Origin of the sequence: Delftia sp. RIT313 (assembly GCF_000632165.1) — a bacterium.
GTDB classification, from domain to species: Bacteria; Pseudomonadota; Gammaproteobacteria; order Burkholderiales; family Burkholderiaceae_C; genus Comamonas; species Comamonas acidovorans.
Window position 1 is genome coordinate 57162 of record NZ_JFYT01000001.1, and the last position, 230686, is coordinate 287847.

At 66.9% G+C, this 230686-nt stretch carries 193 protein-coding genes, 6 tRNA genes, 2 pseudogenes and 1 riboswitch (2 of these 202 only partly in view); of the genes and pseudogenes, 81 read left to right on the forward strand and 120 right to left on the reverse strand.

The genetic code is table 11. The features are described from left to right. The 14 genes from lpxB to rpsB all read right to left on the reverse strand — a co-directional run. Positions 1 to 68 carry the beginning of a lipid-A-disaccharide synthase gene (gene lpxB / locus BW39_RS00245; RefSeq protein ID WP_034396164.1) on the reverse strand. 1123 nt of this gene lie to the left of the window's left edge, so 68 of the gene's 1191 nt are visible here — the first part of the coding sequence; the start codon lies at positions 66 to 68; the stop codon falls past the left edge of the window. 21 nt (positions 69 to 89) lie between these two features. Continuing rightward, on the reverse strand, positions 90 to 887 hold the full coding sequence (gene lpxA / locus BW39_RS00250; protein WP_043819016.1) for an acyl-ACP--UDP-N-acetylglucosamine O-acyltransferase: 798 nt from the start codon (positions 885 to 887) through the stop codon (positions 90 to 92). A 7-nt stretch (positions 888 to 894) separates the two neighbouring features. Further along, positions 895 to 1335, reverse strand: coding sequence for a 3-hydroxyacyl-ACP dehydratase FabZ (fabZ, locus tag BW39_RS00255; RefSeq protein ID WP_012206736.1), 441 nt, complete (start codon positions 1333 to 1335; stop codon positions 895 to 897). After that, positions 1332 to 2339: a UDP-3-O-(3-hydroxymyristoyl)glucosamine N-acyltransferase gene (lpxD, locus tag BW39_RS00260; RefSeq protein WP_013801454.1), complete on the reverse strand. Its 1008-nt coding sequence runs from the start codon at positions 2337 to 2339 to the stop codon at positions 1332 to 1334. Before lpxD ends, fabZ begins: the two co-directional genes overlap by 4 nt. A gap of 23 nt (positions 2340 to 2362) precedes the next feature. Further along, positions 2363 to 2872 carry an OmpH family outer membrane protein gene (locus BW39_RS00265; protein WP_013801453.1) on the reverse strand — a complete coding sequence of 170 codons (510 nt, stop codon included), beginning with the start codon at positions 2870 to 2872 and terminating at the stop codon, positions 2363 to 2365. After that, positions 2872 to 5169: an outer membrane protein assembly factor BamA gene (bamA, locus tag BW39_RS00270; protein WP_013801452.1), complete on the reverse strand. Its 2298-nt coding sequence runs from the start codon at positions 5167 to 5169 to the stop codon at positions 2872 to 2874. Before bamA ends, BW39_RS00265 begins: the two co-directional genes overlap by 1 nt. A gap of 45 nt (positions 5170 to 5214) precedes the next feature. After that, positions 5215 to 6585, reverse strand: coding sequence for an RIP metalloprotease RseP (gene rseP, locus BW39_RS00275; protein ID WP_043819018.1), 1371 nt, complete (start codon positions 6583 to 6585; stop codon positions 5215 to 5217). An 82-nt stretch (positions 6586 to 6667) separates the two neighbouring features. Beyond that, positions 6668 to 7846, reverse strand: coding sequence for a 1-deoxy-D-xylulose-5-phosphate reductoisomerase (gene ispC / locus BW39_RS00280; protein WP_043819021.1), 1179 nt, complete (start codon positions 7844 to 7846; stop codon positions 6668 to 6670). Then, positions 7843 to 8697 (reverse strand): phosphatidate cytidylyltransferase, encoded by an 855-nt coding sequence (locus BW39_RS00285; protein ID WP_043819022.1) that lies wholly within the window; start codon positions 8695 to 8697, stop codon positions 7843 to 7845. The genes ispC and BW39_RS00285 overlap by 4 nt, the downstream gene beginning before the upstream one ends. A 13-nt stretch (positions 8698 to 8710) precedes the next feature. Further along, positions 8711 to 9457 carry a polyprenyl diphosphate synthase gene (uppS, locus tag BW39_RS00290; RefSeq protein ID WP_043819024.1) on the reverse strand — a complete coding sequence of 249 codons (747 nt, stop codon included), beginning with the start codon at positions 9455 to 9457 and terminating at the stop codon, positions 8711 to 8713. Positions 9458 to 9492: 35 nt separating this feature from the next. Then, positions 9493 to 10053, reverse strand: coding sequence for a ribosome recycling factor (gene frr, locus BW39_RS00295; protein ID WP_012206744.1), 561 nt, complete (start codon positions 10051 to 10053; stop codon positions 9493 to 9495). A gap of 43 nt (positions 10054 to 10096) precedes the next feature. Continuing rightward, the gene (pyrH, locus tag BW39_RS00300; protein WP_012206745.1) at positions 10097 to 10819 is read right to left on the reverse strand and encodes a UMP kinase; all 723 of its coding nucleotides are present in this window, start codon (positions 10817 to 10819) and stop codon (positions 10097 to 10099) included. A gap of 64 nt (positions 10820 to 10883) precedes the next feature. Further along, positions 10884 to 11780: a translation elongation factor Ts gene (gene tsf / locus BW39_RS00305; RefSeq protein WP_013801447.1), complete on the reverse strand. Its 897-nt coding sequence runs from the start codon at positions 11778 to 11780 to the stop codon at positions 10884 to 10886. 113 nt (positions 11781 to 11893) lie between these two features. Beyond that, a complete protein-coding gene (gene rpsB, locus BW39_RS00310) occupies positions 11894 to 12646 on the reverse strand; it encodes a 30S ribosomal protein S2 (protein ID WP_012206747.1) in 753 nt (250 codons plus the stop codon). A gap of 370 nt (positions 12647 to 13016) precedes the next feature. On the opposite strand from rpsB, the gene BW39_RS00315 reads away from it, so the two are divergent. Further along, the gene (locus BW39_RS00315) at positions 13017 to 14288 is read left to right on the forward strand and encodes an FAD-dependent oxidoreductase (RefSeq protein ID WP_043819026.1); all 1272 of its coding nucleotides are present in this window, start codon (positions 13017 to 13019) and stop codon (positions 14286 to 14288) included. Between the two features lie 45 nt (positions 14289 to 14333). After that, the gene (locus BW39_RS00320) at positions 14334 to 15911 is read left to right on the forward strand and encodes an NAD(P)H-hydrate dehydratase (protein WP_043819028.1); all 1578 of its coding nucleotides are present in this window, start codon (positions 14334 to 14336) and stop codon (positions 15909 to 15911) included. A 6-nt stretch (positions 15912 to 15917) separates the two neighbouring features. Here BW39_RS00320 and rnr read toward each other — a convergent pair whose 3' ends face one another. Continuing rightward, positions 15918 to 18497 carry a ribonuclease R gene (rnr, locus tag BW39_RS00325; RefSeq protein WP_043819030.1) on the reverse strand — a complete coding sequence of 860 codons (2580 nt, stop codon included), beginning with the start codon at positions 18495 to 18497 and terminating at the stop codon, positions 15918 to 15920. Positions 18498 to 18531: 34 nt separating this feature from the next. Between rnr and BW39_RS00330 the strand changes: the two genes are divergently transcribed. The 6 genes from BW39_RS00330 to BW39_RS00355 all read left to right on the forward strand — a co-directional run bounded on the left by BW39_RS00330 (position 18532) and on the right by BW39_RS00355 (position 19836). Then, positions 18532 to 18616: transfer RNA gene (locus BW39_RS00330), tRNA-Leu, on the forward strand. Positions 18617 to 18776: 160 nt separating this feature from the next. Further along, positions 18777 to 18861: transfer RNA gene (locus BW39_RS00335), tRNA-Leu, on the forward strand. Between the two features lie 160 nt (positions 18862 to 19021). Beyond that, positions 19022 to 19106, forward strand: a tRNA-Leu gene (locus BW39_RS00340). Positions 19107 to 19266: 160 nt separating this feature from the next. Continuing rightward, positions 19267 to 19351 (forward strand) — tRNA-Leu (locus BW39_RS00345). A gap of 160 nt (positions 19352 to 19511) precedes the next feature. Further along, positions 19512 to 19596: transfer RNA gene (locus tag BW39_RS00350), tRNA-Leu, on the forward strand. A gap of 155 nt (positions 19597 to 19751) precedes the next feature. After that, positions 19752 to 19836 (forward strand) — tRNA-Leu (locus BW39_RS00355). Between the two features lie 140 nt (positions 19837 to 19976). Here the strand turns inward: BW39_RS00355 and BW39_RS00360 are convergent. Together BW39_RS00360 and BW39_RS00365 are read right to left on the reverse strand one after the other, a co-directional pair. Further along, positions 19977 to 22604 carry a DUF349 domain-containing protein gene (locus BW39_RS00360; RefSeq protein WP_043819031.1) on the reverse strand — a complete coding sequence of 876 codons (2628 nt, stop codon included), beginning with the start codon at positions 22602 to 22604 and terminating at the stop codon, positions 19977 to 19979. A 154-nt stretch (positions 22605 to 22758) separates the two neighbouring features. After that, complete coding sequence (locus BW39_RS00365) at positions 22759 to 26577, reverse strand: DUF748 domain-containing protein (protein ID WP_043819033.1); 3819 nt, start codon at positions 26575 to 26577, stop codon at positions 22759 to 22761. A 768-nt stretch (positions 26578 to 27345) separates the two neighbouring features. On the opposite strand from BW39_RS00365, the gene BW39_RS00370 reads away from it, so the two are divergent. From BW39_RS00370 to nrdR, 3 genes are all read left to right on the forward strand, one after another. Further along, positions 27346 to 28257, forward strand: a complete 912-nt coding sequence (locus BW39_RS00370) for a lytic transglycosylase domain-containing protein (protein WP_012206753.1) — start codon at positions 27346 to 27348, stop codon at positions 28255 to 28257. Positions 28258 to 28394: 137 nt separating this feature from the next. Then, a riboswitch (ZMP/ZTP riboswitch) is annotated at positions 28395 to 28570 on the forward strand. 34 nt (positions 28571 to 28604) lie between these two features. Further along, entirely contained in the window at positions 28605 to 29852 is a 1248-nt protein-coding gene (glyA, locus tag BW39_RS00375) for a serine hydroxymethyltransferase (RefSeq protein WP_043819034.1), read from the forward strand. 22 nt (positions 29853 to 29874) lie between these two features. Further along, positions 29875 to 30330, forward strand: coding sequence for a transcriptional regulator NrdR (nrdR, locus tag BW39_RS00380; protein WP_012206755.1), 456 nt, complete (start codon positions 29875 to 29877; stop codon positions 30328 to 30330). 66 nt (positions 30331 to 30396) lie between these two features. Here nrdR and aroC read toward each other — a convergent pair whose 3' ends face one another. Further along, positions 30397 to 31494, reverse strand: a complete 1098-nt coding sequence (aroC, locus tag BW39_RS00385; RefSeq protein ID WP_043819036.1) for a chorismate synthase — start codon at positions 31492 to 31494, stop codon at positions 30397 to 30399. Between the two features lie 199 nt (positions 31495 to 31693). Here aroC and BW39_RS00390 point away from each other — a divergent pair, with 199 nt between their 5' ends. Beyond that, the gene (locus tag BW39_RS00390) at positions 31694 to 32191 is read left to right on the forward strand and encodes a helix-turn-helix domain-containing protein (protein WP_043819037.1); all 498 of its coding nucleotides are present in this window, start codon (positions 31694 to 31696) and stop codon (positions 32189 to 32191) included. A 154-nt stretch (positions 32192 to 32345) separates the two neighbouring features. Here the strand turns inward: BW39_RS00390 and BW39_RS00395 are convergent, their stop codons facing one another. Continuing rightward, entirely contained in the window at positions 32346 to 32798 is a 453-nt protein-coding gene (locus tag BW39_RS00395; protein WP_012206758.1) for a CBS domain-containing protein, read from the reverse strand. A 106-nt stretch (positions 32799 to 32904) separates the two neighbouring features. On the opposite strand from BW39_RS00395, the gene BW39_RS00400 reads away from it, so the two are divergent. Together BW39_RS00400 and BW39_RS00405 are read left to right on the forward strand one after the other, a co-directional pair. Then, entirely contained in the window at positions 32905 to 34203 is a 1299-nt protein-coding gene (locus tag BW39_RS00400; RefSeq protein ID WP_012206759.1) for an O-acetylhomoserine aminocarboxypropyltransferase, read from the forward strand. Positions 34204 to 34225: 22 nt separating this feature from the next. Beyond that, positions 34226 to 35035, forward strand: coding sequence for an alpha/beta fold hydrolase (locus tag BW39_RS00405; protein WP_034396198.1), 810 nt, complete (start codon positions 34226 to 34228; stop codon positions 35033 to 35035). Positions 35036 to 35071: 36 nt separating this feature from the next. Here BW39_RS00405 and BW39_RS00410 read toward each other — a convergent pair whose 3' ends face one another. Beyond that, positions 35072 to 36547, reverse strand: coding sequence for an acetamidase/formamidase family protein (locus BW39_RS00410; protein ID WP_013801436.1), 1476 nt, complete (start codon positions 36545 to 36547; stop codon positions 35072 to 35074). A gap of 160 nt (positions 36548 to 36707) precedes the next feature. Here BW39_RS00410 and BW39_RS00415 point away from each other — a divergent pair, with 160 nt between their 5' ends. Continuing rightward, a complete protein-coding gene (locus BW39_RS00415) occupies positions 36708 to 39140 on the forward strand; it encodes an acetamidase/formamidase family protein (protein ID WP_043819040.1) in 2433 nt (810 codons plus the stop codon). A 13-nt stretch (positions 39141 to 39153) separates the two neighbouring features. On the opposite strand, the gene BW39_RS00420 is transcribed toward BW39_RS00415, so the two are convergent. Further along, positions 39154 to 39981, reverse strand: coding sequence for an alpha/beta fold hydrolase (locus BW39_RS00420; RefSeq protein ID WP_043819281.1), 828 nt, complete (start codon positions 39979 to 39981; stop codon positions 39154 to 39156). Positions 39982 to 40199: 218 nt separating this feature from the next. Between BW39_RS00420 and BW39_RS00425 the strand changes: the two genes are divergently transcribed. Beyond that, positions 40200 to 40553 (forward strand): Mpo1-like protein, encoded by a 354-nt coding sequence (locus tag BW39_RS00425; RefSeq protein WP_043819042.1) that lies wholly within the window; start codon positions 40200 to 40202, stop codon positions 40551 to 40553. Positions 40554 to 40567: 14 nt separating this feature from the next. Here the strand turns inward: BW39_RS00425 and BW39_RS00430 are convergent, their stop codons facing one another. Beyond that, positions 40568 to 41914 (reverse strand): YihY family inner membrane protein, encoded by a 1347-nt coding sequence (locus BW39_RS00430; RefSeq protein WP_013801433.1) that lies wholly within the window; start codon positions 41912 to 41914, stop codon positions 40568 to 40570. A gap of 107 nt (positions 41915 to 42021) precedes the next feature. Between BW39_RS00430 and BW39_RS00435 the strand changes: the two genes are divergently transcribed. Both BW39_RS00435 and BW39_RS00440 read left to right on the forward strand, forming a co-directional pair. Beyond that, positions 42022 to 42420 carry a DUF2069 domain-containing protein gene (locus tag BW39_RS00435; protein WP_016451330.1) on the forward strand — a complete coding sequence of 133 codons (399 nt, stop codon included), beginning with the start codon at positions 42022 to 42024 and terminating at the stop codon, positions 42418 to 42420. 43 nt (positions 42421 to 42463) lie between these two features. Further along, positions 42464 to 43888, forward strand: a complete 1425-nt coding sequence (locus BW39_RS00440) for an FAD-binding oxidoreductase (RefSeq protein WP_043819044.1) — start codon at positions 42464 to 42466, stop codon at positions 43886 to 43888. A gap of 125 nt (positions 43889 to 44013) precedes the next feature. Here the strand turns inward: BW39_RS00440 and BW39_RS00445 are convergent, their stop codons facing one another. Next, complete coding sequence (locus BW39_RS00445; RefSeq protein ID WP_043819045.1) at positions 44014 to 44598, reverse strand: hypothetical protein; 585 nt, start codon at positions 44596 to 44598, stop codon at positions 44014 to 44016. Between the two features lie 175 nt (positions 44599 to 44773). Here BW39_RS00445 and BW39_RS00450 point away from each other — a divergent pair, with 175 nt between their 5' ends. The 3 genes from BW39_RS00450 (at position 44774) to BW39_RS00460 (ending at position 47298) form a co-directional block, all read left to right on the forward strand. Continuing rightward, a complete protein-coding gene (locus BW39_RS00450) occupies positions 44774 to 45598 on the forward strand; it encodes a thymidylate synthase (RefSeq protein WP_043819048.1) in 825 nt (274 codons plus the stop codon). A 21-nt stretch (positions 45599 to 45619) separates the two neighbouring features. Further along, positions 45620 to 46120: a dihydrofolate reductase gene (locus BW39_RS00455; protein WP_043819050.1), complete on the forward strand. Its 501-nt coding sequence runs from the start codon at positions 45620 to 45622 to the stop codon at positions 46118 to 46120. A 95-nt stretch (positions 46121 to 46215) separates the two neighbouring features. Next, entirely contained in the window at positions 46216 to 47298 is a 1083-nt protein-coding gene (locus BW39_RS00460; protein ID WP_013801428.1) for a metallophosphoesterase, read from the forward strand. A 6-nt stretch (positions 47299 to 47304) separates the two neighbouring features. Here BW39_RS00460 and BW39_RS00465 read toward each other — a convergent pair whose 3' ends face one another. From BW39_RS00465 to hxpB, 7 genes are all read right to left on the reverse strand, one after another. Further along, positions 47305 to 49794 carry a TonB-dependent siderophore receptor gene (locus tag BW39_RS00465; RefSeq protein WP_052155251.1) on the reverse strand — a complete coding sequence of 830 codons (2490 nt, stop codon included), beginning with the start codon at positions 49792 to 49794 and terminating at the stop codon, positions 47305 to 47307. Positions 49795 to 49927: 133 nt separating this feature from the next. Next, positions 49928 to 50935, reverse strand: coding sequence for a FecR domain-containing protein (locus tag BW39_RS00470; protein WP_043819052.1), 1008 nt, complete (start codon positions 50933 to 50935; stop codon positions 49928 to 49930). 10 nt (positions 50936 to 50945) lie between these two features. Beyond that, the gene (locus BW39_RS00475; RefSeq protein ID WP_043819287.1) at positions 50946 to 51449 is read right to left on the reverse strand and encodes a sigma-70 family RNA polymerase sigma factor; all 504 of its coding nucleotides are present in this window, start codon (positions 51447 to 51449) and stop codon (positions 50946 to 50948) included. A gap of 200 nt (positions 51450 to 51649) precedes the next feature. Continuing rightward, complete coding sequence (locus BW39_RS00480; protein WP_043819055.1) at positions 51650 to 54265, reverse strand: TonB-dependent siderophore receptor; 2616 nt, start codon at positions 54263 to 54265, stop codon at positions 51650 to 51652. A 272-nt stretch (positions 54266 to 54537) separates the two neighbouring features. Next, positions 54538 to 55572: a FecR family protein gene (locus BW39_RS00485; protein WP_043819057.1), complete on the reverse strand. Its 1035-nt coding sequence runs from the start codon at positions 55570 to 55572 to the stop codon at positions 54538 to 54540. Further along, positions 55569 to 56189, reverse strand: coding sequence for an RNA polymerase sigma factor (locus BW39_RS00490; protein WP_043819060.1), 621 nt, complete (start codon positions 56187 to 56189; stop codon positions 55569 to 55571). The genes BW39_RS00485 and BW39_RS00490 overlap by 4 nt, the downstream gene beginning before the upstream one ends. A 162-nt stretch (positions 56190 to 56351) precedes the next feature. Beyond that, positions 56352 to 57047, reverse strand: a complete 696-nt coding sequence (hxpB, locus tag BW39_RS00495) for a hexitol phosphatase HxpB (protein WP_225613948.1) — start codon at positions 57045 to 57047, stop codon at positions 56352 to 56354. A gap of 116 nt (positions 57048 to 57163) precedes the next feature. Between hxpB and BW39_RS00500 the strand changes: the two genes are divergently transcribed. Beyond that, the gene (locus BW39_RS00500) at positions 57164 to 57673 is read left to right on the forward strand and encodes a DUF1993 domain-containing protein (RefSeq protein ID WP_016447516.1); all 510 of its coding nucleotides are present in this window, start codon (positions 57164 to 57166) and stop codon (positions 57671 to 57673) included. A 28-nt stretch (positions 57674 to 57701) separates the two neighbouring features. On the opposite strand, the gene BW39_RS00505 is transcribed toward BW39_RS00500, so the two are convergent. The 3 genes from BW39_RS00505 to BW39_RS00515 all read right to left on the reverse strand — a co-directional run bounded on the left by BW39_RS00505 (position 57702) and on the right by BW39_RS00515 (position 63766). After that, on the reverse strand, positions 57702 to 58991 hold the full coding sequence (locus BW39_RS00505) for an MFS transporter (RefSeq protein ID WP_043819065.1): 1290 nt from the start codon (positions 58989 to 58991) through the stop codon (positions 57702 to 57704). Between the two features lie 126 nt (positions 58992 to 59117). Beyond that, a complete protein-coding gene (locus BW39_RS00510; protein WP_043819067.1) occupies positions 59118 to 62750 on the reverse strand; it encodes a hydantoinase B/oxoprolinase family protein in 3633 nt (1210 codons plus the stop codon). Positions 62751 to 62983: 233 nt separating this feature from the next. Then, positions 62984 to 63766, reverse strand: a complete 783-nt coding sequence (locus BW39_RS00515; protein WP_013801417.1) for a putative hydro-lyase — start codon at positions 63764 to 63766, stop codon at positions 62984 to 62986. A 127-nt stretch (positions 63767 to 63893) separates the two neighbouring features. Here BW39_RS00515 and BW39_RS00520 point away from each other — a divergent pair, with 127 nt between their 5' ends. After that, complete coding sequence (locus BW39_RS00520; protein WP_043819068.1) at positions 63894 to 64823, forward strand: LysR family transcriptional regulator; 930 nt, start codon at positions 63894 to 63896, stop codon at positions 64821 to 64823. On the opposite strand, the gene BW39_RS00525 is transcribed toward BW39_RS00520, so the two are convergent. Next, positions 64820 to 65776: a LysR family transcriptional regulator gene (locus BW39_RS00525; protein WP_043819070.1), complete on the reverse strand. Its 957-nt coding sequence runs from the start codon at positions 65774 to 65776 to the stop codon at positions 64820 to 64822. The genes BW39_RS00520 and BW39_RS00525 overlap by 4 nt on opposite strands. A gap of 115 nt (positions 65777 to 65891) precedes the next feature. Between BW39_RS00525 and BW39_RS00530 the strand changes: the two genes are divergently transcribed. The 4 genes from BW39_RS00530 to BW39_RS00545 are packed head-to-tail and all read left to right on the forward strand — an operon-like array spanning position 65892 to position 70035. Next, positions 65892 to 66857, forward strand: a complete 966-nt coding sequence (locus BW39_RS00530; protein ID WP_043819073.1) for a Bug family tripartite tricarboxylate transporter substrate binding protein — start codon at positions 65892 to 65894, stop codon at positions 66855 to 66857. 7 nt (positions 66858 to 66864) lie between these two features. Next, on the forward strand, positions 66865 to 67893 hold the full coding sequence (locus BW39_RS00535; protein ID WP_043819075.1) for a 4-hydroxythreonine-4-phosphate dehydrogenase PdxA: 1029 nt from the start codon (positions 66865 to 66867) through the stop codon (positions 67891 to 67893). Between the two features lie 28 nt (positions 67894 to 67921). Beyond that, a complete protein-coding gene (locus BW39_RS00540; protein ID WP_043819077.1) occupies positions 67922 to 69094 on the forward strand; it encodes an L-rhamnonate dehydratase in 1173 nt (390 codons plus the stop codon). 11 nt (positions 69095 to 69105) lie between these two features. Further along, positions 69106 to 70035, forward strand: coding sequence for a dihydrodipicolinate synthase family protein (locus BW39_RS00545; RefSeq protein WP_043819079.1), 930 nt, complete (start codon positions 69106 to 69108; stop codon positions 70033 to 70035). A 22-nt stretch (positions 70036 to 70057) separates the two neighbouring features. Here BW39_RS00545 and BW39_RS00550 read toward each other — a convergent pair whose 3' ends face one another. Continuing rightward, positions 70058 to 71356: a hypothetical protein gene (locus tag BW39_RS00550; RefSeq protein WP_043819081.1), complete on the reverse strand. Its 1299-nt coding sequence runs from the start codon at positions 71354 to 71356 to the stop codon at positions 70058 to 70060. Beyond that, positions 71353 to 72345 (reverse strand): Bug family tripartite tricarboxylate transporter substrate binding protein, encoded by a 993-nt coding sequence (locus BW39_RS00555; protein WP_043819083.1) that lies wholly within the window; start codon positions 72343 to 72345, stop codon positions 71353 to 71355. Before BW39_RS00555 ends, BW39_RS00550 begins: the two co-directional genes overlap by 4 nt. Before the next feature lie 151 nt (positions 72346 to 72496). Here BW39_RS00555 and BW39_RS00560 point away from each other — a divergent pair, with 151 nt between their 5' ends. Then, positions 72497 to 73408 carry a LysR family transcriptional regulator gene (locus tag BW39_RS00560; protein ID WP_043819085.1) on the forward strand — a complete coding sequence of 304 codons (912 nt, stop codon included), beginning with the start codon at positions 72497 to 72499 and terminating at the stop codon, positions 73406 to 73408. Between the two features lie 51 nt (positions 73409 to 73459). Further along, on the forward strand, positions 73460 to 74179 hold the full coding sequence (locus BW39_RS00565; protein WP_016451304.1) for a Crp/Fnr family transcriptional regulator: 720 nt from the start codon (positions 73460 to 73462) through the stop codon (positions 74177 to 74179). Between the two features lie 35 nt (positions 74180 to 74214). Here the strand turns inward: BW39_RS00565 and BW39_RS00570 are convergent, their stop codons facing one another. Together BW39_RS00570 and BW39_RS30775 are read right to left on the reverse strand one after the other, a co-directional pair. Further along, on the reverse strand, positions 74215 to 75486 hold the full coding sequence (locus tag BW39_RS00570) for an amidohydrolase family protein (RefSeq protein WP_012206794.1): 1272 nt from the start codon (positions 75484 to 75486) through the stop codon (positions 74215 to 74217). Positions 75487 to 75586: 100 nt separating this feature from the next. After that, positions 75587 to 76678 carry a fimbrial protein gene (locus tag BW39_RS30775; protein ID WP_152547174.1) on the reverse strand — a complete coding sequence of 364 codons (1092 nt, stop codon included), beginning with the start codon at positions 76676 to 76678 and terminating at the stop codon, positions 75587 to 75589. 97 nt (positions 76679 to 76775) lie between these two features. Between BW39_RS30775 and BW39_RS30780 the strand changes: the two genes are divergently transcribed. Both BW39_RS30780 and xth read left to right on the forward strand, forming a co-directional pair. Next, a complete protein-coding gene (locus BW39_RS30780; RefSeq protein ID WP_139093407.1) occupies positions 76776 to 76961 on the forward strand; it encodes a hypothetical protein in 186 nt (61 codons plus the stop codon). A gap of 12 nt (positions 76962 to 76973) precedes the next feature. Then, on the forward strand, positions 76974 to 77750 hold the full coding sequence (gene xth / locus BW39_RS00580) for an exodeoxyribonuclease III (protein WP_043819090.1): 777 nt from the start codon (positions 76974 to 76976) through the stop codon (positions 77748 to 77750). A gap of 27 nt (positions 77751 to 77777) precedes the next feature. On the opposite strand, the gene BW39_RS00585 is transcribed toward xth, so the two are convergent. Next, a complete protein-coding gene (locus BW39_RS00585) occupies positions 77778 to 80603 on the reverse strand; it encodes a site-2 protease family protein (RefSeq protein ID WP_235264130.1) in 2826 nt (941 codons plus the stop codon). 277 nt (positions 80604 to 80880) lie between these two features. On the opposite strand from BW39_RS00585, the pseudogene BW39_RS31805 reads away from it, so the two are divergent. Further along, positions 80881 to 80970 (forward strand): annotated as a pseudogene (locus tag BW39_RS31805) (exodeoxyribonuclease III); the annotation flags it as partial. A gap of 15 nt (positions 80971 to 80985) precedes the next feature. Here the strand turns inward: BW39_RS31805 and BW39_RS00590 are convergent. The 32 genes from BW39_RS00590 to surE all read right to left on the reverse strand — a co-directional run bounded on the left by BW39_RS00590 (position 80986) and on the right by surE (position 114906). Beyond that, positions 80986 to 81798, reverse strand: coding sequence for a hypothetical protein (locus BW39_RS00590; protein WP_224986152.1), 813 nt, complete (start codon positions 81796 to 81798; stop codon positions 80986 to 80988). A 143-nt stretch (positions 81799 to 81941) separates the two neighbouring features. Further along, positions 81942 to 83513: a nitrogen regulation protein NR(I) gene (gene ntrC, locus BW39_RS00595; RefSeq protein WP_043819096.1), complete on the reverse strand. Its 1572-nt coding sequence runs from the start codon at positions 83511 to 83513 to the stop codon at positions 81942 to 81944. Between the two features lie 45 nt (positions 83514 to 83558). Next, positions 83559 to 84635: a nitrogen regulation protein NR(II) gene (gene glnL / locus BW39_RS00600; RefSeq protein ID WP_012206799.1), complete on the reverse strand. Its 1077-nt coding sequence runs from the start codon at positions 84633 to 84635 to the stop codon at positions 83559 to 83561. Positions 84636 to 84665: 30 nt separating this feature from the next. Then, on the reverse strand, positions 84666 to 85169 hold the full coding sequence (locus tag BW39_RS00605) for a hypothetical protein (RefSeq protein WP_013801180.1): 504 nt from the start codon (positions 85167 to 85169) through the stop codon (positions 84666 to 84668). A gap of 180 nt (positions 85170 to 85349) precedes the next feature. Then, a complete protein-coding gene (glnA, locus tag BW39_RS00610; RefSeq protein WP_012206801.1) occupies positions 85350 to 86765 on the reverse strand; it encodes a type I glutamate--ammonia ligase in 1416 nt (471 codons plus the stop codon). 236 nt (positions 86766 to 87001) lie between these two features. Then, positions 87002 to 87820, reverse strand: coding sequence for a competence/damage-inducible protein A (locus BW39_RS00615; RefSeq protein ID WP_012206802.1), 819 nt, complete (start codon positions 87818 to 87820; stop codon positions 87002 to 87004). Beyond that, positions 87817 to 88716, reverse strand: coding sequence for an EI24 domain-containing protein (locus BW39_RS00620; RefSeq protein WP_043782572.1), 900 nt, complete (start codon positions 88714 to 88716; stop codon positions 87817 to 87819). Before BW39_RS00620 ends, BW39_RS00615 begins: the two co-directional genes overlap by 4 nt. Positions 88717 to 88731: 15 nt before the next feature. After that, positions 88732 to 89712, reverse strand: a complete 981-nt coding sequence (locus BW39_RS00625) for a sterol desaturase family protein (RefSeq protein ID WP_012206804.1) — start codon at positions 89710 to 89712, stop codon at positions 88732 to 88734. Between the two features lie 39 nt (positions 89713 to 89751). Continuing rightward, on the reverse strand, positions 89752 to 90570 hold the full coding sequence (locus tag BW39_RS00630) for a polysaccharide deacetylase family protein (protein WP_043819097.1): 819 nt from the start codon (positions 90568 to 90570) through the stop codon (positions 89752 to 89754). After that, positions 90570 to 91802: a YncE family protein gene (locus BW39_RS00635; RefSeq protein ID WP_012206806.1), complete on the reverse strand. Its 1233-nt coding sequence runs from the start codon at positions 91800 to 91802 to the stop codon at positions 90570 to 90572. Before BW39_RS00635 ends, BW39_RS00630 begins: the two co-directional genes overlap by 1 nt. Positions 91803 to 91986: 184 nt before the next feature. Next, positions 91987 to 92511 (reverse strand): phosphoribosyltransferase, encoded by a 525-nt coding sequence (locus tag BW39_RS00640; protein WP_012206807.1) that lies wholly within the window; start codon positions 92509 to 92511, stop codon positions 91987 to 91989. Between the two features lie 43 nt (positions 92512 to 92554). Then, on the reverse strand, positions 92555 to 93931 hold the full coding sequence (locus BW39_RS00645; protein WP_012206808.1) for an adenylosuccinate synthase: 1377 nt from the start codon (positions 93929 to 93931) through the stop codon (positions 92555 to 92557). A gap of 39 nt (positions 93932 to 93970) precedes the next feature. Continuing rightward, the gene (locus tag BW39_RS00650; protein ID WP_012206809.1) at positions 93971 to 95119 is read right to left on the reverse strand and encodes an ATP phosphoribosyltransferase regulatory subunit; all 1149 of its coding nucleotides are present in this window, start codon (positions 95117 to 95119) and stop codon (positions 93971 to 93973) included. 200 nt (positions 95120 to 95319) lie between these two features. After that, entirely contained in the window at positions 95320 to 96210 is an 891-nt protein-coding gene (hflC, locus tag BW39_RS00655; protein ID WP_012206810.1) for a protease modulator HflC, read from the reverse strand. Between the two features lie 12 nt (positions 96211 to 96222). Beyond that, positions 96223 to 97617 carry an FtsH protease activity modulator HflK gene (gene hflK, locus BW39_RS00660; protein WP_012206811.1) on the reverse strand — a complete coding sequence of 465 codons (1395 nt, stop codon included), beginning with the start codon at positions 97615 to 97617 and terminating at the stop codon, positions 96223 to 96225. A 71-nt stretch (positions 97618 to 97688) separates the two neighbouring features. After that, positions 97689 to 98903: a GTPase HflX gene (gene hflX, locus BW39_RS00665; RefSeq protein WP_012206812.1), complete on the reverse strand. Its 1215-nt coding sequence runs from the start codon at positions 98901 to 98903 to the stop codon at positions 97689 to 97691. A 67-nt stretch (positions 98904 to 98970) separates the two neighbouring features. After that, entirely contained in the window at positions 98971 to 99222 is a 252-nt protein-coding gene (hfq, locus tag BW39_RS00670) for an RNA chaperone Hfq (protein ID WP_012206813.1), read from the reverse strand. 102 nt (positions 99223 to 99324) lie between these two features. Beyond that, on the reverse strand, positions 99325 to 100671 hold the full coding sequence (der, locus tag BW39_RS00675) for a ribosome biogenesis GTPase Der (protein ID WP_012206814.1): 1347 nt from the start codon (positions 100669 to 100671) through the stop codon (positions 99325 to 99327). A gap of 15 nt (positions 100672 to 100686) precedes the next feature. Beyond that, positions 100687 to 101844, reverse strand: a complete 1158-nt coding sequence (gene bamB, locus BW39_RS00680) for an outer membrane protein assembly factor BamB (protein ID WP_043819101.1) — start codon at positions 101842 to 101844, stop codon at positions 100687 to 100689. A gap of 20 nt (positions 101845 to 101864) precedes the next feature. After that, positions 101865 to 102548 (reverse strand): YfgM family protein, encoded by a 684-nt coding sequence (locus tag BW39_RS00685; protein WP_012206816.1) that lies wholly within the window; start codon positions 102546 to 102548, stop codon positions 101865 to 101867. Between the two features lie 70 nt (positions 102549 to 102618). Then, on the reverse strand, positions 102619 to 103878 hold the full coding sequence (gene hisS / locus BW39_RS00690) for a histidine--tRNA ligase (RefSeq protein WP_235264136.1): 1260 nt from the start codon (positions 103876 to 103878) through the stop codon (positions 102619 to 102621). A gap of 185 nt (positions 103879 to 104063) precedes the next feature. After that, positions 104064 to 105347, reverse strand: coding sequence for a flavodoxin-dependent (E)-4-hydroxy-3-methylbut-2-enyl-diphosphate synthase (gene ispG, locus BW39_RS00695; protein WP_012206818.1), 1284 nt, complete (start codon positions 105345 to 105347; stop codon positions 104064 to 104066). A gap of 2 nt (positions 105348 to 105349) precedes the next feature. After that, positions 105350 to 106339 carry a RodZ domain-containing protein gene (locus tag BW39_RS00700; protein ID WP_043819106.1) on the reverse strand — a complete coding sequence of 330 codons (990 nt, stop codon included), beginning with the start codon at positions 106337 to 106339 and terminating at the stop codon, positions 105350 to 105352. Continuing rightward, a complete protein-coding gene (pilW, locus tag BW39_RS00705) occupies positions 106332 to 107192 on the reverse strand; it encodes a type IV pilus biogenesis/stability protein PilW (RefSeq protein ID WP_232245236.1) in 861 nt (286 codons plus the stop codon). Before pilW ends, BW39_RS00700 begins: the two co-directional genes overlap by 8 nt. A 49-nt stretch (positions 107193 to 107241) precedes the next feature. Then, the gene (rlmN, locus tag BW39_RS00710) at positions 107242 to 108366 is read right to left on the reverse strand and encodes a 23S rRNA (adenine(2503)-C(2))-methyltransferase RlmN (RefSeq protein ID WP_034396288.1); all 1125 of its coding nucleotides are present in this window, start codon (positions 108364 to 108366) and stop codon (positions 107242 to 107244) included. A gap of 92 nt (positions 108367 to 108458) precedes the next feature. Further along, a complete protein-coding gene (gene ndk / locus BW39_RS00715; RefSeq protein WP_012206822.1) occupies positions 108459 to 108884 on the reverse strand; it encodes a nucleoside-diphosphate kinase in 426 nt (141 codons plus the stop codon). Between the two features lie 169 nt (positions 108885 to 109053). Beyond that, positions 109054 to 110457 (reverse strand): pseudouridine synthase, encoded by a 1404-nt coding sequence (locus BW39_RS00720; RefSeq protein WP_043819108.1) that lies wholly within the window; start codon positions 110455 to 110457, stop codon positions 109054 to 109056. After that, the gene (gene scpB, locus BW39_RS00725) at positions 110454 to 111263 is read right to left on the reverse strand and encodes an SMC-Scp complex subunit ScpB (RefSeq protein WP_043819110.1); all 810 of its coding nucleotides are present in this window, start codon (positions 111261 to 111263) and stop codon (positions 110454 to 110456) included. Before scpB ends, BW39_RS00720 begins: the two co-directional genes overlap by 4 nt. Before the next feature lie 110 nt (positions 111264 to 111373). Further along, positions 111374 to 112444, reverse strand: a complete 1071-nt coding sequence (locus tag BW39_RS00730; protein WP_043819111.1) for an RluA family pseudouridine synthase — start codon at positions 112442 to 112444, stop codon at positions 111374 to 111376. Then, entirely contained in the window at positions 112444 to 113322 is an 879-nt protein-coding gene (locus tag BW39_RS00735) for a peptidoglycan DD-metalloendopeptidase family protein (protein ID WP_043819114.1), read from the reverse strand. The genes BW39_RS00730 and BW39_RS00735 overlap by 1 nt, the downstream gene beginning before the upstream one ends. Before the next feature lie 13 nt (positions 113323 to 113335). Next, positions 113336 to 114124 carry a protein-L-isoaspartate(D-aspartate) O-methyltransferase gene (locus tag BW39_RS00740; protein ID WP_013801166.1) on the reverse strand — a complete coding sequence of 263 codons (789 nt, stop codon included), beginning with the start codon at positions 114122 to 114124 and terminating at the stop codon, positions 113336 to 113338. Continuing rightward, positions 114121 to 114906, reverse strand: coding sequence for a 5'/3'-nucleotidase SurE (gene surE / locus BW39_RS00745; RefSeq protein WP_043782596.1), 786 nt, complete (start codon positions 114904 to 114906; stop codon positions 114121 to 114123). The genes BW39_RS00740 and surE overlap by 4 nt, the downstream gene beginning before the upstream one ends. Before the next feature lie 117 nt (positions 114907 to 115023). Here surE and BW39_RS00750 point away from each other — a divergent pair, with 117 nt between their 5' ends. The 5 genes from BW39_RS00750 to BW39_RS00770 all read left to right on the forward strand — a co-directional run bounded on the left by BW39_RS00750 (position 115024) and on the right by BW39_RS00770 (position 122391). Continuing rightward, the gene (locus BW39_RS00750) at positions 115024 to 116004 is read left to right on the forward strand and encodes an NADPH:quinone oxidoreductase family protein (protein WP_012206829.1); all 981 of its coding nucleotides are present in this window, start codon (positions 115024 to 115026) and stop codon (positions 116002 to 116004) included. Positions 116005 to 116062: 58 nt separating this feature from the next. Then, entirely contained in the window at positions 116063 to 117661 is a 1599-nt protein-coding gene (locus BW39_RS00755) for a GGDEF domain-containing protein (RefSeq protein ID WP_043819115.1), read from the forward strand. Positions 117662 to 117722: 61 nt separating this feature from the next. Beyond that, positions 117723 to 119357, forward strand: coding sequence for an alkaline phosphatase D family protein (locus BW39_RS00760; RefSeq protein WP_043819117.1), 1635 nt, complete (start codon positions 117723 to 117725; stop codon positions 119355 to 119357). A gap of 137 nt (positions 119358 to 119494) precedes the next feature. Then, positions 119495 to 120724, forward strand: coding sequence for a sodium/glutamate symporter (gene gltS / locus BW39_RS00765; RefSeq protein WP_043819118.1), 1230 nt, complete (start codon positions 119495 to 119497; stop codon positions 120722 to 120724). 23 nt (positions 120725 to 120747) lie between these two features. After that, positions 120748 to 122391 (forward strand): phospholipase D family protein, encoded by a 1644-nt coding sequence (locus tag BW39_RS00770; RefSeq protein WP_043819121.1) that lies wholly within the window; start codon positions 120748 to 120750, stop codon positions 122389 to 122391. Positions 122392 to 122407: 16 nt separating this feature from the next. Here the strand turns inward: BW39_RS00770 and BW39_RS00775 are convergent, their stop codons facing one another. Continuing rightward, entirely contained in the window at positions 122408 to 123730 is a 1323-nt protein-coding gene (locus BW39_RS00775) for an NAD(P)/FAD-dependent oxidoreductase (RefSeq protein ID WP_013801159.1), read from the reverse strand. Positions 123731 to 124126: 396 nt separating this feature from the next. Here BW39_RS00775 and BW39_RS00780 point away from each other — a divergent pair, with 396 nt between their 5' ends. From BW39_RS00780 to BW39_RS00790, 3 genes are read left to right on the forward strand one after another with little or no spacing between them, the layout of a single operon-like run. Beyond that, positions 124127 to 124402 (forward strand): ParD-like family protein, encoded by a 276-nt coding sequence (locus BW39_RS00780; protein ID WP_012206835.1) that lies wholly within the window; start codon positions 124127 to 124129, stop codon positions 124400 to 124402. Next, positions 124399 to 125205: a type I methionyl aminopeptidase gene (gene map / locus BW39_RS00785; protein WP_034396318.1), complete on the forward strand. Its 807-nt coding sequence runs from the start codon at positions 124399 to 124401 to the stop codon at positions 125203 to 125205. The genes BW39_RS00780 and map overlap by 4 nt, the downstream gene beginning before the upstream one ends. 2 nt (positions 125206 to 125207) lie before the next feature. Then, positions 125208 to 125543, forward strand: coding sequence for an SMR family transporter (locus BW39_RS00790; protein WP_012206837.1), 336 nt, complete (start codon positions 125208 to 125210; stop codon positions 125541 to 125543). A gap of 27 nt (positions 125544 to 125570) precedes the next feature. On the opposite strand, the gene BW39_RS00795 is transcribed toward BW39_RS00790, so the two are convergent. The 3 genes from BW39_RS00795 to BW39_RS00805 all read right to left on the reverse strand — a co-directional run bounded on the left by BW39_RS00795 (position 125571) and on the right by BW39_RS00805 (position 130499). Next, positions 125571 to 127217, reverse strand: coding sequence for an acyl-CoA synthetase (locus tag BW39_RS00795; protein WP_043819124.1), 1647 nt, complete (start codon positions 127215 to 127217; stop codon positions 125571 to 125573). 471 nt (positions 127218 to 127688) lie between these two features. Beyond that, on the reverse strand, positions 127689 to 129161 hold the full coding sequence (locus BW39_RS00800) for a hypothetical protein (protein ID WP_043819126.1): 1473 nt from the start codon (positions 129159 to 129161) through the stop codon (positions 127689 to 127691). 3 nt (positions 129162 to 129164) lie between these two features. Continuing rightward, positions 129165 to 130499 carry an SPFH domain-containing protein gene (locus BW39_RS00805; protein WP_013801155.1) on the reverse strand — a complete coding sequence of 445 codons (1335 nt, stop codon included), beginning with the start codon at positions 130497 to 130499 and terminating at the stop codon, positions 129165 to 129167. Between the two features lie 265 nt (positions 130500 to 130764). Between BW39_RS00805 and BW39_RS00810 the strand changes: the two genes are divergently transcribed. From BW39_RS00810 to BW39_RS00830, 5 genes are all read left to right on the forward strand, one after another. After that, on the forward strand, positions 130765 to 131490 hold the full coding sequence (locus tag BW39_RS00810; RefSeq protein ID WP_012206841.1) for a response regulator transcription factor: 726 nt from the start codon (positions 130765 to 130767) through the stop codon (positions 131488 to 131490). Further along, the gene (locus tag BW39_RS00815; RefSeq protein ID WP_043819129.1) at positions 131487 to 133703 is read left to right on the forward strand and encodes a sensor histidine kinase; all 2217 of its coding nucleotides are present in this window, start codon (positions 131487 to 131489) and stop codon (positions 133701 to 133703) included. Before BW39_RS00810 ends, BW39_RS00815 begins: the two co-directional genes overlap by 4 nt. A gap of 41 nt (positions 133704 to 133744) precedes the next feature. Next, positions 133745 to 135778, forward strand: a complete 2034-nt coding sequence (gene dnaG / locus BW39_RS00820; protein WP_043819131.1) for a DNA primase — start codon at positions 133745 to 133747, stop codon at positions 135776 to 135778. A 263-nt stretch (positions 135779 to 136041) separates the two neighbouring features. Further along, on the forward strand, positions 136042 to 138483 hold the full coding sequence (rpoD, locus tag BW39_RS00825; protein WP_013801152.1) for an RNA polymerase sigma factor RpoD: 2442 nt from the start codon (positions 136042 to 136044) through the stop codon (positions 138481 to 138483). A 151-nt stretch (positions 138484 to 138634) separates the two neighbouring features. Beyond that, positions 138635 to 139114, forward strand: coding sequence for a CYTH domain-containing protein (locus BW39_RS00830; RefSeq protein ID WP_043819133.1), 480 nt, complete (start codon positions 138635 to 138637; stop codon positions 139112 to 139114). Between the two features lie 48 nt (positions 139115 to 139162). Here BW39_RS00830 and BW39_RS00835 read toward each other — a convergent pair whose 3' ends face one another. Further along, positions 139163 to 139669, reverse strand: a complete 507-nt coding sequence (locus BW39_RS00835) for a GNAT family N-acetyltransferase (RefSeq protein WP_043819135.1) — start codon at positions 139667 to 139669, stop codon at positions 139163 to 139165. Positions 139670 to 139710: 41 nt separating this feature from the next. After that, positions 139711 to 141219 (reverse strand): MocR-like pyridoxine biosynthesis transcription factor PdxR, encoded by a 1509-nt coding sequence (pdxR, locus tag BW39_RS00840; RefSeq protein WP_043819137.1) that lies wholly within the window; start codon positions 141217 to 141219, stop codon positions 139711 to 139713. Between the two features lie 145 nt (positions 141220 to 141364). On the opposite strand from pdxR, the gene gabT reads away from it, so the two are divergent. The 3 genes from gabT (at position 141365) to BW39_RS00855 (ending at position 145268) form a co-directional block, all read left to right on the forward strand. After that, a complete protein-coding gene (gene gabT / locus BW39_RS00845) occupies positions 141365 to 142675 on the forward strand; it encodes a 4-aminobutyrate--2-oxoglutarate transaminase (protein WP_043819139.1) in 1311 nt (436 codons plus the stop codon). A 30-nt stretch (positions 142676 to 142705) separates the two neighbouring features. Then, on the forward strand, positions 142706 to 144163 hold the full coding sequence (locus BW39_RS00850) for an NAD-dependent succinate-semialdehyde dehydrogenase (RefSeq protein WP_043819141.1): 1458 nt from the start codon (positions 142706 to 142708) through the stop codon (positions 144161 to 144163). 127 nt (positions 144164 to 144290) lie between these two features. Continuing rightward, positions 144291 to 145268, forward strand: a complete 978-nt coding sequence (locus BW39_RS00855; protein ID WP_043819143.1) for a ketopantoate reductase family protein — start codon at positions 144291 to 144293, stop codon at positions 145266 to 145268. On the opposite strand, the gene BW39_RS00860 is transcribed toward BW39_RS00855, so the two are convergent. The 6 genes from BW39_RS00860 to BW39_RS00885 all read right to left on the reverse strand — a co-directional run bounded on the left by BW39_RS00860 (position 145256) and on the right by BW39_RS00885 (position 152320). Beyond that, positions 145256 to 147436 (reverse strand): TonB-dependent receptor domain-containing protein, encoded by a 2181-nt coding sequence (locus BW39_RS00860; RefSeq protein WP_043819145.1) that lies wholly within the window; start codon positions 147434 to 147436, stop codon positions 145256 to 145258. The two genes, BW39_RS00855 and BW39_RS00860, sit on opposite strands and share 13 nt — an antisense overlap. Before the next feature lie 229 nt (positions 147437 to 147665). Next, positions 147666 to 149051, reverse strand: a complete 1386-nt coding sequence (locus tag BW39_RS00865) for a sulfite reductase subunit alpha (RefSeq protein ID WP_043819149.1) — start codon at positions 149049 to 149051, stop codon at positions 147666 to 147668. Between the two features lie 45 nt (positions 149052 to 149096). Further along, positions 149097 to 150173 carry an FAD:protein FMN transferase gene (locus tag BW39_RS00870; RefSeq protein ID WP_043819152.1) on the reverse strand — a complete coding sequence of 359 codons (1077 nt, stop codon included), beginning with the start codon at positions 150171 to 150173 and terminating at the stop codon, positions 149097 to 149099. Between the two features lie 41 nt (positions 150174 to 150214). After that, a complete protein-coding gene (locus BW39_RS00875; RefSeq protein ID WP_013801142.1) occupies positions 150215 to 151033 on the reverse strand; it encodes a DUF4198 domain-containing protein in 819 nt (272 codons plus the stop codon). Between the two features lie 100 nt (positions 151034 to 151133). Further along, complete coding sequence (locus BW39_RS00880; protein WP_034396360.1) at positions 151134 to 151661, reverse strand: DUF2271 domain-containing protein; 528 nt, start codon at positions 151659 to 151661, stop codon at positions 151134 to 151136. Between the two features lie 20 nt (positions 151662 to 151681). Then, the gene (locus BW39_RS00885) at positions 151682 to 152320 is read right to left on the reverse strand and encodes a PepSY-associated TM helix domain-containing protein (RefSeq protein ID WP_013801140.1); all 639 of its coding nucleotides are present in this window, start codon (positions 152318 to 152320) and stop codon (positions 151682 to 151684) included. 239 nt (positions 152321 to 152559) lie between these two features. Between BW39_RS00885 and BW39_RS00890 the strand changes: the two genes are divergently transcribed. The 6 genes from BW39_RS00890 to BW39_RS00915 all read left to right on the forward strand — a co-directional run bounded on the left by BW39_RS00890 (position 152560) and on the right by BW39_RS00915 (position 158989). Further along, positions 152560 to 153060, forward strand: coding sequence for a sigma-70 family RNA polymerase sigma factor (locus BW39_RS00890; protein WP_230355034.1), 501 nt, complete (start codon positions 152560 to 152562; stop codon positions 153058 to 153060). Further along, positions 153057 to 154100, forward strand: coding sequence for a FecR domain-containing protein (locus BW39_RS00895; RefSeq protein ID WP_013801138.1), 1044 nt, complete (start codon positions 153057 to 153059; stop codon positions 154098 to 154100). The genes BW39_RS00890 and BW39_RS00895 overlap by 4 nt, the downstream gene beginning before the upstream one ends. Before the next feature lie 126 nt (positions 154101 to 154226). Continuing rightward, positions 154227 to 156755 (forward strand): TonB-dependent siderophore receptor, encoded by a 2529-nt coding sequence (locus BW39_RS00900; protein WP_081816108.1) that lies wholly within the window; start codon positions 154227 to 154229, stop codon positions 156753 to 156755. Positions 156756 to 156911: 156 nt separating this feature from the next. Further along, positions 156912 to 158000 (forward strand): Bug family tripartite tricarboxylate transporter substrate binding protein, encoded by a 1089-nt coding sequence (locus BW39_RS00905; RefSeq protein ID WP_043819155.1) that lies wholly within the window; start codon positions 156912 to 156914, stop codon positions 157998 to 158000. 220 nt (positions 158001 to 158220) lie between these two features. Then, on the forward strand, positions 158221 to 158526 hold the full coding sequence (locus BW39_RS00910; protein ID WP_012206858.1) for a winged helix-turn-helix transcriptional regulator: 306 nt from the start codon (positions 158221 to 158223) through the stop codon (positions 158524 to 158526). A 109-nt stretch (positions 158527 to 158635) separates the two neighbouring features. Further along, positions 158636 to 158989 (forward strand): FKBP-type peptidyl-prolyl cis-trans isomerase, encoded by a 354-nt coding sequence (locus BW39_RS00915; protein ID WP_012206859.1) that lies wholly within the window; start codon positions 158636 to 158638, stop codon positions 158987 to 158989. A 107-nt stretch (positions 158990 to 159096) separates the two neighbouring features. Here BW39_RS00915 and BW39_RS00920 read toward each other — a convergent pair whose 3' ends face one another. The 4 genes from BW39_RS00920 to ppsA all read right to left on the reverse strand — a co-directional run bounded on the left by BW39_RS00920 (position 159097) and on the right by ppsA (position 164679). Continuing rightward, entirely contained in the window at positions 159097 to 159621 is a 525-nt protein-coding gene (locus BW39_RS00920; protein WP_043819156.1) for a hypothetical protein, read from the reverse strand. A gap of 186 nt (positions 159622 to 159807) precedes the next feature. Further along, positions 159808 to 161898 (reverse strand): VC_2705 family sodium/solute symporter, encoded by a 2091-nt coding sequence (locus BW39_RS00925; protein ID WP_034396370.1) that lies wholly within the window; start codon positions 161896 to 161898, stop codon positions 159808 to 159810. Continuing rightward, on the reverse strand, positions 161891 to 162271 hold the full coding sequence (locus tag BW39_RS00930) for a DUF4212 domain-containing protein (protein WP_012206862.1): 381 nt from the start codon (positions 162269 to 162271) through the stop codon (positions 161891 to 161893). Before BW39_RS00930 ends, BW39_RS00925 begins: the two co-directional genes overlap by 8 nt. Positions 162272 to 162288: 17 nt before the next feature. After that, positions 162289 to 164679, reverse strand: coding sequence for a phosphoenolpyruvate synthase (gene ppsA / locus BW39_RS00935; protein ID WP_012206863.1), 2391 nt, complete (start codon positions 164677 to 164679; stop codon positions 162289 to 162291). A gap of 209 nt (positions 164680 to 164888) precedes the next feature. Here ppsA and ppsR point away from each other — a divergent pair, with 209 nt between their 5' ends. Next, complete coding sequence (gene ppsR / locus BW39_RS00940; protein ID WP_012206864.1) at positions 164889 to 165710, forward strand: posphoenolpyruvate synthetase regulatory kinase/phosphorylase PpsR; 822 nt, start codon at positions 164889 to 164891, stop codon at positions 165708 to 165710. A gap of 15 nt (positions 165711 to 165725) precedes the next feature. Here the strand turns inward: ppsR and BW39_RS00945 are convergent, their stop codons facing one another. Next, complete coding sequence (locus BW39_RS00945; protein WP_043819159.1) at positions 165726 to 166670, reverse strand: LysR family transcriptional regulator; 945 nt, start codon at positions 166668 to 166670, stop codon at positions 165726 to 165728. 144 nt (positions 166671 to 166814) lie between these two features. Here BW39_RS00945 and BW39_RS00950 point away from each other — a divergent pair, with 144 nt between their 5' ends. Continuing rightward, positions 166815 to 167099, forward strand: a complete 285-nt coding sequence (locus BW39_RS00950) for a DUF2798 domain-containing protein (protein ID WP_043819160.1) — start codon at positions 166815 to 166817, stop codon at positions 167097 to 167099. Positions 167100 to 167147: 48 nt separating this feature from the next. On the opposite strand, the gene BW39_RS00955 is transcribed toward BW39_RS00950, so the two are convergent. From BW39_RS00955 to ahpC, 5 genes are all read right to left on the reverse strand, one after another. Further along, complete coding sequence (locus tag BW39_RS00955; RefSeq protein WP_043819161.1) at positions 167148 to 168272, reverse strand: hemin-degrading factor; 1125 nt, start codon at positions 168270 to 168272, stop codon at positions 167148 to 167150. Then, positions 168269 to 168640: a hypothetical protein gene (locus tag BW39_RS00960; protein ID WP_043819292.1), complete on the reverse strand. Its 372-nt coding sequence runs from the start codon at positions 168638 to 168640 to the stop codon at positions 168269 to 168271. Before BW39_RS00960 ends, BW39_RS00955 begins: the two co-directional genes overlap by 4 nt. Before the next feature lie 66 nt (positions 168641 to 168706). After that, positions 168707 to 170986: a TonB-dependent hemoglobin/transferrin/lactoferrin family receptor gene (locus BW39_RS00965; protein WP_043819162.1), complete on the reverse strand. Its 2280-nt coding sequence runs from the start codon at positions 170984 to 170986 to the stop codon at positions 168707 to 168709. A 400-nt stretch (positions 170987 to 171386) separates the two neighbouring features. Continuing rightward, positions 171387 to 172943 carry an alkyl hydroperoxide reductase subunit F gene (gene ahpF, locus BW39_RS00970; RefSeq protein ID WP_012206870.1) on the reverse strand — a complete coding sequence of 519 codons (1557 nt, stop codon included), beginning with the start codon at positions 172941 to 172943 and terminating at the stop codon, positions 171387 to 171389. A 103-nt stretch (positions 172944 to 173046) separates the two neighbouring features. Next, positions 173047 to 173610, reverse strand: a complete 564-nt coding sequence (gene ahpC, locus BW39_RS00975; RefSeq protein WP_012206871.1) for an alkyl hydroperoxide reductase subunit C — start codon at positions 173608 to 173610, stop codon at positions 173047 to 173049. 368 nt (positions 173611 to 173978) lie between these two features. Here ahpC and bfr point away from each other — a divergent pair, with 368 nt between their 5' ends. Beyond that, positions 173979 to 174455 carry a bacterioferritin gene (bfr, locus tag BW39_RS00980; protein WP_012206872.1) on the forward strand — a complete coding sequence of 159 codons (477 nt, stop codon included), beginning with the start codon at positions 173979 to 173981 and terminating at the stop codon, positions 174453 to 174455. A 94-nt stretch (positions 174456 to 174549) separates the two neighbouring features. Here the strand turns inward: bfr and BW39_RS00985 are convergent, their stop codons facing one another. From BW39_RS00985 to BW39_RS00995, 3 genes are all read right to left on the reverse strand, one after another. Beyond that, the gene (locus BW39_RS00985; RefSeq protein WP_043819164.1) at positions 174550 to 175848 is read right to left on the reverse strand and encodes a sensor histidine kinase; all 1299 of its coding nucleotides are present in this window, start codon (positions 175846 to 175848) and stop codon (positions 174550 to 174552) included. Positions 175849 to 175946: 98 nt separating this feature from the next. Then, positions 175947 to 176666 (reverse strand): FadR/GntR family transcriptional regulator, encoded by a 720-nt coding sequence (locus BW39_RS00990; RefSeq protein ID WP_043795813.1) that lies wholly within the window; start codon positions 176664 to 176666, stop codon positions 175947 to 175949. 112 nt (positions 176667 to 176778) lie between these two features. Then, on the reverse strand, positions 176779 to 178113 hold the full coding sequence (locus tag BW39_RS00995) for an MFS transporter (RefSeq protein WP_043819165.1): 1335 nt from the start codon (positions 178111 to 178113) through the stop codon (positions 176779 to 176781). 203 nt (positions 178114 to 178316) lie between these two features. Here BW39_RS00995 and BW39_RS01000 point away from each other — a divergent pair, with 203 nt between their 5' ends. After that, complete coding sequence (locus BW39_RS01000; RefSeq protein WP_034396397.1) at positions 178317 to 178859, forward strand: ureidoglycolate lyase; 543 nt, start codon at positions 178317 to 178319, stop codon at positions 178857 to 178859. A 73-nt stretch (positions 178860 to 178932) separates the two neighbouring features. On the opposite strand, the gene BW39_RS01005 is transcribed toward BW39_RS01000, so the two are convergent. The 3 genes from BW39_RS01005 to BW39_RS01015 form a co-directional block, all read right to left on the reverse strand. Further along, positions 178933 to 179901 (reverse strand): alpha-E domain-containing protein, encoded by a 969-nt coding sequence (locus BW39_RS01005; RefSeq protein WP_012206877.1) that lies wholly within the window; start codon positions 179899 to 179901, stop codon positions 178933 to 178935. Continuing rightward, on the reverse strand, positions 179902 to 181371 hold the full coding sequence (locus tag BW39_RS01010) for a circularly permuted type 2 ATP-grasp protein (RefSeq protein WP_012206878.1): 1470 nt from the start codon (positions 181369 to 181371) through the stop codon (positions 179902 to 179904). Positions 181372 to 181514: 143 nt separating this feature from the next. After that, entirely contained in the window at positions 181515 to 184004 is a 2490-nt protein-coding gene (locus BW39_RS01015; RefSeq protein ID WP_043819167.1) for a DNA internalization-related competence protein ComEC/Rec2, read from the reverse strand. Positions 184005 to 184177: 173 nt separating this feature from the next. Between BW39_RS01015 and BW39_RS01020 the strand changes: the two genes are divergently transcribed. After that, positions 184178 to 184636, forward strand: coding sequence for a RidA family protein (locus BW39_RS01020; protein ID WP_012206880.1), 459 nt, complete (start codon positions 184178 to 184180; stop codon positions 184634 to 184636). A gap of 43 nt (positions 184637 to 184679) precedes the next feature. On the opposite strand, the gene BW39_RS01025 is transcribed toward BW39_RS01020, so the two are convergent. The 4 genes from BW39_RS01025 to BW39_RS01040 form a co-directional block, all read right to left on the reverse strand. Then, positions 184680 to 186449, reverse strand: a complete 1770-nt coding sequence (locus tag BW39_RS01025) for a methyl-accepting chemotaxis protein (protein WP_043819168.1) — start codon at positions 186447 to 186449, stop codon at positions 184680 to 184682. A gap of 127 nt (positions 186450 to 186576) precedes the next feature. Continuing rightward, positions 186577 to 188964, reverse strand: coding sequence for a DNA topoisomerase IV subunit A (parC, locus tag BW39_RS01030; protein ID WP_034396406.1), 2388 nt, complete (start codon positions 188962 to 188964; stop codon positions 186577 to 186579). A 39-nt stretch (positions 188965 to 189003) separates the two neighbouring features. Then, on the reverse strand, positions 189004 to 189876 hold the full coding sequence (locus BW39_RS01035) for a lytic transglycosylase domain-containing protein (RefSeq protein ID WP_043819169.1): 873 nt from the start codon (positions 189874 to 189876) through the stop codon (positions 189004 to 189006). A gap of 3 nt (positions 189877 to 189879) precedes the next feature. Next, complete coding sequence (locus tag BW39_RS01040) at positions 189880 to 191862, reverse strand: DNA topoisomerase IV subunit B (protein ID WP_012206884.1); 1983 nt, start codon at positions 191860 to 191862, stop codon at positions 189880 to 189882. Positions 191863 to 192022: 160 nt separating this feature from the next. Here BW39_RS01040 and BW39_RS01045 point away from each other — a divergent pair, with 160 nt between their 5' ends. The 5 genes from BW39_RS01045 (at position 192023) to bamC (ending at position 196179) form a co-directional block, all read left to right on the forward strand. Next, complete coding sequence (locus BW39_RS01045) at positions 192023 to 193249, forward strand: MFS transporter (protein ID WP_043819171.1); 1227 nt, start codon at positions 192023 to 192025, stop codon at positions 193247 to 193249. Positions 193250 to 193262: 13 nt separating this feature from the next. Next, the gene (locus BW39_RS31595; RefSeq protein ID WP_200871492.1) at positions 193263 to 193412 is read left to right on the forward strand and encodes a hypothetical protein; all 150 of its coding nucleotides are present in this window, start codon (positions 193263 to 193265) and stop codon (positions 193410 to 193412) included. Between the two features lie 71 nt (positions 193413 to 193483). After that, positions 193484 to 194053: a class I SAM-dependent methyltransferase gene (locus BW39_RS01050; protein ID WP_034396418.1), complete on the forward strand. Its 570-nt coding sequence runs from the start codon at positions 193484 to 193486 to the stop codon at positions 194051 to 194053. A 75-nt stretch (positions 194054 to 194128) separates the two neighbouring features. Further along, positions 194129 to 195025, forward strand: coding sequence for a 4-hydroxy-tetrahydrodipicolinate synthase (dapA, locus tag BW39_RS01055; protein WP_012206888.1), 897 nt, complete (start codon positions 194129 to 194131; stop codon positions 195023 to 195025). 41 nt (positions 195026 to 195066) lie between these two features. Further along, positions 195067 to 196179 carry an outer membrane protein assembly factor BamC gene (bamC, locus tag BW39_RS01060; protein WP_034396421.1) on the forward strand — a complete coding sequence of 371 codons (1113 nt, stop codon included), beginning with the start codon at positions 195067 to 195069 and terminating at the stop codon, positions 196177 to 196179. Positions 196180 to 196357: 178 nt separating this feature from the next. On the opposite strand, the gene BW39_RS29950 is transcribed toward bamC, so the two are convergent. The 3 genes from BW39_RS29950 to BW39_RS01075 form a co-directional block, all read right to left on the reverse strand. After that, positions 196358 to 196642 carry a hypothetical protein gene (locus BW39_RS29950; RefSeq protein ID WP_012206890.1) on the reverse strand — a complete coding sequence of 95 codons (285 nt, stop codon included), beginning with the start codon at positions 196640 to 196642 and terminating at the stop codon, positions 196358 to 196360. 387 nt (positions 196643 to 197029) lie between these two features. Continuing rightward, positions 197030 to 198160, reverse strand: a complete 1131-nt coding sequence (locus BW39_RS01070) for a cupin domain-containing protein (RefSeq protein ID WP_013801115.1) — start codon at positions 198158 to 198160, stop codon at positions 197030 to 197032. 103 nt (positions 198161 to 198263) lie between these two features. Further along, entirely contained in the window at positions 198264 to 199223 is a 960-nt protein-coding gene (locus BW39_RS01075) for a helix-turn-helix domain-containing protein (protein ID WP_043819174.1), read from the reverse strand. A 260-nt stretch (positions 199224 to 199483) separates the two neighbouring features. Here BW39_RS01075 and BW39_RS01080 point away from each other — a divergent pair, with 260 nt between their 5' ends. Together BW39_RS01080 and BW39_RS01085 are read left to right on the forward strand one after the other, a co-directional pair. Beyond that, the gene (locus tag BW39_RS01080) at positions 199484 to 200935 is read left to right on the forward strand and encodes an aldehyde dehydrogenase (RefSeq protein WP_043819175.1); all 1452 of its coding nucleotides are present in this window, start codon (positions 199484 to 199486) and stop codon (positions 200933 to 200935) included. Between the two features lie 152 nt (positions 200936 to 201087). Further along, complete coding sequence (locus BW39_RS01085; protein WP_012206894.1) at positions 201088 to 201609, forward strand: FKBP-type peptidyl-prolyl cis-trans isomerase; 522 nt, start codon at positions 201088 to 201090, stop codon at positions 201607 to 201609. Between the two features lie 67 nt (positions 201610 to 201676). On the opposite strand, the gene BW39_RS01090 is transcribed toward BW39_RS01085, so the two are convergent. Next, positions 201677 to 202249 carry a glycine zipper 2TM domain-containing protein gene (locus tag BW39_RS01090; RefSeq protein ID WP_043819177.1) on the reverse strand — a complete coding sequence of 191 codons (573 nt, stop codon included), beginning with the start codon at positions 202247 to 202249 and terminating at the stop codon, positions 201677 to 201679. A gap of 145 nt (positions 202250 to 202394) precedes the next feature. Further along, positions 202395 to 202775 (reverse strand): PepSY domain-containing protein, encoded by a 381-nt coding sequence (locus BW39_RS01095; protein WP_013801111.1) that lies wholly within the window; start codon positions 202773 to 202775, stop codon positions 202395 to 202397. Between the two features lie 256 nt (positions 202776 to 203031). On the opposite strand from BW39_RS01095, the gene BW39_RS01100 reads away from it, so the two are divergent. From BW39_RS01100 to BW39_RS01110, 3 genes are read left to right on the forward strand one after another with little or no spacing between them, the layout of a single operon-like run. After that, a complete protein-coding gene (locus tag BW39_RS01100; RefSeq protein ID WP_012206897.1) occupies positions 203032 to 203337 on the forward strand; it encodes a PepSY domain-containing protein in 306 nt (101 codons plus the stop codon). A gap of 6 nt (positions 203338 to 203343) precedes the next feature. Next, the gene (locus tag BW39_RS01105) at positions 203344 to 204015 is read left to right on the forward strand and encodes a response regulator transcription factor (RefSeq protein ID WP_012206898.1); all 672 of its coding nucleotides are present in this window, start codon (positions 203344 to 203346) and stop codon (positions 204013 to 204015) included. Next, entirely contained in the window at positions 204012 to 205460 is a 1449-nt protein-coding gene (locus BW39_RS01110) for a sensor histidine kinase (protein WP_043819178.1), read from the forward strand. Before BW39_RS01105 ends, BW39_RS01110 begins: the two co-directional genes overlap by 4 nt. Before the next feature lie 46 nt (positions 205461 to 205506). On the opposite strand, the gene BW39_RS01115 is transcribed toward BW39_RS01110, so the two are convergent. The 4 genes from BW39_RS01115 to coaBC form a co-directional block, all read right to left on the reverse strand. Then, the gene (locus BW39_RS01115) at positions 205507 to 206331 is read right to left on the reverse strand and encodes a hypothetical protein (protein WP_043819179.1); all 825 of its coding nucleotides are present in this window, start codon (positions 206329 to 206331) and stop codon (positions 205507 to 205509) included. A gap of 63 nt (positions 206332 to 206394) precedes the next feature. Beyond that, entirely contained in the window at positions 206395 to 206844 is a 450-nt protein-coding gene (dut, locus tag BW39_RS01120) for a dUTP diphosphatase (protein WP_034396440.1), read from the reverse strand. A 70-nt stretch (positions 206845 to 206914) separates the two neighbouring features. Continuing rightward, positions 206915 to 207433, reverse strand: a complete 519-nt coding sequence (locus BW39_RS01125; protein ID WP_043819180.1) for a hypothetical protein — start codon at positions 207431 to 207433, stop codon at positions 206915 to 206917. 17 nt (positions 207434 to 207450) lie between these two features. Next, positions 207451 to 208674 (reverse strand): bifunctional phosphopantothenoylcysteine decarboxylase/phosphopantothenate--cysteine ligase CoaBC, encoded by a 1224-nt coding sequence (coaBC, locus tag BW39_RS01130; protein WP_013801106.1) that lies wholly within the window; start codon positions 208672 to 208674, stop codon positions 207451 to 207453. A gap of 102 nt (positions 208675 to 208776) precedes the next feature. Between coaBC and BW39_RS01135 the strand changes: the two genes are divergently transcribed. The 6 genes and pseudogenes from BW39_RS01135 (at position 208777) to BW39_RS01160 (ending at position 214037) form a co-directional block, all read left to right on the forward strand. Next, a complete protein-coding gene (locus BW39_RS01135; protein ID WP_012206904.1) occupies positions 208777 to 210435 on the forward strand; it encodes a CTP synthase in 1659 nt (552 codons plus the stop codon). A 41-nt stretch (positions 210436 to 210476) separates the two neighbouring features. Further along, positions 210477 to 211276: pseudogene (gene kdsA / locus BW39_RS01140) on the forward strand (3-deoxy-8-phosphooctulonate synthase). 3 nt (positions 211277 to 211279) lie between these two features. Next, the gene (locus BW39_RS01145; protein ID WP_012206906.1) at positions 211280 to 211570 is read left to right on the forward strand and encodes a DUF1330 domain-containing protein; all 291 of its coding nucleotides are present in this window, start codon (positions 211280 to 211282) and stop codon (positions 211568 to 211570) included. Positions 211571 to 211804: 234 nt separating this feature from the next. After that, positions 211805 to 213091 (forward strand): phosphopyruvate hydratase, encoded by a 1287-nt coding sequence (gene eno / locus BW39_RS01150; RefSeq protein ID WP_013801103.1) that lies wholly within the window; start codon positions 211805 to 211807, stop codon positions 213089 to 213091. A 64-nt stretch (positions 213092 to 213155) separates the two neighbouring features. Then, the gene (ftsB, locus tag BW39_RS01155) at positions 213156 to 213434 is read left to right on the forward strand and encodes a cell division protein FtsB (protein WP_012206908.1); all 279 of its coding nucleotides are present in this window, start codon (positions 213156 to 213158) and stop codon (positions 213432 to 213434) included. A gap of 174 nt (positions 213435 to 213608) precedes the next feature. Beyond that, the gene (locus BW39_RS01160; RefSeq protein WP_043819181.1) at positions 213609 to 214037 is read left to right on the forward strand and encodes a hypothetical protein; all 429 of its coding nucleotides are present in this window, start codon (positions 213609 to 213611) and stop codon (positions 214035 to 214037) included. A 12-nt stretch (positions 214038 to 214049) separates the two neighbouring features. Here the strand turns inward: BW39_RS01160 and hslO are convergent, their stop codons facing one another. Then, on the reverse strand, positions 214050 to 215042 hold the full coding sequence (gene hslO / locus BW39_RS01165; protein WP_012206910.1) for an Hsp33 family molecular chaperone HslO: 993 nt from the start codon (positions 215040 to 215042) through the stop codon (positions 214050 to 214052). 35 nt (positions 215043 to 215077) lie between these two features. After that, positions 215078 to 215602, reverse strand: a complete 525-nt coding sequence (locus tag BW39_RS01170; RefSeq protein ID WP_012206911.1) for a gamma carbonic anhydrase family protein — start codon at positions 215600 to 215602, stop codon at positions 215078 to 215080. Positions 215603 to 215656: 54 nt separating this feature from the next. Here BW39_RS01170 and BW39_RS01175 point away from each other — a divergent pair, with 54 nt between their 5' ends. The 3 genes from BW39_RS01175 (at position 215657) to BW39_RS01185 (ending at position 219277) form a co-directional block, all read left to right on the forward strand. Further along, a complete protein-coding gene (locus BW39_RS01175) occupies positions 215657 to 216463 on the forward strand; it encodes a ferritin-like domain-containing protein (protein WP_013801101.1) in 807 nt (268 codons plus the stop codon). Positions 216464 to 216651: 188 nt separating this feature from the next. Continuing rightward, positions 216652 to 217929, forward strand: a complete 1278-nt coding sequence (locus BW39_RS01180; protein WP_013801100.1) for an EAL and HDOD domain-containing protein — start codon at positions 216652 to 216654, stop codon at positions 217927 to 217929. 58 nt (positions 217930 to 217987) lie between these two features. Further along, positions 217988 to 219277, forward strand: a complete 1290-nt coding sequence (locus BW39_RS01185; protein ID WP_012206914.1) for an EAL and HDOD domain-containing protein — start codon at positions 217988 to 217990, stop codon at positions 219275 to 219277. Positions 219278 to 219355: 78 nt separating this feature from the next. Here BW39_RS01185 and BW39_RS01190 read toward each other — a convergent pair whose 3' ends face one another. The 3 genes from BW39_RS01190 to BW39_RS01200 form a co-directional block, all read right to left on the reverse strand. Next, on the reverse strand, positions 219356 to 220354 hold the full coding sequence (locus tag BW39_RS01190; RefSeq protein WP_043819184.1) for a Bug family tripartite tricarboxylate transporter substrate binding protein: 999 nt from the start codon (positions 220352 to 220354) through the stop codon (positions 219356 to 219358). Positions 220355 to 220485: 131 nt separating this feature from the next. After that, on the reverse strand, positions 220486 to 221469 hold the full coding sequence (gene xerD / locus BW39_RS01195) for a site-specific tyrosine recombinase XerD (RefSeq protein WP_012206916.1): 984 nt from the start codon (positions 221467 to 221469) through the stop codon (positions 220486 to 220488). A gap of 76 nt (positions 221470 to 221545) precedes the next feature. Next, positions 221546 to 222508: a tripartite tricarboxylate transporter substrate binding protein BugE gene (locus BW39_RS01200; RefSeq protein WP_012206917.1), complete on the reverse strand. Its 963-nt coding sequence runs from the start codon at positions 222506 to 222508 to the stop codon at positions 221546 to 221548. Between the two features lie 327 nt (positions 222509 to 222835). Here BW39_RS01200 and BW39_RS01205 point away from each other — a divergent pair, with 327 nt between their 5' ends. After that, positions 222836 to 223744, forward strand: a complete 909-nt coding sequence (locus BW39_RS01205; RefSeq protein WP_043782648.1) for an AEC family transporter — start codon at positions 222836 to 222838, stop codon at positions 223742 to 223744. Positions 223745 to 223765: 21 nt separating this feature from the next. On the opposite strand, the gene BW39_RS01210 is transcribed toward BW39_RS01205, so the two are convergent. Beyond that, positions 223766 to 224659 carry a LysR family transcriptional regulator gene (locus BW39_RS01210; protein ID WP_012206919.1) on the reverse strand — a complete coding sequence of 298 codons (894 nt, stop codon included), beginning with the start codon at positions 224657 to 224659 and terminating at the stop codon, positions 223766 to 223768. A gap of 230 nt (positions 224660 to 224889) precedes the next feature. Between BW39_RS01210 and BW39_RS01215 the strand changes: the two genes are divergently transcribed. After that, positions 224890 to 226278 carry a sodium:solute symporter gene (locus BW39_RS01215; RefSeq protein WP_043819185.1) on the forward strand — a complete coding sequence of 463 codons (1389 nt, stop codon included), beginning with the start codon at positions 224890 to 224892 and terminating at the stop codon, positions 226276 to 226278. 24 nt (positions 226279 to 226302) lie between these two features. After that, positions 226303 to 227373, forward strand: coding sequence for an agmatinase (gene speB, locus BW39_RS01220; protein WP_043819186.1), 1071 nt, complete (start codon positions 226303 to 226305; stop codon positions 227371 to 227373). Here the strand turns inward: speB and BW39_RS01225 are convergent. Both BW39_RS01225 and BW39_RS01230 read right to left on the reverse strand, forming a co-directional pair. Next, a complete protein-coding gene (locus BW39_RS01225; protein WP_200871493.1) occupies positions 227370 to 228425 on the reverse strand; it encodes a helix-turn-helix transcriptional regulator in 1056 nt (351 codons plus the stop codon). The two genes, speB and BW39_RS01225, sit on opposite strands and share 4 nt — an antisense overlap. Positions 228426 to 228650: 225 nt before the next feature. Continuing rightward, positions 228651 to 230686, reverse strand: the 3' portion of a protein-coding gene (locus tag BW39_RS01230; protein WP_043819188.1) for a diguanylate cyclase. It continues 1012 nt past the right edge of the window; the window shows 2036 of its 3048 coding nt (coding positions 1013-3048); its start codon lies off the right edge, out of view; the stop codon is at positions 228651 to 228653.

The following is a 230686-nucleotide window of genomic DNA, read 5'->3' on the forward strand; positions in this document are numbered from 1 at the left end:
GAGGTTTCCCCGGCGACCATGGCAATCGATGGACTCAGGCGCGCCAATGGCGCCGCGTTCTCTGTCATGCCGTCCTTTCGCGCGCCGGATCAGCGCGCAATGCCCCGGGTCGAAGCGGCCAGAAAATCCAGCATCAGCGATACATCGGCAGCGGCCTCGGGCTGCTCGCCAGCCAGCGATCCAATGGCGTCGCGCGCGGCCTCCAGGGTCAGCCCCTGGCGATACAGCAGACGGTGCATCTGCTTGATGGCCTGGATACGCTGCGACCCGAATCCGCGCCGGCGCAGGCCTTCGATATTGAAGCCACGCACGGCCAGGGGATTGCCATCCACCATCATGAAAGGCGGCACATCCTGCGAGATATGGCTGGCAAAGCCCGCCATGGCATGGGCGCCCACCTTGGTGAACTGGTGCACGCCCGTCAGGCCGCCCAGGATCACATGGTCGCCCACATGCACGTGGCCGGCCAGGGTGGCGTTGTTGGCCAGGATGGTGTGGCTGCCCACGACGCAGTCGTGGGCCACATGCACATAGGCCATGATCCAGTTGTCATGGCCTATGACCGTGACACCCTGGTCCTGCACGGTGCCCGCATTGAAGGTGCAGAACTCGCGCACCGTGTTGCGGTCACCGATGACAAGCCGCGTGGGCTCGCCTGCGTACTTCTTGTCCTGGGGCTGAGCGCCCAGGGACGCGAACTGGAAAATCCGGTTGTCGCAACCAATGCGGGTATGGCCTTCGACAACGCAATGCGCGCCAATCGTGGTGCCGGCGCCGATTTCCACATGCGGCCCGATGACGGCATAGGGGCCGACCGACACCGATGAATCCAGCTGTGCAGCGGAATCTATCAGTGCCGTGGGATGGATGCGTTCAATGCCAGCCATGCGCCCGTCAGCCCACGTTGCGCATGGTGCACATCAGCTCGGCTTCGCAGGCCACTTCGTCCTCGACGCGGGCCACGCCCTTGAACTTCCAGATGCCGCCGCGAACGCGGTCGATGGTGATCTCCAGCACCAGCTGGTCGCCCGGCTCCACGGGGCGCTTGAAGCGCGCACCGTCGATGCCCACGAAATAGTAGATGTTGTTTTCGTCGGGAACCTGGCCCATGGCATCGAAGGCCAGCAGGCCGGCAGCCTGCGCCAGCGCCTCCAGGATGAGCACGCCCGGCATGACGGGACGGCCTGGGAAATGGCCCATGAAATAGGGCTCGTTGAACGTGACGTTCTTGATCGCCTTGATGCGTGTATTGCGCTCAAGCTCCGTGACCTTGTCCACCAGCAGGAAGGGGTAGCGGTGGGGCAGTTGCTTGAGAATTGCGTGAATATCCATCATTGCGTTCCGTTATGGCCTTGATCCGCCGATTGCTGCAGTTGCCGCTCCAGGGCCTTGATGCGATCGCGCATGGAGTGCAGCTGCTTCAGCGTCGCAGCATTTTTTTCCCATTTGGCGTTTTCATCCACGGGAAACATGCCCGTGTAAACACCTGATTGTGTCAGCGAACGGGTCACTACCGTCGCTGCCGAAATATGCACCCTGTCGGCCAGCTGCAGATGGCCCAGCACGATGGCGCCGCCTCCCACGGTGCAATGCGCGCCAATGCGCGCGCTGCCGGCCACCCCCACGCAACCGGCCATGGCCGTATGCTTGCCGACGTGCACGTTGTGACCGATCTGGATCAGGTTGTCGAGCTTGACCCCGTCCTCGATCACCGTGTCGTCCAGCGCTCCGCGGTCTATGCAAGTGTTGGCGCCGATTTCCACATCGTCGCCGATCCGCACGCCACCGAGCTGCTCGATCTTCACCCATGCTCCGTTCTCGGGCGCAAACCCGAAGCCGTCCGCTCCCAGCACCACGCCGGAATGCAGCAGACAGCGCGCGCCCACATGGCAGTTCTCGCCAATGGTGACGCGCGACTTGAGCACGGTGTGGGCACCGATGGTGGCACCCTCTTCAACCACGCAGAGCGGGCCGATCGTGGCAGAGGCATCAACGATGGCACTCTCGTGCACCACCGCGCTTGGATGGATACCGGCCGGCGCCACAGACCTGCAGTTCCGCTTCCACCACTGCGTGGCCCTGGCGAAGTAGGCATACGGGTCAGGGACCACGATGCAGGCACCCCGCTGCTGCGCCAGCTCACGCATGGCGGGCGCCACAATAACGCAGGCCGCCTCGGAGGCGGCCAGTTGCTGGCGGTAGCGGGGGTTGCTCAGAAAACTGAGATCCCCGGCCCCGGCGGAATCCAGCGGCGCGATGCGGGAGATGGGCATCTCCCTTTCGCCACCGACCAGTTCGCCACCGAGTGCATCGAGGATCTGACCCAACAATACGCTCACGGCATGCAGCCCTGGACGCTGGCTTACTTGCCGCCGCCGTTCAGCGCCTTGATCACTTTGTCAGTGATGTCGTACTTGGGGTTGATGTAGACGGCTTCCTGGAGGATGACGTCGTACTTCTCGGATTCGGCCACTTGCTTGACCACCTTGTTGGCGCGCTCCAGCACCTGGGCCAGTTCCTCGTTCTTGCGGGAGTTCAGGTCCTCCTGGAACTCACGGCGCTTGCGCTGGAACTCGCGGTCCTGGTCCACCAGCTGACGCTGACGGGAGACGCGCTGGCTTTCGGCCATGGTGGGCGCTTCACGCTCGAACTTCTCCGAAGCGCTCTTGAGCGTATTGCCCTGGTCGACCAGTTCCTTCTCACGCTTGGAGAATTCCTGCTCCAGCTTGGACTGCGCAGCCTTGGCCGTCGACGCTTCACGGAAGATGCGGTCCGTGTTCACAAAGCCGGCCTTGAACTCTTGAGCGTGCGCAGAAACAGCCATGGCGCCAAGCAGCACAGCCAGGGAAAAATGGCTAGATAGAGATTTCATTAGAAAGAGGTTCCGATTTGGAATTGCAGTCGCTGGATTTTATCCCCGGTCTGCTTGCGGATGGGTTGAGCAAAGGCGAGACGCAAGGGGCCCAGCGGGGAAATCCAGCTGATGCCCAGGCCCGTGGAAGCCCGCAGCTCCCCGAGATCGAAGTTCTCGTTGGCCCCGTAGACATTGCCCACATCGAGGAATGTAAAAAGACGCAAAGTCCTGTCATTGCCGGCACCGGGGAAGGGAATCATGAACTCTGCGTTCAAGGTCACCTTCTTGGAGCCGCCAAGCGCCAGGTTTTCCTTTGTGTCGCGCGGACCCAGCGAGCCCTGCTCGAAGCCACGCACCGAGCCCAGGCCACCCGAGAAGAAGTTCTTGAACAGCGGGAACGGACGGCCATTGAGGCCCTTGCCGTAGCCCAGTTCACCGTTCAGTGCCAGCGTGTACTTCTTGCTCAGAGGGATGTACTGCTGGATCTGGTAGTTGGCTCGCACATAGCGGGCCTCGCCACCCACCGACCACTCGGTGTTCAGGCGCTGGTAGAGACCCGAGTTGGGCGCCAGCGCGCTGTCACGGCTGTCGCGTGACCAGCCCAGGGTCAGCGGTATGCCCGTGTTGGAGTAGCCGTACTTGTCGGCATAGTCCTTGTACGCCTGGGGCAGGTAGGTGCCGGGCTTGATTTCGGAGCGCTCCACGCCGCCACCGAAATACACCGTGTCGATCTCGCTGAAGGGCACGCCAAAGCGCACGCTGCCGCCCGAGGTGACGATCTTGTAGGCCGCATCGTCGTAGTAGGGACGGTCGGTGCGGTAGTACAGATCGTAAGTGCGCGAAATGCCGGTGTCGGTGAAGTACGGATCCGTGGTGGACAGCACCATGGTGCGGCGGTACTTGCTGGTGTTCACGTCCACGCCCAGGTAGTTGCCCGAGCCGAACACGTTTTCCTGCTTGATGCCGAACGACAGCGAAACCTTTTCAGCGCTGGAAAAACCAGCGCCCAGCTGCAGCGAGCCGGTGGGCTTTTCAGCCACCGAGATGACCAGATCCACCTGGTCGGGCGAACCCGCCACTTCCTGGGTCTCGACATTGACCTCGGTGAAGAAGCCCAGACGGTCCACACGGTCGCGCGACAGGCGGATCTTGTCGCCGTCATACCAGGAAGCTTCGTACTGGCGGAATTCGCGGCGGATCACTTCGTCGCGCGTGCGGTTGTTGCCACTGAGATTGATGCGTCGCACATAGGCGCGGCGAGAAGGCTCGGCGTGCAGCACCAGGGCCACCCGGTTGGTTGCACGGTCGATGTCCGGCACGGCCTCGACGCGTGCAAAGGCAAAGCCGAAGTTGCCGAAGTGCTCGGTGAAGGCCTTGGTCGTCGCCGTGACCTGGTCGGCGTTGTAGGGCTCGCCGGGCTTGATCTTGACCAGGGACTTGAACTCGTCGTCGCGGTCGAGGTAGTTGCCCTCCAGCTTGACGCCGGAGACCACGAAACGCTCGCCTTCATGGATGTTCAGGGTCAGCGAGATGGTCTGCTTGTCGGGCGAGATGGCCACCTGTGTGGAGTCCACGCGGAACTCCAGGTAGCCACGCTGCAGGTAGTACGAGCGCAGCGTTTCCAGGTCGGCGTTGAGCTTGTTGCGCGCATAGCGGTCCGACTTGGTGTACCAGCTCATCCAGTTGCCGGTGTCCTGGTCGAACAGGTCCTTGAGCGTGGATTCGCTGAAGGCCTTGTTGCCGACGATGTGGATCTCGTTGATGCGGGCCGGATCGCCCTCGGTCACCGTGAAGGTCAGGTTGACGCGGTTGCGCTCGATGGGCGTGACCGTGGTGACGACTTCCGCGCCATAAAGGCTGCGGTTGATGTACTGGCGCTTGAGCTCCTGCTCGGCACGGTCGGCCAGGGCCTTGTCGAAGGGACGACCTTCTGCCAGGCCCACATCGCGCATGGCCTTTTGCAGGGTTTCCTTGTCGAACTCCTTGGTGCCGGCGAAGTTCACCTCAGCGATGGTCGGGCGTTCTTCGACGACGACAACGAGCACGTTGCCATTGGCTTCGAGGCGGATGTCCTTGAACAATCCCAGCGCGAACAGCGAGCGGATCGCAGCTGCGCCCTTGTCATCGTCATACTGGTCGCCCACGCGCAGCGGGATGGATGCGAAGACCGTACCCGGCTCCACGCGCTGCAGGCCTTCGATGCGGATGTCCTGTACCCGGAAGGGCTCCAGCGCCCAGGCTGCATTGGCAGCCAAAACCATGGCAGCCAGGGTCGATGCAGCGCGCACGCCCAGGCGATTGATACGTTTAGTCATGAATGGATTTGCCGCCGCTGCGGCTTGCCGAAAACGGCTGAAAAGTTAGCCCCAAAGCCGGTTGATATCGTTGAAAAAGGCGACGGACATCATCATCATCAAAACCGCCACGCCTGCACGCTGCAAGCGCCCGGCCCAGACTTCCGACACGCTTCGGCCAGTCACGCCCTCCCAAAGATAATACATCAGGTGCCCGCCATCGAGCACCGGCAGGGGGAGCAAGTTGAGAACCCCCAGGCTGATGCTTATCAGCGCCAGGAACGAGAGGTATTGAACCAGGCCCATGCTGGCCGAGCGCCCCGCATAGTCGGCAATGGTCAAGGGGCCGCTGATGTTCTTGAGCGATGCCTCGCCTATCACCATGCGGCCCATCATGCGCAGCGTCAGCGACGACAGCTCCCAGGTGCGCTGCACGCCAGCCCACAGGCCTTCCAGCGGACCGCGCTGCACCAGAGCCATCTCGGGAGCGCTGCCGATGTAGGCACTGATGCGGGCAATGCTCTCCTTGCCATCTTCCGAGCGGCCCAGATCAGGCAGCACGGGAATATGCAGTTGCCTGCCATCGCGCTCCACCAGCCAGACCTGCTGCTGGACCTGGCCCGATGCACCCATCTTGCGGATGAGATTGCGCAGTTGGGTGCCGTCATCCACCGGGGTGCTGCCCACGCGCAGCACCAGGTCGCCCTGGCGCAGGCCGGCCTTTTCGGCGGCACCACCGGCAATCACCTTGTCCAGCACGGGCTGCGTCCAGGGCCCCAGCAGGCCCAGGCGCTCGAAGAAGGCGGCATCGGGCTCGCCCTGCACCTGCCCGGCCAGCGCCAGCCGCAGTTCGGACGGTGCGGTGCGCCGGCCCTGGAGCACTTCCATGCGCACCGACTCGTCATCGAGCGCGGCGCGCGTCAGTGTCCAGCGCAGATCATTGATGGAGCGGACCTCTTCCCACTCCTGGTCGCCCAAGGCGATGCGCAGCACGCGATCGCCGCCCTGCACGCCCGCCATCTGCAGCACCGTGCCCGCCGGCGGCGTGGCCAATCGCGCCACGGGTTCCTGCATGCCCATCCAATTGACGATGGCCAGCAGCGCAATGGCCAGCACGAGATTGGCCACCGGGCCTGCCGCCACGATGGCCGCACGTGACCGCAGCGGCTGGGTGTTGAATGCCAGATGGCGCTGGTCGGCCGGGACTTCGCCCTCACGCTCGTCGAGCATGCGCACATAGCCGCCAAGCGGCAGTGCACCGATGACGAATTCCGTGTCCGAACCTTTGCGCTTCCAGCGCAGGATGGGGCGACCGAAGCCGACGGAAAACCGAAGCACCTTCACGCCGCAGGCCACAGCGACGCGGTAGTGGCCCCACTCGTGGACGGCAATCAGCACGCCCAGCGCGACCACGAATGCAACTACGGTCAGCAACAATTGATACTCCTTTGAATCCAATGCGCACCTGGATACCGCCGCAGGCCCACCGAGAAACCCGGTCTGGCCCGCGAAGCCGGCATTACAGCTGCCACTGCCGCGCCACGGTGTGCGCGATTTCGCGGGCCTGGGCGTCCAGGGCCAGCAGGTCGTCCAGGCTGCCCAGTGTAGGCGGCAGCAAGGTTTCGAGAGTGCGCAAATTCACAGCGTGGATACGGTCAAATGCCAGGCGTCGCTCCAGGAAGGCGGCAACGGCGACTTCGTTGGAAGCATTGAGAACCGCCGTAGTTCCCTCGCTGGCGAGCAGCGCCTGCCAGGAAAGGTGCAGGCCAGGAAAGCGCACGGCATCCGCCTCTTCAAAGGTCAGTGCCGACAGCTTTGCAAAATCCAGGGGCGCCGCGCCGCTGGCGATGCGTCGGGGCCAGGCCAGGCCGCAGGCGATGGGCACGCGCATGTCGGGCGTGCCCAGTTGTGCCAGCACCGAGGCATCCTTGAACTGAACCATGGAGTGCACGATCTGCTGCGGGTGGATGACGACCTTGATCTTGTCGGGAGCCATGTCGAACAGCCAGCGTGCCTCGATGACCTCCAGCGCCTTGTTCATCATGGTCGCCGAGTCCACGGAGATCTTGCGCCCCATGGAGAAGTTCGGGTGCGCGCAGGCCTGCTCCGGCGTGATCTCGGACAAGGTGGCCGGATCGCGCAGGCGAAAGGGCCCACCCGACGCCGTGAGCAGCAGACTGTCCACGCGATCGGGCCAGCTGGCTCGGTCTTCCGGCAGGCACTGGAAAATGGCCGAATGCTCGCTGTCTATGGGCAGCAGGGTCGCGCCGTGGCGCTTGACCGTGTCCATGAACAGTGCGCCGCCAACGACCAGAGCCTCCTTGTTGGCCAGCAGCAGGCGCTTGCCCGCGCGCGCGGCCGCCAGGCAAGGCGCAAGGCCCGCCGCACCGACGATGGCAGCCATGACGGCATCGACCTCGGGATGCGAGGCGATCTGCTCCAGCGCGTCTGGCGACTGCAGCACTTCGGTCGCCAATCCATTGCTGCGCAGCTGCTCAGCCAGCAGCTTCGCGTGTGGCGCGCTGGCCATGACGGCATAGGCGGGCTTGAATTCGGCGCACTGGCGCAGCATCAGGTCCACTTGCGTGGCCGCGCTGAGTGCAAAGACCTCGTAGTGCTCGCGGTGGCGCGCCACCACGTCCAGCGTATTGGTACCGATGGAGCCTGTGGAGCCCAGGACGGTGATTTTCTGCTTCATGAATGCGCGAAAGAGGAAAGCATCATGGCCAGCGGAAGGGTCGGCAGCAGGGCATCGACGCGGTCAAGCACGCCGCCATGGCCGGGCAGCAGACCACTGCTGTCCTTGACGCCCACGCTGCGCTTGACCAGGGATTCGACCAGGTCGCCGACCACGCTCATCGCGGCCATGAACACAACCGCCAGCAGCAGGAACCAGGCCCCGCGCGCCAACAGCAACGAATAGAAACTGGGCACGGCCACCGCGTAGTGGCGGTCCGCCCAGACCCAGGCCAAGGCCAGCACCAGCACGCCGGCCATGCCGCCCCACACGCCTTCCCAGCTCTTGCCGGGACTGATGGACGGCGCGAGCTTGGACTTGGTGAATTTCAAGCCCAGGGTCCGGCCTGCGAAATATGCAAAGACATCGGCCACCCAGACCAGCACCAGCACCGACAGCAGGAAGTTGATGCCCATCATGCGCGCCTGCACCACGGCCACCCAGGCCAGCCACAGGGCCAGCACTCCGCCAACCAGTCGCACAGGCCCCGCAATGCGCGGCCAGCCGGCCACGCCTGCGCGCAGCAGTGCCGCGCCGCCCAACACCCAGGCGGAGCCAGCGACCACCCAGACCACGGTCAGGGGACGCTCCAGCCAGCCCGCGGCCCAGGTTCCCACGCACATCGCCGTGCAGATGGCACCTATGCCGATGGCACCAGCGGAGCCAAAGCCGTTGAGACGGCCCCATTCCCAGGCACCCGCCGCCATGAGCACGAGCACCACCACGGCGAACGGAACGCCCGTCGGATAGAACAGCGCAGGCAGCAAGATGGCCAGCAGGATCAGGGCGGTGATGACTCGCTGCTTGAGCATGGCTCCCCCTTGTTCAGGTCGTCTGTTGATGGGACGACTTCGATTGTGATTGGTGTACTTGCGCGGAGGTCTGGCCGAAGCGCCGCTCGCGCGAAGTGAAAGCGGCAATGGCCTCGTCCAGGCAGGCCTCGTCGAAATCAGGCCACAGGCTGGCACTGAAGAAGAGCTCTGAATACGCGGCCTGCCACAACAGGAAGTTGCTGATGCGCATCTCCCCGCCAGTGCGGATCAGCAGGTCCGGGTCGGGCACATGGGACAGCGCGAGTGCACGGTCCAGGCTCTGCGCAGTGATGGGCTCGCCCTGCTCTGCCAGCCGGGCTGCGGCCTGGGCAATGTCCCAGCGCCCGCCGTAGTTGAAGCAGACATTGAGCACCAGGCGGTTGTTGTGTGCCGTGACCTGCTCGGCCTGAGCCAGGCCTGCGCACACTTTCTCGCTCAGGCCACTGCGGTCGCCGATGAAGTGCAGGCGCACGCCATCGCGGCTCAGCTGCTGCACTTCCTTGGCAAGGGCATTGGCCAGCAGGCCCATGAGACCGGAAACCTCCTCTTCGGGGCGGTTCCAGTTCTCGGAAGAAAAGGCGAAGACGGTCAGGACCTGCACGCCGCGCTGGACGCAGGCGCGGGCACAGCGGCGCAGCGATTCCACGCCCTGCTTGTGGCCGGCCAGTCGCGGCAGAAAGCGGCGATTGGCCCAGCGTCCATTGCCATCCATGATGACGGCAATATGGCGCGGCACCGCGCCGGAGTCTTGGTTTGTCAAAGGTACGGGCCCTGAGGCAAGCGAGGCAGAACGCCTCAGACCGCCATGATGTCTTGTTCCTTGGCAGCCACCAGCGCGTCGATCTCGGTGATGTGCTTGTCGGTCATCTTCTGGACATCGGCTTCGCAACGCTTTTGATCGTCTTCCGAGGCTTCCTTGTCCTTGACCAGCTTCTTGACGGCTTCGTTGGCGTCGCGGCGCAGGTTGCGCACGGCGATCTTGGAAGCTTCGCCTTCGTTGCGGGCCAGCTTGGTCATTTCCTTGCGGCGTTCCTCGCTCATGGGAGGCATGGGCACGCGGATCAGATCGCCCAGCGAGGCAGGGTTCAGGCCCAGATCGCTTTCGCGAATGGCCTTCTCCACCTTGGCGGACATGCTCTTTTCCCAGGGCTGCACGCTGATGGTGCGCGCATCGAGCAGGTTCACGTTGGCCACCTGGGACAGCGGCACCATGGAGCCGTAGTAATCCACATGGATGGAGTCCAGCAGCGAGGGGTTGGCACGGCCGGTACGCACACGCGCAAGATTGTTCTTGAGCGCTTCGATGGACTGGCCCATCTTGGACTCGGTGGTCTTCTTGATGTCTGCAATCGTCATGTTCTTGTTCCTTGAAGAGCTGTGAAACGCGGGATCAAAACGCTCAAGCGTACACCAGCGTGCCCTCATCCTCGCCCATGACCACGCGCTTGAGCGCGCCGGGCTTGATGATGGAGAACACCCGGATCGGCAGCTTCTGATCGCGGCACAGCGCAAAGGCAGTGGCGTCCATGATGCCCAGGTTGCGCGAAATGGCCTCGTCGAAAGCCAGCTTGTGATAGCGGGTCGCGTTGGGATTCTTCATCGGGTCGTCGGTGTAGACACCATCGACCTTGGTGGCCTTGAGCACCACTTCGGCACCGATCTCCGCGCCGCGCAGTGCCGCGGCCGTATCGGTCGTGAAGAACGGGTTGCCGGTGCCGGCGGCGAACACCACCACCTTGCCCTCTTCGAGATACTGCAGAGCCTTGGGGCGCACATAGGGCTCCACGACCTGCTCGATGGCAATGGCCGACATGACACGGGCGATGAGGCCCTGCTTGTCCATGGCATCGGCCAGGGCCAGGGCATTCATCACGGTGGCCAGCATGCCCATGTAGTCGGCGGTGGCGCGGTCCATTCCGACCGAACCACCAGCCACGCCACGGAAAATATTCCCTCCACCGATCACCACGGCCACCTGGACACCCACGCGGGTGACTTCGGCGATTTCGGAGACCATGCGCTCGATGGTGGCACGGTTGATGCCGAACGAGTCGTCGCCCATGAGCGCCTCACCGGACAGCTTGAGCAGGATGCGCTTGTGGGCCGGTGCGGCGTTGGACATGGTGTTTCTCCGAAAGGTGGATGGTGGTGGATGGTGAAGGGAACGGTTCAGGCGCTCAGACGAATCAGGCGCCGGCCTTGGCAGCGGCCACTTGGGCAGCCACTTCGGCAGCGAAGTCGTCAACCTTCTTTTCGATGCCTTCGCCGACCACGTACAGGGTGAAGCCCTTGACGTTGGTGTTGGCGGCCTTGAGCATCTGGGCCACGGTCTGCTTGCCGTCGGCAGCCTTCACGAAGACCTGGTCGGCCAGCGAAACTTCCTTCAGGTACTTCTGAACCGAGCCTTCGACCATCTTGGCGACGATCTCGGCAGGCTTGCCGGATTCGGCAGCCTTGGCGGCAGCAACGGTGCGTTCCTTTTCGATCAGCTCGGCAGGCACGTCAGCGCTGGTCACGGACACGGGCTTCATGGCGGCCACGTGCATGGCGACGTCCTTGGCAGCGGTTGCATCGCCTTCGAACTCGACGATCACGCCGATGCGCGAACCGTGCAGGTACGAAGCCAGGCTGGTGCCGTCGAAACGCTTGAAGCGGCGGAAGGACATGTTCTCGCCGATCTTGCCGATCAGGCCTTTGCGCACATCTTCCAGGGTGGGGCCGAAACCGTCCTGCTCATAAGCCAGGGCGCTCAGCGCGGCCACGTCAGCGGGGTTTTGCTCGGCGACCAGCTTGGCGGCGGCATTGGCCATCGCGATGAAGCTGTCGTTCTTGGACACGAAGTCGGTTTCGCTGTTGACTTCGATCATGGCACCCTTGTTGCCATCGATGAAGGCGGTGATCACGCCTTCAGCGGTCACGCGCGAGGCAGCCTTGCCAGCCTTGGTGCCCAGCTTGACGCGCAGCAGCTCTTCGGCCTTGACCAGATCGCCCTCGGCTTCGGTCAGGGCCTTCTTGCATTCCATCATGGGCGCGTCAGTCTTTGCGCGCAGTTCAGCCACCATGCTTGCGGTAATTGCAGCCATCGTATTTCTCCAATGTCAGTTCGATTCGTTACAGGATTTCGGCTAAAAAAACGGGGCTACCCTGAGCCCCGCTTCTTATTCAGCGACGAGGTCGCTCAGCCGGACAAGCTCAATCAGGCAGCGGATTCTTCCACTTCCACGAACTCGTCACCGCTCTCGCCGGATGCAGCCTTGACCACGTCGGTCAGTGCAGCAGCGCGGCCTTCCAGGATCGCGTCGGCGATGCCTTGGGCGTACAGTTGCACAGCCTTGGCAGAGTCGTCGTTACCGGGGATGACATAGTCGATGCCTTCGGGGTTGTGGTTGGAGTCAACCACGCCAACCAGGGGGATGCCCAGCTTCTTGGCTTCGGCCACGGCGATCTTGTGGAAGCCCACGTCGATCACGAAGATGGCGTCGGGCAGGCTGTTCATGTCCTGGATGCCGCCGATGTCCTTTTCCAGCTTTTCCAGTTCGCGAACGAACATCAGCTGTTCCTTCTTGCTCATGGCTTCCAGGCCGGCTTCTTGCTGGGCCTTCATTTCCTTCAGACGCTTGATGGACGTCTTGACGGTCTTGAAGTTGGTCAGCATGCCGCCCAGCCAACGCTGGTCAACGAAGGGCACGCCAGCGCGCTGGGCTTCAGCAGCCACCATCTCGCGGGCTTGGCGCTTGGTGCCGACCATCAGGATCGTGCCGCCGTTGGACGCCAGTTGCTTGACGAACTTCTGGGCGTCCTGGAACATCGGCAGCGACTTTTCCAGGTTGATGATGTGGATCTTGTTGCGGTGACCGAAGATGAAGGGGGCCATCTTGGGGTTCCAGAAACGGGTCTGGTGACCGAAGTGGACGCCTGCTTCCAGCATCTCGCGCATAGTGACGGACATATGAATACCTCAAAGGTTAGGTCTAAAATCCAGCCCGACAATTGCCCCCTGAAACACAGGGCGCAACACCTTGAAGGGACTGGTTTGCGATTGACTTTGCGCAGGATCCCCAAGCATGGGCAGGCGTTCTTGACGAACACCCCGCACCCAAAAGCTTTCGCCTGACCCCCGGCAATCGCGGAGAAAATCAGGGGGAACCCCTAGCAAAGCCGCAAGATTCTAGCACACGCCACCCCTCAACCGAGGCTTCGCTCTCAAAGCGCGCTCACCACCCCTCACGGCCGCGGCAGTTGCACAACATGCACACACTCCTGTAGTGATAGCTGCATCCGCTTGATAATCCGGGCACTTCAGCAGATTCCACCCAAAAATGAACATCGCGATTGTGGGCGCCGGCAGCATTGGCGTTGCGACAGCCCACGCACTGGCACAGGCCGGCCACGAGGTCACCGTCTACGAGCGTCACGGCACCGCAGCCGAAGAAGCCAGCTTCGGACATGCCGGCTGGCTGGGCCCCAGCCTGCTCCAGCCCTGGAGCGTCCCCGGCCTTTCAACCGCCGAACGCTCCCCCACCCTCCCTGGCCGGCAGGCCCTGCCGCGACTGGGCTCCGGAAACCTCGCAGCCCAGCTGCGCTGGCTATGGCAATGGCGCCAGGCCGGGCGGCAACTGCGCAAAGGCAACGTGCCCACAGCCGCCATGGCGGCGCTGGAGGCGCTCACGCAGCGCAGCCAGCAGTTCCAGCAATCGCTGTGGAGGCAATGGGAGTTTGACCCGGAATATGTCGCCGGAAGCCTGGTGCTGCTGGGCAGCGAGGCCGAGCACGAACAACTCAAGCCTGCGCTGGACGCACTGGCCGAGGCCGGCACACGCTGCGAGGCACTGGATGCCACCCAGACCCGGCTGCGCGAACCCGCGCTGGGCGAGGAAACCACGCTCGCAGGCGCCCTGTATTTCCCACAGGCAGGCGCAGCCAATGGCCGCCTTGCCACGCTGATGCAACGCCAGGCAGCGCAGTCGGCAGGAGCACGATTCGAGACGCAGCGCCTGGTGCAGAAATTGCAGCCCGGCGGCGCCGGGCGCACCGCACGCCTGCAATTGCTGGGCGAAGACACCCCCCGCTCGCACGACGCCATCGTCGTCTGCGCCGGCGCCGAGGCCTCAAACCTGCTCACGCCGCTGGGCCTGCGCCCACCGATGATCGCCCTGCACGGCTATGGCGTCAGCGCCCCTTTGCGCGAACAAGGTTATGCCCCCCGCCACGCCATCGTGGACTGGAGTGAGCAGATGACCCTGGTCCGCCTGGGCCAGCGCATGCGCATCGTGGCCGGCGCGGAGCTGGGCCGCCGCAGCCCCATGCATGAGTCCACGCTGCAGCGCATGTATCACCGCCTCAACATGGTTTTTCCTGGCAGCGCGGTACTGGCCTCGGGCGTACAGATCTGGCATGGCACGCGCATGTGCACGGCCGATGGGCTGCCGCTGGTGGGCGCCAGCGGACTGCCCGGCATCTGGCTCAACCTGGGACACGGCAGCTGCGGCGCCGCCATCGCGCAAGGGTGCGCAAGCATGCTGAGCGACCTGATGGACAACCGCGCCAGCTTCCTGGACAGCGCACTGCTCGACCCGCGCCGCTTCGGCTGATCGCCACCCGTCCGCCACCCGGCGGCGGACCGCTATGCTCGGTCCATGCTGCGCATTCCCACATCCTCCGCCTTGCCGCTGTTTGATACGGCAGCCACTCGCACCCTGGAACAGCAGGCGGCAGCCAGACTGCCCGCGCACAGCCTCATGCAACGCGCGGGCGCGGGCCTGGCACGCCTGGCACGCGCCATCGCTCCCCATGCACGCTGCATCTGGATAGCCTGTGGCCCCGGCAACAACGGCGGCGATGGTTTGCAGGCAGCCGCCTGGCTGCAACAAAGCCTGAATGCGGCGCCAGAAAAGGCCCGCAGTTGCCGCATTCTGGTCAGCTGCGTGCGCGAACGCGCCCACATGCCCACCGATGCACGCGCCGCCTGGGACGACGCCCACAAAGCCGGCGTGCAATGGACCGAGCACATGCCCGCCGACATGGGGCCACAGGACTTGTGCATTGACGCATTGCTGGGCATCGGCCTGCGCCAGCCAGACGCCGCAAGCCCACGCACCGGCACGAATGAGCGCCTGCTCACTCTGCTGCGAGACCTGCAGTCCAGCACCAGCCCGGTCCTTTGCGCGGACATAGCCTCCGGACTGGATGCCGACACCGGGCAGTACCTGCCTGGATTCGCACCCCCGAATGCCCCGGCCAGCGCACGGCACACGCTGGCGCTGCTGACGCTGCAGCCCGGACTGTTCACAGGAAGTGGCCGCGATGCCTGCGGCCAGATATGGTGGGATGACCTGGACACGGGACTGGCGAAAGGCGGGTCAATCCTCACTCCCCTGCCCTGTGCACAACTGTTTTCACCAGGCACCAGCGCCCCGCGCCCGCATGCCAGCCACAAGGGAAGCTTTGGCGACGTGGCCATCCTTGGCGGAGAGGGGCTGGGACAGCGCGGCCTTTCCATGACCGGTGCTGCCTGGCTGGCTGCCCTGGCCGCGCTGCATGGTGGCGCGGGGCGCGTGATGCTCGCTCTGCTCGATGCCTCGGCCGGGTCAGGCCAGGCCACCGCGCCCTGGCCCGAAATCATGCTGCGCAGCCCTGAAGCGCAGGACTGGCGCAGCACCACCGTGGCGTGCGGATGCGGGGGCGGCGTGGCGGTGCGCGCATGGCTGCCCCAGATATTGGAACAAGCCCCCAGGCTGGTGCTGGACGCAGACGCACTGAATGCCGTTGCCGAAGATGAATCGCTGGCCTCGCTCCTGAAAGAGCGCCGCCAGCGCGACCTGCACACGGTGCTGACGCCCCACCCGCTGGAGGCCGCCCGCCTGCTGAAGACGAACACCGCACAGGTCCAGGCACAGCGGCTGCACGCCGCCAGGCAGCTGGCGCAACGCTTCGACTGCGCCGCGCTGCTCAAAGGCTCCGGCACCGTGATCGCCGGGCCTCAGGGAGAGAGTGATGCACCGCCTTGCTGGATCAATCCCACGGGAAACGCCCGCCTGTCGACCGGAGGAACCGGCGATGTGCTCGCCGGGCTGATTGCTGCACTGTGGGCCCAGGGCCTGGAGCCCACGCAGGCAGCAGCCCTGGCGGCCTGGCGCCATGGATTTGCAGCAGACAATTGGCCTGCGCACATCCCGTTCAGCGCCAGCGCACTGGCCCAGCAGCTCGGAGCATAAAAACCCTCAGGACTTGCGCCGGGGCTTGGATGTGTTGCCCGTCACCTTGGACTTGACGGCACCCAAGGCCTTCTTGCCCAAGGCGCGCAGCGCCTGCACCGGCGACGGTGGAGGCAGCTGCGGCAGGCCGTGGGCAGCATCCGTGGCCGCAGGCTTGCGTGCCTCGGACTTGCGCACCTCGGACGCACGTCCTCTGCGGGGTCGCGCAGCGGAGCCAGCGGATGATGGTTCCGCAACCGCCTCGCCCATATCGCTCTGCCGCGCCGTTGTAGCCGGGCGCGGCTGGGCATTCGCATATTCAGCTTCCAGCGCGGCCAGGTTCACACCCTTGACCATGGCCTTTTTAGACGCCTTGCGCCCCTGCTTGCCGGCCGACGCCGCTGCATCAGACTCAGGCCTTGCACCGCCGGAGCCTCCCGAATTGCGCTGCGCCCGCTTTTCCTTGGCATCGCGGCGGCCCCATTTTTCGCCCTGATGGGTTTCCGTGCGCGCCGGCGCCCTGCCGGGCCGGCCCGAGGCCGGCTGCTCTTCGCCATCGCGCACCAGGCGGAAATCGATGCGCCGGCCATCCAGGTCCACGCGGCTGACCTGCACGCGCAGCCGCGTGCCGATGCCATAGCGAATGCCCGAGCGCTCGCCGCGCAGTTCCTGGCGCGCCTCGTCAAAGCGGAAATAGTCGCCGCCCAGCTCGGTGATGTGGACCAACCCCTCCACATACATGGCGTCGAGCGTGACGAAGATGCCGAAGGTGGTCACCGCAGAGACCATGCCGCCGAACTCCTCGCCCAGATGCTCGCGCATGTACTTGCACTTGAGCCAGGCTTCGACATCGCGACTGGCCTCGTCGGCCCGGCGCTCGTTGGCACTGCAGTGCAGGCCAGCGGCTTCCCAGGCCTGGACCTCGGCGGCGGGCGCGCGCTTGCGCGGCTTCTGGCCGGGTGGGCTGACGCGTGATGCCAGACGCTTGGCCAGCTTGGCCTCGGCTTCTCCGGGGGTGGGCAGCTCGGGCAGGCGATAGTGCGTGCCTTCGAGCTCGGCCTTGATCACGCGGTGCACCAGCAAATCGGGATAGCGGCGGATCGGGCTGGTGAAGTGCGTATAGGCGTCGAATGCCAGGCCGAAGTGGCCCGAATTCTCGGGCGTGTAGAAGGCCTGCATCATCGAGCGCAGCAGCATGGTGTGGATCTGCTGGGAGTCGGGACGGTCCTTGGTGGCGTTGGCAATGGCCTGGAACTCGGACGTGGCCGGGTTCTCGCTCAGCGCCACACCGACCCCCATGGCCTTCAGATAGTTGCGCAGAATGTCCTGCTTTTCCAGCGAGGGCTTGTCGTGCACGCGGAACAGGCCGACGCGACCGCTTTGCTCGATGAAGTCCGCACTGCAGACATTGGCGGCCAGCATGGCCTCCTCGATCAGCTTGTGCGCCTCGTTGCGCGTGCGCGGCACGATCTTCTCGATGCGGCCGTTCTCGTCACAGACGATCTGCGTCTCCGTGGTCTCGAAGTCCACGGCGCCGCGCGCCTCGCGCGACTTGAGCAGTGCCTGGTAGACGCCATGAAGATTGAGCAAGTCACCCACGCGCTCCGAGCGCCGGGCAGCCTCCGGGCCGCGCGTATTGGCCAGGATGGCCGCCACCTCGGTATAGGTGAAGCGCGCATGGCTGTGCATCACCGCCGGATAGAACTGATAGGCATGGATCTCGCCCTTGGCGGTGATCAGCATGTCGCAGACCATGCACAGGCGGTCCACATCGGGGTTGAGCGAGCACAGGCCATTGCTCAGCTTCTCGGGCAGCATGGGGATCACGCGGCGCGGGAAATAGACGCTGGTGGCACGGTCATAGGCATCGATGTCGATGGCGCTGCCCGTGGTCACGTAGTGGCTCACATCGGCAATCGCCACCAGCAGGCGCCAGCCCTTGCTGCGCCCGACCTTGGCGGGCTCGCAGTAGACGGCATCGTCGAAATCGCGTGCGTCCTCGCCATCGATGGTCACCAGGGGCACATCGGTCAGATCGATGCGCTTCTTGCAGTCGGCAGGCCGCACCCTGTCCGGCAGCGCCTTGGCCTGTGCCAGGCAGGCATCGGAAAACACATGCGGGACGCCGTACTTGCGCACCGCAATCTCGATCTCCATGCCGGGATCATCAACTTCACCGAGCACTTCGATGATGCGTCCCACGGGCTGGCCGAACAGCGCAGGCGCCTCGGTCAGTTCCACCACCACCACCTGGCCGATCTTGGCCGATCCTGTGGCATTGGCGGGGATCAGGATGTCCTGGCCGTAGCGCTTGTCCTCGGGCGCCACCAGCCACACACCGCTTTCCTGCAAGAAGCGGCCAATGATGTTGTGCGCAGGGCGCTCGATGATCTCGACCACACGGCCTTCAGGCCGGCCGCGGCGGTCCTGGCGCACGATGCGGACCTTCACGCGGTCCTTGTGCAGCACGGCACGCATTTCATTGGGGGGGAGGAAGATGTCGCCTTCGCCGTCATCGCGGATGACGAAGCCATGTCCGTCGCGGTGCCCCTGCACACTGCCCTCGATTTCGTCGTTCACATCGGCGCTTTTGGCGTGAGGGTTCATTTTCTTGGTATACAATCTAAATCTTTCCTGAGATGCCCAGGTGGCGGAATTGGTAGACGCACTAGTTTCAGGTACTAGCGGGTAACTCCGTGGAGGTTCGAGTCCTCTCCTGGGCACCAAGTTTAACGACAACCTGCAGAGGTTGCGGTGAACTAAGGAACTATCTTCAGCAGAAGGCAGTTCCCTGGCTTCATGACTTGGTAGATGACAGTCTCAAGAAAAAAATCGAAGATCGGGATACTTCTGCAAAAAAATGCAGTAGAATTTCAGCTTCAGTAAGCCCAGGTGGCGGAATTGGTAGACGCACTAGTTTCAGGTACTAGCGGGTAACTCCGTGGAGGTTCGAGTCCTCTCCTGGGCACCAAGTTTAACGACAACCTGCAGAGGTTGCGGTGAACTAAGGAACTATCTTCAGCAGAAGGCAGTTCCCTGGCTTCATGACTTGGTAGATGACAGTCTCAAGAAAAAAATCGAAGATCGGGATACTTCTGCAAAAAAATGCAGTAGAATTTCAGCTTCAGTAAGCCCAGGTGGCGGAATTGGTAGACGCACTAGTTTCAGGTACTAGCGGGTAACTCCGTGGAGGTTCGAGTCCTCTCCTGGGCACCAAGTTTAACGACAACCTGCAGAGGTTGCGGTGAACTAAGGAACTATCTTCAGCAGAAGGCAGTTCCCTGGCTTCATGACTTGGTAGATGACAGTCTCAAGAAAAAAATCGAAGATCGGGATACTTCTGCAAAAAAATGCAGTAGAATTTCAGCTTCAGTAAGCCCAGGTGGCGGAATTGGTAGACGCACTAGTTTCAGGTACTAGCGGGTAACTCCGTGGAGGTTCGAGTCCTCTCCTGGGCACCAAGTTTAACGACAACCTGCAGAGGTTGCGGTGAACTAAGGAACTATCTTCAGCAGAAGGCAGTTCCCTGGCTTCATGACTTGGTAGATGACAGTCTCAAGAAAAAAATCGAAGATCGGGATACTTCTGCAAAAAAATGCAGTAGAATTTCAGCTTCAGTAAGCCCAGGTGGCGGAATTGGTAGACGCACTAGTTTCAGGTACTAGCGGGTAACTCCGTGGAGGTTCGAGTCCTCTCCTGGGCACCAAACATGAAAAGGCCGTTGCACACGCAACGGCCTTTTTTCTTTGCCTCGCCAGCACCGTCGCAAGCCCCTCCCCCATCCCGCAGAAATTTCTCAAAAACTTGGGAAATCGGCTTCAGACGGAGATTTCGCGCTATATAATTTGCTCACTCTGAAATGCCCAGGTGGCGGAATTGGTAGACGCACTAGTTTCAGGTACTAGCGGGTAACTCCGTGGAGGTTCGAGTCCTCTCCTGGGCACCAAACATGAAAAGGCCGTTGCACATGCAACGGCCTTTTTTCTTGGGTGCTGCAGACGCATCGACGCCAGAAGGTCGCATCCATGGCGCAAAAAAAGGGAGCCAGCGGCTCCCTTCCTGGATGAGAGGATCACCTCCCACGCATCACTTGCGCAGCAGTTGCTTGAGCACGTTCTGCAGGCGGCGCGCGCTGGCATCATCCCGCGGCGATGCCAGCACCCGGGCGGCATCGTTGCCCCAGGTTTCCTGCGGAGCAGGATCGTTGCGGCGCGTCAGCAGCTGCAGCTGAAGGGCACGGCGGGCGCTCAGATGTTCCGCAGGCGTGGGAACGTCGGCGGCCATTTCAAGGCGCAGCAGGGCTTCGCCCGCGTCTCCCTTGGGGGCCTGGCCCAGGGCCTGCGACCAGGCGCTGCGCACTTGCGCAGACACACGGCCGCCAAGCTGCTGGGCGGCCGGCATCTGGGCAGCATCACGCGACTCCCACGCCGCCATCAACTGGGTCAGTGCTTCACCATGGGCCTGGGCCGCGAGCTTGCGCAGGGCGTCCTGGGCATGTTCCATGGCTTCACGCTGGGCGCGGAAGGCGGGGTCCGCCAGGCGCGGTCCGCGCTCTTCGCGCGGCTCGCGGCCGAAACGGCCACTGTCGCGGCTGTCTCGGCCATCCCGGCCGTCGCGGCCACGGCCACCATCGCGGCGGTCGCCAGGACGGGCAGCGCGTGCACCGCCCTCTTCCTTCTTCATGCCAGGACGATCGTCGCCGCGCACGGCAACCACGGGGCGCACCGGCACCGGCTTGGCTTCGGATTCTTCCGAACCCGCTGCAGCAGCGGCAGGCTCCTGTGCTGGCTGGGCCGCATTCACGGAAGCATCGGCACGGCCACGCAGCGCTTGCTCCAGAGCCTCCACCGCAGCGCGGATTTGCTGCACATCACCCGAGGTGTTGGCAGCTTCCACGGCCTGCGACGCTTCCAGCACGCGGCGATCATGGTCGCTGAGCGCCACGGCGGCGGCGCGGGGGCCCCGCTCGGTGCCCTTGCGGTTGAAGGCTTCGTCCAGTGGCTTGCGGAAGGCATCCCAGAGCTTTTGCTCGTGCTTTCGGTCCAGAGGCACGGCCTGCGCCTCGGCCTGCCAGCGCTGCTGCAGGGCCTTGACGGCGTCGATGCGCAGGTTGGGCGCAGCGCCCAGCGCCGTGGCTTCGTCGATCATGGCGTGGCGACGCTGCAGGCTGGCCTTTTGCGCGGCATGCAACGGAGCCTCGGCCAGGGCCATGGCCTGCTTGAACTGGGGTTGCAGTTCGGCAAACAGCTTCTCGCCGATGTGGCCGCTTTCACGCCAACGTTCAGCGAACTGGCGCAGTGCGCGCGCCGCGCCCTTGAGGTCTTCGCTGGCGGACTGCTGCGCTGCCCAGGCCTTGATCTCTTCGATCAGCGCCAGGCGCTGTGCCTTGGACTGGGTGGTTTCGGTGCGCAGCTTGTCGTGCCAGGACTCGACCACCTTGTGGGCCGTGTTGCAGGCTTCGTCAAACTTCTTCCACAGTGCGTGGTTGGCTGCGCTGCCCTGGTCGGCCAGCTTCCATTGCTCGCGCAGGCTGCGCAGCGATTCCTGGATCTTGCGGCCACCCAGCGCCTGGCCTTCAGGGCGGTTCAGCAGGGCTTCGGCCTTGGCAACCAGTTCCTCGCGCAGCTTGTCGGCGTTCTGGCGCGGCCAGCCTTCGGACTCGCCAGCGGCCAGAAGGGCCTCATGCACCTTGGTGACCAGTGCATCGTCCACCAGGCGGCCATGGGCCTTGATGGCGGCGCGCACGGCCTGCACGGCGGCGGAACCGGCCTTGCTTTCGCCTGCAGCCGTCTCGGCCTGGAGCTGCTCCAGCGCCTGGGTCAGTGCACTGCTGGCAGCAGCCACTTGCTCAGGCGATGTCTTCGCCTTGGGCTGGGCTGCGCTGCGGGCAGCGGGAGCGGGCTTGGACGGCTCGGCAGCCGCTGCCTCGGGAGGCAGGCCACGCGCCACGCGCAGCTCATCGGCCCACACGGGCACGGTGGGCAGCGGAGCGGCTTCGTCGGCGGCGGCAGCTTCGGTCAGCGCCAGTGCAGACTGGAAGGCATCCCAGACCAGGATCAGTTGTGCGCTGGCGGCTTCCAGCTGGGGCGGGAAACGTCCGTCCACGCTGGCCCAGTTGTCATCGCCAGTCAGTTCGCCGGCCTGCTCCTGCCAACGGGCCACGTCGGCGCGCAGGTTGTCGAGCACAGCCTGGGCATCGCGCCAGGGCTTGGTGGACAGGACCTCGATGCGCTGGGCCAGCAAAACGGCCACTTCGCGCTGGACCTGCACGCGGTGCTGCAGCTCCTCGATGGCCTTGACACGCTCGGCCAGCTGGGCCTTGTGCTGCGACAGAGGTTCACGCGACAGCGGGGCACCCGCCTTGGCGGCGTCGCGCTGCCAGGCGATGGCGTCGGCGGCATTGAAGGGCGATGCGACCAGCAGCGCCTGGGCCTTTTCAGCCCACTCCACTGCGATCTTTTCCTGGTCCTTGGTGCGGCGGATCTCGTCCAGGCGCTCACGCACGGCACGGGCCGCGCCCTTGTCGCGCGCGCTCAGTTCCTTGAGGACGTCCTGCAATTGCTCGACCGAAGGCTGGGTTGCCAGCCAGTCGCGGATGCGCGCGGCGCGATCACCCGAGGTTTCGGCGGAGAAGGCACCGCCCGTGAGCACATCCAAGGGGTGTTGTTCGGGATTCTTGGCAGAAGCAGGGCTCACTTCAGGTGCATCGGACATGGTGCTGCGGGGGGAAAGAGAAGACATGAATCAATCGTTGAATGTCTGGCTGCCGCGGGCCGCCAGACGCGGCCGGCCAGGCCGCATGCGGGCATGCTAGCCGGACCGGGAAAACCATATTCTCGCCGTTATTTGAAGCGGAGCCAAAACCGGGCTACTGCGTGGACAGGCTGAGCTGGGCGCGCGGACTCCATTCCTGGTCGTCGGAGTCCAGTTTTGGAGCCCCCAGAAACAGGCGCTCAAGCGGCAACTGCTGCTGGGCAAGGTAGTCGCGCACGGCCACGGCGCGGGCCAGCGCCAGTTCGCGCATGGCGTCGTCGGGCACGGCAATCTGCTCCAGCAGCAGACTTCGCATCTGGTCGGTGGGCAGGTCCTTGGCCATGCCGATGACATTGCGCGGCTTGGCAAAGTCGGCGCGACTGTACAGCGCCTTGGTCAAGGCCGGCACTTCGGAGGCGGGCAACTCGGTCACGGACTCTGCCGATTTGCCGTCGCGCAGCACCTGGCGGCGTTTCTGGGCGAGCAGCAGGCGATCGAGCTCCGCCTGCTTCCAGGCCTCTTTGTCCTGTGCCTCGCGCGCCTCGCCGATCACGGTGAGCTTGAGGGCCGGGCGATCCTTGAGGGAGGCAACCACCTTGTCCAGGCTCTCGCGGGCCTTGCCGTCGATCTGGGCACGCCCCGGCGCAAAGGCCACCACGCCCGATTCGCTGCCGCCCCCAAAAGCGCCCGACAGCAGCGAGAAAGGCGAGGTGATGGCCTTCATGATCAGGTTGCCAATGATCTTGAAGATGACCGGCGCCAGCCTGAATTGCGGGTCGTTGAGCGAGCCGCTGACCGGCAGGTCCAGGTCGATGACTCCGTTGCGGTCAGCCAACAGCGCCACCGCCAGGCGCACGGGCAGCGAGGCGGGCGCGCCTTCGACGGCTTCGCCGAAAGTGAGCTGATGCAGCACCAGCTTGTTGCGCGCCGTGAGCTGGCCATCGGGCTCGATCTTGTAGTTGACGTCCATGCTGAGCTTGCCGCGCTCGATCCCGTGGCCCGCGTACTTGATGGAGTACGGCGACAGAGGGGGCAGTTCCAGGTCGCGCATCTGGGCACGTATGTCCAGGGCCAGCGGCTTGGCCAGCGGATTGACCTGGCCGGTGATCTCCAGCGAAGCCGTGCCCTGGGCGCGGCCGCGCAGTTCCACATCCGCCAGTTGCGGCGCCTGCTGGCTGGCAGGCTGCTCGGATGAGAAGGCGCTCAGGCGGCCCGCCAGCTCGCTGAGGTCGGCCGAGTAGTTGGGCTGGATGAAGTAGTCGGAGAACTGGACCCTGCCGCCCGTCAGCACAATCGGCCCGATCTTGATGACGGGCGCAGGCCCGGAGGCAGCCTGCGGCGGCGCCGGTTCGGCGGAAGCCGCCGTGCCATCCGCAGCCGGCGCGGCGTTCTGCTCCAGGGACTGCTGGGACTTCGCCGATTTGACGATGTCCTGCAGGTTGATGCGCCCATTGCGCTGCACGATGACGCGCGCAAAGAAGTCGCTGAGCGCCGTCTCGCGCACGCTCAGGCGCAGGGGCTGGGCGGGCTGCATCTGCAGATCCAGGCCGCGCACGGCCAGCGTCTTCCAGGCCACGAGTTCATCGCGCAGGCCGAGTCCCAAGGCAACCGACTGGGCCTTGGCCCGGTCGGCCGTGGACTCGCTGAGCACGGCAGCCACGGCGCCTGCCGCCGTGCGTGGCGCGCCCTGCCCTGCGGCCTCGCCCGCCGCTTGCACGGGAGAGGCCAGCGCGGAGCGCATGCGCAGATCCACGAGCTCGACATCCCCCTGCACCGCCAGCTCGGGGCCGGCCGGTTGGCTGACAAAGCGCAGTTGTCCGAGGAAATTGCCGTCGGCACGCACCAACTCCACATTGAGCATGTCGGCAAAGTAGGGCTCCAGCGCATGCAGCGGCAGGCTGCGCGCCTGCAACTTGCCCTGAAGCGACAGCGGCGCCAGCCCCAGGTCCCCCCGCAGGCTCAGCGAGCCCGCCTGGACACGCCGGCCCGAGCCGACCTGGGCGGACAGCTCCAGCGGCGTGGGCGCGGATTTTGCGGCCAGCGGCTCGATGGCGCCCATGCGAAGGCGCAGTGAACCCAGGTCCAGCGACACGGTGCGCGCCGAATCCGCGTTGCGCACGGGCGCTTCGTCACGCAGCGCAATGGCGCCGCCATCGACCTCCACCGCCTGCAGCTTCAGGCCCCAGGGCCGGGACTTGTCCTTGCCGGCGTCCTGCGATGCGGACGCCGAGGAGGCGGGCGGCAGCCATTGCTCGTACATCCACCGGCCCTGGGCATCGCGCAACACGGCCAGCTGGGGCTTTTGCAGTGCCAGGCGGCCAACGGAGACCTGCTGGCTGGCCAGATTGACCTGCACCTGCTCCAGCTGCAGGTGCGCGATATCGACGGGCGCGGCCTTGTCCTTGAGGCTCAACTGCTCCACGCCAAGCCCGGCCACCTGAACCACCATGGCGGAGCCGTTCCAGCCCAGGCCGGCGTCGGTGCTCAACAGGCCCGTCAGCTCGGGTTTGAGATGGGCAGACAGGTACGGTGCTGCCAGTTGCAGCGGCAATTGCCGCGCGGAGATGGCCAGTTGGCCCTGCTTGTCGGTCAAGGCGCCGCGCAGCTGCAACTCGGCAGGTTTCGCCCCCTCCCCCGCCGATTCGGGCTGCACCTGCATGCTGGCAGCAAGCTGCAGCGGTTGCTCCAGGGGCCAGCGGATATCGCGCACCTGCAACGACAGCTCGCGCGCCTGCAGCGCAGCGCCCGACTTTCCAGCGTCGGGAGCGGCATCGCGCCAGTGCACCGTGGCATTGGCAACGGACAGCCTGTCCAGGCTGACCTTCCACGGCTGGGGCGCGTCGGGGGCAGGCTTTTCCGCTGCCGGCCTGGCATCCGGGGAGGAAGCACCCCCCATCGCCGTCCAATTGATGCGGCCTTGCGCATCGCGGGCCGCAAAAATCTCGGGAGCGCTCCACTGCACGGACTCCAGCTCCGCAACCGATTGCAGCGGCTGCACGTTCTTGAGCACGGCGGCCAGGCGCTCGAAGCGCAGCAGGGGGGCGCCGTCGCGGTCGTGCAGCTCGGCGCCGGACAGGCTGACCTCCCCGGTGATGCGGACCACGGCCTGCTCGGCCTGCTCAAAGGAGATGTGCAGGTTGGCATCCAGCACGCCGGAACGCGGCTTGACAGGCGCGGTGACGGGCACATAGCCCAAATATGGCGTCAGGTCCACGCCCTGCCAGTTCAGATCGACAGCGGTCTGGCGCTGCTCGGTGAAGGGCGTGCTCTGGGCGCTGGATTCAAACCGGCTGCCGTTGAGCGCAAAGGACAGGTGCGGGAGCACCTTGATCTCGCGCTTGGACTCCAGGTTGCTGATGAAGGGCAGGCGCATCTGCAACTGCTCGAGCATGTGCTGGCGCTGCTGGACCTCGTCCTGCAATTCCACGCGGCCGTCGCGCAGCGCAATGTTGTACAGCGCAAAGCCCACGGGCCTGGAGGGCGGCGTGTCGCCGGGTTCGGCCAGCCTGGCCAGCACATCGTCCACATCGAAATGCCCCAGGCTCTGCTGGGTCAGGCGCAGCACCGGCGCATCGACCTCGATGGCATCCAGCACCGGCGCCAGCCGAAACAGCGACTGGATACTGGCATTGACATAGATGCGGTCGATCTGAAGCTGGGGGGACGAAGATGAAGACGGCACGGACTCCGGCGCCGCGCCTTCCGCCTGGCTCCTGGCAATGCTCAGGTCCCGCAGGGTCAGCTCCAGCGACCAGGGCCGGAACTCCACTGCACCCACACGGACCTGACGGCCCAGCTTGGCCGATGCCTGCTTTTCCAGTTGACTCTTGGCCACAACGGGCACCAGCGCCCACAGCAGCAGCCACAGCAAAAGGAACGCCACAAGGGCGATGGCCAGCCTGCGCAGCCAGCGGTGCTTGAAGAGAGATTGCATGGGGCTCTGGTAACTAGTACAGCCCCATCCTGGGACACAGGACAGGGCAACGGCTGCATTGCACCAGAAATTGGAACGGCAGCAACGGCTGGGTCCGCACCACGGCACATTTCTTGACGTTGCGGCCCTCCTTGAACGACAAAGCCCGGAAGCCGTGAACCGGCTTCCGGGCTTTACGGCGGGCACAAGTCCCGACCGTTTTCCGCAGTCAAGGAGAGGATGGTCCTTGCTGCTTGGAAGCAAGAGATTGCTTCCAGGAAGGCCGCGGAAGAAGACTTGAACCACGGTGTCCGCACTATCGAACACCACTTTTACCTGTCTTCCACCTTGGCGAGACGACTGCAGGAGCAGTCGCCTCCAATATAGAAGGACGCAGGGTCGGCCTGCCAGTGCTTTTGCATTTCATTGCAATTTCATGACGCACTCTGAAAACGGCGGAAGCGGCGTACATCGGTAGCACGCCACCCGCTCTTCAAGACCTCAAAACTGTGTTTGCATCCATGGTTTGTTATTATTCATTGATCTAAAAAGTTGATTTCATAGTGTTGACCGTGTATTTGGTGAACTCCTAGAATCCGCCAGCGCTCGAATAGAGCGTTTTTTGTTTCTGCTGCCTCACGACTGAGCAGATCCCGCAGGCCTACAACGCAATGGCGCACCAAGCGCCAGCCTCCCGGATCCGCAGCACCCAATCCAGGGTGTCAGCCTCACCGGCCTTCGCTTCGGCGAAGGCCGTTTCGGGTTGGTGCCCCTAGAAAGGAAAAAGCTATGCCAGCGTCAGGAAAATTTTTCGCCGCCGCGCGAACGTTCGCCATCGATGTGGCCAACGGTTTTCTTGCCATCATCCACAACAGCTTCGCCCTGCTGGGCCTTGCTGTGGCCTTCATGGCCATCACCTTGTTCGCCCGTCCTGACCTGCGCGATGCCGGAGAGAGCCAGCTGCGCTCCTGGCTGACCGCTCGCCAGATGGCCGAGCTGGGTGTTCCCGTCGAACTCGCTGCCAGCGATCGGGCGACGGCGACCAACCCCAAGAACCTGCCCAAGGAGCAGGCAGCCGTGGCCTTCTGGCTCAGCAAGAAGTACCGCGTGGCGCCTGAGCCGATCGCGGCACTGGTCAGCGAGGCCTATGACCTGGGCAAGGTCAACCGCCTGGACCCGACGCTGATCCTGGCCATCATGGCCATCGAGTCCAGCTTCAACCCGTTTGCGCAAAGCGCTGTCGGCGCGCAGGGCCTGATGCAGGTGATGACCACGGTGCATACCGACAAGTATGAGAACTTCGGTGGCCAGAATGCTGCCTTCGACCCGGTCAGCAATCTGCGCGTGGGCGTGCGCGTGCTCAAGGAATGCATCGAGCGCGCCGGCTCCATCGAAGGAGGCCTGCGCTACTACGTGGGCGCGGCCAACCTGCCCACCGATGGTGGCTACGCCGCCAAGGTGCTGGCCGAGCACCAGCGCCTGCGCATGGCCGCCGGCCTGCGTGCCGTGCCTTTGATGACCGCCAAGGTCGATCAGCCCCGGCAGGCTGTACAGGTTGCCTCCACCAAGCCGGCCACCCCCGTGGCCGAGGCCTCGGGCCCGGCAGCAGCGGCTGCGCCTGCAGCCGTGCCGGTCAGCTCGAGCAACACCTCTGCCCGCTCCGAGCAGGTGGCCCTTCAGTCCCAGGAGCCGGCGCTGTAGCCTGGCTTCCCGGCATAGTGAATGCACAGCTGGCCAAGGCCAGCTTTTTTCATGCCCGATCCAACTGCAGGTGGCCCACGCAAACGCCTTCTGCAACGCCCCTGCCAGGTCTTCGGCGCCACCGGCTCAGCTACACTAGCGGGGTACGCAACTGGCGATAGGCGCAGCCGCTTCACGCACCGCTGCCGCTGACGTGGAAACCAGCAGAAGGCCCGAGAAGGACCACCTTCTGTGAACCACCGGGGAGCGTACCGCCCAGCCTCCATGCGCACGCGGGATCTGGAGTGTTCCGCCGTTCGCCTGGGCAGCCCTTGGCCTCAAGGGAATTTCAAGTTCACAGGACTGCCATGTTTCAACGCACCAATACCGTCGAGAAGGTCGACGCCGAAGTCTTTGCCGCCATCCAGGCCGAGAACCTGCGTCAACAAGAACATATCGAGCTGATCGCCAGCGAGAACTATTGCTCGCCTGCCGTCATGGAAGCCCAGGGCTCCCAGCTCACCAACAAGTACGCCGAAGGCTATCCGGGCAAGCGCTACTACGGCGGCTGCGAGAACGTCGATGTGGTCGAGCAGCTCGCCATCGACCGCGTCAAGAAGCTGTTCGGCGCCGAAGCCGCCAACGTGCAGCCCAACTCCGGCTCCCAGGCCAACCAGGCCGTGCTGATGGCCTTTGCCAAGCCCGGCGACACCATCATGGGCATGAGCCTGGCCGAAGGCGGTCACCTGACGCACGGCATGCCGCTGAACATGTCGGGCAAGTGGTTCAACGTGGTCTCCTACGGCCTGAATGCCGAAGAAGCCATCGACTACGACAAGATGGAAGCGCTGGCGCGCGAGCACAAGCCCCGCATCATCGTGGCCGGCGCATCGGCCTACGCCCTGGCCATCGATTTCGAGCGCTTCGCCAAGATCGCCCGGGAAGTCGGCGCCATCTTCTGGGTGGACATGGCCCACTATGCCGGTCTGATCGCCGCAGGCGTGTACCCCAACCCCGTGCCCCATGCCGACGTGGTCACCACCACCACGCACAAGAGCCTGCGCGGCCCGCGCGGCGGCGTGATCCTGATGAAGGCCGAGCACGAGAAGGCCATCAACAGCGCCATCTTCCCCGGCCTGCAAGGCGGCCCGCTGATGCATGTCATTGCCGGCAAGGCCGTGGCCTTCAAGGAAGCGCTGTCGCCCGAGTTCAAGACCTACCAGGAACAGGTCGTGAAGAACGCCAAGGTTGTCGCGGAAACGCTGACGGCACGCGGTCTGCGCATCGTCTCCGGCCGCACGGAAAGCCACGTCATGCTGGTGGACCTGCGCGCCAAGGGCATCACCGGCAAGGCGGCCGAAGCCGCGCTGGGTGCCGCCCACATGACGATCAACAAGAACTCCATCCCCAACGATCCCGAAAAGCCGATGGTGACCAGCGGCATCCGCGTGGGCACGCCCGCCATGACCACGCGCGGCTTCAAGGAAGAGGAAGCCCGCCTGACAGCCAACCTGCTGGCCGACGTGCTGGAGAACCCCAGCGACGAAGCCAACCTGGCCCGCGTGCGCGCCCAGGTGGCCGAGCTGACGGCCCGCTTCCCGGTCTACGGCGCCTGAGTTGCACGCATAGAGGCCTGCCATGAAGTGCCCGTTCTGCAGCCATCCGGACACCCAGGTCGTGGAGACCCGTGAGGCCGAGGATGGGGGCTTCATCCGCCGCCGCCGCCAGTGCGGCGGCTGCGACAAGCGCTTCACCACCTACGAGCGGCCCGAGGTCAGCTTTCCCGCCATCGTCAAGAAGGACGGGCGGCGCATCGAGTACGAGCGCGCCAAGCTGCTGGGCTCGTTCAAGATCGCGCTGCGCAAGCGCCCCGTGAGCACAGAGCAGATCGATGCCGCCATCGAGCGCATCGAGGAGCGACTGCGCAACCTGGGCGAGCGCGAAGTGCTCTCCAGCCGCCTGGGCGAGATGGTGATGCGCGAGCTCAAGCTGCTCGACAAGGTCGGCTACATCCGCTACGCCAGCGTCTACCGCAGCTTCGAGGATGTGGACGATTTCAAGAACGTCATGGATGAGGTGCGCAATCCCGGCTGATCAGGCCGGCAGGACGCAAGAAAGCCGCCCTTGGGCGGCTTTTTCTTTGGTGGCCTGGCAGTGCTTTCAGGGCGCGGCGGCAGGGATGGGAGCCAGGCCCGAATCCACGTCACCGCACTGTGCGCGGTGGCGCAGCGCATGGTCCATCACCACCAGGGCCAGCAGCGCTTCGGCGATGGGCGCTGCGCGGATGCCGACGCAGGGGTCGTGGCGCCCCTTGGTGATGACCTCGGTGCTCTGGCCCTGCACGTCGATGGATTCGCGCGGCGTGATGATGGAACTGGTGGGCTTGATGCCTATGCGCACGTCCAGGTCCTGACCCGTGCTGATGCCGCCGACGATGCCACCGGCGTTGTTGCTGCGAAAGCCTTCGGGACTCAGCGAGTCACCGTGCGTGGTGCCGCGCTGGACCACGCTGTCGAAACCGGCACCGATCTCCACGGCCTTGACCGCGTTCAGGCCCATCATGGCGTAGGCGACGTCGGCATCCAGGCGGTCATACAGCGGCTGGCCCAGGCCCACCGGCATGCCGCTGGCCTGCACGCGCAGCGCGGCGCCGCAGGAGTCGCCCGACTTGCGCAGCGCATCCATGTATTCCTCGTATTGGGACACATCGGCCACCGGCGCAAAGAAGGGGTTGTTGCGCACATGCTCCCAGCTCTCGAAGGGCAGCGACAGCTCGCCCACCTGGGTCATGCAGGCGCGGAACTCGGTGCCGAACTTTTCCTTGAGCCACTTCCTGGCCACGGCACCAGCGGCCACCGTGGGGGCCGTCAGCCGTGCCGAGGAACGGCCGCCGCCGCGCGGATCACGGATGCCGTATTTCTGGAAGTAGGCGTAGTCGGCATGGCCGGGACGAAAGCTCTGCGCAATGTTGGAGTAGTCCTTGCTGCGCTGGTCGGTATTGCGGATCAGCAGCGCGATCGGCGTGCCCGTGGTGCGGCCTTCGTAGACGCCCGAGAGGATTTCCACCGCATCGGGCTCGTTGCGCTGGGTCACGAACTTGCTGGTGCCGGGGCGGCGGCGATCCAGTTCTTGCTGGATATCCGCTTCGTTCAGCGCCATGCCGGGCGGACAGCCATCGATGACGCAGCCTATGGCCGGGCCATGCGATTCGCCGAAGTTGGTGACAGTGAATAGGGTGCCGAAGGTGTTGCCGCTCATAGGCCGACGATTATGCCCGGGTAGCCCGCAAGCGCCGTGCCTGCGGCGGCGGTGCATTGCGCAGGCAGCCATCGCCCGGTGATAACAAATATAGCTATCGAATTGCAAATATTCATAGTTAAAATTGCAATCCACCCTTTTTCAACCGCCTGCGGATCACCACACAGGCACCAGCCGCAAACTGCGGGAGGTTCGTGAAATGCAGGCCTCTTACGACTCAACGCAAAGCCAGGATCACAGCGACCATGCGGGCAGCACTCCGCCGGCATCGCCAGGCCTTCAGCACAAGGACGAGGAGCAGGACCTTCGCCCCTCGCTGCTGAATGTGCTGCTGACATCGTCCAGCCCTGGCGATTTCAGAACCCGCAACAGGCTTGCCCAGGCCAAGCAGTACATGCGGGCCCGGCTCGACGACCCCGAGCTCAAGCCCTTGCAGGTGGCCCAGGACATGGGCATGTCGCTGCGCAGCCTGGCGCGGCTGTTTGCCACCGAAGGCCTGACCCCGAGCCGCTGGCTCTGGAACGAACGGCTGGCCCAGGCGCACCTGCTGCTTCGGGCAGACAATGCGCGGCGCGTGACCGATGTGGCGCTGGCTTGCGGCTTCACCAGCTTCTCGCACTTCAGCCGCGTCTTCAGACAGGCCTATGACGTGCCGCCCAGCGCCTTGCTCAAGCCCAAACGCCGCCGCGTGCACTGACAGGTCCTGCGGCCCATCCATTCGCTGTTCACGCGACTGTCTGCTTTGCGCCCTGCGCGCAAAGACAAAGGCCTCCGCCGCATTTTGCGTTCGGAGGCCTTGCTGCCCAAGGTGAAAAAGTCGAATGGTCGAAAGGTCGATATCGCCCCGACGATCAGTCCGCGCCCTGGCGCTCGCCCTCGGGCCAGTCGCGGATGTAGGCCTTGAGCATGCGGTTCTCGAAGTTCTGGCTGTCCACCACGGCCTTGGCCACGTCGTACAGGCTGATCACGCCCATGAGCATGCGCTTGTCCATCACCGGCATGTAGCGTGCGTGGCGGTCCAGCATCATGCGGCGCACCTCGTCCATGTCGGTTTCCATGGTGCAGGTCATGGGAGCGTCGTCCATGGCCGAGCGCACCAGCGTCTCGCCCACCCCGCCGTGCTTGACGAAGCCCTGGATCACTTCGCGGAAGGTCAGCATGCCGACCACGTCGCCATGCTCCATGACCACGAGGGAGCCGATATCGCGCTCCGACATCACCTGCACCGCGCTGGCCAGGCTTTCGTCCGGCGACACCGTGTAGAGGGTGTTGCCCTTGACGCGCAGGATGTCACTTACTTTCATGCCGTATCTCCAAATTTGTCTGTGTCGCCGTGGTTGCGGCAAGCCCGTGTCTGACAGGAAATATAGCCCACAATGCCCGCTTGCCTTGACAACCATGGAGACAGGAATGCCCGGCTACTCGGACCCCGGCTTTGACACCCTGGCGCTGCACGCGGGCGCACAGCCCGACCCCGCCACCGGAGCGCGCGCGACGCCCATCCACCTCACGACCTCGTTCGTGTTCGAGTCCAGCGACCATGCGGCCTCGCTGTTCAACCTGGAGCGCCCAGGGCACGTCTACAGCCGCATCTCCAATCCCACGAACGCCGTGCTGGAGCAGCGCGTCTCGGCCCTGGAAGGCGGCGTGGGCGCCATCGCCGTGGCCAGCGGCCAGGCGGCGCTGCACCTGTCGGTGGCCACGCTCATGGGCGCGGGCAGCCATATCGTGGCCAGCACGGCGCTGTACGGCGGCTCGCAGAACCTGCTGCACTACACGCTGGCGCGCTTCGGCATAGAGACCACCTTCGTCAAGCCCGGCGACATCGACGGCTGGCGCGCCGCGGTGCGCCCCAACACCAAGCTGTTCTTCGGCGAGACGGTGGGCAACCCGGGCCTGGATGTGCTGGACATCCCCACCATCAGCGCCATCGCACATGAGGCCGGCGTGCCGCTGCTGGTGGACTCCACGCTGACCTCGCCCTGGCTGATGAAGCCGCTGGAGCACGGGGCGGACATCGTCTACCACTCGGCCACCAAGTTCCTGTCGGGCCACGGCACCGTGGTCGGCGGCATCGTGGTGGATGGCGGCAGCTTCGACTGGGAAAAGTCGGGGCGCTTCCCCGAGCTGACCGAGCCCTACGACGGCTTCCACAACATGGTGTTCAGCGAGGAAAGCAGCACCGGCGCCTTCCTGCTGCGCGCGCGGCGCGAAGGCCTGCGCGACTTCGGCGCCTGCATGAGCCCGCACACGGCCTGGCTGATCCTGCAGGGCATAGAGACGCTGCCGCTGCGAATGGAGCGCCACATCCGCAATACCGAGAAGGTGGTGCAATTCCTGGCCAGCCATCCGCTGGTGGGCCGCGTGGGCCACCCGCTGCTGGAGACCCATCCCTCGCACCAACTCGCCAAGAAGCTGCTGCCGCGCGGCGCGGGCTCGGTGTTCAGTTTCGACATCAAGGGCAACCGCAACCAGGGGCGCAAGTTCATCGAGACGCTCAAGGTCTTCAGCCACTTGGCCAACGTGGGCGACTGCCGCAGCCTGGTGATCCATCCGGCCAGCACCACGCATTTCCGCATGAGCGACGAAGCACTGGCCCAGGCCGGCATCGGCCAGGGCACGATACGCCTGTCCATCGGACTGGAGGATGCCGACGACCTGATCGATGACCTCAAGCGCGCCCTCAAGGCCGCTGAAAAGGCAGCGTGAGCCGACAAGGGAGACACCAACAATGAAGATCGATGTTCAGGGCCACGCCATCTACGCCTATACCGGCGGCAAGGCCTTCAACCCCGCCCAGCCCACGGCCATCCTCATCCACGGCGTGCTGTGCGACCACAGCGTCTGGGCCCTGCAAAGCCGCTACCTGGCCAACCACGGCTGGAACGTGCTGGCCATAGACCTGCCCGGCCACTGCCGCAGCGCGGGTGACGCGCCGGCCAGCGTGGAGGCAGCAGCGGATTTCATCGGCCAGCTCATGGATGCGGCAGGCATCGGGAAGGCCGCACTGGTAGGCCACAGCTGGGGCAGCCTGATCGCCATGGAAGCGGCCGCCCGGCTGGGCGCGCGCGTCAGCCACCTGGCGCTGGTGGGCACGGCCTATCCGATGAAGGTCTCGCCCGCCCTGCTGGACTCCGCGCTCAGCACGCCCGAGCAGGCCATCCGCATGGTCAATGTGTTCTCGCGCGCCACGCTGGCACCACCCAGCGGCGCAGGCAGCTGGGTATTCGGCGCCGGCATGGCGCTGGGCCGGCGCGTGCTGGCCAGCAATGACCGCACCAACCTGCTGCACACCGGCTTCAAGGCCTGCGACAGCTACGCGGGCGGCGAGGCGGCCATGGCGGCGCTGCAATGCCCGGTCCTGTTCGCCCTGGGCGAGCAGGACCAGATGACGCCGCCCAAGGCCGCCAAGGGCCTGATCGAGGCGGCCCGGGGCGCGCAGCGCCAGGTCAGCATCGTGCACCTGCCCAGCGGCCACAACCAGATGACCGAGGCGCCCGACCAGACGCTGTTCGCCATCCGGGATTTCCTGGCGCGCTGAGCCCAGCCGGGTCCTGCCCGCAGGGCCCGGACGCACTTACGCGCCGCGCGCGGGGAAGATGCTCTTTTTCACGAGCGCGTGCACGCCCCAGTTGCCATCCACCACCTGGGTGATGCCGAAGTCCACGGCAATCGACATCAGCGAGATGGCCTCGTCCTCTCCCAGCCCCTGGGTGGTCATGAGGAAGTGGCGCATCTTGTGATAGGCGTCGCGCAGCGCCAGGTCCACGGAAGACTTCTTGAAGATCTGGTTTTGCGCATCAGGCCCCAGCTCCGCCAGGTAGTTGGCGTAGCTGAAGCCGTGCAGCAGCCATTCGTCCTGGGTTTCGAGCAGCGGATAGGCCAGCTCGGCCAGCGGCGTTCCAGGCAGGTCCGCCTTCTTGTGCAGGACCAGCTGGAAGGTGCCGGTCAGCGAGCACTCGATGGCCGTGCCGCACAGCTCGGAGTCCCCCTGCGAGGCATGCGGATCGCCCACGGTGAAGTTGGCCCCTGGCACGGCCACGGGGAAATACATGGTCGCCCCCTTGCCGATGCGCCAGTTGTCGATGTTGCCGCCCGTGTGGTTGGGTGGAATGGAGCTGGCCATCTCCACCTCGGCCGGCGCCACGCCGATGGTGCCGAAGTGCGGGCGCACGGGAACGCGGATATTGCGCAGCACGTTTTCGTTCTTGCTGATCGTGCGGTGGTCCACGGGTACGCCCGGATAGTCGATGGTCGGGTGGACCACGCCGAAGGGGTCGGTCTGCGGCGTCCAGCGGTAGTTGTAGACGGCGCGGGCCCAGTTGCGCTCGCCGGTCGCATCCACCTCGTAGATGGTGACCACCTCGCGCTTTCGGGGCTCGGTGAGCGTGTCGCCATAGTGAAAGCCCCAGTTCGCCGCCGCATTGCTGCCGAAGGTCCGGCCCTTGAACTGAGGGTTGCCCGAGGGGCGTGGCACCACATCAATGATGCGCACTTCCAGCACATCGCCGGGCTGGGCGCCCTTGATGCGTACCGGCCCCGTGCAGATGTGCACGCCCTGGCCGCCACCTGCGCCGTTCTTGGCATCCATGGGACCGGCGCCCCGGCGATCGACGTTCTTGCGCTGGCTGTCCCAGTGGAACACGCTCTCGGCGCCAGGGTCGCCCCGGACCATGCGTTCGGCATCGTCATTGGCGTGGTGGGTGAGCGTCTCCATGGTCACGTAGTCACCCGATTCGACTTCGACCACCGGCTTGGCTGATCTGCTGAAGTAGCCCCAGAGCACGGTGCTGGCAGAGGCGGGAATGTAGTAGTGGCTGGCCATGCCCTGGCCGGCCCGGGCGCCAGGCGCGCCCTGGGCAAAGGCCCGGGACGGTGCCATCGCGCCGCTGATGGCGCCGGCCGAGACCGCGCCGCCACCGACCACCATGGCGTCGCGCAGGAAGGAACGGCGTGCAACCTGGAATTCCTCGCGGATCAGCTTCTCGTCGGCTGGCGAAGCACCGTGCTGGCAGCCTGGGCCGCAGATATGTTCTTGGTGGGGGATGGTCATCGAAAATACTCCTGCTGTTGTGGATCGGTGCCGGCAGCGCCAGTGTCCAGGCGAGCATGTCCAGGCAGGTTGTTCCTGCGCGCACAAAAACTTGTCGCGGCTGCCATCCGGTGCGCCGGGCTTGGACAGGCTGTGCGCGGCAGTTCATAGTTCGCCCCTGATGCACGACGATCCAAGACGCTTTTCCACCCACGCATTTCCCGATGCCTTGCGGCAGGCTGCGCTCAATGAGGCGCTGTCCAGGGCAGACATCCATGGCGAAGCGCCCACGCCACCGTCCACCCACCTGGCGCTGCGCAGCTCGCCACTGGGATCGGTATTCATCACGCTGGCCACCTCGCCCCTGACGCTGCGGGCCGTGGCCAAGCGGCTGCGCGGCCCGGGCCTGCTGCTGTGCGCCTTGCTGCAAGGCAGCGCCGATGCGGTGATCGAGGACGCCGCGTTCCCGCTCAAGGCCGGCTCGGCCTTGCTGCTGGAGTCAGACCGGGACTGGCAGCTGCAGTTGCCCGGCGACGGCCGCCTGCTGCTTGCGCGGCTGGAGTCCTCGAGCTTTCTGTTGCGCCTGCTGCGCTCGTGCCCGCCCGAGGCCCGGCACATCGGCGGGACAGGCGGCGTGGGGGCCATGTGCATGGCAATGGCGGCCTCACTGGCAGAGCAGATCGACACACTGGCACAGGACGATCTGCTGTCGGTGGAGGCCACGCTCACCGACATGCTGGTCACCTGCTTGACACCGCGCGCCGGCAATCCCGACCAGGAGCAGGCCGAGGCGACCGAGCCACCTAGCGCCGTACAGCTTGGCCATCTGCGCCGCATCTGCCGCGCCATCGAAACCCGGCTGGGCGATGCCGAACTGTCCATCGATGCCATCGCCGACGCCGAGGGGCTGTCCACGCGCTATCTGCAAAAGCTGTTCAAGGGAGCGGCCACCAGCTTCAGCACCTACCTGCGCGAACGCCGGCTGGAGCGCTGCCGCATGGACCTGAGCAACCGCTCGCTGCAGCATTTCTCCATCGCCGAGCTGTGCTTTCGCTGGGGCTTTGGCGATGCCGCCAACTTCAGCCGCGCCTTCACGGCCCGCTATGGTCTGTCCCCCAAGGCCTATCGCGCCAGTCCGGCGCGCGTGCAGGATGCGCCGCCCGGCCAACGCGGACGCCCCTCGCCCGCCGAGAGCGCTGCGCAGGCTGCAGAACCGGCCGCAGCGCGCCTGGCACACAGCCCGTTCCAGGCCCTGCTGCGCGACCATGCACGCTACGCCCAGGCGCTGGCCCTTGTGCCCAAGCGCTCGGCGCACGCAGACAATGGCGGTGCGTCGCCCCAGCACTACTACCTTCCGGTCTCCGACAAGACCGTGCACTGGGGCTACCTGAGCCGTTCACTCAAGCCCGTGCTTTCGGTGCGCTCGGGTGACGTGGTGACCATGGAGACGCTGACCCAGCATGCCTCGGACGACTGGGAACGCATGATCGAGGGCGATCCGGGCGCCGAAAGCGTGTTCCACTGGACCGCAGCCCAGAAGGCCGTGGACCGGCGCGGCGCGGGCCCGATGGACGCCTCGATCTACGGCCGCGGCGCGGGCGAGGGCTTCGGCGTGCACATCTGCACCGGCCCCGTCTATGTGCATGAGGCCGAACCCGGCGACCTGCTGGAGATACGCATCCTCGACGTGCAGCCACGCCCCAGCTGCAGCCCCGCTCACCACGGCCGTGTCTTCGGCAGCAACGCCGCCGCCTGGTGGGGCTTTCACTACCGCGACCAGATCACGGAGCCCCGCCAGCGCGAAGTGGTCACCATCTACGAAATCGACCACGCACTGCCCGAGGAGCCCACGGCCCGCGCTGTCTACAACTACCGCTGGACGCCGCAGACCGACCCGTTCGGCGTAGTCCATCCGACCATCGACTACCCGGGCGTGCCCGTGGACCCCGCCAGCATCACCCGGCGCTTTGGTGTGCTGGACAAGGCACGCGTGCCGCTGCGTCCGCATTTCGGCATGCTGGCCGTGGCACCGCGAGAGGCCGGCCTGATCGACTCCATACCGCCGAGCTACTTCGGCGGCAACCTGGACAATTGGCGCGCCGGCAAGGGCGCGACGCTCTTCCTGCCCGTCTCGGTGCCAGGCGCGCTGTTTTCGGTGGGAGACCCGCATGCCTCCCAGGGCGACTCGGAACTGTGCGGCACGGCCATCGAATGTTCGCTGACCGGCAGCTTCGAGCTGCGGGTGCACAAGCGCGCCGCGCTGGACAACCGCTTCCTTGCAGAGCTGGACCACCCTTTCCTGGAGACCGGCTCCGAATGGGTGATACAGGGCTTCAGCTTCACCGACCACCTGGCCGAACTGGGCAGCCAGGCGCAGTCCCAGGTCTATCGCAAGTCATCGCTGGAAGGCGCCATGCGTGACGCCTTCCACAAGGCAAGGCGCTATCTGATGCTGGCCCACGGGCTGGACGAGGACGAGGCCGTATCGCTGATCTCCGTGGCCGTGGACTTCGCCGTGACGCAGGTGGTCGACGGCAACTGGGGCGTGCACGCCGTGATCAAGAAGGCGCTGTTTCCGCCGGAACTCTCGGCGTCCACCCAGGCGGGCCAATGAAGCCCGCCCGGGATCAGACCCGTGCCAGGAAACGCGCGATGCGCTGGGCAATGCGCTCGGGCTGCTCGCGGTGGGGGACGTGGCCGCCACCGGCCACGATCTCCACTTCCACCGGGCCGCTGGCGCGGTCGCGGATGCGCTCGGGGTGGACCAGGGAGCCGAACTCGTCGAGCTCTCCATGGATGGCCAGCACCGGGCAGCGCACGCCCTCCAGCGCCTCGTCCAGCCGGTAGTCGGCAAAAGGCGGGGACAGCCAGGTATCGACCCAGGCAGACAGCACCCAGGCCGCCTTGTCGCCGTGGTATTTCTCCAGGCGCGCCAGCTGGCCGGGCCGGGCGAAATCCTGTTGGGCCGCGCGAATGCCCTGCAAGGTGCGATCTTCCACAAAGGCCTGGGCGGACTCCGTGATCACCGCCTTGCACTGCGCGCCATATCGGGCCGCCACCATGGCGGCCATGCCGCCGCCCACGCTGTGGCCCAGCACAATGAAATCCCCAAGGCCCAGCCCCTGGTGCACGGCCGGGAACACGGTCTCTGCCTCCCGGGCCACAAAGCCCGGCCCCAGCGTGCCCGGATAGGGATCGGACTGGCCAAAGCCCAGCCGGTCATAGGCCAGCACATCGCGGCGCGTGGCCTCGGCCAGTTGCTGCGGGAAATCGCGCCACAGCGCCACCGAACCCAGCGAGTCGTGCAGCAGCACGATGGGCGCGCGCGCCGGGCCTTGTTCGCCTTCGCCGGCCGCCGGCGCCTGCCAGCGCCTGACGTAGATGCTGCCCTGCGGCGTGGGAATGCGGATTTCGTTCAAGGATGCGGGGATGTCGGTCATGCACGAGGAAGGCATCGAAAAAAACTCCATGCCGGTCGGCGCCGGCCCGGCAGACATCATGCGCCTGCATGCCGCCAGAGGGCGACACCGTGGCGACGCGCGGGGCGGAATGCGGCAGCTTTTGTCTCTCTCGGGGCAGCTTTTGCGAACCCGGGCGCGCGGGTTCCTCCGATGGCGAAAGGCCAGGCAGCGGCGTATAAGTTGAAGCCACCCCATGCACGCGAAGGCCTGCCATGTCACACGCTTCCGCTCCCCTGCCCGGCGCCGCACAGGCTGCCGTGGACCCGCGCCAGTTCAAGAGCTTTGCCGAGTTCTATCCGTTCTACCTTCAGGAACACAGCAACCGTACCTGCCGGCGCCTGCACTTCGTCGGCTCCACGCTGGCGCTGCTGTGCCTGTTCGCGCTGTTCCTGACCGGCAGTTTCTGGTTCCTGCTCGGCGGCCTGCTGTTCGGCTACGGCTTTGCCTGGATAGGGCACTTCGGCTTCGAGAAAAACCGGCCCGCCAGCTTCAAGCGCCCGCTGTACAGCTTTCGCGGCGACTGGGTGATGTGGCGCGACATCCTCACCGGGCGCATTGCGCTCTAGCGCCGCGCCGGGCACTACGGCCGGGGCCGGCTCTCCAGCAGGCTGGCCAGCGTCATGCCCGCCAGGCCCGTGCGCTCCCACAGCGGCTGCACGGCCGCGGAAGGCGCCAGCAGCAGGCGTTCGACCAGGGGGGCCAAGGGCGTGTGTTGCGGGTCCACCAGCAGCATGTAGCGGGGCTCGGTGCCCTCGCTGCCCGCCGCAACGCCAGGCGCCTGCACCGTTCCCACCCAGTCGAGCACGGACAGCGCCTGCAGCACCGGATCGATCTGCTGCCAGTCCACATGCAGGCGTCGTGCCAGATCGCTGGCATACAGGCCCTTGGCGGGCGACTCGCGCTCCTGCTCCAGGTACTGCAGGATTTCCACGGCCATCTCGAACTGCCAGCCCTGCTGTCCGGGCATGCGCTGCACGCCGGCCATGACGATGGGCAGATACGCGGTGACCACGGCGCCCAGCAGCACGATGATCCAGGCCATGTAGATCCAGATCAGCAGGATCGGCAAGGTGGCAAAGGTGCCGTAGATGACCGAATAGGTAGGCACCGAGGCCAGGTACAGGCCCAGCGCCTTCTTGGCCAGCTCCATGCAGGTGGCCACGAACAGGCCGCCCACCCAGGCATGGCGCCAGCGCACCGCCGTATTGGGCACGTAGTGGTACAGGCCCGCCATGCCAGCGGCCAGCGCCAGGTACTCGATGGAATCGAAGATGAAGCGCAACCCCTCGGGCAGCGCATTGACCAGCCCGCGCGAGGCCGACATCACATAGGACGACAGCACCAGGCTCAGGCCCAGCACCAGCGGGCCCAGCGTGATCGCGGCCCAGTAGATCAGCACGCGCTGGCCCAGCGGCCGCAGCTGGCGCACGCGCCAGATGTTGTTGAGCGTGCGGTCTATGGTGAGGATCAGCGCGACCGCCGTGATCACCAGAATGGAAAAACCGGCCATGCCCAGCTGGCTGGCCTTGGAGGCGAACTGCGTCAGATAGCCCAGCACCTGGCGCGCAATGGTCTCGGGGATCAGGCTGTCGATCAGCCAGCGCTCCAGCACGATCTGCACGCGCGAGAAGATGGGAAACGCCGTGAACAGCGCCAGCGCCACCGTGAAGAACGGCACCAGGGCCAGCACCGTGGTGAAGGTCAGGCTGCTGGCGGTGACGCCCAGCCGGTCCTCTCGAAAGCGTTCGCGCAGCGTGTGCGCGGTATTGCGCCAGGGAAAGCAGCGCAGGCGCTCGCGCCAGGATGGAGGCACCACAGGCTCGGGCCGCTCCATCAGCGAAAGGCTGCGCTCCTGTTCGGGCGCGGGCAGTGCAACGGCACCGTCCTCCAGGCCACCGGCAGGCTCCTGCCCGGGGCCGCCGCTCATCGCCATATCTCCGCTGCAACGCGCGTGCCTGAAACGGGAACGCGCGTGACCATCCAAGCAATCACATGTTCAAAGGACAAGACCATGGCCGATATGATGCCACCCCGATGACTGATTCCATTTCTCGCCCCGGCGCCGATGTCGCCGCCACCCGCTGGCTGGCGGTCTCCAGCCTCATGGGCCTGATCGTGCTGAGCCTGGCCTGGGAACTGTGGCTGGCGCCCATGCGGCCCGGGGGCTCCTGGCTGGTGCTCAAGGCCCTGCCGCTGGCGATTCCGCTGATCGGCCTGCTCAAGCACCGCATGTATACCTACCGCTGGGTCAGCCTGCTGGTGTGGATCTATTTCACCGAGGGCGTCGTGCGCGCCTGGAGCGACCCGGCGCCCGGCCGCTGGCTGGCGCTGCTCGAAGTTTTCCTGTGCCTGATGCTGTTCACCGCCTGCGCCCTGCATGTGCGCTGGCGCCAGCGCAGCGCGCGCCGCGCGGCCCAGGCGGCCGGCGGCTGAGTCCCCGTTTTCATGCCTTCACGTCTTTGAAAGAAGTTGCAACATGACTGCACTGCTTGAACGCCTGCGCCAGATCGTCGGCGAAGCCCATGTCCTCACCGAGGGCGACCTCGTCGCCTATGAACAGGACTGGCGCCGCCGCGTGCGCGGCAAGTCCCTGGCCGTGGTGCGCCCGGCCAGCACGGCCGAGGTGGCTGCCGTGGTGCGCGAATGCGCGACCGCAGGCACCAGCATCATCCCGCAGGGCGGAAACACCGGCCTGTCGGTGGGCTCCACGCCGGACGACAGCGGCACGCAGGTCGTGCTCAGTCTCACGCGCATGAATGCCGTGCGCAACATCGACCGCGACAACCTGAGCTTCACCGTCGAGGCCGGCTGCATCCTGCAAAGCCTGCAGGAGCTTGCCGAGAAAGAGGGCCTGCTGTTCCCGCTGTCGCTGGCCGCCGAAGGCAGCTGCACCATTGGCGGCAACCTGGGAACGAACGCGGGCGGCACCCAGGTGGTGCGCTACGGCAACACGCGCGAGCTGTGCCTGGGCCTGGAAGTGGTCACCCCGCAGGGCGAGATCTGGGACGGCCTCAAGGGCCTGCGCAAGGACAACACCGGCTACGACCTGCGCGACCTGTTCATCGGCAGCGAAGGCACGCTGGGCATCATCACCGCCGCCACCATGAAGCTGTTCCCCCAGCCTGCGGCACAGCTCACGGCCTTCGCCGCCGTGCCCTCCATGGAAGCGGCCGTGCGCCTGCTGGGCATGGCGCACCAGTACCTGGGCGCGGGCCTGACGGGCTTCGAGGTCATGGGCCAGTTCGCGCTGTCCCTGGTGATCAAGCACATGCCCCAGCTGCGCGTGCCCTTTGCCGGGCTGATCGGCGCGCCGCCCTATTACGTGCTGGTCGAGAACTCGGACAGCGAGTCCGAGCAACATGCGCGCGAGCGTTTCGAGGCGCTGCTGGAGCTGGCCTTCGAGGACGGCTGCGTGCTCGACGCCGTGGTGGCCGAAAGCCTGTCGCAAGCCCATGAGCTGTGGCACATCCGCGAAAGCATTCCGCTGGCCCAGGCCGAGGAAGGCCTGAACATCAAGCACGACATCTCCATTGCGGCATCGCGCATTCCCGCCTTCGTCGAACACACCGATGCCGTGCTGCAGCGCGAGATCCCTGGCGTGCGCCTGGTCAACTTCGGCCACCTGGGCGACGGCAACCTGCACTACAACGTGCAGGCGCCCGAGGGCGGTGACGCCAAGGCCTTCCTCAACGAGCGAGAGCACCTGGTCAACCACCTCGTCTATGAAGCCGTGGCCGAATTCGGCGGCTCGTTCTCGGCCGAGCACGGCGTGGGTGCGCTCAAGGTGGACAAGCTGGAAAAGTACCAGTCGCCCGTGGCCCTTGGCATGATGCGCGCCATCAAGCAGGCATTGGATCCTCAAGGCCTGATGAATCCCGGCTGCATCCTGGCGCGCGCCTGATCCGGGCAGCGCCGGCTTTTCAGGAACGGGCAGGGCTGCAGCGCGGCGCTGCCCGTTCTTGCATTCAAACGCGGTCAGGTGCGGCCAAACTCGGCCAGGTGCGGCCCGGTCCGGCCAGGCGCAGATCAGGAAGCGGGCTTGTTGCTCTCGACCACGGCGAAGGACTTCTGCACCTGGCTGGGCCAGGCGATGTCGGCACCGGCCGCGTCGGAGAAGTCGGTCTGCTTGCCATCGGTCAGCAGCCACACGCGCAGTGCGTTGCGCGCGGGATCGATCACGATGGCTCCCATCTCCTCGCCGCCCTGGTGGGGGCGCAGGCCGACGATGCTCCAGACATCGCCTTCCTTGGTCAGCGGGCCCACGGTGCGCATATTGCTCAGCAGGGTCGGGTAGCTGGTGCCCAGCAGCGCCTTGAGCCGGTCGGCCAGCACGCCTTGCTCCAGGTAGTTGGTGCCGTCATAGGGGTACTTGCCCAGGTACTCGGCCAGGCTGTCCAAGCCGGGCTCGCCAGCCTTGGCCGTGGACGGCAGGCGCGTGCGCTCGGGAAAGTTCAGCGTCAATGCGGGCGCGGGCGCGGCCACATCGAGTGCCACGGACTGCACGGCCTTGGGAGTGGGAACGGTGGGAGAGCGCGGATCACAGGCTGTCAGCGCCAGCATGGCGGCACCCAGTGCGATTCCGGCCTGCCAGGGGGAGAGCATGGAAGACATGCGCAAGCTCCTTGTCAAAGCGGATGCGAAAAAACCATGGCGCCGGTATGAAAGCCCAGGCAAGACACCGGCGCCCGTCGGCAGCCATTTTCGCACCGGGGGTTGCAAACCTTGTTTCGAGGGGCATGGATACCGTCGGACAAGGCGCCGTATTCATCAAGGGATAATCCCCGCCATGAACATGACTGCCGCGCCCCGCCCTGCCCGCTCACAGTACGAAGATTTCATGCGCCATGTCTACGAACATGGCGTGTCCAAGACCGACCGTACCGGAACGGGTACGCGCAGCGTGTTCGGGCACCAGATGCGCTTCGATCTGTCCGAAGGCTTTCCGCTGGTCACCACCAAGAAGGTGCACCTCAAATCCATCATCCTGGAACTGCTGTGGTTCCTGCGCGGCGACAGCAACGTGCGCTGGCTGCAGGAGCGCGGCTGCACCATCTGGAACGAATGGGCACGCGAGGACGGCGACCTGGGCCCGGTCTACGGCGTGCAATGGCGCAGCTGGCCCACGCCGGACGGCGGCCACATCGACCAGATCGCCGAAGTGGTCAAGCAGCTCAAGAGCAACCCGGACAGCCGCCGCATCATCGTCAGCGCCTGGAACGTGGCCGACCTGCCGCAGATGGCGCTCATGCCCTGCCACGCCTTCTTCCAGTTCTATGTGGCCGACGGCAAGCTCAGTTGCCAGCTGTACCAGCGCAGCGCGGACATCTTTTTGGGTGTTCCCTTCAACATCGCCAGCTACGCATTGCTGACCCACATGCTGGCCCAGCAATGCGACCTGCAGGTGGGCGACTTCGTCTGGACCGGCGGCGACTGCCATATCTACAACAACCACTTCACCCAGGTCGAGACCCAGCTGGCGCGCCAGCCCTTCGCCTACCCGACGCTGCAGATCAAGCGCCGGCCCGACTCCATCTTCGGCTACGAGTACGAGGACTTCGAGGTCGTCGGCTACCAGCACCACGAGCCCATCAAGGCCCCCGTGGCCGTCTGAGGCTGCAGAAAGACCCGCCCGATGGCCATCCATCTCATCTACGCACGCGCCGCCAACGGCGTCATCGGCAAGGACAATGCCATGCCCTGGCACCTGCCCGAGGACCTGGCGCACTTCAAGCAATTGACCCAGGGCTCGGCCGTGGTCATGGGCCGCAAGACCTGGGACTCGCTGCCGGCCCGCTTCAGGCCGCTGCCCGGGCGCACCAACATCGTCGTCACGCGCCAGGCGGACTGGGCGCCCGAGCCGGCCGCCCCCGGCGTGCTGCATGCCACCAGCCTGGAGCAGGCGCTGGCTCTGGGCCGCCAGGCATCGGCCGACGTCTGGGTCATGGGCGGTGCCCAGATCTACGCCCAGGCCCTGCCGCTGGCCGACAGCATCGAGGTGACCGAGATAGAGCGCGACTACGAAGGCGATGCCTTCGCCCCCACGCTCGGCCCCGAGTGGCAGGAAGCGTCACGCAGCCGCCATGTGGCCGCCAACGGGCTGCCCTACAGCTTTGTGCGCCTGCGACGACGCTGACATACCCCTGTCGCACACGGGGCTGGCGGGCGCGGCGGGTCTGTGCAAATAATGTCGTTTTTCCACGCCTTCGCCGTCTTTCGCGCCTCTTCGCCATGAGCCTCGTCCAGCCCTTGCCCCCCGGTCCGCTCGACATCGTCGGCGACATCCATGGAGAGTCCGAGGCGCTGGACCAACTGCTGGGGCACCTGGGCTACGACGCGCTGGGCCGCCATCCCCAGGGTCGGCGCCTGGTCTTCGTCGGCGACTTCTGCGACCGGGGGCCCGACAGCCCGGGCGTGCTCGCCCGCGTCGTGCCCATGCTGGAGTCGGGCCATGCGCTGGCCGTGCTCGGCAACCATGAAATCAACCTGCTGCGCGAGGATGCCAAGGACGGCTCCGGCTGGTTCTTCGACAGCCGCGTGGCCTCCGATACGCCCAAGTACGCGCCGTTCGCGCGCATGCCGCTGTGCGATATCCCTGACACCCTGGCCCTGCTGGAACGCCTGCCCATCGCCATGGAGCGCGAGGACCTGCGCGTGGTCCATGCGGCCTGGCGCCCGCAGCAGATCGCCATGGCGCGCGAGCTGCCGCTGGGCAGCGCACGCAGCGCCTACGACCACTACGAGGCCCTGGCCGCCCAGCAGGCCCAGGTCAACAAGGTGGCCGAGCGCATGCGTGCCGAACGCCAGCAATGGCCGCATGACCTGGAAGACCGCAACTGGCTGCCGCCCTTCCTGCCCGCGCACAGCGAGAGCGAACTGGCCAAGGCCATGGTCAATCCGCTCAAGGTGCTGACCTCGGGCGTGGAGCGCGAATGCCGCAATCCCTTCTACGCGGGCGGCAAGTGGCGCTTCGTCGAGCGCGTGGCATGGTGGAACGAATATGAGGATGCCCAGGCCGTGGTCGTGGGCCACTACTGGCGGCGCCTGAACCGGGGCGGCCCGTCCTTCCATGGCGCCCAGGCCGAGAACCTGTTCGGCCAGACCGGTCCGCTGTCCTGGCACGGCCGGCGCGGCAATGTGTTCTGCGTGGACTACTCGGTCGGCGGCCGCTGGAACGCCCGCCTGGCGGGCGAGGACCCGCAGCAGCGCTTCAAGCTCGCCGCCATGCGCTGGCCCGAGCGCCGCCTGGTGTTCGACGACGGCGCCCAGGCGGACAGCGAGGAGTTTGGCGTTGCGGCGGCCGCTGCCGCATAACACGCGCTAGATCCGCGGCGCGTAGCGCAGCGTCAGCAACAGCGACCTGGGCGCACCGTAGTAGTTGTTGCCCGACACCGTGTTGTAAGAAGGCACGTAGTAGCGCTTGTCCAGCAGGTTGCTGACGTTGAGCGCCACGCTCAGCTCGGGCGAGACCTGGTAGGCCACGCGTGCATTCCACAGCGCAAAGCCTGCCAGGGGAAAGGCTCGGTCGGAGCTGAGGGTGTCGGTCTGCGCATTCACGCCCGTGCCCACCGTCCAGCGGCCCAGCTCGCCCGGCAGGCGGTAGCTGCCCCACAGGCGCAGCATGTGCCGGGGCGTCCAGGTGTTGAAGATCTGGCCCTGGTAGTCGGGGTCGGACAGGTAGCGCGTGGTGTTGTAGGTGTAGCCGGCCGCCAGTTCCAGGCCTGTGGCGACCTTGCCGGAGATCTCGGCCTCCAGGCCCTGGCTGCGCACCTTGCCCGAGGAGCGCGAGCAGTACCAGTCATCACATGCAAAGCCGCTGTCGTAGTCGTTGACGGCGCGGTTTTTGTGCTCGTAGCGGAACACGGCCAATGCCATGTTCAGGCGGCCGTCGGCCATCTCGCCCTTGATGCCGGCCTCGTAGTTGCGGCCCTGCACCGGCTTGATGAGGTCACCCTGCACGGTGCGCGCGGTCTGCGGCTCGAAGACGGTGGAGTAGCTGCTGTACAGCGACCAGTTGTCGTTGAGCGCATAGACGGCACCCGCGTAGGGGATGAAACGCCCCGTGGTCTTGCTGGTGGAAGAATCGCCCGATTGCGCGCGGTAGGCGAAGTCATACCAGCCCAGGCGCCCCCCGGCGATCAGCGTGAGCGCCTGCGTGGGCCTGACACGCCAGGTGCCGTACAGGCCCTTTTGCGTGATGTCGTAATTACTGCGCACATCCGCACCACGCGCGGCGATGCTTTCCATGTCCTGCCAGGGGCGGTTGTGGTCTATATCGAAGATGTTGCCGCCCGCGGTCCAGGCGCGCACGAAGCGGTCGCTGGTGGTGTAGCCAGCGTAGTTGGCGCCCAGCAGCACTTCCTGCTCCATGCCCAGCGCCTTGAAACGGCCCGACAGCGACATGTCCAGGCCACGCTGCTGATTGTTGAAGTCCACGCCGAAATCGCCGTAGCTCATGCCACTGCCATCGGGCTTGATGGGGCCCACGGCGCGCTGGTGCACGTTGGTGTTCTTCTCGTTCATGGCCATGCCCACCATCTTGAAGCGCCAGTCCGCATTGAAGCGGTGTTCCAGGTCGGCGAACAGCATGTTCTGGTCATTGCCTGCGCGGTTCCACATGGCGCCTGTGTAGGTGGAGCGCGGCAGGCCGATGTCGCTGCCGTCGGCAAAGCGCGGCAGGCCCACGATCATGGGGCGCGAGCGGCTGTGGCGCTGTCCCACGGCCAGGCCCACCGTGGTGCTGGCGCTGATGTCGTAGTCCAGCGCCGCGTAGATGTTGCGCGTGCGGTCGCGCGTGTATTCGGTGAACCCGTGGCTGTAGTCCCCGTCCAGCACCACGCGGCCGCGCAGCGTGCCTTCGGCATTGAGCGGCGTGCTGGCATCCATCTGCAGGCCGTAGTGGTCATCGGAGCCGAGCTTGCCCGTGAAGACCACGGAGCGCTCGCGGCCCGGGCGCTTGCGCACCAGGTTGATCGCGCCGCCGGGGCTGCCCGCACCCTGCAGCAGGCCGGCCGCGCCGCGCAGGATCTCCACGCGGTCATAGAACACCAGCGACTCCTGCTCCCAGTTGCCCAGGCTGTAGGTATTGCGCGTGAACGGCAGGCCGTCGTACTGCAGCGAGTCCACCGCAAAGCCGCGCGCATTGATGGCCAGGCCTGCGCCCACGCCCTGCACGGCCACCATGCCTGTGGCGTTGTGGATGGCGTCGGGCAGGTTGGTCATGCCCTGGTCATCCATGCGCTGGCGCGTGAGCACGCTGACCGATTGCGGAATGTCCTTGAGCGCCTGCGCGGTCTTGCCCAGCGTGACCGTGCCGCTGGTGTAGGAGTCCGAGCCTTCGGTGACGCCGTCACGGATGCGCGTGTCGGTCACCATGACGGCCGGCAGGCCCGCCTCTGCCCCAGCGGCGGCCTGGCCGCGCGATGTGCGCACCTCGGGCAAGGGGCGCAGCGCATAGCCGCCATTGGGCTGCGCATGGGCGGCCAGCCCCGAGCCGGCCAGCAGCGCATCCAGGGCCGCAGGCGCTGCATGGTTTCCACTCAGGCCCGCGCTGCGCCTGCCCGCGATGTCGGCCGCCGTGTACGACAGCATGACGCGGCTTTCCTGGGCGAAGCGGGCCAGCGCGCCTTCCAGCGGGCCTGCCGGTATGGCGTAGCTGCGCACTTCGGAGGTTGACTGGGCCTGGGCCTGCGCGGTTTGCGGCGCAAGGGCTGCGCTGACGGCGCACAGCGCCAGCGTGGTGCTGGCAGCCAGTGCCAGCGAATGGCGCCGGAAGGCCGGTGCCGCAGTGTGAGCAAGTCGTTGGACCATGAAATATCTCTTCCCTGAAAAGTGGCTTCTTCAGGACTTGCCACGCGAGAAAAGAAAACACCTCATGCCAACGGGTCCAGGCATCGATCAAATTGCAACAATTCGCAACAACAACCATCCAGCCTGTCTTGGCTCATGTCCGGTTCTGCCGGGCACGCACGGTCAGCCAGTAGCGGCCAAAGCCGGTGAGCTCGATGGGCTGGGTGCGCACCAGCATGTCGAGCACGCGGTCGGTATCGTCCAGCGGATACATGCCCGAGACGCGCAGCGAGGCGAGCGCGGGATCGCAGGCCAGGCGGCCCCTGCGGTGGCGCGCCAGCTCGGCAATGAAGTCGGTCAGCGGCATGTCCCGCGCGGCCAGCAGGCCTGTGCTCCAGGCGGCGGCCAGTTCGTCGGCGGGCTGGGGCGCGTCCACGGCAAGGCGGTCAAAACCGGCTTGCTCGCCCGCGGCCAGAATGCGCACGGCCTGCGGGGCGTCTGCCGGCCGCACCTCGACCGCGCCCTCAAAGACGGCCACATGGCTGGCGCCATCGCGCTGGCGCACCGCAAAGCGCGTGCCCAGCGCACGCAGCCGCCCTTGCGCGGTTTCAACCAGAAAGGGGCGGGCCTGCGGGTCGCTGGCCGTGGTGACCAGCACCTCGCCGCCCAGCAGCCGCAGCAGGCGCTGGCTGACGTCAAAGCGCACGTCGATGGCGCTGGCCGTGTTCAGGTGGATGCGCGTGCCATCGGCCAGGGTCAGTGCCTGGCGCTCGCCGGTGGCCGTGCGGTGGTCGGCCGACCATTCGCGCCAATCGCCGCCTTGTATCCACCAGGCGCTGCTGCCCGTGAACGCGGCCAGGGCCAGCAGCTTCATGGCCTGGCGCCGGCCGCGCGCACGGCTGTGGCGCGGCTGCAGCGCCCCATGCGCCAGCGGTGCGGGCAGATCGCGCAGGTGCAGGCCGCAGGCCTCGATGTGCCGCCAGGCGCGCTCATGGTCGGGATGATCGGCACGCCAGCGCCGCCACGAGGCCTGCGTGTCCTCGCCGGCCTCGCAGGCCTGCAGGGCCACCAGCCATTGCACGGCCTGCAGGCTCACGGCTTCTGAAACGGGCGGGCCTTCAAAAACGGGCAGGCCGGTGGATGCGTGGCGGAATTCGGTCATGGGCTGGCGCTCAGCCGCCGAAGAAGCAGCAGTGCGCGGCCTTGGCGATATGGCGCTGCACGGTGGCCAGCGACAGCTGCAACTCGGCCGCGATGTCGGCCTGCTTCATGCCGTCGAGCTGCGACAGCAGGAAGGCACGGCGCACGGGGGGTGCCAGCGTGTCCAGGCGGCGGTCCAGCTCGACCAGCGTCTCCAGCAGGATGGCGCGCGTTTCGGGGCCCGGCACCTGCGGCTCGGGCAAATGCGCCAGCGTGGCCAGGTACGCCTCTTCGATCTGCCTGCGCCGCATGAAATTGGCCACCACGCCCTGCGCCACCGTGGTCAGAAAGGCACGCGGCTCGCGTGCGGCAATGGGCTCGCTGCGCGTGAGCAGGCGCATGAAAGTGTCCTGCGCCAGATCGGCCGCCTCCGTGGAATTGCCCAATCGCCGCCGCAGCCAGCCCTGGAGCCAGCCATGGTGGACGCGGTACAGCGTATCGACCTCTTGGTGCAAAGCGGCGGGGGCGGCGGGCAAGACAGGCTCCTGGTGCGGCAGCACGTGCAGGCGTGCGCCACATGAATGAGAAAGATTCTCATTCTATAAGGATTAGGCCTTGATGCCCTCCCCTTCGCAAACCGGCGCGCTCCAGAACCAGAGACACCGAGGAAGAGCCGCCTCGCACCGAGGGTGTCGTCCCCCTTCAGGAGGAAGGCGCGCAGCGCCTCAGGGGGTCTTCAAAAGCTACCGCGCAGCGTCAGCATCACATTGCGTGGCTCGCCATACCAGTTGTTGCCGCCGCTGGTGCCCACTGTGCGGTAGTAGACCTTGTCGAACAGGTTGTTCAGGTTGAGCACGGCCTGCCAGTTGCGGTTGATGCGGTACTGCACGCTGGCATTCCACACGGCATAGCCACCCTGGCTGAACTTGAAGGGCACGGCCGCGCCATCGAACTTGCCCGAGTCAGGATTGAAGGCCTTGGCCGTGCCGCTGACGAAATGTGCGCTCTGGATATTGGCCCCGCCGCCAATCGTCCATTGCGACAGCTCGCCCGGCAGGCGGTAGGTGCTCCACAGCTTGAACAGATGCTTGGGCGTGACGGAGTGGTAGATGCCTTCGATGCCCGGCGTCTTGTTGTGGTTGCGGTTGAAGGTGTAGCCGGCAAACAGCTGCCAGCCGCGCGCCAGCTCGCCCGAGATCTCGCCTTCCACGCCCTGGCTCACCACCTTGCCCTTGCTCAGCCAGCAGCAGTTCAGGCCCGCGTCGCCGATGTCGGTGTTGGGGTAGGAGGGATCGGCCACGGCCTCGCCATTGCGCTCTATGCGGTACAGGGCCATGGAGGCCATCAGCCGGCCCTCGTTGAACTCGCCCTTGGCGCCCAGCTCGAAATTGCGGCCCTTGATGGGGTCCAGCGGCGTGCCTGGCAAGGGCCCACCCAGCTTGTCGGCCTGGGACTTGTGGATCTCGGCGACGCTGCCGTAGGCCGTCCAGCGGTCGTCGATGTCGTAGACCAGGCCGCCATAGGGCGTGAAGATACCGCTCTCGCTATTGGACGACACGATGCGGCTGGTGAGATTGCCGGCCCGGTCGAAGCGCAGCCAGGGTGTCTGCGTTGCATAGCTGGCGCGGCGTGCGCCGACGATGGCCGTCAGCCGGTCCGTCAGGCTCAGGTTGAGCCGGCCGTACAGGCCCTTCTGCGTGGCGCCATAGCCCGCGAAGCTGCGCGTCTTCCAGACGAAGCTGGGCAAGGGAATGGCGCCCGGGTCGAAGCCGAACACGTTGATGCCCCCCGGCATGTCCACCTCGGACAGAAAGGTGTCCTGCGTGTCACGGATCTTGGCCCAGTCCGCGCCCAGCAGCAGCCGGTGCCTGCGCCCCAGCAGGGAGAACGTTCCGCTGACGTTGGCATCCAGCGCCTTCTTGGTGGAATAGAAGTCGTTGGAGAAGCCGTTGAGCGTGGCTCCCAGGCCCGTCGTCGGATCGACCGCGCCGGTGACGTCGGCCAACCGGCTGTCGCTGTCCACCTTGACATAGTTGGCATGGGCGCGGACGCGCCAGTCGCCCTCCAGCTTCTGTTCCAGCTGGGCAAACAGCTCCTTGTTGGTCCTGTCGTAATGGCCCCAGCCCGCCATGAGTGCCGTATGGCGCGGCAGGTGCAGATCGTCGCCATTGGCCGCGCGCGGCAGGCCACCGCGCCAGGGCAGGCTGGCCGACTTGTCGTAGCTGCCGCCCAGGGTCAGCTTGGTCGCAGGCGTGAGATCGGCTTCCACAATGCCGTAGAGCAAGGTGTTGCGCGCATCGGCGTAGTCATAGAAGAACACGCGGTCGCTGTGCGCCAGCACGGCGCGGCCGCGCACCCGGCCATCGGCAGCCAGGGGGCCCGCCACATCAAGTTCGGCCCGGCGCTGGTTCCAGCTGCCCACCGAGGCCGAGGCCAGCACCTGGGGCTGGGCCGTGGGGCGCTTTCTCACCAGGTTGATGGAGCCGCCGGGCTCGCCATTGCCGCTGTACAGGCCGTCCGCGCCGCGGATCACCTGCACGCTGTCGTACATGGCCATGTTGGGATCGAAGGTGCCCTGGCTGAAGGCATCCACCGCCGCTCCGTCGATCTGGACATTGCTGATCTGGAAGCCCCGCGCATAGAAGCTGTTGGCCGTGCCGCCCAGGCCACCCGAGCCCGCGTAGTCCACCGTCACACCCGTGGTCTGCTGCATGACGTCGCCCACGGAGACCAGGCCCTGGTCCTCGATGCGCTGGCGCGTGACCACGGAGATGGACTGCGGCGTCTCGCGCACGCTCTGCCCCTTGCCCAGCGACACGCGCGAGGCCGCATAGGAGCCCGAACCCTCCGTGGTATCGCCAGCGTGCGCCTGGGCCGTGACCAGCACCGTGCCCAGCGCAGCATCGGCTGCCGGCGACGGCTCCCTGAGCGGTGCCTTCAGCGTGTAGGCGCCCGGTACGGCATCGATCACGGTCACGCCCGTGCCGGCCAGCAGCCGGTCCAGCGCCTGGCGCGGCGTGAAGCGGCCCTGCAAGGCCGGTGAAGTGCGGCCTGCAACGATCTGCGGATCGAACAGCACCTGGTGCTGGGCCTGCTGCGTGAACTGGCGCAGCGCGCCAGCCAGCGGCTGGGACGCGATGCTGAAGGCCAGCTCCCCTGCCTGACCCGCCTGCCCCGCCTGCACGGACGATGGCTGCTGCGCCTGCACCGCCGGCTGCGCCAGCGCAACCAGGGCTGCGGCCACCAGCGACGGCATCCTTGCCCGCCGCCATGGCCTGCCCCTGTGCTGAAACTCTCCTCCCCAAATGCCCGCGCCCATGGCGGCGCTGCCGTGTTCTTTTCCTGCTTGCATCCCTGCTCCTGCTGCACTGTGTCCATTGCCCGCTGTCGCGGTGTGCGCGGTGGGTGGCAGGCAAACAGTTGAGCGTTCCACCCGCCACGCGCGTGCGCGGCCGTCGCGGTTGTTGGCTGAGCTGTGCACTGGGCAGCGGCCTGGCTGGCAACCATGGAGGCGCGAGAAAGCCCGGCCTCCATGAAGGTAAAACCCGCTACCGCGCCAAAGTGGGAACGTGGCCGAACCGAGAAAGCGAGTTGTTTACATTAATTTACAAACAGACAAGGCACTCAATGCGCCGAGATTCGCCAGCCGCCCTGCGCTTCGGCCTGCACACGCACCGGCAACAAGTGCGGCAACGAGCGCAGAAACACCTCGGGCTTGCCGGTCAGCGCCACGCCGGACACGGACAGCGCGGCCAGCCGCGCATCGCCATCCACCCGTACGGGCTGGCCCAGGTAGCGCGACAGATCGGCGGCGACCTCGGCCAGCGTTGCCTGCTGGAACACCATCTGGCCGCTGCGCCAGTCGCCCACCGTGTCCGCGCCGGCCGCCAGCGGATGCTGCGTGCCGTCGCGGGCATCGACGGACATGCCGGCACCCGCGCCCAGCAGCAGGCGCCTGCCGTCCGCAGCATGGCGGTCGGGACGCAGTTCCACCTTGCCCTCCAGCACCTTCACCACCAGCGCGGGCGGCCCGGCGCGCACATTGAAGGCCGTGCCCACCACCCGGACCTGGCTGGCGCCGCTGTCCACGGTGAAGGGCCGCGAGCGGTCGGCGGCGACCTGGAAGAAGGCCTCGCCCTGGTCCAGCACCGTCTCGCGGCGGCGCGGGTAGTAGCGCACCTGCAGCCTGGAGGAAAAATTCAGCGTGACCCGCGTGCCATCGGGCAGTTCGGCCTCGCGCACCTCGCCGGGGCCGGTGGCTATCTCGATCACATGGCTTGCGTGGTTGTCCCAGGCATACCAGCCCCCGCCCACGGCCAGCGTCGTGACCAGAGCCACCGACAGCAACGCAGGCATCAGGCCGCGGCGTGTGCGCTGACGTGCCGGCGCGGGCAAGTGGGCCTGTGTCTGCGCACGCGGCCCGCTCGCCCTGGCTTGCGGCGCAGCAGCCGCGTCGCAGGCCAGCGCCGGCCTGGGCAACTGCTGCAGGTCCAGCACCGTGCGCCCCAGGCTCTCGAAGATGCTGCGGTGCTGCGGGTCGGCGGCCAGCCAGGCGTCGAGTTCGCGCTCGTCGGCGCCGGTCCAGTCGGCTTCACGGCGGCGGGCGAAGTAGTCGGCGGCGCGGGCGTGCAGTTGCAGGCGTTGCGGGGTCAGCGTCATTCCCGGCCCTCCCCGTCCGTCGCGGCCTGCGCCAGCAGGCTCTGCATCAGGCGCATGTCTTCGGCGCTGCCGTACTGCACGCGCAGTTCGCAATAGGCCATGGCCAGCGTCACATGGTTGTGCACCATGCGGCGCGAAATGCCCATGCGCTGCGCCACCTCGGTCTGCGTGAGACCGTCGATGCTGTGCAGAACGAAGGCCTCGCGGCGGCGCTCGGGCAGCTCGGCCATGGCCTGCTCCAGCCGGCCCAGGCGTTCGCGGTGGTGCGCCGCCTGCAGGGGGTCCGAGCCCTCGCCGGCCGGCAGTTGCTGCGCCAGTTCCATGTGTTCATCCAGCGAGACCGATTCGCGCCCCGGCGCGCCCGCCGAGCGGCGCCAGGCATCGTGCGAGACATGGCGGGCGATCACGCGCAGATAGGGTTCCTGCTCCTCGGGCGGCAGGGCCTTGCCCGAGGCCGCATAGCGCACGAAGACCTCCTGCACCGCATCCTCGGCATCCTCGTGGTTGCGCATCTGCCGGCCCAGCAGGCGGCGCAGAGGCTGGTGCCAGCGCGCATACACGCGGGCCAGCAGCGAGGGAGCGGCATCATCGTCCGCACCAGGCACGCGCGCGCTCACGGGCAGGCTCCCGGCACGGCGGTCTGGACGCGGGCAGGCACGCCAGCATGGGAAACGGACAGGACGAAGAAGGACGGCACGGGCGGCGATTGTACTGAGAATGGTTCTCATCAACACCTTTGCGGCCGGCACGCGCCATGCGATGCGGGTGCTGCGGATGCCTTACCGGCCCGCTGCCCCATGCAGCGCCACCAGCGTGGGCACCACCCAGTGCGGCGCAGGCTGCGCCCCGTCGAAGCACTGGTCCTCGGACGGCACGGCGATGACGGTCATGCCGGCCTGCCGCGCCGCATGTGTTCCCGTGACGGAGTCCTCGAACACCAGGCAGCGCCCGGCCGGCACGCCCAGGCGTTGCGCCGCGAAGTGGTAGATGTCGGGCGCGGGCTTGCCGCGCACCACCTGCTCGGCCGAGACGATGGCGTCGAACGCCGGCCGCAGGCCCAGCGCATCCAGGGTGTGGTGGCACAAAGACAAAGGAGAGTTCGAGGCCAGCGCCACGCGCCAGCCCAGGGCGCGGCAGGCGCTCAGTGTTTCGCGCACGCCGGGCAGGGCCTGTCCATGCGCGCTGACCAGGGCCGCCACGCGCGCGACCACGCGGCTCTCCAGCTCGCGCTGGCTGGGCCCCTGCCAGGGCCGGTGGGCGTACCAGTGCGCGGCAACCTGCGCCGTGGTCATGGGCGCCGTCACGCGGGACATCTCGGCCGTGATGTCGATGCCGACCTCGGCAAAGGACTCGCGTTCGGCACGCTTCCAGAAGGGCTCGGAGTCTATGAGCAGGCCGTCCATGTCGAAGATGGCGGCACCGAATCCGGCCTGGCCAAGACCTGCGAACGAGGGAGCGGCTTCAGGGATTTGCATGGCGCGCATGCTAGCGCAGGCGGCAAGTGAAAGCAGTTGCTGTTAGCCTGTGCCGGCTGGCGATGGATGCAGATGCATGCGATTGCCAGCCCTTCACAATCCTTAGCGAGCCCGCAATGACCAGCCCCCTGTACACCGCCTCCATTCCCGTCCTGCAGCAGATGCTGAAAGCCCTGTCCGACGTGCTCAAAAAGGCCGAGGAACACGCCGCGCAGAAGAACATCGATCCCGACGCCCTGCTGCAGGCCCGCCTGTTCCCCGACATGTTCCCGCTGGTGCGCCAGGTGCAGATTGCTGCGGACTTCGCCAAGGGCATCGCCTCGCGCCTGGCCGGCGCCGAGGTGCCTTCGTGGCCCGACACGCAGACCAGCTTTGCCGACCTGCAGGCGCTGATCACCAAGGCGCTGGACCATGTGGGCTCGTTCGCGCCCGAGCAGTTCGCGCAAAGCGAGTCCCGCGAGATCGTGCTGCGCCCCGGCACGCCCAAGGAAAAGAAGCTGACCGCCAGCGCCTACCTGCTGCACTATGGCCTGCCGCAGTTCTTCTTCCATGTGACCACCGCCTATGCCCTGCTGCGCCACAACGGCGTCGAGGTCGGCAAGCGCGACTACATGGGCAGCTACTGAGCGTGCCGTGGCCGGTCTGGCCAGCGCTTCACTGCGCGGCCAGATCCCGGCCCCGCGTCTCCGGCAGGCACATGGCGAACATCACCACCATCACGTAGCCGGCCGTGGCGCAGATGCCGATGGCCGTGCCCAGCGACAGGCCCAGCCGGTCGCTGAACACGCCCACCAGCGCGGGGAAGGTGGCCCCGATGCCGCGGCCGAAGTTGTAGCAAAAGCCCTGGCCGGAGCCGCGCAGTTCGTTGGGGAACAGCTCGGCCAGGAAGGCTCCGGCGCCGCTGAAGATGCCCGACATGAAAAAGCCCAGCGGAAAGCCCAGCACCAGCATCCAGGCATCGGTGATGGGCAGCAGCGTATAGGCATAGGCCAGGCTGCCGGCGCCGATGGCGAACAGCGTGAAGGCCAGGCGCCGGCCCAGCCGGTCGGAGGCGTAGGCACCGCACAGGTAGCCGGCAAAGGCGCCGAAGATGAACATGAACTGGTAGCCGCCCGAGCCCAGCACCGTCAGGTGGCGCTCGTTCTTCAGGAAGGTGGGCAGCCACACGGCAATGGCGTAGTAGCCGCCCTGCATGCCGGTGAACATCAGGCTGGCCAGCACCGTGGTCTTGAGCATGCCGCCCTTGAAGATGTCCAGGAAGTGCCCGCTGCGCTCGCCCCGGCCCACGGCGGCGCGGGTCTTCAGGTAGACCTCGGGGTCCTTGACGGAACGGCGGATGAACAGGATCAGCAGGGCCGGCAGCAGGCCCAGCAGGAACATGGCCCGCCATGACATCTCGGGCGGCAGAAACGAGAACAGCGCCATGGACACCAGCACGGCCGCTCCCCAGCCTATGGCCCAGCTGCTTTGCACCAGCCCCACCGCCTTGCCACGGAAAGCCGGCCGTATGGTCTCGGCGATCAGCACCGAGCCCACGGCCCATTCGCCGCCAAAGCCCAGCCCCTGCAGCGTGCGGGCCAGCAGCAACTGGCCCGGCGTCTGCGCCAGGCCGCAGGCGAAGGTGAAAAGGGCGAACACGAGGATGGTCCACTGCAGCACGCGCACACGCCCGTAGCGGTCCGCCAGGATGCCGGCCATCCAGCCGCCGATGGCCGAGGCCACCAGGGTCGAGGTGCCGATCAGGCCGACCTCGGTCTTGCTCATGCCCCACAGCGACAGCAGGATCGGCGTGACCAGGGGCAGCGTGTAGTAGTCGAAGGAATCGACCGCGTAGCCTCCGAACGAGGCCGTCAGTGCGCGTTTTTCCCGGGGTTCGAGCTGGCCCAGCCAGCTGCCCTGCGACTGTTCGCCAGCCAGGGGCTTGGCATTTTCAAGGCTTGTCATTTTTCAGTCTCCTTGCGCTTCGGTATGCAGAAGCGTCTTGCCTTCAATGGCATTGCATCGGTGATGAACCAGGCCTGGCCGGGCGGCCCTCATCTACCACCCGGACAGACCCCTGCAGGCGGTGTGTCAGGCCGCCGTTCCGTAGCCGCCGCCCCCCGGCGTGCAGACCTCGAACACATCGCCGGGCTGCATCTGCACGGCGCCGATGTGCTCCAGCGCCTCGACCTGGCCATCGGCGCGCAGCACACGGTTGATGCCCGGCTGCCCCGGCTGGCCGCCCGCCATGCCGAAGGCCGGGTTCAGGCGCCCGTTGGACAGGATGCTGGCCGTCATGGCTTCCAGGAAGCGCACGCGCCGCACACCGCCGCTGCCCCCATGCCAGCGCCCACTGCCGCCCGAGCCTTCGCGGATGGCATAGCTGTCCAGCATGACGGGGAAGCGGAACTCCAGCACCTCCGGATCTGTCAGGCGCGAATTGGTCATGTGCGTCTGGACGACGCTGGTGCCGTTGAACCCGCGCTCCACCCGGCCCTCGGCGTCCAGCACCGCGCCCGCGCCGCTGCCGCCGGCAATGGTTTCGTAGTACTGGTGGCGCGCATTGCCGAAGGTGAAGTTGTTCATGGTGGGCTGGCTGCCCGCCATCACGCCCAGCGCGCCGAACAGCGCATTGGTGATGCAGGTGGAGGTCTCCACATTGCCCGCCACCACCGAGGCCGGTGCATTGGGGTTGAGCATGCAGCCCTGGGGAATGATGACCTTCAAGGGCTTGAGGCAGCCCGCGTTGAGCGGGATGTCGTCGTCCACCAGCGTGCGGAACACGTACAGCACGGCCGCCATGCACACGGCGCGCGGCGCATTGAAGTTGTTGGTCTGCTGGGCGCTGGTGCCCGAGAAGTCGATGACCGCGCTGCGGCCCGCCGTATCCACGGTGACGGCCACGCGGATCTGCGCGCCGTTGTCCAGCGGCAGCGTGAACTGCCCGTTCCTGAGCCGCTTGATGACGCGGCGCACCGACTCCTCGGCGTTGTCCTGCACATGGCCCATATAGGGCTGCACCACGGGCAGACCGAACTGGGCCACCATCTTGCGCAGCTCCTGCACGCCTTTTTCATTGGCCGCGATCTGGGCCTTCAGGTCGGCCAGGTTCTGGTGCGGGTTGCGGCTCGGGTACTCGCCGCTTTGCAGCAGCTCGACCATCTCCTGGCCGCGCAGCACGCCGCGATCGACCAGCTTGAAGTTGTCGATCTGCACGCCCTCTTCCTCGATGCGCGTGGAAAACGGCGGCATGGAACCGGGCGTGATGCCGCCCACGTCGGCATGGTGGCCCCGGCTGCCCACGTAGAAGGTGGGAGAGGCCTCGTCGGCCACGTACACGGGCGTGATGACCGTGATGTCGGGCAGGTGGGTGCCGCCCTGGTAAGGGTCGTTGAGCACATAGACATCGCCCTGGGCCATGCGCCCGGCGTTCTTGCGGATCACCGTCTGGATGCTCTCGCCCATGGAGCCCAGGTGCACGGGCATGTGCGGCGCATTGGCGATGAGATGGCCCTCGGCATCGAACAGCGCGCAGCTGAAGTCCAGCCGTTCCTTGATGTTCACCGAGTAGGCCGTGTTCTGCAGCTGCAGACCCATCTGCTCGGCGATGTTCATGAACAGGTTGTTGAAGACCTCCAGCAGCACCGGGTCCACCGAGGTGCCGGCCGCGTACTCGATCTTGCGCGCGACCACGCGGTCCAGCACCAGATGGTCCAGCGCCGTGAGCCGCGCCAGCCAGCCAGGCTCGACCACCGTGGTGGCATTGCGCTCGGCGATGATGGCCGGGCCGGGGATGGCGTCGCCGGGCCGCAGGTCCTCGCGCACCACCAGGGCCGCGTCATGCCAGGCACCGTCGGAGTAGATGCGCACGGTTTCGCGGCGCGGATGCTCGCGCGGCGGATGCTCCTGCAGCACCGGCTCGCTGGGCGCATCGCCCGCAATCACGGCTTCGACGGAAACGGCTTCCACCACCAGGCCCTTGCCCGCCATCAGGAAGGCGAACCGCTGGCGATAGGCCGACTCGAAGGCCGCCTGAATGTCGTCCAGCCCGCCGAAGGGCACGGCCAGGGCGGAATCCGTGCCCTCATAGCGCACATGCACGTTGTAGCGTACCTGCACGGGACTGGCGCCGACCTGCTGGCGCTCAAGCTCGGCCTTGGCCGCGTCGCCCAGCGAATCCAGCGACTCCGCGATCAGCGGCAAGGCCGCAGCAGACAGCGCCACCTCCATCGCCTGCTCACGGATGACGGTCTGGTCCGCCAGGCCCATGCCGTAGGCGCTGAGCACGCCGGCCAGCGGATGCACGAACACACGGGTCATGCCCAGGGCATCAGCCACCAGGCAGGCATGCTGGCCGCCCGCGCCGCCAAAGCACTGCAGCGTGTAGCGCGTGACGTCATAGCCGCGCGCCACGCTGATCTTCTTGATGGCGTTGGCCATCTGCTGCACGGCGATGCGGATGAAGCCTTCGGCCACTTCCTCGGGCCTGCGCCCCGTCTGCACCGCCAGCTCATCGAAGCGCGCCCGGACGGCCTCGCCATCGAGCCGCTCGTTGGCGGCCGGGCCGAACACGCTGGGGAAGTAGCGGGGCTGGACCTTGCCCACCATCACGTTCGCATCGGTCACGGCCAGGGGCCCGCCACGGCGGTAGCTCACGGGGCCGGGGTTGGCACCCGCGCTCTCCGGGCCCACGCGAAAGCGCGAGCCGTCATAGGCCAGTACCGAGCCGCCACCGGCTGCCACCGTGTGGATGCTCATCATCGGCGCGCGCATGCGCACACCGGCCACCTGGGTCTCGAACTCGCGCTCGAAGGCGCCAGCGTAGTGGCTGACATCGGTGGAGGTGCCGCCCATGTCGAAGCCGATGACCTTGTCGTGCCCGGCCAGCCCCGCCGTGCGGGCCATGCCCACGATGCCGCCGGCCGGACCGCTCAGGATGGCATCCTTGCCCTGGAAGCTGCCCGCATCGGCCAGCCCGCCGGAGGACTGCATGAAAAACAGCCGCACGCCCGGCATCTCGCCAGCGACCTGCTGTACATAGCGGCGCAAGATGGGCGAGAGGTAGGCATCGACCACCGTGGTGTCGCCCCGGCTCACGAACTTCATCAGCGGGCTGGTCTCGTGCGAGGTGCTGATCTGCGTGAATCCCGCCTGCCGCGCAATGCTCGCCGCAATCTGCTCGTGCCGCATGTAGCGGTAGCCATGCATGAAGACGATGGCCACGCTGCGCAGGCCCCGGGCATGGGCCTGCAGCAGCGCGGTGTGCAGGTGCAGCACGTCCAGTTCCTGCTGCACTTCCCCACGGGCATCCACGCGCTCAAGCGCCTCCACCACCTCGCTGTACAGCAGCTCGGGTAGCTGGATATGCCGGTCGAACAGGCGCGGGCGGTTCTGGTAGGCAATGCGCAGCGCATCACGAAAGCCCCGCGTGGTCACCAGCAGCGTGGGCTCGCCCTTGCGCTCCAGCAGCGCATTGGTGGCCACCGTGGTGCCCATCTTCACGCACTCCACAAGGTCCGGCGTGACCGGCTCGCCGGGCTTGAGGCCCAGCAGGTGGCGGATGCCGGCCACGGCCGCATCACGGTACTGCTCGGGGTTTTCCGACAGCAGCTTGTGCGTGGCCAGGCTGCCATCGGGCCGCTTGCCCACGATGTCGGTGAATGTGCCGCCGCGGTCTATCCAGAATTGCCAGCGCTTGTATTGCGGAGTGGAGCGTTCTTGCATGGTGTCGGAACCCGTTTGTCTCGAAGTTGAAGTCAGGAAAACCGTGGTCTGGAGCACGGCCCTCCGCCGGTGCCCACCACTGGCGTCCAATCTAAAAGTGCCCCTGGACCGCGTCCATCGAGAAGTTTTCGCCCCCTCTGTTCACGAAAACTGAACAGGAGCGGCCCCTTGCCGGCCGGCAACGCAAAGAAAAAGGCCCGCCGAAGCGGGCCCCATGCCAGGCAGGCAGGCCGTCAGAACGCGGCCAGATGGCTGTTGCGCAACTCCGTCACCAGCATGTGGCCCGGCTCGTGCGTGATGGCGAATGGCAGGGCCGCCGAGCGTATGGCCTGCTGGGGCGTCACGCCGCAGGCCCAGAACACGGGGATCTCCCCGGGTTTGAGCGCCATGGGCTCGCCGAAGTCCGGCCGCTCGATATCGGCAATGCCGATCTGCGCGGGGTCGCCCAGGTGCACGGGCGCGCCATGCACGCTGGGAAAGCGCGAAGTCACCTGGATCGCACGGATGGCCTGGGCGGCCGTCATGGGCCGCATGCTGACCACCATCCGGCCACCGAACCGGCCGGCCTGGCCGTTGGCAATGTCAGTGATGAACATGGGAGCGCCCCGGCCCTCGTCGATATGGCGCACGGGCACGCCGGCATCGCGCAGCGCGTCCTCGAAGGAATAGGAGCAGCCGATGACGAAGCCCACCAGGTCGTCGCGCCACAGGCCCGTGAGGTCATTCACCTGCTCGGCCCTGTGACCATCGCGAAACACCCAGTACGAGGGCAGATCGGTCTTCAGATCGATATCGCCCAGTTCGGGCACGCGGCTGCTGCCGGGCTCGGTCACGCCGATCAGCGGGCAGGACTTGGGGTTCAGCCGGGCAAAGCGCAGGAACTCCTCGCTGCACTCGCGCGGCAGTATCGCCAGGTTGCCCTGGGTGTAGCCGGGGCACTGCCCGGCCGTCTGCCCGCGAAAGCGTCCGGCGCGCACCTCCTGGCGGAACTCGGTCGGATGGGTCCAATGCGTCATGGGGGAGCCTCTATTGAATGGAGATGCCCCCCAATGTAAAAAGCAGCAGGCCACCGGTCCACTCAGGAATTGTGCGCAGCCTCCCCCAGGAAAACTGAACAGCCACTGCAGCCCGCGCAGCCTCCCCATGAACATCCGCTTTCTGGAAACCTTTGTGCTGCTGGCACGCATCGGCAGCGTGCGCCGCGTGGCCGAACTGGTGCATGCCAGCCCCGGCGCCGTCTCCATGCGCATCCGCGGGCTGGAGTCGGACCTGGGCGTGACCCTGTTCCACTGGGACCGCAAGACGCTGCAGATCACCGATGCCGGCGCCCGCTTGCTGCGGCATGCGGAAGCCGTCATCGAAGCCACACGCACCCTGGAGCGTGCCGCCAGGTCCGACGACGCCATCGGCTGCCGCCTGCGGGTCGGTGTGCTGGAGACGGCGGTACACACCTTCCTGCCCGAATTCGTCAAGGCGATGGGCACCAGCCTGCCGCACATCGAGCTGGACCTGACCGTCGATCTGAGCACCCACCTGTCGGAGCAGATGATGCGGCGCGACCTGGACCTGATCGTGCGCACCGGCAGCGGCGTGGACCCCCAGTTCGCCGTGGTCGAGAACCTGCTGGAAGTGCCTGTGCACTGGATTGCCAGGCGGGGCCTGGTACCCAGGAAGGATGGACTGCACAAGGCGCTGGGCAAGCAATTGCTGACCCAGATGCGCGGCACCGGCCCCTACGAGCAGGCCGTGGCCATGGCACAGCAGCTGGCCGTGCAAAGCGGCATGGTCTCCAGCGACCTGCGCATCTCGGGATCGCCCTCGCTGGCGGCCCTGGTCTCGCTGGTGCGCGAGGGCCTGGGCGTGGCCATCATGCACGGCATGCTGGTGGCGCCGCAGCTCGAAAGCGGGGAGCTGGTGGAGCTGGAGCTGCCCACGCCGCCCTCCTTTCGCATCACCACCTGGTACCCCAAGAGCCCGCCGCCCGGCGTCACCGACACCGCACAAGTGCTGCGCCGCGTCTGCAAGAGCTACTGCAAGCGGGTCAGCCCGCATCTGGCGCGGTACATCGGCTAGGGCGCGGATGCCGGCGGCGGCTCCTGCCCGTGCAACAGCGCCAGAAAGCTGTCGGCCGCCTGGCTCAGCGGCCGGTCACGGCGCACCAGGCTGCCGTAGGCCTGCAGGTTGCGGCGCATGCGATAGGGCAGGATGCGGACCATGCCGTGCGCGGCGCTGTCCCGGGCCACGGCCTGCGGAATCACGGCGATCAGGTCGGAGTTGCGCACCAGGTTCATGGTGGTGAGGATGGAGCCCGTCTCGATCAGGCCGCGCGGCAGCGGCAGGCCGTGGGCCTGGAATTCCTGGTCGATCAGTGCGCGCATGGGACTGCCGGGCGGCTGCAGCACCCAGCCATGGGCCTGCAGCTGCGCAAAGCCCACGCTGCGGGCACGCGCCAGCGGATGGCCGCAGCCCACGATGATGGACAGGGCCTCGTCATCAATCGTGCGGAACAGATGGGCGGGATCGGCCTTCCCGGTCTGCCGGCCCACCACCACCTCCAGCACGCCGTCCTGCAACTGCGCCAGCAGCCGGTCGCTGGTGTCCACGGCCACCTCGATGGACAGCAGCGGCCACTGGCGCTTGAGCGCCAGCAGCGCCTGTGTCAGCCGCCCCGGTGAGGCCGCCATGATGCTGCCCACGGCCAGCCGCCCCGCACAGCCCTCGCGCAGTTCCTGCAGCTCGCGGTTCAGCGCCTCCATGCCGCCGCGCAGGTGGCGGAAGTAGCCCGTCACGCGCTCGCCCGCCGCGTTCAGCTGCAGGCCGCGCCCCACGCGGTCGAACAGGGGCAGGCCCAGCGCGCTTTCCAGCTCATGCAGCATCTTGGTGGCGGCCGGCTGGCTCAGTCCCAGCTCGGCTGCGGCGCCGCGCAGCGTGCCCCTCTGGTCGATGGCCAGCATCAGCGCCACCTGCCGCATGCGCAGGCGGTTGAGCAGTTGCGGCGTGCTGTCCCTGCGGTCGATGGAGCCCATAGGAATATCCCGTGAATTGATTACCCAAGGTTATTGATTCATCAGCAACTTTCAGTTTACGGCAATCAATCATCTGCCTAGCATGGGTCCACAACAAAAGCACCGGAGACAAGACATGCAACGCCGCCCCCTGCTGCTGGCCGCAGCTGCCCTGCTGCCCGCCATCGCCCTGGCCCAAACCCCGCCCGACTGGCCCACGCGGCCCGTGCGCATGCTTGTGGGCTCGGCCCCGGGCGGCGGCACCGACGCCATGGCCCGCGCCGTGGCCGACCGGCTGGCGCCGCTGCTGCGCCAGCCGGTGATCGTGGAAAACCGCCCCGGCGTCTCCAACACCCTGGCCGTGGACATGACGGCCAAGTCCACGGACGGGCACACCATGGTGATGGGCGTCGTCACGGCCCATGCCATTGCCCCGCACCTGCTCAAGCTGGGCTACGACAGCAACCGCGACCTGGTGCCGGTGGCCTATGTGGGCGCAGTGCCCAATGTGCTGGTGGTGGGCAACAACCTGCCCGCCAACTCGGTGCAGGAACTGGTCGCCCTGGCCCGCAAGGAGCCCGGCAGGATCAACTTCGCCAGCAGCGGCACGGGCAGCACCCAGCACATCGCGGCCGAGATGTTCAAGGATGCCGCCGGCATAGAGATCACCCACGTGCCCTACAAGGGCAGCGCCGCCGCCCTGGTGGATCTGGTCAGCGGCCAGGTGCAGATGAGCTTCGACACCATGCCTTCGGTGATCGGCCAGATCAAGGCCGGCAAGCTGCGCGCCCTGGGCGTGACATCGGCCCGGCGCAACGCCCAGCTGCCCCAGGTGCCCACGCTGGCCGAGGCCGGCCTGCCCGGCGTGGAGATAGGCGCCTGGTACGGCATCTACATGCCAGCGGCCACACCCCGCGCCGTGCAGGCCCGGGTGCACGACGAGGTCAACAAGGTGCTGGCCATGCCCGAGACGCGCACGCGCCTGGAGGCCGTGGGCGCCGAGCTGCAGCCCATGGGCCAGGCGGAGTTCATCGCCTTGCACAACGCCGAGTACCAGCGCTTTGGCGAAATCATCCGCAAGAACCACATCAAGATCGACTGAGCCGCACATGCCCGCATCCGAACTTCCCGTCGTCGCCCTGACCCTGGGCGATCCCGCCGGCATAGGCGCCGAACTGATCGCACGCCTGCTGGCGCGGCCCGAGGCCATGCAAAAGGCCAACATCGTGCTGGCCGGCGACCCCTGGCTGTGGCAGCAGGGCCAGCGCATCGCGGGCCTGCAGGTGGCCACCGCGCCCATCGCCAGCATGGCCCATGCACGGGGCCGCACCGATACCGCCCTGCCCGCCTTCCTGGCCCTGGACACGGTGGCCCCCGATGCCGTGCACCAGGGCCGTGCCGAAGCCGCAGGCGGGCGCTCGGTGCTGCAGGTGCTGGACCGGTGCATGGACGCGGCCCAGGCCGGCCAGATCGACGCCATCTGCTTTGCGCCGCTCAACAAGCAGGCCATGAAGCTGGGCGGCCTGCGCCATGAAGACGAGCTGCACCACTTTGCCGAGCACCTGGGCGTCACCGGCTATTTCTGCGAATTCAATACGCTGGGCGATCTGTGGACCTCGCGCATTTCGTCGCATGTGCCGCTCAGGGACGTGGCCGGCTATCTGAGCCAGGAGCGCATCGCGCAGGCGGCCGAGCTGATCTACCGCGCGCTGCTGGCCAGCGGCATGGCGGCCCCCAAGGTGGCGGTGGCGGGCTTCAACCCGCACAACGGCGATGGCGGCACCTGCGGGCGCGAGGAGATCGACATCATCGCGCCGGCCGTGCGCGCGCTGCAGGCCCGCGACTGGCCCACGCCCGATCCGTTCCACGGCCCCTTCCCGGCCGACACCATCTTCCTGAAGGCCCAGGCGGGCGAGTACCAGGCCATCGTGACCATGTACCACGACCAGGGCCAGATCGCCATCAAGCTGCTGGGCTTCTCGCGCGGCGTGACCGTGCAGGGCGGCCTGCCGATTCCCATCACCACGCCGGCCCACGGCACGGCCTATGACATCGCGGGCCAGGGCCGGGCCAGCGTGGAGGCCACCTGGCAGGCCTTTCTGATCGCCTGCCGCATGGGCGCCGCGCGCCTGTCCTGACTGACTTCACTCCCTCGCCATCACCATCATGAAAATCAAATCCGTCCGCGCCCGCGTCTACGAATGGCAAGGCAAGACCGTGCCGCCCCAGGGCAACTTCTGCTCCAACGCCATGGACCTGCTCTATGCGCCGCAGGAGACCATGTCCACCTTCCGCTTCCATTCCTGGACGGTGGTGGAGATCGAGACCGACGACGGCATCGTCGGCCTGGGCAACGTGGCGCTGGCGCCGCGCATCGCCAAGGCCATCATCGACGAGTACCTGGCGCCCCTGGTCATCGGCCACGACCCGTGGGACTACGAATACCTGTGGCAGCGCATGTACCGCGCCACGCACGCCTGGGGCCGCAAGGGCGTGACCATGGCAGCCATCTCGGCCGTGGACCTGGCCATCTGGGACATCCTGGGCAAGAGCGTGAACAAGCCTGTGTTCAAGCTGCTGGGCGGGCGCACCAAGGAAAGGATTCCCTGCTACTACAGCAAGCTCTACCGCACCGACCTCAAGGTCATGCAGGAAGAGGCGCAAATATTCCTGGACCAGGGCTTCAAGGCCTTCAAGATGCGCTTCGGCTACGGCCCGGCCCATCTGCAGGAAGGCGTGCGCGAGAACCTGCGCTCGGTCGAGGCCGTGCGCGAGGTCATAGGCTACGACTGCGACCTGATGCTGGAGTGCTACATGGGCTGGAACCTGGAGTACGCCAGGCGCATGCTGCCCAAGCTGGAGAAGTTCGAGCCGCGCTGGCTGGAGGAGCCCGTGATCGCCGACGACATCGACGGCTACGCCGAACTCAACCGGCTCACCAGCATTCCGATCTCAGGCGGCGAGCACGAGTTCAGCCTCTACGGCTTCAAGCAGCTGCTGGACAAAAAGGCCGTCAGCGTCGTGCAGTACGACACCAACCGCGTGGGCGGCATCACGGCCGCGCACAAGATCAATGCGCTGTGCGAGGCGTTCAGCGTGCCCGTGATCCCGCATGCGGGCCAGATGCACAACTACCACCTGACCATGAGCACGCTGGCCTCGCCCATGGCCGAGTACTTCCCCATCTTTGACGTGGAAGTGGGCAACGAGCTGTTCTGGTACATCTTCGACGGCGAACCCGTGGCCGAGAACGGCTTCCTGCAGCTCAAGGACGATGTGCCGGGCCTGGGCCTCACGCTCAAGACCGAGTACCTGGACCAGTTCCGCATCGTCGAATGAGGGAGCACGCCATGCCCGGAATTTCTCGGCCGCGCTACAGCGGCATCTTCCCCGTGGTACCCACCACCTTTCACGAGGACGGCACGCTGGACCTAACCAGCCAGAGGCGCTGCCTGGATTTCATGATCGACTCGGGCGTGGATGGCCTGTGCATCCTGGCCAACTTCTCCGAGCAGTTCCTGCTGGCCGATGACGAGCGCGAGGTCCTCACGCGCACGGCGCTGGAGCATGTGGCGGGCCGCGTGCCCGTGATCGTCACCACCACGCACACCTCGTCGCGCGTGTGCGCCGAGCGAAGCCGCCGCGCGCAGGACATGGGCGCGGCCATGGTGATGGTCATGCCGCCCTACCACGGTGCCACCTTCCGCTTCGGCGAGCCCCAGGTCCAGGGCTTCTTCCAGGCCGTGTCCGATGCCATCGCCATTCCCATCATGGTCCAGGACGCGCCGGCCGCAGGCACGCCGCTGTCCCCCTCCTTCCTCGCGCGCATGGCCCGCGAGATCGAGCAGGTCTGCTACTTCAAGATGGAAACCGCAGGCGCCGCCGGCAAGCTGCGCGAGCTCATCGCCCTGGGCGGCGACGCCATCGAAGGCCCCTGGGATGGCGAGGAAGCCATCACACTGCTGGCCGACCTGGAGGCCGGCGCCACGGGCTCCATGACGGGCGGCGGCTTTGCCGACGGCATACGCCCCATCATCGAAGCCCACAGAAACGGCGACCCCGACACCGCATTCGCCCTCTACCAGCGCTGGCTGCCCCTGATCAACCACGAAAACCGCCAGGCCGGCTTCCTGGCCGCCAAGGCGCTGATGAAGGCCGGCGGCGTGATCGCCTGCGACGCGCCGCGCGCGCCCTGGCCGCCCATGCACCCCGAGGTGCGCCGCCAGTTGCTGGACATTGCGCGGCGGCTGGATCCGCTGGTGCTGCGCTGGGGGCGCTAAGGTTCCAAGGCCCCACAAATAGCTATCTCGGGGTCTCCACGATCCCCGACACATCGAGCACATACATCTGCCGCTGGTGCTCGTGCACGGAGTCGATGCAGACCTGGCGCCCGTCACGGCTCCAGCGCGGGTGCAGGTCGCAGCGGTTTTCCTTGCTGAGATCGGGCGAGGCGTAGAAGCTGCCCAGGTCGTGGCGCTCGCCCGTGTGCATGTCGTACAGGAACAGGAAGCGCTCGTGCGTGCGGTCGTCGGGGTAGGTATCGCTGAGCAGCCAGCGCGTGTCCACGGGCGAGAAGCTCATGTGGCCGTTCTCCACCAGCACGCCTGCGCCCACCACCTGCACGTCACCACCCTCCACATCGTCATAGAGGTGATAGTGGATCTCCCCGGCATGCGGGCCCCACACAATGATGTGGCTGTCGTCCTGCCATAGCGGATGCGAGATCTGGTATTCGGACTTTTCGTAGTCGAACGTGCCCACGGCCATCGGGTCGAAGTCGTCGGCCAGCTGGGGCAGCGGATGGTCCGAGCATTCGAGCAGGCGCATGTCGGAGCCGTCGGGCGCCATGGTGATCAGGCGGTGCAGAAAGCAGGTTTCGTCCTTGACGCGTTCGGTCCAGCGGTGCAGGAACAGGATGCGCGATGACGAGGGGTTGACCTCGATATGGCTGACCCAGTGGATGGCCTTGTCCATCGATGCGCGGTGATGAAAGGCCTTGAGCCGCGCATAGCTGGCCAGCAGCCTTGCCTCGCCCGTCGCGATCTCCATGCGCCAGATGCCGTCGTCCTCGGGCGCCAGGGGCAAGGCGAAGGGACCACCCTCTTCGCTATAGCCAATGGTTTCGTGCGTGACGTACAGACGACGGTAGTCCACGCACAGCGCCCAGGCGCTGCTGGGTGCCACCACATAGACAGGCATGGGCAGGGTGCGCCGCTCGCCGCTGTCCACATCGATGACCACGGAGCCGAACCCCGGATAGCGCCCCCCGGAATCTGCCGTCCTGTCGTTGTGGATCAGCTGGCGGCCCGCCAGCCCGTCCAGCCACTGCAGCTGGCTGCCCATCTGCCAGTTCCAGGCGCCTGTCTCGCCCACGGCGTGGAAGCGGTCGCCATTTTCGGTATCGAAGTAGCCGATGGACGCCCGCGCCTGGGGCGTGAGGTACTGGTCCATCCACGGCGTTTGCTGCGCCAGCACCAGGCGATTGCTGCGGTCCCAGCTGGACTTGTTGTAGTAGCCGAAGAAGTGGTGCTGGCGGCCATCGCCCAGGCGGCGGCAGGGGACGAAGGATGCGGGGGTGTTCGAAGTCATGGAGCGTTTCATTGGGCGGAGATGTGGCCTTCGGCGATCACGCGGTCCCAACGCTGCTTTTCGCGGGCAACGAAGGATTGCGCCTCAGGCAGGCTGTTGGCGACGGCGCTCATGCCCTGCTCTTGCAGGCCCTTGCGGAACTCGGGCGTGGCCACGACCTTTCGGATGTCGTCATTGAGCTTTTTGACGATGGCCTCGGGCACCTTGGAGGAGACGGCCACCGTGGTCCAGGAGGTGGCCACATAGTCCTTGAGCCCGGACTCGGCCGCCGTGGGCACGTCCGGCAGGGCCGCCAGGCGCTGGCTGCCCGTGACGGCCAACGCCTTGAGCTTGCCGCCGCGTATGTGCGACAGCACCGTGGGCGGGTTCTCGAACATGAGCTGGATCTGGCCGCCCAGCAGGTCGTTGAGCGCGGCCGAGCTGCCGCGATAAGGCACGTGCACGATGGGCGCGCCCGCCTGCAGCTTGTACAGCTCGCCCATCATGTGCACGGACGAGCCCACGCCGGCCGAGCCGAAGTTGACCGTGCCAGGCGCCTTTTTGGCCAGCGCCGTCAGCTCGGCCAGGTTGCTGGCGGCAAGGCTGGGCGTGGCCACCACCACATGCGGCATCTCGGCCAGCACGGTCACCACGCGCAGATCCCTTGCGGGGTCATAGGCCAGCTTGCCGTACACGCCATAGGCGGCATGCAGGCCGATGGAGCCCACCATCAGCGTGTAGCCGTCGGCCGGCTGATCGGCCACATATCGGCCTCCCAGATGACCGCCTGCGCCGGGCTTGTTTTCCACCACCACCGGCTGGCCCCAGAGCCGGCTCAGGCGGTCGGCCAGCATGCGTGCCTGCACGTCGGAGCTGCCGCCTGCAGTGAACGGCACGATGATGCGCATCTGCCGGCCGGGCTGGGGAAAGCCGTCCTGTGCCTGGGCGGCTGCCGGCACCATGCCCGCCACGGCGGCGGCGATTAATGCAGCGGCCGTGCGGCGTGCTGTTGTCTTGTTCATGGAATCCTTTCGACGGCGCTGCCGCGCCTGGGCAATCGATGCAATGGAGGCAGTGTAGAAAGCCTGTCATCTTTGGAAAAATGCATTTTCTCGAGGCCTCTATACAAAAAAGATATACATTGCCAGCCAACTCGAGCAGGACCGAATCGCCATGTCCAGACCCCTGAGCTCCCGAGAGATCGAGGCCTTCCGTGCCGTCATGCAGACCGGCACCACCACGGCCGCCGCGCGGCTGCTGCACACCACGCAGCCTTCGGTCAGCCGGCTGCTGGCCCAGATGCAGGCGGCCGCAGGGCTCAAGCTGTTCGACATGCACAAGGGCCGGCTGCGCCCCACGGCCGAGGCCGTGGAACTGTTCGCCACCGTGCAGCAGCATTTCCTGGGGCGCGAGCGCATAGAGCGCGACCTGGCCGCACTGCGCCAGTCCGGCGCCGGCACGCTGCGCATAGGCTGCACGCCGGCCCTGGGCCTGAGCGTGATCCCGGCCGTGGTGCGCAGCTTCGCGCAGCGCTACCCGGGCACCCACATCAGCCTGCAGACCCTGGGCTCCACGCCCTTGCGCGAGGGCCTGCTGCATGGCCACTTCGACCTGGTGGTCAGCACCATGGCGCTGAGCACGCCCGAGCTGGATGCCACCGTGCTGCACCGCAGCCGCGCCGTCTGCGTCATGCACCCAGACCATGCGCTGGCCACGCGCACGCGGCTGCATGTGCGCGATCTGCAGGGCCAGTTGCTGCTGACCCTCAACGCCGATGACGATATCTGCCTGCAACTGCGCCGCACCATGCAGGAACACGGAATAGAAGCCGGCTCCACCATGGAGACCACCTACTCCTCCACCATCTGCAGCCTGGCTGCACAGGGGCTGGGGCTGGGCGTGGTCAACCCCTACGTGGCCTCGGTGTTCGCGCGCGACCTGCGTGTGCTGCCACTGCTTCCAGCCTGCGCGGTGGAGGTGGTGCTGGCCCTGCCGCCCCAATACGCGCCCACCGAAAGGGCTGACTGCTTCGTGCAGTTGCTGCGCGAGCAATTGCACGCCTATCCGCAGGCCCGCACGCCCTAAAATTGCGGCCGATTGGAGACAAGCGGTTTGCAAACGAGTACCCACGAGCCCATGCTCACCCCCGCCGAGCGCGAGGCCATCAATTCCGGCCAGTGGTTCTGCAGCCTTTCGCCCTCGCTGCGCCATGACATCCTGCGCCAGACCACGGTCCGGCGGCTCAAGGACGGGGCACTGATCTATGCACGCGGCGATGTGCCGCACAGGTGGTATGCCTGTGCGCAGGGCGCCGTGCGCATGAGCTCGACCAGCCTGTCGGGTCGGCAGACCACGCTGGCCTATGTGGAGCCGGGCGCCTGGTTCGGTGCCATGTCCACCTTTCTTGACGAGCCCCGCACGCGCGATGCCTATGCCCACGGCGACACCACGCTGCTGTGCGTGGACAAGGAGAGCTTTCACGCCATCCTGGCAACGCATGTGGAGTTCTACGACGCCCTGCTGCGCCTGCAGGCCCACCGCATACGCCAGACCTACGGGCTGGTGGAAGACCTCAACACCCTGCCCCTGCGCGCACGCCTGGCCAAGCAGTTGCTGCACCTGTCGCGCAGCTACGGCACACAGGTGCTGGACGACCCGCGCGAGCTGCGCATAGGCCTGCAACTGGTGCAGGAGGAACTGGCCCAGTTGCTGGGCGCCTCGCGCCAGCGCGTGAACCAGGAGCTCAAGCGCATGGAGCGCGACGCCTGCATTCGCGTGGAAGCCCAGGGCCTGGTGGTGAGGGACTTGGTGGCCCTGCAGACCATCGTGCGCGAGGCCAGCCTGGCCGGCGCCTGAGGCCGGCGCCAGCGCGCCGGCGGTTCAGCGCTGGTTCAGCGACGCCAGTCGATTCTTGCCGGGCGGCCCGGCAGATGCAGCGCAGCCGTTGCAGCAGGCGCCTCGGCCAGCAACCGGCCCTTGCGGAACACCTTCAGGCGCGTGGCGCGCAACCGTATCGCCTCGGCCGCATCGCGCGCCTGCAGCAGCACGAAGCTGGCATCGCAGCCGGCCTCGATGCCATAGCCGTCCAGGTGCATCACACGCGCCGCGCGCGTGGTCACGGCGTCGAAGCAGTCGCGCATGCCGTCCTGGCTGGTCATCTGCGCCACATGCAGGCCCATGTGGGCGACCTCCAGCATGTCGCCCGAGCCCATGCCGTACCACGGGTCCATCACGCAGTCATGGCCGAAGGCCACGTTGACGCCTGCGGCCAGCAGCTCGGGCACGCGCGTCATGCCGCGGCGCTTGGGATAGCTGTCCTGGCGGCCCTGCAGCGTAATGTTGATCAGCGGATTGGCAATCACGGCCACGCCGCTTTCGGCGATCAGCGGCAGCAGCTTGCTCACGTAGTAGTTGTCCATGCTGTGCATGGAGGTGCAGTGCGAGCCCGTGACGCGGCCCTGCAGGCCCAGGCGCTGCGCCTCGAAGGCCAGGGTTTCGATGTGGCGCGACAGCGGGTCGTCGGACTCGTCGCAGTGCATGTCCACCAGCAGGCCGCGCTCGGCCGCCAGCTCACACAGCAGCCTGACGCTGTCGGCACCCTCGGCCATGGTGCGCTCGAAGTGGGGAATGCCGCCCACCACGTCCACGCCCTTGTCCAGCGCCCGCCGCAGGTTGGCGACGCCGCCGGGCGAGCGCAGCACGCCGTCCTGCGGAAACGCCACCAGCTGCAGGTCGATATAGGGAGCCACCTGGCGCTTGACCTCCAGCAACGCATCGACGGCCAACAGGCGGGCATCGCTGGTATCCACATGGCTGCGGATGGCCTGCAGCCCCTTGGCCGCCGCCCAATCGCAATACTCCAGCGCGCGAGAGATCAGCGCCTCGGCCGTGAGCAGCGGCTTGAGCTCGCCCCACAGCGCAATGCCCTCCAGCAGCGTGCCGCTGCGGTTGACGCGCGGCAGGCCGTGGCTCAGCGTGGCATCCATGTGGAAATGCGGATCGACGAAGGGCGGCGACACCAGCTGGTGCTGTGCATCGACCACCTGGTGGGCAGGCGCTGAAAGGCCCGCTGCGACCTCGACGATGCGCCCGCCCTGCACGGCGATGGACATGTCCTGGCGGCCGTCGGGCAGCGTGGCGTGAATGACGAGTAGATCAAGCATCTGCGTATTCTGCGGGCATGGCCGCGCAACCGCAGACTTGCCTGACCACGCTGAATGGCCTGCCAGCGGTCAGACCGAAAGCGCAAGGGATCAGGGGGAACTACTGGTAGCTGATGGTGAAGGTCGCCGCCGCATTGGCACTGCCTATGGTCACGTTCTCTCCGGTCTTGACATAGCGCGCCGTCAGCGGGATATCCAACCGCGCCTGCCCGTAGGCAACAGCCCCTGCAAACCATTGATTCCTGTTGCCGGCGGCATTGGAGTCCGGGCCAAAGCCCAGTATCTGGTCATCCTTGCGGATCTGCACACCCACACCTTTTGCCACCGAGGTTTTGGACAGGGTCAGAGCATTGCCGATATTTCCAGGATTTGCCACATCCGTCAGCGTGACATAGGCGTTGGTCAACGAACCTGGGATGCCGCCCTTGCACAACAACGAGATGAGGAAGGAGCGGGGAGCACCGGTTGAGCCGATTGAGGTGAGTTTTTGAGTGACAGTCTGGGCCATGCGCACGGGCTCCGGCGCCTGTGGGGTACAGGTGGGCACCTTGGGCCGGAGGACGACGGGCGAGGAAAAGTTGTATTGAGCGAGAAGCTGGCCAAATGCATCATTCGCGCGTTCGTACAGGAAATCGCTGTCCAGCACGCCACCTGCAGTGATATCGCCATCTGCGGTCTTGATCAACTCAACTGTGACATCGATAAGTATATATGCAAAAGATCCGGAGTGATTGGAATACCCCAAACCACTTACAGGCGCAGCACCATATCTAGTCGAAACCCTCATGCCAATACCCTCGACTGTCGTCGGGTATATATTATTGACTGGTGTAGATTTACCTACAAGATAGCCCGTGACCGATGGATCACAATTCATCAATCTAGCGCCAAGCCCATTACTTATTACCGCTACAGCGGTTTTTGAGTAAATCACCGTGTTCTTGGCCACATTGGGATTGAATTCTGGAGGATTGAAATTACTGAACACATACTTGTAATAGCCTGACCCATCAGTTGTATTTTCAATTGCGCATGCGGACCATGCGGAGGTGGCCATCATTGCAAAAATAAATATCATGACAGCCTTGTTTATTCTGCAAAAAGCACCTATGAATATATGCATTTTGAATACCTCCGGATAATGAAAAAATCCAAGGCCGCATTTCCTTGGCAAATTTTCAATCGTAGACACCTTTCATCCGAGATGAAATCAGATCAATCTGATTCAAGGTCTGCCCGGTGCCATGAAGGTCGTGGCGAGGCAGGCCCCATCACGTCAACGGCCCCGCATGCCGATACGCTGGCCGAAGCCAGGGCTGACAGCCGCGCTGCCGAATCGCCTGAAAAACACCCAAGCGCAATCGCGCATCAAAATAGGGGCTGACTGCTGCGGCAAGGGCATGATTTTTCGGGTGAACAGGCTGGCAACCACCACAAGAGCAACCATCGAAAAATCACGCAACCATTTGATTTAATTGGATTTATTTATGCAAATCGCCACCTGGAACGTCAACTCCCTGTCCGTGCGCCTGCCGCAGGTGCTGGCCTGGCTGCAGGCCAACCCTGTCGATGCGCTGGCTCTGCAGGAACTCAAGCTCACCGACGACAAGTTTCCGCTGCAGGCGCTGCAGGAGGCCGGCTACCACGCGGTCAGCCATGGACAGAAGACCTACAACGGCGTGGCCTGGCTGACGCGCACGCCGGTGCGCGACGTGGTGCGCAATATTCCGGGCCTGGATGACGAGCAGGCCCGCATCATTGCCGCCACCCTCGATGCCGAAGGCGGCCCTGTGCGCCTGATCAACGGCTACTTCGTCAATGGGCAGGCGCCGGGCACCGACAAGTTCGCCTACAAGATGCGCTGGCTGCAGGCGCTGCAGGACTGGGTGAAAAGCGAAATGGCGGCCCACCCGCGCCTGGTGCTGGTGGGCGACTTCAACGTGGCGCCCGAGGACCGCGACTCCTACGATCCCATCGGCCTGAAGGACACGATCCACCACACGGTGGAAGAGCGCACGCATTTCCAGGCGCTGCTGCAACTGGGCCTGACCGATGCCTTCCGCATGTTCGACCAGCCCGAGAAAAGCTATTCGTGGTGGGACTACCGGATGCTGGGTTTCCAGAAGAACCGGGGCCTGCGCATCGACCACATCCTGGTCAGCGAGGCATTGCGCCCCAGCGTCAGCGCCTGCAGCGTGGATCGCGCGCCGCGCAAGAACCCGCAGCCCAGCGACCATGCGCCGGTCGTCGTGACATTGGCCTGAACCCGGCCGCGCTGTGACAGCGGTCGATCAACCGCTGCACAAGCCTGCGGCCTGCACCGACTCGTAACGGCGCAGGCGTTCCATGTCGCGCCAGTCGATGTGGATGTCAGCGCGCGGGCTCAGGCTGCGGCACAGGCCGGCGCGGCGCGCCGCAGGCAGTTGCTGCAATACGGTCAGCGCCTGACTGTGCAGTTGGGGATCATCGAGCCATTGCGCAACGGCGAGCGTATCGCGGGCGGCCTCAATCTTGCCTTGCGCATGGCCCGCCGGATGCTGCCCTGCCAGGGCCTGGCGAACTGCTAGCGGCTGCCCGGTCGCCATGGCTGCCCACAGCCAGGCACTCTGGCTGTCACGGCTGGCGTAATGGTCGGCTTGCAGCCGCCCGGCCCGCTGCAGGCTGTTGCGGGCCAGCTTCACACCCTCCTCAGCCTGGCCGTGACTGGCCAGGAACCGCGCGTACAGCGCTTCGGCCTGCATAAGCATCCCGCGCTGGAAGTCCTGGTACTCCGGCAAACCCATGGCAATCCTCCGTACGTTCTGTGCGGCCTGCAGCGCGACCACGTTGGCATACAACTGGGCTTGCGCCGCCTCAGGGTGACCGCTGACGTCCAGCAGGCGGGCCAATTTCACGCGCGCATGCAAGAGCATGGCGTCATCCAGCGTGTCGGCCTCGGCACGGTGGCTTTCCACCGCTTGTGCCATCAGTCCAAGCCGTTGGGCCATGGACACGCCCGGCATGGGGAATTGCGCGAGGTGCGCCTGCGCGCTGGCCAGTACCAGGCGGACAGGGCCTTGCGCCCCCTGCAGCTCAGCCACCAGTTGCTGGTGCCACTGCGCGGCCTTCTCGGGCTCATCGGCCGTGTCGGCCATGCCTTTCAACGCCTGCGCGCGCAGCAAGTCATGCAGCCCGCGTGGTCGCGCGAGCGCCCAGGCCGACTGGTAAAGCTCCCGGGCACGCTCGGAGGCTGCCGGGTAGTCCTCGATGGAGAGCATCTCATCGGCCGCATCGAGCCGGGCCTGAACCTGTTGCTCCTGCTGCGTCGGGTCCGTCGCAAGCCGCTGCAGGGCCTGGACCAGGCGATCCTCGATGTCCGCCATATGCGTTTCGGGCGAATACCCGCGGCTTGGCTCAAGCTCCACATTCCACAGCGCAGCCATGGCCTGCCGCCCTTGCGGCGCCGTCTTGTAAATGCCAACCAACGCCGCCACCGGGAGCGCAAGGCAGGCCAGGTAGATGAGCAGGCCCGCTGCGGCCTCGCCCCACCCGGGCGCCCGCGCCTGCTGGCTCGGCAGCAATGCACCTACGGCGGCGGCGCGCCGCATGAAGGGCCAGCGCGCGAAGGCCGGCTGCTGCAGCACGCCGAACAGGCGGCGCACGGCCTCGGCTTCACTAGCAGGATCACGGCTAGCCGTTGGCGCCTGACCGCCTGAGCTCCCTGCGGCAGGGGACGTGCGCGCGGCGAGGTGGATGGCCCTCTCCAGTCGCATCACCCTCCATTGCCACGGCAGGCCCAGCAACAGCACGCCCGCGATGACGGACAGCAAGGGGTCGCGGCTGAACCAGGCCAGCCCTCCCAACGCGGCCATGCCCGCCAGCGCGAACACCAACCGCAGCACGGGCAGGCGCGCGAACAGCAGAGTCTCCACCACGCGCCCGCCATCCAGCGGCGTGATGGGCAGCAGGTTGAAGGCATTGATCAGCAGGGTCAACAGCAGCAACTGCATGGCCCATGCGGGCGACAGCGGGGCCAGGCCCCAGCCGACGGCGGCCATCACACCTACGGCCAGCACCAGCCCTGGCATGGGGCCGGCCAGGAAGACGCCCACCTTCTCCAGCGGCGTGGCATCCGGCTTCTCGCCGGTGGCCATCCCGCCCAGGCCGGGAATGAAGAAGACCGATTGCCGCTGGTAGCCCGCCCAGCGCATGGCCAGCCAGTGCCCGCCTTCATGCACGGCGACCACCAGCAGCAGCATCCATGCCATATCCCAAGAAAACAGCACGGCGCCCACCGCCAGGAACAGTCCCGCAGTGACCCAGAAGCTGCGATGGCGGTTGTGCGCGGAACCCAGGGCGCGCATCAGCGCCTTCTGATACGTAAAGCGCAGCGCCTCGGACTGTTGGCGGGCGACGGCGTCACTGGCATGGGCATCTGCTAGCGCATCGGACACCGCTGCGGGTGTGGCCTTGTTTTCCCTTCTTGCGTGCTGCAGCGCACCCCAGGCCATGCGCAGCGACTGCCGCCACGTCAGCCTCCAGCAATCCTGCCCTGCCGGCAGTGCCCGCCCCTGCGCCTGCAGAGTCTCGGCCTGACTTTGGGCCAGTGAACCAAGGCGTTGCACAACCTCATCCAGGTCATGGACCACCGGCGCGGGGTCTTCGGACAGGCGTCGTTCATAGGCTGCCCAGGCCTGCTCCGTGCCGGGCCGGGCATCGTCAACATAGGTCCAGCCCGGCGTCGCGGCCGGCGTCAACGCAAGCCGACCATTGAAGCCGACCCAGCTGCGGCCATCGGCAAAGAAGCTCAGCCAGGTCACGCTGCCCACGGTACGCCCATGCGCTGCGCTCTCCGCCTGCTCGGGCTGGGCCAGGGCCCAGGCCCGCCCGCCTGCATGAACATACAGATCGAGCTCCAGCGGCAGATCAGGCTCCATGACCTGCGGATGCCGTCCTTTCAGGCTGGCGCACCAGCTAAAGCCCAGGGCCTGCAACTGCGGTCGCATGGCATCGAGCACCGTGCGCGACTCGGGGGTCAGAGCCTGTCGATCCACCAGCGTCACAGGCGCCGTACGCAGGCGCAGGCGCATATAGCTCAATGCCGTGAGCACCAGCGAAAGCGCATACAGCAGGGGCAAAGCGGCCAAGAGTGCCAGCAAGGGCAGTGCCTGTGAGAGCCAGGTCATGAATTGGTATGCGTTTTATGGAATCGACAGATCTGGTGACATCCCGGGCAATGCGACCTGCAACCGGGAATCCCCCTCAATCATCGAATCGTAGCCGGGCTTGCGCGAAGACACCAAAGCCTTTGGCTAGGCAATGGGCATGGAGTGGCGTTGCAATGGACATCATCCGGTGGCTGTCACCGAGGCCGTGCGACCCAGTCCCAGTCCCAGTCCCAGTCCCAGTCCCAGTCCCAGCGTCACCGCCTGCAGCGTGGACCGTGCGCCGCGCAAGAACCCGCAGCCCAGCGACCATGCGCCCGTGGTTGTGACCTTGGGCTGAATTCCAGCCAGCCGGCTACAGCATGTACCGGCGCAGCCAGTGGATGGCCTCGATATGGCCGCGCAGCATCAGGGACTGGCGGTGAAGAATCTCGCTGAGCGCCCTGGGCAGACGTACCTGCTCGGCGGCCTCATAGGCGCTCAGCCATTGCTGCTGGCAGGACTCGGCCTGGTCCAGCACGTAGTCCGCGCCCTCTTCCCTGCCCAGCAGCCCGTCCCAGAAGGCGTTGCGACGCAGTGCGGCACGGCTGTCGCGCACGGGCAGGACCACGCCGCCGCTGGAGCCGATGGCGCGTTCCAGGTCCTCGACCAGGATCTGGCTGGCATTGAAGTGCCGCGCCAGCACCTGCCCGATCAGCCCCTGGGGCATGGGATTCATGCATTCACCCAGGCGTGCATGGGCCTGGCGGCCCAGGGCCAGCACGGCATTGAGCAGGGCCGTGCTCTGCAATTCCAGCGTGGTGGCCACTGGCTGTGTGGGCGTGCGCTGGCGCGCCTGCAGCCATGAGGCCTCGACGGCCTCGCGCACCTGGCTCCAGCGCAGCAGGCTGCTGCCCCGAACCTGCTCCCAGCGCTCTTCAAGCTCGAATTCGACATCGTCGAAATCCTGCTGCGCGTGCTCGGGTTCAAGTGACGCTTTCCAGCCCAGTGCGTAGGCGGGACGGTATTGGTCGTAACCACGCCCCGCAACGAAGTAAGGCTCCAGGAAGTAGCGGTCATGCCAGTACGCATCGACCGGCTCGCCAAGCGTGCGCGGTGTCGATGGGTACATCAGGCCCGGACGAGCGGGCTTGGCTTTTTGCCAGAGGTTGGAGAGGACTGTGGGCACGATAGGTCGGGACGTAGGCCGTTCCAGCGAAGAGGACTCCATTGTCCCAAGCCCGGGCGGCCCGGCCCGTCAGCACCCCGGGCGCCGGCCTGTAGGAGCCGGACCCTTGCCGAGGCAAGGGCCCGGCCGCCCGCCGGCTTGCCTTACTCGAAGGCGTCCTCGTCCATGCCCAGCTCCTGCAGCTTGCGGGTGATGGTGTTGCGGCCGATGCCCAGGCGCTGGGCGGCCTCGACCCGGCGGCCGTGGGTGACGGCCAGGGCCGAGCGGATCAGTTGCGCCTCGAAGCGGCGGGACAGCTGGTCCCAGACTTCACCATGCCCCTGGGCGTGGGTGTGCTCCAGCAGCTGGCGCGCCTGTTGCCCCAGCAGATGGACCCAGTCCAGGTCGGAAGCGGCCAGGGCGGTGTCATGCGGCGGGGCCAGCGCGGACACGGGCACGGCCAGTCGGCCAAGGCCCTCGTCCGCCAGCGGTGCCGGCGCATGCGGCAGCGTGGCCGGTGCAGGCACGCCGCCGTTGCCACCGCCCGCGGGCGGGGCGGCTTCGCCCAGCACCTCGGGGGGCAGATCCTTGACCGAGATGACCTGGGCAGGGGCCATGACGGTCAGCCAGTGGCAGATGTTCTCCAGCTGTCGCACGTTGCCGGGAAAGGCGAAGGTCTGCAGCCGCTGCATGGCATCGACCCCCATGCGCTTGGGCTCCACGCCCAGTTGCCGCGCGCTTTGCTGCAGGAAGTGGCGAGCCAGCATGGGCACGTCTTCATTGCGCTCGCGCAGCGCGGGCAGGCGCAGGCGGATGACGTTGAGGCGGTGGAACAGATCCTCGCGGAAGCCGCCGTTGCGCACGCGCTGCTCCAGGTCCTGGTGGGTGGCGGCGATGACGCGCACATGGGCCTTGACGGCCTGGTGGCCGCCCACGCGGTAGAAGTGCCCGTCCGACAGCACACGCAGCAGGCGCGTCTGCAGGTCGAAGGGCATGTCGCCGATTTCATCGAGAAAGAGCGTGCCGCCCTCGGCCTGCTCGAAGCGTCCGCGCCGTTGCGTCTGGGCGCCCGTGAAGGCGCCGCGCTCGTGGCCGAACAGTTCGGACTCCAGCAGGTCCTTGGGGATGGCGGCGGTGTTGATGGCCACGAAGGGGCCACCCGCCACGGGCGAGTGCTTGTGCAGCGCGCGCGCCACCAGCTCCTTGCCCGAGCCCGACTCGCCCGTGATCAGCACCGTGACCTGGCTCTGGCTGAGCCGGCCGATGGCGCGGAACACGTCCTGCATGGCAGGCGCCTGGCCCAGCATCTCGGCCTGCAGCGGGGCCTGGGCCTCGGCCACATCCTCGCGCAGGCTTTCCTCGACGGCGCGTCGGATGAGTTCCACGGCCTTGGGCAGGTCAAAGGGTTTGGGCAGGTATTCGAAGGCTCCGCGCTGGAAGGCCGAGACGGCACTGTCCAGGTCGGAGTACGCGGTCATGATGATGACGGGCAGGCCCGGCTGCTGGGCGCGGATCTGCTCTAGCAGCTCCAGCCCCGAGCCGCCGGGCATGCGGATGTCGCTCACCAGCACCTGGGGTGGCTGGCGCGCCGGGTCGCCGGCATCGACATCGGACAGTGCCGTGAGCACATCGCGCGCCTGGATGAAGCTGCGCGTTGCCCAGCCTTCCCGGCCCAGTGCCTTTTCCAGCACGAAGCGGATGGAAGGGTCATCATCCACGATCCAGATCGGTTTCATTGGTGGTGCATCCTTCCCTTGTTGCAGTGTTGACTTCCGTGGGCCTCAAGGCAGGGGAATGAGGATGCGGAAATCCGTGCGGCCCGGCTGGCTTTCACATTCGATCAGCCCCTGGTGGCGCTGCACGAAGGTCTGCGCCAGCGTCAGCCCCAGTCCCGAACCGCCATCCCTTCCCGATACCAGCGGATAGAAGATCCGCTCCTTGATGGCATCGGGAACGCCTGGCCCGTTGTCGATCACATGCAATTCCAATGCCAACCGATAGCGCTGGCGACCAAAAGTTACCTGCCGGGCCACGCGCGTTCGCAAAATGATCTCGGCATCACCGGCGGCGATGCGCTCCTGCAGCGCCTGCGCCGCGTTCTGGACGATGTTGAGCACAGCCTGGATCAGCTGGGCGCTGTCGCCCCGGAACTCCGGGATGGAGATGTCGTAGTCGCGCGTGATGGTCAGCCCGGCAGGATGCTCGACCAGCACCAGTGAGCGCACGCGTTCGCAGACTTCGTGAATGTTGACGTCGCCCACCTCATGCGGATGGCGATGCGGCGCCAGCAGCCGATCCACCAGCGCCTGCAGCCGGTCGGCCTCATGGATGATGACTTCGGTGTACTCGCGCAGCTCGGGTGCGTCCAGATCCATCTGCAGCAGCTGGGCTGCGCCACGGATGCCGCCCAGCGGGTTCTTGATCTCGTGGGCCAGGTTGCGGATCAGCTCCTTGTGCGCCTGGGCCTGCTCGCGCAGCCGCTCCTCGCGGTCCTGGCGGGCCTGCTGCTCCAGCGGCCAGAACTCGACCAGCACATGGCCGGGCCGCTCGGCCAGCGAGACCGTGACGTGCACGGGCAGCGCATCGCCGCCCACGCGGTGCAAGCTGGCCTCGAAGCGCAGGGCCGCGAAGTCGTTGTCCTGGGCGCCACGCAAGGCCTTGTCCAGCAAGGCAGGCTCGGTGAAGCAGGCCGCCAGCTCGCTGCCTTCGAGCATGCGGCGCGACAGGCCCAGTGCGTTTTCAAGGGCTGCGTTGGCGAAAAGCACGGCACCCTGCTCGTCGAGCACGGTCATCAGCGTGCACAGCAGGTCAAGCGCCTGATAGGAGGCCGGGGGCGCCGGCCGGTCGTCCTGGATCATGGCCGGGCTCCGGTGGGCCGCGCGGGCCCGTCAGTTCTTGGGAAGTCGATCCAGCTCACGGCGGATGCCGGCGACATCGCCTTCCTGCCGCGAGATGCTGCTCTTGAGCTGCTCGACACGTTCCAGATAGCCCTGGGGATTGCGCAACTCCAATGCGGTGCGCTGGGGATTGCCATCGTTGTACTCCTGACGCAGCTGTGTCAGCTTCTCCTGGGCGCGGGCCAGCTCGCTTTCCAGAATGGTCCGCGCGTCGGAGTCGCGGGCCTTCTGGGCGCTGCTGTTGACCTTGGCCGGAGCGGGCGATCCTGCGGCCGGAGCGGCGGAGGTGCGCGGTGCCTGGCTTCCGCCCGAGGCCGCCGGCTTGCTGCCGCCATGGATCACCGTCACATGCCCGCCATCCACCGGCTTGCAGTCCTTGGCCTTGGCCTGGCTGACGTTGTTGGTGTACTCGTTGCCGCAGCGGTAGATCACGTCCTGGGACCAGGCTCCCACCGACAGCAGGGGCAGCAGCAGTGACACAAACAGTTTCTTCATTCCATTCCCTCGGGTAGCCAGATCGGAAGGGCCCGGCTTATCCGGGCAAGTATCGCTCCATCTTCCGGGCTGGACGTCATTTCTTGAGCGGGCCAACCTCTTTTGGTTCCGCGCCCAGCATACCCAGGTCCTGGCCGAAAGCAAAAAAGGCGGCTTGCGCCGCCTTTTTGCCGACTCGCCTTACAGCGAGAAGTACATGTCGTACTCGACCGGATGCACGGCCTGACGGTAACGGGTCACTTCGCCCATCTTCAGCTCGATGTAGGCATCGAGCATGCTGTCCGAGAACACGCCGCCCTTGGTCAGGAACGAGCGGTCCGCGTCCAGCGCTTCCAGGGCCTGGTCCAGGCTGTGGCAGACCGTGGGCACCAGCTTGTCCTCTTCCGGGGGCAGGTGGTACAGATCCTTGGTCGCGGCTTCGCCGGGATGGATCTTGTTTTCCACGCCGTCCAGACCTGCCATCAGCAGGGCCGAGAAGCCCAGGTAGGGGTTCATCAGCGGATCGGGGAAGCGTGCCTCGACGCGGCGGCCCTTGGGGTTGGCCACGTAGGGGATGCGGATCGATGCCGAACGGTTCTTGGCCGAGTAGGCCAGCTTGACCGGAGCCTCGAAGCCGGGCACCAGGCGCTTGTAGCTGTTGGTGCCGGGGTTGGTGATGGCGTTCAGGGCACGGGCGTGCTTGATGATGCCGCCGATGTAGTACAGCGCGAAGTCGGACAGGCCGGCGTAGCCGTCACCTGCGAACAGGTTCTTGCCATCCTTCCAGACGGACTGGTGCACGTGCATGCCCGAGCCGTTGTCGCCCGGATAGGGCTTGGGCATGAAGGTGGCGGTCTTGCCGTAGGTGTTGGCCACGTTCCAGATCACGTACTTCATGACCTGTGTCCAGTCGGCGCGCTCCACCAGGGTGCTGAAGCGGGTGCCGATCTCGTTCTGGCCGGCGCCTGCCACTTCGTGGTGGAACACTTCGACCGGAATGCCCAGCTGTTCGAGCAGCAGCACCATTTCGGCGCGCAGATCCTGGGTGCTGTCCACGGGGGGCACGGGGAAGTAGCCGCCCTTGTTGCGCGGACGGTGGCCGCGGTTGCCGGATTCGAACTTGGCGCCCGAATTCCAGGGTGCTTCGTACTCTTCGATTTCGTAGAAGGTGCTGCCGGGTTCGGTGTTCCAGCGCACGCCGTCGAAGATGAAGAATTCGGGTTCGGGTCCGAAGTAGGCGGTGTCGCCCAGGCCCGATGCCTTCAGATAGGCTTCGGCGCGCTTGGCCACGGAGCGGGGATCGCGGTCGTAGGCCTTGCCATCACCGGGTTCGATCACATCGCACTGCAGGAACAGCGTGGTCTCTTCAAAGAAGGGGTCGATGTTCGCGGTAGCGGGATCGGGCATCAGCTGCATGTCAGATGCTTCAATGCCCTTCCAGCCTGCCACCGACGAGCCGTCGAAGGCGTGGCCCGAGGTGAACTTGTCTTCGTCGAAGTGCGACACCGGCACCGTGACGTGCTGCTCCTTGCCACGGGTGTCCGTAAAACGAAGGTCCACGAATTTGACCTCGTTCTCCTTCACCATGTTCAACACGTCTGCAACGGTCTTTGCCATCAGATCTCTCCTGCCAATCTGGCTGATCAAAAAAGATAAATACTCTTAAGCAGTTTGCGTGCCAGGCTGCATCCATTGAGTGCATGCCTGCAGACTGGCACCTGCTTGGCGCGCCAGCCCCGTGATTCTGCCGCCTTGGGAAGGGCTTGTGGATGACATTGGGGCCTCTGTCGGCATTCGATCCACCGCCCGGCATCTTCACCAAATCGGTGCAGATTCAGGGGCCGGCCCGTAAATCAGATATTGCGCACCAATTCAGGGCCAAGACTTGCACCAAATGAGTGCAAACCTTCCAGCAGCGTGGGCCAGGCCTTGGTGACGGCACCAGCTTCGCCCTTGACACCAAGTTCTATGTGCCGGCCGTGCTTGGAATCATCCACGCTGGGCAGGCTGAACACCTTGACGCCCGGGTGGTCGCGCTCTATGGCCACCATCAGCGGCGTCAGCGTGGCCTCCATGCCGCCGTAGACGATGACCGAATGCTCCCGCTGCACCGTGCTGTGGAAATGCTTGGCGTAGCGCTGCTCCAGCACCCACTCGACCATGGGCCAGGCCATGACAGGGAAACCGGGCACGAAGTGCACGGTGCCCGCTGCGCCCGAGCAGGAAAAGCCCGGGATCTTGTTGTAGACGTTGGGGATGATGCGCGCGCCTTCGGGGAAGTTGCCCATCTGCAGCCGGTGCAGGTTGTCGGCGCGCTGGGGTTCGTAGGGCTTGCCTTCTTCGGTGGCCACATCGCGCATGCGCTCGCGGATCAGGGCCACGGCTTCCGGGTGCAGTGCCAGCGGCACGCCCAGGGCCTCGGCCGCGCATTGGCGCGTGTGGTCGTCGGGGGTGGCGCCTATGCCGCCAAAGCTGAAGACCACGGCCTGCGATGCGAAGGCGCGGCGCAGGGCGTCGGTGATGCGCGCCCTGTCATCGCCCACGTACTCGGCATGGGCCAGGGACAGGCCACGCGCGCCCAGCAGCTCGATCAGCTTGGGAAGGTGCTTGTCGGCACGCTTGCCCGACAGGATTTCGTCTCCGATGATGAGTGCGCCTACTTGAAGGGTCATGAGGTCTTTTCTTGCGGGGTGGAGGGGGGAGAGGCCGCGCCGGCTCCGAGCGGCGCGTCGGGAGCGTAGGGCACGATGGGCGTGTCGGGCAGCGCCGGTTCCTCCTCGCGCATGCGCTGCAGCGCGGCCAGGCAGAAGTGGGCAAACCACAGCGAGGAGAAAGCGAAGATCAGCGCATAGATCCAGATGGCCACCGGAATCAGTATCCAGAAGGCCGCGATGAAGACCACGCCGGAGGCCCAGACAATGGCCGGCGCCGCGCCCAGATAGCCGCAGACCACGCCCATGAGCATCAGCGCCAGGCGGTGGCGCAGGAACAGGCTGCGGCGCTCGGGCTTGCTGGCGTGGGCAGAGAGCGCGTCAAAGGCCATGACGCGATAGGTCAGCCAGCCCCAGATCAGCGGCGGGATCACCACCACCAGGGGCGGCACGAACCACAGCGGCACCGAAACCAGCAGCGCGATCAAGGCAATCAGCGAAGAGCCTGCGGACCACACCAGGCTGCCGACAAGGGTGGCGCCCTGCCTGCGCTCCAGCGCGGGAAAACGCCGCTGGGCCACCAGCTCGACCAGGGCCGGCGTCATGAACAGCGCCACCAGCAGCAGCGAGACCACGACCAGCACCGGCGTGACCGAGAGCACGACCAGCACCGGCGCCACCAGCTCGGGCAGCGATTGCACGCCCATCCAGGACCAGACGGTGTGCAGCCAGCCCACGCCCTGCAGGACCCCTTCCGTCCAGACGACGGCATCGGCCCAGAAGAAATAGCCCAGCAGCCAGGCCGTGATGGCCATGAACAGCAAGGGAAACAGCGACCATGCAATCACCCGCTTATGCAGGCAATACGCCGTCGCACGCCAGAAGGAATCGAGTAGCAAGCCCATGCCGGCAAGCATACCCCGAGCCCAGCCTCAAGCGCGACCCATCAACCTTAGGAACCCACGCCATTGCTGGGCCCAAAAGCCCTGGCCGTAGTCGCGCAGCTGGCCCTGGGCATTGGGCTGGACCTGGTCGCGCACGCCGGTGGGATCGAAGCGCAGCTCGAAGTTGGCGGTGCCGAACAGCATGTCCCACCAGGGCAGCAGCACGCCGAAGTTGTTGCCATGCGCCTTCTTGTTGCGCACTGGCGCCATGGGCTCGTGGCCTATGCCGATGGCGTGGTGGCGGCGGTGAAAGCGCGGGCTGATCCACAGCCGCTCGCCGATGGTGCCGAACCAGACGCGCAGGTTGGCATGCTGGAAGCTCTCGCTGAGCTGGGTGAAGGCCACGATGGCCACGAACTGGCCTGGAGCCACGCCGATGAGCTGGGCCACGAGCACGATGATGGTGTCGCGGATCACATCATCGAGCAGGTGGTTGCGGTTGTCGCTCCACACCGTCATCTGGCGCTGCGAGTGGTGCAGCGCATGCAGCTTCCACCACCAGCCGATGCTGTGCTGGCCGCGGTGTATCCAGTAGTCCAGGAAGTCGAAGGCCAGCAGATAAATGATCAGGCTGACCCAGGCCAGGTCGGTGACGCCGGGCCACACGCCGTCGAGGTGAAAGCTCGGCAGGCCCCAGACATGCAGGCGGCCCATGAGCTCGTCCCACAGCGGATCCAGCGTGAAGAACAGGGCCAGCCGGAACAGGCCCAGCCGGTGCACCACGGTATAGATGATGTCCACATGGATGGCGCGCCGGTCGGTAACGGGCTCGACGGGCCGCCAGTACTGCAGCGGCGCGATCACCGCCACCATGATGAAGATCTGCAGCAGGCCCACCAGCAGCCAGCCCGTGGCGCCATAGGCGTCCTCCAGCAGGCTGGCCTGCCCCAGGCCGAACAGCAGGGGCTGGACAACGCCCTCGAACAGGCGCTGCTGCGCATTACCGAACCACTGAATCCACCAGTCCACACCACGCTCCCATCGCCCGCCGCGCTGCGCGCGCGGACACTATGCGAATTTTGCTACCCAATCCCGATAGTCGGGATGCTCCCGCAGCGTGCGGAAGCAGAACCCCTGCTTGAGCAGGCCCGTGATCAAAGGTTCCAGCACGGCCGGTGCCCAGGGGTCCTTGCGTGACCAGATGCCCAGATGGGCCAGCAGGATGTCTCCGCTGCGGATGTTCTTGAGCGCCTGGGCCAGCAGCTGCGCATTCGGGTAGCGGTCGCTGGGCAGCTCATCGCCCAGAAAACCCGCGCTGGCCCAGCCCACATGCATGTAGCCCCCCTGCCGCGCGGCATCCAGCAGCGCGGGCGAGGTCTTGCCGCCGGGCGCACGGAACAGCGGCAGGGGCTTGCGCCCGGTGATCTGCTGCAGCCGCTGTGCGGATCGGCGGATCTCGTCGCAATAGCCTGCCGCATCGACCGTGAAGTTCTCGTTGGCGCGAGGCCCTGCCGAGGGGCGCACGCGAAAACCCGTGACCGGCCCGTTCTTCGAGGCGCGCAGATCACCGCGCCAGTACATGTGGTCGTAGGTGTGCGAGGCGAATTCATGGCCTTCGGCAGCGCGTGCGCGCCACCAGGGCGCCCAGGTCTCGCCCAGGCTGCCATCGCCTTGCTGGGTGGGCTCGTTGGCCGCAAAAAACGTCACTGGCACCGCATGGCGCTTGAGCACATCGGCCACCAGGTCGGCAATGCCCATGTGGCCCGTGTCGAAGGTCAGATACACGGTCTTGGCACAGCCTGTGCCCTGCCCCGCCGCCAAGGCGGGGCGCAGCAGGCCGAAAGCCGCCGCACCGGCCAGCGATTGCGCAAAGAGACGGCGGTCCATCAGCGTTGCGCGTGGGCCAGCGTCCACACGCCGTGCGGCGACTTGCCGACCTTGACCTGCTGGACCACCTTCTTTTCCACGGTGTCGATCACCGACAGCTTGCGCGCCCAGCGCGAGCTGACCAGCAGGTAGCGGCCGTCGGCGGAGACGTCCATGCAGTCGGGACCGCCCGGTGCCGGGTAGTTGGCCACGACCTGGTTGGTCTGCATGTCGATCTTGCTGATGGTGTTGGCCACGCGGTTGCTCACATACAGGTGGCGGCCGTCGCCGGCCGCGCGCATGGCGTGGGCGCCAGCGGCTGTCTTGATGCGGGCCACGCTGCGCGGCTCGGGGCCGGTGATGTCGAAGACTTCCACGCCATCGCTGCCGGTCAGGCCGATGAACAGCTTGGTGCCGTCCGGGCTGCCATAGAGATCGGCCGGCATGGGGCCGGTGGGCACGCGGGCCTTGATGGTCTGGGTGGCGATGTCGATGGCCACCAGGGCATCGCTGTCCTGCATGGTGGAATAAATGGTCGTGCTCTTGGCATCGATCCAGAGATGGCTGGGCGTCTTGCCCGTGGGCACGCGCTTGACCAGCTGCGGGTTCTGGCCATCCCAGCGGTAGATGTCGATGTGGTTGAGGCGGTTGGCTGCCGTGACGAACCACTTCATGTCCGGGCTGAAGCGCAGGTGATAGGGGTCGATGATGTCGCGGATCACGCGCTGCACCTCGCCCGTGCGCGGATCGACCAGGGTCAGGGTGTCGCCCAGCGCATTGGCCACGACCAGCGATTTCTCGTCCGGCGTGAGGTACAGGTGATGCGGCTCCTTGCCCGTGGGAATGCGTGCCGTCTCCTGCCAGGTGACCGGGTCCACGATGCTGATGTTGGCATCAAGCGAGTTGAGCACAAAGATGGGCGTGGGGCCCTGGGTCTGCGGTGGCGGCGTGACACGCGCGACCGGGGCCGCGGGAGCTGCCGTAGCCGAGGGAACGGAAGGCGCGGCAGGAACGGCAGCCGCCTGGGCCGATGCGGCTTGCGCCTGCACGGCAGCAGACGTGGCCGAGGCCGCGCGGGCCGATTTGGATCCGGGCAGGGATGCCACGGCCAGCCAGGCCAGCGCACCGCCGCCCACAACCAAAGCCACAGCCGCGCTCAAGCGCCCGACGGAAAGACGTTTCACAAAGCACCACCTTCTGAGAATCTGCGCAGTGTAGCTGCGCCAATCAGCCCCTCGGACGCTCTGGGGCATCGGCTTTTGCTGCTGTGCAAAAAACCGACATTTGCGCGACGTTGACCCGAGATATCGCGGCAAGCGCGCCAATCCATGACTTGCATCAAGGCATGACAACGGCGCATGGAAATCCCCGCCACAACGAAAAAGGGAGCCGACAGGCTCCCTTCTCGCTGGCATGCACCCAAAGGCGCAGTGGCGATCAGATCTTCCACTTCTCCATGAGCTTTTCGGGACGCAGGGTGTCGTAGTGCTCGAAGGGCTGGTGGATCCAGGGGTTGGTCGGCAGGTAGTCCACCGAGTAGTCGGGCGTGAAAGCCGACAGGCCCTTGGTCCAGATCACGGCGCTGCGCAGCTCGGTGATCGGCGGGTAGTTGGTCTTGAGCATGGCGATCACGGCGTTCAGCGTGTGACCCGAATCGGCCAGGTCATCGACCAGCAGCACGCGGCCGGCGATCTCGCCCTTGGGCGTGGTGATGAAGCGCGCGATGTCCAGATGGCCCTGCACCGTGCCGGCTTCGGCGCGGTAGGAGCTGGTGGACATGATGGCCAGCGGCTTGTCGAAGATGCGGCTGAGCATGTCACCGGGACGCAGGCCGCCACGGGCCAGGCAGAGAATGGTGTCGAATTCCCAGCCGGACTGGTGCACTTTGATCGCGAGCTTTTCGATCAGTCCGTGGTATTCGTCGTAGCTCACATACAGGTGTTGACCGTCTTCCGTCAGCATGGAATGGCTCCTGGTTCAATCTTGGGGTTCAGCCGCCAGTGGTTCACTGGGCGGCGTAGGGGTTTTGCATCAGGATGGTGTGATCCCGGTCGGGGCTGGTCGAAACCATGGCGATGGGCACGCCCGTCACTTCCTCGATGCGCTCCAGATAGCGGCGGGCATTGGCCGGCAGCTTGTCGTAGTCGGTCACGCCCACGGTGGAATCGGTCCAGCCGGGGATGGACTCATAGATGGGCTTGCAGCGGGCGATCTCGTCGGCGCCCATGGGCAGCAGGTCGATCTTCTCGCCATCGAGCTCGTAGCCCACGCACAGCAGCAGTTCCTGCAGGCCGTCGAGCACGTCGAGCTTGGTGATGCACAGGCCCGACAGGCCGTTGACCTGGGCGCTGCGCTTGAGCAGCGCGGCGTCGAACCAGCCGCAGCGGCGCGAGCGGCCGGTGGTCACGCCCTTTTCGGCGCCCACGGTGCTCATGTGCCAGCCCGGCGTGCCTTCCTTTTCCCAATCCAGTTCGGTGGGGAAAGGACCGCCGCCCACGCGGGTGCAGTAGGCCTTGGTGATGCCCAGGATGTAGTGCAGCATGCCGGGGCCCACGCCCGAGCCTGCAGCCGCATTGCCTGCGACGCAGTTGGACGAGGTGACATAGGGATAGGTGCCGTGGTCCACGTCCAGCAGCGTGCCCTGCGCGCCTTCGAACAGCAGGTTGGCGCCTTCGGCGTGCGCGGCGTTCAGCTCGCGGGAGACATCGGCCATCATGGGCTTGAGCAGCTCGGCATGGCGCATGGCCTCTTCGTACACCGCGTCGAATTGCACTTCGCCATCCTTGATGTACGGCTTGAGCGCGTCACCGAAGGTGAAGTTCTTCGAACCCAGCACGTTGACCAGGATGTGGTTGTGCAGGGCCAGCAGTTCGCGCAGCTTGGTGGCGAAGCGCTCGGGGTACTTGAGGTCCTGCACGCGCAGTGCGCGGCGGGCAATCTTGTCTTCGTAAGCGGGGCCGATGCCACGGCCCGTGGTGCCGATCTTCTCGGTGCCGCCCTGCTCGCGCGCAGCTTCGCGCGCCACGTCCAGCGCCGAGTGGAAGGGCAGGATCAGCGGGCAGGCTTCGGACACGCGCAGACGGTCACGCACCTGCACGCCGGCCTTCTCCAGACCTTCGATTTCCTCGAACAGCTTGGCGGCAGAGAGCACCACGCCGTTGCCGATATAGCACTTCACGCCGGGGCGCATGATGCCGCTGGGGATCAGGTGCAGTGCGGTCTTCACGCCGTTGATGACCAGCGTGTGGCCAGCGTTGTGGCCACCCTGGAAGCGGACCACGCCCTGGGCGCTTTCGGTCAGCCAGTCCACCAGCTTGCCCTTGCCTTCGTCACCCCACTGGGTGCCGACCACGACCACGTTGCGACCTTTGGTAGCTTTCATATTCAAATCCGATGAAATCCGAAGAAATTGACAAATGCGTCAGATGGCTTGCACGGCCCACTGCCCGGCAACCTGCACGAGCTCGCGGTCGCAGTGGAATTCGTCCACTTCGCTTTCATGCCCTGGCAGCACGCAGACCACGGTCTCGCCCTGCCGGCGCAATGCAGCAATGGCAGCCGCAACCTGGGGATCGTCGCCCCAGGGCGCGCGGATGGCAGCCTTGAGCGGGCGCTCGGGCACGACGGCGACGAGCTGCTTGATGTCCAGGCTGAAGCCGGCGGCGGGCCGGTTGCGGCCAAAGACCGCACCCACCTCGTCATAGCGGCCGCCGCGCACCAGCGCATCGCTGGCACCCGGCACATAGATGGCGAAGCGCGTGCCGCTGTAGTAGGCATAGCCGCGCAGATCGGCCAGATCGAAGCTCACGCTCACGCCTTCGAGGCGCTGCGCCAGCCAGCGCAGCTGGTCCAGCAGAGGCTGCACGCCTGCGGTGCGGGCCAGCAGCTTCTCGGCGCGGTCCAGCACCTCGATGCCGCCGTACAGCTGCAGCAGGGCCATCAGGCCTTCGCGCGATGCGGCAGGGAAGTCACGCGTGAGGCGCTCGAGCTCGCTCGCATCCTTGGCGGCCAGCGCAGCGTGCACGCCGCGCAGCACCTGCATGTCCACCATCACGCCAGCCAGCAGGCTGCGCACGATGCGCACATCGGCCAGATCGACATTGATGTTGGTGACGCCTGCGCTGCGCAGGCAGTCCAGCGCCAGGTGCAGTGCCTCCAGGTCGGCTTCCATGCCCTGGTGGCCGTAGATCTCGGCACCGAACTGCAGCGGCTCGCGCGTGGCGCGGGGGCGGTCAGGGCGGGCATGGACGACGGGGCCGCAGTAGCACAGGCGCGTGAGGCCCTTGCGGTTGAGCAGATGGGCGTCGATGCGGGCCACCTGCTGCGTGGTGTCTGCACGCAGACCCATGGTGCGGCCTGTCAGCTGGTCGATGAGCTTGCAGGTCTGCAGGTCCAGCGCCTCCCCTGTGCCGGTGAGCAGGGATTCGAGGTACTCCAGCATGGGCGGCATGACCAGTTCATAGCCATAGCCACGCGCTGTATCGAGCAGGCCTCGACGCAATTCTTCGATGTGCCGGGCCTCGGAAGGCAAGACATCGGCGATGTGATCCGGCAGGACCCAAGCAGACATGGAAAAGGGGGAGGCTGTTAAAAACGTGATTCTACCGGCTGTTGCGGGCCAGCCCAAATTGGGGGTGACCCAAGGCCCACGGCGGGTGTTCGGTATTCCGAATCGATTCGGTGCACGGGCGACAGCGGCGGCGCAAGAAAAAACGGCGCCCCACCAGGGGCGCCGTGCAGGGACCGGGCGGCATTGCCGCTCAGGCGCGCTTATTTTCCAGAGCTTCCACCACTGCGGTAGGCCTTGAAGAAATCGGTCTGCGAAGGATCGAGCACGAGCACATCGCTCTTCTTGGCAAAGCTGGCCTTGTAGGCCTCCAGGCTGCGGTAGAACTGCGCAAACTGCGGGTCCTTGCCAAAGGCCTCGGCGTAGGTCCGGGCGGCCTCGGCATCGCCCTCGCCCTTGATCTTCTGGGCATCACGGTAGGCATTGGCGATGGTGATCTCGCGCTGGCGATCGGCCTCGGCGCGGATCTTCTCGCCTTCGGCGGCGCCGGTGGAGCGCAGCTCGTTGGCCACGCGCTTGCGCTCGGCTTCCATGCGGCGGTAGACCGATTCCGTGATCGTCTCGGCATAGTCCACGCGCGTGATGCGCACATCGACCACGTCCACGCCCCAGGGCTTGGCGCCGCGCACGGTCTCCAGCACTTCGCGCTTGACGTCGTTCATCAGCGCATCGCGCTTGCTGGACAGCAGTTCGCGCACGGTGCGGCGGTTGATTTCCTCCTGGAAGGCATTGCGCACCACGCGGTTGAGCTGCATGGCGCCAGCCGACTCGTCCAGGCCCACATTGCGGATGTACTCCGACGGATCGGAGATGCGCCAGCGCACGTACCAGTCGATGACCACGCGCTGCTTTTCGGCAGTGAGCATGGGCTCGGTGTCGGTGCTGTCCAGCGTGAGCAGGCGCTTGTCGATGTAGCGCACGTTCTGGAACGGCGGCGGCATCTTGATGTTCAGGCCCGGCTCGGTGATCACTTCCTTGATCTGACCCAGGGCATAGACCACGCCGAACTGGCGCTGATCGACAACGAACAGCATGGAGCTGAGCAGCGCGAGCGCCAGAAGAATGCTGGTGATGAAAAATCCAACTCGGTTCACTTGGGCTGCTCCTCAGCGTGCTTCGCGGTCACGGCTGCGACTGCTGTCGCGGCTGCGCGCATCGTTCGAAAGGCCGGGAATGGCGGCAGGCGCAGGCGCCTGGGTGCTGGGGGCCGCCGAGCTGTCGGCTGCCGGCACATTACCGCTCACGCCTTGCATGATCTTGTCCAGCGGCAGGTACAGCAGGTTGGAGCCCTGGCGCGATTCCACCAGCACCTTGGTCACGTTGCCGTAGATCTGCTGCATGGTTTCCAGGTACATGCGGTCGCGCGTGACCTGGGGAGCCTTCTGGTACTCGGTGAACACCGAGCTGAAGCGCTGCGCATCACCCTGGGCCTGGGCCACGATGCGGGCCTTGTAGCCGTTGGACTCTTCCAGCAGGCGCGCTGCCGAGCCGGCTGCGCGCGGCACCACGTCGTTGGCGTAGGCCTGCGCTTCGTTCTTGGCACGCTCACGCTCCTGGCCGGCACGCAGCACGTCGTCGAAGGCGGCCTGGACCTGCTCGGGCGGACGCACGCCGCCTTGCTGCAGGTTGATGCCCACGACTTCCACGCCCACCTTGTAGCGGTCCAGGATGGTCTGCATCAGGTCGCGCACGCGCGGGGCGATCTGGTCGCGCTCCTCGGCCAGCGCCGTGTCCATCTTCATCTTGCCGACGACTTCGCGCACGGCAGTCTCTGCGGCCTGGACCACGGCCTCGGACGGGTTCTTGCTCTCGAAGAGCCAGGCGCGCGCGTCGCTCAGGCGGTACTGAACGGCGAACTTGATCTCGACGATGTTCTCGTCCTCGGTGAGCATGGCCGACTCGCGCAGGCCCGTGCTCTTGATGATGGTGTCGCGCCCCACGTCGGCCGAGCGGATCTGCGTCACGAAGACCAGTTCATGGCGCTGGATCGGGTACGGCAGCCGCCAGTTGATGCCGGCGCCCACCGTGCTCTTGTACTTGCCGAACTGGGTGATGACGGCCTGCTGGCCTTCCTGGACGATGAAGATGCCCGTGCCCATCCAGATGATGAAGGCAATGCCGGCGATCAGGCCCACGCCCATGCCGGCGCTGCGCATGTCCGGCGGCTGGCTGCCGCCGCCATTGCGGATGGGCGGCTGGCCACGGCCGCCGCCCGGCTTGCCGCCGAACAGGCCCGAGAGCTTGCGGTTGAGGTCGCGCCACAGCTCATCCAGATCAGGCGGCTGGCCTCCGCCCGACGAGGGGCGGTTGTCACGGCTGTCGCGGTTGTCGCGTGCAGGTTCCGCAGGCGGGGGCGGCGGCGCCGGACGGTCGGCATCGGGGCGCGAAGCATCGTCGTTCTTGTCGTCGCCACGTCCCCATCGCGGATCATTCAGGTTGAACATCCCGCGAAGGCGCTGCGGCAGCATCGCCCAGCGATGGGCGCGTTGTGAAAGATTCATGCGAGAAGTCTCGGTTTCTTCGGTAAAGACAGGGACCCAATCGGCATTTTGCCCAATCAGGGCGCTAGCCCCTAGTATTCGGCGTCCTGCCCAGGGGGCATCGCGCCATCCACCTCCTCCTGATCCCGCTCATCACCACCGTGCGCTTCGGCGTGTTCCGCCTCCGCGCGCAGCGCATGCTCGGCCAGCAACTGCCGCAGCTGCGGCAGCCCCTCGCCGGAGCGGGCGCTGACGAACACCCGTGAAACAGGCAGCCCGTCAAGCTCGTACTGGTCCTGCAACTGCGCTGGAAGCCGCTCCGGATCGACGGCGTCCAATTTGTTGAAAACCAGTACCAGAGGCACCTCCTGGGCACCGATTTCCTTCAGAACTTTCTGGACTTGTTGGATTTGCTCTGGGAAATTCGGATTGGAGGCGTCGACCACATGCAGCAGAAGATCGGCATCGATCGCCTCCTGCAACGTGGCCTGGAATGCATCGACCAGGCCGTGCGGCAGGTCGCGGATGAACCCCACGGTATCCGACAGGGACACCGATTGCTGGGCTTCATTCAGGTACAGCTGGCGCGTGGTCGTATCCAGCGTGGCGAACAGCTGGTCGGCCGCATAGGCGCGCGCCTTGACCAGCGCATTGAACAGCGTGGACTTGCCGGCGTTGGTGTAGCCAACCAGAGAGATATTGAAGATGCCATGGCGCTCGCGCCGCCGACGCTGCGTGGCGCGCTGCTTCTTGACCTTCTGCAGCCGCTCCTTGGTGCGCTTGATCGACTCGTCGATCATGCGGCGGTCCAGCTCGATCTGCTTCTCGCCAGGGCCGCCACGGCCGCCGATACCGCCCATCTGCCGCTCCAGGTGGGTCCAGCGCCGCACGAGGCGCGTGGCCACGTATTGCAGGCGCGCCAGCTCCACCTGCAGCTTGCCCTCATGGCTGCGCGCGCGCTGGGCGAAGATCTCCAGGATCAACAGGGTGCGGTCGTTGACCGGCATCTGCAGATGGCGTTCCAGATTGCGCTGCTGGGCCGGGCTCAGGGCCTGGTCGAACAGCACTTCCTGGGCACCGTGCATCTGGGCGAGCATGCGGATTTCGTCGGCCTTGCCACTGCCCACGAACAGCGCCGCATCGGGCACCTTGCGCTTGCAGGTCAGGCGTGCAACGGGACGCAGGCCGGCCGTGCCGGCCAGCAGGCCCAGCTCTTCCAACTCGCCATCGAAATGGGGAAAGCCGAAATCCACGCCCACCAGCAGCACTGGCGTTGGCGTGGACCGGTCAAAAGATTCAGAACTCAAGAAAAACCTCTCCCGAAGGGTGAGGAAGCTCCCCGGCGGTGCGGGGAGGCATCAGGGCGCAGCGAGCTCAAGCGCTGGCGTCGCTGCCGGCAGCTTCGGCCGTGGAGAAGTTCACGGCGCGGCCGGGAACAATGGTGGAAATGGCGTGCTTGTAAACCATCTGCGTGACGGTGTTGCGAAGCAGAACCACGTACTGGTCGAAGGATTCGATCTGGCCTTGCAGCTTGATGCCGTTGACGAGGTAGATGGACACCGGAACATGTTCGCGGCGAAGCGCGTTCAGGAACGGGTCTTGGAGGAGTTGGCCTTTGTTGCTCACGATATTCTCCGTGTTCGAAGAGTGTTGTTGTAAACCGACACCTTACCACAGTGTTTTGGGGCCCTTGTTCGCACAAGGGTTTTCCCGAAATCCCGTGGCTTGTTACTTGTCCTTGTCGGCAAAAGGATTATGAGAGGTTTTCAACTCGATCCGCAACGGCGTGCCGACCAAATTGAATTCCTTGCGGAATCGCCCTTCGAGGAAGCGCTTGTAGGCCTCCGTCACATGCTCGAGCGAATTGCCGTGTATGACAATGACCGGAGGGTTCATGCCACCCTGGTGCGCATAGCGCATCTTGGGGCGGTAGATGCCCGTCTTCTTGGGCGTCTGGAACTGTACGGCCTCCATCAGCAGGCGCGTGAGCACCGGCGTGGGCATCTTGCAGGTGGCAGCCTTGTGCGCCTGGATGATGGAGTTCCACAGCGGACCCAGACCCTGGCGCTTTTCCGCCGAGATGAAATGCATGGGAGCGAACTTGAGGAAGGACAGGCGCGTCTCGATCGAGCGCTCCAGCATCTGGCGCTGGTAGTCGTCCACCGCATCCCATTTGTTCACGGCCAGCACCACGGCACGGCCGCTTTCCAGCACGTAGCCGGCAATGTGCGCATCCTGGTCGGTCACGCCCTGCGTGGCATCGATGAGCAGCAGCACGACGTTGGCGCTTTCGATGGCCTGCAGCGTCTTGACCACGGAGAACTTCTCGATGGCCTCGAACACCCGGCCCTTGCGGCGCAGGCCTGCCGTGTCGATCAGCTCGAACTTCTGGCCGGCGCGCTCGAAAGGCACCGAGATGGCGTCGCGCGTGGTGCCCGGCATGTCGAAGGCGACCAGCCGCTCCTCACCCAGCCAGGTGTTGATCAGCGTGGATTTGCCGACATTGGGGCGCCCTGCCACGGTGAGGCGGATGGGCTTTTGGGCCACATCGTCGAACGGGTCGTCTTCCTCGGGCTCGGGCAGGTTGAGCTGGCCCAGGGCCAGGTCGAGCAGGTCGCGCACGCCCTGCCCGTGTGCTGCGGAAACCGGCAGCACATCGCCCAGGCCCAGTTCGTAGAACTCGGTCAGCTGCACGCCTTCCTTCATGCCCTCGGCCTTGTTGGCCACGAGCACGCAGGGCTTGCCCAGCCGGCGCAGGTACTTGGCGATGTCGTGGTCCTGGGCGGACATGCCCAGGCGCGCATCGACAACGAAGACCACGACGTCAGCCTCGGCAACAGCCTGCTGCGTCTGGCGCGCCATCTCCTTGAAGATGCCGCTGGATGCATCTGGCTCAAAACCGCCGGTATCGATCACGATGTACTCGTGCTTACCCTGGCGGCCCTGTCCATAGTGGCGGTCACGCGTGAGGCCCGCGAAATCCGCGACGATTGCATCCCTCGACTTGGTCAGCCGATTGAACAGCGTCGATTTGCCCACATTGGGTCGCCCTACCAGGGCAATAACTGGCTTCATTCCCGAAAATACCTATCAATCCGGCCTGAAGCCGTACACAGTTCCGCTGCGGCTTACCACCACCAGCGTATTGGCAGCCGATACCGGGGGCGAGGCCACGCCGGAGTCGTCCGTCTTCAATCGTGCCAGCGCCTGTCCGTCCGTCTTGGACAGCAGGTGCACCACACCATAGTCATCACCAAACACCACCGAGCGGCCCAGCATCAACGGCGCCGTCAGGCGGCGGTGCTGCAGCTGGTCGATGGACCACACGCGCGAGCCGTCGCCGCGGCGCCAGGCCTGGACGGTGCCATTGCTCTCGGCGCCGAACACGGCATCGCCATCGCCGTCGATGCCATCGGCACCCTTGGACGGCTGGGTCCAGCGCACCGATGCGTTTTGCGTATCCACACAGCCCACGGCAGCCTGGAAGGCACGCGCGCAGACGCTGTCACCGACACGGCTGACGCGGCCCACGAGGTCCACCAGGCGCTCCACGTCATTGGTGCCGCGCGGGCTGGCCAGCGGGGCCTCCCAGCGCACGGCGCCGGTGTCGGGATCGATACCCACCATGCGGCCCGACAGGCCGGCCACCAGCGTGTTGCCCACGGCGATCAGCACGCCGGGCTGGCGCAGCACCAGGGGCTCGCCCGGGCGCTGTGCGGTCCACAGCTTGCGGCCGTTGGCGGCATCGAAAGCGGCCAGCGAGCGGTCGGCTGCCAGCACGAAGACGCGGCCTCCTGCGACCAGCGGCGGCGTGTAGGCGGCTGCGGGCAGCGGCTGCTTCCACAGCTGCTTGCCTTGCGAGTAGACGATGACCTGGTTGCTGCGCGTGAGCACGGCCTGGCGCTCGGCGTCACCGCCCACGCCCGCGGTCAGCGGCTCGCCCACGGTGAAGCGCGACAGCTGGCTGCCGTTGCGCGCATCGAGGGCCGTGACGCTGCCGTCCTTGGCAGCGATCAGCAGCGTGTCGCCCTGCACATGGATGTCGGTGGCCAGCGGCACTTCGGCGCCGAGCTTGGCGGTCCAGGCCTGGTGCACGGCCAACAGGCCGGGGTTGGCACCCAGCTCCTGGGGCTTGGGCTTGGTGTCGCTGCTGAACCACGAGGACACGGTGGAGCAGCCACCCAGGGCACCGGCCAGCAGGCCCAGAGCCATCCAGCGCGCAACGCCGCGCGGGCGCGAAATCGCCATCAATTGATCAGCCGAGGTTTTCAAGGTTGCTTCTCCGAAGTCGACGTCTTGGCCTGTGCCAGCACGGTGGGTTCAGCACCCAGCGCATTGAGCTTGAACTCGATCAGGCGGCCATAGTCCACGCCCTTGTCCAGTGCGGCATGGGCGCGCTGGTAGGCGTCAATGGCCTCGGCCTGCTTGCCCTGGGCCGCAAGAATGTCGCCACGGCGATCGGCCACGATGCCGGCGAAGGATTCGGGCATGCTGCCTTCCAGCGCCTTGAGGGCTTCGTCGTATTGCTTTTGCTGCTCGAGCACGGCGCTCAGGCGCAGCTTGGCCAGGGCCTTGTAGCCTTCGTCGCCCTTGTCGGCCACCCAGCTCAGGGCTGCCTTGGCGTCATCGAGCTTGCCTTCGTCCACTGCAGCCTTGGCCAGCAGCAGGCCGGCCTGGGCCGCCTGCGTGGTGCCGGCGTACTTGTCCTTGAGATCGGCGAAGGCCTGGCCGGCGCGCGCCGCGTCCTTGCCAGCCAGCGCCACGTCAACGGCATGCGCCAGAGCGGCAGCCTGCGTGGCCTGGCGCTTTTCCCAGTACTGGTAGCCATTCCAGCCGGCAAAGCCGACGAAGATGACCACGAGCACGCCGGTGATCAACGTGCCCCAGGTATTCCAGAAATGCTTGAGCTGCTCTATCTGCTCTTGTTCTTCGAGATCGAAATGGTTTGCCATGGATCGCCTGTGTCGCTTTATGTATGGAGGTCGCCGCTGGAGCGGTCGCTTGAAAAGCTGCGGATGCTGGTCAAACCGCCGATTGTAGGGTGGCAGCCCATTGGGCCGCATCAGCCAGGGCTTGCTGCACCTGCTGGCCCGCGCCGTCGCGCAGCGACTTGACGGTGACCAGGCCCTGCTGCAGCTCATCGGAGCCGAAGATCAGCGCGAAATGTGCGCCGCTGGCATCGGCCTTCTTGAACTGCGACTTCATGCTGCCCATGCCTTCGGCGCTGGCCGCGTGCATCTGCACGCGCACACCGGCCTCGCGCAGCTGCTGCAGGGTGCGCAGCGCCACGGGCATGGCCGCCACATCGGGGACGATGGCATAGGCATGCAGCGTGGGCGCGGGAATGTCGGTGCCGAGCTCCTTGACGAGTTCCAGCACGCGTTCCACACCCAATGCCCAGCCCACGGCAGGCGCGCTCTTGCCGCCCACCTGTTCGATCAGGTAGTCGTAGCGGCCGCCCGCGCAGATGGTGCCCTGCGAGCCCAGCATGTCGGTGATGAACTCGAACACCGTCAGGTTGTAGTAGTCCAGGCCGCGCACCAGGCGCGGGTTCACGGTCCAGGGCACGCCGTTGGCGTCCAGGATGGCCTTGAGCCCGTCGAAGTGGGCCAGCGAGCCCTCGCCCAGGAAGTCCAGCAGGCGCGGCGCGCCGTTGACCATGTCCTGCATGGCGGGGTTCTTGGTGTCCAGCACGCGCAGCGGGTTGCTGTACATGCGGCGCTTGGCCTCTTCGTCCATCACGTCCTGGTGCTGCTCCAGGTAGGCGATCAGGGCCTGGCGGTGTGCCTGGCGCTCCTCGGGCTGGCCCAGGCTGTTGATTTCCAGGCGCCACTGGGTCAGGCCCAGCTGCTTCCACAGGGAAACGGCCAGCATGATGAGTTCGGCATCGACATCGGGGCCGGCAAAGCCCAGGGCCTCGGCGCCGATCTGGTGGAACTGGCGGTAACGGCCGCGCTGCGGGCGCTCATGGCGGAACATGGGCCCCATGTACCACATGCGCTTGCCGCCGTCGTACAGCAGATTGTTCTCGATGGTGGCGCGCACCAGGCTGGCCGTGCCTTCGGGGCGCAGCGTCAGGCGCTCGCCGTTGAGCTTGTCCTCGAAGGAGTACATCTCCTTCTCGACAATGTCCGTCACCTCGCCGATGCCACGAACGAACAGCTGCGTATGCTCGACGATGGGCGTGCGCACGTTGCGGTAGGCAAAGCGCGCCATCAATTCACGCACCTGCGCTTCCAGCCATTCCCAGCGAGCGGACTCGACGGGAAGAATGTCGTTCATGCCTTTGACGGCGGAAAGTTTTTCGGGTTTGGCCACGTTGTTCTCGTTCGATGAATGCTCGGAAACAGGCGCTGACCCCGCTTTTTTCGCCCCATGCTCTCAACGCCTGTTTCGCGTGAGAGCCAATGAGGCAAAGCGTGGTGCGCTATCTATTTTGCAATAACTGCAATGCTCGGTGCAGCCGATCAGGCGGGTGCAGCGGCGGTGGCGCCATAGGTGCGCGCCACATAATTTTCGACCAGTGCCTGGAATTCCTCGGCAATCCGCTCGCCGCGCAGCGTGAGCGCCTTTTCCCCGTCGATGTAGACCGGGGCGGCGGGCGCCTCGCCCGTGCCGGGAAGGCTGATGCCGATGTTGGCGTGCTTGCTCTCGCCGGGGCCGTTGACGATGCAGCCCATCACGGCCACCTTCATCGCCTCGACACCGGGATACTTCATGCGCCACAGCGGCATCTGGCCACGCAAATAGTCATCGATCTGCTTGGCCAGTTCCTGGAAGGTGGTGCTGGTGGTGCGGCCGCAGCCCGGGCAGGCCGTGACGCTGGGCACGAAGATGCGCAGGCCCAGGGCCTGCAGGATTTCGGAGGCGACCACCACTTCCTGCGTGCGCGCCTCGCCGGGCTGGGGCGTGAGCGAGACGCGGATGGTGTCGCCAATGCCTTCCTGCAGCAGCACGGACAGCGCGGCGGCCGAGGCCACCGTGCCCTTGGTGCCCATGCCGGCTTCGGTCAGGCCCAGGTGCAGCGCATAGTCGCAGCGTTGCGCAAGGGCCCGGTAGACCGAGATCAGGTCCTGCACGCCGCTGACCTTGCACGACAGGATGATGTTGTCGCCATTCAGGCCCATGGACTCGGCCAGGCGCGCGGAATCGACGGCAGAGGAAATCAGCGCCTCGAACATGACCTGGCGCGTGTCCCAGGGCTGGGCGCGGCGCGAGTTCTCGTCCATCAGCCGGGCCATCAGTTCCTGGTCCAGCGAGCCCCAGTTGACACCGATGCGCACGGCCTTGTCGTAGCGGGCCGCCGCCTCGATCATCTGGCCGAACTGCTTGTCCTTCTTGTCGCCCTTGCCAACGTTGCCGGGGTTGATGCGGTACTTGGACAGTGCCTCGGCGCAGGCCGGGTATTCGGTGAGCAGGCGGTGGCCGTTGTAGTGGAAGTCACCCACCAGCGGCACGTACTCGCCCATGCGGTCCAGCTGCTCGCGGATGTAGGGCACGGCGGCGGCCGCCTCGGGCGTGTTGACGGTGATGCGCACCATCTCCGAGCCGGCCTGGGCCAGTTGGCGCACCTGAATGGCCGTCTCGACCGCGTCCACCGTATCGGTGTTGGTCATGGACTGCACGCGCACAGGCGCATCGCCACCCACGGTGACGACGTTGTTGCGCCAGACCACACGGGCCTGGCGGGACTTGCGCGGCAGCGGCGAGGCAATCGCTATCGGCTGCTGCGTGATGGGGAGATCTTGCACGGTCACTTCACCTCAAAGCGGGCCACATTGTCGCGGGTGGTCTTGGCGACTTCCAGCAATTCGCCACGCACACGCACCTCGGTGCCGCTGGCATTGCCGACGATGACCGACAGCGGCAGCGCGCCCTCGGCGCCAATGGATTCACCGGCCGCCAGCGTCTTTTGCAGCACCACGCGGCCGCTGGAATCCTTGACCTGTACCCACGATTGTGCGTTGGCCTTCATGACCAGCACGCCACCAGGCGTTTGCGCCGCAGTGACTGCCGATGTCGCTGCTGCGCCATCGGCAGGCGCATCGGCGGCAGGGGCAGCAGACGTTGTGGTGGACGCAGGAGCCGGAACGGCTGCCGCTGCAGGCGCTGAAGTTGCCGGTGCAGATGCAGATGCGGAGGCAGATGCAGCCGGCAGATCGGCCGGCGTCGTCGCCGCAGGCGCAACGGGCTCCTGGGCGGCCACGGGCTCGGACACAGTCCCTGCAGGCTGCACCAGGGCAGCGGCATCGGAAGCGCCGGCCTGCGGCTCTTCGGCATCGCCTTCATGCTTGGGCAGGAAGTAGACGGCAGCGGCAGCGGCCAGCAGCAGCAGCACGATGATGGCCACCTTGCGCGAGCCGTTTTCACGTCCCAGCGATGTTCCGGTGGCCTTGAAGGAGCGCTCCTTGAACGTGGCGTTGATGCTGCCGCGATCATCGGCCAGGCTCTTGAGCTGGGTGCGCGGCAGCAGGGCCAGCACCGATGCCGAGTCCATGCGCAGCGTGCGGCAGACGCTTTGCGCCAGGGCCCGCATGAAGACATGGTCCTGGAATGCGGCGTAGTCATCCGCCTCCAGCGCCTCCAGCTTGGGGGCCGGCACCTTGAGTGCCGCCGCCAGCCCGGCCAGAGACAGACCCGCCGCCTCGCGCGCCTGGCGCAGCAGCGTGCCCGCCGTCATGGAAGTTTGTGCGTTCTCGCCTTGCGTACCTGCTTCGTCATGCACCGCCAACACCTCACTCATTGAATGCTCCACGCTCGTAGGCCAGCCATTGGCGGGACTCGGGGAAGCGCTGGTGCAGCTGGTCAGCCAGCTGCCGCATCGCTGCAGATTGCTGCAGCGCCCTCTCTATCTTGATCCCCAGCCACAGGCTTTCCGCATTGGACTGGGGACTGCTGTTCAGGCGCCGGATGTAGAACTGCGCCCTCTTGGCGTCGCCGCCCTGCAGCATCACGTTGCTCAGGTGGTAGGCGATCACCGGGTTGGCGGGATCGAGTTCATAGCCCTTGAGCAGCGCCTGCTGGGCCTCGACCAGCAGGCCGGCCTGCTGCAGGCACAGGCCCTTGGCCATCCAGGTTTTGGGGCGCTCCAGGTAGCCGGGCTGGGCCAGGGCCTTGTCCAGCCATTCCTGGGCTTGCGCGTATTGCTTGCGCTGGCACAGCAGCCAGCCGTAGTTGTGCTGCAGGTCGCCGTCCTGGGGACGCAGCGACATCGCCTTGCGCAGGCTGGCGTCAGCCTGGTCCCAGTCCTGGTTGCGCATGTAGATCAGGGCCAGCAGGCCGTAGCCGTCGGCGGAACTGGGGTCAGCGGCCAGCGCCTGGTTCACCTCTTCCAGGGCCACATCGATGCGGCCAGCCTGGAAATAGGAAGCCGCCAGCTCCAGGCGGATGCTTGCGCGGCGGCGGGGATCGGCCTCGGCGGCAGAAGCCATCGAGGCATTGGAGACGGAGGAAGCGTTGCCGGAGCCAGAATTCGTCGGGGGCACCAAAGGCTGCTTGCCTGCGCAGCCCGCCAAGAAAAGAACCAGCGCGGGCACTGCCCAGCGCATGCCTGTACCGAAATCCCCCGTTCGCAGCCGCCGAGCCACTGACTTCATGAACTGTCCTTTGTTCCGTCGGGGCATGCCAGGCATGCCCCAGGTCTTCTCAAGGCACCTGCTTGAGAACAATGGTGCGCTGCCTGGCCATGCGCTCGGCAGCGCGCGTGCGGTCCTTGACATCGCCAGCCAGCTGTCCGCAGGCTGCATCGATGTCGTCGCCACGTGTCTTGCGCACCGTGGTCACGATGCCGGCATTGCTCAGCAGGCTGGCGAACTCCGTCACCCGCGCTGCGGGTGAACGCAGCAGCCCCGAGGCCGGGAACGGATTGAACGGAATCAGGTTGAACTTGCACCAGCTGCGGCCATCGCCACGCGCGCGGACCAACTCTATCAGTTGGCGCGCATGCTCAGGCTGGTCATTGACGCCATCGAGCATGCAGTATTCGAACGTGATGAAGTCACGGGGAGCGAATTCCAGGTAGCGCTCGCAGGCATCGAGCAGCTCGTGGATGGGGTACTTGCGGTTCAACGGCACCAGCGGGTCGCGCAGCTCGTCATTGGGCGCGTGCAGCGACACGGCCATGGCCACGGCGCAGTCCTGGGACAGCCGGTCGATCATCGGCACCACGCCCGAGGTGGACACGGTCACACGGCGGCGCGAGAGGCCGTAGCCATGGTCATCGAGCATGGCGCGCAGCGCCGGCACCAGGGCCGTGTAGTTCTGCAGCGGCTCGCCCATGCCCATCATCACCACGTTGGAGATGACGCGCTCGCCGCCCGTGCCCAGGCGCTTGCGCAGCGCATGCTCGGCATACCACAGCTGGGCCAGGATCTCGCCCGTGCTGAGGTTGCGGCTGAAGCCCTGGTGACCCGTGGAGCAGAAGCGACAGCCCACGGCGCAGCCCGCCTGGGACGACACGCACAGCGTGCCCCGGTCATCTTCGGGAATGAAAACGGCTTCGACGGCATCGCCGCCCCCCACGTCGAACAGCCACTTGACTGTTCCATCGGCAGACACATGCTCGGTCAGAACCGGCAGGGCCGTGATGTGGGCACACGCCTTGAGCTTTTCGCGCAGGGACTTGGCCAGATCGCTCATCTGGTCGAAGTCGCTGGCGCCTCGCTGGTGGATCCAGCGGAACAGCTGCGTCGCGCGGAAACGCTTCTCGCCGAGTTGCTCGCAGTAAGCGGCAAGTCCGTCGAGATCAAAATCTAGCAAATTGGTATTCATGTCGGCAGGCCGGTGCCACGCCGCTCTCGGCTCTTCCGCGGCAGGCACGGCCTGCACCGGACAGACCATGACGGCCGCGGAAGACGCGGGGATTAGCGCGAGTAGACGTTCATGCCGGGGAAGAAGAAAGCCACTTCCACGGCTGCAGTTTCAGCGGCGTCAGAGCCGTGCACGGCGTTGGCGTCGATGCTGTCGGCGAAGTCGGCGCGGATCGTGCCCTTCTCAGCCTTCTTGGGGTCGGTGGCGCCCATCAGTTCGCGGTTCTTCAGGATGGCGTTCTCGCCTTCCAGAGCCTGGATCATCACGGGGCCGGAGACCATGAAGTCCACCAGGTCCTTGAAGAAAGGACGCTCCTTGTGGACGCCGTAGAACTGCTCGGCTTCGCCGCGCGACAGGTGCACCATCTTGGCAGCGATGACCTTCAGGCCAGCGCCTTCGAAGCGTGCGTAGATCTGGCCGATCACGTTCTTGGCAACGGCGTCGGGCTTGATGATGGAAAGAGTGCGTTCGATGGCCATTTGAATGGTTCCTAATCAGGGTTACTATGGATTTTTGTCAATTGGACAAAACCGTTGATTCTAGCTGTGCCATCAAAGTCCTTGATGACATGGTGCTGCCAAATGGCAGGCTTACAGGGCGGGCCGACCACCTCTGGATGAACCAGAAGGCGGACGGCCCGGCCGCCTTTCAGCGGCGTCCTCCCGGCTTGCGCTTGGCGTTCTGGCGTGCACGCGACAGGCTGTCGGAGCCGATGTAGCCCACCGATGTACGCATCGGATCGGGCTGCTGGCTGCCGCCGCCCTTGCCCCGCCCGCCTGCACCGCCCTGCCCCTTGCCCTGTCCCTGGCCGCCGTCAGCCTTGCCGCCCTTGGCGGCAGGCTTGGCACGCGGGCCGTCGAGCATGGCGTTGGGCGCCGGGCGATTGCCGTCGAAGTAGCGGCCGCCGCCTTCGCGGCGAACGGTGTTGCGGTCTGCCGGGCCACCACGGCGGCCTCCGGCCGGGGGCTTGGGTGCAGCGGGCGCACGCGCCTGCATGCCGGCTGCCGAAGCCAGGGACTGGATGTCGGCCTGGTCCAGCTCCACCCAGGCGCCGCGCTTGAGGCCGCGCGGCAGCACCATGGCGCCGTAGCGGATGCGGATCAGCCGGCTCACGGCATGGCCCACCGCCTCGAACATGCGGCGCACTTCGCGGTTGCGGCCTTCGGAAATGGTCACGCGGTACCAGCAGTTGGCGCCTTCACCACCGCCGTCTTCAATGGAGCCGAAAGCGGCCACGCCGTCTTCCAGCTGCACGCCGTCGGTCAGGCGCTGCTTTTCTTCCTTGCTGAGCGCGCCCAGCACGCGGGCCGCGTATTCGCGCTCCAGGCCGAAGCGCGGGTGCATCAGGGAGTTGGCCAGCTCGCCCGAGCTGGTGAACAGCAGCAGGCCTTCGGTGTTCAGGTCCAGGCGACCCACCGATTGCCATTTGCCATGCTGCAGGCGAGGCAGCTTGCGGAACACCGTGGGACGGTTTTGCGGATCGTCATGCGTGACGACCTCGCCCACGGGCTTGTGATAGGCGATGACACGCGCCGGCGGCGGGTCGATGCGAAAGCGGATGGGCTGGCCATTGACCTTGATCTGGTCGCCGAACTGGATGCGCTGGCCCACGTGGGCAGGCTCGTTGTTGACCGAGATGCGGCCTTCAAGAATGAGCTGCTCCATTTCCAGGCGCGATCCCAGCCCGGCCTGGGCCAGCACCTTGTGCAGCTTGGGCGAATCGACCTGGGGCAGCAGCACGCGCTTGGCAGGCGCGGCATCGTCGCGCTCTTCGGCAGCGTCGAGCTCGCCCGAGATGACGTCCGCAAAACCGTAGCCTTCGACAGACCCTGAGTCGCTTGACTCTGATGCATCAGCCGGCACCAGCTCTTGCACGGTGTCTTCGGCATGCACCGCCTCGGCGGCCGGACGCGGCTTGCGCACAGGCTTGGCGCCGGGCCGCGCCCCGGCCTTGGGAGCGCGCGAGCGCGCGGGGCGGGCCTTGCGCTGCGCGCCGGCCTCATCGGACGCCGGCTGGGCGTCCTGGTCTTTGGAGATATCACTACCCGTCATGGCTTTCCTTCTTCGGCCTGCTTTGCAGTGCCGTCCGTATCCGTTGTATCCGCTGTATCCGTTGCGTCTGTTGCCTCTGCCGCATCCGCTGCGTCTGCCGCATCCGCCAGGTCTGCTGTATCTGCTTGAGCCGTATCTGCTGCCATTGCGGCATCTGCCCCGTCCGATTCCGTGGCATCTGCCTCGCCCTGGGGCTCTTCCGGCAAGGGAGCGTCACCGGCTGGCGCGGCCTCGTCCGCTGCCAATTCCTGCGCACCCGACTCTTCCAGCGCCTTGAACAGGCTTTGCTGGGATTCGGGCTCCTCGAGCATGGGCAACTGGTCCAGCGACTGCAGGCCCAGGTCGTCCAGAAACTGGCGCGTGGTGGCGAACAAAGAGGGCCGGCCCACGGTTTCCCGGTGGCCAATGACCTCGATCCATCCCCGGTCTTCCAGTTGCTTGATCAGCAGGCTGTTGACCGTCACGCCGCGTATGTCCTCGATGTCGCCGCGCGTCACTGGCTGGCGGTAGGCGATGATCGCCAGCGTCTCCAGGGTCGCGCGGGTGTAGCGTGGCGGCTTTTCGGGATGCAGCCGGTCCAGATAGACCCGCATCTCGGGCCGGCTCTGGAAGCGCCATCCAGACGCCACCTGCACCAACTCCACACCCTTTTGCGCCCAGTCTTTCTGCAGGTCCAGCAGCAGGTCCTTCAGCGTGTCGGAGCCCAGCACGTCATCGAACAGCGAGCGCAGCTCACGCAGCGTGACAGGCTGCGGCGCACAGATCAATGCAGTTTCCAGGACCCGCTTGGCATCTACCGTATTCATGGCTCAGCGTCTCGGGAACAAAGGCGCGCGTGCCACCAGAGGTGGCAGCCAGGGTGCGCCGAATCAAAGAAGAGGAAGCAAGCGCTCCACGGATGCCATGCGAGAGATGGTCAGAGGCTTTCGGCGGGATTGTAGCTCAGCCCCCAATTTTCCAGCGCCTGTGCCATATCGGGCGGCAGCGGCGCGCGCAGCACCAGGGCCTGGCCTGTCATGGGATGGGTGAAGGCCAGCCGGAAGGCGTGCAGCGCCTGGCGCGCCATGCCGCCAGCCTCCTTGCCGCCGTAGACGGCATCGGCCACCAGCGGGTGGCCCAGCGATGCCATGTGCACGCGGATCTGGTGGGTGCGGCCCGTGTGCAGCGTGCAGCGCACCAAGCTGACTTCCTCGTTGCCGGCCAGCAGGTCGATGTCGGTGCGCGCGGTCTTGCCTGCATGTTGCGCCAGGTCGACCACGGCCATGCGCAGGCGGTTGCGCGGGTCGCGGCCGATGGGCGCATCGACCTCGCGGCGCTTGCGCGGGCCCCAGGCCTTGTGGGCCAGCGCCAGGTACTGGCGGCTGACATCGCGCGCGGCGATCATGGCCACCAGCGCGTCCATGGCGGCGCGGCTGCGCGCCACCACCATGAGTCCGCTGGTGTCCTTGTCCAGGCGGTGGACGATGCCGGCGCGCGGCACCTCCCGCGCCTTGGGGTCGCGCCCCAGCAGGCCGTTGAGCAGGGTTCCCGTCCAATTGCCCGGAGCCGGGTGCACGACCAGGCCAGCCGGCTTGTTGACGACCAGCAGGTGCTCGTCCTCATACACCACGTCCAGCGCCATGTCTTCGGGCTGGAAGGCCATGCTCTGCTGCGTGGGCCGCATCTCCAGCACCATCCGGTCGCCGGCGGCCACCTTGGTGGCCGGCTTGACCAGCACACGCCCATTGAGCGTGACCGCGCCCTGCGCCAGCAGTTGCTGCAGATAGCTGCGGGAGAACTCGGCCACGCATTCGGCCAGCACCTTGTCGGCGCGCAGGCCGTGCTGGGCCGGCGGCACGGTGATCTCGCGCAGCTCGGCTGCGGCAGCCTCGACCTCGCCGCCTTCGGCCTCGTCCTCGCCCGGCTCCCACGGCGATTCGCCGGGCGCAGAAGAAACAAGCCCCTGCGGGGCAGGGGCTTGTCCGGTTTGCCTGGTGCTGCGGCTCATCAGCGAGAAGGCAGGTAGCGCGAAGGATCGACAGGCTTGCCCTGGCGACGCACCTCGAAGTGCAGCTTCACGCGGTCCGCGTCGGTGCTGCCCATCTCGGCGATCTTCTGGCCCTTGCGCACGGTCTGGTCTTCCTTGACCAGCAGCGTCTGGTTGTGCGCGTAGGCCGTGAGGTAGGTGTTGTTGTGCTTGAGGATGATCAGGTTGCCATAGCCACGCAGGCCGGCGCCGGCATAGACCACGCGGCCATCGGCAGCGGCCATCACGGGATCGCCGGCCTTGCCTGCGATGTCGTAACCCTTGTTGCGCGCCTCGTCAAAACCGGCGATCAGGCTGCCCGATGCAGGCCAGATGAAGTCCACATCGTCGGCGCCCTTGCCGGCTGCGGGTGCAGGGGTGGGTGCCGGGGTCGGTGCGGGTGCAGGCGTTGCCGTGGAGCCGCCCGACGATGCCACGGGCGGCAGCGGCGTTGCCACCACGGGCGAGCCGCTGGGCGTGGAGGAGGCAGTGGACGAGGGGCGCGTGCCGACGCTGTCCGAGCTGGTCGGAGGCACGACGCGCACCACCTGACCGACTTCGATCAGGTTGGGGTTCTCCAGATTGTTCCAGCGCGCGATGTCCTTCCAGCTCTGGCCGGTTTCCAGGCCGATGCGGATCAGCGTGTCACCGGGCTTGATCGTGTAGTAGCCGGGCTTGCCGGCGTTTTCGACGCCGGGCAGCGGCTTGACGGCTGCCGATGGCGAGGAAGAGGTGGAGGAGGTGGTGGTCGTTCCACGGTCCTCCACGGGAGCCCTGTTCACTTGGGATGTGCAGCCTGCCAGAACCATGCCGGCAAGCACCACCGTTCCCCAAGCCCCAAGACTTCGCGATACCAACATAAGTTATTCCCTTCTAGGCGATGCCCGATTTTAGGGGGACAAAGTTCACGGCCTCCAAAATCGACTGCGTAAACCCGTGTGAACTCTTGTCAATCACCAGCAGTGCCTGCTTACCACCCGTAACCACCATGGGCGCGACAAGCCGCCCGCCCACGGCCAGCTGGTCGCACCAGGCCGAGGGCATGCTCTCGCCGCCAGCGGCCGAGATGATGCCCGCATACGGCGCTCCGCTGCCATAGCCTTCCATGCCATCTCCAAAGATCAGATGGACATTGGTCAGCCGCCAGGGCCGCAGGTTGCTGCGCGCTTTCTCGTGCAGGCCGCGCAGGCGCTCGATCGAATAGACCTCGCGTGCCACGCGCGCCAGCACCGCCGCCTGGTAGCCGCAGCCCGTGCCGATTTCCAGCACGCGGCCCAGGCCCGACTTCGCGGCTTCCGAACCCAGCAGCAGCTCGGTCATGCGGGCGACCACGCTGGGCTTGGAGATCGTCTGGCCCAGGCCAATGGGCAGGCTGGTGTCTTCATAGGCCTGGTTGACCAGGGCGCTGTCCACAAAGCGGTGGCGCTCCACCGATCCCATGGCGGCCAGCACGGCCGGCGACTGTATGCCGGTGGCAGCCAGCCGCTGCACCATGCGGGCGCGGACGGCGGCCGAGTCCAGGCCGATGCCCGAGGGCTGTTGCGGGACACGGGCACCGGCCGGCGCCAGCGCAGAGCGCGCAGGCGCCGCGCGCGAGGCCGGCGCAGGGGTCTGCACCGAGCGCGCCACCCACGAGGGAACTCCGGGACGGCGCTCGCTCACGGTTGCACCGCCCCGCCCTGGCCGGCCGACGCCAGCCTGGCCGCCGTCTGTGCCCAGTAGCCCAGGTTGTCGTGGTCGGTCAGGTCCACCTTCAGCGGCGTGACGGACACATGGCCGTGCGCCGTAGCGTGGAAGTCCGTGCCCTCCGAGTCATCCTTGGCCGCGCCTGCGCTGCCTATCCAGTACATCATTTCGCCGCGCGGGCTCTCCTGGGTGATGACGCGTTCGGCCGCATGGCGGCGGCCCAGCCGGCACAGCTTGAGGGGCTTGAGCGCGGACAAGGGCATGTTGGGAATGTTCACGTTGAGCAGCCAGGGCGACAGGCCGATCAGTTCCTGCGATTGCATGTCCATGACCAGCTGGCGCGCGGCGGCGGCAGCGGCCTCGATCTCGGACCAGCCCTTGTCCACCTGCGAGAAGGCAATGGAGGGAATGCCGAACAGAAAGCCTTCCATGGCGGCGCCCACGGTGCCGGAATAGATGGTGTCGTCGCCCATGTTGGCGCCGTTGTTGATGCCCGAGACCACCAGGTCGGGCCGGTAGCCCAGCAGGCCGGTCAGGGCGATGTGCACGCAGTCCGCAGGCGTGCCATTGACATAGCGAAAGCCGTTGTGGGCCTGGTGCACATACAGCGGCGCGTTCAGCGTCAGGGCGTTGGACTTGGCACTGTTGTTGTGCTCCGGTGCCACCACCTCGACGTCTGCCACCGTGCGCAGCGCCTCGTACAGGGCCTGGATGCCGGGCGCCTGGTAGCCGTCGTCGTTACAAATGAGAATCTTCATGGATACAGCAGGGATTGCGGGCGATTGTAGGCGGGCGTCTCGTCGCCCGAGGGACAGGAGGCATTCCCACCACACTCCTATCATCGGCCAGGCATTCAATCACAGGAGACAACCACCATGCACGCTTGGCTTTGCACCACGCCCACAGGCGTCGATCAACTGCAGTGGACGCAGCTGCCCACGCCCACGCCGGGCCCGGGGCAGGTACTGCTCGAAGTGAAGGCGGCCAGCCTGAACTTTCCCGATCTGCTGATCGTGCAGAACAAGTACCAGATGAAGCCTGAGCTGCCGTTCGTGCCGGGCTCGGAATACGCGGGCGTGGTCCAGGCCGTGGGTGAGGGCGTGAGCCACCTGGCCGTGGGCCAGCGCGTGGCCTGCCTTTCGGGCACGGGTGGCTTCGGCACCCATACGCTGGCGCCGGCCGCGCTGTGCATGCCGCTGCCAGACGGTTTCAGCTTCGTCGATGCTGCGGCCTTCATCATGACCTATGCCACCTCGCACCATGCGCTGATCGACCGCGGCCAGCTGCGCGCGGGCGAGACCGTGCTGGTGCTGGGCGCAGCGGGCGGCGTGGGCACGGCCGCCATCCAGATCGCCAAGGCGGCGGGTGCGCGTGTGATCGCAGCGGCCTCCACCGACGAGAAATGCGCGCTGTGCAAGGCACAGGGCGCCGATGCCACCATCAACTACAGCCAGGGCGACCTGCGCGCCGCCATCAAGGAAGCCACCGACGGCAAGGGCCCAGACGTGGTCTACGACCCCGTGGGCGGCGACTTCGCCGAGCCGGCCTTCCGCTCCATCGCCTGGCGCGGCCGTTATCTGATCGTGGGCTTTGCCGCAGGCCCGATTCCTGCCCTGCCGCTGAACCTGCCGCTGCTCAAGGGCGCATCGCTGGTGGGCGTCTTCTGGGGCGAGTTCTCCCGGCGCGAACCCAAGGCCAACGCGGCCATGATGCAGGAGCTGGCGCAGTGGTACGGCCAGGGAAAGATCAAGCCCGTGATCGACCGCACCATGCCCATGGCCGAACTGCACGCCGCCTATGCGCGCATGGGATCGCGCCAGGTGCAGGGCAAGCTGGTGATGGTCAACGAGCAGTGAACCGGGCGCTGGCCATGCCACACTGGAGGGCATTGCATTCTGAAACAACTGCCCACCCATGGCCGAGCGCTCCGCTTCCGAACTGGCACGCGAAACCCTGCGGCAACTGGCGCTGAACCGCCTGCCGCCCACCCCGGAAAACTACACCCGCCTCTATGAACAGGCGGCCGGCGAGCCCGGCCCCGCCAGCTTTCCCCAGGGCCCGCTGCGCCATGTCCATGCGCTTTTGCCTGCGCAGACGCCCGGACAGAAGCGCCTGCGCGACCAGTTGGGCGCCGCCATAGAGCGCAGCGACTGGCAAGGGCTGCAGCAGGTCATCACCGCCTATGCCAACGCGGCCCTGCAGCCGCCTGCCCATGAGGCCAGGCCCGTGGAGCTGCCCGTGCCGCCGCCCGTCCAGGCCCTGCCCGACGACCTGACCCAGCAGTTGGCACGGCGCTTCGAGTCCTTGTCCACGCTGCTGGACACCCAGGACACCAAAACCCGGCAACTGCACCAGCAGCTAATGGAGCAGCTGCAATCGCCGCCCGTGGATGCCAAGGCCCTGGCGCGGCGCCTGCACGACCAGCACTACCAGCTGTCGTTCGCCATCGCCGACCAGCTTCAGGTCCTGCAGTTGATGCAGGAGTTGCTGCAGACCCTGGTGCAGCACCTGGCCCAGGACCCCACGCATGGCAGCTGGCTGGTGCAGCAGCTCACGGCCATCGAGCAGGCCATCACCCCGCCGCTGTCGCCCGCGCCTCTGGCCGATGCACGGCGCGAGCTGCAGACCGTGATCCACCGGCGCCTGCAGCTGCAGGACGGCATGGCCGCCGCGCAGCAGGCGCTCAGGGACATGCTGGGCGGCTTCGTGCAGCACCTGGCGCAGATCACGAGCAGCAACGAAACGCTGGGCGCCCGCATGGAAGAGGCGGCACGCCAGCTGGACGGCATCCAGCGCCTGGAAGACGCAGCCCCGCTGCTGCAGCAGGTGCTGGAGGCCACGCGCACCATGGCCGCCGGCAGCCGCGTGGCCCAGGAGGAGCTGCAGGCGCTGCGCGCCCATGTCGATGCCTGCGAGGCCCGCATCGAAACACTGCAGCAGGAGCTGGACGAGGCCGCGCGCCGCGCACGCCACGACCCGCTGACCGGCCAGCTCAACCGCCTGGGCGTGAGCGAGGCGCTGGACCGCGAGGTGGCACGCGCACAGCGCCATGGCCAGCCTCTGAGCGTTGCCCTGGTCGACATGGACGGCATGCAGGCCCTCAATGCCGAGCTGGGGCATGCCATGGGCGATGCCGCTCTGGTGCATGTGGCCCAGTTGGCGCGCCAAGGGCTGCGCCCGGAAGACGTGGTGGGCCGCTATGAAGGCCAGGCCTTCGTGCTGCTGCTGCCGCAGACCCCGGAGACGGCGGGCGCCCAGGCGCTGCAGCGCCTTCTGCAGTTGCTGGAGCAGGCGCCTTTGCCCGCATCTGCTCAGCCCCCAGGCCAGCCCGCACCCCGGCCCCTGAGCTTCAGCGCGGGCGTGGCCCAGTTGCAAAGCCACGAAAACGGCATGGACGTGCTGCGCCGCGCCGACACCGCCATGCTGCAGGCCAAGGAGCGCGGCAAGCACTGCATTGCCACAGCATCAGGCGCACAATGGCAGCCAGTTGGAAATGCAGGCGCCGGCCTTTGATCCACCCCAAGGCCACGCCCCGTCTTTCCCCGCTTTTTTGCGCCACCTGCCCCGAACCGCCATGCACCTGCCCTTCCGCGCCTCCGTCCCTGCACCGCGGCGCCAGTTTCTGGTCGGCTCGGGCCTGGCCACGGCGCTGGGCCAGTTGCCTGCCTGGGCCCGGCTGGGCGAGCGGCCTGCGCACAACCCCTTCACGCTGGGCGTGGCCAGCGGCGACCCCGAACCCGACAACGTGCTGCTGTGGACGCGGCTGACGCCACCGCTGGCCCAGCTGGGCGAGACCGACACCACGGCCATGCCTGCGCTCAAGATCCGCTGGGAGCTGGCGCACGACCCGCTGTTCCGCCAGATCGTGCGCAGCGGCGAGGCCATGGCCCAGCCCGAATGGGGCCACGGCGTGCATGTGCAGGTGGGAGGACTGGCGCCCGACCGCTGGTACCACTACCGCTTCATGCTGGGACAGGCGGTCAGCGGCACGGGCCGCTGCCGCACGGCGCCCGCCCCCGGCAGCATGCCGCAGCGCCTGCGCCTGGCCTATGCCTCCTGCCAGCGCTGGGAGCACGGCTACTACGCGGCCTGGCGCCAGGTGGTGCAGGATGCGCCGGACCTGGTGATCTTCCTGGGCGACTACATCTACGAATACGCAACGCCCGCCATGACGCTGGGCCTGGCCCGCACGCACAGCCTGCGCGCCGCACAGACCCTGCAGGACTACCGCGACCGCTACGCCCTGCACAAGAGCGACCCGCTGCTGCAGGCCGCGCATGCCCTGTGCAACTGGTCCGTGGGCTGGGACGACCATGAGGTGGAGAACAACTACGCGGGCGACCAGGGCCAGGGCGATGCCGCGCGTTTCCTGGCCCGGCGCATGGCCGCCTGGCAGGCCTTCTACGAAAACATGCCGCTGCGCGCCAGCGCGCTGACGGGCGCCGGGGCATCGCATGGCGGCGGCGGACTGCAGCTGTACCGCAGCCTGCAATGGGGCCGGCTGGCCCGGCTGCATCTGCTGGACGGCCGCCAGTACCGCAGCGCCCAGGCCTGCCGCATCGAGGGCGAGGCAGACAAGGGCAGCGTGCGCCCTGCGCAATGTGCCGCCCTGTCGGACACGGCGCGCAGCTTCCTGGGCTGGACCCAGGAGCAGTGGCTGTACCGCCAACTGGCCGAGGACGCACGCCACCAGGGCAGCGAGGGGCCGCGCTGGAGCATCCTGGCCCAGCCCACCCTGCTGTCGGCGCACCGGCCGCCCTCGGGATCGCAGGCCACGGACAGCTGGGACGGCTACCCGGCCGCGCGCCAGCGCCTGGTGCGCCACCTCACGCCGGGCGCCCAGCCCACGCCGCGCAACAGCGTGCTGCTGGGCGGCGACCTGCACCAGAACTACGTCTGTGCCGTGCACGCCGATCCCGAGGCCGCGCCCGAACGGCGCAACCCCATCGTGGCCAGCGAGTTCTGCAGCACCTCGATCACCTCGCGCAGCGGCACCACACAGGCCAAGGTCGATGCCATCGTCGCCCACAACCCGCAGGTGCTGTACGCACGCTGCGAGGAACGCGGCTATGGCCTGGCAGACATCACGCCCGAACGCTGGACCAGCGAGCTGCGTGCCGTGGCCAACCCCATGCGCGCCGACAGCCGCATCTACACGCTGGCCCGCTTCACCGTCGAGGACAGGCGGCCCGGCCCCGTAGCCAGCTGACAGGGCACTGACGCAGGGCACGACCGAAGGGCACTTTCAGCAGGCCTCGGAATCAGTGGCTATCCTGACATCGCCACCCGGCATGCCGCCTATCGTATGGTGAGCTGCCTTGCCTCGCCCACCAGAACACGGAAGCCATGCACCTGACTTTCAGCGCCTACTACACCCTGATCTTCGCCGCCCTCGTCCTTTTGCTGGGCAAATGGCTGGTGCAGCACCTGCGCCTGCTGCGCGAATTCAACATCCCCGAGCCCGTGGCCGGCGGTCTGGTCGTCGCCGTCGCCCTGTTCGTGCTCAACCAGACCCTGGGCTACACCTTCAGCTTCAGCAGCGAGCTGCAGATGGCCTTCATGCTGGTGTTTTTCTCCTCCATCGGGCTGAGCGCCAATTTCGCCAAGCTGCGCGAAGGCGGCCGTTCGCTGCTGCTGTTCCTGGCCGTGGTCGCCGTCTTCATCGGCCTGCAGGACCTGGTGGGCGTGAGCCTGGCCACGATGCTCGGGCTCGACCCGCTGTTCGGGCTGATCGCAGGCTCCGTCACCCTGACGGGCGGCCATGGCACGGCAGGCGCCTGGGGCCAGGTTTTCGAGCGCGAGTACGGCATCCAGGGCGCGGTCACGCTGGGCATTGCCTGTGCCACCTTCGGACTGGTGATCGGCGGCCTGATCGGCGGCCCGCTGGCCAAGGCCCTGATCACGCGCCGCAGGCTTGCCGTGCATGACCCCGCAGCCGCCCCCGAAAAACAGCCCCCGCTGGGCGAAAGTGCAAGCCACGGCGGCTTCGAGAATCCCGAGCAGACGCGCCTGATCACCACCAGCGCGGCCATAGAAACACTGGCCCTGTTCGCAGGCTGCCTGGGCTTTGCCGAGTTCATGGCGCAGCTCACCGCCGGCACCCTGTTCTCCCTGCCCACCTTCGTCTGGGCGCTGGCAGGCGGCGTCGTGATCCGCAACACGCTGGACTATGTCTTTCACTTCCAGGTATTCGACCGGGCCATCGACGTCTTCGGCAATGCCTCGCTGTCCATCTACCTGGCCATGGCCCTGCTGTCGCTCAAGCTGTGGGAGCTGGCGGGGCTGGCGGCGCCGCTGATGGTGATCCTGGCGGCCCAGACCCTGGTGATGGGCCTGTATGCCGCGCTGGTGACCTTCCGCATCATGGGCAGCAACTACGATGCGGCCGTGCTGGCCGCCGGCCACTGCGGTTTCGGCATGGGTGCCACGCCCACGGCCGTGGCCAACATGCAGGCCATCACCAACCAGTACGGCCCCTCGCACAAGGCCTTCCTCATCGTGCCGATGGTGGGCGCCTTCTTCGTCGACATCGTCAATGCCACGGTGATCCAGCTGTTCATCCGCTGGCTGCACTGACCACCGCCAACACTGAACGCCCCATGCCGCTGCTGCGCCGCGCCCTTGCCGCCACCCAAGCGCTCGTCCTGGCCCTGCTGCTGGCAGGCTGCAGCCTGCCGCCGCTGGCCGGCCGCAGCGAATCCACGGCGCTGCCGCCAGAAGCCGCCCAGGCCACGCTGCTGGGCCAGGCGCTGGCACCGCTGCTGGACCAGCATCCGGGGCTTACCGGCATCCACGCGCTTTCCGATGCACGCAACGCCTACGCGGCGCGTGCCCTGCTGGCCCGCGTGGCCCAGCGCACGCTGGATGTGCAGTACTACATCTGGCGTGACGACACCACGGGCCACCTGCTGCTCGACGAACTGCGCCAGGCCGCCGACCGGGGCGTGCGCGTGCGCCTGCTGCTGGACGACGGCGGCACGGCGGGGCTGGACACGCAGCTCAGCGCGCTGGACCGGCATCCGCAGATCGAGGTGCGGCTGTTCAACCCCTTTGCGCAGCGCACGCCCAAGGCGCTGGGCTATGTGACGGATTTCTCGCGCACGCAGCGGCGCATGCACAACAAGAGCTTCACGGCCGACAGCCAGGCCAGCATCGTGGGTGGACGCAACATCGGCGACGAGTACTTCGCGGCCACCGACGGCGTGCTGTTCGCCGACCTGGACGTGGTCGCCATGGGGCCGGTGGTGGCCGATATCGCGCACTCGTTCGACCAGTACTGGGCCAGCGCCTCGGCCTACCCCGTGGCCAGCCTGCTGCCGCCGCTGCCCGACTATGCGGTGGCGCGCGCCAGCGAGGCCCTGGCCACCGAGGTGCAGCGCCCCGAGGCCCAGGCCTATGTGCGCGCCGTGGCGCAAAGCCCGTTCACGCAAGAGCTGCTGGCCGGCCGCCTGCCACTGCAATGGGCCCGCACCACCCTGGTCAGCGACGACCCGGCCAAGGTGCTGGGCCAGGTGCCCAGGCAGGGGCTGCTGATCACGCAGCTGGCACCCGCCATCGGCCAGCCGCAGCGCCAGCTGGACCTGGTCTCGCCCTACTTCGTGCCCACCGAGGCCGGTGTGCGCGCCCTGGCCGGCCTGCGCCGCCAGGGCATTGCCGTGCGCGTGCTCACCAACAGCCTGGAGGCGACCGACGTGGCCGTGGTCCACGCCGGCTATGCCCGGTACCGGCGCCCGCTGATCGAGGAAGGCGTACAGCTGTACGAGCTGCGCCGCCAGATCGGCGAGCCGGACACGCCCGCCGCCGAGGCAGGCGTGCCCCGGCAAGGGCTACCGTCGCCCGCCGCGTCCTCGGGCGGGAAGTCGGGCGGGAAGGCGGGCGTGGGTTCTGGCAGCCGCCCCGGCAGCTCGGGCTCCAGCCTGCATGCGAAGACTTTTGCGGTCGATGGCGAGCGCATCTTCGTGGGCTCGTTCAACTTCGACCCGCGCTCGGCCCACCTCAACACCGAGATGGGCCTGCTGATCGACAGCCCCGAGATGGCTTCGCAGATGAGCCGCATGCTCGACCAGAGCCTGCCGTCCGCCGCCTACCACGTGCAGATCGATGTACAGGGCCGCCTGAGCTGGACCACGGAAAGCGGCACGCCGCCTGAGCCACTCACCACCACCACCGAGCCCGGCAGCAGTGCATTCAAGCGCCTGATGCTGCGCGTGCTGGGCTGGCTGCCCATCGAGGGGCTGCTTTGATGCCGGGCCTGGCCGCTCAGTCCAGCCGGATCGACGGGCGCAGGCGCGAATTCATCAAATCGATCAGCCACAGCAGCCCGCCGCGCCAAAAGCCGTAGATGCGCGCCTGGTGCGAGCGGTACAGCATGATGTGGCTCAGCATGGCCATGCGCCCGCGGATCACGCCGCCGTTGAACAGGCCGAATTTGCCCAGCGATCCATAGGCGTCGTAATGGGCCAATGACACCAGGGCGCCAAAGTCGCGGTAGGCAAAGCCTTCGGGACGGAAACCCGGCTCCTTCAGCAGGCGCGGCAGCGTCTCCACCAGATAGCGGGCCTGCTGGTGCGCCACCTGGGCGGTGGGCGGCAGCGGCACGCTGGCACCGGGCAGGGTGAAGCTGGCGCAATCCCCCACGGCGTAGACATGGGGGTCGCTGGTCTGCAGCTGGCCGTTGACCTTGAGCTGGTTGCCTTGCGTGGTCTCCAGTCCCAGCTGCGCCAGGAAGGCCGGGGCCTTCACGCCCGCTGCCCAGACACGCAGGCCTGCGGGGACGAACTCGCCGCTGGCCAGAACGAACCCCTCTTCGCTGGCCGACTGCACGCGGCCGTTGACGATCACCGAAACGCCCAGGGCCTGCAGCCGCAGGCGCGTGGCTTCGGAAATCTCTTCAGGAAAACCGGGCAGCAGGCGTGGCCCGGCCTCGATCAGCACGATGCCGAAGCGCGCGGCCTCGCCCAGCGCGCCATAGGCCCGGGCGCTCTCGGCCAGCTGCACCAGCTCGGCCGCCAGCTCCACGCCCGTGGCGCCGCCGCCCACGATGGCCACGCGCAGCTGCTCGCCGCTGGTCATGCAGCGCACCATGCGCAGGCGGATCTCGCTGTTGAAGGCATCGGCCTTGCGGCGCGAGTCGATCATGAAGCAGTGCTCGTCCACGCCCGGCGTGCCGAAATCATTGGCGCCGCTGCCCACGGCGATCACCAGCCTGTCGTAGGCAATGCGCCGGCCCGGCACGATCTCGCGGCCATCGGGCGCCTCGATGGGGGCCAGCAGCACCTCGCGGGCCTCGCGGTCCAGGCCGCACATTTCGCCGGGCTGGTAGGCAAAGCTGGCGTCGCTGGCCTGGGCCAGGTAGGTGGTCTGCTGCTGGGCCAGGTCGCGCGTGCCGGCCGCAATGGTGTGCAGCATGGGCTTCCAGACATGGGCCGAATCGCTGTCCACCAGGGTCACGGAGCCGATGGCGTCCGTGCGCCCCTTGCCCAGCGCCGTGGCAATCTCCAGCCCCGCCACGCCACCGCCCACGACGACAATGCGCGCCCCGCCCGATCCCGTTGCCGAACCCGCTTCTTGTTCCTTGCCCATTGCTGCTCCCTGCCGGAAGGCCCGGCCGGCCGCACCATGCGCCGGCTTGCAGGACATTCGCTTCCAGACAGTCTTGATTCTTGTCAGTTTGGGTAGCAGGCGACTTGCTAGGGGTAAGCCCCAGATCTGCAACAGATATCTGATAGAAGACCGCCGGTCGCGCAAGGCCGGGTCTTGTAGGGGACCGTGCTTCGGAAAAACATCGTCCCTGCCGAATCGACCGCCGGATCTGGCCATCACGCTATCAATAAAAGAGCGGTCACCCCGTCCGTCGTGCAGCCTTGCCGACCATATGACGGTCTGCATCTGCAGGCCTGCACGAATGCCCCGCCGCCGGGCCCGCGATTTGCGATTGTCAATATACGAAACGTATATTCCCCGTATGATCGCCACCCCATGGGAATCGTCAAAATATCCGACCAATTGCACGACCAGATCCGCCTGTCCAGCGCGGCCCTGGGTCGATCCATCAACGCCCAGGCCGAGCATTGGCTGCGTGTCGGCCAGTTGGCCGAACACCATCCCCATCTCGACTACGCAGGCATCTGCGCCCTGCTGCTGCAAGAGGCCGCGGCCACGCTGAAGCTGGGCGAGCCCGAAGCGGCACCGGCTCCCGCCGATACGGCAGCACGCCGCCCGCGCCCCGTGCGCCTGTCGGGAGGCCTGCAATGAGGGGCGCCAAGCTTCGCAGCGTCCCGCTGCACGACGCTCTCGATATCGGGCAATCACGCAAGGCCGGTGGCCTGGCCGCCCGTGTCCTGCAGATGCTGGTGCCCCACGTGCAGCCGGGCGTCAGCACCGAGCACCTGGACAAGCTCTGCCATGACTTCATCGTCGATGAACTGCGCTGCGTGCCCACCAACGTGGGCTACCACGGCTTTCCGAAGACGGTCTGCACCTCGCCCAACCACGTGGTCTGCCACGGCATCCCCGACGCCCGGCAGATCCTGCGCGAGGGCGACATCCTCAATGTCGATGTGGCCGTGACCACGCCCGAGGGCTGGATCGGCGACACCAGCCGCATGTACTACGTGGGCCAGCCCTCCAACCAGGCGCGCCGCCTGGTGGAGACCACCTACGAGGCCCTGCTGGCCGGCATCCGCGCCGTGCGCCCCGGCGCCACGCTGGGCGACATCGGCCATGCCATCCAGACCGTGGCCCAGCGCGAGCGCTTCAGCGTGGTGCGCGAGTACTGCGGCCACGGCATCGGCAAGGTCTACCACGACGACCCCCAGGTGCTGCATTACGGCCAGCCCGGCCAGGGCATGGTGCTGGAGGCCGGCATGATCTTCACCATCGAGCCCATGCTCAACGCCGGCAAGGCGGCCACGCGCGAACTGGCCGACGGCTGGACGGTGATCACCAACGACAAGTCGCTGTCCGCCCAGTGGGAGCACATGGTGGTGGTGACCGACACGGGCTTCGACGTGCTCACGCGCTGGCCCGAGGGCACGGGCAGCTACGCGGCCATCTGAGCATGGCGTCCAACTACCTGTACCTGGGCCTGGCCATCGTCGCCGAGGTGGCGGCCACCTCCTGCCTCAAGCAGTCCGAAGGCTTCACGCGGCTGTGGCCCAGCGTGGTCACGGTCCTGGGCTACGCGCTGGCCTTCTACTTCCTGTCGCTGACGCTGCGCACCGTGCCCACGGGCGTGGCCTATGCGATCTGGTCCGGCGCGGGCATCGTGCTGATCTCCCTGGTCGGATGGCTCTGGCAGGGCCAGACGCTGGACCTGCCCGCGCTGGCGGGCATGGGCCTGATCGTGGCGGGCGTGCTGGTCATCCAGCTGTTTTCCAAGACGGCCGGACACTGAGCCGCTGCCCGCGCCGCGGCCCGGCCATCAGCCCGTGATGGCCTGGACCGATCCGGCCTGGCGGCGCAGCTCGAACTTCTGGATCTTGCCCGTGCTGGTCTTGGGCAGCTCGCCAAAGACCACGGCGCGCGGCACCTTGTAGCCGGCCAGGTGCTTCTTGCAGTGGGCCACGATGTCTTCGGCCGTGGTCTGCGCGCCGGCCTTCAGCTCGATGAAGGCGCAGGGCGTCTCGCCCCACTTGGGATCGGGCTTGGCCACTACGGCGGCGGCCAGCACGGCCGGGTGGCGGTAGAGCACGTCCTCGACCTCGATGGACGAGATGTTCTCCCCGCCCGAGATGATGATGTCCTTGCTGCGGTCCTTGATCTGTATATAGCCGTCCGGATGCTGCACGGCCAGGTCGCCCGTGTGGAACCAGCCGCCGCGGAAGGCCTCATCCGTGGCCTGCGGGTTCTTCAGGTAGCCCTTCATGGCGATGTTGCCCTGGAACATGATCTCGCCCATGGTCTGGCCGTCATGGGGCACGGGTTCCATGGTCTCCGGATCGAGCACGCTGGCCGAGCGCTGCAGGTGGTAGCGCACGCCCTGGCGGGAATTGAGGCGCGCGCGTTCGCCGATGTCCAGCGCATCCCAGGCTGCGTGCTTGGCGCAGACCGTGGCCGGGCCGTAGACCTCGGTCAGGCCGTAGACATGGGTGATGTCGAAGCCCAACTGCTCCATGCCCTCGATCATCGAGGCCGGTGGTGCGGCGCCCGCCACCATGGCCTTGACTCCGGCGGGCACGCCCTCCTTCATGGCGGCCGGCGCATTGACCAGCAGGCCGTGCACGATGGGCGCGCCGCAGTAATGCGTGACGCCATGGTTGCGGATGGCATCGAAGATGGCCTGCGCCTCCACCCGGCGCAGGCAGACATTGACCCCCGCGCGCGCCGCCACCGTCCACGGAAAGCACCAGCCGTTGCAATGGAACATGGGCAGGGTCCACAGGTAGACGGCGTGCTTGGGCATGTCCCACTCCAGCACATTGCTGATGGCATTGATGGCCGCACCCCGGTGGTGGTAGACCACGCCCTTGGGGTTGCCCGTGGTGCCGCTGGTGTAGTTCAGCGCGATGGCGTCCCACTCGTCGGCAGGCAACTGCCAGTCGAAACCGGCATCGCCACCGGCCACGAAGTCGTCGTAGTCCAGGCTGCCCACCTGCTCGGCGGCCGGGCCGTACAGCGCGTCCTCGACCTGGATCACCAGCAGCGGCGCGCTGCGCTGGCGCAGCTTCAGCGCCTTGGCCACCACGCCCGTGAACTCCGGGTCCACGATCAGCACCTTGGCCTCGCCGTGGTCCAGCATGAAGGCAATGGTTTCCGCATCCAGCCGCGTGTTCAGCGCATTGAGCACGGCCCCCGCCATGGGCACGCCGAAATGCGCCTCCACCATGGGCGGCGTATTGGGCAGCATCACGGCCACGGTGTCGTTCTTGCCCACGCCAGCCTTCTGCAGGCTGCTGGCCAGCTGGCGGCAGCGCGCATAGGTCTCGCCCCAGTTGCGGCGCAGCGTGCCGTGGACCACGGCCAGCCGCTCGGGATAGACCTCGGCCGTGCGGGCGATGAAGCCCAAGGGGCTGAGCGGCGCATGGTTGGCGCTGTTGCGCTCCAGATGCTGGTCGTAAATGTGGGTCATCGTGGTCTCCGGTTCGCTGGGTTTTCTGGTGAGATGCCCGCCTGCCGCCGCAGGCTGGCGAAACCTGAAGATATAGCAAGACAGGCTTACACAAGCTTGATGCGCATCCACCCGGCTCGCCACCGCACAGGCCCGGATAACCAAAGCGGCATGCATGGTCTTTGCAGGGCATCACAACTTTCAGAATTTCATGGAAACTGAAAATACTTATGCAGAACAATCACTTGACCTGCCTGCAAACGCGCCTGTGACTGTCCCCCAGGCGACTGCACAACCACAGTCCTCTATAAGACATCATTTATCAGATGACTCGGCCGCACGGCCCCGGCTTCACTCGTAGAATCGCCGCTTGGATTCGCCGGCCAGCACCGCTGGAAGGCGAACAAGGAGTTCCTAGAGGAGTCGCCTGGCAACGCTCCAGGCATCGTTGGAGACGAGCCTGCACCCCACCGGTGCAGGCTTTTTTTTGCTTCAGCGCAGGCTCAGGGACTGGCGCTTCCAGGCCGGGTCCTGCCAGCGCTGGAACAGCGGCAGGGCAGACACATCGCCGGTCACGCGCTCGGTGGCCAGGCCGTCCAGCCGCACCACTTCGAAGCTCTTGCGGTACCGGCCCTGGCCACGGGCCTCGCGCGCCACCAGCATCAGCTGGCCGCCAGGCACCCAGCCCGCCCATTCGGCCACGCCGGTCTCCGGGGCGGTGGCGGCCGGGGGCAGCACGTCGGCCAGCCAGCCGCCTTCGGTCTTGCGCAGCACCCACAGTTCGCGCCAGCCTTCCAGCGGCTGCACGGCCAGGGCCACGGCCGTGCCCTCGCGGTTGGTGCTGGCCGATGCGGCCCACACCACGCCATAGGTGCAGCGGCGCAACAAAGGGGCCTTGGCGCCGTGCTGGGCGTCCACCAGCAGCACGCAGGTTTCGCCGGCAGCACCGGGCTCGGTCAGCAGCGTCGGGCGGGCTCCGGCAGCAGGAGCCGCAGCAGCAACAGGCGACAGCGCCCAGCGCACGGCGCTCACCCGCATGGCCGCGTCGTTGTAGGCGCTCTGGTCTTCATCGGGCAGCTCGGACTTGCTGACGCCCGTGAACTCCGCCAGTGCCCGGGCGGCCGAAGCCGCCACGGCAGGGTCGGCCATGCTCTTGCGCGCCTGCTGAAAGGCCAGCGCCGCCCACACGCTGGCGCGGCGCATCTGCACGCGGCCGCGCAGGTAGGGCGGCAGGCCGGTCACGTCCACGCGCTCCAGCACATCGGCCTGCCAGGCATGCATGCGGGCGCGCTCATGGGCCGGCAGATCGGGGTCCACGCATTCGGGCCGTGTCAGCGCCAGGGCGGCGCGGGCGCGCTGCGGCGCGTCGGCGGCGGGCATGGCCAGCACGCGGCGGAAGAATTCGCCTTCATAGCAGACCTGCATGCGGCCTTCGACCTCATAGGTCGCAAAGCGCAGGCCGTAGCCGTTGGCCACATCCAGGTGGGCCGACAGCGTGGCGCCCGAGGCCTTGCCGGGCGCAGCGGCGGAGGCGCGCCGCGCCAGCCGGTCGGCAAAGCCGCCCAGTGCGTCGAAGGCCTGCGCGCCTTCGGCGCCAGCCAGGGTCCTGGCGGGCGCGGCCTGCAGGTAGGCGGCCGCCAGGCCGATGCCCAGCGCCTCGGCACCGGGCGTGTCCTGCACGAAGCGCAGCACGGCCAGCAAGGCGGGGGCATCGGCCTCGGTCATGGCCACGCGGCGCACATCGCCGGCGCGGATGAAGCCGCCGCGCTCGCGCTTGTGGTCCCAGACCTGGAGGTAGTCCAGGCGTTCGCCCCTGATCTCCAGCACCTCGCCCTGCCACAGGCTGGCCTGCTGCTGGGCGCCATCGCGCGGCGCGGCGCGCAGGCTGGCCTGGTCCTGCACCACGATGGCGCTGCCCATGCCGGTGGCCAGCGCTGCGGCGGCCAAGGTCGATACGGTCAGCATGGCTTATTGCTCCTGAACGGCTGCGTTGGCATCTTCGGCCGCCACGGAGGCTGCGCCGGCCTGTGCATTGCGGCTGCCGCCCAGCAGGGCCGCACCGATGAAGTCGCCATTGGTCGGCGGGGGCGCGATGATGACCTGGATCTTGTCCGAGAGCTTGTCGGCCAGCGTCTTCTGGATGAGCAGCGGGTAGCGCGTGACCAGGGTGCCTTCGCGCGCCATCTGCTCGGCGTTGACCTTGCCCAGGCGGTCCATGCGGAAGGCCTCGGCCTCGGCCAGCTTCTGGCGCGCATCGGCTTCGCCATTGGCCTCGATGCGGCGGGCCTGGGCGCTGCCCTCGGCGGCTTTCACGCGGGCCACGCGCTCGGCCTCGGCCTCCAGCTGGCGCTGCTCGATCTGGCGCTGCTTGAAGGGCAGCACATGCTTCATGGCCTCTTCCTGGGCACGCGCCGCAATCACCTGCTCGCGTGCGGCGGCTTCGGCGGCCACTTCGCGGCGCACCTTGTCGGCATTGGCGTCCAGCTCGGTTTCCTTGACGCGCTTGTCCTTGAGTTCCAGCGTGTAGCGCATCTTCTCGGAGGCCAGCTCCTCGGCCAGCAGGCTGTCCATGCCGCGGCGGTACTCGGCGGGCAGGTCCACCTTGCCGATCTGGATGCTGCGCAGCGTGACGCCGTCGGCCGCCAGGCGCGTGCGCAGTTCGGTTTCCATGATCTGGGCGATCTCGGCGCGCTTGGTCGAGAAGATTTCGCGCACGGTGTAGCGCGCAAATACCTTGTAGACCAGGCCCTGCACGGCGGGCTCCACGATGTCGCCGCCTATGTCCAGAGGCAGGTTGCCGGCCTTGACGGCGGGCGATGCGGGATCAAGCGCATAGCGCACGTTCAGGTCCAGGCCCAGGGACAGGCCCTCGACCGACTGCAGGGGTGCGCTGCCATTGGCCTGGCGCATGGCCTCCGGGCGGTAGCTCTGGTCGCGCAGGGAGAACACGCGCACCGTGTGCAGGCCCGGCACCACCCACACGCTGCCATCGCGCCACAGGCTGACCGAGCCCGTGAACTGGTTCAGGCGCACGCCCAGCGTGCCCTGCTCCAGGTGCTGCACGGGCGGGTTGCGCACCACCACCAGACCTGCCGCCACCACCACGGCGCCGATGGCCAGCCAGCGCACGGTACGTGCCGTGGGCAGCAGGACCGCCCAGTCCACGGGCTGGCGGCGGGGCGCGTTGCCCGGCAGCGTTGCAGCATCGGACCCGGCTGCGGGCGCGGCAGTGCCGGCTTCGTCCAGGCGGGCGGACTTGCGGCCCGTCAGGGCCTGCATGATGCGGTTCCAGGTGGCTTTCATGGTGTTCTCTCTCTCGGCTGTGATGACTGTTGTTGGCTGTTGTTGGCTGTTTCTGAGGCACCGGAAACAGGGGTGGCTCATTGAGGACCGATTGTTCGGATCTCCCCCGGAAGCAACAACGCGGCGCACGGACCAAAGCGCTCACACCGGCGGCGCAAACGCTCCGGCCCCGGAAGAAAAACTCACACCCGGGCCGGCGCAGGGCCGAGATAATCCCGCGAACACCGCCACGGCGGCCTCCCCGACCCCACCCCTGCACAGCCCCATGACCCGTATCGCCGTAATCGAAGACGACCTGCCCACCAGCAACCAGTTGGCGGGATGGATACGCAGTGCGCGCAGCGGCATCGTGATCGACCAGTGGTTCACGCGCGACGAGGCCGAGGCCGCCCTGGCCCGCGAGCACTACGACGCCGTGGTGCTGGACATCGAGCTGGGCCGCGAGCGCCATGCGGGCGTGGCCCTGATCAACGCCATCAACAAGCTGGGCCAGGGCACGCCGGTGCTGGTGGTCTCGGCCATGCCGGCCGCCATCTACCGCAGCATCATGAAGGCGCTGGACGCCTGGGACTACCTGCAAAAGACCACGTTCGAGGAGGCGGACTTCATCGAGACCTTCCTGGACATCCTGCGCACCACGCAGCGCGCGGCGCCCGTGGCCGCGCAGGCCGCCGCAGCGCCCGCAGGCGACGCCCTGGTGCTGGACCCGCTGTGGCAGCGCACGCCCACCTGGCGCGGCGAGCGCATCAACCTGCCGCTGACGGCCCAGCGCATCCTGGCCACGCTGCACCAGCGCAGCGGCGAAGTGGTGTCCTACGACGAGCTGTTTGAGGTGGTCAAAAGCGGCCGCAACCGCGACAACGTGCGCAAGCACGTGAGCACCATCCGCGAGGCCCTGCGCGAGGTGGACCCGGGCTTCGAAGGCATAGAGAACGTGCCCATGCGCGGCTTTCGCTGGGTGGGCCAGGCCGGCGCCGCCGTCCGCACATGAAGCGCCTGCTCAACCCCAGGCTGGAGCTGCCCCGGCTGGAAGTGCCGCGCCTGGGCCTGGCCGCCTTCCGCCAGCGCATCCTGCTGCGCGGCGTGTTCGTGCTGCTGGCCGTGGCCACGGTGGCGCTGAGCGTGGTGGTGCTCAAGGACGAGAAGGAACGCGCCTGGCAGGCCTACCAGCACGGCTTTGTGCGCAGCCAGGCCGAGGTCATGGCGCGGCTGCGCCATCCTTCGGGCCGGCTGGCCCTGCTCAACGCCGGCCACCTGGGCCAGGGCGTGACGCCGCTGGCGCCGCTGCTGCTGCCCTACGCGGCCATCGACTTCGACGATCCGCAAAAGTCCCAGCAGGCCGTGGAGATGGCCGGCTGCTCGGTGCAGTATCCCGATGGCGCCTCGCTGTGCGCAGCCATCGGCAACAATCCCTACGCAGGCGGATTCATCTATCTGGTGGGCAGCTTCTTCGCAGGCGAGCTGACACCGCGCGAGCGCGGCTCGCGCGAGCCCGCCCAGGCACACCGCGCCCGCATCACGCTGGACATGCGCGGCAGCACCTACCGCTGGATCGCGCCCTATGAGGCCATGCCGCAGCAGGGCAACAAGTCCGGCAACGGCGAGCACGGCCGGCTCACCGGCTTTGTGGACAACGGCACGCCCCAGCTTGAGGCCCGCGCGCGGCCCGTGCGCGATTTCCGTGGCTGGCTCTGGCAGAACGGCCATTGCCGCGACCTGCCGCCTGGCGTGCAGGGCCATGCGGGCAATGACAAGACACCCCCTGCAGCCGACTGCCTGCGCCGCACGCACTACTCCATCCGCCTGCCGGTCGAGCTGTTCCGCGAAGCCCTGTTCCGCAGGGACGTGCGCCCCGTCTGGCCGCCTGAAGACCTGGGCAGCATGCGTGTGCGCGTGGAAATGCTGGCCCCCGGGGACACGGAGCCGCCGCTGTTCGACAGCAACTCGCCTGGGGCGCAGCTTGCCGCCTCGCTCAACGACATCTCGCGCAGCCTGCTGCCCGGCGAGCGCGTGCAGATCCGCAAGGTGGGCGCCGACGAAGCCAGCGCCATCACCCTCAAGGGCGTGGATGTGCAGGCCGCGCCGTCGGCGCCCTGGCTGCTGCGCCTGATCAGCTGGCTGCCGCTGGATGCGGCCGGCGTCTCCGCCGCCACCATGACCCCGGCCGTGCCCACGGGCCAGGACATTCTGGACACGCCCACGGGCAACTACACCGTCAGCTTCACCGGCCACCCGCGCGATGTGGAGCAGGGCCTGGCCGCCGTGGCCACGCGCCTGTCCTGGTACCTGGGCGCCATGCTGGCCGCCATTGCGCTGGCCTGGCTGATCGTCGAGCTGGGGCTGATCCGCCGCGTGACCGCCCTCACCCGGCGCGCCGCCGCCGTGTCCTACAACGTGCAGGACGGCCATGTCGGCCCGCGCCTGGGCGACCTCGAAGTGTCGGACCTTCGTGGTTCCGACGAGCTGGGCATTCTGGCCGGCGGACTGGCCGACCTGCTGCAGCGCGTGAAGGACGACCTGCAGCGCGAACAGCTGCGCGCCCAGCAGGAACGCGACATGTGGCATGCCGTGGGCCACGAAATCATGTCGCCCCTGCAATCGCTGATGGTGCTGTACGGGCCCGACGACCCCGGCCACCGCTACGTGCAGCGCATGCAGCAGGCCGTGCATGTGCTCTACGGCACGGCATCGCCGGCCGAGGCGCTGCAGGCCGCCAACGTGCCCGAAGGCCGGCTGGACCTGAACGCCTTCCTGTCCCACGTGGCCGCCAACGCGCACTTCGCGGGCATTGCCAACGTGGTCTACGAAGGCGGGAGCGGGGGCGGGAACAGGGACGTCACGGGCGCCGTGATCGTGCGCGCCGACGAGTTTGCGCTGGAAGACGTGGTCACCCACATCCTGCGCAATGCCGACAGCTACCGGCCCGCGGGCACGGCCATCACGCTGTCGCTGTCGGCCTCGGAGTCCGCCGCCAGCGCCACGCTGCACAACCAGGGCGCCACCATTGCGGAGGACCTGCTGGAGCGCATCTTCGAGCTGGGCGTGTCCGCCCCCCAGGAGCCGGCGGCCGCCGGCAGCGCCGAGCACCGGGGCCAGGGCCTGTTCGTGGCCAGGACCTACATGGCGAAGATGGGCGGCACGATCAAGGCGCACAACACGCGCGATGGCGTGGCCTTCACGCTGACCTTCCAGCGCCTGGGCTGAGGGCCGGGCACCGCCGGCCAGTGCCCCCGGGGCACGGCCGGATGGCCCCGCGAAGGCACAATACGCGGGTGTCCATTCCCCAATCGTTCATCCAGGAATTGCTCTCGCGCGTCGACGTGGTCGATATCGTGGGACGCTACGTGCAGCTCAGGAAGGGCGGCGCCAACTTCATGGGCCTTTGCCCGTTCCACAGCGAGAAGTCGCCCTCCTTCACCGTCAGTCCCAGCAAGCAGTTCTATCACTGCTTTGGCTGCGGCAAGAATGGCAACGCCATCGGCTTTCTGATGGACCATGCCGGCATGGGCTTCGTCGAAGCCGTGCAGGATCTTGCCGGCCAGGTCGGCCTGCAGGTGCCGCAGGACGACATCAGCCCCGCCGAGCGCGAGCGCCAGGCCGCGCAAAAGCAGAAACAGGCCACCCTCACCGACGTGCTGGAGAAGGCAGGCGACGCCTACCGCAAGCACCTCAAGGCATCGCCCCAGGCCATCGACTACCTCAAGCGCCGCGGCGTCTCGGGCGAGACCGCCAAGCGTTTCGGCCTGGGCTACGCGCCTGCGGGCTGGCGGTCGCTGGCCAGCGTGTTCCCGCAGTACGACGATCCGCAGCTCGAAGAATCGGGCCTGGTCATCGTTGGCGAGGGCGACGACAAGCGCTACGACCGCTTCCGCGACCGGCTGATGTTTCCCATCCGCAACGTCAAGGGCGAGTGCATCGGCTTCGGCGGCCGCGTCTTCGGCGACGAGAAGCCCAAATACCTGAATTCGCCCGAAACCCCGGTCTTTCACAAGGGGCGCGAGCTCTACGGCCTGTTCGAGGCCCGCACCGCCCTGCGCGACATGGGCTATGCGCTGGTCACCGAAGGCTATATGGACGTGGTGGCCCTGGCCCAGCTGGGCTTTGCCAACGCCGTAGCCACGCTGGGCACGGCCTGCACGCCCGACCATATTCACAAACTGTTTCGATTTACCGAAGCCGTCGTCTTCAGCTTCGACGGCGACGCGGCGGGACGGCGCGCCGCGCGCAAGGCGCTCGATGCGGCCCTGCCCTATGCCAGCGACACGCGCAGCGTCAAATTCCTCTTCCTGCCCGCCGAGCATGACCCGGACAGCTTCATCCGCGAATACGGCAGCGAAGCCTTTGCCCGCTACGTGGGCGACGCGCTGCCGTTGAGCCGATTTCTCATCGAAGCCGCCAGCGAAGGCTGCGACCTGGGCCAGGCCGAAGGCCGCGCCCACATGGCCAGCAATGCCCGCCCGCTGTGGACGGCCCTGCCCGACGGCGCCCTCAAGCGCCAGCTGCTGGGCGAGATCGCCGAACTCGTGCAGCTGGATGCGCGCGATCTCTCGGACCTGTGGTCGCAGGAAGCCGCCCGCAGCGGCCCCGCACGGGGCTCCATGGCCGGTGGCGCCCACCATCCGGGCCAGGCCAGCCATGCACCGGCCGCGCCCGACTGGGGCCAGCCGGCCGAATACAACGCCCCTTCGGGCTGGCCCGAGGGGAGCAGCCAGGGCGGCGGCGCAGGCGGCTGGCGCGCAGCCGAGCCCGGGCGCGGCGGCAAAAAGCCCTGGCCGCGCAAGCCCTGGGACAAGAATGGCCGCAGCGACTTCAACCCGCCGCCCATGGGGCCGCGCGTAGCCCCCGCCACGCGCACGGACCAGGCGGCGCGCCTGCTCATGGCGCACATGGAGTTCATGGAAGAACTCACCCACGAGGACTTCGAGGCGCTGGCGCGCTGCGCCGCCGGGCACGGCGCGCTGTTCCGCTGGATGGAAGCACAGTTCCAGGAATCCGGCCCCCGGCCCTTCGCCGTGCTGCGCGAGCAGCTGCGCGGCCTGCCCCATGAAGTGCTGGCCGACAAGCTGATGAGCGGCCCCCACGCCCATCCCGAAGGCGAGCTGTCCGAGCTGCGCCGCGAGCTGCGCGGCGTGCTCAACCGCATCGTCATCGACCACATCAAGGCCCAGATCGACGAAGCCGTGCGCGACATGGCACGGGACCCCAGCGCCGCCCAGCGCTATCGCGATCTCTTTGCCCGACAGCAGGTCCTGGAAAACCAGATGCGTACTTCCTCTTGAAATCGAGGTAAGCAGATATAATTAGGGGCTATCGGCAAGAGCGACAGCAGCACCTCCGGACCGGGCCCCGTGAAGAACTCACGTGATTGCAGCAACTGCACGGCCCAATTTCCCGCAAGGACTGCACACCAAATGTTCGCCCAGACATCTTGCCTGGAACGTTTTTCGCTTCCCTGGCGGACCTAGTCCGTCCGCGCGTGCGCCTAGGCGGCGCTTGTTTGAGTTTCCCTTTGTGTGTGTTCGCTCCTGACCGTGAGGTGTTCATGCCCGTTTCAAAGTCCGTGAAGTCCAAGCAGGCCCCCGAAGCTCCAGCGAAGCCCAAGACTTCGACAACCTCTTCAGCCCCGGCCAAGGCCGGTGCCGGCAAAGCCGCTGCAGGACCGAAGAGCGCCGCATCTGCGGCCAAAGCAAAGAAAGATACCGACGTGGTAACCAAGTCCCAAGCCGAACTCAAAGCCATGGCCGACGAGCTGCTCGCCGCCGCGACCCCCAAGCGCGGCCGCAAGAAGGCAGCCGAAGGCGACGACGCCCCCGCCCAGACCGAAAAGAAGCCTGCCGCCGCCAAGAAGGCGCCGGCCAAGGCAGCCGCAAGCTCCACCGCCGCTGCCAAGACCCCCGCCAAGCGCGGCCGCAAGCCCAAGGCCAAGGAAGGCGGCGACGACATCGATGATGCCGACCTGTCCGACATCGATGGCGACATCGACGGCGAAGGTGAAGGCGAGTCCGAGGTCGAGACCGAAGTGGAAGTCGAGGTCGAGACCACTTCGGCCCCGGCCGAAAAGGTCAAGCCCCTGCGCATGAAGATCAGCAAGGCCAAGGAACGCGCCTTGATGAAGGAATTCGGCCTGGACGAAACCGTCCTGACCGAAGAGGAAATGTCCACCCGCCGCCAGCGCCTGAAGGCGCTGATCAAGCTGGGCAAGACGCGCGGCTACCTGACGCACAGCGAAATCAACGACCACCTGCCCGACAAGCTGGTCGATGCCGAGACGCTGGAAGTCGTGATCTCCATGCTCAACGACATGGGCGTGGCCGTCTACGAGCAGACTCCCGATGCGGAAACCCTGCTGCTGAACAACACGGGCCAGTCCGCCACCACCGAAGAGGAAGCTGAGGAAGAGGCCGAAGCCGCCCTGTCCACGGTGGACTCCGAATTCGGCCGCACCACCGACCCCGTGCGCATGTACATGCGCGAAATGGGCACGGTCGAGCTGCTGACGCGCGAAGGCGAAATCGAAATCGCCAAGCGCATCGAAGGCGGCCTGATGGACATGATGGAGGCCATCTCGGCCTCGCCTGCCACCATCGCCGAGATCCTGGCCATGTCCGAGGAAATCCGCGAAGGCAAGGTCGTCATCTCCACCATCGTCGACGGCTTCGTCAACGCCAATGAGAACGACGACTACGTGGCCGAAGAAGACTTCGACGAATACGACGAAGAGGACGACGACGACGGCAAGGGCGGCTCCAAGGCGCTGACCAAGAAGCTCGAAGAACTCAAGAACGAGGCGCTGCGCCGCTTCGACGCCATGCGCGAGAACTTCGACAAGATGCACAAGGTGTACGACAAGGACGGCTACGGCACGCCCGTGTACATGAAGGTGCAGAAGGCCCTGACCGAAGAGCTGATGACCATCCGCTTCACGGCCAAGACCATCGAGAAGCTGTGCGACCTCGTGCGCGCCCAGGTGGATGACGTGCGCAAGAAGGAACGCGAGCTGCGCAAGATCATCGTGGACAAGTGCGGCATGCCGCAGGAGACCTTCATCGCCCAGTTCCCGCCCAACCTGCTGAACCTGCAGTGGGTGGTGCAGCAGGTCGCAGCCGGCAAGCCCTGGAGCAATGTGCTGGAGCGCAACATCCCGCCCGTGCAGGAGCTGCAGCAGAACCTGATCGACCTGCAATCGCGCGTGGTCGTGCCGCTGGACGAGCTCAAGCGCATCAACAAGCGCATGAACGATGGCGAGCGCGCCAGCCGTGACGCCAAGAAGGAGATGATCGAGGCCAACCTGCGCCTGGTGATCTCCATCGCCAAGAAGTACACGAACCGCGGCCTGCAGTTCCTGGATCTGATCCAGGAAGGCAACATCGGCCTGATGAAGGCGGTGGACAAGTTCGAATACCGTCGCGGCTACAAGTTCTCGACCTATGCCACGTGGTGGATCCGCCAGGCCATCACGCGCTCGATCGCCGACCAGGCGCGCACCATCCGCATCCCGGTGCACATGATCGAGACCATCAACAAGATGAACCGCATCTCGCGCCAGCATCTGCAGGAGTTCGGCTTCGAGCCCGATGCGTCCATCCTGGCGGCCAAGATGGAGATCCCCGAGGACAAGATCCGCAAGATCATGAAGATCGCCAAGGAGCCGATCTCCATGGAAACGCCGATCGGCGACGACGACGATTCGCACCTGGGCGACTTCATCGAGGACACCAACAACACCGCTCCCGTGGACGCCGCCATGCAGGCCGGCCTGCGCGACGTGGTCAAGGACATCCTCGACGGCCTCACCCCGCGCGAAGCCAAGGTGCTGCGCATGCGCTTCGGCATCGAAATGTCCACCGACCACACGCTGGAAGAAGTGGGCAAGCAGTTCGACGTCACGCGCGAACGCATCCGCCAGATTGAGGCCAAGGCCCTGCGCAAGCTCAAGCACCCGAGCCGCTCGGACAAGCTGCGCAGCTTCATCGACTCGCTGTAAGGCGCTGTGGTTGCCGGCCCCCCGGGCCGGCAACCGCCCCCCTGGAAAGCCCCGCACTCCCCTGCGGGGCTTTTTGTTTGTGGCGGGCCATCTGCCGGGCAGGGCGACGGTGGCGCGATAGACTGCCGCCTTTGTCTGCACGGGCAACAGCATGGCTCTCGAAATCGAACGCAAATACCTGGTGGCCGACCCTGGCATCGTGGCAGGCCTGACCGGCGTGCGCATGGCGCAGGGATACATCGCCGACAACGGCATGTGGGTGCGGGTGCGCATCGCCGGAGACACCGGATTTCTCACGCTCAAGGGCCCGGCACGCGGCATGAGCCGGGCCGAATTCGAATACCGGATCCCGCTGGCCGATGCCGAGACGCTGCTGGCCCAGCACTGCGCACATGGCGCCATCGACAAGGTGCGCTACATCGTGCCGGTGGACGGCTTCGACTTCGAGGTCGATGTGTTCGAAGGCCCCCTGGCCGGCCTGGTCACGGCCGAGATCGAACTGGCGAGCGAGGATATCCAGCCGCCATCGCCCGCCTGGCTGGGCGCGGAGGTCACCTCCGACCTGCGCTACAGCAATTCGCAACTGGCCAAGACCCGGCAGTTGCCTTCGCCGGCCCTGCTGCCGGGTTGAAGCAGGACGGCCCTGTTGCCGCGCCAGGACGGCCTGTGCCGCGGCGGTTCAGCCGCCGGCCCGGTCCAGGGCCATGGCCTGCACCTGCAATCCGGAGCCCTCGCGCAGCGGCTGCAGATCGCCCTGCGCCCGGAAGCCATGCGCCAAATACAGCCGCATGGCGGGAGAGTCTGCTGCGGTCACGCCCAGCCGCACACGCCGCATGCCCATCTGCCAGGCCCAGGCGACGGCCTGCGCCAGCAGCGCCTGGCCCGCGCCCCGGCCACGCGCGGCAGGATCGACCCACATCTGAAAGAGGTCGGCCACGCCGGGCTCGTCGGCACACAGCTTGCACCAGACCAGGCCGCAGGCCTGTTCGCCGTTGACAGCGAAGAGCACCCTGTCCCTGCCCCCGGCAGCAGCGGCCTGCAGCCGTGCAGCCCAGTCCGCGTCCGCCCTTGCAGCCTCTGCCGCCCAGGTGCTGCCGAAGGCGTCGGGGGCATCGCGCAGGGCATGCAGGCGGATATCGCGGTACTGCGGCCATTCATGGGGATCAACGGGGCGGATGGAGATCATGGAGCTTTCTGCGTCGGACAAAGGGGTTGGGAAAGAGAACCTCAGCCCCGGCCATGCCGGGCTGCGAGCACCGCCAGCATACGGAAGAAGGCGGCACCGATCTCCTCCTCGCAGACGCAGGCGTATCCCAGCAGCAGGCCGCGCCGCTTGTGCGGGCCTGCGTAGTAGCGCGACAGCGGCTTGACGAAAATGCCCGCCTGCCGGAGATCCTCGGCAAGCGCCACATCGTCGTCCTGGCCCGGCAGCTGCATCACGAAATGCAGGCCTGCGCTGCTTTCCACCCAGGGCAGGTGGTCGGCGCCCAGGTAGCGCTCGATCAGGGACAGCAGCATGCGGCGGCGCTTGCCGTAGAGCAAGCGCATCTTGCGGATGTGGGCGGCGTAGTGGCCTTCGGTGATCAACTCGGCAATCACCTGCTGGGGCAGCTGGTGCCCCTCGCGGTACAGCTCGGAATGGATGCGCCGCAGGGGCTCGGCCAGGGCCGGTGGCAGCACCATGTAGCCCATGCGCAGCCCCGGATAGAGGGTTTTGCTGAAGGTGCCTATGTAGATCACGGGCGCACCTTCCTCCATGCCCTGCATGCTGGGCACGGGACTGCCGGAGAAGCGGAATTCGCTGTCGTAGTCGTCCTCCACGATCCAGGCGCCCACGCGGCGCGCATAGGCAATCAGCGCACGGCGCCGGGCCATGCTCATGACGGCGCCCAAGGGATATTGGTGCGATGGCGTGACGAAAATCAGCCGGGGCGCGGGCAGGCCTTCGGGCAGTTGCATGCCCTCCTCGTCCACGGGCACGCTGTGCAGGTGCAGCCCGTGCTGCATGCGCAGCACGTTGGCAATGCCCCAGTAGCCGGGCTCCTCCATCCACACGCAGTCGCCGGGATCGGCAAGGCTGCGCACCACCAGGTCGATGGCCTGGTGCACGCCTTCGGTGATCAGCACCTGGCCCGGCCCACAGTCCACCGAGCGCGCCACGCGCAGGTGCTCGGCCAGGGCCTGCTTGAGCGCGTCCACGCCGCCGCGCGTGCCGTAGGTCAGCAGTTGCGGCCCGGCGTGGCGCAGCAGGCGGTTGTGGATGCGCGCATAGGTGGCGCGCGGAAATTCGGTCACGTCGGGCACGCCGGGCATGAAGGCGCCCCATTGCTGCTCGGAGGCCTGGGCCGTTTTCAGCAGGGCCTGCGCCTGTGCAGACAGGCCGCCGCCCGGTGCGGGCGCCGCGGCGGTGGCGCGGCGTGCGGGCGCACGCCCGCCGCTCAGCAGCAAGGCCGCAGGCAGGGTGTCCACCACATGCGTGCCCCGCCCCACCTGGCTGCGCACATAGCCCTCCACCTGCAGCTGCTCATAGGCGTGGTTGACGGTGTTGCGCGACACGCCCAGCTCGCGCGCCAGGTCACGCGAGGCAGGCAGACGGCTGCGCGGCAACAGGGCCCCGCTGTCTATGGCCTGGCGGATGGCCAGGTACAGGCCCCGGTTGAGATGGGTGCGGTCGCCGCCCAGCCCGCGCCAGTCCATCTGGAGGATGAGATCCGCGCACACGGAGGGTTTTGCCATGCCTGCCTTGGTGGAGTGAGGATAGAGGTGGAAGTGGAGGCGCGCTCAATTGGCACCACCATCTTTTCAAAAGATGGCTCCAGTCATGGAACCAATGGCCACTATAACGGGAAGCCTTGCATCCCCATCAACGGAGAACCCTCTCATGTCCAGCGCCACCGCCTCTTCCCCGAACCAGCAACTCCAGAACCGGCGCAACGCCGCCATGCCGCGCGGCGTGGGTGTGATGTGCGGCTTCCATGCCGTGCAGGCCGACAACGCCCTGCTGACCGATGCCGAGGGCCGGCAGTACATCGATTTCGCGGCCGGCATTGCCGTGCTCAACACGGGCCATCGCCATCCGCGCGTGGTCCAGGCCGTGCAGCAGCAACTGGAGCGCTTCACGCACACGGCCTTCCAGATCGTTCCCTACGAAAGCGCGATTGCGCTGGCCGAGCGCATCAATGCGCTGGCGCCCATCGCCGGCCCGGCCAAGACCGCCTTCTTCACCACGGGCGCCGAGGCCGTGGAGAACGCCGTCAAGATCGCGCGCCATGCCACGGGACGCTCGGCCGTGATCGCCTTCCAGGGCGCCTTCCATGGCCGCACCCAGCTGGGCATGGCACTGACGGGCAAGGTGGCGCCCTACAAGCAGGGCTTCGGCCCCATGCCGGGCGAAGTCTTCCACGCGCCCTTCCCCAGCGAGCAGGCCGGCGTTAGCGTGCAGCAGTCGCTGGACGCCATTGCCATGCTGCTCAAGACCTCGGTGGACCCGCAGCGCGTGGCCGCCATCATCGTGGAGCCCGTCCAGGGCGAAGGGGGCTTTCACCCCGTGCCTGCCGCCCTGTTCACCGGCCTGCGCCAGCTGTGCGACCAGCACGGCATGCTGCTGATCGCCGACGAGGTGCAGACCGGCTTCGCTCGCACGGGCAAGCTGTTCGCCATGGAGCACTACGGCGTGCAGCCCGACCTGATCACCATGGCCAAGAGCCTGGGCGGCGGCCTGCCGATCTCGGGCGTGGTGGGCCGCGCGGCCGTCATGGACGCGCCGCATCCCGGCGGCCTGGGCGGCACCTATGCCGCCAACCCGCTGGCCGTGGCCGCGGCCCATGCCGTGCTCGACGTGATCGATGAAGAACGGCTGTGCGAGCGCGCCCACGCACTGGGCAACCAGCTGCGCGCGCGCCTGCAAGCCCTGCAGACGCAGGATGCCGGCATTGCCGACGTGCGCGGACTGGGCTCGATGCTGGCCGTGGAGTTCCGCCTTCCCGGCAGCGGCGAGCCCGATGCGCAGCGCGTGGCCGCCGTCGTCCGGCACGCGCAGGAGCAGGGCCTGCTGCTGCTGACCTGCGGCCTGTACGGCAACGCCATCCGCTTTCTCTATCCGCTGACGATTCCACAGCCGCTGTTCGCCAGGGCCCTGGACATCATCGACAGCGCCATCACCCAGAGCGCGTCCCAGCCAGTCGCCGCCTGAATCCCCATCCCAGCCACACCCTGCCGCACCATGAGTCTTTCACTGCAACGCCCCGATCTGTTCCGCCAGGCCTGCCTGCTCGCCGAGGGCTGGCGAGCCGTGGGCTCCGGCCCCGCCATCGACGTCTTCAACCCCGCCACGGGCGAGCGCCTGGGCCAGGTGCCTGCCCTGCAGGCCGGCGAGACCGAAGCCGCCATTGCCGCCGCACAGCGCGCCCTGCCCGCCTGGGCCGCGCTGACGGGCAAGCAGCGCGCCGGCATCCTGCGCCGCTGGTTCGACTTGATGCTGGCGCACCAGGACGATCTGGCGCGGCTGATGACCCTGGAGCAGGGCAAGCCCCTGGCCGAGGCGCGCGGCGAGATCGCCTACGCGGCCTCCTTCATCGAATGGTTTGCCGAGGAAGGCAAGCGCGTGGACGGAGAACTGCTGCAGTCGCCCACGGCCGGCCAGCAACTGCTGACGCTGCGCGAGCCCATTGGCGTGTGCGCCGCCATCACGCCCTGGAACTTTCCGGCCGCCATGATCACGCGCAAGGCCGGCCCGGCGCTGGCCGCCGGCTGCACCATGCTGGTCAAGCCGGCCGAAAGCACGCCCTTCACCGCCCTGGCCCTGGGCGTGCTGGCCCAGGAGGCCGGCATTCCCGCTGGCGTCTTCCAGGTGCTGACCGGCCACCCGCAGGACATCGGCCAGGCGCTGACCCAAAGTCCCGTGGTGCGCAAGCTCAGCTTCACAGGCTCCACGGCCACCGGGCGGCTGCTGATGCGCCAGTGCAGCGACACGGTCAAGAAGCTGTCGCTGGAGCTGGGCGGCAATGCGCCGTTGATCGTGTTCGACGATGCCGATATCGACCAGGCCGTGGCCGGCATCCTGGCCTCCAAGTTCCGCAACGCGGGCCAGACCTGCGTATGCGCCAACCGCATCTATGTGCACGACCGCATCCATGACGAACTGGCCCGCCGCCTGGCGCGGGCCATGGCGGAGTTCAAGGTCGGCAACGGCCTGGAGCCCGGCGTGACGCATGGCCCGCTGATCAACGAGGCCGCCGTGCAGAAGGTGGAAAGCCATGTGGCCGACGCGCTGTCCAAGGGCGCACGCCTGCTGGCCGGTGGCAGGCGCCCGGTGCCGGGCCAGCTGTTCTACGAGCCCACGCTGCTGGCCGATGTGAACGACAGCATGCGGGTCTGCGAGGAAGAGACCTTCGGCCCGCTGGCGCCGCTGTTCCGTTTCCACGACGAGGACGAAGTGGTGCGTCGCGCCAACGACACCATCTACGGCCTGGCCGCCTATCTGTTCACCAACGACAACCGCCGCATCTGGCGCGTATCGCGTGCGCTGGAGTACGGCATGGTGGGCATCAATACCGGCCTGATCTCCAACGAGGTCGCGCCCTTCGGCGGCGTCAAGCAGTCCGGCCTGGGCCGCGAGGGCTCGCGCCACGGCATCGAGGAATACCTGGAAACCAAGTACCTGTGCCTGCAGACGGCATGAGCACGGTATGAGCACGGCATGAGGACGGCCTGAAGTCCGCAGTGCCCCCCGGCAGGGAAGACAGCATGGGCCCTTGACGGCAGCCTGGCTAGACTGGGCGCCATCAAAGGCCTATCCGATTCGCACCATGGACGCTTCTTCCGCCAGCCCCTCCTCCCCCACCGCGCCACTGCGCATCGCCGTCATGGGCGCAGGCGCCGTGGGCTGCTATTTCGGCGCACTGCTGGCGCGCGCCGGCCACCAGGTCACGCTGATCGGCCGTCCCGCCCATGTGCAGGCCGTGCAGCAGCATGGCCTGCGGCTGGAGACGGCGGCGCTGGACATCCAGGTGCCCATGCAGGCATCGACCGAGGCCAGCGCCGTGCGCGATGCCGATGTGGTGATGTTCTGCGTCAAGTCCACGGCCACCGAGGAAGCGGCCCGCGAGATGCAGCCGCACCTGGCGCCGGGCGTTCTGGTGCTGACCATGCAAAACGGCGTGGACAACGACGAGCGCGTGCGCGCCGTGCTGGGCCCGTCCGTTGCCGTGGCGGCCGCCGTGGTCTATGTGGCCACGGCCATGGCCGGTCCCGGCCATGTGCGCCATTTCGGCCGTGGCGAGCTGGTCATCGCGCCCTCTGCACTCAGCGAACAGGTGGCCCGGCAATTTGGCGCGGCGGGCATTGCCGTGCAGGTATCGCCCGATGTGCGCGGCGCGCTGTGGGCCAAGCTGGTGATCAACTGCGCCTACAACGCGCTGTCGGCGCTGTGCCAGCTGCCCTACGGCCCGCTGGTGCAGGCGCCCGGCGTGGCGCACGTGGTGGACGACGTGGTGGCCGAATGCCTGGCCGTGGCCAGGGCCGACGGCGTGGCCCTGCCCGGCGACGTGCCCGCTGCCGTGCGGGGCCTGCCGGCCACCATGCCGGGCCAGTTCTCGTCCACCGCCCAGGATCTGGCGCTGGGCAAGCCCAGCGAAATCGACCACCTGAACGGCTACGTGGTGCGGCGCGGCGAGGCCCTGGGCGTGCCCGTGCCGCTGAACCGCACGCTGCAGGTGCTGGTCAGGCTGGCCCCGTCACGCGTGCAGGCCAGCCAGGCGCCCCGGAACCCGCCTCAGAACTCGTAGTTGGCGGACACCCACAGGCGGCGGCCTTCCTGGTTGTTCGCGTAGCGGTTCCCAAAGATCACGGTACCCTGGACCTGGCCCGGTACGTTGTAGGGCTGGTAGTCCACGAAATCCTTGTTGAACAGGTTGTAGATGGCCGCGTTGATGGTGAACTGCTTGCTCACGCGGTAGCTGCCACCCAGGTGGAACTGGGTATAGGCCTTGTAGTTGCCCAGCGCGGCCTTGGCGGCCTGGGAGCTGGCGCTGGTGCCGGGGTCGCGGTAGCGTTCGCTGCGGTATTCGGCACGCAGCCACAGGTTCCACTGGGCACCCGGCTCCCAGTTCAGGCGGGCGTTGAGCGCATGCTTGGGCGTGTCGCTCAGCGGGTTGCCCCGGTTGGGGCCGCTCTTTTGCTCGCTCTTGGTGAAGGTGTAGTTGGCGCTGGCATTCCAGCCGCGCGCCAGCGGCATGCGCGCGCTCAGCTCCAGGCCGCGCGTGACGGCCTCGTCCACGTTGATGGACTGGCCGAAGGCATCCACCAGGGGCCAGTTGCCGAAGCTCACGCAGCCGGGGCGGTTGGGCGCTGCCGCAAAGTCGCAGTTGATCAGGCCCGGGCCGCTGGTGATCTTGTCCTTGAACTCGTTGTTGAACACCGTGGCGCTGCCCGCAAAGCCCGTGGGGCTGTCGAAATAGACGCCCAGTTCGGTGGTGCGGCTGGTTTCGGGCTTGAGGTTGGGGCTGCCCACCAGCGGCAGGCGGCCCTGCTGGCCGAAGCCGTTGATGCCGGGCGCCAGCTGCTCCACACGCGGCGTCTTGTAGCCGTTGCTGACGCCGCCCTTCACGGTCCACTGCGGCGCGGCATTCCACACGCCGTAGATGCGCGGGCTGAGCTTGCCGCCGAAGAGACTGTGGCGGTCATAGCGCGCGCCCATGGTGAGCTTGAAGGCGTCGGTCAGGCTCCATTCGTCCTCGGCAAACAGGGCCTTCTGCGTGAAGGCGAACTTGTTCGGCGCCACGCCGTCCTTCATCTCGGCATCCCACCACTGGCCGCCCAGCGTGGTCAGGTGGGCACCCCAGGGCAGGACCAGCTTGCTGTCCAGCACCTTGCTTTCCACCTCCAGCGTGCGCGCAGCGCCCGGTGTCGCGCCCGGCGTTCCCGGGGGAACGGTGCGGCCCATGGTTTCGGTGCGGTTCACCATGAAGCTGGTGTCCCAGGTTCCGAAGCCGAAGCGGCCCGTGTGCGCCAGCGTGAGCTGGTCGCGGTTGTATTTCTGCTCGGGGCCGTAGCCCCCCTGCAGCCCCAGCGTGCCGAGCTGGCCGCGCGAGTTGTCATAGGTCTGGCGGCCCGAGTCCAGGTCCAGCGTGATGTCGTGGTACCTGTTGGGCGTGAGCGCCAGGCGCAGGCCCAGGTTGTTGATCTCGGACTTGACGGGGTTGCCGCCCATGAGGGGAACGGCGGGCTGGCCGTCGGCGCCCGCATAGGTGATGTCCGAAGCGGCCCGGCGCTGCGTGCTGCCGCGGATCGACAGGCCCAGCAGGTCCTCCTTGATGGGGCCGCTCAGGTAGAACTTGCCGGATTTGATGTCGCCGAACTCCGACTCTTGCTGCAGCGTGTAGTCGGCGCTGACGCTGCCCGTCCAGGTCTTGCCGACCTTGCGGGTGATGATGTTGATCACGCCGCCCATGGCGTCGGAGCCGTAGAGCGTGGACATGGGGCCGCGGATGACCTCGATGCGCTCGATGGCGCCGATGGGCGGCATGAAGCTGGTCTGCGTCTCGCCAAAGCCGTTGGGCGTGACGTTGCCGGCCGAGTTCTGGCGGCGGCCGTCGATGAGCACCAGCGTGTAGTCGCTGGGCATGCCGCGGATGCTGATGTTCAGGCCGCCGGTCTTGCCTGCGGGGGCGCCCACGTCGATGCCTTCCACGCTTTCCAGCGCGTCGGTCAGGCTGCCGAAGCGGCCCTTGGCCAGTTCCTCACGCGGGATGACGGTGATGGAGGCCGGCGCCTCCTTGATGTCCTGCTCGAAACCCGAGGCGGAGACCACGACTTCGCGCAGCTCCGTGGCGGGCGCGGCATTGCCTGTTGCCGTCTGTGCAGAGACGGCACCCGAAGCGCAGACGGCAGCCACCACAAGGGCCAGATGGGAAGGACGCGACGGAAGAACTCCGCGCAGATCGCGATACGACATGCAAACACTCCAGAAACGGAAAACGGGCTGTGGGGCCCGTGCAACTCGCTTTGAAATGTTTGGTTATGCGATGGGATGGGGATATGTAACGAAATTATATGAACATTGAGAATCATTTCCATTCTCATGATCACAATAGGATTTATCTGTCGCACGGATGCTACGTTCCTAGGAGCAGAAAGCGCTGACGGCACCAATGCTTGCGCTGGCGCAAGCTGCTCTCACCACCTCAATACACATCGCGCCGGTATCGGCCGCTGCGCACCAGCTGGTCCATCTGCGCCTCACCCAACACGGCATGCAGCGCCTGGTCCACGCCCTGGGCCATGCCCTGCAGGCTGCCGCAAACGTAGATGGCTGCGCCCTGCGCCACCCATTGGCGCAAGACATCGCCGGACTGCGCCAGCAGGTCCTGCACATAGGCGCGCGGCGCGCCTTCGCTGCGGTCGCGCGAGAAGGCCAGGTCCAGGCGCTGCAGCACGCCGCCATCGCACCATGCCTGAAGCTCGTCGCCGTACAGCCGGTCGTGCGCCGCATTGCGCTCGCCGAACAGCAGCCAGTTGGGACCCAGGCCCGCCGCAGCACGCGCGCGCAGGTGGCTGCGCAGGCCGGCCAGGCCCGTGCCGTTGCCGATCAGCACCAGCGGGCGCTGCAGGTTGTCTTCCAGCCGGAAATTGCGGTGCGCACGCAGCCGCAGGGTGATGGCTGCCCCCAGGGGCGCGCCCTGCGTGAGCCAGCCCGAGGCCAGGCCCGGCGAGCCATCCTCGCGCCGCGCCTGGCGCACCAGCAGGTGCACGCAGCCATCCTGGGCGATGGAGGCGATGGAGTACTCGCGCGAATGCTGCGGGTCCGCAGGAATGCAGACCTGCGCCAGGTCGCCGGACTCCCACAGCGCGGGCTCCGTTGCAGGGGGCTGCAGCTCGATGTGGAACACCGGCTCGCCTGCGCTGCCCGGGTTCATGTGCCGGCGCGCGGCCAGCGTCCATTCGCTGAAGACCGGCTGCTCCCATGCCGGCATGTCGCCCAGGCTGCTGATCTGGGTCAGCTGGTGCTGCCAGGCAGTCAGCGCCTGCGGCGCGCCGTTGTCCATTTCAATGCGCTCGAACCAGGGCCTGGCGCCACCGGCACGCAGCCAGCTGTCCAGCGCGCGGCCAAAGCCGCAGAACTGCGCGTACTGCCGGTCGCCCAGCGCCAGCAGGCCGTATTGCAGATGGGACAGCGGCCGTGCCTCGGCCATGGCGTGCGCCAGGAACAGCGCCGCGTTGTCGGGCGGATCGCCCTCGCCATAGGTGCTGGCGATGAACAGCGCCCTTTGCGTGCGCGCCAGCAGGTCGGCATCCACAGCGTCCAGGGCGCACAGGTGCACGCTTTCTCCGGCCGTGTGCAGCAGCCGGGCGGTTTCGCGCGCCAGTTCCTCGGCCTGGCCGGTCTGGCTGGCATAGGCCACGAGCAGGGGCAGCGCGCCCTCGCGTGCGCTGGTCAGCGCAGCCGCTTCCTGCCGGGCCCGCATGCGCTGGCGGCGCTCGCGCCACCAGATGGCGGCGCACATGGCCGCATAGAGCAGGACCAGCACGGCGGCTGCGAGTACGCGCAGCCCAGGGTCGGACAAGGTCATGGCGGGGACCGGAAATCTACACGGCGGAAAAAGTGAAGGAAACGCTCACGGCAGCAGCGCGGCAAAAGCCGTTGTCATCGCCATGGCAGGGCCTTGCGCAGTGCGCTCGCACAGCAGCGCCGCCACGCCGCGCTGCTCGGCAAAGTCCAGGCCCTCGCGCGGCCCCAGCACGGTGAGCACGGTGGCCAGGGCGTCGGCCTGCATGCATTCGGCATGCAGCACGGTGACGCTGGTCAGGCCATGCGCCACGGGCTCGCCGCTGCGCGGATCGATGGTGTGGGAGTAGCGGCGCCCGCCCTGCTCGAAGGCATGCCAGTGGTCGCCCGAGGTGGCGACGGCCATGTCGCGCAGCGGCAGCGCCAGCGGCGTGGACTGGTCCGCCATGCTGGCCACGGCCACGCGCCAGGGCTGGTTGCCAGGGCGCTGACCGCAGGCACGCAGCTCGCCGCCCACCTCGACGAGGAAATCGGTATGGCCCAGCGCCTGCAGGCGCTCGGCGACCAGGTCCACCGAATAGCCTTTGGCGATGCCGCTGAAGTCCACATGCACGGCGCCGGGCTGCAGTGCGCGCCGGCCCGCCAGATCCAGCACGATGCGCTGGTAGCCCACGCGCTCGCGCACCCGCCGCAGCGCATCGGCATCGGGGATGCCGGCGCCCTGCGCCTTTGACGCACGCGGGCCGAAGCCCCACAGATCGACCAGCGGCCCCACGGTAGGGTCCCAGGCGCCGCCGCTGGCCTGTGCCCACTCGAGTGCACAGGTCAGCACGGTGAAGAATTCGGGCGGCAGTGCATGCCAGCTGCCGGGCTCGGCGCGGTTGAAGCGCGAGATGTCGGAGTCGGCTTCCCAGTTGCTCATCTGGCGCACGACCAGGGCCAGCGCAGCCTCTATGGCCTGGCGCGCATCATCGAGCGGGCGGAAATCCGGGTTGTGCAGGCGCACGCTCCAGGTCGTGCCCATGGCCTCGCCGGTGAGTGTTTGCAGCGCGGCCGGATCTGCCCGCCGCACCGCCTGCGGCGCGTAGCCGGAGACGGCAAAGGACGCCGCGCCTGTGGACACGGGCGCGGCAAGGCCCCGGCCTGCGCTGCCCTGCAACAGGGCGGGCGCGAAGCTCACGCGCACGGGCGCGGGCGCAGACGGAGCCCCGGGCGGGGACGCAAGGCTCAGGGCAGCACCTCGAACGTGCCCACGTAGGACAGGCGGCGCTCCTTGGCCTGGGGCAGCGATGTCTTGTTGTCCTGGGCGTCGGCATCCACCCAGTACATGCCGGCGGTGGGCCAGGTCACGCTGAACTCGCCCTTGGCGTCGGTCGTGGCCTTGATCTCGCCCTTGTTGTCGCGGTAGCGCGTGGCGCCGGGCACCAGCACGACTTCCAGGTTGGCGGCGGGCTTGCCGTCCACATGGAAGGCGAAGGTGGCCTTCTCGCCCTTGACCAGGTCGTTGGGATGGGTCACGGGCACCAGCTCCAGCCCCTTGCCGGAAGGCTTGACGGCGCTGGGCTTGCCCACGGTCACGAAGGTCTCGATGCGGCCCACGGACTGGGTCACCTTCAGGTCCTGCGCGTCGGCGGGCACATCGGCGGCGAACTTCTCGGGCGAGCCGCGCCAGCGGCGGTTCTGGCCTGTGGCCTTGTCCTTCCAGGAGGCAAACAGGCCGTCGTTGACGATGGCCAGGCGGTAGGTGCCGCTTTGCTGCAGGTCCAGGTCGAACACGCTGCGCAGCTTGCCGCGATGGGCATTCTGCGGCGCGACGGCCGAGCCGTCCGGCGCCGAGACAACGAGGTTGTCCAGGCCCAGCGGCACGTGGTTGAAGAAGAACAGGTCGTTGGAGACAGCGGCATCCACCGTGATCCATTCGGCCTTGGACAGCACCGTGGTCGAGGGCAGCAGCCACAGGTTGTGGGCCTGGGCGGCCTGGAAGGCGCCGCAGGCAATGGCGAGGCTGGCAGCCAGACGGACGGCAAAGCGGGTCTTGGACTTCATGAAAAATCTCCTTGGTTCGTGGATGGGTCTGGCACGTGCAGCGATGGCGTCGTCCCCCTCGTGAGGGGGAGGGCGCACAGCGCCTCGGCGGCTTTCAATTTCAAGGCTTGAGCTCGACGCTGATCTCGCCCAGCTCGCTGCTGCCCTTGGCGCTCAGTTGCTCGGCCTTGGCCGCGGGCCACTTGAAGGGCACGGTGACCACTTCGCGGCCGCCGACTTCGCGCGCGGCCTCGACCACGAGCTTGTATTCACCGGGCGGCAGCTTGGCGAAGGGGTTGGCGCCTTCGGTGAAACTCAGCTGGTGCTTGCCCACGGGACGCGTGGGGCTGGTCACGCCATCGATCGGCAGGGTCAGGTCACGGCCCGTGCGGCGCCACCACTGGCGCATGTCCTTGAGCCACTTCGTGCCTTCGGCATTGCGCATCTTCACGTCGTACCAGACCGACAGCGTGGAGGCCACCGAGGCGTCGGCGCGCTCGATCCACACGGCCACGTAGGGGCGGTGGTATTCGGCGACATCCAGGCGCGGAATTTCCACGCCCACGTTCAGGCCGGCGGCAAAGACCGGGACCGCGCCCAGGCAGGCGCCAAGCGCCATGGTGTAGCGCAGAGAGAAGTGCGGATTCATTGGCAAGGCTCTTTCGGTTCTCAGTGGATCAACAGGAGGGCCAGCAGCATGGGAATCACCAGCCCCATGCCGACCATGGGCCAGGTGAAGGGGCGGTTGCCTGCATGCATCTTCAGGATGAACAGGCCCGTGACGGTGAACACCAGGCAGGCTGCGGCAAAGATGTCGATGAACCAGCTCCAGGCGGCGCCCGTGTTGCGGCCCTTGTGCAGGTCGTTCAGATAGGCGATCCAGCCCCGGTCGGTGCGCTCGTATTCGGCCTCGCCATCGGCCAGGGCAACGCGCACCCAGGCATCGCCGCCGGGGCGTGGCAGGGAGACATAGAGTTCGTCGGCCGTCCATTCGGCCTCGCGGCCCTCGGCCTCAAGGCCCCACTGGCCGCGCACCCAGTCCGCAAACGGCGCAGGCACGGGCGCCCGGTCGCGCGGCTGGCTGGCCTGCTGCTGGACCAACTGCACGCGCAGCGCATCGGGCAATGCCGCCTCGCCCCGCACGATGCGCGGCTTGGACTCGATCTGCCCCGCATGGTTGAGCGTGAACCCCGTGACGGCGAACAGCAGCATGCCGATCAGGCACAGCGCGGAGCTGACCCAGTGCCACTCGTGCAGTGTCTTGAGCCAGTAGGAACGGCGCCGAGGGTCCGGTTTGGGGGATGTCATCGCAACAGAAAAAGGCGGCAGCGCCACGCGGCGTCAACCATCACGGATGGCGGGCACGGGAGCCCAGGAAAGGAAAGGCCCGGGGATTCTACCGCCCACAAATAAGAATTGATCGCATTTACACAAGCTTTACCGGCTTAATCGTGCGCCACGCCAAGGCGGTGCCAGCATCACCCAAAGTAAAATAAGAATGCTTATCACTTGCATCCCCTCTCTTCACCTTCGTGTCCTGTCCCGCCGTGACTCCCCACCAGGCCCTTGCCCATCTCTACCAGCAGCACCATGGCTGGCTGCGCACCTGGCTGCAGCGCCGGCTGGGCCATGCAGGCGATGCGGCAGATTTCGCACAGGACACCTACGTGCGCGTGATGGAGTCTCGCACCGAACTGTCCGAGATCCGGGAGCCCCGCGCCTTCCTCACCACGGTGGCCAAGCGCGTGATGGCCAACCATCTGCGCCGCCGAGAAATTGAACGTGCCTATCTGGACACGCTGGCGCTGCAGCCCGAGCCGCTGGCGCCCTCGCCCGAGGAACGCGCCATCGTGCTGGAGACGCTGTGCGAGCTGGACCGCCTGCTCGACGGCCTGCCGCCCAAGGTGCGCGCGGCCTTTTTGCACGCCCAGCTGGACGGCATGGCCTATGCCGAGATCGCGTTGCTGCTGCAGGTCTCGGTCAGCTCGGTCAAGCAGTACATGGCGCGCGCCATCCGGCATTGCTACTTCCCGGAACATGCGGCATGACGCAGCGCTGCGCTGCCGGGCGCGTCCATGGCGCCGATGGCTCCACCCATAGTGCCGACCCCGCGCTGCCGCCTGACGTGGTCCACAGCGCCGTAGACTGGCTGGTGCAGCTGTGGTCAGGCGAGTGCACAGAGGAACAACGCGCGCAATGGCTGGACTGGCGCGCGGCCCATCCGCTGCATGAGCGGGCCTGGCAGCGCATCGAGGCCACGAATGCGCGGCTCAGGCTGCCTGACGCACGCCCGGACAGCGGTCCCCTCAATGGCCCCCTTGCCACGGCCACGCTGGCGCGCAGCCTCAAGACCGCCCAGTCACGCCGCCGCCTGCTGGCCAGCGTCGCTGGCCTGGCCGGCGCAGGTGCTGCGGCATGGACTGCGCATGAGCGCCTGCCCTGGCAAGCCTGGAATGCCGATGTCAGCACAGCCAAGGGCGAGCGGCGCTCCCTGCAGTTGCCCGATGGCACGCAGCTGCTGCTCAACACCGAGACGTCCGTGGACCTTGCCTTCGACGACCAGCTGCGCCGCGTGCTGCTGTTGCGCGGCGAGCTGATGGTCACCACCGCCCATGACACGGCCCAGCCCGCGCGCCCCTTTGTGGTGGACACGCCCGCGGGCAGGCTGCGCGCCCTGGGCACGCGTTTCACGGTGCGCCATGACATGGAGACTGCGGATACGCGCGTGGCCGTTTTCGAGGGCGCGGTCGAGGCCCGCAGCCGCACGGGCGAGTTGCTGCGTGTCGACAGCGGCGAAGCCGCAAGGCTCAGTGCCACGCAGGCGCTGCCGGCCGGCGCGGCCGGCGAGGGGCCGGGCTGGGACGAAGGCGTGCTCGTGGCCTCGGACATGCGCCTGGACCGCTTCATCGACGAACTGCGCCGCTACCGACCCGGGCTGATCACGCTGGCACCCGAGGTGGCCGGGTTGCGCCTGTCGGGCGTCTTCCCGCTCGCCGATACGGACCGCATCCTGCAGTCCCTGGTACAGGTGCTGCCCGTGCGCATCCATGTGCCGGTGCGCTACTGGGTGCGCATAGGTCCGGCATGAAGAAAAGGCGGCGGGACAACCCGGCCCGGTGACATCGGTCTGTACCTTTTCCCATCTCGCGTGACAAGCAGGGGAGAGGCGCTTTGCGGCGCCATGTTTCCTCCCTGTTCCAAAGACCGCACCAACATGTCCGACCTCCATCACCAGCACCGCCTCGCTACCGCGGCGGCACGCGTCCTCCGCCCCGCGCAGCCTGCGCCTGCGTTCCACCTGTCCGCATTGACCCTGGCCCTGGCCGCCGCACTGGCCAGCCTGTCCGCCCTGCCCTTGCCCGCGAATGCCCAGGGCCAGGCCCAGGCCCTGGCCCAGACAGGTACCGAGCGCGCCCAGGCCTACGACATTCCGGCAGGACCGCTGGAGGCCGCGCTCACGCGCTTCGCCAAGGCCTCGGGTGTGCTGCTGGCCTATACGCCCGAGCTGGTGCGCGATCTGCAAAGCCCGGGCCTGCAGGGCAGCCATGCGCCGGCCGAGGCGCTGACCCGCCTGCTGGCGGGCTCGGGCCTGGCGGCCGCGACCTCGGGCAACGGCGGCTATACGCTGCGCCGCTCGCAGGCATCGCCTGCGTCCTCGACAGCGCCTGCCGCCTCAGCCGTGGGCGCCACCACGCTGGGCGAGGTGCACGTCACCGCCAAGGCCGAGGTCGGCAGCGCCACGGAAGGCACGGGCGCCTACACCGCGACCGGACCCAGCAGCACGGCCACGGGCCTGGGCCTGTCGCTGCGCGAGACGCCGCAGTCGGTGAGCGTGATGACGCGCCAGCGCATGGACGACTTCAAGCTGGAGACCCTGACCGACGTGCTGGAGCAGACGCCCGGCGTGGCCGTGGTCCGCCAAAGCGAGATGACCACCTTCAACGTGCGCGGCTCCAGCGTCAACCTGCAGACCGATGGCAGCCGCCAGCTCACCAATGGCTGGGGCTGGAACACGCACATCATGTACTCGCTGGACGATCTGGCCGAGATCGACCGCGTTGAAGTGCTCAAGGGCTCGTCGGGCCTGATCAATGGCGACGGCGCCTACGGAGCCACGGTCAACCTGATCCGCAAGCGCCCCACGCGCGACTTCCAGGCCAGCGCAATGGCCAGCGCGGGCAGCTGGGGCACCTACCGTGCCGATGCCGACATTGCCGGTCCGCTGAACCAGGAAGGCAGCCTGCGCGGCCGCCTGGTGGCCTCGCGCAAGAGCGGCGACAGCTTCCGCGACCACCAGCACAGCAACAGCTCCATGCTGTACGGCACGCTGGAATACGACCTCACCCCCGACACCCTGCTGAGCGCCGGCATCACCTACCGCCAGCGCGAGCTGCGCGGCTCGGGCGGCACCACGCCCATCCAGGGCTACACGGGCACCGGCCAGTTCGTCGGCTGGATGCCGCGCTCGCTGAACATCGCCGCGCCCTGGTCGGGCTACGAGCAGGAGTCGCTCAACAGCTTCGCGCGCCTGGAGCACCGCTTTGCCAGCGGCTGGAAGGCCAAGCTGCAGATGTCGCATGAAGAGGTGAAGACGCCCGACATGCAGATCGGCCTGCTGCGCTACGCCCTGCCCAGCTCGGCCCAGTTCGCGGCCTACAAGGACATCGAGTCCCGCAACCAGAACATCAGCATCGACGTGCAAGGCCCGTTCACGCTGTTCGGCCGCCAGCATGAGTTGCTGGTGGGTGCGGGCGCCGCACGCAACCGCACCACGCTGCTGCGCGGCGCGCGCCCCGGCCTGGACCTGCCGCAGGTGGACTTCAGCCAGGGCGGCGCAGCCATCCCGGCGCCAGCGGACAACATCCCCTATTCCAACGACCTGTTCAGCAACAAGCGCAGCTATCTCTACAGCGCGGCGCGCCTCAATCTGGCCGATCCGCTGAAGCTGATCGCCGGCCTGCGCGTGACCAACTACGACCAGAAGGATGTGACCGACATCAGCTGGTACAACTACAACATGCGCGAGCACGGCGTGGTCACGCCCTATGCGGGCCTGGTGTATGACGTCAGCCCGAACATCTCGCTGTATGGCAGCTACGCCAGCATCTTCAAGGCGCAAAGCGCCAAGGATCTGCAGGAACGCACGCTGCCGCCCGAGGAGGGCCTGACCTACGAGATCGGCGCCAAGGGCGAATTCTTCGACAAGCGGTTGAACGCCAGCGTCGCCCATTTCTGGATGCGCACCGACAACACGGCCGTGGAAGACGGGCTCATGCCCAATGGCGAAACGGCCTACCGCGCGGTCCAGGGCGCGCGCAGGCGCGGCTTCGAACTGGAACTGTCCGGCGAGCTGTCCAAGGGCTGGCAGGCCCAGGGCAGCTACGTGACCATCAACAGCAATCTGGACAACGCCGCCACCAGCCCGCGCCACCAGTTCAAGCTGGGCACCACCTACCGCTTCGCGCAGGGCGCGCTGTCCGGTCTGACCGTGGGTGGCGCCGCGCGCTGGCAGAGCGCCATCTCCACCAGCCGCGGCGCCGCCACGCTGCGCCAGGACGCCTACTGGGTGATGGACCTGATGGCGCGCTACCAGATCAACCGCCATCTCAGCATCGCGGCCAACGTCAACAACCTGTTCGACAAGCACTATTTCTCTGGCGTGACCAACTTCAATGCCCAGGGCCTGTACTACACCTGGGGTGCGCCGCGCAGCGTCAACGTGAGCATGCGTTACGACTTCTGAGCGCTGAGGGACCGCACCGGCCCAGAGATCACAGAGCCGCGCGGGCCGGACTGCGCTGTACTGTGTTGTGTCAAGCAGCTGACGCACATGCTTACATAATCTGCTTTTCTGATTCATTTGCGCCCACAATGGCGCGCGAACCCGATTGGAGACTGCATGCGCCTTCCGAGCTTTTCGCAAACCGCCGCCAACGCCGCCCATACCGCCGCCCATACCGCCGATGGAACGCGCCAGAACCGCCGCCAGATGCTGGCCCAGGGCGCTGCCCTGGCCATGCTGTGCTCTCCTCTGGCCCATGCCGCACCGCCAGCGGCAGCACCTGCAGCCCATGCGCCACGGGCGGCCGGCAGCGCCCAGCGCGTGGCGACCAGCCTGCGCATCGTCATTCCGGCCAATGCCGGTGGCGGCTGGGACCAGACCGGCCGCGCGCTGGGCGCGGCCCTGGTGGCCAGCGGCGCGGCCGAGCGCGTGGAGTATGAAAACGTGGGCGGCAAGGGAGGCACCATCGGCCTGGCCCAGTTTGCCGAGCGCCATGGCAAGGACCCCGACGCCTTGCTGATCGGCGGCATGGTGATGGTCGGCGCGGTGGCACTGCAAAAGCCGGCCGTCAACATGTCGCATGTGCAGCCGATTGCCCGCCTGACCAGCGACTACCTCGTCGTGGCCGTACCGGCCGACTCCCCCATCCGCAATGCCAAGGACCTGGTGGCCGCGCTGCGCAGCGACCTGGCCCACCAGTCGTTTGCGGGTGGCTCGGCCGGTGGCGTGGACCACATGTTCGCCGGCCTGCTCACGCGCGCGGCCAAGGCGGCGCCCGAGCAACTGGTCTACAAGCCGTTTCCTGGCGGCGCCCAGGTGGTGGAGGCCTTGCTCAAGGGCGATGCGCGCATGGGCGTGTCCGGCTACAGCGAGTTCAGCGAAGCCCTGGCCAGCGGCAAGCTGCGCGCCATCGGCGTGTCCTCGCGCCGCAGCCTGTTCGGCCTGCCCTCGTTCCGCGAGCAGGGGCTGGATGCGGACATGGCCAACTGGCGCGCCGTCTTCACCGGCAAGCAGGTCAGCGCCGCACGTGCCCAGGCCCTGCTGGGCGCCGTGGAGCAGGCCACGCAGCACGAGAGCTGGCAACGCGCCCTGCGCCAGAACCGCTGGGAGCCTTCCTGGCAGGCGGGTCGCGATTTCAACGGCTTTCTGGAGCTGGAGCACACCACGGCCAGCGTGATGACCTATCTGCTCAAACTCAAGAGCTGAGAAACCGCCGCGCAGCGGGCAGGCCACGTGGCGGGCCTGCAACACTGGCTTGGTCATACGCGTATTCCTCTAGCGTGGGGCATTGCCGCTGTGGGTTTTGAGCTACCAAACTTGTAGCAGAATGGATCCAGAGCTATAGTTCCCCGGGACTTGGCTCGGCGCGCGTCCCACCCGGACGCACCCGCCGGCTCACCCACACCATTGCGCAAGGAGAAGCGTCATGAGCTCCAAGGAAAACGCCGCCATCAACCAGCTGTTCGAGAAACTCGAATGCCGCTACGCGTTGCGCGTGCTGTGGGCGCTGCGGGACGGCCATCCTCAGACCTTTCGACTGCTGCAAGACAGCGTGGGCGGCATCACGCCCAACACGCTGAACACCCGCATCAAGGAACTGCGCGAGTGCGGGCTGCTGGAGCATGGCTCCGACGGCTACACCGTGACGCTGGCCGGCCAGGACCTGCTCAAGCGCCTGTCCGATGTGCAGGCCTTTGCCAACCGCTGGGTGGCCGCGCGCGCCAAGAAGTGATGTCAGGCCGGGCGCGGCACCAGGCGCCACGGCCTCTTCCCGCGCAGGGCCACCGGCCCGCCGGGTCGTCTCCTTTCCCCCTACCGTTTCTCTCTCAAGGAATACCACCATGGCTTTCACCACCACCGCATCCGGCCTGCAGTATGAAGACACCGTCGTGGGCGACGGCGCCGAAGCCCAGCGCGGCCGCAGCGTGACCGTGCACTACACGGGCTGGCTCTACAACAACGGCGTGCAGGGCGCCAAGTTCGACTCCAGCAAGGACCGCAACGATCCCTTCGTCTTCCCCCTGGGCGGCGGCATGGTGATCAAGGGCTGGGACGAAGGCGTGCAAGGCATGAAGGTGGGCGGCCAGCGCACCCTGATCATCCCGGCCGAGCTGGGCTATGGCGCCCGCGGCGCCGGCGGCGTGATCCCCCCCAACGCCACGCTGAAGTTCGACGTGGAGCTGCTGGCCGTCTGAGCCTGCACCCACGGATTCATGCAAGGGCAAGGTGCGAAGGCGCCTTGCCCTTTTTCATGGACGGTCCGCCCCAACCCCTCTCGGGCCGCGTGAGTGCCATTCCTCATTCAAGGTGCCTTGCCGAACAGCGCCTCGTGCAGCGGCAGGTAGCTGGCAGGACTGGCCGCCTCGCGCAGGCGCGGTGCCAGCGCCACCAGCTGGTCGTAGCCCATGGCCGCTTCCACGGCAAGGTTGAGCCGGAACCCCTTCAGGCCCAGGTTGGCCGTGATGGCCACGGCCAGCGGATAGGCGTTGCGATAGCGCACGGCCAGCGATGGCTCGGACTGCGCGGGGGCATCGCCAGTCGAATCCGTGGAAGAAGCCGCTGCAGCAGGTGCGGCAGGGACCGAAGGCACCGCAACGGCCACCACGCCCAGCCGGGGCTCGGCCGCGTCGCGCGGTGCCAGCCATTCGCGCTCCACCAGCGCCAGGATCTCGTCCTGCGTCACGCCCATGCCGGCGACGGCCTGCAGCACCTGCGCCAGGCTGCGTTGCCCGTCAAACAGCAAAAAGGCCGAGCGCAACCGGGGCGAGAGATCGGCATGGCGTTCCTTGAATGCCTGTTGGCCGGCGGACGTTTTCACAAAATGCATGGCGGACGGGATTCTCTGCGAGGGATCGGATCGGACACGGCTCGCAGCGTGTCATGAGCCTCCGGCTCCCAAAAGCGGGTTTTCCAGCACGCACGGGCTTCAGTGGTGCCGGCAATGATCCAGATCTGCCAAAAGCGCAAAAACGGGGCAGAAAATGGCCATCCTCCCGCCCGGCGGCCTCTGCCGTCAGGACGCTTTCGCGGGCACGGAACGCGCCGGTGCCCGGCGGCGCGGGTCCAGGCAGCTGACCAGCCAGGTCACCAGCAGGCCGGCCGGCACGCCGAAGACGCCCGATGAAATCGGCTGTATGCCCCACCACAGGCGCGCGTGCAGCGCTTCGGGCAGCACGGGCTGCAGTGCCGGCACATGCGAGACCATGTAGTACAGCGTGACGCCCAGCCCGGCCAGCATGCCGGCCACGGCGCCCCGGCGCGTGGTGCCACGCCAGAAGATGCCCAGCACCATGGCCGGAACGAAAGCCGAGGCCGCCAGCGAGAACGATGCCGTGACCATGGGCAGGATGTCCGAGGAACGGCGTGAGGCCACGAAGGCGGCCGACAGCGCCATCACCAGCAGCGCGAACTTGGACAGGATCACGCGCTGCTCGGGCGAGGCGCGGCGGCGGCGCTCACGAAAGTACAGGTCGCGCACCAGCGCGTTGCTGATGGTCAGCAGCAGTCCATCGGCCGTGGACAGCGCCGCAGCCAGGCCGCCGGCCGCCACCAGGCCGGAGACCACGTAGGGCATGCCGCCCAGCTCGGGCGTGGCCAGCATGATGAGGTCGGCGCCCATGCGGATCTCGCCGAACTGCAGCACGCCGTCGCCGTTGACATCCTCCACGGCCAGCAAGGAGGCATCCACCCTGGCCCACTGCGCCATCCAGTTGGGCAGCTCGTCAAAGCGGATGCCCACGAGGTTGTTCATGACCTCGAACTTGACCAGCACGGCAAGGGCCGGCGCGCTCATGTACAGCACGCCGATGAAGAACAGCGTCCAGCCCACCGAGGCCCGCGCCCCCGAGACCGAGGGCGCCGTGTAGTAGCGCGTGAGCAGGTGCGGCAGGCCGGCCGTGCCGGCCATGAGGCAGAACATCAGCGCCAGGAAGTTGCGCCGGCTGTCCTCGTAGATCTGCTGCTCCTGGGGGGATCCGTCGGGGTTGCCGGCGAATGGCAGGCTGTGCAGCGGAATGCCGCCCAGCGGCTTCTCGCGCTCGCGCATTTCCTGCAGCTGGCGTGTCCACAGCGCGCGCGCGGCCGCTTCGTCACGCGGCATGGCGGCCAGTTCGCGGCTGGCGGCCATGATGGCGCCGATATCGCCGCTGCGCGTGCGCAGATCGCGTATGCGCTCGGCCAGCGCCTGGCGCTCGGCGGCCAGAACGCGCGGCACGTCCTTGAGCTTGTCCTCCAGCACCTCGGCGCGCAGGCGGTAGGCGGCGATCACCTCCTGCTCGGCCGGCGAGTCCAGCAGGCGCTGCTCCATCTCCGCAATCTGGCTGAGCTGGGCCGTATAGGCCAGCGGTGCCACGGGATTGCCCATCTGCCGGTAGGCCAGCCAGGACACGGGGATCAGAAAGGCCAGCAGGATCACCACGTACTGCGCGACCTGGGTCCAGGTGATGGCGCGCATGCCGCCCAGGAAGGAGCACAGCAGCACGCCGCCCAGGCCCAGCATGATGCCGATCTCGAACTGCACGCCCGTCAGCCGCGAGGCGATCAGCCCCACGCCGTAGATCTGCGCCACCACATAGGTGAACGAGCAGATCACGGCCGCCAGCGCCGCGATCACGCGCGGCCAGCGCCCGCCGTAGCGCTGCTGGAAGAAATCGGGAATGGTGTAGAGCTTCATCGCCCGCAGGTGCGGCGCGATCAGCATGGCGACCAGGCAAAAGCCGCCCGTCCAGCCCAGCAGGTAGGCCAGTCCGCCGGCCTGGCCTGGCACGCCGGCAAAGCCCTGCAGGTACAGCGCCCCCGACAGGCTGATGAACGAGGCCGCGCTGACCCAGTCCGCCGCAGCCGCCATGCCGTTGTAGAAGGGCGGAATGCGCCGGCCCGCGACGTAGTACTCCTCGGGGTCGCTGGTGCGCAGGTACACGCCGATGGCCGCATAGACCATGACGGTGAAGAACAGGAAGATGGGGCCTATCCAGTGGCGCGACAGGCCTTGCTGCTCGGCCCAGAACATGAGGGCCAGAAAACCCAGCACGCCCAGCGTGTACAGGGCCACGATACGGTGCAGCCGCCAGTGGGAGGCCGCCGTCAGCGGTGCGCGCTCAGCCATGGCCGGGAGGCGATGGCGGTGCGGACGGTTGCGTATCGGCCGATGGGGATGCGGGAGCCGGTGCCGTCGCAAAAGCGGCCCGGGCCTCGCGGCGCTCGAAATGGTCCATGGACAGACAATAGACGATGACGATGGCCAGGAACATCAGGACTGCCCCCTGGGCCGCGAACCAGTAGGCCAGCGGCCAGTCGGGCATCAGCGCCTGCAGGTCGCGCGCGTAGTAGCAGGCGCCAAAGGAGACGGCCACCCAGACCGCGAACAGCACGGCCTTGAGCCACAGATGGCGGATGTCGTGCAGGTCGGGGGCGAAGGTCTCGCCTTCGGACGGTCCCCCGACCGCGTCGTCATGCAAGTGCGCTTTCGGCGTATGCATGGCGACGCTGCCAGCCCTTACTGCGCCAGGCGCTGCCAGGTGGCGACCACGCTGTCGGGATTCAGCGAGATGGAGGCAATGCCTTCGTCAGCCAGCCATTGGGCGAAGTCCGGGTGGTCCGAAGGGCCCTGGCCGCAGATGCCCACGTACTTGCCCTGGTCCAGGCAGGCCTTGATGGCGCGCGACAGCATCTTGCGCACGGCGGGGTCGCGCTCGTCGAAGTCGGCAGCCAGCAGCTCCAGGCCGGAGTCGCGGTCCAGGCCCAGCGTCAGCTGGGTCAGGTCGTTGGAGCCGATGGAGAAGCCGTCGAAGAACTCGAGGAACTCGTCGGCCAGGATGGCGTTGGAGGGCACCTCGCACATCATGATGAGCTTGAGTTCGTTGTCGCCGCGCTTGAGGCCGTTGGCCGCCAGCAGCTGGGTGACGCGCTCGGCCTGCTTGAGCGTGCGCACGAAGGGAATCATGATCTGCACGTTGGTCAGGCCCATGTCCTCGCGCACGCGGCGCAGTGCCTCGCACTCCATGCGGAAGGCCTCGCCGAAGTCCTCGGAGATGTAGCGCGCGGCGCCACGGAAGCCCAGCATGGGGTTCTCTTCCTCGGGCTCGTAGCGGCTGCCGCCGATGAGCTTGCGGTACTCGTTGGACTTGAAGTCCGACATGCGCACGATGACGGGCTTGGGCCAGAAGGCGGCGGCAATCGTGGCCACGCCTTCGGCAACCTTGTCCACATAGAAGGCACGCGGCGAGGCATGGCCGCGGGCCACGGACTCGACGGCCTTCTTGAGGTCGGCATCGACGGCGGGGTAGTCCAGGATGGCCTTGGGGTGCACGCCGATGTTGTTGTTGATGATGAACTCCAGGCGGGCCAGGCCCACGCCCTCGTTGGGCAGCTGGGCGAAGTCGAAGGCCAGCTGGGGGTTGCCCACGTTCATCATGATCTTGGTCTTGATGGCGGGCATCTCGCCACGCTGCACTTCGGTGATCTCGGTCTCGATCAGGCCGTCGTAGATCTTGCCGGTATCGCCTTCGGCGCAGCTGACGGTGACCAGGGTGCCGTCCTTGAGCAGGTCGGTGGCATTGCCGCAGCCGACCACGGCCGGAATGCCCAGTTCGCGCGCAATGATGGCCGCGTGGCAGGTACGGCCGCCACGGTTGGTGACGATGGCCGAGGCGCGCTTCATCACCGGCTCCCAGTTGGGATCGGTCATGTCGGTCACCAGCACGTCGCCGGGCTGGACCTGGTCCATGTTGGCGATGTCATTGACCAGGCGCACGGGGCCCGTGCCGATCTTCTGGCCAATGGCGCGGCCTTCGGCCAGCACATTGCCCGTGCCCTTGAGGGCGTAGCGCTGCTCGGCCTGGCCCTTGGCCTGGCTTTTCACGGTCTCGGGGCGGGCCTGCAGGATGTAGAGCTGGCCGTCCGTGCCGTCCTTGCCCCACTCGATGTCCATGGGACGGCCATAGTGCTGCTCGATGACCAGGGCATAGTGGGCCAGCTGCTGCACGTCCTCGTCGGACAGCGAGTAGCGGTTGCGCAGCTCATGGGCCACGTCGGTGGTCTTGACCAGCTTGCCGCTGGCGGCCTTTTCCTCGGGCGAGGCAAAGACCATCTGGATCAGCTTGGAGCCCAGGTTGCGGCGGATCAGGGCCTTCTTGCCGGCCTTGAGCATGGGCTTGTGCACATAGAACTCGTCAGGATTGACGGCGCCCTGCACCACGGTCTCGCCCAGGCCGTAGCTGGAGGTGATGAAGACGACTTCCTCGAAGCCCGATTCGGTGTCGATGGTGAACATCACGCCGGCAGCGCCCAGGTCGGAACGCACCATGCGCTGCACGCCGGCCGACAGGGCCACCACGTCGTGGGCAAAGCCCTTGTGCACGCGGTAGGAGATGGCGCGGTCGTTGTACAGCGAGGCGAAGACTTCCTTCATCTTGTGCAGCACCGACTCGATGCCCACCACGTTCAGGAAGGTTTCCTGCTGGCCGGCGAACGAAGCGTCGGGCAGGTCTTCGGCCGTGGCCGAGGAGCGCACGGCGAACGAGGCTGCCTCGTTGCCGCCCTGCAGCCGCACGAATTCCTCGCGGATGGCCTGCTCCAGATCGGCCGGGAAGGGCTGGTTCTCGACCAGGGCACGGATTTCGGCACCGACCTGGGCCAGGGCGCGGACGTCTTCCACGTCCAGGGCGGCCAGCTTGGCACTGATCTTGTCGGCCAGGCCGTCGTGGGCCAGGAACTGGCGGAAGGCGTGGGCCGTGGTGGCAAAGCCCGTGGGAACGCGCACGCCTTGCGGCAGCTGCGAGATCATTTCGCCGAGCGAGGCGTTCTTGCCGCCTACGGACTCGACATCGGTCATCCTCAGTTGTTCAAACGGAACGACGAGGGCGGTGGCCTCGAACAGTTGAGACATGGGAAAGCTCCAGAAGTTGAAAACCGTCGTGCGCCGCCCCGGCTGCCAAAGCCGGGCACGGTCGATCCATCCACGCAGGCATGCGCGAGGCTTTGCTGTTCTGGTTGGAGGCCGGCAGCGAGCATGGATGGGAAATTGGGAATAATGGGCGCCATTGTAGGCGTTTGCCGTGAACCGACGGCAGCCCCCCTGTCCAGAGTCCGACCACCATGCACACCCACACCATCTTCGTCATCTCCGATGGCACTGGCATTACAGCCGAGACCTTCGGCACGGCCATCATGGCCCAGTTCGACACCAAGTCGCGCCTGGTCCGCATCCCCTTCGTGGACACCATGGACAAGGTGCACCAGGCAGTGCGCCAGATCAACCATGTGGCCGAGTCGGAAAGCCACAAGCCCATCGTCTTCACCACCCTGGTCAACCAGGACATGCTCGACCTGATCGAGAGCCAGTGCAAGGGCAAGGTGTTCGACATGTTCGGCACCTTCGTGCGGCCGCTGGAGCTGGAGCTGGGCCAGAAATCGCTGCACCGCGTGGGCCGCTTCGCCGACATCAGCGAGAGCAAGGAGTACCTGGAGCGCATGGAGGCCATCAACTACACGCTGGCCCATGACGACGGCCAGACCCACCAGGACCTGACGGGCGCCGACGTGATCCTGGTCGGTGTGTCGCGCAGCGGCAAGACCCCCACCAGCCTGTACCTGGCCATGCAGTTCGGCCTCAAGGTGGCCAACTACCCGCTGATCCCCGAGGATTTCGAGCGCAAGCAGCTGCCGCCCGCCCTGGTGCCCTCGCGCAAGAAGCTGTTCGGCCTGACCATCGATCCGCAGCGCCTGTCCAGCATCCGCAACGAACGCCGGCCCGACTCCAAGTACGCCAGCCTCGTCAATTGCCGCTACGAGGTGGCCGAGGCCGAATCCATGATGCGCCGCAGCGGCATACCGTGGCTGTCGAGCACGACCAAGTCCATCGAGGAAATCGCCACCACCATCCTGCAGGAGGTGCTGCCCCAGCACCTGGGGCACTAGCCTCCCCTGCGCTGCTCAGGCCGGGACGTTCCAGCGCAGCATGGGCTGCTGCGGCAGCGTCTCGACCAGGTAGTCCACCAGGGCCCGCACCTTGGTCGGCACGTACTGGCGGTCTCGAAAGCAGGCGAAGAAATCCAGCGTGGTGTCCTCGAAATGCAGCTGCCCCTTGCGGGCCGGGCCCAGGGCCAGCGGCTGCAGCAGTCCTTCGCGCATGTAGCGGTGGGCAATGAAGCTGCCGATCCAGACAATGCCGCCCCCGGCCACGGCCATCTCGGTCAGGGCATCCACGTCGCTGGCGATGGCGGTCACGCGCAGCTGCGGGTCCACGCGCTTGCCGTCGCGTGAAAACGGCCAGCGCATGAAGCGGCCATCGGCCTCGCGCCGGTACAGCAGGCAGGCATGGTCCAGCAGATCCTGGGCCGTCCGTGGCCTGCCATGGGCCTGCAGATAGGCCGGTGATGCACACAGCACGCGCGGCACGGCCGCCAGTTGGCGCACGGCCATGCCGGGCTCCAGCACATCGCGGTAACGCACGCTGATGTCCACATCTTCCTTGAGCACATCCACCTGCCGGTCCACCACCAGCAACTCCAGCTCCAGCCGGGGATGCTGCGCGGCAAAGGCCGGCAGCAGCGGCGCCAGCACATGGCGGCCAAAGGCTGCCATGCAGGCGATGCGCAGCCGGCCCTGCAACTCGCCGTGCAGCTGGGACAGGTCGGACTGCGCTTTTTCCAGCTCCTGCAGCACGGGGCCCACGCGCGCCAGATAGCGCTCGCCCGCCTCGGTCAACGCCATGGATCGCGTGGTGCGCGTAATCAGCCGCGTGCCCAGCTCGCGCTCCAGCCGGGCGATGTTCTGGCTGGCCGCAGCCGGAGAAATGCCCAGCTGGCGCGCAGCCGAGGCAATGGAGCCGCCTTCCAGGGCTTTGACGAAGGTCTCGATGGAGCGCAGATTAGGCACAAAAAACTATGGATGAAAAATGGATTCATCAATATAGCTTACGAGTGCACCAAGCTGCAGCCCTCTACACGGCAGCATGGGCCTTGCCTACAGTCCTGCACTTGCCGCGCCGAATCGACAAGCGGCCTGACCGGATCCGTCTCCATGCCTCCTACCTCCGCATCTACCTCTGCCTCCATTTCCCCTGCAGCCCCCCGCAGCCGCAAGCTGCACCGCCGCTTCGCACCCATCGTCTTTGCCTTCTACATGTCGGCCATCATGGCGTTTCTGATGTGCTGCGCCATCGTCGGCGCCAACAGCGGCCTGGGCGCCGACTACCTGCGGCGCGTGATACAGGCCTATGTGCTGGCCATGCCCGTGGCCTTTGTCTGCGTGATGGTGGTGCGTCCGCTGGTGGGCAGGCTGGTGGCTGCCACCGTGCACCTCTGACGCGGCCCGACGCAGGGCCGGATCTTTCTTTTCAGGGCCTGGGTGCGCTCAGGCCAGCGCCTGCGCTGCCAGGCGCGGCAGGCCCGCCACCAGTTCGCGCCAGCCGGGCAGCTCGGCCCGGCCCGGCTTGCGCTCGCCAAAGAACATGGCCATCAGGTCGCCCTGGGCATCGAAGGCCTCGACCGAGGTGACCACGCCATCGGCCGTGGGCTTTTGCACGGCCCAGACGCTGGCGATCAGGTCGCAGCGCAGATGCAGGTTGAAATCCGGGTCCATCACATTGATCCATTGCGCGCCGCCGGGCGTGTCCATGGGCTGGATGTTGTGCACGGGGCCGGTGTGGATCTGTATGCAGCCGCCGCTGTCCACGAAGACCATGATGGGCAGGCCGTCCACGGCCGCATCGCCCAGCAACTGGGCCACGGACTCGGGCGCCAGCCGCGCGCAGTGACCGGGCACCAGGCGGAAGGCCTGCTGGCGCTCGGCGCCAAACCGGCGCAGCAGGTCGAAGAATTCATGCGTGTCCTGCATGGCGGCCCAGGCAGTGCTCAGGCCGGGCACGTCGATGGCCTCGTCGGCCTGCGGCAGCGCACGCGGGCGGGCATGGCGGAACAGGTAACCGGCGCTGGGCTCGGCGAAACGCTGCACCAGCGCCTCCCACGCCTGCAGGTCGGTGGACTCGCGCGCATGGACCTTGTGCACGGCACGGCCCTGCGCATTGAAGAACTGCAGGCTGCGCATGGCCGGCCTGCCGGCCTGGGCAGGCTGCTCGGTCACGGCATAGCCGGCATGCCATTGGGCAAAGAACATTCGCAGGTCGATGTCGCGGCCCAGGGCAAGGCCCACGCCGCCGTTGGCCGAAAGCTTCTGGTAGACCCCGGTCTTTTCGTGGACCGTGGACTCGTTGCGCGTCAGCGCCATCACGGGGCCGCAGTCCTGCAAGCCCTTCAGGATGGCCAGCCATTCGGCACGCAGCGGCACGGCCTGGAGGCTGCCCTCATGCTGGCCCGCATGCGCGGCAATGGCGGCGCCTTCCGGCAGGCCCAGGGAATCGGCGGCCTCCTTGGCGCGCAGGCCACCCTGGCGCGCCCGCGCAAAGCGCTGGCGGACTGCGGGAGCATCGACGGGAATCAGGAGCCCGCCCTCCTCGGCATCGTGGACGGCGCTGCTCATTGCAGGGTGTCCAGCGGTGCGTGCCAGAGCGCATGGGGCACCGGCTGGGCTGCATGGGCTCCAGGCAGGGACACTCCGGCATCGGGCACGGCGCGGTGCGAGCGCAACGGCGCGCCCGCATCGGCCACTGCCTGCCAGCGTTGCTGCAGCCGCCCCAGCAGGGCGCGCATGTCATGGGACAAGCCGCCCGCGCAGGCCAGGTTTTCGAGCTGCTCGGCCACCCGTGCGGCCATGGCCGGCCTATGGGTGTCGCAGCAGCCGTGGCCGAAGCCGGTCATCAGGGCCAGCGTGGCAGCCAGCGCGGCCTCGTTCTCGGGCAGCAGGTATTCCTCGTCCTGGGCAAGGCTCTCACTCTTGGATGGATGCATGGGGTTCTCCTTGCGTTTCAGTTGGCAGCGTTGCACATGCATGCGCCCGCGCCACAGGCGCATGCTTCAGAAATCCTTGACCATCGACACCCGCACATGGCGGCCGGGCTGGCTGTAGGCGTCGGCAATCGCCGTGCTGGCAGCCAGGCCGCGCACATCGGCCCAGCGCCAGTACTTCTTGTCGGTCAGGTTGTAGATGCCGGCGTTCAGGCGCAGGTCGGGGCGTATGCGCCACTGGGCACTCAGGTCGGCGACGGTGGCCGAGGGGCTGAGCCAGGCGGCGCTGCCGTTGGACACATCGCCGGCCTTCTTGCCGCTCCAGTGCGAGACGTTGAACTGCACGCCCACGGCAGAGCGCTCATAGCGCACGCCCAGCACCAGTTGCTGGGGCGAGATGGTGTCCAGCGGCTTGTCGGACTGCGTGTCCTTGCCGTCGGTATAGCCATAGGCCAGGCGCGTCTGCCAGTCGCCGCCGCCCCAGCGGCCCCAGTCGTAGTCGGCCTTGAGTTCGAAGCCGCTGATGCGGGCACGGCCCACGTTGATGGACTGGTAGATGGCGGGGTTGGCCGCGTTGCCGGGCTGGCCCGCAACCAGTTGCTGGTCGACGATGAAGTCCTTGTAGCGCCCCGTGAACACGGCGGCGTCCAGGCGCAGCCTGTCCATGCGCCCGCGCAGGCCCAGCTCGAAGGTCTGGCTCTTTTCAGGCCGCAGGTTGGGGTTGGGAATGTTCCGGTAGAACGCCACCGGGTTCTCGAAGAAAGCGTTGATCTGGCCGGCATTGGGCGCCCGGAAACCTGCCGCATAGTTGCCATAGACGGACCAGACCGGGCTGGCCTGCAGCATCACGCCCAGCTTGGGCGAGAGCGCGGAGTCGGAGTTGCTGACCACGGTGGGCACAAAGCCGTTCTGCCGGGGCTTGATGCTGTAGTGCTCGGCGCGCAGGCCCGGGGTCACGCTCCAGGGGCCGTTGTGCAGTTCGGCCTGGGCGAACAGGGCGGTGGCGCTTTCGGTGGTGTCGGGGAAGCGCTTGAGCGGGAAGCTCTCGCCCACGGGCGGCGTGATGCCGTTTTGCGCGTTGACCACCTTGTTGCGGAGGTAGTCCAGCCCGTAGGTGAACTTGCCGCTGGCCGAAGAACTCCAGCGCAGCAGGCGGCTGGCCTGGGCGTGCAGCTGGATCGCGTCCTCGTCATAGGTCACGTCGCGCTCGCGGTAGGGCAGGCCGATGCGCGTCTCGGTGACGAATTCGCGCGCGTCGGACTTCTGGTAGCTGGCCATCAGCTGCAGTTCGTCGGCCAGCGCCGTGCCCAGTTGCTGCCACTGGCCCTGCCAGCTGGCCCGCCAGCGCTTCATGTCGGTACGCGAGTCGGAATTGGCCACGGTGGCCGAGCGCGCGGACAGCAGGGCGTAGTCGGCGCGCTTGTCCACGTTCTCGAAGGTGAAGACATGCTTTTGCACGGCACTGGGCGTGAAGACCAGGCGGCCCATCAGCGATTCGCTGCGGTCTTTCTCGGGATTGGGCGTGGTGCGCGCCGCGCCCGTCACGTTGTTCGTGCCCATGTTCTCCAGCGCGTGCGAGCGGCCCAGGCCCGCCGACAGCAGCCATGCCCATTCGGGGCTGGCACGGCCCGCCACGGTGGCGCCCAGCTTGCGGCCGTTGTCCGAGCCGTCGTAGCCGGCAGCCACGCGGCCGGCGATGCGCTTGTCCTTGCCCAGCAGATCGTCCGGCTGCATGGTCACGAAGTTGACCAGGCCGCCCATGCCGTCCGAGCCATAGAGCGCCGGCGTGGAGCCGCGCAGGATTTCCACGCGCTGCACCAGGCCCAGGTCCAGGTAGTCGCGGCCGAAGCTGTTGGCGCTGAAGCTGTAGCTGCGCGGCAGGCGCACGCCATCGACCAGCATGAGCACGCGGTTGCCATCCAGGCCACGGATGTTGAAGCCGCTGTTCTGGTCACGCCCGGCCGACGAGGCCGCCAGCGAGAAGCGGGCCGGGGCACGCGGCACCTCGACATTGGGCAGGAGGTTGACCATCTCGCGGATGTCGCTGGCCTGCTCGCGTTCCATGCGGCCGGCGTCGATCACGTCGATGCTCATGGGCAGGGTGTCAGGGTCCTGCACCTCGCGCGAGGCGCTGATCACCATCTCCTTGAGGGCCGGGGCACGGGTCCGTACCCCGGACGCGGCCTGCGCCAGCAATTGCGTGTCGGCATCCCCGGCATTTGCAACGTTTGCGGCGGCCTGCCCCGGATCCTGGGCCAGGGCAGCGGAGGCGCACAGCAGCGCGCAGGCGGCGGCCAGGGGATGGCGCGCCCGCCGGGCGCTTGATTGCATTGCGAAGTCGTAAGCCATTGCGAAGCCCTCTCTCTCTGATCAACATGGATGTGCGAGAGCTGGCTTCTGCTTGCAGCGGCTGGCGGGTGGCCCGCCAGCCGTTGGCGCGTCATGTGCTGGCTGGATGAAGAAAAATTATATGCGAATAGTTCTCATTTATTGGTTTGATCTGGCGCATGGTCCCCGGAACAAACCCTGCTGGCGCCGCGTGCCGCCAGGCAGCTATCTGTGCGACACCCACAGCGACAAGGCCCGCGCCTGAAGACGCGGGCATGAAAAATAGCCCCACCCTCCCCTTGCTGCGCCAGGTGTTTTGCCCCTGGCAGGGCGATGAAAAAAGGGCCCGGATGCCATGGCATCCGGGCCCTTTCTCCGCCTGCTCCGCGCCATGGCGGAGCAGCAACTGGTCAATGGCTGGTCAGTGGCGGATCAGGTGGTCGAAGGCCGACAGCGCAGCCGTGGAGCCGGCACCGGCAGCGATGATGATCTGCTTGTACGGCACGTTGGTGCAGTCACCTGCGCCGAACACGCCGGGCACGCTGGTGTGGCCCTTGGCGTCGATCACGATCTCGCCGAAGCGTGTCAGCTCCACCGTGCCCTTGAGCCAGTCGGTGTTGGGCAGCAGGCCGATCTGCACGAAGATGCCTTCCAGCGCCACGGTCTTGACCTCTTCCGTCGTGCGGTCCTTGTAGGTCAGGCCGGTGACCTTCTTGCCATCGCCGTTGACCTCGGTGGTCTGGGCGTTGAGGATGACCGTGACGTTGGGCAGGCTGCGCAGCTTCTTTTGCAGCACGGCGTCGGCCTTGAGCTCGCTGGCGAACTCCAGCAGCGTCACGCTGCGCACGATGCCGGCCAAGTCGATGGCCGCTTCAACGCCCGAATTGCCGCCGCCGATGACGGCCACATTCTTGCCCTTGAACAAGGGACCGTCGCAGTGCGGGCAGTAGGTCACGCCCTTGGTGCGGTACTTGTCCTCGCCCGGCACATTCATGTTGCGCCAGCGCGCGCCGGTCGAGAGGATGACGGTCTTGGCCTTGAGGCTGGCGCCCGAGGCGGTCTGCACCTCGATCAGCCCGCCTTCCGTGGCAGCCGGAATCAGTTTGGACGCCGTCTGCAGGTTCATGATGTCCACCTCGTAGTCGCGCACATGGCGCTCCATGGCGGCGGCCAGTTGCGGGCCTTCGGTCTTGGAGACCGAGATGAAGTTCTCGATGTCCACGGTGTCCAGCACCTGACCACCGAAGCGCTCGGCGGCGATGCCGGTGCGGATGCCCTTGCGCGCCGCATAGATGGCAGCGGCCGCGCCGGCCGGGCCGCCGCCGACGATCAGCACGTCGAAGGCATCCTTGGCGGAAATCTTGGCCGCTTCACGCGAAGCGGCGCCGGTATCGACCTTGGCCACGATCTCGGCCAGCTCCATGCGGCCCTGGCCGAAGCGCTCGCCGTTCACAAAGACGGTGGGCACGCCCATGACTTCGCGCTGCTCGACTTCCTTCTGGAACAGCCCGCCGTCGATGGCGGTATGGCTGATCTTGGGATTGAGCACGGACATCAGGTTCAGCGCCTGCACCACGTCGGGACAGTTGTGGCAGGACAGCGAGTAATAGGTCTCGAAGTGCAGCGGCACGTCGATATTGCGCACCTGCTCCAGCAGCTCGGCCGATTCCTTGGACGGATGGCCGCCGACCTGCAGCAGGGCCAGCACCAGCGAGGTGAATTCATGGCCCAGGGGGACGCCTGCGAAACGCACGCCGCTGTCCACGCCGGGATTGGTGATCAGGAACGAGGGCTTGCGCACCTCGGCGTCGTTGTGCTCGACGACGGTGATCTTGTCGCTCAGCTCGCGGATTTCCAGCAGCAGTTCCTTCAGCTCGCGCGCACCCTGGCTGTCATCCAGCGAAGCCACCAGCTCCACCGGACGCTGCAGGCGCTCCAGGTAGGCCTGCAATTGGGCTTTCAGGTTGTTGTCAAGCATGTCGGACTCCTAGGGAAATACGAATTTTCGGAAAAAAAAGCCCGGGCGCCAGGCACCCGGGCGTCTTCAACAGTTCAACTGTGAACAGGAAGCGGTGTACCGCTTAGATCTTGCCGACCAGGTCGAGCGAGGGAGCCAGGGTCTTGTCGCCTTCTTCCCACTTGGCGGGGCAGACTTCACCTGGGTGGTTGCGGACGTACTGGGCAGCCTTGACCTTGCGCAGCAGATCGACGGCGTTGCGGCCAATGCCTTCGGCGGTGATTTCCACGGCCTGGATCACGCCATCGGGATCGACGATGAAGGTGCCGCGGTCAGCCAGGCCCTGGCCGGGACGCAGGACTTCGAAGTTGTTGCTGATTTCCCAGGTGGGGTCGCCCAGCATCGTGTACTTGATCTTGCGGATGGTGTCAGACGTGTCGTGCCATGCCTTGTGCACGAAGTGGGTGTCGGTGGACACGGAGAAGACTTCCACGCCCAGCTTTTGCAGTTCGTCGTAATGGTCGGCCACGTCGCCCAGTTCGGTGGGGCACACGAAGGTGAAGTCAGCGGGGTAGAAGAAGAACACGGCCCACTTGCCCAGGACGTCCTTTTCGGTCACTTCGATGAACTTGCCATTCTTGAAGGCCTGCGTCTTGAAGGGCTTGATTTGGGTGTTGATCACGGACATTGCTGTTTCCTTTGTGGTTGGTGAGTGAACACAGGACGAAGTCTAGGCCCAGGCAATCGATTGATCCAATGAATTGATTGAATTCATCCGATTGCCAAAAACTATGTGAACATCCTTGGTCTCCAGGCCTGCGGGCTTGACCAGCCCGCCACCGGCCTGAAGAGGCTATTTTGGGCCGAAATATGACAAGGCAATGCAGCAACCCCGCAGCCGCGTCGGCAGCCGGCCCGCAAACGAGAACGCGCCTCATAAGCAGCCAATGCGCGATAACAGGGGTTTGCTTGATCTGACGCAGAAACCCTAGACAATCCACCCCTATAGCGGCCGGCGATCGGCGCGGTCCCCCACGTACAACAAAGGAGTTCCCCATGCAAGGCGACGCACAAGTCATCACCTGGCTGCAAGCCCAGCTCAAGAACGAGCTGACGGCCATCAACCAGTACTTCCTGCACTACCGCATGTACAAGCACTGGGGCTTCGACAGGCTGGCCAAGAAGGAATACAAGGAGTCCATCGGCGAGATGAAGCACGCCGACTGGCTCATGGACCGCATCTTCGTGCTCGACGGCCTGCCCAACCTGCAGGACCTGGGCAAGCTGCAAGTCGGCGAGGACGTGCCCGAAGCCCTGGCTTGCGACCTGAGCAGCGAGAAAACCGCGCAGCAGACCATCAAGGATGGCATCGCCCACTGCGAAAGCGTGCGCGACTATGTCTCGCGCGATCTGCTGCAAAAGATCCTGGACGATACCGAGGAGCACATCGACTACCTCGAAACCCAGCTGGACCTGATCGACAAGGTCGGCATCCAGAACTACCTGCAGTCGCAGATGGACGAAGAGTCCTGAGCATCGGACTCAGGGGCGGCGGCACAGGCCGCACCCCGCACTCGAAACGACGGGCCTGTGTGCCCGTTTTTTCATCTTCTGGCCCGGCTATCGGTCACTCGTCGGCATACCGCAGCGGAAACAACAGAAGAAAGGTCGTGCCGGTCTGCGCGGCCGACTGCACCTCGATCGTGGCGTCCAGCAATTCCGCCAGCCGCTTGACGATGGACAGGCCGATCCCCTCGCCTGCGCCGCTGCGGTAGCTGGCCGCCGCACCGCCTTGCTGCGGCGCGCCCCCGGTGCGGACCTCCCCGGACGCCGCCGTCCCCAGGTGGCCCGAAGGGTCCATGTCCGTGGCCTGTTTGAGGGCGGCAACCAAAGGCGCCGCAGGCGCCATGCCAGGGCCCGTGTCCCCGATGGAGAGCATCCAGCGGCGCCGGTCCTCCCCATCGCCCAGAGCCCACTTCACCGTGACACCGCCCTCCTGGGTGTACTTGAGCGCGTTGAGTATCAGGTTCTGCGCGATGCGGCGCAGTTTCAAGGCATCGCCTTCCACCGGCATCGTCCCCGGCCCCTGCAGGTGCAGGTACAGGCCGCGATCGTTGGCCAGGGCCTGCAGTCCCTCGCACAGATGGGTGATCACCTCGGCTGCGTCAAAGGAGGTCAGCTGGCGATGCTCGCGCCCGGCGTGCAGCTTGGCCAGTTCCGTCACGTCATCCAGCAGATGGCGCAGCGACTGGACGTTGCGGTCCAGCATGCGCAGGAGTTTCTCGCGCGACTGCGCCGGCGCATGCTGCATGCCCAGGCCATGCGTCACATTGGCCACCACGCCGACGTTGCTGCGCAGGTCATGCGCGACCTGCTCCCACAGTTGCGAGCGCTGCAGGTCCAGCGTGCTCACGTCATGCAGCGCCGCTTCCAGGTCCCGGACATGGCCCTCGGCCTCCTGCTGCTGCAGGCGGAAATACTGGGTGCTGCTGTCCTGCACGTCGCGCGTGTAGGTGGCGGCCCAGGCCTTGCGCGCAACGGGCATGGCGCCATGCGCATCGGGATGCTCCTCGGCATAGGCCTCCAGTTGCGCCACCATGACTTCGTTGAGCAGGCCCAGCTCGCGCACGACTTCATGCAGGTCATAGCCCTGTTGCCAGCGGTGCAGGCCGTGGGCGGCGGCCTGCTCGCCATCGCCCGGCGGCTCGGCAGCGCCTGCCGGGGCACCGCCGAGGGCTCGCAATTGCTGCTCGAACGCGGCCAGCACGGCCGGAATGTGATCGTTCAACTGGGTGCGGGGAAGCGCCTCGCCGGCGGTCAGTGCCGGGTCCCGCCTGACGGCCTTGCGCCATGTCTGCAAGAGTCCTTCGCGCTGCGCCGCGAGGGCGTCTGCCAGTATGCAGAGTTCATTTCCTTGGCTTGTCATGGATCGGCATCCGTGGCGGTCTGTAGAGAGGGAAAAAATGCGTTGCGCCAAGGATGGTAAGGCCAAAAACCCGGCCGATCGGGCTCGTGCCGGCGCGCCTACAGGCCGGTGGGAAAGTGCACGCCCGCGCGCTGGGCAGCCTGCACGATGTGCGTGGCCATGGCCTGCTGCGCCAGTTCGGGCCGCCCCTGGGACAGGGCCTCGATGATGGCGGCATGCTCCTCGGCGGTCGCATGGCGCGCGCCGCGCTTGTAGTACGGCAGGCGCTGGCTTTCCTGCATGACCTCGCCGCTGCCGCGCAGCACGTCGGCAATCGCATGGTTGCCCGAGATGGTGGCGATCTGCAGGTGAAATTCGAAATCCAGGCGCGTGGCCTGCACGAAATCGGCCAGCTCGATGCTTTGCTGCATGGCCTGCAGGTTGGCCTGCAGGGCCGCCACGTCTTCGGGCTGCACCACCAGGGCGGCCAGGCGTGCCACAAAGCCCTCCAGCGCATAGCGCAGCTGATAGACATCGGTGAGCGCATGCGAGTCGGCAAAGCGCCAGGCCTCTGCGGCGGAGGCCGGGGCGTCGGTGGCCTCGGTCACGTACATGCCCTTGCCGGGCCGCGCCACGACCAGGCCCAGCCCCTGCAGCGTGGACAGTGCCTCACGCAGCGAGGTCCGGCTGATGCCCAGTTGCTCCGACAGGTCGCGCTGCGACGGCAGCAGCGCGCCCACCGGATACACGCCGCCCTCGATCCACTCGCGGATCACGCGGGCGGCATTGCCGGCAACGGCGGTGCTGGCGGAAGGACTGGAAGCGGTGCTGGGTTCCATGCGTTGGCAGGTCTCGGGGTCGGGGGCGGCAGGTGCGCTGATCTTAGCGACTGCGCACCGCTGCCGCATGGTCGTGGGTCGTGTGGTCGTGGGTCGTGCAGCGTTGGTGCCTCTACTTGTTGACCAGCTTGGCCGGCACCGTATAGGTCAGGAAGGCCCCGAACAGCAGCACGCCGGCCAGCACGAACATGGCGGCATTGGTGCTCTGTGTCGCATCCTTGATGAGGCCGATCATGTAGGGACTGATGAAGCCGGCCAGGTTGGCAAAGGAGTTGATCAGCGCAATGCCGGCTGCCGCACCCGCGCTGGACAGGATGGCCGTGGGCAGGCTCCAGAACAGCGGAGAGGTCGCCAGGCTGCCGCCCGCGGCCAGCGCCAGGGCGGCCAGCGACAGATAGACGTTGCCGCTGAAGATGGCCGACAGCATCAGGCCCGCTGCGCCCACGCAGAACGGCACGATCAGGTGCCAGCGGCGCTCGCGCATGCGGTCCGAACTGCGGCTGACCAGATTCATGGACACCACGGCCACCGAGAACGGCACGGCCGTCAGCAGGCCGATGTGAAAGGCCCCCTCCACGCCCGACTGGCGGATCAGGCTGGGCAGCCAGAACGTGAGGCCGTACTGGCCCATGACGGTGCAAAAGCAGATCAGGGCCATCTTGATGATGCGCGGGTCGGAGAACAGCGCGCGCAGCGTCACATGGCTATCGCTCTTGCTGGCGTTCTCGCGGGCGATGTTGCGCTCCAGCAGGGTCTTTTCCGCCTCGGTCAACCAGCGTGCGGCGCGGATGCCGTTGTCCAGGTACCAGAGCACGGCCAGGCCCAGGATCATCGAGGGGATGGCCTCGAGCAGGAACAGCCATTGCCAGCCGCGCAGGCCCGCCACGCCCTGCATCAGGTCCATGATGCCGCCCGACAGCGGGCCGCCCAGGATGCCCGAGACCGGAATCGCGCACATGAACAGCGCCACCATGCGGGCGCGCCGGTACGACGGAAACCAGTAGGTCATGTACAGGATCATGCCGGGGTAGAAACCCGCCTCGGCCGCGCCCAGCAGAAAGCGCAGCACGTAGAACTGCGTGGGCGTGCTCACGAACATCATGGCCGCCGAGATCAGGCTCCACATGATCATGATCCGCGAGATGGTGGCCTTGGCGCCTATGCGGTGCATCAGCATGTTGCTGGGCACCTCGAAGAAGAAGTAGCCGATGAAGAACAGCCCCGCACCCAGGCCGTACATGGCTTCGCTGAACTGCAGGTCGGCCAGCATATGCAGCTTGGCGAACCCCACGTTCACCCGGTCCAGGTAGGCCGCCACATAGCAGGCCATGATGAAGGGCAGCAGGCGCCAGGCCACCTTGCGGTAGACGGCGGCCTCGGCCTGCGTTTCGCTGGCCAGCGCCGGCGCCGCGCCGGCGACCTCGGCAGATGCGGGAAGAGATGACATCAGGGAGTCCTTGGTTGAGGAGTTGTGATCAACTGGTATTACCGGTATGAAATTACGAAGCGAACGGTACCCCCAGCGCTTTGCCATGTGCACTCGCATTTACCCCAATTCAACGCAAGCAAAACTAATTCCCCGAGGTTTGACAAAAATCCGGTCCAACTGCAAACTGGTATTACCAGTACGAAAACAAGAGGCAAAACTTCGTGAACACCTTGTCAGAGACCCGCCCCGCCAGCCTTTGCCTGCGCGCCCAGCCGCTGACCGCCGAGGCCTTTGCCGAGTTTGGCGAGGTCCTGGACAGCACAGGCCACACACCGCTGCTCATCAACGATGGCATGACCGAGCGCTACCACGCCCTGGCCCGCGTGGACACGGGCGGCAGCGAAGGCCATGGGCTGATCAACCTGTTCCATGCCCGGCCCTATGCGCTGCCCCTGCGGCTGACCAGCATGGAGCGCCACCCCCTGGGCAGCCAGGCCTTCATGCCGCTGGATGCACAGCCCTTCATCGTGGTGGTGGCCCCCCTGGGCGAACAGGTGGCAACCGCCGACCTGCGCGCCTTCATCACCAACGGCCGCCAGGGCGTGAACTACCGGCGCGGCGTCTGGCATCACTCGCTGATCGCGTTGAATGCGCCGGCGCGCTTCATCGTGATCGACCGTGGCGGCCCTGGCGACAACTGCGACGTGCTGCCCATCGGCGGCGCCGAGGGCGTTGTGCTGGACCTGGACAGCGCACAGGCCTGAATTCGGCCCACCCAATGAACCAATGAACAAAGCCGCCCGAGGGCGGCTTTGTGCTGCATGGCGGCCGGCGGACTCAGGCGGGCACCAGAAAGTCCCGGCTGATGCCCTGGCCCAGGTCGTGCACACGGTCCAGGAACTGCGTGAGATAGGCGTGCAGGCCCGTGGCCAAGATTTCGTCGATGCGCGCATAGCGCAGGTCGGCCAGCAGGCGACCTGCCTTGCGCTGGGTCTCGCGCGACTGGGCGTTGGCCACGCTTTCCAGGTTGGCCACCACCTCCAGCATGCTGGCCAGCAGCGAGCGCGGCATGTCGCTGCGCAGCATCAGCAGCTCGGCCACGCGCTCGGGCGTGATCACGTCGCGGTAGACCTTGCGGTAGACCTCGAAGGCCGAGACGCTGCGCAGCAGCGCGCTCCAGTGGTAGAAGTCGAACGGCGTGGCCGCCTTGCCCGATGCGCCGTTGCGTGCGCTGCCGTGGTAGTCGCGCTCGATGGCGTGGAACTTCACGTCCAGCAGGCGTGCCGTGTTGTCGGCGCGCTCGATGAAGGTGCCCAGGCGCAGGAAGTGGAAGGCCTCGTCCTGCAGCATGGTGCCCAGCGTCACGCCGCGCGACAGGTGCGAGCGGTGCTTGACCCATTCGAAGAACTGGCCCGGATCGCGCTCCCAGTCGCCCTCGGCCAGCAGGCGCTTGAGCTCCAGCCAGGTCTGGTTCTGGGTCTCCCAGGCCTCGGTGGTCAGGGCGCCGCGCACGGCGCGCGCGTTCTCCCGCGCAGCGCGCAGGCAGGAGGCGATGGACGAGGAGTTGCTCTCGTCGCGCACCATGAAGTGCAGCACGGCCTCGCGCTGCACCTCGCCGTGGCGGGCGGCGTAGGAGGGGATCAGCTCGCTGATGGACAGCACGCCCTGCCAGGCCTTGCGCGCCACCTGCGGCGCCTGGGGCAGCATGGAGGTGTCATAGGAGACGTTGAGCATGCGGGCTGTGTTCTCCGCACGCTCCGTGTAGCGGGACATCCAGTACAGATGATCGGCAGTACGGCTGAGCATTCAATGTCCTCCCTCGTTTGACTCACCGGCCCCGAGCACCCAGGTGTCCTTGGTGCCGCCGCCCTGTGATGAATTGACCACCAGCGAGCCCTCCTTGAGCGCCACGCGCGTGAGGCCGCCGGCCACCATGCGCACCTGGTTGCCGCTGAGCACGAAGGGCCGCAGATCGATGTGCCTTGGTGCGATGCCCTGCTCCACCAGGGTGGGGCAGGTGGACAGCGCCAGCGTGGGCTGCGCGATATAGCCGCCGGGATTGGCGATGAGCGCGCGGCGGAAATCCTCGATCTCGCCGCGCGAGGCGGCAGGCCCGATCAGCATCCCGTAGCCACCGGCGCCGTGGACTTCCTTGACCACCAGTTCGTCCAGGTGGTCGAGCACGTAGCGCAGGTCATCGGGCTTGCGGCACAGCCAGGTCGGCACGTTCTGCAGAATGGGTTCCTCGCCCAGGTAGAAGCGGATCATCTCCGGCACATAGGGGTAGACCGATTTGTCATCGGCCACACCCGTGCCCGCTGCATTGCAGATGCTCACGTTGCCGGCACGGTAGGCGCGCATGAGGCCGGGGCAGCCCAGCGTGGAGGTGGGGCGGAAGACTTCGGGGTCGAGAAAATCATCGTCCACGCGCCGGTAGATCACGTCCACGCGCTGCGGGCCGCGCGTGGTGCGCATGTAGACCACGTCCTTGTCCACCACCAGGTCCTGGCCCTCGACCAGCTCCACGCCCATTTGCTGGGCCAGGAAGGCATGCTCGAAGTAGGCGCTGTTGTGCATGCCGGGCGTCAGCACCACCACCGTGGGCTCGGGCGTGCCGGCCGGCGCGCTGGCGCGCAGCGTCTCCAGCAGCATGTCGGGATAGTGGGCCACGGGCTCCACGGGATGGCGCGAGAACAGGTCCGGGAACAGCCGCATCATCATGCGCCGGTTCTCCAGCATGTACGACACGCCCGAGGGCACGCGCAGGTTGTCCTCCAGCACGTAGTAAACGCCCTCGCCCTGGGCATTGGCGGCGCGCACGATGTCGATGCCGGCAATGTGGGCGTAGATGCCGCCCTGCACCGCCAGGCCGCGCATCTCGGGCCGGTACTGGCTGTTGTTCAGCACCAGTTCGCGCGGCACCAGGCCCGCGCGCAGGATCTCCTGGTCGTGATAGACATCGTGCAGGAAGCGGTTGAGCGCCGTCACGCGCTGCACCAGGCCCGCCTGCATTCGCGACCACTCATGTGCGGGAATGACGCGCGGTATCAGGTCGAAGGGGATGAGGCGCTCGTTGCCGGCGCCGCTTTCGTCCTTGTCGCCGTAGACGGCGAACGTGATGCCGACGCGCCGGAAGATGATCTCGGCCTCGGCGCTGCGCGCTCGCAGCGTCTGTTCGGACTGGCGCGCAAGCCATTGCGCGTAGTCCTTGTAGTGCAGGCGCACATCGCTGCCGTCGAACGGCGTCATCGTGTACATCTCGTCAAATGGATGCATTCGTCACCTCCTGTCGCTGCATGTGTACGGGGTCTAGCAAGCTACGGGCCAACCCTCGTATCGCACCAGTGTAGCGATAGGTAACCTCAATCCGGACAAGCGGTATCCAGCATATGCATCCTGCTCCGCCATCGGCGCACGCCCTATCCGCCCTGCCCCTGCGTCACGTGCACATCCCAATAGCGGCGTGCCCTTTCCCGCTCGCAGACCAGGTGCACGGGGTCCGAAGAGCGCCAGTGCGCCGCGCCGCAGCGGGCCGACTGCACCACGCCGGCGCCATGGGCCTCATAGCGGTGCACCACCTCGGGGACAGGATGGCCATAGCGGCTGCGATATCCCGCCTGCACCATGGCCCAGCGCGGTGCCAGTGCCTGCACCAGGGCGGTGCTCGATGAAGTGCGGCTGCCGTGGTGGGGCACCAGCAGCCACTGCACGGGCGTGAGGGCGCCGGCCCGTGCCAGGGACCGCTCCTGCGCAGCCTCGATGTCACCGGCCAGCAAGGCCTGCACGCCAGATGCCGAGCGCAGCAACAGCACGCAGCTGCCCGCATTGGCATGGGCCAGCGCCCGTGCGGAGGGCAACCGTTCGCCGGCAGACGGATGGAGCACCTCCAGCCGCACGCCATCCCATTCCCAGTGCTGGCCCGCCTGGCAGCGGCGCACAGCGCCCAGGCCGGCCAGCGCAGGGTCGAGGATCACGGAATCCGATCCCCAGACCTCCGCCTGCGGCTGCGCGGCATGCACGGCCAATGCACCGCCCGTGTGGTCATTGTCGCGGTGGCTGAGCCACAGGGCATCCAGCCTCAGACCCAGAGCCTGCAACAGCGGCACCAGCACCCGGTCGCCGGCATTGCTGTCCAGGCCGTACTGCGGCCCCGCGTCATACAGCAAGGCATGCCGCGCCGTGCGCACCAGCACGGCATTGCCCTGGCCTATGTCCACGGCCATCAGATCGAACTCGCCATGCGCCGGTGATGGCGACGGCCACCACAGGACCGGCAGGCACATGGCCAGGCCCCAGCAGCGCCATCCGGCAGGCACCGGAGCCACCAGCGCCAGGCCACCGCACAGCGCAGCCAGCCCTGCCCACAGCGGTGGCTGCGGCAGTTGCACCACGGCCCATGCCCACTGGTCCAGCCATTGCAGCAGCTCCAGCAGCGGGGCCAGCGCCAGCGCCGCGCCTGTCCACAAAGGCGGCCACAAGGCCCCCAGCAGGGCCAGCGGCGTGACCACGAAGGTCACCCAGGGAATGGCCGCCAGATTGGCCAGCAACCCCGACAGCGAAAGCTGGCCGAACAGCATCAGACCCAGCGGCGCCAGCGCCAGCGAGATGCGCCATTGCTCGCCCCACAGGGCCAGCGCACGGGCAGGCAGCGAAGGCCGCTGCGCGCCCTGCATGCGCGCATCGGTGGCCAGCAGCACGCCCACGGCCACAAAGCTCAGCCAGAAGCCGGCCTGCCACAGGGCCCAGGGGTCCAGCACCACGACCACGGCCAGCGCCAGGCACCACACGGCGGGCCAGGGCCAGCGCAGTCCGGCGCCGCGCAACGCAGCCACGCTGGCCAGCATGCAGACGGTGCGCTGCGCCGGCAGTCCCCAGCCGCTGAACAGCGCATAGCCGCCCGCCAGCAGCACGCCGGCCAGCAGGGCCGCCTGCGGCGCCGGGCACCACAGGCAGGCCCGTGCGCTGCAGCGCCAAAGCCGTCCCACCACCAGGGCTGCCAGCCAGGCGAACAAGGTGATGTGCAGGCCGGAAATGCTCATCAGATGGGCCACGCCGGTATGCCTAAACAGCGCCCAGTCATCCCGCGCAATGGCCTGCTGATCACCCATGGCCAGGGCGGCCACCACACCCAGCATGCGCGGCGCATGGGCAGGGTCCAGGCCGATGCGCTGCAGGGATGCCGCAAGCGCGGATGTGCAGCCCAGGATGGCGTCGCGCATCTGCTGGCGCCAGCGCTGCAGGGCATGGCTGCCGGTGTCGGCCAGTTGGCGTGCAGCGGGCTGTTCGCGCACATGGCCCGTGGCCTGCACGCCCTGCTCCCACTGCCACAGCTCATAGTCGAAACCATGGGGATTGCGCGCGCCATGCGGGCGCTTGAGCCGCACGGTCAGCGCCCAGCGCTGGCCCGGTCGCAGATCGGGCAGCATGGCAACACCCCTGGACTGCCGGCCCCGGGGGGCATACCAGGACAGTTCGATCCGTGCAGGAAACGGCGCCAAGACCTCTTCGCTGCCGGCGATCCGAGCCTGCTCCACCTCCATGCGCCAGCGCATGCCCTGGGCCATGTTCTGGGGAAGCGATGCCACGACGCCGACGATGCGCAGGTCACGCCCCTCCAACGGCGCAGACAGCGCCTGGCCCGCAAAATCCTGGGCCCGCCAGCCGGTCAACCCGCCCACCAGCAAGGCAGCGCAGACAGCGGCCCACAGGCGGTGCACACCACGGCCGCGCCGGCCTGCCCATGCCCTCCATGCCAGGCCTGCCAGCCCCATGCCCGCCAAGAGCAGATACATCCACAACGGCCACAGGCGCGGCTGCGTGACCTGCCAGGCCGCACCGGCCACGCAGCCGAGCAGCAGGGGCGTCCAGGAAGACGGCGAGAGGGTTTGGGCAGGTGCCGCAGGGTGCATCCACACATGCTAGGAGCGGATGCCGCGCAGCCACCATGCACCGCCTCGGATTCAGACAACAATCAGACTGACGGAAGCCCAGGCCCTGACATGCCAGGGTGCAAGGGGCTGTGTCACACTGTCCGCCACCCCGGCACTGGCGCCGGATTTTTCTTGTCTCGAAGGAATCAACGATGAGCGTTTACGAACAACTGAAGGCCCTGAACATCGAACTGCCGTCGCCTGCCATCCCGGCGGCGGCCTACGTGCCCTATGTGCAGACGGGCAATCTGGTGTTCCTGAGCGGCCATATCGCGCGCAAGGACGGCAAGGTCTGGGCCGGCCAGCTGGGCCGTGATCTGCAGACTGCCGACGGCCAGCAGGCCGCGCGCGCCATCGCCATCGACCTGATGGGCACGCTGCAGCACGCCGCCGGCGGCGACCTCGGCCGCGTGCGCCGCATTGTCAAGCTGATGTGCCTGGTCAACTCCACGGGCGACTACACCGAGCAGCACCTGGTGGCCAACGGCTGCAGCGAGCTGCTGGGCCAGGTCTTCGGCGATGCCGGCACGCATGCGCGCAGCGCCTTCGGCGTGGCCCAGATCCCGCTGGGCTCCTGCGTGGAAATCGAGCTGATCGCCGAACTGGCCTGATCGGCAGCATGCCGCCGCACGGCGCCGCCGTGCTCGCAGGCGGCTAGAAGTTCTCCCATTGGCCATCCTCGGCTGCCGGTGCGGCAGGCCGGGGCGCCGAGGCCAGCTTGGGCGCCGCCGCCCTTGCTGCGGCAGGCCGCGCTGCAACCGGCCCGGCAGCCGCAGGCGCCACGGCTGCTGCCGGCCGCCTTGGCGCTGCGGCCGCGCTGTGCGCAGTGCGCGCCGCCGGCGCAGCCTGCCTTGCGAGCGTCGTCGGCGAAGGCGCCAGGTGCGCCACCTTGAACACCGCCACCGTGCGCGACAGCTGCTCGGCCTGCTCCCGCAGGCTTTGCGCCGCGGCTGCGCTTTGCTCGACCAGGGCCGCGTTCTGCTGCGTCATCTGGTCCAGCTGTCCCACGGCCTGGTTGACCTGGGCCACGCCCGCGCTTTGCTCCGAAGAGGCCGCCGTGATCTCGCCGATGGTGTCGGCCACGCGCTGCACGGACTGCACGATGCCCTCCATGGTGGTGCCGGCATCGCCCACCAGGCGGGCGCCGTCCTCCACCCGTTCCACCGAAGCGCCGATGAGCTGGCGGATTTCCTTGGCAGCCGCCGCGCTGCGCTGTGCCAGCGTGCGCACCTCGCTGGCCACCACGGCAAAGCCCCGGCCCTGCTCTCCGGCGCGGGCCGCCTCCACGGCGGCGTTCAGCGCCAGGATGTTGGTCTGGAAGGCAATGGAGTCGATGACGCCGACGATGTCGGCAATCTGCCTGCTGCTGTCGTTGATGCCCTTCATGGTCTCGACCACCCGGGCCACGACCTCGCCGCCGCGCTGCGCCACCTGTGACGCGCCCGCCGCCAGGCTGCTGGCCTGCTGGGCACTGCTGGCGCTTTGCTGCAGCGTGCTGGTGAACTGCTCCATGGCGGCAGCCGTCTCCTGCAGGTTGCTGGAGGTCTGCTCGGTGCGCACGGACAGGTCCTGGTTGCCGGTGGCGATCTCGGCGCTGGCGATGGCGATGCTGTCCGTGCTCTGGCGCACCTGCTGCACCATGCCCGACAGCGATTCGCTCATGGCCTGCAGCGAGCGCAGCAGGTCGCCGAATTCATCAGCACGCTGTGCCTGTCCCTGCACGCCTGCGCTCAGGTCGCCTGCGGCAATGCGTTCGGCCAGTTCGCTGGCCTGGGCCAGGGGACGGCGGATGCTGGCAATCAGGAAATGGGCGCCGATGACGATGCACAGCAGCAGCACGCCCACGGCCGCAGCGGCAAAACCCACGGTGAGCCTGCGCGAGGCTGCCGTCTCTTCCTGGCTGCTGCGCGCCACCTGCTCCTGCATCTGCACGAAGTCGCGCAGCGACTGCAGGTAGGCATCCACGGCAGGGTTGTAGGACTGCTTGACCAGGACCAATGCCTGGTCCTGCCGGCCGTCGGCCTTGAGCTGGCGTGCCTGGGCACGCAGTTCGATCATGGTCTTGCGGGCTGCCGCAATCCTGGCCATCTGCGCCTTGTCTGCGTCGGACAGGGGCATGGCTTCCAGTGATTTCTGCACCTCGGTGATCCGCGCCGAGGTGGCGCTGATCACGTCCTTGAACTCGGCCTCGACGGCGGCATCACTGCTGACCACCACAGCCTGGGTGCGGGCCGCGTTGGTTTCGGTCAGCCCCATCCAACGCACGGCGGCCTGGACCCGCGCCTGCATCTCCTGGGTCACCGCCTCGGACCGGGCCTGGACCTGGGCCGAGCGATAGCCCGACAAGCCGACCACGCCCACCAGCGCCACCACGATGGCGGCCACTGCAAGCCACAGCTTGTGTGCCATGCGAAGTCGCAGCATATCCAGTCTCCCTCATTTTGGAAGACTCCATGTTGAGGCCTGGAAGAAGGCCTGGTGGGCGGAAAAACCCAGAGGAAACCCCTGATCCGCCCCTTTCGCGGAGGGCATTGCAGGGGTGGCCGCGTTCTTACTCCACGCGCGTCACGCTTTGCGGCTTGAAGCCCAGGTCGGCCGACTTGCCCTTGCGGCCGCGCGTGCCACGGGCATTGTTGAGACTGCGGATCTCCAGCGTCTCGCTGCGCTCCTTGCCGCCGCGGCCCAGGCCATCGATGCGGATGCTGCGCGTGTAGGCGGCAGCGCCCGCCAGCGTGTCCTTGTCCTCCAGATCGAGCAGCATGAGACCGCGCCCGCCCTTGGCCATGTGCTTGAGGCTGGCGATCTCGAAGGTGAGGATGCGGCCACCCGTGGAGGCGCAGATCACATGCGTGGCCGGCAGCAGCAGGCCCGCGCCCTGCTCGCCTTCCTGCGGCTCCGCACGTGCGCCCATGGGCACGCCGTAGGCCGTGGAAGGGGCGCACAGCGTCTCGCCGTCGGCCAGCGTGACGAAGGCCTTGCCCGCCTTCTGGCGCGAGACCATGTCGCTCACCATGGCCACGAAGCCGTAGCCACCCGACCCCGACAGCAGCAGCGCCGTGCCCTCGGCACCGGCGAAGTAGTACAGGATCTGGGTGCCGGCCTCCAGCTCGATGAGCGTGGTCACGGGCTGGCCATCGCCGCGCCCGCCGGGCAACTGCGCCACCGGCACCGAATAGATGCGGCCGTTGCTGCCAAAGGCCAGCAACTGGTCCACGGTGCGGCACTCGAAGGTGCCGTGCAGGCTGTCGCCGGCCTTGAAGCTCAGCGTGCCCGCATCGACGCCATGGCCCTGGCGCGTGCGCACCCAGCCCTTGTCCGAGATGATGACCGTGGTGGGTTCATCGACCACCTTGACTTCGGCGACGACCTTCTTTTCCTCCTGGATCAGCGTGCGGCGCGCATCGGCGAACTGCTTGGCATCGGCCTCGATCTCCTTGCAGATCAGGCGGCGCATGGTGCTTTCGCTGCCCAGGATGTCTTCGAGCTTGCCTTGCTCCGTGCGCAGTTCCTTGAGTTCCTGCTCGATCTTGATGGCCTCCAGCCGCGCCAGCTGGCGCAGGCGGATTTCAAGAATGTCGTCGGCCTGGCGCTCGGACAGCGCAAAGGCATCGATCAGCGCCTGCCGGGGCTCGTCGCTGGCCCGGATGATGGCGATGACCTTGTCGATGTTCAGCAGCACGGCCTGGCGGCCTTCGAGGATGTGGATGCGGTCCAGCACCTTGGCCAGCCGGTGCTGGCTGCGCCGCGTGACCGTGGTCTGGCGGAAGGCGATCCATTCCTCGAGCATCAGGCGCAGGCTTTTCTGCACCGGGCGGCCATCGAGGCCGATCATGGTCAGGTTGATGGAGCTGGACGACTCCAGGCTGGTATGCGCCAGCAGCGCCGTGATCAGTTCCTGCTGCGGCACCTTGCCGGTCTTGGGCTCGAAGACCAGGCGCACGGGCGCATCCTTGCTGGACTCGTCGCGCACGCCGTCGAGCACGGCCAGCATGCTGGCCTTGAGCTGAGTCTGTTCCTGGCTCAAGGCCTTCTTGCCGGTCTTGACCTTGGGATTGGTGATGTCCTCGATCTCTTCGAGCACCTTCTGCGCCGAGACGCCGGGCGGCAGCTCGGTCACCACGATCTGCCACTGGCCGCGCGCCAGCTCCTCGATCTTCCAGCGCGCGCGCAGCTTGAGGCTGCCACGGCCCGTGCGATAGGCGTCCTGGATGTCGGAGGCGCTGCTGATGATTTGCCCGCCACCCGGATAGTCGGGGCCGGGGATGATCTGGAACAGTTCCTCGTCGCTGAGCTGGGGCCGCTTGATCAGGGCCACGCAGGCGTCGGCGACCTCGCGCAGGTTGTGGCTGGGGATTTCCGTGGCCAGGCCCACGGCAATGCCGCTGGCGCCATTGAGCAGGGCGAACGGCAGGCGCGCGGGCAGTTGCTGCGGCTCCTGCGTGCTGCCGTCGTAGTTGGGCACGAAGTCCACCGTGCCCATGTCGATCTCGTCGAGCAGCAGGCCCGTGATCTTGGACAGGCGCGCCTCGGTGTAGCGCATGGCGGCTGCGCCGTCGCCGTCGCGGCTGCCGAAGTTGCCCTGGCCATCGACCAGCGGATAGCGCTGGTTGAAGTCCTGCGCCATGCGCACCAGCGCGTCGTAGGCCGACTGGTCGCCGTGCGGGTGAAAGCGGCCCAGCACATCGCCGACCACGCGTGCGCTCTTGACGGGCTTGGCTGCCGTGTTGTGGTTGGGACCGCTGTAGCTCAGGCCCATGCGGTCCATGGCGTACAGAATGCGCCGCTGCACGGGCTTGAGGCCGTCGGTCACATCGGGCAGTGCCCGGCCCTTGACCACGGACAGTGCGTATTCGAGATAGGCCCGTTGCGCGTACTGGCCCAGGTCCAGTGCATCGCCGGCCGCCTGTTGTGCCAGATCCAGAGAGGTTTGGTCGCTCATGAAGAAATTCGTGATCTCAAAAAATGCAATGAATACCGCTCATTGCGGCGTGGGCAGTCCTGTGGGCAGCGTCATGCGCACCCGGGGCGTGGTGCCCGGCAACGCCGCTGCTGCAGGCGCTGCAGGGCCCGCGCGCTCGCGCCCGCCCTGCAGCTGCTCGTAGATGCCGAGCACGGCCTTCACGTAATTGCGGGTTTCCTGGAAGGGAGGGATGGCCTGGCCCGCGCGCCGCACGGCGCCCTCGCCTGCGTTGTAGGCGGCCAGCACCAGGTCCAGCCGGCCGGGGAACAGCCCCATCAGATGGTTGAGGTAGCGCGCGCCAGCCGGCACGTTGACGGCCGGATCGGCCAGTTGCTGCTGCACGCTGCGCTGGCGGCTGGCCTCCACGCCGAAGCGCTGGGCCGTGGCCGGCATCAGCTGCATCAGGCCGACCGCCCCCTTGGGCGAGATGGCCTGCGCGTCAAAGCCCGACTCGACGGCGATCACGGCCTTGAGCAGGTCGTAGTCCACGCCCGTGTGGTCCGCCGCCTTGCGCAGATGGCCGCGCACGCTCTTGTAGCGCGGCGAGATGTCGAAGAAGCTTTGCAGCCGCGTATGCGCCTGCAGCCTGCGGCCGGCATCGCCGCTGCCGTCAGCGTCGGCAGCGGCCTCGGCCTGCACCATCGGGGGCTTGAGCCCCTGCTCGGCGCTGTCGTAGACCGAGCCGCGAAAGTACAGCCTGTAGCGCTCGTCCAGCGCCTCGGCAGCGAAGTGCGTGATGCCGCGCTCGTCCACGAAGGCCCAGAGATCGGCATGCGCCGGCCGCGCCAGCCCCCACAGCGCCAGGGCCAGGCCCAGCGCCGCCAGCGCGCGCACCCCGGCGCCGCGCGCCGGGTGCGGGCGGTGCTTCAGGGCGGCGCGGAGCACAGTCATGGGTCAGATATCGACTTCAATGGCGTCGCCATGGAGCTCCATGAGCTCGCGGCGCGCTGCGGCCTCGCCCTTGCCCATGAGCTTGGTGACGACCTGCTCGGCCGCCGCGAAGTCCAGGTTCATGAACTGCACGGGCAGCAGGCGGCGCGTGTCGGGGTTGAGCGTGGTCTCCCACAGCTGCTCCGCATTCATCTCGCCCAGGCCCTTGAAGCGGCTGATCTGGCATTTCTCGCGCGGCACGCCGTCCTTGGCCGATTTGTCCAGGATGGCGGTCAGCTCGCCCTCGTCCAGCGCGTACATCTTGGCCGCAGGCTTCTTGCCGCGCGCAGGCACGTCCACACGGAACAGCGGCGGCAGCGCCACATGGATGTGGCCGGCCTCGATGAGCTTGGGGAAATGGCGGAAGAACAGCGTCAGCAGCAGCACCTGGATGTGCGAGCCGTCCACGTCGGCATCCGAAAGAATGCAGACCTTGCCGTAGCGCAGGCCCGACAGGTCGGGCGTGTCGTTGGGGCCATGCGGGTCCACGCCGATGGCCACCGAGATGTCATGGATTTCGTTGTTGGCGAACAGCCGGTCGCGGTCCACCTCCCAGGTGTTGAGCACCTTGCCGCGCAGGGGCAGCACGGCCTGGGTTTCCTTGTTGCGGCCCATCTTGGCGCTGCCGCCGGCCGAGTCGCCCTCGACCAGGAAGACCTCGTTCAGGCTCAGGTCGCGGCTTTCGCAATCGGTGAGCTTGCCCGGCAGCACGGCCACGCCCGAGCCCTTGCGCTTTTCGACCTTCTGGCCCGCCTTCTGGCGGGTCTGCGCGGCCTTGATGGCGATCTCGGCCAGCTTGCGGCCCCATTCCACGTGCTCGTTGAGCCACAGCTCCAGCGCGGGGCGCACATAGCCGCTGACCAGGCGCACGGCATCGCGCGAGTTCAGGCGCTCCTTGATCTGGCCCTGGAACTGCGGGTCCAGCACCTTGGCGTTGAGCACATAGCTGGCGCGCGCAAAGACGTCATCCGGCATGAGCTTGACGCCCTTGGGCAGCAGCGAGTGCATCTCGATGAAGGCCTTGACCGCCTGAAACAGGCCGTCGCGCAGGCCGCTGTCATGCGTGCCGCCGGCGGTGGTCGGGATCAGGTTGACATAGCTTTCGCGCAGCGGTGCGCCGTCCTCGGTGAAGGCCACGCACCAGGCGGCGCCCTCGCCTTCGGCAAAGCTGTCGTGGTGGCGGTCGGCAAAGCCCTCGCCCTCGAACAGGGGGATGACCGCCTCGCCATGCAGGCTTTGCTGCAGGTAGTCGCGCAGGCCGCCCTTGAACTGCCAGGTCTGGGTGTCGCGCGTCTTCTCGTTGACCAGGGTCACCGAGACGCCGGGCATGAGCACGGCCTTGCTGCGCAGCAGGTGCATCAGCTCGCCCATGGGCAACTGGGGCGATTCGAAATAGCGGGCATCGGGCCACACGCGCACGGTCGTGCCCTGCTTGCGTTCGCCCGCGGCCAGCGGCCGCGACTGCAGGGGCTCGACCACGTCGCCGCCCGAGAAGGCGATGGTGGCCACCTTGCCCTCGCGGTGGATGCAGGCCTCAAGGCGCGTGGCCAGTGCATTCGTGACCGAGACGCCCACGCCGTGCAGGCCGCCCGAGAAGCTGTAGGCGCCGCCCTTGCCCTTGTCGAACTTGCCGCCCGCATGCAGCCGCGTGAAGACCAGCTCCACCACGGGCGCCTTTTCCTCGGGATGCATGCCGAAGGGGATGCCCCGGCCGTCGTCTTCGACGCTGTAGGAGCCGTCGGAATGCAGGGTGAAGCGGATTTTCTTGCCGAAGCCGGCCAGTGCCTCGTCGGCCGCGTTGTCGATCACCTCCTGCAGCACGTGCAGGGGGTTGTCGGTGCGCGTGTACATGCCGGGACGCTGCTTGACGGGCTCAAGGCCCTTGAGCACGCGTATCGAGCCTTCGGAGTATTCGCTTGCGGAAGTGGGAGATGGTTTGACTGCCATGGGGGCGGATTGTAGTGCGCGGCCCGGCTCAGTGCTGGATGCATTCACAGTCATTGACAGTGACTATCCCGAAAAAGCCGCTGCCATCAAGGGCCGCGCTGGCGCATGGGCGACCCAAGCGGCACAGCGCAAAACCCGGAGTTTCGCTAAAGTTTGCCGCATGCAAAAAAACAACCAACCCATGTCCATGGTGCAGATACTGCTGTGCGGGGGCGCAGTCGTGACGCTGTCCATGGGAATCCGCCACGGCTTCGGCCTGTGGCTGCAGCCCATCACCCAGGAAATGGGCTGGACGCGCGAGTCCTTCGCGCTTGCCATCGCCATCCAGAACCTGTCCTGGGGCGTGCTCGGCATCTTCGGCGGCATGCTGGCCGACCGCTTCGGCGCCTTCCGCGTGCTCCTGGTGGGCGCGCTGCTGTATGCGCTGGGCCTGGCCGGCATGGCCATGGCGCCCACGACAACCTGGTTCGCCCTGACGGCCGGCGTGGTGATCGGCGCAGCCCAGGCAGGCACCACCTATGCCGTGATCTACGGTGTGCTGGGCCGCCAGATTCCCGTGGCGCGGCGCAGCTGGGCCATGGGCGTGACGGCGGCGGCGGGCTCCTTCGGCCAGTTCTTCATGGTGCCCGTGGAAGGCAGCCTGATCTCGAACTTCGGCTGGTCCAACGCCCTGCTGCTGCTGTCGCTGTGCGCGCTGATGATCATTCCGCTGGCCTTCGGCCTGCGCGAGCCGGGCTTCCAGGCCGGCAACACCCGTCCCGTGCGCGACCAGAGCGCGGGCCAGGCCGTCGCCGAAGCGCTGCGCACGCCCAGCTTCGTGCTGCTGACGGCCGGCTACTTCGTCTGCGGCTTCCAGGTGATGTTCATCGGCGTGCACATGCCCAGCTACCTCAAGGACTACGGCCTGGCACCGCAGGTGGCCAGCATCTCGCTGGCGCTGGTGGGGCTGTTCAACATCGTTGGCACCTACGTGGCCGGCAACCTGGGCCAGCGCCTGCCCAAGCGCTACCTGCTGTCCACCATCTACTTCACGCGCTCGGTGGTGATCGTGCTCTTCCTGCTGGCGCCGCTGACGCCCTGGTCGGTCTACATCTTCTCTGCCGCCATGGGCCTGCTGTGGCTGTCCACCGTGCCGCTGACCAATGCCACCGTGGCCCAGATCTTCGGCGTGCAGCATCTGTCCATGTTGAGCGGCATGGTGTTCTTCAGCCACCAGGTGGGCAGCTTCCTGGGCGTCTGGCTGGGCGGCTATCTCTATGACCAAACAGGCAGCTACCAGGTGGTCTGGTACCTGGCCATCGGCCTGGGCGTGGCCGCCGGCCTGCTGAACCTGCCCATACGCGAAGCCCCCGTGGCACGGTTGCGCGCGGCCCAGGCCGCTGCCTGACATGACGACATCCATGACCACATCCACCAGGCCCCGCCCACGCATCCTGCGCAGGCTGGCGCTGTGGGCCGTCGTGCTGCTGGTGCTGGGCCTGGTCTTCATGCTCTACCTGCAGCCGCAGTTCATGCTGGGCATGGCAGACCAGATCTGGGCCTGCTTCTGAAATGGAAGCGGGAGCGGCGAAGGCCTGCCGGCACAATGTCGGCCGCTTTCACTTTATTTCCAAAATTGCACATGCACGCAGCCACGCCGCCCTCGCCCTGGATCCAACGCTGGTCGCACCTTCTGGCGCCCCAGGCCTCGGTGCTTGACGTGGCCTGCGGGCCCGGCCGGCACATGCGTTGGTTCCATGCGCGTGGCCACGCCGTCACCGGCGTAGACCGCGACGCCCAGGCCCTGGCCGGCCTGCAGGGCGTGGGCGAGCTGCTGTGCGCCGACATCGAAAACGGCCCCTGGCCCCTGCCCGGCCGGCAGTTCGGCGCCGTGGTCGTGACCCACTATCTGTGGCGCCCGCTGTGGCCGGCGCTGCTGGACAGCGTGGCCCCCGGCGGCGTGCTGCTGTACGAAACCTTTGCCCAGGGCAACGAGGCTTTCGGCAAGCCTTCCCGCCCCGATTTCCTGCTGGCGCCCGGCGAGCTGCTGCAGGCCTGCGCGGGCTGGCACATCGTGGCCTACGAGCACGGCCAGCTGGGCGAGCCCGATCGCATGGTCCAGCGCATTGCGGCGCTGCGCCCCGATGCAACAGGCCGGGAACCCGTGGCCATGCTGGCGCATCAGAAGGCGTCAGGCTCTGCAATCGCCTGAATCCCTACAGGCGCCCGCCTTGGGCCTGCCTCCGACACTCGTTAGAATGATCCTTTCCCGTTTTTTCTTGCGGACATGACATCCTCCTCCGTCGCTCTCACTGGCAGCATCGTTGCCCTCATCACGCCCATGCACGAGGACGGTAGTGTTGACTACCCGGCGCTGCGAAAACTCATCGATTGGCATGTGGCCGAAGGCACGGACTGCATCGGCGTGGTGGGAACGACAGGTGAATCCCCCACCGTCAACGTGGAGGAGCACTGCGAAATCATCCGCGTGTCCGTCGAGCAGGCCGCAGGCCGCGTGCCCGTGATGGCCGGCTGCGGCGCCAACAGCACGCACGAAGCCATCGAGCTGGCCCGCTACGCCAAGAAGGTCGGCGCCGACAGCCAGCTGCAGGTCGTGCCCTACTACAACAAGCCCACGCAGGAAGGCCAGTACCAGCACTTCAAGGCGATTGCCGAAGCGGTGGGCGACCTGCCGGTGGTGCTCTACAACGTGCCCGGCCGCTCCGTGGCCGACATGCAGCACGACACCGTGCTGCGCCTGGCGCAGATCCCCGCCATCATCGGCATCAAGGAAGCCACGGGCAACATCGAGCGCGCCCAGTGGCTGATCCGTGAAGTGCCCAAGGACTTCGGCGTGTACTCCGGCGATGACCCGACCGCTGTGGCCCTGATGCTGTGCGGCGGCCACGGCAACATCAGCGTCACGGCCAACGTGGCACCGCGCTTGATGAGCGATCTGTGCAAGGCGGCCCTGGCCGGTGATGTGCGCACTGCCATGGACATCCAGCTGCGCCTGATGCCCGTGCACAAGAACCTCTTCGTCGAGGCCAACCCCATTCCCGTCAAGTGGGCCGCAGCGCGCCTGGGCCTGTGCGGCCCGGCCATGCGCCTGCCGATGACACCTCTGAGCAAGAACCTGGAAGCCACCGTGGAAGCCGCCCTGGGCTCCGCTGGCCTGCTGTGAGGCGCCCCGCCCCACCGACCGAACGCACCAAGGATATTCGCGTGAAACAGCCCATTGCACGTCTGAGCCTGCTGAGCCTGGCCATCGGCCTGACAGCCTGCACGACCACGTTCCAAGAGAGCAAGATCGACTACAAGAGCGCCGGCAAGCAGCAGGCGCCCACCCTGGAAGTCCCCCCGGACCTGACCCAGCTGTCCACGGATTCGCGCTATGCCGTGCCCGGCGGCGTGGTCTCCGCCGCAGCCATGGAAGCCAACTCCAAGGCGCAAAAGCCCAGCGAAGGCCGCACGGCCACCGTTGCAATGGGCGATGTGCGCATCGAGCGCAACGGCGAACAGCGCTGGCTGGTGATCAAGCGCCCGGCCGACCAGCTGTGGGAGCCCGTGCGTGACTTCTGGCTGGAAAACGGCTTCATCTTCACCACCGAAGACCGCCAGCTGGGCATCATCGAGACCGACTGGGCCGAGAACCGCGCCAAGATCCCGCAGGACGTGATCCGCAAGACGCTGGGCAAGGTCTTCGACGGCCTGTACTCCACCAGCGAGCGCGACCGCTTCCGCACACGCCTGGAGCGCTCGGCCGACGGCTCCACCGAGGTCTACATCACGCACCGCGGCATGCAGGAGGTCTACACCAGCGCCCAGAAGGACCAGACCATCTGGCAGCCGCGCCCCTCCGACCCGGAACTGGAAACCGAATTCCTGCGCCGCCTGATGGTCAAGCTCGGCGTGAGCCAGGAGCAGGCCGATGCCGTGGCCAAGGCCAACACCACCACGGCAGCCGCCACCGGCAGCGTGCGCATGGAATCCGCCAACGGACAGCCCGTGCTGCAGATCGACGAAGGCTTTGACCGCGCATGGCGCCGTGTCGGCGTGGCCCTGGACCGCACGGGCTTCACCGTGGAGGACCGTGACCGCAGCCGCGGCATCTACTTCGTGCGCTATGTCGCGCCTGACGCCAAGGTCGAGCCCAAGGGCTTCTTCAGCAAGCTGTTCAGCCGCTCGCCCGATGCGGCCGCGCCGGTCAAGTACCAGATCCAGGTGCGCAGCGAAGGCGACAAGTCCACCGTCACCGTGCTCAACACCCAGGGCCAGCCCGAGACATCGGCCAATGCCCAGCGCATCGTGCGCGTCATCACCGACGACATGAAGTAAGCAAGCCTCTTTTCGGACCTTGGGGCGGCAGCGTCCGCCCTTGGCTTGCAGCCACCGCGCATTCATTTGCCGGTGGCTTTTTTACGGACCAAAGCAAAGACGAAAAAAAAACCGCAGCCCGAAGGATGCGGTTCTTTCGCGGCAGAGGCCGAAACCTCTGCCATCGGCGAGGGCCGAATTACTGCTTGGTGGCTTCCTTGGCGGCAGCGTCGGCAGCAGCCTTGGCGGCGTCTGCAGCGGCAGCGTCAGCAGCGGGAGCAGGTGCTGCAGCGTCGGCGGCAGGCGCTGCGGGAGCAGCAGCGTCGGCGGCGGGAGCAGCAGGAGCTTCTGCGGGAGCGGGAGCTGCCGGTGCGGGAGCTTCAACGGCGGGTGCGGGAGCGGGGGCCGGAGCCTCTTCCTTCTTGCCGCAAGCGGCCAGAGCTGCAGCAGCGATCACGGTAGCCAGGATCAGAGAGTTCTTCATCACAGTTTCCTAGAGAGTAGGTAAGAAGACAGTACACAGGAGGGGCCCCGCCACTTGCGCCACCGGATGCGGGCAACCGGTACGCGGCGGCCAGGCCACGTCAAACACATTCATTCGACTTGGAGCGAATTATAGGGAGATTTTTTCGAGGCTGACTGAAACTGACAACCTCTGAACAATTCCGCACAAATCCTCTTGCCAAGTCCGAATAGGGCAGCACGAAGCTGCCTTGGCGTCCACTGTGTAACAAAACCAGGTTGCTGTCAATTTACTGACGAACCCAAGACAATTCTTTACAAATCTATCGGAGTCCGTCATGAATCAGCAGAACGCTGTCAACGGTGAATGCCCGAACTTAGCATGACTGCGTCACAGCGTCTACCCGGTTCAGGACAGCGGCCCGCCTCGCACCCAGCCGGCGTCAAACCAGGAGGACAGCAGCTCCAGCGCGTCATCGCTGGCCTTGGCCAGATCGGCGCGTGACAGGGCACGCGTATCGGCCAGCTTGCGCATCAGGGTGGCATCGCGGCCACCGGCCAGATAGCTTTCGCCGTTGATGAAGATGTGTTTTGCGTCATACATCATGCGCGTGCGGCGGTCGAGGACCACGCTCTCGAACATGCCGTGTTCCTCGCCATGCTCGAACCAGACATTGGCCTTGGGCTCGGTCATGTACTCGCCCAGAGCGCGCTCCAGCGCCAGCGGCTCGGCCAGCGCGCGCTCCAGCGCCTTGCGCGCGAAGTCGTGCAGGCTCGACGGAATCTCGCCCGGGGCCTCGACGGCGGGCTGGTCGGGGTCGCGGTAGACCATGGGCGCTTCGGGTTCATCGGGCTCGTCGGACATGCGCAGCAGCAGCTCGCGGGCCAGTTCGTCGCGCGCGGGCGAGCGAAAGCCGATGGAGTAGGTCATGCACTCGCCCTCGGCGATGCCGTCATGGGCCCACTTGGGCGGCAGGTAGAGCATGTCGCCGGGCTCGAGCACGAACTCCTCCTCGGGCTCGAAATTCGAGAGCACCTTCAGCGGCACATCGGGCTGCAGCGACAGGTCCTTCTGGCGGCCGATGCGCCAGCGCCGGCGGCCATGCGCCTGCAGCAGGAAAACGTCGTAGCTGTCGAAATGCGGGCCGACGCCGCCCTGGTCGGTGGCAAAGCTGATCATCAGATCGTCCAGCCGCGCCTCGGGCACGAAGCGGAACTGCTGCATCAGCTGGTGCACGCCGTCGTCGTGCAGGTCCACGCCCTGCACGAGCACGGTCCATCCGGGCTTTTGCAGCGAGGGCAGGCTGCGGCGCGACAGCGGGCCGTGGCTGAGCTTCCAGTGGCCACCGTCCTGCTGCTGGATCAGGCGCGACTCCACACCGTCCTCGCCTGCCATGGCCAGCAGCCTGGCGCGGGGAATCAGGGGCTTGAAGCCCGGGATTGCCTGGCGCACCAGCAAGGGCTTCTTGTGCCAGTGGCGGCGCATGAATTGGGAAGCGGTAAGCCCGCCCAGCAGGGCAAGCGGTGTGTTGGTGTCCATGAAATGGTCCGAAGTGAGCGAAGAGACAGGGCGGCATTGTCCTATGCGGGCATTGCCCTGTCCTGGCGCCAGCGCAAGCTGCCCCGCAATGGCTTCGTGGCAGTCAGCCGGCCGGCTTGCGCATGGCCCTGAAATCCGAGGGCGACAGGCCCGTATAGATCTTGAAAGCGCGGCTGAAATGCGCGGTGCTGCCAAAGCCGCAATCCATGGCGACCTCGGTGATGGTGCGCTGCGCCTGGGCGGGCTGCAGCAACTCGCGCATGCACAGCTCCAGGCGGCTGTGCTGTATGAAGGCGCCCAGGCTGGTCTGACTGTCCGCAAAGGCGTTGTGCAGATGGCGCTTGCTGCAGTTGAGCGCGGCGGCCACGGACTCCACCGACAGGCCCGGGTCGCGCAGATGGGCCGCCACATGGGCGCGGATGCGGTCCTGCAGCGCCATCTGCTGCGTGCCTGCCGTGCCCTGCCCGGCCAGTTCCTGCAGCGACAGATGGACCATGTCCACCAGCAGCTCGCCCGCGCGGCGCGCCAGATGCGGCGCCATGCCGGGCAGCTCCTGGTACGTGCTGCGCATGGTTTCCAGCGCGATGCGGGCAATGCCCGAGCTGCCGCCCACATTGCGCCCCATCAGCCCTTCCAGCCGGATGCCCCGTTCCACGATGGCCTGGCGCGGCAGCATCACGATGAGGTGTTCGGACCATTCGGGGTTGGTGACCTCGTACTCCTGCGCCGTGTCATAGATCACCCAGCTGCCCTTGCGCACGCTGGCCTCGCGGTTGTGCTGGCGCACGCTGGCCACGCCCTCCCAGGGCGCGACGATCTTCAGATAGGGGGACTCATGGGCGCGCAGGCCCTGCATGCTGCGCATGACGCGGTGGCGGCCCGCCTCCAGCCGGGTCAGCACCACATCGCCGGCATTGGCCACGCGCACATGGCCTTCGAACAGGCGATCGCCATAGACATCGGTATCCAGGCCAGCAAACAGGCGCGACATCCAGGCGTGCCAGGCCGACGCCGTCTCGCCGGGCGGCAGTCCGTCGGTGCTCAACACCATGGCATCGGTCATGTGCGGTCTCTCCTGCTCGCCGCACGGGTGAAGGATCTGTGTGCGGCCATGGACGTGATTATGGGAAAGTGCAGGCCCGTCGCGCCCCATGGCTTTCCCCTCGGACAGCCAGGACAAGGGTAAACCCCGGAGCCTGTGCACGATCCGTCATGCGCTTAGTGCGCGCAGCGGGCTGCCTGCGCCATCGCCTGCTCCTACGATGACCGGCACGCCCGGCAGCGCCAACGCCCAGGCCACAACCGCATACCAAGGAGACAGTCATGATCGAACAAACCATGCTCATCGCAGGCCAGGCCGCACAGGCCGGCAATGGCGCCACCTTCGAGCGCCGCAATCCGCTGGACGGATCGGTGGCCACGCGCGCCCCGGCCGCCACGCCCGAAGATGCCGTGCGCGCCGTCGAGGCCGCGCAAAAGGCCTTCCCCGCCTGGGCCGCACTGGGCCCGACCGAACGCCGCCAGATGCTGATGAAGGCATCGCAGGCGCTGGAGGCCAAGACCGAGGCGTTTGCCGCCGCCATGGCCGCCGAGACGGGCGCCTCGGGCATCTGGGCCGGCTTCAACGTGCACCTGGCTGCCAACATGTTCCTGGAGGCCGCATCGCTGACCACCCAGATCAACGGCCAGATCATTCCCTCTGACGTGCCCGGCAGCCTGGCCATGGCCGTGCGCCAGCCCGCCGGCGTGGTGCTGGGCATTGCGCCCTGGAATGCACCCGTCATCCTGGCCGTGCGCGCCATTGCCACGCCGCTGGCCTGCGGCAACACCGTGGTGCTCAAGGGCTCGGAACTGTGCCCCGCCACGCACGGCCTGATCATCGAGGCCCTGCAGGAAGGCGGCCTGCCGCCCGGCGTGGTCAACTTCGTGACCAATGCGCCCGAAGATGCGGGCGCCGTGGTCGAAGCCATGGTGGCCCACCCGGCCGTGCGCCGCGTGAACTTCACCGGCTCCACGCGCGTGGGCCGCATCCTCGGCCAGACCTGCGCCAAGTACCTCAAGCCCGCCATCCTGGAGCTGGGCGGCAAGGCGCCCTTCGTGGTGCTGGACGATGCCGACATCGACGCCGCCGTGGCCGGCTGCACTTTCGGTGCCTTCGCCAACTCGGGCCAGATCTGCATGTCCACCGAACGCATCATCGTGGACGAGTCCGTGGCCGGCGATTTCCTGGACAAGCTCGTGGCCCGCGCCACCTCGCTGCCGCTGGGCGATCCGCGCAAGGGCCCCGTGGTGCTGGGCTCGGTGGTGGATATGGCCACGGTGGAGCGCGCCAACCGCCTGATTGACGACGCGCTGGCCAAGGGTGCCAGGCTGCTGTGCGGCGGCAAGGCCACCAACACCCTGATGGCGGCCACGCTGATCGACGGCGTCACGCCCGAGATGGACATCTTCCGCGAGGAAACCTTCGCCCCCGTCAAGGCCATCGTGCGCGTGCGCGGCGAGGAGCAGGCCATCGCCATGGCCAATGACAACGAATTCGGCCTGTCCTCGTCCGTCTACACCCGCGACACCGCGCGCGGCTGGCGCGTGGCCGCGCGCATCGAGGCCGGCATCTGCCACGTCAACGGCCCCACCGTGCATGACGAGGCCCAGATGCCCTTTGGCGGCGTGAAAAACTCGGGCTACGGCCACTTCGGCGGCCAGGCAGGCATCGATGCCTTCACCGAGACGCGCTGGATCACCATGCAGACCACCCCCCGCCACTATCCGTTCTGATCGGCAGGACTCGCCGCCCGGCCTGCGCAGCAGCCGGGCAGCCGTGGGAAAATCGCGCCAACGCGGCCGCCGGCACGCCTTCGTCAAACACGGGCGCGCGCGGCGGTCTTTCTTTTTCCCCACCGCGGCATGGGCCGCACAAGCTGCACACCATGGAAATCACAGAACAATGCGTGGTCGCTCTGACCTGGACCCTCAAGGACACCCTGGGCGAGGAACTGGACGTGCTCGATGAGCCCGTGGAGTTCCTGGTCGGCGGCGACGATCTGCTCAAGCGCATCGAGGAAGCCCTGCAGGGCCACGGCCAGGGCAAGACCCTGGACCTGCACCTGGAGCCCGAGGAAGCCTTTGGCGACTACAACGAAAGCCTGATCTTCCTGGAGCCGCGCGCCCTGTTCCCGGCCGAGCTGGAGGAAGGCATGAGCTTCGAGGCCAGCGCCCTGCCCAAGGGCTGCAGCGCCGTGCAGCCCGACCTGCTCTACACCGTCACGGAAATCTATCCCGAGCATGTGGTGCTGGACGGCAACCACCCGCTGGCCGGCATTGCGCTGCGCCTGCACCTGAAGGTCGAAGGCGTGCGCGAGGCCACCGAGGAGGAAATCGGCCGCGGCTCGGCCGGCACCGGATTCTTCCGCATCCAGCCCATGGCACCGGGCAACGACACGCTGCACTGAAATTGCCGCGCTGAAATGCAAAAGGGCTCCCTGCGGGGAGCCCTTTTGCATGGAGCGAGCCTGGTACTCAGCGAATCAGCTGGTTGTTGTCCACGCGCACGCTCTCGCCTATGCGCAGCTGCGGATTGTTCTGGTAGTCGAACACGCGCGTGCTGCCGTCGTTCAACTGCACGGTGACGCGGTAGACATCGCGCAGGTCGCCAGGGCCGGTGTTCTTCTCGATGGCATTGCCCGCCATGGCACCGCCCACCACGCCCGCAATGGTGGCGATGTCGCGCCCACTGCCCTTGCCCACCTGGCGGCCCAGCACCCCGCCGACCACGCCGCCCACCACGGCCCCGGCGCCTATGCCCGAGCCGCCAATGCCGCTGGGCTGCTGGATCTGCACCAGTTGCACATTGGTCACGCGCCCCTGCTGCGCATAGCCGCCACCGCCCGGGTAGGCCGTGCCGGGCTGGCCGCCGTTGGGATAGCCACCGCTGGGGTAGCCGCTGGTCGGATAGCCGCCAGCCGGATAGCCACCGGCAGGGTAGCCGCCACCCGGGTATCCGCCCTGCTGGGGGTAGCCCGCGCAGGCGCTGAGCATCAGCGCGGCAATGCAGCCGGCGCCCATGGCGCTCAAGCGATGAATGGAAGGCATGAGAATCTCCTGTGTACTGTCCGTGGATCGATCAAGGGCAGCCACCGTACCGGTCGGCGGCTGCATACCGCTTCAACGTCCCAGGCAGCATGCCTGCCGACCGGACAGAACACTTGCTGACAAAAATCAGCCTGCCCACCCGGCCTCAATTGCGTGCGCGGATGCTGAGCACGTTGCCGTTGTTGCCATCGACGTAGAGCTTCACAGGGCGGCCATCGCCGGTCTGGCCCTTGACCTGATAGAGGCCGTCCTCCCACTCGATCTCGCGCAGGTCGCGGTAGCCCAGGACTTCCATGCGTTCGAAGATTTCGCGGATGCTCAGCCCCGGCCCCTGGAAGGCGCCGCGCACGGAGGCCACCGTGGTGGCCACGGCCTCGCCGGCCTGTACGGTCACGGACGGCCCGCCCGTGGCGGCTGCCTGGGCCTGCACCTGGGCGACCAGCCCGGCAGTGGCGATCAGAACAATGCCCAGGCCCGTCAGGCCATGGCGTGCAGCGCGGGAAATCAGTTGTCGGATGGAAGGCATGAGGTTCTCCTTGGCATGTGAAGGTCGGCGACTGGGCCGGCGATTGGGTCGGCGATTGGGCTGGCGATGCATTTGAAAAGACCGCATCTGCCGGCTGCTGCGCCTTCGTTTCCGGTGGATTGCGACGGCGTGCAGCCATTGTTCGATGCAGGCCATGAACGCAAGCTGAAGCAGCCGTTCATCCGAGGTTCATCCACGCTGGGCTATAAAGTTTTCCATGCCCACTCCATCCTTCTCCATTCCTCGCAGGTCCTGGATGCTGCTGGCCGCACTGCTGCTGATGGCGGCGGCCCTGGCCTCCTGGACCACGCCCTCGGATGCCGGCGACAGCGACCATGAACTCGCTCGCCAGGCCCTGCAGCAAGGCCGCGTGCTGCCGCTGCGCACCGTGCTCGACCAGGTCGAGCGCGACTACCAGGGCCAGGTCATCAAGGTCGAGTTCGAGCATGACGACGGCCGCTTCATCTACGAGATCCGGCTGCTGCAATCGGGTGGCCGCGTGGCCAAGCTCAAGATCGATGCACGCGATGGCAAGGTGCTGAGCTTCAAGCGCAAGGACTAGACGCAGATGCGAATCCTCGTGGTGGAAGACGAGCCCACGCTCTGCGGGCAACTGGTACAGGCCTTGCAGCAGGCAGGCCATACGGTGGAGACGGCCGCGGACGGCGCAACGGCCCAGTACCTGGGCGAGGTCGAGGAATTCGACGCCGCCGTGCTGGACCTGGGCCTGCCCGTGCGCGACGGGCTCACCGTGCTGCGCGCCTGGCGTGCGCAGGGCAGGGTCATGCCGGTGATGATCCTCACGGCGCGCGGCGCCTGGCATGAGAAGGTGGCCGGCATGGATGCCGGCGCCGACGACTATCTGGCCAAGCCCTTCCACATGGAAGAGCTGATGGCCCGCCTGCGCGCCCTGCTGCGCCGGCTCAGCCCGCACGCCAGCGCCCAGTGGCAATGCGGCCCCATCGTGCTGGACTCGCGCCATGCCCGCGTGAGCGTCGCCGGCCAGCCGCTGACGCTCACCAGCCATGAATTCAAGGTGCTGGCCCTGCTGATGCAGCGCGTGGGGCAGGTGATCTCGCGCACCGAACTGTCCGAGCATATCTACCCGCAGGACAGCGACCGCGACTCCAACACCATCGAGGTCTTCGTCGGCCGCCTGCGCAAGAAGCTGCCGGCCGGCAGCATAGAGACCGTGCGCGGCCTGGGCTACCGGCTGGTGGAAGGCGCGCCCGCTGCATGAACGCGCCACAGGAAAGACAGGTATCCCGGCTCGGTGATTCGCTGCGCCTGCGCCTGCTGGCCGGCACGCTGGCCTGGGTGCTGGCGGCCGTGCTGCTGGCCGGCTGGGGGCTGCGCGGCCTGTTCCGCGACCACATCGCGCAGCAGTTGCAGGCGCAGTTGGTGCTGCAGCTCGACCAGCTCAGCGCAGCCGTCAACAGCCTGCCCGGAGGGCGCATCGAAGTCGGGCTGGCCGTGGGCGATCCGCGCCTGGCGCAGCCGCTGTCGGGCCTGTACTGGCAGATCGACCAGGTGAGCGATGGCGCGGGTCCGCCCGAGAAGGCCGGCTTGCTGCGCTCTCGTTCGCTGTGGGACCAGACGCTGGACTGGCACCAGTTCCGCGCCGATGCCGGCCGCCCGGATGAGCACCACGAGGACACGGCGCTGAACACCGGCATGCTGCCCGATGGCCAGGGCCACCAGCTCGTGGCCGTGGCACGCCCCCTGCAATTGCCCGAAGCCGACGCGCCGCCGCTGCGCCTGATCGTTGCGGCCGACAGCGCCCTGCTGGCCGAACCCATGCAGCGCTTCACCACCATGCTGATCGCCGCACTGGGCACGCTGGCGGCCGGGCTGGTGCTGGCCGTGGTGCTGCAGCTGCGCCTGGCGCTGCGGCCGCTGCAGCTGCTGCGCAAGGGCCTGTCCGACGTGCGCAAGGGGGCAACGCCGCGCCTCGAAGGCCGGTTTCCGCAGGAACTGCGCCCCCTGGTGCAGGAATTCAACCATGTGCTGGATGTGAACGCCGACATGGTGCAGCGCGCGCGCACGCAGGCCGGCAACCTGGCCCATGCGGTGAACACGCCGCTGTCCATCCTCGGCAATGCCGCCGCGCAGGAAGGCGGGGCGCTGGCCGAACTGGTCCGCGAGCAGGTCGCCAGCGCCAGCCGCCAGGTGGACCACCATCTGGCACGCGCCCGCGCTGCGGCCCGCCAGGCCACAGGCCTGCGCACGCCGCTGGAGCCGCCGCTGGCCTCGCTGGTGCGCACCATGGAGCGGCTGCACGCCGGCCGCGGCATCCGCTTTGCGCTGAAGGGCGATGCGCAGCCTTGGGACTTTCTGGGCGATGGCCAGGACCTGATGGAAATCCTGGGCAACCTGCTGGACAACGCCGGCAAGTGGGCGGCCCAGGCCGTGAGCCTGGAAGTCCAGGGCCTGGAGCCCGATCAGGCCGGCGGCCCCTTGCTGCTGACGGTGGACGATGACGGCCCCGGCATCGAAGACGCCGACCTTGGCCGCATCTTCGAGCGCGGCGAGCGCCTGGACGAACGCAGGCCCGGCGCAGGCCTGGGCCTGGATATCGTGCGTGACCTGGTGCAGACCTATGGCGGCAGCATCGCAGCCAGCCGCTCGCCGCTGGGCGGCCTGCGCATGCAGCTGCGCCTGCCGGGGGCAAAAAGACAGGCGTGACGGCCGGAGCCGCGCAGCGGCGGCTCAGTGCCCTCTCAGGGGCCTTTCAGTGTCCTCTCAGCGCACGCAGCACCTGCACCAGGGTGTCTGCCTGGGGAAACAGCCAGTCGGCCAGCGCGCCCAGCGCCACGGCGGCCACCAGTGCGCCCAGCACCGGCTTCCAGCTCAGGCGCAGCGCGGCCAGCAGCCAGCCTTCGCGCTCCACCACATAGAGCGTGCGCGCCATCAGCAGCGCAAAGGCCACCTCCACCGCCACGGCCAGGAACAGGTCGGCCCCAAAGACCAGCCACAGCAGCGACCCTGCCCCCGTGACCGCGACCAGCAGCGCCGCAAACACCAGCAGCACCGGGACCAGGACGACGGCGCCTTCGTCCAGCCCATCGATGCCCGGCAGATCAAAGCCTTGCGAGGCCGAGGAAGCGACCTCGGACATGGCGCCGCCGTCATCCCAGCTGCCGCTGGAGCCACCGCCGCCATACGAGCCGCCCTGCCCGCTGTCGAATCCGCCAGCCTCCGGCGTGCGGGCCGGTGAAGAGCCACTGCCGCCGGGCGTCACATCGGGAACATCGGACACCTCCCAGTCGCGGCGCAGCATGCATTCGGCCCACAGGCGCAGCAGCAGCAGGTACAGCAGATAGCCGCAGGCCAGGGCCACGCCATAGCGCAGCGCCATGCTGTGCATGCCCGCGTGCAGCAGGCCCAGGCTCAACAGCGACATGCCGGCCAGGCTCAACCCGCCCGTCAGTGCCGCATGCAGCCGCAGCCAGTGGCGCTGCTGCAGGCGGCGGCGCATGCGGTCTTCCTGCGTCAGCATCACGCGCGTCCATGACGCGGATGGGCGGTGGCGCGTGCGCCGGGATGGCCTGGCCATGCGGATTCCTCCCTGGAGCGATGCCCGGGCAGCGCGGCTGCGGGCGTTTTCTGGCTGAGCGCCTTATTGCTTGCCTGTAGAGCCGTAGCCGCCCGCGCCGCGCTCGGAAGCCGACTCGAACTCCTCGACCACATTGAAGCTGGGCTGCACCACGGGCACGATGATCAGCTGGGCCAGGCGGTCCATGGGCTGCAGCGTGAAGGCCGTGGTCGAGCGGTTCCAGGCGCTGACCATGAGCTGGCCCTGGTAGTCGCTGTCGATCAGGCCGACCAGGTTGCCCAGCACGATGCCGTGCTTGTGGCCCATGCCCGAGCGCGGCAGGATCATGGCCGCGTAGCCGGGGTCCTTGAGGTACATGGCCATGCCCGTGGGCACCAGTTGCCATTGGCCGGGCTCCAGCGTCAGCGGCGCATCGATGCAGGCGCGCAGGTCCAGGCCCGCGCTTCCCGGCGTGGCGTAGGCGGGCATGTTCTCGCGCAGGCGCGCGTCAAGGATCTTGATATCAACGTTCATGGAAACAATCTGGGGAGCGCCTCACGGCAGGCTCTCTTGAAAAGCAAAGCGCGCATTGTGCCCCGCGCCGTCACCCGGACGACTTGAGCCCGCTGCGAAAGCCTTTGACGATGGCATTGATGATGGTGAGCAGCAGGATGAAGGGGCCGATGCCCGGAATCACCACCGCCAGGATCAGGCCGATCACGATACCCAGCAACTGGCCCGGACCTATCTTGAAGACCGTCTTCTTGACAGCCTTGGCGGCGGAGGCCTGGGCTTGCTGTGCCCGCGCCGCCTGCCGGCCGCGATCGGCCCGGCCACCATTCCTGTCGCCTGCAGACGGCTGGCGTCCCGGCAAGGCGGGCACCGAAGCCTGCTGCGCGGCGATGCGCGCCTTCTCGGCCGCAGCCTGCACCTGCTCGCGCACGCGCTCGACCACGGACTGGGACTGCGCGCCCGGCGTGGCCACGGCATCGGTGAAATCGCTGCGCCCCTGCACCATCCAGCCGTGGGCCGCAGAGCGGTACAGGGGGCTGGCGCGCAGCAGCTCATCCACATAGCGCACATAGTCGCCGTGGCGGGGGCCTTCGTAGGTGTTCTGTGACATGCGGGCCTTCGGTGATGTCAACGGACGGGCGGCAGGCGCCGGGCGATCTCGGCCACCAGCTGGCGCGCCAGCAGGGACTTGGAGGCGTGCGGCAGCTCCATGGTGCCAGCCTCGTCGATCAGCAGCAGGGCATTGTCATCCCGCCCAAAGGTTGCGGGACCGATATTGCCCACCAGCAGCGGCACCTGCTTGCGCAGGCGCTTGGCGCTGGCGTGCTGCAGCAGGTCATGGCTTTCGGCGGCGAAGCCCACGCAATAAAGCCGCCCGCTGCGCGCAGGCTCGGACTGCGCGGCTGCCGCCAGGATGTCGGGGTTCTCGACGAAGGTCAGCGTGGGGGTCTGGCCCGAGCCGTCCTTCTTGATCTTCTGGTCTGACGCCGTGGCCGGGCGCCAGTCGGCCACGGCCGCCGTGGCGATGAACACGCCGGCTTGCGGCAATTGCTGGTGCACGGCGTCAAACATCTGCTGCGCCGATTGCACGTCGATGCGCTGCACGCCGCGCGGCGTGCGCAGGTGCACGGGCCCGGCCACCAGGGTCACCTGGGCGCCCGCCTCGCGGGCGGCGCGCGCAATGGCAAAGCCCATCTTTCCGCTGGAATGGTTGGTGATGCCGCGCACGGGGTCGATGGCCTCGAAGGTCGGGCCCGCCGTGACCAGCACCTGGCGGCCCTGCAGCAGCTTGGGCGTGAAGAAGGCAGCCAGCTCCTCCATGATTTCCTCCGGCTCCAGCATGCGGCCGTCGCCCACCTCGCCACAGGCCTGGTCGCCCGTTCCCACGCCCAGCACCAGCGCACCGTCGGCCGCCACCTGCGCCAGGTTGCGCTGCGTGGCCGGGTGCGCCCACATCTCGCGGTTCATGGCAGGCGCCAGCAGCAGGGGCACGCGGTCCATGGGGCGCGCCAGGCACATCAGGCTCAGCAGCTCGTCGGAGCGGCCCTGCACCAGGCGCGCGATGAAGTCGGCGCTGCAGGGCGCGATCAGCATGGCATCGGCCTCGCGACTGAGGTTGATGTGGGGCATGTTGTTGGGCTCGCGCGCGTCCCACTGCGAACCATAGACGGGGCGGCCCGACAGCGCCTGCATGGTCACCGGCGTGATGAACTGCTCTGCCGCCTCGGTCATCACCACCTGCACGGTGGCCCCGGCCTGCACCAGCAGGCGCACCAGCTGGGCAGATTTGTAACAAGCCACGCCTCCGGAGAGGCCGAGCACCAGATGTTTACCTGCGAACACTTCAGTCATGGCGCGCAATTTAGCAGAGCCGGAGCATCCGAGCAGCCCCGCGCGGCGCGGCGAATTCGGCGGCGCATCTATAATCCTGCTTTACCACCACCAATAAAAGACATGACCAAATTTGTCTTCGTCACAGGCGGTGTGGTGTCTTCCCTGGGCAAGGGAATCGCCTCAGCCTCCCTTGCTGCGATCCTCGAATCGCGCGGCCTCAAAGTCACCCTCATCAAGCTGGATCCCTACATCAACGTGGACCCGGGCACCATGTCGCCCTTCCAGCACGGTGAAGTGTTCGTGACCGATGATGGCGCCGAGACCGATCTGGACCTTGGCCACTACGAGCGTTTCATCGAAACGCGCATGAAGCAGTCCAACAACTTCACCACCGGCCGCATCTACCAGAGCGTTCTGGAAAAGGAGCGCCGCGGCGACTACCTGGGCAAGACCGTGCAGGTGATCCCGCACGTGACCAACGAAATCCAGGAGTACATCAAGCGCGGCGCCGGCCTGGGCACGCCTGACGCTGTCGATGTCGCCATCTGCGAAGTCGGCGGCACGGTGGGCGATATCGAGTCCCTGCCCTTCCTCGAAGCCGTTCGCCAGCTGGCCCTCAAGCAGGGCCCCAACAACACAGCCTTCGTGCACCTGACCTACCTGCCCTGGATTGCCACGGCCGGCGAGCTCAAGACCAAGCCCACGCAGCACACCGTGCAGAAGCTGCGCGAGATCGGCATCCAGCCCGACGCCCTGCTGTGCCGTGCGCAGCACCAGGTGCCGGAAGAGGAGAAGGAAAAGATCTCGCTGTTCACCAACGTTCCCGAGTGGGGCGTGATCTCCATGTGGGACGTGGACACCATCTACAAGGTGCCCCGCATGCTGCACGAGCAGGGCCTGGACGGCCTGATCTGCGACAAGCTGCGCCTGAACACGCCGCCCACCAACCTCAAGCGCTGGGACGACCTGGTCCACGAGACCGAGCACCCGCAGGGCGAGGTCAAGATCGCCATGGTCGGCAAGTACGTCGAGCTCTCGGACGCCTACAAGTCCGTCAACGAGGCGCTCAAGCACGCCGGCATGCAAAGCCATGTGGCAGTGAAGATCACCCACGTCGATTCCGAGACCATCAGCGACGCCAATGCGCGCGACAAGCTCTCGCAGTACGACGCCATCCTCGTGCCCGGCGGCTTCGGCTCGCGCGGCGTGGAAGGCAAGATCTCCACGGCCCGCTATGCCCGCGAGAACAAGGTGCCCTACCTGGGCATCTGCCTGGGCATGCAGGTGGCCACCATCGAATACGCCCGCCACGTGGCCGGCCTCGAAGGCGCCAACTCCACCGAGTTCGACCCCAAGTCCGCCAACCCCGTGATCGCCCTGATCACCGAGTGGAAGGACGCCGACGGCACGGTCAAGACCCGCGACGAGAACTCCGACCTGGGCGGCACCATGCGCCTGGGTGCCCAGTCCTCCGACGTGCAGGCCGGCACGCTGGCCCACAGCATCTACGGTGATGTGGTCACCGAGCGCCACCGCCACCGCTACGAAGCCAACGTCCAGTATCTGGACCAGTTGCGCGAAGCGGGCCTGGTGATCTCGGCGCTGACGCAGCGCGAGCAGCTGACCGAGATCGTCGAGCTGCCCAAGGAAGTTCACCCCTGGTACATCGGCGTGCAGTTCCACCCCGAGTTCAAGTCCACGCCGTGGAGCGGCCACCCGCTGTTCAACGCCTTCGTGAAGGCTGCGATCGAACGCCAGAAGGCGCCGCGCAAGCCCTGATCCCCGCAACGCCGCCCACCATTTCCCAAGGAATCCCCACCATGAAACTCTGCGGCTTCGATGTCGGCCTCGACCGGCGCTTCTTTCTCATTGCAGGACCCTGCGTCGTCGAGTCCGAACAGCTGCAGATGGACGTGGCGGGGCATCTAAAGGAAATCACGGCGGCCCTGGGCATCCACTTCATCTTCAAGAGCAGCTACGACAAGGCCAACCGCAGCTCGGGCGCCAGCTTTCGCGGCCCGGGCATGGACAAGGGCCTGGAAATCCTCGCCAAGGTGAAGAAGGACCTGCAGGTCCCCATCCTGACCGACGTGCACACCGAGTCCGAAATCCCGGCCGTGTCCCAGGTCGTGGACGTGCTGCAGACGCCGGCCTTCCTGTGCCGACAGACCGACTTCATCCGCGCCGTGGCCCAGTCGGGCCGGCCGGTGAACATCAAGAAGGGCCAGTTCCTGGCCCCGCATGACATGAAGAATGTCATCGACAAGGCCCGCGCGGCTGCAAGGGAAGCCGGCCTGCCCGAGGACAGCTTCATGGCCTGCGAGCGCGGCGCCAGCTTCGGCTACAACAACCTGGTCTCGGACATGCGCAGCCTGTCCATCATGCGCGAGACCGGCGCGCCCGTCGTCTTCGACGCCACGCACAGCGTGCAGCTGCCCGGCGGCAACGGCACCAGCAGCGGCGGCATGCGCGAGATGGTGCCCGTGCTCTCGCGCGCGGCCGTGGCCGTGGGCGTGGCGGGCCCGTTTCAGGGAACCCCTCCCAACCCTCCCTGCCCCTGGTCGCGCTCGACGACGTGACCAAGAAGAACGGCTTCCTCGAAAACGACTTTGGAGTCTGACCCATGGCCAGCGGCTACATCATTGCGTCCGTCACCGTCACCAAGCCCGAGCAGTACGAGGAATACCGCAAGTGGAGCACCGAGGCCATGCGCGTGCATGGCGCCGAAGTCTGCGTGCGCGGCGGCAAGGTCGAAGTGCTCGAAGGCGATTGGAACCCCGGCCGCACCGTGATCCTCAAGTTCCCCAGCTTCGAGGCCGCCCGGGCCTTCTACGACACGCCCGAGTACCTGCGTGCCCGCGAGGCGCGTGAAGGCGCATCCATCATGCGCATGGTCTGCGTGGAAGGCGTCTGACGGCCAGCCACCCCGGCTCGTCAAGAGCGCAGCGCATACAAAGCCATACAACCAATTTGTGCACAATAGCCGCCGCCCGATCGCAGATACTGCGCCGCGGAGCACGGCTGTGCCCGGTGGCACGGCAGCCTGCCACGCCACCGACCACCCATACCGCTTGCCCGGCAAGCACCAGGGCGCAACCTCACCGGAACCCGCCTGCACACCGATTTCAAAAACCGCAAAGGAAATGCCATGAGTGCAATCGTTGACATCGTAGGCCGCGAAGTGCTGGACAGCCGCGGCAACCCCACCGTCGAGTGCGACGTGCTGCTGGAATCGGGCGTGATGGGCCGCGCCGCCGTGCCTTCGGGCGCGTCCACCGGCTCGCGTGAAGCCATCGAGCTGCGTGACGGCGACAAGAGCCGCTATCTGGGCAAGGGTGTGCTCAAGGCCGTCGAGCACATCAATACCGAGATCTCCGAAGCCGTTCTGGGCCTGGACGCCTCCGAGCAAGCCTTCCTGGACAAGACCCTGATCGACCTGGACGGCACGGACAACAAGGGCCGCCTGGGCGCCAACGCCATGCTGGCCGTCTCCATGGCCGTGGCCCGCGCCGCTGCCGAAGAAGCCGGCCTGCCGCTGTACCGCTACCTGGGCGGCATGGGCGGCATGCAGCTGCCCGTGCCGATGATGAACGTCATCAACGGCGGCGCGCACGCCAACAACAGCCTGGACCTGCAGGAATTCATGATCATCCCCGTGGGCGCGCCTTCGTTCCGCGAAGCCGTGCGCTGGGGCGCCGAAGTCTTCCACGCGCTCAAGAAGATCATCCACGACAAGGGCATGAGCACGGCCGTGGGCGACGAAGGCGGTTTTGCGCCTTCCGTGGAAAACCACGAAGCCGCCATCCAGCTGATCCTGCAGGCCATCGAAAACGCAGGCTACAAGGCCGGCGAACAGATCGCCCTGGGCCTGGACTGCGCCGCCAGCGAGTTCCACAAGGACGGCATGTACGTGCTGGCCGGTGAAGGCAACCTGACGCTGACCGCCACCCAGTGGACCGACATGCTGGCCGGCTGGTGCGACAAGTACCCCATCATCTCCATCGAGGACGGCATGGCCGAAGGCGACTGGGATGGCTGGAAGATCCTGACCGACCGCCTGGCCGCCAAGGTCCAGCTGGTGGGCGACGACCTGTTCGTCACCAACACCAAGATCCTGAAGGAAGGCATCGACAAGAAGATCGCCAACTCCATCCTGATCAAGATCAACCAGATCGGCACGCTGACCGAAACCTTTGCCGCCATCGAAATGGCCAAGCGCGCAGGCTACACGGCCGTGATCTCGCACCGCTCGGGTGAAACCGAGGATTCGACGATTGCCGACATCTCGGTGGGCACCAATGCCGGCCAGATCAAGACCGGCTCGCTGAGCCGTTCGGACCGCATCGCCAAGTACAACCAGCTGCTGCGCATCGAGGAAGACCTGGGTGACATCGCCCACTACCCCGGCCGCGAGGCTTTCTACAACCTGCGCTGAAAAGCGTTAGGCTTGCAAGCCATCCGGCCTGCAAGCCTTTTTCCTCTCCGCAACATCTGCTGCCATGGTCAACCGCGTCGTCCCCCTTGTCCTGCTCGCCCTGCTCGCCGCCGTGCACGCGCAGTTGTGGCTGGGCCATGGCAGCGTGGCCTACGTCAAGGAACTGCAGCAGCAGATCCACGACCAGAACGTGGCCAATGCCCTGGAAAAGGCCGAGAACGACCGCCTGGCCTCCGAGGTCAACGACCTCAAGGACGGCCTGGCCATGGTCGAGGAAAAGGCCCGCAGCGAGCTGGGCATGGTCAAGCCCAACGAGATCTTCGTGCAGATCGTGCGGCGCTGAGGGTTGGGATTTCCTGCATCAGGGCCGGCTTCATGCCGGCCTTGTGCTTTTGCAACAAGGCGCCTGCGCCCGTTACCGGGCCCGCGCGCAAGCCGAGACAGGTACTTGGACACAGACCGCTTGCCCCCGCCCCCGGTGATTCTTCTGGGATCGCCGCCCGCGCTCGCGCTTTCCATGGTCCATGCACTGCGCCAGGCCTGGCGGCACCACGGAGCATCTCCTGCTGACTGGCAATGCCTGGCGGCCGAGCCGGGGCAGTCTCTGCCGGAACATGGGGCCGTCTACCTGCTGGGACTGGATTGGAGAGCCTCCGTCACCGAGCACGAAGGGGTGAGCAATGGCCCTGCCGCACAGCTCCAGCATTGGCGCGACCAATTGCAAGGCCAGTCGCGCGACTACGTGGTGCTCTATGGCAATACCGCCCGGCAATGGCAACAGCTGGCCGAGTCGCTCAGGCTCAAGGCTCCGCAAATGGACTGGTCCTGGCTGCCCGCAAGCCCCGCTCAACGCAGCGCACGCCTTCGCCCCTACGGCTGCGAGCAATGCAGCGACCCGGACTGCGAGCGGCGATTGTTCGACGCGCTGCGCAGCGGGCGAGACTGACTCCGAGCGTATTTACTGGACGTTCGTCGAGGTCGGCGGCTGCTTGCCGGCTTCGGTGAACAGCTGGGCGGCATCGATGGGATCGAACTCGTACTGCTTGCCGCAGAAGTCGCAGCCCACCTCGATATTGCCGCGCTCCTCCAGGATGCTGTCCACCTCTTCAATGCCCAGCGAAACCAGCATGGCGCCCACGCGCTCACGGCTGCAGGTGCAGGCAAAGCGCGGGCGCTCTTCATCCTGCTGGGGGACGAAGCGCATCAGCTTTTCTTCCCAGAACAGGCGCCGCAGGATGGTTTCCACATCCAGCGTGAGCAGTTCGTCGCGCGTCAGGCTGGCGGCCAGCGTGGCGATGCGGTTGTAGTCCTCGTTCAGGCCGATGGCGTCCTGGCCCGATTGCTCGCTTTCAGTCGCGGAGGCCAGGTTGGCCTCGCCCTTGACCGGCATGCGCTGGATCAGCAGGCCGGCAGCCAACTGGTCATTGGCGGCCAGCACCAGCACGGTGTCCAGCTGCTCGGACTGCAGCATGTAGTGCTGCAGTGCATCGGACACCTTGGAGAACCTGCGGCCTTGCGCATCCTGCAGCGGTACCACGCCCTGGTAGGGCTGCTGGCCCGGCTGGCGTCCCTTGGGGTCCAGCGTGATGGCGCAACGGCCACCACCATTCACATTGAGCAGTTGCTCCAGCGTGGCGCCTTCGGGCGCCTCCCCGATCAGGGTGGCGGTGGCGCGCAGGCCGAAGTCGGACTGCACCTCGGCCACGGCCAGCTTGACCGGGCCGTCGCCCATGACCTGGAAGACCAGGGCGCCGTTGAACTTGATGTTGGACTGCATGAGCACGCCGGCAGCCGCCATTTCGCCCAGCAGTTCGCGCACGGCGGCGGGGTAGGCGCCGGTCTCTCCGTTGCCCGCGCGGCGTTGCAGGATTTCCTGCCAGGCGTCGGTAAGGCGGACGATGGAGCCGCGCACGGGCAGGCCTTCGAAGATGAATTTATGCAGTTCAGACACGCTGATGGATTCCGTAAAAAAGTGCCGGGCCTCGCTCAGCCCAGCTTGCGCAACCCGGTCTTGAACCGGCGCGCATTATCGACATAGTGTTGGGCGCTGCGGCGCAAGCCTTCGATCTGCTCGGGCGTCAATTGGCGCACGGCCTTGGCCGGGCTGCCGATGATCATCGAGCCATCGGGAAACTCCTTGCCCTCGGTGATGAGGGCACCTGCGCCGACCAGGCAGTTCCTGCCGATCTTCGCGCCGTTGAGCACCACGGCACCGATGCCGATCAGCGACTCGTCGCCGATGGTGCAGCCATGCAGCATGACCTGGTGGCCCACGGTCACATGGCGCCCCACGACCAGCGGCTTGCCCAGGTCGGCATGCAGCACGCTGGCGTCCTGGATGTTGCTTCCCTCGCCGATGGAAATGCTCTCGCAGTCGCCGCGCAGCACGGCGCCGAACCAGATGCTGGCGTCTTCGGCCAGTTGCACATTGCCCATGACCTCGGCGCTGTCGGCCACCCAGGCCGATGCTGCCACTTCAGGGGCCACTCCATCCAGTTCATAAATCGCCATGGGTCTTTGTCTCCGTCAATTATTGGTGATGGCAGGAAACCTAGAATTGTAGGGATGGAGTTACGTCACCGCGCCCTTGAGGTTTTGTGCCTCCCGGACCCCGAAGAAAAGGCCGCCGCCGCGTTGGACATGTATGCACGGCAGGCGCTTTATTCAATAGCAGCGCAGGCACCGGCCCTGCCCGATCCCGCACCGGACCTGCCGGGCCGCCCGCTGCGGCCCGAGCTGCGCCACCACACTGCCGTTGCAAGGCGCTCGCCGGCCACGCCCGAAGGCCGGGCCGTGCTGATCCACGCCATTGCCCACATCGAGTTCAACGCCATCAATCTGGCGCTGGATGCCGTCTGGCGCTTTGACGGCATGCCGCAGCAGTACTACCTGGACTGGCTGCAGGTGGCCGCCGAGGAGGCCAAGCACTTTCGCCTGCTGCGCGAGCATCTGCGCGCGCACCTGGGCCATGACTATGGCGACTTCCCGGCCCACCAGGGCCTGTGGACCATGTGCGAGAAGACCGCGCATGACGTGGTGGCCCGCATGGCACTGGTGCCACGCACGCTGGAGGCACGGGGCCTGGACGCCACGCCCCAGATCCAGAACAAGCTGCGCAACACGCGCGCGCCCGATGCGCTGGCGGCCGTGGACATCCTCGACATCATCCTGCGCGAGGAAGTGGGCCATGTGGCCATAGGCAACCACTGGTACCGCTGGCTGTGCGAGCGGGAAGGCCTGGAGCCGGAGGCGCACTACCAGCACCTGACGCAGCGCTACGAGGCACCGCGCCTGCGCCCGCCCTTCAACGAGCGCGCACGCCGCGCCGCTGGCTTCACCGATACCGAACTGGCCTGGCTGCAGCAGGTCTGAAGAAAGACTGCCGCAGCCGCGCGGACAGGCCCGTCCCGTCCGCATGGCCGCACAATGGTTTACAAACTAGGATGGGTCCGACTCCGCAATCGGACTTGTCCCAGCAGACACTGCCTGTCGGCATATTTATTCAGAACATTCCTACAATCAGATCTGCTGCTTACCGTGCCTCTTCGACCGAACACTCCATGACCGAATTGCCTGTCCATCTCTTCAACGATGCCCCTGCGGCCAGCCCCGCGTCCACAGACCGGGGAATGATCGCGCGCCAGGCCATCGTCAACGGGGTGCAGCAGATCATCGGCTATGAGCTTTTCAACCGTTCTCGCGCCTACCCGGACCATACGGCGGCCTCGGACGTGTCCCTGGTGTTCACGGCCCTGTCGCATGCCGGCGAAGAGGACCTGGTCGGCACCAAGTTGATGTTCGTCAACTGCACGCATGAAAGCCTGGCCGGCGGGCATCTGGAGCTGCTCAACCCCGACAAGGTGGTGCTGGAGATCCCGCCGCTGGGCCTGGCCGCACAGCAAGAGGTGCAGGCCCGCCTGCCCATCCTCAGCAATCTGCGCGCGCGCGGCTTCAACCTGGCCTTCAATCACACGGTGCTGGAGTCCGCCTATGCGGCCTGGCTGCCCCTGGCCGACTACATCAAGTTCGACCTGTCCGTGCTGGCCCCTGACCAGTTGGCCGTGCTGGTCAACTTCGCTGGCCGCCACACGCGCGCCGAGCTGATCGCCGAGAAGGTGGAAAGCGCACAGCAGTACGAGCAGGTGGGCCGCCTGGGCATTCAGCTGTTCCAGGGCTTCTGGTTTGCGCGGCCCACGGTGGTGCGTACCAAGCTGCTGTCGCCCTCGCAGCAAAGCATCGTCCAGCTGCTGAATCTGGTGCGCCAGCAGGCCAGCACCGATGCCATCGAGGATGTGCTCAAGAAGGATGCGGGCCTGGCCTTCAACCTGATGCGCCTGATCAATTCCGTGGGTTTTGGCGTGCAACGCGAGATCACCTCCTTCCGCCAGGCCGTGATGCTCATGGGCCTCAAGAAGCTGTTCCGCTGGGCGGCCATGCTGCTGACCGCATCGCGCAACGGCGGCCCGCCGCCGGCCATCGGTCAGACCGCCGTGATCCGCGGGCGGCTGATGGAGCTGCTGGCCCAGGAATCGCTGAGCGAGGAAGACTCCGACCAGGCCTTCGTCGTCGGCATCTTCTCGCTGCTGGGCAGCATGCTGGACCTGCCCCAGGACGTGGCCATGAGCCTGATCCCCGTGCCCGATGCCGTCTCCGCCGCCGTGCTGCGCCACGAAGGCGTGCTGGGCGAGCTGCTGATCCTGGCCCAGGCCTGCGAAGCCAGCGACGACGCAGCCTTCAACCGCAGCGCAGACGCACTGCGCCTGAGCAGCCAACAGATCAACTGGGCCCATCTGCAGGCCCTGGCCTGGACCGATCAACTGGCAGACAGCTCGCTATAGTCATGAGCTATCGCACGCAACTCAACGCCGCCGCTCCTTCATCTTTCTCAGCTTCCAAATGACTACCAACGACAACTCCTCCGCTCCGCCACCACCCCTGCCAGAAGGAGTGGAGGACGGACAGGTGGCCGTCATTGCGCGCCAGGCCATCGTCAACGAGGCGCGCGATGTCTTCGGCTATGAACTCTTCGATCGCTCCACAGCCCAGCATGCGCACACGGCGGCCTCCGATGCCGCCCTGCTGTTCAACGCACTGTCGTATGCGGGAGCCGAGGCGCTGGTGGGCAAGAAGACGGTCTTCATCAACTGCACGCATGACAGCCTGGCCGGCGGCCACCTGGAACTGATCCACCCCGACAAGGTGGTACTGGAAGTGACCACGCTGGGCGAGAACGCCACCACAGCCGATATCGAAGAGCGCCTGCCCACCTTCCAGGCCCTGCGCCAGCGCGGCTTCCGCCTGGCCTTCAACCAGCACCTGCTGCGCCGCGCCTATGCCAGCTGGCTGCCTGCGGCCGCATTCATCAAGCTGGACATGCAGACCTTTGCACTGGCCGATGCCGAGACCCTGGTGAATTTCGCGCGCGCCCATACCAATGCCCAGATCGTGGCCGAAAAGGTCGAGACCTCCGAGCAGTTCGAGCGCATGCGCGACCTGGGCGTGCGGCTGTTCCAGGGCTTCTGGTTCGCCCAGCCGCAACTCGTGCAGGCACGCACCATCCGCCCCACGCAGGCCACCATCATCCAGCTGATCAACCTGGTGCGTCAGCAGGCCAGCACGGACGAGATCGAGGCCCTGCTCAAGAAGGACCCCACGCTGTCCTTCAACCTGCTGCGCTTCATCAACTCCTCGGGATTCGGCCTGTCCTGCGAGATCACCTCGTTCCGCCATGCGGTGATGATCCTGGGCCTCAAGAAGCTGTTCCGCTGGGCCGCGCTGCTGCTGACCACCTCGCGCGCGGGCGGCACGCCACCGGCCGTGGGCCAGACCGCCGTGGTGCGCGGACGCCTGATGGAGCTGCTGACGGCCGAGCTGCTCTCGCCCGAGGAATGCGACAACGCCTTCGTGGTGGGCGTGTTCTCGCTGCTGGACGTGATGCTGGGCCAGCCCATGGAAAAGGCGCTGGAATCCATCGCCCTGCCCCAGCCCGTGATCGATGCGCTGGTGCACAACAAGGGCGTGTTCGCGCCCTTCCTGGAGCTGACGCGCGCCTGCGAAAGCGGCGACGACGAAGGCTTTGCGCGCGCCGCCAACGCCTTGCAGCTGTCCAACCACCAGGTCAACTGGGCGCATTTGCAGGCCCTGGCCTGGGCCGACAACCTCACGGCGGACGACGCCACGGTCTGAACGGGTCAGCCACCATGGCAAAGGGCTTGCGGCCGGGAAGCCGCAAGCCCTTTTTGCATGCCGCGCGCCGCAGCGGTATCAGTTCAGCTTGATGCCTGCAGCCTGGATGATGCGCGCGTTGGACTGGGACTCGGCCTCGATCTGGCGCGCGAAATCCTCGGGCTTGCCGCCCGTGGCCACGTTGTCGGTGGCCTCCAGCTTGGCACGCATGTCGGGCTGGGTCAGCACCTGGTTGATCTCGGCATTGAGCCTTTGCAGCACGGGCGCGGGCGTTCCTGCGGGCGCGAAGATGCCGAACACCGAGGTCATGTTGGCGCTCTTGTAGCCCAACTCGGCCAGCGTGGGCACTCCGGGCAGCGACTCCAGGCGCTGGGGAGCACCCACGGCCAGGGCCTTGAACTTGCCCGCCTTGATGTGCTGCAGCACGGCCGGCCCGGCGTTGGTGGAGAGCACCTCGAACTGGGCGCTCAGGCCATCATTGAGCTGCTGGCCGCCGCCCTTGTAGGGAATGTGCGTGATCTTGGCCTGCGAGGCATACATGATCTGCTCGAGCATGATGTGGCCCAGCGAAGCCAGGCCTGCCGTGGCCCAGCGGACTTCGCCGGGCTGGGCCTTGGCCTGCGCCACCAGTGCCTTGAAATCGGGCGCCGTGGAGCGGGCCGTGCCCAGCAGCAGCACGGGCGAATACATCACGCTGGTCACGGGCACGAGATCGCGCTGCGGATCGAACAGCGGCTTGCCCAGGTGCGGGCTCAGCGTCAGCGGGCTGATGGAGGAAAAGCCCAGCGTATAGCCATCAGGTGCGGCCTTGGCCACCAGGTCCAGGCCGATGGCGCCGCCGGCGCCGGCCTTGTTGTCCACCACCACCGGCTGGCCCAGGCGGGCGGCCAGCTTCTCGCCCAGGGCGCGGGCCACCACGTCGCTGACGCCACCGGCCGGATAGGAAACCACCACGCGGATGGGCCGGCTGGGCCAGGCGGCATCGGCGGCCGACGCGGACATCGGCAAGGCCGCAGCAGCGACCGTCGCCGCCAGCATGGAAGTCACCAGCACATGCCGGCGCAGGAAATCAGTCATCGAAAACTCCGCAGAAACACATCGAACACGGCGGTGATTGTTCTGCAAAGCGCATATCCCCGGGACAGGCTTTGCCACTTCGACGATTTCAACGGCAGAAACACCCAAACCGGCGAACCCTCCACATCCAATCAACCACGCGGATGGTGCAAAGCGTGCAATGCCTTGAGCCGCTCGCGCGCCACATGGGTGTAGATGGTGGTGGTGGAGATGTCGGCATGGCCCAGCAGCATCTGCACCACGCGCAGGTCTGCGCCATGGTTGAGCAGGTGGGTGGCGAAGGCATGGCGCAGCGTGTGCGGCGACAGCGGTGCCGTGACGCCCGCAACCTGCGCGCAGCGCTTGACGATGACCCAGAACATCACGCGGCTCATGGCCGCTCCGCGCTGGGTCACGAAGACCGCATCGCTGCGCTGCCCGCCCAGGATGGCACCGCGCGCCGTGGCCAGGTAGCGCTCCAGCCACCAGTGCGCCTCCTGGCCGAAGGGCACCAGCCTTTCCTTTTGCCCCTTGCCCGTCACGCGCAACACGCCCGAGCGCAGATCGATACCATGCAAGGGCAGATCCACCAGCTCGCTCACGCGCAGGCCGCTGGCATACATCAGCTCCAGCATGGCGCGGTCACGCAGGCCCAGTGGCGTATCGACATCGGGCGCCCTGAGCAGTGCCTCCACCTGCGCCTGCGTCAGCGTATGCGGCACGCGCGGCGGCTGCCGGGCCGCCAGCATGCGTGCCGTGGGATCGGCGGCAATGCGCTGCTCGCGCAGCGCCCAGTGGTAGTAGCGGCGCAGCACCGTCAGCCGCCGGTTGGAAGAGCTAGCCTTGGTCTGCTCCACCCGCACCGCGAAATAGCCCTGCAGCTCCAGCTCGCCCGCCGCATCCAGCGCCAGCGGCGGCTGCTGGTGCGCCAGCCACCGCCCCCAGGCCGTCAGATCCCGGCGATAGGCCGCCAGCGTATTGCGCGACAGCCCGTCCTCCAGCAGCAGCGCATCCATGAACAGGTCCAGCGCATCCAGGCTGGCCGGCAGCGGCGCCGGCCAGGATGCAGGATCGGCAGCAGATTCGGCTTCGGCAGCCGATGGGGAAGCGATGGAAGCAACAGGCACTTGGGACATCCCATCAAGCCTACAACGAAAAAACCCGAGGCCCGCAAGGAGCCTCGGGTTCTGAGCCAACCGCTCAAGGCGGTGCTTACTCCAGCGTGAGTTTCTGCTGAGCAACCACCTTCTTGTAGGTCTCGTACTCGTCCTTGATCTGCTTGGCGAACTCTTCAGGCGAGTTGCCGATGACCAGGGAGCCCGTGTCCTCGATGCGCTTGCGCACGGCCGGGTCCTGCAGCACCTTGCGCACGGCGGCGTTGATCTTGTCCACCACGTCCTTGGGCATGTTCTTGGGGCCCAGGATGCCGTAGTAGGCCATCCGGTTCACCGGCTCCAGGCCCACTTCCTTGAAGGTGGGCACATTGGGCAGCACGGCCAGGCGCTGGGGCGCGGCCACCACGATGGGCACCAGGCGGTTGTCCTTGATGAAGGGCAGGGCCGAGGGCAGGTTGTCCAGCACCATGGGCACCTGGCCCGCCACCACGTCGTTGAGCGCCGGGCCCGCACCGCGGTAGGGGATGTGGGTGACGAAGGTGTTGGTCAGGCTCTTGTACAACTCCATCAGCATGTGCTGGATACCGCCCGTGCCCGAGGAGGCATAGGAGTACTTGCCCTGGGACTTCTTGAGTTCGGCCTCGAAGCTCTTGTAGTCCTTGGCGGGGAACTTGGGGTTCACCGCAATCACGTTGGGCGTGGCCGCCACGTTGATGATGGGCGTGAAGTCCGTCAGCGTGTTGTACGAGATCTTGGGGTTGATCGCGGGGTTGGTCGCCGTGGTCGAAACCGTGGCAATGCCCAGGCTGTAGCCATCGGGCTGCGAGCGCGCGGTTTCCATGGCGCCGATGACGCCGCCGCCACCGCCGCGGTTGTCCACCACCACGGGCTGGCCCAGTTCCTTGGTCAGGGGTTCGGCGATCACGCGGGCGATGATGTCGGTCGTGCCACCGGGGGCGAAGGGCACCACCAGCTTGATCGGCTTGGTGGGATAGGCCTGGGCCAAGGCTCCGGTGCTTGCGAGGACCAGGGTCAGGCCCATCCAGCTGCGACGATTCATACAAGATCTCCTTTTGGGGGTCGTGTTGACGAAGAAGGTTTCATGGACATCCGCAAGGCCGTGCCTGCGGATGGATGGTCTGCGAAACGAAGGCTCGCAAACGCTGCCACGGAACAGCCATGGTGGGGCCTGGAGCCCGCTGTGCGCTTGACGGTCGTCAGGACCTGCGCTTTCGGATCGGCTGTGTGGACCCCAGCGATGCTAAGGCCCGGGGCCCGGTTGTCACAGTTTGTCGCAGCACTGATTTCCCGGTGTTTACCCCTAGCCTCGCGCCATGGTTTCTCGGCAGACGCGGTGACTGCGGGGTTGCGCTTATGCTCTGCCCCCGTGAACTACGCCGTGCTGCTCTTCCCCGATTTTTCGCTCATCGTGCTTGGCTACGTGCTGTGCCGCTTCACACAGCTCAACCGCACGGTCTGGCAGGCGGTGGAGGCGCTGGTGTACTACCTGCTGTTCCCGGTGCTGCTGTTCCACTCCATCGTCAAGAGCCCGGTGGACTGGGGTGCCACCTCCCACTTGCTGGCCGCTGGCGTGTGTGCCGCCCTGGTGGGCATCGGCCTGGCCTACAGCCTGCCCTGGTGGCCGGGCCTGCGCGGCCGGATCGACACACGCGAGCATGCCGGCGCCGTGCAGGTGGCGTTTCGCTTCAACTCCTTCATCGGCCTGGCGCTGGCCAGCCGGCTGGCGGGGCCTGAGGGCCTGCTGTTCATCTCGGTGCTGATCGGCGTGAGCGTGCCGCTGTGCAATATCGCGGCCGTCTGGCCCATGGCGCGGGGCAGCAACCAGCACTTCCTGGGCCAGCTGGTGCGCAATCCGCTGATCGTGGGCACGCTGTCGGGCCTGGTGTTCAGCGCGCTGGGGCTGAAGCTGCCCGCGCTGATCGAGCCGTCGATCTCCCGCATAGGCGCAGCCTCCATCGCGCTGGGCCTGATGTCGGCTGGCGCCGGCATGCAGTTCGGCGCGCTGGCCGCCGGCAAGCTGCTGGCCGTGTGCCTGCTGGCCGTGCGGCATCTGGTGCAGCCGCTGATCGCCTATGCCATGGTGCGGGCGTTTGGCCTGAGCGGTGCGCAGGCCCTGATCCTGATGGCCTTCTCTGCCCTGCCCACCGCATCGTCATGCTATGTGCTGGCCGCGCGCATGGGCTACAACGGCTCGTACGTGGCGGGGCTGGTCACGCTGTCCACGCTGCTGGGCGTGCTCAGCCTGCCGTTTGCGCTGAGCCTGCTGCAGTACTGATGCCGCGGTGCCGCGGCGCCCCTACAGCACGGCACGCATGTCGTCCGTGAAGGCGGCCGTGATGTCATCCTGGCGTGCGCGCTTCTTGGCCACCATGGTGATGTCCACGTCATAGCTGAAGAGGGATTCGTCCAGCGCATGCAGCAGGCCGGCAGCCACATAGGGCGCCGCGTAGTGCTCTGGCAGGTAGCCCAGGTGGGCGCCTGACAGGATGAGGATGGCGGCCGCCTCCATGTTGTCCGCCTCTGAGGTGACATGGCGCGGGCGCCCCGTCAGCGGTGCCTGCGGCAGTGGATAGGTGCGCCAGGTCCAGTCGGCCTCGCCCGCCTCTTGCGCGCCGATGCGGCCCGCGCGTGCGGCAAATGGATGGCTGGCGCTGCAATAGGCCACCTGCCTTTCGCTGAACAGCAGCGTGTATTCCAGCGCCGGGGCACGGTGCAGGAAATAGCCCACGGCGACCTGCAGCTCGTCGCGCAGCAGCATTTCCTCCAGCTCGCGCGGCCCGCGCACCAGCACCGACAGGCGCACGGCCTCGTCGCGCTGGCGAAAGCGCTGTATGGCCCGCCCCATCAGCGCGTTGTATTCCATGGGTGCATTGCCGATCAGGCCGATGGCCAGGCTGCCGACCAGCTGCCGGTGCATGTTGCGCGCCTGCGCACTGAAGCCTTCCAGTCCCTGCAAGGCCGTGCGAGCCATATCGACGAAGCGCCGGCCCTTGGCCGTCAGGCGAAAGCCGCCGCGCCCCCGTTCGCACAAACTGAAACCCAGCCGCGTCTCCAGTGTGGACAGCTGACTGCTGAGCGTGGACTGCCCTACGCCAAGGCTGGCCTGCGCCGCCGACACGCCGCCCGCGTCAACGATGGCCAGAAACACGCGCAGCAGCCGCAGGTCCAGATCTGAAACGGTATGGAGCATGGGGTTTTCACTCGGAAAAGATCGATTCTTATCGATGTTTGTAAATGGAACTTGAAATGGATGCAATCCGGGCTGCTGTCTAGCATCCACGGCTGTTGCAGCACATCTGGATTGAACAAAGAGGGACTGCAATACAGAACAAGAGGGGCGGGCCAGGGAATTCACTTCCATGGATACCGCTGTTTCAAGAGGCCCCTGCCAACAGGGCCGCAACAAAAGGGAGACAAACCATGTTGCTCGATATCTCGGTCGTGGTGATCTACGCGGCAGCCATGCTGCTGCTGGGCTGGTACGGCATGCGCCGCGCGAAGACGCAGGAGGACTTTCTCGTGGCCGGCCGCAACCTCGGGCCGGGCCTGTACATGGGCACCATGGCCGCCACGGTGATAGGCGGCGCCAGCACCGTGGGCACGGTGAGGCTGGGCTATGTGTACGGTATCTCCGGATTCTGGCTTTGCGCGGCGCTGGGCGCGGGCCTGCTGGTGCTCAACCTGTTCCTGGCCAAGCCCCTGCTCAGGCTGCGCATCTGCACCGTGACCCAGGTGCTGGAGCGGCGCTACAGCGCCCGCACCAAGCAGGCCAGCGCCCTGGTGATGCTGGCCTACTCGCTGATGCTGGCGGCCACGTCGGTGATCGCCATCGGCACCGTGATGCAGGTGCTGTTCGACCTGCCGCTGTGGATCTCCATCCTGGTGGGCGGAGGCGTCGTGGTCATCTACTCGGCCGTGGGCGGCATGTGGTCGCTGACGCTGACGGACATCGTGCAGTTCGTGATCAAGACCGCGGGCCTGATGCTGATCCTGCTGCCCATCTGCCTGTACCGCGTGGGCGGCTGGGACCAGCTGGTGGCACGGCTGCCTGCGTCCAGCTTCGATGTCACCCACATCGGCTGGGACACCATCGCCACCTACTTCGTCATCTATTTCTTCGGAATCATGATCGGCCAGGACGTGTGGCAGCGCGTGTTCACGGCCCGCAGCGAACGGGTGGCCGCCGTGGCCGGCAGCCTCGCCGGCGTGTACTGCGTGGTCTACGGACTGGTCGGCGCCCTGGTGGGCATGACAGCGCGCGTGCTGCTGCCGGACCTGGACAACGCCAACAATGCCTTTGCCGCCATCGTGCAGGCCAGCCTGCCGGAAGGCATCCGCGGTCTGGTGATCGCTGCCGCACTGGCGGCCATGATGTCCACCGCCAGCGCCGCCATGCTGGCCGGCTCCACCGTGCTGGCCGAGGACCTCGTGCCCCTGCTGCGGGGCGGCCGGCCGCTGGTCGATGTGCGCTGGCACCGGCTGCTGACGCTGCTGGTGGGGCTGGCCGTGCTCGGCATCGCCCTGGTGGTTGACGATGTGCTCAATGCCCTGACCACCGCCTACAACCTGCTGGTGGGCGGCATGCTGGTGCCGCTGATCGGCGCCATCTACTGGCGCCGGGCCACCACGGCGGGCGCCATCGCCAGCATGCTGCTGGGCTGTACCACGGCCGTCGCCTTCATGGTCAGGGACGGCCTGGCCGCCAACACGCCCATCTATGCCAGCCTGGCCGTGAGCACGGCCAGCTTCATCCTCATCAGCCTGGCGCAGCGCACGCAGCAGCGTTCGCTGTCGGGCATTCAATCCTGATCCCGGCACTGAATCGGAGACGACATGACGCTTTTCACACCAGACAGGCTGCAGGCGCTGCGCGCACGCTTCGGCGGCGCCAACGAGTCCGTGATCCACGACCCGCATTTCCGCGCCGTGGCCGCCCACATCATCGACGCCAGCGGCACGCGCAACGCGCCCTACGCAGGCATGCCCACGCTGCTGGACGCGCCGATGCATCCCATGGACTGGAGCCGCCCGGATTTCGGCGACCTCCAGGCCGCACTGATCGGAGTGCCCATGGACCTGGGCATCAGCAACCGCAGCGGCTGCCGCTTCGGCCCCCGGGCCCTGCGTTCCATTGAACGCGTGGGCCCCTACAACCATGTGCTTCGATCCGCTCCCACACGCGAGCTGCGCGTGGCGGACATCGGCGACGTGCCCCTGTCCAGCCGCTACAGCCTGGAGCAGTCGCACCGCGACATAGAGTCGGCCTTCGCGAAGATCCATGCGGCCGGCGTGATTCCGCTGGCCGCTGGCGGAGACCATTCCATCACCCTGCCCATATTGCGCGCGCTGGGCCGCGAGCGGCCACTGGCCTTGGTGCATTTCGACGCCCACTGCGACACCGGGGGCCCCTTCGACGGCAGCCGCTTTCACCACGGCGGCCCGTTTCGCCAGGCCGTGCTGGACGGCGTGCTCGACCCCACGCGGACCATTCAGATCGGCATACGCGGCGCGGCCGAATATCTCTGGGAGTTTTCCTATGAGTCGGGCATGACCGTGATCCACGCAGAGGAGCTTCCCGCGCTGGGCGTGGACGGCGTCATTGCCCGCGCACGCGAGGTGGTGGGCGATGCGCCCGTCTACGTCTCCTTCGACATCGACTGCCTGGACCCGGCCTTTGCGCCCGGCACGGGCACGCCCGAGGTCGGTGGACTCACCGTGCGCGAGGCACAGGCCATGGTGCGCGGCCTGGCCGGCATCCACATCGTGGGCGGCGATGTGGTGGAGGTGTCGCCAGCCTACGACGCCACCACCAACACCGCCCACGCAGGCGCGCAGATGATGTTCGAAATCCTCGGCCTGATCTGCGCACGCCACGCCGGGCGCGGCGCCGCCCAGCCTGCCTAGGCCCCCTGCCCGCCCTCCGCATCCCGCAGCAGCCCCAGCGGCGTGCTGCCGTAGCGTGCCCTGAACCGCCGGGAAAAATGCGCGGGTGAGCTGAAACCGCAGTGCTGCGAGATCTCCGCGATGCCCAGCGTTCCCGGCTCCGTGCCACGCAGCAGCGCATGGGCGCGTTCCAGGCGATAGGCCATGAGTTCGGCGCTGAGGCTGGTGCCTTCGCGCGACAGCTGGGACTGCAGCGAGCGCACGGACAGCCCCAGCCTGGACGCCACGCGCTCGGGCCCCAACGCCGGATCCGGGTACTGGCGGGCAATGAGCTGGCGCACCCTGCGCAACAGCACGTGCATGGGCGCGCCGGGTCGGGCCGTCGCCATGTCGGCGCTGGCCTGCAGCACGGTCTTCACGGTGTTGATGACCAAGTCGGACAGCCTGGCGGATTCGGCCTCGGGCAAGGGGTCCTGCCACGCGGCCAGCAATTGCATCTGCTGGACCAGCAGTTGAAGCGATGCACAGTCGGGCAGGCTGCGTGCCAGCAGTTGCGAAGCCAGGCCGCCACGCGAATCGATCAGTGCCAGCGGCACGGCCAGCACCACCAGGTCCACGGCCTCTTTCTGCCAGATGCGGTAGCCGCGCCGCTCATCCAGCAGGAACAGCTGGCCGGGTTGCGCCTGCAGCCTCCTGCCCGCAACCGCCATGCCCGGCTCCCCGGATGATGCCGAGGCATACGCTACGTCAGGTACGTCAGGTACGTCAGGCACGTCAGGTGCATCCGGTGCGGATACCTGGGCTCCACCTTTGGCGTAGAGCACGCACAGCAGGCAGGGCGGGCCTGCGCGCTGGCCATCGGCATGCAGGCGCTCCATGCCATGTTCGGCCGCCATCTGGATGCGGTTGAGCACCACCGCGCCCACGCCGCGCGACGTCAGCACGGCCTCGAAGCGCTCGGGCTGCGCGACCAAGGGCGTGTGCGGCATCTGCGCCTCGCGGCTGGCATCGCTCCAGAACTGCGCTCGCGAAAGCGGCGCGATATGCACCGTGGACCAGCGGTTGTACGTCATACATTCCTCGCCCTGCGCTCGGCGCGCAGCCTCTTTTTGTGATGGGTTGCACGGAGAGTCGGCCGCACCCGAGTGTTGGGGCCAGGCAAGAGGCGGCAGGTCCACGCGACAGCATGAACCCAGGATTTTCGGGATTGCGGCCCGATCAGGCCATTGGATGATTCTGAAAATTCACCGGGGTGAATTCCTAGGCCTGTGCGCCGCACCAGCCCGGATCAGCGCGTATCAGCGCGCGATGGCAGGCAGCCGATCGCTCCACAGCGTGGACTGGTTGCGGCCGTTGCGCTTGGAGTAGTACAGCGCGGCGTCGGCACGCTCCAGGCAGCCCTGGGCCGAGGCATCGCTGCGCTGCAGCTCGTACACGCCCAGGCTGATGGTGATGCGCAGGTCGCCGGCCAGGCCCGCATCGATGGCGCGCGCGGCAACGGTTTCGCGCAGGCTTTCGGCGCGGCGCAGGCCCACCTCGGCATCGGTGTCGGACAGCAGCACGGCAAACTCCTCGCCACCCAGCCGGCCCACCATGTCTTCCTTGCGCATTTCCTGCGCCACCGAGGCCAGCAGCTCCTTGAGCACGATATCGCCCACCGCGTGGCCGTAGCCGTCGTTCACCTGCTTGAAGTGGTCTATGTCCAGCATGATCAGCGTGGAGTGCGCCACCAGTCCGCTGCGCAGATGGTCCAGCTCCATCGCCAGCCGCTCCATGAAGGCGCGGCGGTTGGGAATGCCGGTCAGCGCGTCGGTCAGCGCCAGGGTCTCCAGCTGGGATTCGCGCTGCTGCCGCTCCGTCGCATCGTGGAAGACCCAGCAGTGGCCGATGGAGCGATCACCGTCGCGCAGCTGCATGCCCTCGATCTCCACATAGTGGTCGTCGGGCAGCGCATGCAGGGAACGGCCAGCCACGGGCCCGGCGCTGAGCACGCCAGCCACCGAAGGCGGCAGCAGCTGGATCAGCGCCGGCATGCCCAGCCCCACCAGGGCGGCAGGCGCCATGTCCAGCCGCAGCGCGGCCGCCAGCATGCGGTTGGCGGCCAGCACCTGGCGGCCCTGGGCGTCGGTGACCAGAATGCCTGCGGGAAAGCGGTCGATGATGGCCTCCAGCCGGTGCTGGGTCTCGGCCAACGCGGTCTCGGCGCGCCGGCGCGCGTCGGTATCGATCATGGTCCAGATGACGCGGCCGTCGTCCTCGTCGGGGTCCAGCAGCGAGCCCTGCATGTCGAACCAGTGGCCCGAGCCCGAAGGCATGCGCAAAATCCATTCCGTGCGCACCGTGCCGCGTGCGTTGAGCTGTGCGTAGAGCTGGCCGAAGCGCTCGGAGCTCTCGTCGCTGACATGCAGGGAGCGAAAGTTCACGCCGCCGGGCAGCCGGTCTGTCTCGATCTCGAAGGTCTGCACCGCGCGCTCGTTGGCATAGAGGATTTCGCGCTGGGGACCGGCCATGACGATCAGGGCGCTTCCCCGGTCCAGCAAGGCCTTGATGAGCCGGGACTGCTCCACGCGCTGCTGTATGTCGGTGTGCGTGCCCAGCATGCGCACGGGCTTGCCGTCGGCATCACGCTGGGTGATTTCGCCGCGCGACTCCACCCACAGCCAGCTGTCGGCCGAGCTGCGCAGCCGCATCTCCACGCGGAAGTCGGCCCCGGCCTCGGCATGGCGCTGCAGCCGCGCCAGCATCCGCGCCCTGTCCGAGGGATGGACCATGGCGCAGAAGGCGTCATAGTTCATGGGGAACTGCGCGGCCTCGAAGCCCAGCATCTGGTAGCAGCGGGCATCCCATTCCACATGGCCGCTGCGGCAGTCCCACTGCCACAGGCCGTCGCGCACGGCGCCCACGGTCAGGCGCAGGCGTTCCTCGCTGTGGCGTATGGATTCCTGCATGGCCTGGTCCTGCGTCACATCGTGCACATATCCATGCCACAGCAGGGAGCCGTCTTCCTCCTGCTGCGGCCGGGCGTGACCATGCAGCCAGCGCAGCTCGCCTGCAGGGCCGTAGACGCGGTACTTGTGCTCCCAGACACCCTTGCTGCCCACGCTGGCCTGCACCGAGGCCGCCAGGGCCGGCAAATCCTCGGGGTGGACCCGCTTGAGCAGTTCATGGTCGGCAAACCTGGCGGCATCGGCCTTGGCGCCATGCAGTTCGAAGAATCCGGGGCTGGTGAAAGGGAACCGGAACTGTCCATCCGCGCCTATGCGGAACTGGAACAGCCCGCCCGGCACCTCCTGCGCCAGCCGCGCGAAGCGCCGCTCACCCTGCAGCCGCATGC

Bases quoted from the DNA above. Each gene is read 5' to 3' on its own strand.
- ntrC (WP_043819096.1), bottom strand. From the start codon at position 83,513: ATGAAACCGATCTGGATCGTGGATGATGACCCTTCCATCCGCTTCGTG.
- xerD (WP_012206916.1), bottom strand. From the start codon at position 221,469: ATGTCCCAAGTGCCTGTTGCTTCCATCGCTTCCCCATCGGCTGCCGAA.
- BW39_RS00815 (WP_043819129.1), top strand. From the start codon at position 131,487: ATGAAGCGCCTGCTCAACCCCAGGCTGGAGCTGCCCCGGCTGGAAGTG.
- speB (WP_043819186.1), top strand. From the start codon at position 226,303: ATGACGCTTTTCACACCAGACAGGCTGCAGGCGCTGCGCGCACGCTTC.
- BW39_RS00420 (WP_043819281.1), bottom strand. From the start codon at position 39,981: ATGCCTTCCTCGTGCATGACCGACATCCCCGCATCCTTGAACGAAATC.
- BW39_RS00895 (WP_013801138.1), top strand. From the start codon at position 153,057: ATGACGCAGCGCTGCGCTGCCGGGCGCGTCCATGGCGCCGATGGCTCC.
- glnA (WP_012206801.1), bottom strand. From the start codon at position 86,765: ATGGCAAAGACCGTTGCAGACGTGTTGAACATGGTGAAGGAGAACGAG.
- BW39_RS00500 (WP_016447516.1), top strand. From the start codon at position 57,164: ATGACCAGCCCCCTGTACACCGCCTCCATTCCCGTCCTGCAGCAGATG.
- BW39_RS00885 (WP_013801140.1), bottom strand. From the start codon at position 152,320: ATGACATCCCCCAAACCGGACCCTCGGCGCCGTTCCTACTGGCTCAAG.
- BW39_RS00425 (WP_043819042.1), top strand. From the start codon at position 40,200: ATGTCACACGCTTCCGCTCCCCTGCCCGGCGCCGCACAGGCTGCCGTG.
- BW39_RS00775 (WP_013801159.1), bottom strand. From the start codon at position 123,730: ATGGGCAAGGAACAAGAAGCGGGTTCGGCAACGGGATCGGGCGGGGCG.
- xth (WP_043819090.1), top strand. From the start codon at position 76,974: ATGCAAATCGCCACCTGGAACGTCAACTCCCTGTCCGTGCGCCTGCCG.
- rpsB (WP_012206747.1), bottom strand. From the start codon at position 12,646: ATGTCCGTCACTATGCGCGAGATGCTGGAAGCAGGCGTCCACTTCGGT.
- glnL (WP_012206799.1), bottom strand. From the start codon at position 84,635: ATGATCCAGGACGACCGGCCGGCGCCCCCGGCCTCCTATCAGGCGCTT.
- BW39_RS00995 (WP_043819165.1), bottom strand. From the start codon at position 178,113: ATGTCATCTCTTCCCGCATCTGCCGAGGTCGCCGGCGCGGCGCCGGCG.
- BW39_RS00650 (WP_012206809.1), bottom strand. From the start codon at position 95,119: ATGTCTGCTTGGGTCCTGCCGGATCACATCGCCGATGTCTTGCCTTCC.
- BW39_RS00965 (WP_043819162.1), bottom strand. From the start codon at position 170,986: ATGGCTTACGACTTCGCAATGCAATCAAGCGCCCGGCGGGCGCGCCAT.
- BW39_RS00830 (WP_043819133.1), top strand. From the start codon at position 138,635: ATGGCTCTCGAAATCGAACGCAAATACCTGGTGGCCGACCCTGGCATC.
- BW39_RS00860 (WP_043819145.1), bottom strand. From the start codon at position 147,436: ATGTCGTATCGCGATCTGCGCGGAGTTCTTCCGTCGCGTCCTTCCCAT.
- BW39_RS00565 (WP_016451304.1), top strand. From the start codon at position 73,460: ATGCTCACCCCCGCCGAGCGCGAGGCCATCAATTCCGGCCAGTGGTTC.
- dut (WP_034396440.1), bottom strand. From the start codon at position 206,844: ATGAACGTTGATATCAAGATCCTTGACGCGCGCCTGCGCGAGAACATG.
- BW39_RS01125 (WP_043819180.1), bottom strand. From the start codon at position 207,433: ATGTCACAGAACACCTACGAAGGCCCCCGCCACGGCGACTATGTGCGC.
- BW39_RS00365 (WP_043819033.1), bottom strand. From the start codon at position 26,577: ATGCAATCTCTCTTCAAGCACCGCTGGCTGCGCAGGCTGGCCATCGCC.
- hisS (WP_235264136.1), bottom strand. From the start codon at position 103,878: ATGAACGACATTCTTCCCGTCGAGTCCGCTCGCTGGGAATGGCTGGAA.
- BW39_RS00880 (WP_034396360.1), bottom strand. From the start codon at position 151,661: ATGAATCCGCACTTCTCTCTGCGCTACACCATGGCGCTTGGCGCCTGC.
- BW39_RS01075 (WP_043819174.1), bottom strand. From the start codon at position 199,223: ATGACCGATGCCATGGTGTTGAGCACCGACGGACTGCCGCCCGGCGAG.
- BW39_RS00510 (WP_043819067.1), bottom strand. From the start codon at position 62,750: ATGCAAGAACGCTCCACTCCGCAATACAAGCGCTGGCAATTCTGGATA.
- BW39_RS00735 (WP_043819114.1), bottom strand. From the start codon at position 113,322: ATGTTGGTATCGCGAAGTCTTGGGGCTTGGGGAACGGTGGTGCTTGCC.
- BW39_RS00535 (WP_043819075.1), top strand. From the start codon at position 66,865: ATGCCCGCATCCGAACTTCCCGTCGTCGCCCTGACCCTGGGCGATCCC.
- BW39_RS01115 (WP_043819179.1), bottom strand. From the start codon at position 206,331: ATGGCCAGGCCATCCCGGCGCACGCGCCACCGCCCATCCGCGTCATGG.
- tsf (WP_013801447.1), bottom strand. From the start codon at position 11,780: ATGGCTGCAATTACCGCAAGCATGGTGGCTGAACTGCGCGCAAAGACT.
- BW39_RS00760 (WP_043819117.1), top strand. From the start codon at position 117,723: ATGCACCTGCCCTTCCGCGCCTCCGTCCCTGCACCGCGGCGCCAGTTT.
- rlmN (WP_034396288.1), bottom strand. From the start codon at position 108,366: ATGAATACCAATTTGCTAGATTTTGATCTCGACGGACTTGCCGCTTAC.
- BW39_RS00810 (WP_012206841.1), top strand. From the start codon at position 130,765: ATGACCCGTATCGCCGTAATCGAAGACGACCTGCCCACCAGCAACCAG.
- BW39_RS01050 (WP_034396418.1), top strand. From the start codon at position 193,484: ATGCACGCAGCCACGCCGCCCTCGCCCTGGATCCAACGCTGGTCGCAC.
- BW39_RS01010 (WP_012206878.1), bottom strand. From the start codon at position 181,371: ATGCATCCATTTGACGAGATGTACACGATGACGCCGTTCGACGGCAGC.
- pilW (WP_232245236.1), bottom strand. From the start codon at position 107,192: ATGAAGTCAGTGGCTCGGCGGCTGCGAACGGGGGATTTCGGTACAGGC.
- BW39_RS00730 (WP_043819111.1), bottom strand. From the start codon at position 112,444: ATGAGCCGCAGCACCAGGCAAACCGGACAAGCCCCTGCCCCGCAGGGG.
- BW39_RS00405 (WP_034396198.1), top strand. From the start codon at position 34,226: ATGAAGATCGATGTTCAGGGCCACGCCATCTACGCCTATACCGGCGGC.
- BW39_RS00520 (WP_043819068.1), top strand. From the start codon at position 63,894: ATGAACATCCGCTTTCTGGAAACCTTTGTGCTGCTGGCACGCATCGGC.
- BW39_RS00750 (WP_012206829.1), top strand. From the start codon at position 115,024: ATGCACGCTTGGCTTTGCACCACGCCCACAGGCGTCGATCAACTGCAG.
- BW39_RS00390 (WP_043819037.1), top strand. From the start codon at position 31,694: ATGCAGGCCTCTTACGACTCAACGCAAAGCCAGGATCACAGCGACCAT.
- aroC (WP_043819036.1), bottom strand. From the start codon at position 31,494: ATGAGCGGCAACACCTTCGGCACCCTATTCACTGTCACCAACTTCGGC.
- BW39_RS00480 (WP_043819055.1), bottom strand. From the start codon at position 54,265: ATGCAAGCAGGAAAAGAACACGGCAGCGCCGCCATGGGCGCGGGCATT.
- ftsB (WP_012206908.1), top strand. From the start codon at position 213,156: ATGGTCAACCGCGTCGTCCCCCTTGTCCTGCTCGCCCTGCTCGCCGCC.
- BW39_RS00545 (WP_043819079.1), top strand. From the start codon at position 69,106: ATGCCCGGAATTTCTCGGCCGCGCTACAGCGGCATCTTCCCCGTGGTA.
- BW39_RS00605 (WP_013801180.1), bottom strand. From the start codon at position 85,169: ATGAAGAAACTGTTTGTGTCACTGCTGCTGCCCCTGCTGTCGGTGGGA.
- eno (WP_013801103.1), top strand. From the start codon at position 211,805: ATGAGTGCAATCGTTGACATCGTAGGCCGCGAAGTGCTGGACAGCCGC.
- BW39_RS00515 (WP_013801417.1), bottom strand. From the start codon at position 63,766: ATGACGCATTGGACCCATCCGACCGAGTTCCGCCAGGAGGTGCGCGCC.
- BW39_RS01015 (WP_043819167.1), bottom strand. From the start codon at position 184,004: ATGCACCCTGCGGCACCTGCCCAAACCCTCTCGCCGTCTTCCTGGACG.
- BW39_RS00950 (WP_043819160.1), top strand. From the start codon at position 166,815: ATGCCTCCTACCTCCGCATCTACCTCTGCCTCCATTTCCCCTGCAGCC.
- BW39_RS00955 (WP_043819161.1), bottom strand. From the start codon at position 168,272: ATGAGCAGCGCCGTCCACGATGCCGAGGAGGGCGGGCTCCTGATTCCC.
- BW39_RS00615 (WP_012206802.1), bottom strand. From the start codon at position 87,820: ATGACCCTTCAAGTAGGCGCACTCATCATCGGAGACGAAATCCTGTCG.
- BW39_RS00400 (WP_012206759.1), top strand. From the start codon at position 32,905: ATGCCCGGCTACTCGGACCCCGGCTTTGACACCCTGGCGCTGCACGCG.
- BW39_RS00865 (WP_043819149.1), bottom strand. From the start codon at position 149,051: ATGACCTTGTCCGACCCTGGGCTGCGCGTACTCGCAGCCGCCGTGCTG.
- BW39_RS01105 (WP_012206898.1), top strand. From the start codon at position 203,344: ATGCGAATCCTCGTGGTGGAAGACGAGCCCACGCTCTGCGGGCAACTG.
- BW39_RS00790 (WP_012206837.1), top strand. From the start codon at position 125,208: ATGGCGTCCAACTACCTGTACCTGGGCCTGGCCATCGTCGCCGAGGTG.
- BW39_RS00685 (WP_012206816.1), bottom strand. From the start codon at position 102,548: ATGGCAAACCATTTCGATCTCGAAGAACAAGAGCAGATAGAGCAGCTC.
- BW39_RS00530 (WP_043819073.1), top strand. From the start codon at position 65,892: ATGCAACGCCGCCCCCTGCTGCTGGCCGCAGCTGCCCTGCTGCCCGCC.
- BW39_RS00525 (WP_043819070.1), bottom strand. From the start codon at position 65,776: ATGGGCTCCATCGACCGCAGGGACAGCACGCCGCAACTGCTCAACCGC.
- BW39_RS01095 (WP_013801111.1), bottom strand. From the start codon at position 202,775: ATGCCTTCCATCCGACAACTGATTTCCCGCGCTGCACGCCATGGCCTG.
- gabT (WP_043819139.1), top strand. From the start codon at position 141,365: ATGTCCAGCGCCACCGCCTCTTCCCCGAACCAGCAACTCCAGAACCGG.
- gltS (WP_043819118.1), top strand. From the start codon at position 119,495: ATGCACCTGACTTTCAGCGCCTACTACACCCTGATCTTCGCCGCCCTC.
- BW39_RS31595 (WP_200871492.1), top strand. From the start codon at position 193,263: ATGACCACATCCACCAGGCCCCGCCCACGCATCCTGCGCAGGCTGGCG.
- BW39_RS00915 (WP_012206859.1), top strand. From the start codon at position 158,636: ATGGCTTTCACCACCACCGCATCCGGCCTGCAGTATGAAGACACCGTC.
- BW39_RS01210 (WP_012206919.1), bottom strand. From the start codon at position 224,659: ATGCTCCATACCGTTTCAGATCTGGACCTGCGGCTGCTGCGCGTGTTT.
- BW39_RS00360 (WP_043819031.1), bottom strand. From the start codon at position 22,604: ATGTCCGATGCACCTGAAGTGAGCCCTGCTTCTGCCAAGAATCCCGAA.
- glyA (WP_043819034.1), top strand. From the start codon at position 28,605: ATGTTTCAACGCACCAATACCGTCGAGAAGGTCGACGCCGAAGTCTTT.
- bamB (WP_043819101.1), bottom strand. From the start codon at position 101,844: ATGGCGATTTCGCGCCCGCGCGGCGTTGCGCGCTGGATGGCTCTGGGC.
- BW39_RS00900 (WP_081816108.1), top strand. From the start codon at position 154,227: ATGTCCGACCTCCATCACCAGCACCGCCTCGCTACCGCGGCGGCACGC.
- BW39_RS01100 (WP_012206897.1), top strand. From the start codon at position 203,032: ATGCTGCTGGCCGCACTGCTGCTGATGGCGGCGGCCCTGGCCTCCTGG.
- fabZ (WP_012206736.1), bottom strand. From the start codon at position 1,335: ATGATGGATATTCACGCAATTCTCAAGCAACTGCCCCACCGCTACCCC.
- BW39_RS00855 (WP_043819143.1), top strand. From the start codon at position 144,291: ATGGACGCTTCTTCCGCCAGCCCCTCCTCCCCCACCGCGCCACTGCGC.
- BW39_RS00875 (WP_013801142.1), bottom strand. From the start codon at position 151,033: ATGAAGTCCAAGACCCGCTTTGCCGTCCGTCTGGCTGCCAGCCTCGCC.
- BW39_RS30780 (WP_139093407.1), top strand. From the start codon at position 76,776: ATGCCGATACGCTGGCCGAAGCCAGGGCTGACAGCCGCGCTGCCGAAT.
- rnr (WP_043819030.1), bottom strand. From the start codon at position 18,497: ATGAACCCTCACGCCAAAAGCGCCGATGTGAACGACGAAATCGAGGGC.
- pyrH (WP_012206745.1), bottom strand. From the start codon at position 10,819: ATGTCCAACGCCGCACCGGCCCACAAGCGCATCCTGCTCAAGCTGTCC.
- BW39_RS01070 (WP_013801115.1), bottom strand. From the start codon at position 198,160: ATGGACACCAACACACCGCTTGCCCTGCTGGGCGGGCTTACCGCTTCC.
- BW39_RS01185 (WP_012206914.1), top strand. From the start codon at position 217,988: ATGACTACCAACGACAACTCCTCCGCTCCGCCACCACCCCTGCCAGAA.
- BW39_RS00285 (WP_043819022.1), bottom strand. From the start codon at position 8,697: ATGCTCAAGCAGCGAGTCATCACCGCCCTGATCCTGCTGGCCATCTTG.
- BW39_RS00435 (WP_016451330.1), top strand. From the start codon at position 42,022: ATGACTGATTCCATTTCTCGCCCCGGCGCCGATGTCGCCGCCACCCGC.
- ispC (WP_043819021.1), bottom strand. From the start codon at position 7,846: ATGAAGCAGAAAATCACCGTCCTGGGCTCCACAGGCTCCATCGGTACC.
- nrdR (WP_012206755.1), top strand. From the start codon at position 29,875: ATGAAGTGCCCGTTCTGCAGCCATCCGGACACCCAGGTCGTGGAGACC.
- dnaG (WP_043819131.1), top strand. From the start codon at position 133,745: ATGGCCCCGCGAAGGCACAATACGCGGGTGTCCATTCCCCAATCGTTC.
- BW39_RS00440 (WP_043819044.1), top strand. From the start codon at position 42,464: ATGACTGCACTGCTTGAACGCCTGCGCCAGATCGTCGGCGAAGCCCAT.
- ppsR (WP_012206864.1), top strand. From the start codon at position 164,889: ATGCACACCCACACCATCTTCGTCATCTCCGATGGCACTGGCATTACA.
- BW39_RS01005 (WP_012206877.1), bottom strand. From the start codon at position 179,901: ATGCTCAGCCGTACTGCCGATCATCTGTACTGGATGTCCCGCTACACG.
- BW39_RS01145 (WP_012206906.1), top strand. From the start codon at position 211,280: ATGGCCAGCGGCTACATCATTGCGTCCGTCACCGTCACCAAGCCCGAG.
- BW39_RS00455 (WP_043819050.1), top strand. From the start codon at position 45,620: ATGGCCATCCATCTCATCTACGCACGCGCCGCCAACGGCGTCATCGGC.
- BW39_RS01175 (WP_013801101.1), top strand. From the start codon at position 215,657: ATGGAGTTACGTCACCGCGCCCTTGAGGTTTTGTGCCTCCCGGACCCC.
- BW39_RS01135 (WP_012206904.1), top strand. From the start codon at position 208,777: ATGACCAAATTTGTCTTCGTCACAGGCGGTGTGGTGTCTTCCCTGGGC.
- BW39_RS00430 (WP_013801433.1), bottom strand. From the start codon at position 41,914: ATGAGCGGCGGCCCCGGGCAGGAGCCTGCCGGTGGCCTGGAGGACGGT.
- BW39_RS00930 (WP_012206862.1), bottom strand. From the start codon at position 162,271: ATGCATACGCCGAAAGCGCACTTGCATGACGACGCGGTCGGGGGACCG.
- rpoD (WP_013801152.1), top strand. From the start codon at position 136,042: ATGCCCGTTTCAAAGTCCGTGAAGTCCAAGCAGGCCCCCGAAGCTCCA.
- lpxA (WP_043819016.1), bottom strand. From the start codon at position 887: ATGGCTGGCATTGAACGCATCCATCCCACGGCACTGATAGATTCCGCT.
- BW39_RS00990 (WP_043795813.1), bottom strand. From the start codon at position 176,666: ATGGAACCCAGCACCGCTTCCAGTCCTTCCGCCAGCACCGCCGTTGCC.
- BW39_RS00450 (WP_043819048.1), top strand. From the start codon at position 44,774: ATGAACATGACTGCCGCGCCCCGCCCTGCCCGCTCACAGTACGAAGAT.
- BW39_RS00445 (WP_043819045.1), bottom strand. From the start codon at position 44,598: ATGTCTTCCATGCTCTCCCCCTGGCAGGCCGGAATCGCACTGGGTGCC.
- BW39_RS01200 (WP_012206917.1), bottom strand. From the start codon at position 222,508: ATGAATCGTCGCAGCTGGATGGGCCTGACCCTGGTCCTCGCAAGCACC.
- BW39_RS00470 (WP_043819052.1), bottom strand. From the start codon at position 50,935: ATGACCGAATTCCGCCACGCATCCACCGGCCTGCCCGTTTTTGAAGGC.
- BW39_RS01080 (WP_043819175.1), top strand. From the start codon at position 199,484: ATGATCGAACAAACCATGCTCATCGCAGGCCAGGCCGCACAGGCCGGC.
- ndk (WP_012206822.1), bottom strand. From the start codon at position 108,884: ATGGCCATCGAACGCACTCTTTCCATCATCAAGCCCGACGCCGTTGCC.
- BW39_RS01085 (WP_012206894.1), top strand. From the start codon at position 201,088: ATGGAAATCACAGAACAATGCGTGGTCGCTCTGACCTGGACCCTCAAG.
- der (WP_012206814.1), bottom strand. From the start codon at position 100,671: ATGAAGCCAGTTATTGCCCTGGTAGGGCGACCCAATGTGGGCAAATCG.
- frr (WP_012206744.1), bottom strand. From the start codon at position 10,053: ATGACGATTGCAGACATCAAGAAGACCACCGAGTCCAAGATGGGCCAG.
- pdxR (WP_043819137.1), bottom strand. From the start codon at position 141,219: ATGGCAAAACCCTCCGTGTGCGCGGATCTCATCCTCCAGATGGACTGG.
- bfr (WP_012206872.1), top strand. From the start codon at position 173,979: ATGCAAGGCGACGCACAAGTCATCACCTGGCTGCAAGCCCAGCTCAAG.
- BW39_RS00540 (WP_043819077.1), top strand. From the start codon at position 67,922: ATGAAAATCAAATCCGTCCGCGCCCGCGTCTACGAATGGCAAGGCAAG.
- BW39_RS00640 (WP_012206807.1), bottom strand. From the start codon at position 92,511: ATGCTGACGGAAGACGGTCAACACCTGTATGTGAGCTACGACGAATAC.
- BW39_RS01020 (WP_012206880.1), top strand. From the start codon at position 184,178: ATGAGCGTTTACGAACAACTGAAGGCCCTGAACATCGAACTGCCGTCG.
- BW39_RS01040 (WP_012206884.1), bottom strand. From the start codon at position 191,862: ATGGCAGTCAAACCATCTCCCACTTCCGCAAGCGAATACTCCGAAGGC.
- ppsA (WP_012206863.1), bottom strand. From the start codon at position 164,679: ATGTCTCAACTGTTCGAGGCCACCGCCCTCGTCGTTCCGTTTGAACAA.
- BW39_RS00485 (WP_043819057.1), bottom strand. From the start codon at position 55,572: ATGACGCTGACCCCGCAACGCCTGCAACTGCACGCCCGCGCCGCCGAC.
- BW39_RS00755 (WP_043819115.1), top strand. From the start codon at position 116,063: ATGGCCGAGCGCTCCGCTTCCGAACTGGCACGCGAAACCCTGCGGCAA.
- BW39_RS00795 (WP_043819124.1), bottom strand. From the start codon at position 127,217: ATGACCCACATTTACGACCAGCATCTGGAGCGCAACAGCGCCAACCAT.
- BW39_RS01090 (WP_043819177.1), bottom strand. From the start codon at position 202,249: ATGCCTTCCATTCATCGCTTGAGCGCCATGGGCGCCGGCTGCATTGCC.
- BW39_RS00780 (WP_012206835.1), top strand. From the start codon at position 124,127: ATGGGAATCGTCAAAATATCCGACCAATTGCACGACCAGATCCGCCTG.
- BW39_RS00770 (WP_043819121.1), top strand. From the start codon at position 120,748: ATGCCGCTGCTGCGCCGCGCCCTTGCCGCCACCCAAGCGCTCGTCCTG.
- coaBC (WP_013801106.1), bottom strand. From the start codon at position 208,674: ATGACTGAAGTGTTCGCAGGTAAACATCTGGTGCTCGGCCTCTCCGGA.
- BW39_RS01160 (WP_043819181.1), top strand. From the start codon at position 213,609: ATGGTCCATGCACTGCGCCAGGCCTGGCGGCACCACGGAGCATCTCCT.
- BW39_RS01215 (WP_043819185.1), top strand. From the start codon at position 224,890: ATGTTGCTCGATATCTCGGTCGTGGTGATCTACGCGGCAGCCATGCTG.
- BW39_RS00415 (WP_043819040.1), top strand. From the start codon at position 36,708: ATGCACGACGATCCAAGACGCTTTTCCACCCACGCATTTCCCGATGCC.
- BW39_RS00910 (WP_012206858.1), top strand. From the start codon at position 158,221: ATGAGCTCCAAGGAAAACGCCGCCATCAACCAGCTGTTCGAGAAACTC.
- hflK (WP_012206811.1), bottom strand. From the start codon at position 97,617: ATGAATCTTTCACAACGCGCCCATCGCTGGGCGATGCTGCCGCAGCGC.
- BW39_RS00800 (WP_043819126.1), bottom strand. From the start codon at position 129,161: ATGCTGACCGTATCGACCTTGGCCGCCGCAGCGCTGGCCACCGGCATG.
- BW39_RS00700 (WP_043819106.1), bottom strand. From the start codon at position 106,339: ATGAGTGAGGTGTTGGCGGTGCATGACGAAGCAGGTACGCAAGGCGAG.
- BW39_RS00570 (WP_012206794.1), bottom strand. From the start codon at position 75,486: ATGCTTGATCTACTCGTCATTCACGCCACGCTGCCCGACGGCCGCCAG.
- BW39_RS00560 (WP_043819085.1), top strand. From the start codon at position 72,497: ATGTCCAGACCCCTGAGCTCCCGAGAGATCGAGGCCTTCCGTGCCGTC.
- hxpB (WP_225613948.1), bottom strand. From the start codon at position 57,047: ATGCAAATCCCTGAAGCCGCTCCCTCGTTCGCAGGTCTTGGCCAGGCC.
- BW39_RS00630 (WP_043819097.1), bottom strand. From the start codon at position 90,570: ATGGACCGCCGTCTCTTTGCGCAATCGCTGGCCGGTGCGGCGGCTTTC.
- BW39_RS00370 (WP_012206753.1), top strand. From the start codon at position 27,346: ATGCCAGCGTCAGGAAAATTTTTCGCCGCCGCGCGAACGTTCGCCATC.
- BW39_RS01035 (WP_043819169.1), bottom strand. From the start codon at position 189,876: ATGACTGTGCTCCGCGCCGCCCTGAAGCACCGCCCGCACCCGGCGCGC.
- BW39_RS00635 (WP_012206806.1), bottom strand. From the start codon at position 91,802: ATGCCCCAGAGCGTCCGAGGGGCTGATTGGCGCAGCTACACTGCGCAG.
- map (WP_034396318.1), top strand. From the start codon at position 124,399: ATGAGGGGCGCCAAGCTTCGCAGCGTCCCGCTGCACGACGCTCTCGAT.
- dapA (WP_012206888.1), top strand. From the start codon at position 194,129: ATGACATCCTCCTCCGTCGCTCTCACTGGCAGCATCGTTGCCCTCATC.
- BW39_RS00905 (WP_043819155.1), top strand. From the start codon at position 156,912: ATGCGCCTTCCGAGCTTTTCGCAAACCGCCGCCAACGCCGCCCATACC.
- BW39_RS01045 (WP_043819171.1), top strand. From the start codon at position 192,023: ATGCAAAAAAACAACCAACCCATGTCCATGGTGCAGATACTGCTGTGC.
- BW39_RS00835 (WP_043819135.1), bottom strand. From the start codon at position 139,669: ATGATCTCCATCCGCCCCGTTGATCCCCATGAATGGCCGCAGTACCGC.
- bamA (WP_013801452.1), bottom strand. From the start codon at position 5,169: ATGACTAAACGTATCAATCGCCTGGGCGTGCGCGCTGCATCGACCCTG.
- BW39_RS00395 (WP_012206758.1), bottom strand. From the start codon at position 32,798: ATGAAAGTAAGTGACATCCTGCGCGTCAAGGGCAACACCCTCTACACG.
- BW39_RS00550 (WP_043819081.1), bottom strand. From the start codon at position 71,356: ATGAAACGCTCCATGACTTCGAACACCCCCGCATCCTTCGTCCCCTGC.
- ahpC (WP_012206871.1), bottom strand. From the start codon at position 173,610: ATGTCCGTGATCAACACCCAAATCAAGCCCTTCAAGACGCAGGCCTTC.
- BW39_RS00620 (WP_043782572.1), bottom strand. From the start codon at position 88,716: ATGCTTGCCGGCATGGGCTTGCTACTCGATTCCTTCTGGCGTGCGACG.
- BW39_RS00720 (WP_043819108.1), bottom strand. From the start codon at position 110,457: ATGACGGGTAGTGATATCTCCAAAGACCAGGACGCCCAGCCGGCGTCC.
- BW39_RS00265 (WP_013801453.1), bottom strand. From the start codon at position 2,872: ATGAAATCTCTATCTAGCCATTTTTCCCTGGCTGTGCTGCTTGGCGCC.
- BW39_RS00320 (WP_043819028.1), top strand. From the start codon at position 14,334: ATGCTGCGCATTCCCACATCCTCCGCCTTGCCGCTGTTTGATACGGCA.
- surE (WP_043782596.1), bottom strand. From the start codon at position 114,906: ATGAAGATTCTCATTTGTAACGACGACGGCTACCAGGCGCCCGGCATC.
- BW39_RS00555 (WP_043819083.1), bottom strand. From the start codon at position 72,345: ATGAACAAGACAACAGCACGCCGCACGGCCGCTGCATTAATCGCCGCC.
- BW39_RS00925 (WP_034396370.1), bottom strand. From the start codon at position 161,898: ATGGCTGAGCGCGCACCGCTGACGGCGGCCTCCCACTGGCGGCTGCAC.
- BW39_RS01180 (WP_013801100.1), top strand. From the start codon at position 216,652: ATGACCGAATTGCCTGTCCATCTCTTCAACGATGCCCCTGCGGCCAGC.
- BW39_RS00850 (WP_043819141.1), top strand. From the start codon at position 142,706: ATGAGTCTTTCACTGCAACGCCCCGATCTGTTCCGCCAGGCCTGCCTG.
- BW39_RS01225 (WP_200871493.1), bottom strand. From the start codon at position 228,425: ATGACGTACAACCGCTGGTCCACGGTGCATATCGCGCCGCTTTCGCGA.
- BW39_RS00985 (WP_043819164.1), bottom strand. From the start codon at position 175,848: ATGACAAGCCAAGGAAATGAACTCTGCATACTGGCAGACGCCCTCGCG.
- BW39_RS00410 (WP_013801436.1), bottom strand. From the start codon at position 36,547: ATGACCATCCCCCACCAAGAACATATCTGCGGCCCAGGCTGCCAGCAC.
- BW39_RS00315 (WP_043819026.1), top strand. From the start codon at position 13,017: ATGAACATCGCGATTGTGGGCGCCGGCAGCATTGGCGTTGCGACAGCC.
- BW39_RS01190 (WP_043819184.1), bottom strand. From the start codon at position 220,354: ATGACTGATTTCCTGCGCCGGCATGTGCTGGTGACTTCCATGCTGGCG.
- BW39_RS00920 (WP_043819156.1), bottom strand. From the start codon at position 159,621: ATGCATTTTGTGAAAACGTCCGCCGGCCAACAGGCATTCAAGGAACGC.
- BW39_RS00805 (WP_013801155.1), bottom strand. From the start codon at position 130,499: ATGAAAGCCACCTGGAACCGCATCATGCAGGCCCTGACGGGCCGCAAG.
- BW39_RS00465 (WP_052155251.1), bottom strand. From the start codon at position 49,794: ATGGTCCAACGACTTGCTCACACTGCGGCACCGGCCTTCCGGCGCCAT.
- BW39_RS00645 (WP_012206808.1), bottom strand. From the start codon at position 93,931: ATGAAAGCTACCAAAGGTCGCAACGTGGTCGTGGTCGGCACCCAGTGG.
- parC (WP_034396406.1), bottom strand. From the start codon at position 188,964: ATGAGCGACCAAACCTCTCTGGATCTGGCACAACAGGCGGCCGGCGAT.
- BW39_RS00460 (WP_013801428.1), top strand. From the start codon at position 46,216: ATGAGCCTCGTCCAGCCCTTGCCCCCCGGTCCGCTCGACATCGTCGGC.
- BW39_RS01170 (WP_012206911.1), bottom strand. From the start codon at position 215,602: ATGGCGATTTATGAACTGGATGGAGTGGCCCCTGAAGTGGCAGCATCG.
- BW39_RS00960 (WP_043819292.1), bottom strand. From the start codon at position 168,640: ATGCATCCATCCAAGAGTGAGAGCCTTGCCCAGGACGAGGAATACCTG.
- BW39_RS00505 (WP_043819065.1), bottom strand. From the start codon at position 58,991: ATGACAAGCCTTGAAAATGCCAAGCCCCTGGCTGGCGAACAGTCGCAG.
- BW39_RS01110 (WP_043819178.1), top strand. From the start codon at position 204,012: ATGAACGCGCCACAGGAAAGACAGGTATCCCGGCTCGGTGATTCGCTG.
- BW39_RS01025 (WP_043819168.1), bottom strand. From the start codon at position 186,449: ATGCTGCGACTTCGCATGGCACACAAGCTGTGGCTTGCAGTGGCCGCC.
- BW39_RS29950 (WP_012206890.1), bottom strand. From the start codon at position 196,642: ATGAAGAACTCTCTGATCCTGGCTACCGTGATCGCTGCTGCAGCTCTG.
- scpB (WP_043819110.1), bottom strand. From the start codon at position 111,263: ATGAATACGGTAGATGCCAAGCGGGTCCTGGAAACTGCATTGATCTGT.
- ahpF (WP_012206870.1), bottom strand. From the start codon at position 172,943: ATGCTTGACAACAACCTGAAAGCCCAATTGCAGGCCTACCTGGAGCGC.